Source organism: Streptomyces sp. NPDC041135, from assembly GCF_055592085.1.
This window is the reverse complement of sequence record NZ_JBVIYZ010000001.1, coordinates 731698-958897: the sequence shown is the minus strand read 5'-3', so window position 1 is coordinate 958897 and position 227200 is coordinate 731698. Positions and strand designations below refer to the sequence as shown.

Annotated in this window: 207 protein-coding genes, 1 tRNA gene and 2 riboswitches (2 of these 210 running past the window's edge); of the genes, 84 read left to right on the top strand and 124 right to left on the bottom strand. The window is 73.4% G+C overall.

The features are described 5' to 3' along the window. Together uvrB and ACZ6CZ_RS04300 are read right to left on the bottom strand one after the other, a co-directional pair. Nucleotides 1-320, bottom strand: the 5' portion of a protein-coding gene (uvrB, locus tag ACZ6CZ_RS04305; protein ID WP_469014299.1) for an excinuclease ABC subunit UvrB. It extends 1819 nt beyond the left edge of the window; 320 of the gene's 2139 nt are visible here — the first part of the coding sequence; the start codon lies at nt 318-320; the stop codon falls past the left edge of the window. Between the two features lie 40 nt (nt 321-360). Beyond that, nucleotides 361-1275, bottom strand: coding sequence for an MHYT domain-containing protein (locus ACZ6CZ_RS04300; protein ID WP_469014297.1), 915 nt, complete (start codon nt 1273-1275; stop codon nt 361-363). Between the two features lie 284 nt (nt 1276-1559). Here ACZ6CZ_RS04300 and ACZ6CZ_RS04295 point away from each other — a divergent pair, with 284 nt between their 5' ends. Both ACZ6CZ_RS04295 and ACZ6CZ_RS04290 read left to right on the top strand, forming a co-directional pair. Next, the gene (locus ACZ6CZ_RS04295) at nt 1560-2429 is read left to right on the top strand and encodes a glycerophosphodiester phosphodiesterase (protein WP_469014295.1); all 870 of its coding nucleotides are present in this window, start codon (nt 1560-1562) and stop codon (nt 2427-2429) included. A gap of 111 nt (nt 2430-2540) precedes the next feature. Then, nucleotides 2541-3095: a methylated-DNA--[protein]-cysteine S-methyltransferase gene (locus tag ACZ6CZ_RS04290; RefSeq protein WP_469014292.1), complete on the top strand. Its 555-nt coding sequence runs from the start codon at nt 2541-2543 to the stop codon at nt 3093-3095. 74 nt (nt 3096-3169) lie between these two features. On the opposite strand, the gene ACZ6CZ_RS04285 is transcribed toward ACZ6CZ_RS04290, so the two are convergent. Continuing rightward, complete coding sequence (locus ACZ6CZ_RS04285) at nt 3170-3598, bottom strand: VOC family protein (protein WP_469014290.1); 429 nt, start codon at nt 3596-3598, stop codon at nt 3170-3172. A 100-nt stretch (nt 3599-3698) separates the two neighbouring features. On the opposite strand from ACZ6CZ_RS04285, the gene ACZ6CZ_RS04280 reads away from it, so the two are divergent. Both ACZ6CZ_RS04280 and ACZ6CZ_RS04275 read left to right on the top strand, forming a co-directional pair. Continuing rightward, nucleotides 3699-4607: a pseudouridine-5'-phosphate glycosidase gene (locus tag ACZ6CZ_RS04280; protein WP_469014286.1), complete on the top strand. Its 909-nt coding sequence runs from the start codon at nt 3699-3701 to the stop codon at nt 4605-4607. Then, complete coding sequence (locus ACZ6CZ_RS04275; RefSeq protein WP_469014284.1) at nt 4592-5548, top strand: carbohydrate kinase family protein; 957 nt, start codon at nt 4592-4594, stop codon at nt 5546-5548. The genes ACZ6CZ_RS04280 and ACZ6CZ_RS04275 overlap by 16 nt, the downstream gene beginning before the upstream one ends. A 144-nt stretch (nt 5549-5692) precedes the next feature. Here the strand turns inward: ACZ6CZ_RS04275 and ACZ6CZ_RS04270 are convergent, their stop codons facing one another. Continuing rightward, entirely contained in the window at nt 5693-6493 is an 801-nt protein-coding gene (locus ACZ6CZ_RS04270; protein WP_469014281.1) for a methyltransferase domain-containing protein, read from the bottom strand. Between the two features lie 210 nt (nt 6494-6703). Here ACZ6CZ_RS04270 and corA point away from each other — a divergent pair, with 210 nt between their 5' ends. Further along, a complete protein-coding gene (gene corA / locus ACZ6CZ_RS04265) occupies nt 6704-7831 on the top strand; it encodes a magnesium/cobalt transporter CorA (RefSeq protein ID WP_469014279.1) in 1128 nt (375 codons plus the stop codon). A 13-nt stretch (nt 7832-7844) separates the two neighbouring features. Here the strand turns inward: corA and ACZ6CZ_RS04260 are convergent, their stop codons facing one another. Continuing rightward, entirely contained in the window at nt 7845-8477 is a 633-nt protein-coding gene (locus ACZ6CZ_RS04260) for a nucleoside/nucleotide kinase family protein (protein WP_469014277.1), read from the bottom strand. Nucleotides 8478-8825: 348 nt separating this feature from the next. Between ACZ6CZ_RS04260 and ACZ6CZ_RS04255 the strand changes: the two genes are divergently transcribed. Continuing rightward, nucleotides 8826-9524 carry a DUF2293 domain-containing protein gene (locus tag ACZ6CZ_RS04255; RefSeq protein WP_469014276.1) on the top strand — a complete coding sequence of 233 codons (699 nt, stop codon included), beginning with the start codon at nt 8826-8828 and terminating at the stop codon, nt 9522-9524. Nucleotides 9525-9704: 180 nt separating this feature from the next. Beyond that, complete coding sequence (locus ACZ6CZ_RS04250) at nt 9705-11192, top strand: glutamate synthase subunit beta (protein WP_469014273.1); 1488 nt, start codon at nt 9705-9707, stop codon at nt 11190-11192. A gap of 28 nt (nt 11193-11220) precedes the next feature. Here ACZ6CZ_RS04250 and ACZ6CZ_RS04245 read toward each other — a convergent pair whose 3' ends face one another. Continuing rightward, nucleotides 11221-11802 carry a carboxymuconolactone decarboxylase family protein gene (locus ACZ6CZ_RS04245; protein WP_469014270.1) on the bottom strand — a complete coding sequence of 194 codons (582 nt, stop codon included), beginning with the start codon at nt 11800-11802 and terminating at the stop codon, nt 11221-11223. Nucleotides 11803-11848: 46 nt separating this feature from the next. Between ACZ6CZ_RS04245 and pdxR the strand changes: the two genes are divergently transcribed. Continuing rightward, nucleotides 11849-13270, top strand: a complete 1422-nt coding sequence (gene pdxR / locus ACZ6CZ_RS04240) for a MocR-like pyridoxine biosynthesis transcription factor PdxR (RefSeq protein WP_469014267.1) — start codon at nt 11849-11851, stop codon at nt 13268-13270. Nucleotides 13271-13405: 135 nt separating this feature from the next. On the opposite strand, the gene ACZ6CZ_RS04235 is transcribed toward pdxR, so the two are convergent. Together ACZ6CZ_RS04235 and ACZ6CZ_RS04230 are read right to left on the bottom strand one after the other, a co-directional pair. Continuing rightward, nucleotides 13406-13660, bottom strand: coding sequence for a DUF397 domain-containing protein (locus ACZ6CZ_RS04235; protein ID WP_132854465.1), 255 nt, complete (start codon nt 13658-13660; stop codon nt 13406-13408). After that, nucleotides 13661-14521 (bottom strand): helix-turn-helix domain-containing protein, encoded by an 861-nt coding sequence (locus tag ACZ6CZ_RS04230; RefSeq protein WP_469014264.1) that lies wholly within the window; start codon nt 14519-14521, stop codon nt 13661-13663. 384 nt (nt 14522-14905) lie between these two features. Here ACZ6CZ_RS04230 and ACZ6CZ_RS04225 point away from each other — a divergent pair, with 384 nt between their 5' ends. From ACZ6CZ_RS04225 to ACZ6CZ_RS04215, 3 genes are all read left to right on the top strand, one after another. Beyond that, nucleotides 14906-15565: an ATP-binding protein gene (locus ACZ6CZ_RS04225; protein ID WP_469014386.1), complete on the top strand. Its 660-nt coding sequence runs from the start codon at nt 14906-14908 to the stop codon at nt 15563-15565. Further along, nucleotides 15562-15990, top strand: a complete 429-nt coding sequence (locus ACZ6CZ_RS04220; RefSeq protein ID WP_469014262.1) for a hypothetical protein — start codon at nt 15562-15564, stop codon at nt 15988-15990. Before ACZ6CZ_RS04225 ends, ACZ6CZ_RS04220 begins: the two co-directional genes overlap by 4 nt. 314 nt (nt 15991-16304) lie before the next feature. After that, nucleotides 16305-18116 carry an ABC transporter ATP-binding protein gene (locus ACZ6CZ_RS04215; RefSeq protein WP_469014383.1) on the top strand — a complete coding sequence of 604 codons (1812 nt, stop codon included), beginning with the start codon at nt 16305-16307 and terminating at the stop codon, nt 18114-18116. A 5-nt stretch (nt 18117-18121) separates the two neighbouring features. Here ACZ6CZ_RS04215 and ACZ6CZ_RS04210 read toward each other — a convergent pair whose 3' ends face one another. Next, the gene (locus ACZ6CZ_RS04210) at nt 18122-18298 is read right to left on the bottom strand and encodes a hypothetical protein (protein ID WP_469014260.1); all 177 of its coding nucleotides are present in this window, start codon (nt 18296-18298) and stop codon (nt 18122-18124) included. Between the two features lie 280 nt (nt 18299-18578). Here ACZ6CZ_RS04210 and ACZ6CZ_RS04205 point away from each other — a divergent pair, with 280 nt between their 5' ends. Next, entirely contained in the window at nt 18579-19202 is a 624-nt protein-coding gene (locus ACZ6CZ_RS04205; RefSeq protein ID WP_469014257.1) for a histidine phosphatase family protein, read from the top strand. Nucleotides 19203-19245: 43 nt separating this feature from the next. Here the strand turns inward: ACZ6CZ_RS04205 and ACZ6CZ_RS04200 are convergent, their stop codons facing one another. After that, on the bottom strand, nt 19246-19893 hold the full coding sequence (locus ACZ6CZ_RS04200) for a DUF899 domain-containing protein (protein WP_469014255.1): 648 nt from the start codon (nt 19891-19893) through the stop codon (nt 19246-19248). Between the two features lie 134 nt (nt 19894-20027). Further along, nucleotides 20028-21884, bottom strand: a complete 1857-nt coding sequence (locus tag ACZ6CZ_RS04195; protein ID WP_469014252.1) for an FUSC family protein — start codon at nt 21882-21884, stop codon at nt 20028-20030. Between the two features lie 291 nt (nt 21885-22175). Here ACZ6CZ_RS04195 and ACZ6CZ_RS04190 point away from each other — a divergent pair, with 291 nt between their 5' ends. Then, the gene (locus tag ACZ6CZ_RS04190) at nt 22176-22598 is read left to right on the top strand and encodes a RidA family protein (protein WP_469014249.1); all 423 of its coding nucleotides are present in this window, start codon (nt 22176-22178) and stop codon (nt 22596-22598) included. Continuing rightward, the gene (locus ACZ6CZ_RS04185; RefSeq protein ID WP_469014247.1) at nt 22595-23059 is read left to right on the top strand and encodes a GNAT family N-acetyltransferase; all 465 of its coding nucleotides are present in this window, start codon (nt 22595-22597) and stop codon (nt 23057-23059) included. Before ACZ6CZ_RS04190 ends, ACZ6CZ_RS04185 begins: the two co-directional genes overlap by 4 nt. 29 nt (nt 23060-23088) lie before the next feature. Here ACZ6CZ_RS04185 and ACZ6CZ_RS04180 read toward each other — a convergent pair whose 3' ends face one another. Further along, nucleotides 23089-23943 carry a uracil-DNA glycosylase gene (locus ACZ6CZ_RS04180; protein WP_469014244.1) on the bottom strand — a complete coding sequence of 285 codons (855 nt, stop codon included), beginning with the start codon at nt 23941-23943 and terminating at the stop codon, nt 23089-23091. A 121-nt stretch (nt 23944-24064) separates the two neighbouring features. On the opposite strand from ACZ6CZ_RS04180, the gene ACZ6CZ_RS04175 reads away from it, so the two are divergent. Beyond that, nucleotides 24065-24685: an RNA-binding S4 domain-containing protein gene (locus ACZ6CZ_RS04175; protein WP_469014242.1), complete on the top strand. Its 621-nt coding sequence runs from the start codon at nt 24065-24067 to the stop codon at nt 24683-24685. Between the two features lie 93 nt (nt 24686-24778). On the opposite strand, the gene ACZ6CZ_RS04170 is transcribed toward ACZ6CZ_RS04175, so the two are convergent. Next, a complete protein-coding gene (locus tag ACZ6CZ_RS04170) occupies nt 24779-25243 on the bottom strand; it encodes a DoxX family protein (protein ID WP_469014239.1) in 465 nt (154 codons plus the stop codon). A 90-nt stretch (nt 25244-25333) separates the two neighbouring features. Beyond that, nucleotides 25334-26014 carry a class I SAM-dependent methyltransferase gene (locus ACZ6CZ_RS04165; protein WP_469014237.1) on the bottom strand — a complete coding sequence of 227 codons (681 nt, stop codon included), beginning with the start codon at nt 26012-26014 and terminating at the stop codon, nt 25334-25336. Nucleotides 26015-26163: 149 nt separating this feature from the next. Here ACZ6CZ_RS04165 and ACZ6CZ_RS04160 point away from each other — a divergent pair, with 149 nt between their 5' ends. Further along, nucleotides 26164-26460 (top strand): DUF6343 family protein, encoded by a 297-nt coding sequence (locus tag ACZ6CZ_RS04160; RefSeq protein ID WP_469014235.1) that lies wholly within the window; start codon nt 26164-26166, stop codon nt 26458-26460. A 17-nt stretch (nt 26461-26477) separates the two neighbouring features. Here ACZ6CZ_RS04160 and ACZ6CZ_RS04155 read toward each other — a convergent pair whose 3' ends face one another. The 4 genes from ACZ6CZ_RS04155 to rpsA form a co-directional block, all read right to left on the bottom strand. Further along, nucleotides 26478-26858 carry a tetratricopeptide repeat protein gene (locus tag ACZ6CZ_RS04155; RefSeq protein WP_469014234.1) on the bottom strand — a complete coding sequence of 127 codons (381 nt, stop codon included), beginning with the start codon at nt 26856-26858 and terminating at the stop codon, nt 26478-26480. Nucleotides 26859-26908: 50 nt separating this feature from the next. Beyond that, the gene (gene coaE / locus ACZ6CZ_RS04150; RefSeq protein ID WP_469014233.1) at nt 26909-27553 is read right to left on the bottom strand and encodes a dephospho-CoA kinase; all 645 of its coding nucleotides are present in this window, start codon (nt 27551-27553) and stop codon (nt 26909-26911) included. Between the two features lie 76 nt (nt 27554-27629). After that, nucleotides 27630-28568, bottom strand: a complete 939-nt coding sequence (locus ACZ6CZ_RS04145) for a PAC2 family protein (protein WP_469014232.1) — start codon at nt 28566-28568, stop codon at nt 27630-27632. 271 nt (nt 28569-28839) lie between these two features. After that, nucleotides 28840-30342 (bottom strand): 30S ribosomal protein S1, encoded by a 1503-nt coding sequence (gene rpsA / locus ACZ6CZ_RS04140; RefSeq protein ID WP_469014230.1) that lies wholly within the window; start codon nt 30340-30342, stop codon nt 28840-28842. Between the two features lie 331 nt (nt 30343-30673). Here rpsA and ACZ6CZ_RS04135 point away from each other — a divergent pair, with 331 nt between their 5' ends. Both ACZ6CZ_RS04135 and hrpB read left to right on the top strand, forming a co-directional pair. Continuing rightward, entirely contained in the window at nt 30674-31534 is an 861-nt protein-coding gene (locus tag ACZ6CZ_RS04135) for a class I SAM-dependent methyltransferase (RefSeq protein ID WP_469014228.1), read from the top strand. Further along, the gene (gene hrpB / locus ACZ6CZ_RS04130) at nt 31531-34086 is read left to right on the top strand and encodes an ATP-dependent helicase HrpB (RefSeq protein ID WP_469014227.1); all 2556 of its coding nucleotides are present in this window, start codon (nt 31531-31533) and stop codon (nt 34084-34086) included. The genes ACZ6CZ_RS04135 and hrpB overlap by 4 nt, the downstream gene beginning before the upstream one ends. 99 nt (nt 34087-34185) lie before the next feature. On the opposite strand, the gene ACZ6CZ_RS04125 is transcribed toward hrpB, so the two are convergent. Then, nucleotides 34186-35967 carry a lytic transglycosylase domain-containing protein gene (locus ACZ6CZ_RS04125; RefSeq protein WP_469014225.1) on the bottom strand — a complete coding sequence of 594 codons (1782 nt, stop codon included), beginning with the start codon at nt 35965-35967 and terminating at the stop codon, nt 34186-34188. Nucleotides 35968-36305: 338 nt separating this feature from the next. On the opposite strand from ACZ6CZ_RS04125, the gene ACZ6CZ_RS04120 reads away from it, so the two are divergent. Beyond that, nucleotides 36306-37241, top strand: coding sequence for a DUF4184 family protein (locus ACZ6CZ_RS04120; protein ID WP_469014223.1), 936 nt, complete (start codon nt 36306-36308; stop codon nt 37239-37241). Nucleotides 37242-37813: 572 nt separating this feature from the next. On the opposite strand, the gene polA is transcribed toward ACZ6CZ_RS04120, so the two are convergent. Then, the gene (polA, locus tag ACZ6CZ_RS04115) at nt 37814-40537 is read right to left on the bottom strand and encodes a DNA polymerase I (protein ID WP_469014222.1); all 2724 of its coding nucleotides are present in this window, start codon (nt 40535-40537) and stop codon (nt 37814-37816) included. 205 nt (nt 40538-40742) lie between these two features. On the opposite strand from polA, the gene ACZ6CZ_RS04110 reads away from it, so the two are divergent. The 7 genes from ACZ6CZ_RS04110 to ACZ6CZ_RS04080 all read left to right on the top strand — a co-directional run bounded on the left by ACZ6CZ_RS04110 (nt 40743) and on the right by ACZ6CZ_RS04080 (nt 49853). Next, a complete protein-coding gene (locus tag ACZ6CZ_RS04110; RefSeq protein WP_469014221.1) occupies nt 40743-43034 on the top strand; it encodes an FdhF/YdeP family oxidoreductase in 2292 nt (763 codons plus the stop codon). A gap of 46 nt (nt 43035-43080) precedes the next feature. Beyond that, nucleotides 43081-43557 (top strand): PaaI family thioesterase, encoded by a 477-nt coding sequence (locus tag ACZ6CZ_RS04105; protein ID WP_469014219.1) that lies wholly within the window; start codon nt 43081-43083, stop codon nt 43555-43557. Between the two features lie 562 nt (nt 43558-44119). Continuing rightward, nucleotides 44120-45349, top strand: coding sequence for a branched-chain amino acid ABC transporter substrate-binding protein (locus ACZ6CZ_RS04100; protein ID WP_469014217.1), 1230 nt, complete (start codon nt 44120-44122; stop codon nt 45347-45349). 109 nt (nt 45350-45458) lie between these two features. Next, nucleotides 45459-46388, top strand: a complete 930-nt coding sequence (locus tag ACZ6CZ_RS04095; protein ID WP_469014215.1) for a branched-chain amino acid ABC transporter permease — start codon at nt 45459-45461, stop codon at nt 46386-46388. Between the two features lie 5 nt (nt 46389-46393). Continuing rightward, on the top strand, nt 46394-48187 hold the full coding sequence (locus ACZ6CZ_RS04090) for a branched-chain amino acid ABC transporter permease (RefSeq protein ID WP_469014213.1): 1794 nt from the start codon (nt 46394-46396) through the stop codon (nt 48185-48187). 5 nt (nt 48188-48192) lie between these two features. Next, a complete protein-coding gene (locus ACZ6CZ_RS04085; protein WP_469014211.1) occupies nt 48193-49140 on the top strand; it encodes an ABC transporter ATP-binding protein in 948 nt (315 codons plus the stop codon). Then, nucleotides 49137-49853, top strand: coding sequence for an ABC transporter ATP-binding protein (locus tag ACZ6CZ_RS04080; protein ID WP_469014210.1), 717 nt, complete (start codon nt 49137-49139; stop codon nt 49851-49853). The genes ACZ6CZ_RS04085 and ACZ6CZ_RS04080 overlap by 4 nt, the downstream gene beginning before the upstream one ends. An 86-nt stretch (nt 49854-49939) precedes the next feature. Here the strand turns inward: ACZ6CZ_RS04080 and ACZ6CZ_RS04075 are convergent, their stop codons facing one another. Further along, complete coding sequence (locus tag ACZ6CZ_RS04075; protein WP_469014208.1) at nt 49940-50602, bottom strand: ANTAR domain-containing response regulator; 663 nt, start codon at nt 50600-50602, stop codon at nt 49940-49942. A gap of 100 nt (nt 50603-50702) precedes the next feature. Between ACZ6CZ_RS04075 and ACZ6CZ_RS04070 the strand changes: the two genes are divergently transcribed. After that, nucleotides 50703-50777 (top strand) — tRNA-Leu (locus ACZ6CZ_RS04070). A gap of 160 nt (nt 50778-50937) precedes the next feature. Here ACZ6CZ_RS04070 and pyk read toward each other — a convergent pair. Together pyk and ACZ6CZ_RS04060 are read right to left on the bottom strand one after the other, a co-directional pair. Continuing rightward, complete coding sequence (pyk, locus tag ACZ6CZ_RS04065; RefSeq protein WP_469014206.1) at nt 50938-52374, bottom strand: pyruvate kinase; 1437 nt, start codon at nt 52372-52374, stop codon at nt 50938-50940. Nucleotides 52375-52496: 122 nt separating this feature from the next. Continuing rightward, nucleotides 52497-53192 carry an SIMPL domain-containing protein gene (locus ACZ6CZ_RS04060; protein WP_469014204.1) on the bottom strand — a complete coding sequence of 232 codons (696 nt, stop codon included), beginning with the start codon at nt 53190-53192 and terminating at the stop codon, nt 52497-52499. A 148-nt stretch (nt 53193-53340) separates the two neighbouring features. Between ACZ6CZ_RS04060 and ACZ6CZ_RS04055 the strand changes: the two genes are divergently transcribed. Continuing rightward, a complete protein-coding gene (locus tag ACZ6CZ_RS04055; protein ID WP_469014203.1) occupies nt 53341-55155 on the top strand; it encodes a bifunctional metallophosphatase/5'-nucleotidase in 1815 nt (604 codons plus the stop codon). A 57-nt stretch (nt 55156-55212) separates the two neighbouring features. Here the strand turns inward: ACZ6CZ_RS04055 and ACZ6CZ_RS04050 are convergent, their stop codons facing one another. Together ACZ6CZ_RS04050 and ACZ6CZ_RS04045 are read right to left on the bottom strand one after the other, a co-directional pair. Continuing rightward, entirely contained in the window at nt 55213-56646 is a 1434-nt protein-coding gene (locus tag ACZ6CZ_RS04050) for a lysine N(6)-hydroxylase/L-ornithine N(5)-oxygenase family protein (protein ID WP_469014201.1), read from the bottom strand. Continuing rightward, nucleotides 56643-58001, bottom strand: coding sequence for a pyridoxal phosphate-dependent decarboxylase family protein (locus tag ACZ6CZ_RS04045; RefSeq protein ID WP_469014199.1), 1359 nt, complete (start codon nt 57999-58001; stop codon nt 56643-56645). The genes ACZ6CZ_RS04050 and ACZ6CZ_RS04045 overlap by 4 nt, the downstream gene beginning before the upstream one ends. A gap of 197 nt (nt 58002-58198) precedes the next feature. Here ACZ6CZ_RS04045 and ACZ6CZ_RS04040 point away from each other — a divergent pair, with 197 nt between their 5' ends. Further along, complete coding sequence (locus ACZ6CZ_RS04040; protein WP_469014197.1) at nt 58199-58747, top strand: GNAT family N-acetyltransferase; 549 nt, start codon at nt 58199-58201, stop codon at nt 58745-58747. Nucleotides 58748-58872: 125 nt separating this feature from the next. Here the strand turns inward: ACZ6CZ_RS04040 and pepN are convergent, their stop codons facing one another. The 3 genes from pepN to ACZ6CZ_RS04025 all read right to left on the bottom strand — a co-directional run bounded on the left by pepN (nt 58873) and on the right by ACZ6CZ_RS04025 (nt 62527). Beyond that, nucleotides 58873-61362 carry an aminopeptidase N gene (gene pepN, locus ACZ6CZ_RS04035; protein ID WP_469014194.1) on the bottom strand — a complete coding sequence of 830 codons (2490 nt, stop codon included), beginning with the start codon at nt 61360-61362 and terminating at the stop codon, nt 58873-58875. 138 nt (nt 61363-61500) lie between these two features. Further along, nucleotides 61501-62037, bottom strand: a complete 537-nt coding sequence (locus ACZ6CZ_RS04030; RefSeq protein ID WP_469014192.1) for a response regulator — start codon at nt 62035-62037, stop codon at nt 61501-61503. A 139-nt stretch (nt 62038-62176) separates the two neighbouring features. Beyond that, entirely contained in the window at nt 62177-62527 is a 351-nt protein-coding gene (locus ACZ6CZ_RS04025) for a chorismate mutase (protein WP_469014191.1), read from the bottom strand. A 282-nt stretch (nt 62528-62809) separates the two neighbouring features. Between ACZ6CZ_RS04025 and ACZ6CZ_RS04020 the strand changes: the two genes are divergently transcribed. The 3 genes from ACZ6CZ_RS04020 (at nt 62810) to ACZ6CZ_RS04010 (ending at nt 65647) form a co-directional block, all read left to right on the top strand. Beyond that, nucleotides 62810-63700: a hypothetical protein gene (locus tag ACZ6CZ_RS04020; protein WP_469014190.1), complete on the top strand. Its 891-nt coding sequence runs from the start codon at nt 62810-62812 to the stop codon at nt 63698-63700. 166 nt (nt 63701-63866) lie between these two features. Beyond that, nucleotides 63867-64739: a rhomboid family intramembrane serine protease gene (locus ACZ6CZ_RS04015; protein ID WP_469014189.1), complete on the top strand. Its 873-nt coding sequence runs from the start codon at nt 63867-63869 to the stop codon at nt 64737-64739. Next, on the top strand, nt 64736-65647 hold the full coding sequence (locus tag ACZ6CZ_RS04010) for a chitosanase (protein WP_469014188.1): 912 nt from the start codon (nt 64736-64738) through the stop codon (nt 65645-65647). The genes ACZ6CZ_RS04015 and ACZ6CZ_RS04010 overlap by 4 nt, the downstream gene beginning before the upstream one ends. 106 nt (nt 65648-65753) lie before the next feature. Here ACZ6CZ_RS04010 and ACZ6CZ_RS04005 read toward each other — a convergent pair whose 3' ends face one another. The 3 genes from ACZ6CZ_RS04005 to ACZ6CZ_RS03995 all read right to left on the bottom strand — a co-directional run bounded on the left by ACZ6CZ_RS04005 (nt 65754) and on the right by ACZ6CZ_RS03995 (nt 72935). Next, nucleotides 65754-67217 (bottom strand): glutamate synthase subunit beta, encoded by a 1464-nt coding sequence (locus ACZ6CZ_RS04005; RefSeq protein WP_469014186.1) that lies wholly within the window; start codon nt 67215-67217, stop codon nt 65754-65756. Then, a complete protein-coding gene (gene gltB, locus ACZ6CZ_RS04000; protein WP_469014184.1) occupies nt 67210-71724 on the bottom strand; it encodes a glutamate synthase large subunit in 4515 nt (1504 codons plus the stop codon). The genes ACZ6CZ_RS04005 and gltB overlap by 8 nt, the downstream gene beginning before the upstream one ends. A gap of 479 nt (nt 71725-72203) precedes the next feature. Further along, complete coding sequence (locus ACZ6CZ_RS03995; protein ID WP_469014183.1) at nt 72204-72935, bottom strand: VIT1/CCC1 transporter family protein; 732 nt, start codon at nt 72933-72935, stop codon at nt 72204-72206. Nucleotides 72936-73185: 250 nt separating this feature from the next. Between ACZ6CZ_RS03995 and ACZ6CZ_RS03990 the strand changes: the two genes are divergently transcribed. From ACZ6CZ_RS03990 to ACZ6CZ_RS03960, 7 genes are read left to right on the top strand one after another with little or no spacing between them, the layout of a single operon-like run. Further along, nucleotides 73186-74373, top strand: coding sequence for an ADP-ribosylglycohydrolase family protein (locus tag ACZ6CZ_RS03990; protein ID WP_469014181.1), 1188 nt, complete (start codon nt 73186-73188; stop codon nt 74371-74373). Then, nucleotides 74370-75485, top strand: coding sequence for an ADP-ribosylglycohydrolase family protein (locus tag ACZ6CZ_RS03985; RefSeq protein WP_469014180.1), 1116 nt, complete (start codon nt 74370-74372; stop codon nt 75483-75485). The genes ACZ6CZ_RS03990 and ACZ6CZ_RS03985 overlap by 4 nt, the downstream gene beginning before the upstream one ends. A gap of 7 nt (nt 75486-75492) precedes the next feature. Continuing rightward, nucleotides 75493-76677 (top strand): ADP-ribosylglycohydrolase family protein, encoded by a 1185-nt coding sequence (locus tag ACZ6CZ_RS03980; RefSeq protein WP_469014178.1) that lies wholly within the window; start codon nt 75493-75495, stop codon nt 76675-76677. After that, complete coding sequence (locus ACZ6CZ_RS03975; protein ID WP_469014176.1) at nt 76665-78047, top strand: ADP-ribosylglycohydrolase family protein; 1383 nt, start codon at nt 76665-76667, stop codon at nt 78045-78047. Before ACZ6CZ_RS03980 ends, ACZ6CZ_RS03975 begins: the two co-directional genes overlap by 13 nt. Next, nucleotides 78044-78937, top strand: a complete 894-nt coding sequence (gene rbsK / locus ACZ6CZ_RS03970) for a ribokinase (protein WP_469014175.1) — start codon at nt 78044-78046, stop codon at nt 78935-78937. Before ACZ6CZ_RS03975 ends, rbsK begins: the two co-directional genes overlap by 4 nt. Further along, on the top strand, nt 78934-80178 hold the full coding sequence (locus tag ACZ6CZ_RS03965; RefSeq protein ID WP_469014173.1) for a CaiB/BaiF CoA transferase family protein: 1245 nt from the start codon (nt 78934-78936) through the stop codon (nt 80176-80178). The genes rbsK and ACZ6CZ_RS03965 overlap by 4 nt, the downstream gene beginning before the upstream one ends. Further along, nucleotides 80175-81008 carry an HpcH/HpaI aldolase/citrate lyase family protein gene (locus tag ACZ6CZ_RS03960; RefSeq protein ID WP_469014171.1) on the top strand — a complete coding sequence of 278 codons (834 nt, stop codon included), beginning with the start codon at nt 80175-80177 and terminating at the stop codon, nt 81006-81008. Before ACZ6CZ_RS03965 ends, ACZ6CZ_RS03960 begins: the two co-directional genes overlap by 4 nt. Nucleotides 81009-81090: 82 nt before the next feature. On the opposite strand, the gene lgt is transcribed toward ACZ6CZ_RS03960, so the two are convergent. From lgt to hisI, 11 genes are all read right to left on the bottom strand, one after another. Continuing rightward, complete coding sequence (gene lgt, locus ACZ6CZ_RS03955) at nt 81091-82095, bottom strand: prolipoprotein diacylglyceryl transferase (protein ID WP_469014170.1); 1005 nt, start codon at nt 82093-82095, stop codon at nt 81091-81093. A gap of 81 nt (nt 82096-82176) precedes the next feature. Then, complete coding sequence (locus ACZ6CZ_RS03950) at nt 82177-82950, bottom strand: DsbA family protein (protein ID WP_469014168.1); 774 nt, start codon at nt 82948-82950, stop codon at nt 82177-82179. A 74-nt stretch (nt 82951-83024) separates the two neighbouring features. Then, nucleotides 83025-83861, bottom strand: coding sequence for a tryptophan synthase subunit alpha (gene trpA, locus ACZ6CZ_RS03945; protein ID WP_469014166.1), 837 nt, complete (start codon nt 83859-83861; stop codon nt 83025-83027). Continuing rightward, on the bottom strand, nt 83858-85141 hold the full coding sequence (gene trpB / locus ACZ6CZ_RS03940; RefSeq protein WP_469014164.1) for a tryptophan synthase subunit beta: 1284 nt from the start codon (nt 85139-85141) through the stop codon (nt 83858-83860). The genes trpA and trpB overlap by 4 nt, the downstream gene beginning before the upstream one ends. 60 nt (nt 85142-85201) lie before the next feature. Further along, nucleotides 85202-85423, bottom strand: coding sequence for a tryptophan biosynthesis modulator TrpM (gene trpM / locus ACZ6CZ_RS03935; protein ID WP_469014162.1), 222 nt, complete (start codon nt 85421-85423; stop codon nt 85202-85204). Between the two features lie 20 nt (nt 85424-85443). Continuing rightward, nucleotides 85444-86253, bottom strand: a complete 810-nt coding sequence (gene trpC / locus ACZ6CZ_RS03930) for an indole-3-glycerol phosphate synthase TrpC (protein ID WP_469014160.1) — start codon at nt 86251-86253, stop codon at nt 85444-85446. Between the two features lie 133 nt (nt 86254-86386). After that, nucleotides 86387-86833, bottom strand: coding sequence for a DUF2752 domain-containing protein (locus ACZ6CZ_RS03925; RefSeq protein ID WP_469014158.1), 447 nt, complete (start codon nt 86831-86833; stop codon nt 86387-86389). Nucleotides 86834-86920: 87 nt separating this feature from the next. Continuing rightward, a complete protein-coding gene (locus ACZ6CZ_RS03920; protein WP_469014156.1) occupies nt 86921-87178 on the bottom strand; it encodes an HGxxPAAW family protein in 258 nt (85 codons plus the stop codon). 182 nt (nt 87179-87360) lie between these two features. Then, nucleotides 87361-87999, bottom strand: a complete 639-nt coding sequence (locus tag ACZ6CZ_RS03915) for a TIGR02234 family membrane protein (protein WP_469014154.1) — start codon at nt 87997-87999, stop codon at nt 87361-87363. A gap of 39 nt (nt 88000-88038) precedes the next feature. Further along, nucleotides 88039-89547, bottom strand: coding sequence for an anthranilate synthase component I (locus tag ACZ6CZ_RS03910; RefSeq protein WP_469014151.1), 1509 nt, complete (start codon nt 89545-89547; stop codon nt 88039-88041). Between the two features lie 11 nt (nt 89548-89558). Next, on the bottom strand, nt 89559-89996 hold the full coding sequence (hisI, locus tag ACZ6CZ_RS03905; RefSeq protein ID WP_469014149.1) for a phosphoribosyl-AMP cyclohydrolase: 438 nt from the start codon (nt 89994-89996) through the stop codon (nt 89559-89561). Nucleotides 89997-90077: 81 nt separating this feature from the next. Here hisI and ACZ6CZ_RS03900 point away from each other — a divergent pair, with 81 nt between their 5' ends. After that, nucleotides 90078-90713 (top strand): TIGR03085 family metal-binding protein, encoded by a 636-nt coding sequence (locus tag ACZ6CZ_RS03900; protein ID WP_469014147.1) that lies wholly within the window; start codon nt 90078-90080, stop codon nt 90711-90713. Nucleotides 90714-90723: 10 nt separating this feature from the next. After that, complete coding sequence (locus tag ACZ6CZ_RS03895) at nt 90724-91125, top strand: VOC family protein (protein ID WP_469014145.1); 402 nt, start codon at nt 90724-90726, stop codon at nt 91123-91125. Between the two features lie 48 nt (nt 91126-91173). Here ACZ6CZ_RS03895 and ACZ6CZ_RS03890 read toward each other — a convergent pair whose 3' ends face one another. The 10 genes from ACZ6CZ_RS03890 to hisD all read right to left on the bottom strand — a co-directional run bounded on the left by ACZ6CZ_RS03890 (nt 91174) and on the right by hisD (nt 98918). After that, complete coding sequence (locus ACZ6CZ_RS03890; RefSeq protein WP_469014144.1) at nt 91174-92427, bottom strand: MFS transporter; 1254 nt, start codon at nt 92425-92427, stop codon at nt 91174-91176. 13 nt (nt 92428-92440) lie between these two features. Further along, nucleotides 92441-93028 carry an ArsR/SmtB family transcription factor gene (locus ACZ6CZ_RS03885; protein WP_469014142.1) on the bottom strand — a complete coding sequence of 196 codons (588 nt, stop codon included), beginning with the start codon at nt 93026-93028 and terminating at the stop codon, nt 92441-92443. Between the two features lie 163 nt (nt 93029-93191). Continuing rightward, nucleotides 93192-93947, bottom strand: coding sequence for an imidazole glycerol phosphate synthase subunit HisF (hisF, locus tag ACZ6CZ_RS03880; protein ID WP_469014140.1), 756 nt, complete (start codon nt 93945-93947; stop codon nt 93192-93194). A gap of 24 nt (nt 93948-93971) precedes the next feature. Next, complete coding sequence (locus ACZ6CZ_RS03875) at nt 93972-94361, bottom strand: RidA family protein (protein WP_469014139.1); 390 nt, start codon at nt 94359-94361, stop codon at nt 93972-93974. Beyond that, nucleotides 94358-95083, bottom strand: coding sequence for a bifunctional 1-(5-phosphoribosyl)-5-((5-phosphoribosylamino)methylideneamino)imidazole-4-carboxamide isomerase/phosphoribosylanthranilate isomerase PriA (gene priA / locus ACZ6CZ_RS03870; protein WP_469014138.1), 726 nt, complete (start codon nt 95081-95083; stop codon nt 94358-94360). Before priA ends, ACZ6CZ_RS03875 begins: the two co-directional genes overlap by 4 nt. A gap of 3 nt (nt 95084-95086) precedes the next feature. Further along, complete coding sequence (hisH, locus tag ACZ6CZ_RS03865) at nt 95087-95737, bottom strand: imidazole glycerol phosphate synthase subunit HisH (protein ID WP_469014136.1); 651 nt, start codon at nt 95735-95737, stop codon at nt 95087-95089. Further along, nucleotides 95728-95892, bottom strand: a complete 165-nt coding sequence (locus ACZ6CZ_RS03860) for a hypothetical protein (RefSeq protein WP_469014135.1) — start codon at nt 95890-95892, stop codon at nt 95728-95730. Before ACZ6CZ_RS03860 ends, hisH begins: the two co-directional genes overlap by 10 nt. Nucleotides 95893-95896: 4 nt before the next feature. Then, complete coding sequence (gene hisB, locus ACZ6CZ_RS03855; RefSeq protein WP_469014133.1) at nt 95897-96490, bottom strand: imidazoleglycerol-phosphate dehydratase HisB; 594 nt, start codon at nt 96488-96490, stop codon at nt 95897-95899. Next, nucleotides 96487-97596 (bottom strand): histidinol-phosphate transaminase, encoded by a 1110-nt coding sequence (locus ACZ6CZ_RS03850; RefSeq protein WP_469014132.1) that lies wholly within the window; start codon nt 97594-97596, stop codon nt 96487-96489. The genes hisB and ACZ6CZ_RS03850 overlap by 4 nt, the downstream gene beginning before the upstream one ends. Beyond that, on the bottom strand, nt 97593-98918 hold the full coding sequence (gene hisD, locus ACZ6CZ_RS03845) for a histidinol dehydrogenase (protein WP_469014131.1): 1326 nt from the start codon (nt 98916-98918) through the stop codon (nt 97593-97595). The genes ACZ6CZ_RS03850 and hisD overlap by 4 nt, the downstream gene beginning before the upstream one ends. Before the next feature lie 219 nt (nt 98919-99137). On the opposite strand from hisD, the gene ACZ6CZ_RS03840 reads away from it, so the two are divergent. The 4 genes from ACZ6CZ_RS03840 (at nt 99138) to ybaK (ending at nt 103257) form a co-directional block, all read left to right on the top strand. Continuing rightward, nucleotides 99138-100715, top strand: a complete 1578-nt coding sequence (locus ACZ6CZ_RS03840) for an oxidoreductase (protein WP_469014129.1) — start codon at nt 99138-99140, stop codon at nt 100713-100715. A 211-nt stretch (nt 100716-100926) separates the two neighbouring features. Continuing rightward, nucleotides 100927-101988, top strand: coding sequence for a hypothetical protein (locus ACZ6CZ_RS03835; protein WP_469014128.1), 1062 nt, complete (start codon nt 100927-100929; stop codon nt 101986-101988). Between the two features lie 11 nt (nt 101989-101999). Further along, complete coding sequence (locus ACZ6CZ_RS03830) at nt 102000-102740, top strand: LON peptidase substrate-binding domain-containing protein (RefSeq protein WP_469014127.1); 741 nt, start codon at nt 102000-102002, stop codon at nt 102738-102740. Between the two features lie 7 nt (nt 102741-102747). Then, nucleotides 102748-103257 carry a Cys-tRNA(Pro) deacylase gene (gene ybaK, locus ACZ6CZ_RS03825; protein ID WP_469014125.1) on the top strand — a complete coding sequence of 170 codons (510 nt, stop codon included), beginning with the start codon at nt 102748-102750 and terminating at the stop codon, nt 103255-103257. A gap of 54 nt (nt 103258-103311) precedes the next feature. Here the strand turns inward: ybaK and ACZ6CZ_RS03820 are convergent, their stop codons facing one another. The 4 genes from ACZ6CZ_RS03820 to ACZ6CZ_RS03805 all read right to left on the bottom strand — a co-directional run bounded on the left by ACZ6CZ_RS03820 (nt 103312) and on the right by ACZ6CZ_RS03805 (nt 107209). After that, nucleotides 103312-103986, bottom strand: coding sequence for an AAA family ATPase (locus ACZ6CZ_RS03820; RefSeq protein ID WP_469014124.1), 675 nt, complete (start codon nt 103984-103986; stop codon nt 103312-103314). A 34-nt stretch (nt 103987-104020) separates the two neighbouring features. Continuing rightward, entirely contained in the window at nt 104021-104845 is an 825-nt protein-coding gene (locus tag ACZ6CZ_RS03815) for an ABC transporter permease (RefSeq protein ID WP_469014122.1), read from the bottom strand. A gap of 64 nt (nt 104846-104909) precedes the next feature. After that, a complete protein-coding gene (locus ACZ6CZ_RS03810) occupies nt 104910-105884 on the bottom strand; it encodes an ABC transporter ATP-binding protein (protein WP_469014121.1) in 975 nt (324 codons plus the stop codon). Nucleotides 105885-105958: 74 nt separating this feature from the next. Further along, a complete protein-coding gene (locus ACZ6CZ_RS03805; protein ID WP_469014120.1) occupies nt 105959-107209 on the bottom strand; it encodes an NYN domain-containing protein in 1251 nt (416 codons plus the stop codon). Nucleotides 107210-107439: 230 nt separating this feature from the next. Here ACZ6CZ_RS03805 and ACZ6CZ_RS03800 point away from each other — a divergent pair, with 230 nt between their 5' ends. Next, the gene (locus ACZ6CZ_RS03800; protein ID WP_469014118.1) at nt 107440-107619 is read left to right on the top strand and encodes a hypothetical protein; all 180 of its coding nucleotides are present in this window, start codon (nt 107440-107442) and stop codon (nt 107617-107619) included. Nucleotides 107620-107697: 78 nt separating this feature from the next. On the opposite strand, the gene dnaE is transcribed toward ACZ6CZ_RS03800, so the two are convergent. Continuing rightward, on the bottom strand, nt 107698-111237 hold the full coding sequence (gene dnaE, locus ACZ6CZ_RS03795) for a DNA polymerase III subunit alpha (protein ID WP_469014117.1): 3540 nt from the start codon (nt 111235-111237) through the stop codon (nt 107698-107700). Nucleotides 111238-111519: 282 nt separating this feature from the next. Between dnaE and ACZ6CZ_RS03790 the strand changes: the two genes are divergently transcribed. From ACZ6CZ_RS03790 to ACZ6CZ_RS03775, 4 genes are all read left to right on the top strand, one after another. Further along, on the top strand, nt 111520-112860 hold the full coding sequence (locus ACZ6CZ_RS03790; protein WP_469014116.1) for a DUF2252 domain-containing protein: 1341 nt from the start codon (nt 111520-111522) through the stop codon (nt 112858-112860). Between the two features lie 66 nt (nt 112861-112926). Next, nucleotides 112927-113607, top strand: a complete 681-nt coding sequence (locus tag ACZ6CZ_RS03785) for a hypothetical protein (RefSeq protein WP_469014114.1) — start codon at nt 112927-112929, stop codon at nt 113605-113607. A gap of 81 nt (nt 113608-113688) precedes the next feature. Next, nucleotides 113689-114531 (top strand): thioredoxin domain-containing protein, encoded by an 843-nt coding sequence (locus ACZ6CZ_RS03780; RefSeq protein ID WP_469014113.1) that lies wholly within the window; start codon nt 113689-113691, stop codon nt 114529-114531. Nucleotides 114532-114659: 128 nt separating this feature from the next. Further along, complete coding sequence (locus ACZ6CZ_RS03775; protein ID WP_469014112.1) at nt 114660-116321, top strand: alkaline phosphatase D family protein; 1662 nt, start codon at nt 114660-114662, stop codon at nt 116319-116321. Nucleotides 116322-116373: 52 nt separating this feature from the next. Here ACZ6CZ_RS03775 and ACZ6CZ_RS03770 read toward each other — a convergent pair whose 3' ends face one another. Then, the gene (locus tag ACZ6CZ_RS03770) at nt 116374-116943 is read right to left on the bottom strand and encodes a dienelactone hydrolase family protein (protein WP_469014110.1); all 570 of its coding nucleotides are present in this window, start codon (nt 116941-116943) and stop codon (nt 116374-116376) included. A gap of 126 nt (nt 116944-117069) precedes the next feature. On the opposite strand from ACZ6CZ_RS03770, the gene ACZ6CZ_RS03765 reads away from it, so the two are divergent. Next, a complete protein-coding gene (locus ACZ6CZ_RS03765) occupies nt 117070-118176 on the top strand; it encodes a mechanosensitive ion channel family protein (RefSeq protein ID WP_469014109.1) in 1107 nt (368 codons plus the stop codon). 19 nt (nt 118177-118195) lie between these two features. Here the strand turns inward: ACZ6CZ_RS03765 and ACZ6CZ_RS03760 are convergent, their stop codons facing one another. The 5 genes from ACZ6CZ_RS03760 to ACZ6CZ_RS03740 form a co-directional block, all read right to left on the bottom strand. Continuing rightward, entirely contained in the window at nt 118196-119782 is a 1587-nt protein-coding gene (locus tag ACZ6CZ_RS03760; protein ID WP_469014107.1) for a Na+/H+ antiporter, read from the bottom strand. Nucleotides 119783-119866: 84 nt separating this feature from the next. Continuing rightward, nucleotides 119867-120337, bottom strand: coding sequence for a GNAT family N-acetyltransferase (locus tag ACZ6CZ_RS03755; RefSeq protein ID WP_469014105.1), 471 nt, complete (start codon nt 120335-120337; stop codon nt 119867-119869). Beyond that, nucleotides 120334-121278 (bottom strand): RluA family pseudouridine synthase, encoded by a 945-nt coding sequence (locus ACZ6CZ_RS03750; protein ID WP_469014104.1) that lies wholly within the window; start codon nt 121276-121278, stop codon nt 120334-120336. Before ACZ6CZ_RS03750 ends, ACZ6CZ_RS03755 begins: the two co-directional genes overlap by 4 nt. Before the next feature lie 74 nt (nt 121279-121352). Next, entirely contained in the window at nt 121353-121946 is a 594-nt protein-coding gene (gene lspA / locus ACZ6CZ_RS03745) for a signal peptidase II (protein WP_469014102.1), read from the bottom strand. A gap of 67 nt (nt 121947-122013) precedes the next feature. Beyond that, nucleotides 122014-123045, bottom strand: coding sequence for a TraR/DksA family transcriptional regulator (locus ACZ6CZ_RS03740; protein WP_469014101.1), 1032 nt, complete (start codon nt 123043-123045; stop codon nt 122014-122016). Nucleotides 123046-123686: 641 nt separating this feature from the next. On the opposite strand from ACZ6CZ_RS03740, the gene ileS reads away from it, so the two are divergent. Then, entirely contained in the window at nt 123687-126824 is a 3138-nt protein-coding gene (ileS, locus tag ACZ6CZ_RS03735) for an isoleucine--tRNA ligase (RefSeq protein ID WP_469014098.1), read from the top strand. A 214-nt stretch (nt 126825-127038) separates the two neighbouring features. Here ileS and ACZ6CZ_RS03730 read toward each other — a convergent pair whose 3' ends face one another. The 16 genes from ACZ6CZ_RS03730 to rsmH form a co-directional block, all read right to left on the bottom strand. After that, entirely contained in the window at nt 127039-128262 is a 1224-nt protein-coding gene (locus tag ACZ6CZ_RS03730) for a DivIVA domain-containing protein (RefSeq protein WP_469014096.1), read from the bottom strand. A gap of 52 nt (nt 128263-128314) precedes the next feature. Beyond that, nucleotides 128315-128605, bottom strand: a complete 291-nt coding sequence (locus ACZ6CZ_RS03725; RefSeq protein ID WP_469014094.1) for a YggT family protein — start codon at nt 128603-128605, stop codon at nt 128315-128317. Nucleotides 128606-128655: 50 nt separating this feature from the next. After that, complete coding sequence (locus ACZ6CZ_RS03720; protein ID WP_469014092.1) at nt 128656-129297, bottom strand: cell division protein SepF; 642 nt, start codon at nt 129295-129297, stop codon at nt 128656-128658. Nucleotides 129298-129425: 128 nt separating this feature from the next. Further along, a complete protein-coding gene (locus ACZ6CZ_RS03715) occupies nt 129426-130145 on the bottom strand; it encodes a YggS family pyridoxal phosphate-dependent enzyme (protein WP_469014090.1) in 720 nt (239 codons plus the stop codon). Further along, nucleotides 130142-130879 carry a peptidoglycan editing factor PgeF gene (gene pgeF / locus ACZ6CZ_RS03710; RefSeq protein ID WP_469014088.1) on the bottom strand — a complete coding sequence of 246 codons (738 nt, stop codon included), beginning with the start codon at nt 130877-130879 and terminating at the stop codon, nt 130142-130144. Before pgeF ends, ACZ6CZ_RS03715 begins: the two co-directional genes overlap by 4 nt. Before the next feature lie 10 nt (nt 130880-130889). Next, nucleotides 130890-132104 (bottom strand): cell division protein FtsZ, encoded by a 1215-nt coding sequence (gene ftsZ / locus ACZ6CZ_RS03705; protein WP_469014086.1) that lies wholly within the window; start codon nt 132102-132104, stop codon nt 130890-130892. Nucleotides 132105-132382: 278 nt separating this feature from the next. Beyond that, on the bottom strand, nt 132383-133177 hold the full coding sequence (locus ACZ6CZ_RS03700; protein WP_469014085.1) for a cell division protein FtsQ/DivIB: 795 nt from the start codon (nt 133175-133177) through the stop codon (nt 132383-132385). 67 nt (nt 133178-133244) lie between these two features. Beyond that, nucleotides 133245-134336: an undecaprenyldiphospho-muramoylpentapeptide beta-N-acetylglucosaminyltransferase gene (gene murG, locus ACZ6CZ_RS03695; RefSeq protein WP_469014083.1), complete on the bottom strand. Its 1092-nt coding sequence runs from the start codon at nt 134334-134336 to the stop codon at nt 133245-133247. Nucleotides 134337-134342: 6 nt separating this feature from the next. Further along, entirely contained in the window at nt 134343-135716 is a 1374-nt protein-coding gene (ftsW, locus tag ACZ6CZ_RS03690; RefSeq protein ID WP_469014081.1) for a putative lipid II flippase FtsW, read from the bottom strand. 86 nt (nt 135717-135802) lie between these two features. Continuing rightward, nucleotides 135803-137257: a UDP-N-acetylmuramoyl-L-alanine--D-glutamate ligase gene (gene murD, locus ACZ6CZ_RS03685; protein ID WP_469014080.1), complete on the bottom strand. Its 1455-nt coding sequence runs from the start codon at nt 137255-137257 to the stop codon at nt 135803-135805. After that, nucleotides 137239-138309: a phospho-N-acetylmuramoyl-pentapeptide-transferase gene (gene mraY, locus ACZ6CZ_RS03680; RefSeq protein WP_469014380.1), complete on the bottom strand. Its 1071-nt coding sequence runs from the start codon at nt 138307-138309 to the stop codon at nt 137239-137241. Before mraY ends, murD begins: the two co-directional genes overlap by 19 nt. Next, a complete protein-coding gene (locus ACZ6CZ_RS03675; protein ID WP_469014078.1) occupies nt 138309-139724 on the bottom strand; it encodes a UDP-N-acetylmuramoyl-tripeptide--D-alanyl-D-alanine ligase in 1416 nt (471 codons plus the stop codon). The genes mraY and ACZ6CZ_RS03675 overlap by 1 nt, the downstream gene beginning before the upstream one ends. Before the next feature lie 4 nt (nt 139725-139728). Beyond that, nucleotides 139729-141384 carry a UDP-N-acetylmuramoyl-L-alanyl-D-glutamate--2,6-diaminopimelate ligase gene (locus ACZ6CZ_RS03670; protein WP_469014077.1) on the bottom strand — a complete coding sequence of 552 codons (1656 nt, stop codon included), beginning with the start codon at nt 141382-141384 and terminating at the stop codon, nt 139729-139731. A gap of 53 nt (nt 141385-141437) precedes the next feature. Further along, on the bottom strand, nt 141438-143408 hold the full coding sequence (locus ACZ6CZ_RS03665) for a peptidoglycan D,D-transpeptidase FtsI family protein (protein ID WP_469014076.1): 1971 nt from the start codon (nt 143406-143408) through the stop codon (nt 141438-141440). A gap of 5 nt (nt 143409-143413) precedes the next feature. Beyond that, a complete protein-coding gene (ftsL, locus tag ACZ6CZ_RS03660; RefSeq protein WP_469014074.1) occupies nt 143414-144028 on the bottom strand; it encodes a cell division protein FtsL in 615 nt (204 codons plus the stop codon). A gap of 29 nt (nt 144029-144057) precedes the next feature. Further along, a complete protein-coding gene (gene rsmH, locus ACZ6CZ_RS03655; protein ID WP_469014073.1) occupies nt 144058-145026 on the bottom strand; it encodes a 16S rRNA (cytosine(1402)-N(4))-methyltransferase RsmH in 969 nt (322 codons plus the stop codon). Between the two features lie 422 nt (nt 145027-145448). Here rsmH and ACZ6CZ_RS03650 point away from each other — a divergent pair, with 422 nt between their 5' ends. The 4 genes from ACZ6CZ_RS03650 to ACZ6CZ_RS03635 all read left to right on the top strand — a co-directional run bounded on the left by ACZ6CZ_RS03650 (nt 145449) and on the right by ACZ6CZ_RS03635 (nt 151033). Further along, entirely contained in the window at nt 145449-145997 is a 549-nt protein-coding gene (locus ACZ6CZ_RS03650) for a beta-class carbonic anhydrase (protein WP_469014071.1), read from the top strand. Nucleotides 145998-146259: 262 nt separating this feature from the next. Beyond that, nucleotides 146260-147294, top strand: coding sequence for an AAA family ATPase (locus ACZ6CZ_RS03645; RefSeq protein WP_469014070.1), 1035 nt, complete (start codon nt 146260-146262; stop codon nt 147292-147294). Then, nucleotides 147294-148655: a DUF58 domain-containing protein gene (locus tag ACZ6CZ_RS03640; RefSeq protein ID WP_469014067.1), complete on the top strand. Its 1362-nt coding sequence runs from the start codon at nt 147294-147296 to the stop codon at nt 148653-148655. Before ACZ6CZ_RS03645 ends, ACZ6CZ_RS03640 begins: the two co-directional genes overlap by 1 nt. Beyond that, on the top strand, nt 148652-151033 hold the full coding sequence (locus tag ACZ6CZ_RS03635; RefSeq protein WP_469014065.1) for a transglutaminase TgpA family protein: 2382 nt from the start codon (nt 148652-148654) through the stop codon (nt 151031-151033). Before ACZ6CZ_RS03640 ends, ACZ6CZ_RS03635 begins: the two co-directional genes overlap by 4 nt. Before the next feature lie 132 nt (nt 151034-151165). Here the strand turns inward: ACZ6CZ_RS03635 and ACZ6CZ_RS03630 are convergent, their stop codons facing one another. The 3 genes from ACZ6CZ_RS03630 to ACZ6CZ_RS03620 all read right to left on the bottom strand — a co-directional run bounded on the left by ACZ6CZ_RS03630 (nt 151166) and on the right by ACZ6CZ_RS03620 (nt 153392). After that, on the bottom strand, nt 151166-151555 hold the full coding sequence (locus ACZ6CZ_RS03630; protein WP_469014064.1) for a DUF3040 domain-containing protein: 390 nt from the start codon (nt 151553-151555) through the stop codon (nt 151166-151168). A gap of 300 nt (nt 151556-151855) precedes the next feature. Then, a complete protein-coding gene (locus ACZ6CZ_RS03625; protein ID WP_469014062.1) occupies nt 151856-152626 on the bottom strand; it encodes a methyltransferase in 771 nt (256 codons plus the stop codon). 202 nt (nt 152627-152828) lie between these two features. Then, nucleotides 152829-153392 carry an SAV_6107 family HEPN domain-containing protein gene (locus ACZ6CZ_RS03620; protein ID WP_469014060.1) on the bottom strand — a complete coding sequence of 188 codons (564 nt, stop codon included), beginning with the start codon at nt 153390-153392 and terminating at the stop codon, nt 152829-152831. Nucleotides 153393-153573: 181 nt separating this feature from the next. Between ACZ6CZ_RS03620 and ACZ6CZ_RS03615 the strand changes: the two genes are divergently transcribed. From ACZ6CZ_RS03615 to ACZ6CZ_RS03595, 5 genes are all read left to right on the top strand, one after another. After that, on the top strand, nt 153574-154545 hold the full coding sequence (locus ACZ6CZ_RS03615; protein ID WP_469014058.1) for an ATP-binding cassette domain-containing protein: 972 nt from the start codon (nt 153574-153576) through the stop codon (nt 154543-154545). Beyond that, nucleotides 154517-156601, top strand: coding sequence for a YhgE/Pip family protein (locus ACZ6CZ_RS03610; RefSeq protein ID WP_469014057.1), 2085 nt, complete (start codon nt 154517-154519; stop codon nt 156599-156601). Before ACZ6CZ_RS03615 ends, ACZ6CZ_RS03610 begins: the two co-directional genes overlap by 29 nt. Nucleotides 156602-156648: 47 nt before the next feature. After that, the gene (locus tag ACZ6CZ_RS03605; protein WP_469014055.1) at nt 156649-157278 is read left to right on the top strand and encodes a TetR/AcrR family transcriptional regulator; all 630 of its coding nucleotides are present in this window, start codon (nt 156649-156651) and stop codon (nt 157276-157278) included. 234 nt (nt 157279-157512) lie between these two features. Then, entirely contained in the window at nt 157513-158127 is a 615-nt protein-coding gene (locus tag ACZ6CZ_RS03600) for a DUF4126 domain-containing protein (RefSeq protein ID WP_469014052.1), read from the top strand. A 51-nt stretch (nt 158128-158178) separates the two neighbouring features. After that, nucleotides 158179-159681, top strand: a complete 1503-nt coding sequence (locus ACZ6CZ_RS03595) for a phytoene desaturase family protein (RefSeq protein ID WP_469014051.1) — start codon at nt 158179-158181, stop codon at nt 159679-159681. A gap of 22 nt (nt 159682-159703) precedes the next feature. Here the strand turns inward: ACZ6CZ_RS03595 and ACZ6CZ_RS03590 are convergent, their stop codons facing one another. The 5 genes from ACZ6CZ_RS03590 to ACZ6CZ_RS03570 form a co-directional block, all read right to left on the bottom strand. Next, on the bottom strand, nt 159704-160678 hold the full coding sequence (locus tag ACZ6CZ_RS03590; protein WP_469014050.1) for an SCO2102 family sporulation regulator: 975 nt from the start codon (nt 160676-160678) through the stop codon (nt 159704-159706). Between the two features lie 23 nt (nt 160679-160701). After that, a complete protein-coding gene (metF, locus tag ACZ6CZ_RS03585) occupies nt 160702-161658 on the bottom strand; it encodes a methylenetetrahydrofolate reductase [NAD(P)H] (protein ID WP_469014048.1) in 957 nt (318 codons plus the stop codon). A 113-nt stretch (nt 161659-161771) separates the two neighbouring features. After that, nucleotides 161772-162422, bottom strand: coding sequence for a thiamine phosphate synthase (thiE, locus tag ACZ6CZ_RS03580; RefSeq protein ID WP_469014047.1), 651 nt, complete (start codon nt 162420-162422; stop codon nt 161772-161774). Between the two features lie 142 nt (nt 162423-162564). Next, nucleotides 162565-162930 (bottom strand): Rv2175c family DNA-binding protein, encoded by a 366-nt coding sequence (locus tag ACZ6CZ_RS03575; protein ID WP_469014045.1) that lies wholly within the window; start codon nt 162928-162930, stop codon nt 162565-162567. Between the two features lie 122 nt (nt 162931-163052). Next, nucleotides 163053-164285: an NAD(P)/FAD-dependent oxidoreductase gene (locus ACZ6CZ_RS03570; protein ID WP_469014043.1), complete on the bottom strand. Its 1233-nt coding sequence runs from the start codon at nt 164283-164285 to the stop codon at nt 163053-163055. A 147-nt stretch (nt 164286-164432) separates the two neighbouring features. Then, nucleotides 164433-164544, top strand: a riboswitch (TPP riboswitch). On the opposite strand from ACZ6CZ_RS03570, the gene thiO reads away from it, so the two are divergent. The 5 genes from thiO to ACZ6CZ_RS03545 all read left to right on the top strand — a co-directional run bounded on the left by thiO (nt 164542) and on the right by ACZ6CZ_RS03545 (nt 169764). Then, nucleotides 164542-165711: a glycine oxidase ThiO gene (gene thiO / locus ACZ6CZ_RS03565; protein ID WP_469014041.1), complete on the top strand. Its 1170-nt coding sequence runs from the start codon at nt 164542-164544 to the stop codon at nt 165709-165711. Its footprint overlaps the riboswitch before it by 3 nt. Continuing rightward, nucleotides 165708-165908 carry a sulfur carrier protein ThiS gene (gene thiS / locus ACZ6CZ_RS03560; protein WP_469014039.1) on the top strand — a complete coding sequence of 67 codons (201 nt, stop codon included), beginning with the start codon at nt 165708-165710 and terminating at the stop codon, nt 165906-165908. Before thiO ends, thiS begins: the two co-directional genes overlap by 4 nt. A gap of 3 nt (nt 165909-165911) precedes the next feature. After that, the gene (locus ACZ6CZ_RS03555) at nt 165912-166706 is read left to right on the top strand and encodes a thiazole synthase (RefSeq protein ID WP_469014037.1); all 795 of its coding nucleotides are present in this window, start codon (nt 165912-165914) and stop codon (nt 166704-166706) included. Nucleotides 166707-166844: 138 nt separating this feature from the next. Continuing rightward, entirely contained in the window at nt 166845-168827 is a 1983-nt protein-coding gene (gene pknB / locus ACZ6CZ_RS03550) for a Stk1 family PASTA domain-containing Ser/Thr kinase (protein ID WP_469014035.1), read from the top strand. A gap of 34 nt (nt 168828-168861) precedes the next feature. Continuing rightward, on the top strand, nt 168862-169764 hold the full coding sequence (locus ACZ6CZ_RS03545; RefSeq protein ID WP_469014034.1) for a deoxyribonuclease IV: 903 nt from the start codon (nt 168862-168864) through the stop codon (nt 169762-169764). 53 nt (nt 169765-169817) lie between these two features. On the opposite strand, the gene ACZ6CZ_RS03540 is transcribed toward ACZ6CZ_RS03545, so the two are convergent. After that, nucleotides 169818-170450 (bottom strand): sulfite oxidase-like oxidoreductase, encoded by a 633-nt coding sequence (locus tag ACZ6CZ_RS03540; protein WP_469014031.1) that lies wholly within the window; start codon nt 170448-170450, stop codon nt 169818-169820. Between the two features lie 176 nt (nt 170451-170626). Here ACZ6CZ_RS03540 and bfr point away from each other — a divergent pair, with 176 nt between their 5' ends. Continuing rightward, nucleotides 170627-171106, top strand: a complete 480-nt coding sequence (bfr, locus tag ACZ6CZ_RS03535; protein ID WP_469014377.1) for a bacterioferritin — start codon at nt 170627-170629, stop codon at nt 171104-171106. A 23-nt stretch (nt 171107-171129) separates the two neighbouring features. On the opposite strand, the gene ACZ6CZ_RS03530 is transcribed toward bfr, so the two are convergent. Both ACZ6CZ_RS03530 and ACZ6CZ_RS03525 read right to left on the bottom strand, forming a co-directional pair. Then, entirely contained in the window at nt 171130-171372 is a 243-nt protein-coding gene (locus ACZ6CZ_RS03530; RefSeq protein ID WP_469014029.1) for a (2Fe-2S)-binding protein, read from the bottom strand. Between the two features lie 146 nt (nt 171373-171518). Further along, a complete protein-coding gene (locus ACZ6CZ_RS03525; protein WP_469014026.1) occupies nt 171519-172871 on the bottom strand; it encodes a class II 3-deoxy-7-phosphoheptulonate synthase in 1353 nt (450 codons plus the stop codon). Between the two features lie 50 nt (nt 172872-172921). Here ACZ6CZ_RS03525 and ACZ6CZ_RS03520 point away from each other — a divergent pair, with 50 nt between their 5' ends. Both ACZ6CZ_RS03520 and ACZ6CZ_RS03515 read left to right on the top strand, forming a co-directional pair. Next, entirely contained in the window at nt 172922-173032 is a 111-nt protein-coding gene (locus ACZ6CZ_RS03520) for a trp operon leader peptide (RefSeq protein WP_469014025.1), read from the top strand. Between the two features lie 109 nt (nt 173033-173141). Then, complete coding sequence (locus ACZ6CZ_RS03515) at nt 173142-175064, top strand: anthranilate synthase family protein (protein ID WP_469014023.1); 1923 nt, start codon at nt 173142-173144, stop codon at nt 175062-175064. 153 nt (nt 175065-175217) lie between these two features. Here ACZ6CZ_RS03515 and ACZ6CZ_RS03510 read toward each other — a convergent pair whose 3' ends face one another. The 4 genes from ACZ6CZ_RS03510 to ACZ6CZ_RS03495 all read right to left on the bottom strand — a co-directional run bounded on the left by ACZ6CZ_RS03510 (nt 175218) and on the right by ACZ6CZ_RS03495 (nt 179240). Beyond that, nucleotides 175218-176246 (bottom strand): 6-phosphofructokinase, encoded by a 1029-nt coding sequence (locus ACZ6CZ_RS03510; protein WP_469014022.1) that lies wholly within the window; start codon nt 176244-176246, stop codon nt 175218-175220. A gap of 110 nt (nt 176247-176356) precedes the next feature. Next, entirely contained in the window at nt 176357-177034 is a 678-nt protein-coding gene (locus ACZ6CZ_RS03505) for a response regulator (protein ID WP_469014020.1), read from the bottom strand. Beyond that, nucleotides 177031-178266 carry a MacS family sensor histidine kinase gene (macS, locus tag ACZ6CZ_RS03500; RefSeq protein ID WP_469014019.1) on the bottom strand — a complete coding sequence of 412 codons (1236 nt, stop codon included), beginning with the start codon at nt 178264-178266 and terminating at the stop codon, nt 177031-177033. Before macS ends, ACZ6CZ_RS03505 begins: the two co-directional genes overlap by 4 nt. A gap of 146 nt (nt 178267-178412) precedes the next feature. Further along, the gene (locus tag ACZ6CZ_RS03495) at nt 178413-179240 is read right to left on the bottom strand and encodes a lysophospholipid acyltransferase family protein (protein WP_469014017.1); all 828 of its coding nucleotides are present in this window, start codon (nt 179238-179240) and stop codon (nt 178413-178415) included. Nucleotides 179241-179383: 143 nt separating this feature from the next. Between ACZ6CZ_RS03495 and ACZ6CZ_RS03490 the strand changes: the two genes are divergently transcribed. Both ACZ6CZ_RS03490 and ACZ6CZ_RS03485 read left to right on the top strand, forming a co-directional pair. Then, nucleotides 179384-180163: an alpha/beta hydrolase gene (locus ACZ6CZ_RS03490; protein WP_469014014.1), complete on the top strand. Its 780-nt coding sequence runs from the start codon at nt 179384-179386 to the stop codon at nt 180161-180163. Next, on the top strand, nt 180156-180710 hold the full coding sequence (locus tag ACZ6CZ_RS03485; RefSeq protein ID WP_469014012.1) for a hypothetical protein: 555 nt from the start codon (nt 180156-180158) through the stop codon (nt 180708-180710). The genes ACZ6CZ_RS03490 and ACZ6CZ_RS03485 overlap by 8 nt, the downstream gene beginning before the upstream one ends. Nucleotides 180711-180767: 57 nt before the next feature. On the opposite strand, the gene ACZ6CZ_RS03480 is transcribed toward ACZ6CZ_RS03485, so the two are convergent. The 6 genes from ACZ6CZ_RS03480 to ACZ6CZ_RS03455 form a co-directional block, all read right to left on the bottom strand. Beyond that, nucleotides 180768-181526, bottom strand: coding sequence for an endonuclease/exonuclease/phosphatase family protein (locus tag ACZ6CZ_RS03480; protein WP_469014010.1), 759 nt, complete (start codon nt 181524-181526; stop codon nt 180768-180770). Nucleotides 181527-181640: 114 nt separating this feature from the next. Next, a complete protein-coding gene (locus ACZ6CZ_RS03475) occupies nt 181641-182594 on the bottom strand; it encodes an ROK family glucokinase (RefSeq protein WP_469014008.1) in 954 nt (317 codons plus the stop codon). Between the two features lie 55 nt (nt 182595-182649). Further along, a complete protein-coding gene (locus ACZ6CZ_RS03470) occupies nt 182650-183159 on the bottom strand; it encodes a DUF5304 domain-containing protein (protein WP_469014005.1) in 510 nt (169 codons plus the stop codon). Nucleotides 183160-183215: 56 nt separating this feature from the next. Further along, nucleotides 183216-184388, bottom strand: coding sequence for an ArsA family ATPase (locus ACZ6CZ_RS03465; RefSeq protein ID WP_469014002.1), 1173 nt, complete (start codon nt 184386-184388; stop codon nt 183216-183218). Nucleotides 184389-184464: 76 nt separating this feature from the next. Next, nucleotides 184465-184908: an SRPBCC family protein gene (locus ACZ6CZ_RS03460; RefSeq protein WP_469014000.1), complete on the bottom strand. Its 444-nt coding sequence runs from the start codon at nt 184906-184908 to the stop codon at nt 184465-184467. A 186-nt stretch (nt 184909-185094) separates the two neighbouring features. Then, the gene (locus ACZ6CZ_RS03455; RefSeq protein ID WP_469013998.1) at nt 185095-185892 is read right to left on the bottom strand and encodes a metallophosphoesterase family protein; all 798 of its coding nucleotides are present in this window, start codon (nt 185890-185892) and stop codon (nt 185095-185097) included. A 316-nt stretch (nt 185893-186208) separates the two neighbouring features. Here ACZ6CZ_RS03455 and ACZ6CZ_RS03450 point away from each other — a divergent pair, with 316 nt between their 5' ends. Next, a complete protein-coding gene (locus ACZ6CZ_RS03450) occupies nt 186209-188005 on the top strand; it encodes an AMP-dependent synthetase/ligase (RefSeq protein WP_469013996.1) in 1797 nt (598 codons plus the stop codon). A gap of 151 nt (nt 188006-188156) precedes the next feature. Here ACZ6CZ_RS03450 and ACZ6CZ_RS03445 read toward each other — a convergent pair whose 3' ends face one another. Continuing rightward, a complete protein-coding gene (locus ACZ6CZ_RS03445; protein WP_469013994.1) occupies nt 188157-189299 on the bottom strand; it encodes a glycosyltransferase family 4 protein in 1143 nt (380 codons plus the stop codon). A gap of 140 nt (nt 189300-189439) precedes the next feature. Between ACZ6CZ_RS03445 and ACZ6CZ_RS03440 the strand changes: the two genes are divergently transcribed. Then, on the top strand, nt 189440-190678 hold the full coding sequence (locus tag ACZ6CZ_RS03440; RefSeq protein ID WP_469013992.1) for a glycosyltransferase 87 family protein: 1239 nt from the start codon (nt 189440-189442) through the stop codon (nt 190676-190678). A gap of 20 nt (nt 190679-190698) precedes the next feature. Here ACZ6CZ_RS03440 and ACZ6CZ_RS03435 read toward each other — a convergent pair whose 3' ends face one another. The 5 genes from ACZ6CZ_RS03435 to ACZ6CZ_RS03415 form a co-directional block, all read right to left on the bottom strand. Further along, nucleotides 190699-191883 (bottom strand): hypothetical protein, encoded by a 1185-nt coding sequence (locus ACZ6CZ_RS03435; protein ID WP_469013990.1) that lies wholly within the window; start codon nt 191881-191883, stop codon nt 190699-190701. A gap of 28 nt (nt 191884-191911) precedes the next feature. Further along, nucleotides 191912-192925, bottom strand: coding sequence for a C40 family peptidase (locus tag ACZ6CZ_RS03430; protein ID WP_469013988.1), 1014 nt, complete (start codon nt 192923-192925; stop codon nt 191912-191914). Nucleotides 192926-193181: 256 nt separating this feature from the next. After that, the gene (locus tag ACZ6CZ_RS03425) at nt 193182-194216 is read right to left on the bottom strand and encodes a C40 family peptidase (RefSeq protein WP_469013987.1); all 1035 of its coding nucleotides are present in this window, start codon (nt 194214-194216) and stop codon (nt 193182-193184) included. Nucleotides 194217-194427: 211 nt separating this feature from the next. Further along, the gene (locus tag ACZ6CZ_RS03420) at nt 194428-195771 is read right to left on the bottom strand and encodes an NYN domain-containing protein (protein ID WP_469013985.1); all 1344 of its coding nucleotides are present in this window, start codon (nt 195769-195771) and stop codon (nt 194428-194430) included. Between the two features lie 39 nt (nt 195772-195810). After that, on the bottom strand, nt 195811-196050 hold the full coding sequence (locus ACZ6CZ_RS03415; RefSeq protein ID WP_469013983.1) for a hypothetical protein: 240 nt from the start codon (nt 196048-196050) through the stop codon (nt 195811-195813). 155 nt (nt 196051-196205) lie between these two features. Here ACZ6CZ_RS03415 and ACZ6CZ_RS03410 point away from each other — a divergent pair, with 155 nt between their 5' ends. Both ACZ6CZ_RS03410 and ACZ6CZ_RS03405 read left to right on the top strand, forming a co-directional pair. Further along, complete coding sequence (locus ACZ6CZ_RS03410) at nt 196206-197003, top strand: rhomboid family intramembrane serine protease (RefSeq protein WP_469013982.1); 798 nt, start codon at nt 196206-196208, stop codon at nt 197001-197003. Further along, a complete protein-coding gene (locus ACZ6CZ_RS03405; protein WP_469013980.1) occupies nt 197000-197281 on the top strand; it encodes an Lrp/AsnC family transcriptional regulator in 282 nt (93 codons plus the stop codon). The genes ACZ6CZ_RS03410 and ACZ6CZ_RS03405 overlap by 4 nt, the downstream gene beginning before the upstream one ends. A gap of 28 nt (nt 197282-197309) precedes the next feature. Here the strand turns inward: ACZ6CZ_RS03405 and ACZ6CZ_RS03400 are convergent, their stop codons facing one another. The 6 genes from ACZ6CZ_RS03400 to ctaE all read right to left on the bottom strand — a co-directional run bounded on the left by ACZ6CZ_RS03400 (nt 197310) and on the right by ctaE (nt 204585). Further along, nucleotides 197310-198671: an aminotransferase class V-fold PLP-dependent enzyme gene (locus tag ACZ6CZ_RS03400; protein WP_469013979.1), complete on the bottom strand. Its 1362-nt coding sequence runs from the start codon at nt 198669-198671 to the stop codon at nt 197310-197312. 232 nt (nt 198672-198903) lie between these two features. After that, nucleotides 198904-199020: riboswitch (SAM riboswitch) on the bottom strand. 131 nt (nt 199021-199151) lie between these two features. Then, entirely contained in the window at nt 199152-200216 is a 1065-nt protein-coding gene (gene trpD / locus ACZ6CZ_RS03395; protein ID WP_469013978.1) for an anthranilate phosphoribosyltransferase, read from the bottom strand. A 138-nt stretch (nt 200217-200354) separates the two neighbouring features. Further along, the gene (gene qcrB, locus ACZ6CZ_RS03390) at nt 200355-202016 is read right to left on the bottom strand and encodes a cytochrome bc1 complex cytochrome b subunit (protein WP_469013977.1); all 1662 of its coding nucleotides are present in this window, start codon (nt 202014-202016) and stop codon (nt 200355-200357) included. Further along, on the bottom strand, nt 202013-203080 hold the full coding sequence (gene qcrA / locus ACZ6CZ_RS03385; RefSeq protein WP_469013975.1) for a cytochrome bc1 complex Rieske iron-sulfur subunit: 1068 nt from the start codon (nt 203078-203080) through the stop codon (nt 202013-202015). The genes qcrB and qcrA overlap by 4 nt, the downstream gene beginning before the upstream one ends. Next, entirely contained in the window at nt 203077-203889 is an 813-nt protein-coding gene (qcrC, locus tag ACZ6CZ_RS03380; protein ID WP_469013973.1) for a cytochrome bc1 complex diheme cytochrome c subunit, read from the bottom strand. The genes qcrA and qcrC overlap by 4 nt, the downstream gene beginning before the upstream one ends. A 75-nt stretch (nt 203890-203964) precedes the next feature. Further along, on the bottom strand, nt 203965-204585 hold the full coding sequence (gene ctaE, locus ACZ6CZ_RS03375; protein WP_469013971.1) for an aa3-type cytochrome oxidase subunit III: 621 nt from the start codon (nt 204583-204585) through the stop codon (nt 203965-203967). Nucleotides 204586-204739: 154 nt separating this feature from the next. Here ctaE and ACZ6CZ_RS03370 point away from each other — a divergent pair, with 154 nt between their 5' ends. Next, complete coding sequence (locus ACZ6CZ_RS03370; protein ID WP_469013969.1) at nt 204740-205141, top strand: response regulator; 402 nt, start codon at nt 204740-204742, stop codon at nt 205139-205141. A 110-nt stretch (nt 205142-205251) separates the two neighbouring features. Here ACZ6CZ_RS03370 and ACZ6CZ_RS03365 read toward each other — a convergent pair whose 3' ends face one another. The 4 genes from ACZ6CZ_RS03365 to ctaC form a co-directional block, all read right to left on the bottom strand. Next, nucleotides 205252-206514 (bottom strand): L,D-transpeptidase, encoded by a 1263-nt coding sequence (locus ACZ6CZ_RS03365; protein WP_469013967.1) that lies wholly within the window; start codon nt 206512-206514, stop codon nt 205252-205254. Between the two features lie 131 nt (nt 206515-206645). Beyond that, nucleotides 206646-207044, bottom strand: coding sequence for a cytochrome c oxidase subunit 4 (locus tag ACZ6CZ_RS03360; RefSeq protein ID WP_469013963.1), 399 nt, complete (start codon nt 207042-207044; stop codon nt 206646-206648). After that, nucleotides 207041-208774, bottom strand: a complete 1734-nt coding sequence (ctaD, locus tag ACZ6CZ_RS03355) for an aa3-type cytochrome oxidase subunit I (protein WP_469013959.1) — start codon at nt 208772-208774, stop codon at nt 207041-207043. The genes ACZ6CZ_RS03360 and ctaD overlap by 4 nt, the downstream gene beginning before the upstream one ends. Then, on the bottom strand, nt 208771-209730 hold the full coding sequence (ctaC, locus tag ACZ6CZ_RS03350) for an aa3-type cytochrome oxidase subunit II (RefSeq protein ID WP_469013957.1): 960 nt from the start codon (nt 209728-209730) through the stop codon (nt 208771-208773). The genes ctaD and ctaC overlap by 4 nt, the downstream gene beginning before the upstream one ends. Nucleotides 209731-210041: 311 nt before the next feature. Here ctaC and ACZ6CZ_RS03345 point away from each other — a divergent pair, with 311 nt between their 5' ends. Then, the gene (locus tag ACZ6CZ_RS03345) at nt 210042-211418 is read left to right on the top strand and encodes an aminotransferase class V-fold PLP-dependent enzyme (protein ID WP_469013955.1); all 1377 of its coding nucleotides are present in this window, start codon (nt 210042-210044) and stop codon (nt 211416-211418) included. Between the two features lie 136 nt (nt 211419-211554). On the opposite strand, the gene ACZ6CZ_RS03340 is transcribed toward ACZ6CZ_RS03345, so the two are convergent. Continuing rightward, the gene (locus ACZ6CZ_RS03340; RefSeq protein ID WP_469013952.1) at nt 211555-212529 is read right to left on the bottom strand and encodes a carbohydrate kinase family protein; all 975 of its coding nucleotides are present in this window, start codon (nt 212527-212529) and stop codon (nt 211555-211557) included. A gap of 130 nt (nt 212530-212659) precedes the next feature. Between ACZ6CZ_RS03340 and ACZ6CZ_RS03335 the strand changes: the two genes are divergently transcribed. Next, nucleotides 212660-212875, top strand: a complete 216-nt coding sequence (locus ACZ6CZ_RS03335; RefSeq protein WP_469013950.1) for a hypothetical protein — start codon at nt 212660-212662, stop codon at nt 212873-212875. 117 nt (nt 212876-212992) lie between these two features. Continuing rightward, complete coding sequence (locus tag ACZ6CZ_RS03330; protein ID WP_469013947.1) at nt 212993-214726, top strand: hypothetical protein; 1734 nt, start codon at nt 212993-212995, stop codon at nt 214724-214726. 110 nt (nt 214727-214836) lie between these two features. Here the strand turns inward: ACZ6CZ_RS03330 and ACZ6CZ_RS03325 are convergent, their stop codons facing one another. Beyond that, nucleotides 214837-215193, bottom strand: a complete 357-nt coding sequence (locus tag ACZ6CZ_RS03325; RefSeq protein ID WP_469013944.1) for a HesB/IscA family protein — start codon at nt 215191-215193, stop codon at nt 214837-214839. A 263-nt stretch (nt 215194-215456) separates the two neighbouring features. Between ACZ6CZ_RS03325 and nadA the strand changes: the two genes are divergently transcribed. Beyond that, nucleotides 215457-216641 carry a quinolinate synthase NadA gene (nadA, locus tag ACZ6CZ_RS03320; RefSeq protein WP_469013941.1) on the top strand — a complete coding sequence of 395 codons (1185 nt, stop codon included), beginning with the start codon at nt 215457-215459 and terminating at the stop codon, nt 216639-216641. A 108-nt stretch (nt 216642-216749) separates the two neighbouring features. Here the strand turns inward: nadA and ACZ6CZ_RS03315 are convergent, their stop codons facing one another. The 5 genes from ACZ6CZ_RS03315 to ACZ6CZ_RS03295 all read right to left on the bottom strand — a co-directional run bounded on the left by ACZ6CZ_RS03315 (nt 216750) and on the right by ACZ6CZ_RS03295 (nt 223063). After that, entirely contained in the window at nt 216750-219851 is a 3102-nt protein-coding gene (locus ACZ6CZ_RS03315; RefSeq protein WP_469013939.1) for an efflux RND transporter permease subunit, read from the bottom strand. 145 nt (nt 219852-219996) lie between these two features. Beyond that, on the bottom strand, nt 219997-220674 hold the full coding sequence (locus tag ACZ6CZ_RS03310; RefSeq protein WP_469013936.1) for a response regulator: 678 nt from the start codon (nt 220672-220674) through the stop codon (nt 219997-219999). Then, on the bottom strand, nt 220671-221900 hold the full coding sequence (locus ACZ6CZ_RS03305; RefSeq protein ID WP_469013933.1) for a sensor histidine kinase: 1230 nt from the start codon (nt 221898-221900) through the stop codon (nt 220671-220673). The genes ACZ6CZ_RS03310 and ACZ6CZ_RS03305 overlap by 4 nt, the downstream gene beginning before the upstream one ends. A gap of 41 nt (nt 221901-221941) precedes the next feature. Then, a complete protein-coding gene (gene pspAA, locus ACZ6CZ_RS03300; RefSeq protein ID WP_469014376.1) occupies nt 221942-222220 on the bottom strand; it encodes a PspA-associated protein PspAA in 279 nt (92 codons plus the stop codon). A gap of 45 nt (nt 222221-222265) precedes the next feature. Then, on the bottom strand, nt 222266-223063 hold the full coding sequence (locus tag ACZ6CZ_RS03295; protein WP_469013928.1) for a PspA/IM30 family protein: 798 nt from the start codon (nt 223061-223063) through the stop codon (nt 222266-222268). 278 nt (nt 223064-223341) lie between these two features. Between ACZ6CZ_RS03295 and ACZ6CZ_RS03290 the strand changes: the two genes are divergently transcribed. From ACZ6CZ_RS03290 to ACZ6CZ_RS03280, 3 genes are all read left to right on the top strand, one after another. After that, entirely contained in the window at nt 223342-223938 is a 597-nt protein-coding gene (locus tag ACZ6CZ_RS03290; RefSeq protein ID WP_469013925.1) for a DUF3043 domain-containing protein, read from the top strand. 83 nt (nt 223939-224021) lie between these two features. After that, nucleotides 224022-224723 (top strand): class I SAM-dependent methyltransferase, encoded by a 702-nt coding sequence (locus ACZ6CZ_RS03285; RefSeq protein WP_469013923.1) that lies wholly within the window; start codon nt 224022-224024, stop codon nt 224721-224723. Nucleotides 224724-224827: 104 nt separating this feature from the next. Next, nucleotides 224828-225901: a S1C family serine protease gene (locus ACZ6CZ_RS03280; protein WP_469013921.1), complete on the top strand. Its 1074-nt coding sequence runs from the start codon at nt 224828-224830 to the stop codon at nt 225899-225901. A gap of 36 nt (nt 225902-225937) precedes the next feature. Here ACZ6CZ_RS03280 and ACZ6CZ_RS03275 read toward each other — a convergent pair whose 3' ends face one another. Further along, nucleotides 225938-226150: a hypothetical protein gene (locus ACZ6CZ_RS03275; protein WP_469013919.1), complete on the bottom strand. Its 213-nt coding sequence runs from the start codon at nt 226148-226150 to the stop codon at nt 225938-225940. 114 nt (nt 226151-226264) lie between these two features. Between ACZ6CZ_RS03275 and ACZ6CZ_RS03270 the strand changes: the two genes are divergently transcribed. Beyond that, nucleotides 226265-227200, top strand: partial view of a bifunctional adenosylcobinamide kinase/adenosylcobinamide-phosphate guanylyltransferase gene (locus tag ACZ6CZ_RS03270; protein WP_469013917.1) — the 5' portion only. Its footprint extends 267 nt past the window's final position; 936 of the gene's 1203 nt are visible here — the first part of the coding sequence; it begins with the start codon at nt 226265-226267; the stop codon falls past the right edge of the window.

Sequence of the window (227200 nt, the reverse complement as noted above, 5' to 3'; positions counted from 1 at the left end):
GGCTGGTAGTAGTCGTAGTACGAGACGAAGTACTCGACCGCGTTGTTCGGGAGCAGCTCGCGGAACTCGTTGGCCAGCTGGGCGGCCAGGGTCTTGTTCGGCGCCATCACCAGGGTGGGGCGCTGGAGCTTCTCGATCATCCACGCGGTGGTGGCGGACTTGCCGGTGCCGGTCGCGCCCAGCAGGACGACGTCCTTCTCGCCGGCCTCGACGCGCCGGGCCAGCTCGGCGATGGCCGCGGGCTGGTCACCGCTGGGCTGGTAGGGACTGACGACCTCGAAGGGCGCCACCGTGCGTTCGATGTGGGAAACGGGCCGCATGGAACCAACCGTACGACCACCCACTGACAACGGGTCCGGATCAGCGGTTCTGCGGGGCGTGGGAGCCGCGGTGCGTGAGGAGGCGGACCTCGTCGTCGTCCCGGTCCGGACCGGGCCGGGCGGCCCGCGGGTGTCCGGGGCGGGGCTGGGGGCGGCGGCCGGGGTGCGGGGGCGCGGTGCCGGCGGGAACGCCCGGTTTCCGCTCGACCGGGGACCACTCGGGCCTGCCCGTGACCATCAGCGGGTCGAACACGACGACGACGCCCGCGAGCAGCAGGAAGGCGAGCGGGCCGATCAGCATGGGGGCGAGCAGCCCGGCGGGCGCGTCGCCCGCGGCGCCGGCGACGGGCCCGTGCAGGTGGACGCTGAGGGCGGCCATGCCGGTGTAGTGCATGCCGCTGACGGCGAGCCCCATGACCAGGCTGGCGCCGACGCTCCACAGGAAGCCCCTGACCTGCCCCGCGGCCCACAGCGCGGCGGTGGCGGCGACGACCGCTATGACGACCGAGACGACGACGGTGGTCGTGTCATAGCTGAAGGTGCCGTCGAAGCGCATGCCCGCCATGCCGAGGTAGTGCATCGAAGCGACGCCCAGGCCGGTGATCGTGCCGCCGGTGAAGAGGGCGGCCCCGGTGGCGCCCCGGTAGCCGACCATGAAGATGCCGACGCCCACCATGAGGACGGCGATGCCGAGGCTCGCGTACGTCATGGGCTTGTCGTAGTGGATCGGGGTCTCCTTGACGGTGAAGCCGATCATGGCGACGAAGTGCATGGTCCAGATGCCGGAGCCGATCGCCGCCGAGCCGAGGGCGAGCCAGGCGGGCCGTCTGGAGTGGCTCACCAGCAGGGAGCGGGTGGTGCAGCGCAGGCCGAGGGCGCCGCCGAGGCAGGCCATCAGATAGGCGACCAGCGGGGTGACGACCCCGTAGCTGAATCCGTCGACCGTGCCTTGCATGCGCGGCTGCCCTTCCGCCTTCGTGCGTTCCGGTTTTCCTGAGATGCTCCCCCGTCCCGGGTCCGCTCCCAGCGGCCAGGGTGACGCTGAGAGTATGACCCCCACCGGAATGGTCGAACGATTTTCCGGCAAAGAAACACGTCGTTGTCCCAGTTGTGAGGCACTGGTGAAGCCGCCTTGGACATCTCCTCTCCACCTGTGGACATCCTGCGTGCGAGTCCTGGCGACCTGGTGCTGTCAGTCTGGTGCTGTCCGTGTTTGTCCTCTCGACCGAGGAGTTCCGCATGCACGCGCGCGCCGTTGCCGTCACCACCACCGCGCTCCTGGGGGCGGCCGCCCTGCTGAGCCCCGCCTCCGACGCCCGGGCGGGAGACGCGGAAGGTCCGGAGGTGATCGCCCACCGCGGTGCCTGCGCCTACGCCCCCGAGAACACCCTGGCCGCCATCGACCGTGCGCGGGCCATGGGCTTCTCCTGGGTCGAGAACGACGTCCAGCGGACCAAGGACGGCGAGCTGGTCGTCATCCACGACGACGGCCTCGCGCGGACCACCGACGTCGAGGACGTCTTCCCCGGGCGGGCGCCCTGGAAGGTGAAGGACTTCACCGCCGCGGAGATCGCCCGGCTCGACGCGGGCAGCTGGTTCTCCCCCGCGTACGCGGGCGTGCGCGTGCCGACGCTGACGCAGTACATGCGCCGCGTCGAGCACAACCACGAGAAGCTGCTCCTGGAGATCAAGAACCCCGAGCTGTACCCGGGCATCGAGCAGCAGACGCTGAAGCTCCTGGGCAACGAGGGATGGCTGGAGCCGCGCCACCTGGACCGGCTGATCGTGCAGAGCTTCAGCGCGGACAGCGTGCGGGCGGTCCACGAGCTGAAACCAGGCCTGACCACGGCCTACCTCGGTGCGCCGCCCGTCAAGCAGTTGCGCGGGTACGCGCGCTTCGCCGACCTGATCAACCCGTCGTACGGGTCGCTGACCGCCTCGTACGTCTCCGCCGTGCACGCCTTCCACGGACCGCACGGCGAGCCGCTGAGGGTGTTCGCGTGGACCGTGGACGACGCGGCGAGCGCCCGGACCGTCGCCCGCTACGGCGTCGACGGCGTGATCACCGACAAGCCCGACGTGGTGCGGGCGGCGCTCGGCGGGGAGTGAGCGGCCGCCCGGGCCGTGCCCCCTGGCGGGGCAGGGCCCTGGGCCGGTGGCGGCGGGCCGGGGAGCCCCGTGCGGACGGCGATGTCAGTGGTGGGCCGTACCGTGGTGCGCATGGACAGCCAGGGGCAGGACGGGCAGCGGGTCGTGTGGTGCGTCATGGCCACGGACATCGGTCCGCTCATGCTGGCCGCGACCGGCGAGGGCCTGGTCAACGTGGTGTTCCACGCCACGGACGCGGTGCGTGAGCGGGCTCTGGCCCGGCTGGCGGCCCGGCTCGGCGGGCAGCCCGTGGAGGACGCCGGCTCCCCCCTCCTGGCCGAGGCGATACGCCAGCTCGACGCGTACCTGGCGGGTCGGCGGCACGACTTCGACCTGCCGCTGGACTGGTCGCTGATCTCCGGCTTCAACCGGCAGGTGCTGCGCGAGCTGGCCTCCGGTGTCCCGTACGGCACGGTGGTCGGGTACGGGGAGCTGGCCGGCCGGGTCGGGCAGCCCAGCGGGGCTCAGGCGGTCGGCGCGGCCATGGGCGCCAATCCGTTGCCGGTCGTCGTGCCGTGCCACCGGGTGGTGGAGAGCGGCGGCGGCCTCGGCGGCTTCGGGGGCGGCCTGGAGACCAAGCGGCAGCTGCTCGCCCTGGAGGGCGTCCTGCCCGAGCCGTTGTTCTGACAGACCTGCTGCGGGCAGCCGGCGCCTCGGGGCTCGGGCGGGCATTGCCCCGGGCGCTGTCGGCAGCAGATCCGTCAGTCGTAGTGCCGCGCCTCGAAGACGTTCCCGTCCGGGTCCCGGAAGTAGAAGCTGCCCGTGGCGTTGCCGCGAGCCCCGAAGGCGCCCTGCGCGACATGGCTGACGGGCACGGCGTGCTCCTCCAGGCGGGCGCGCAGCGCGTGGAAGGCCTCCGACGGCAGGGCGAGGCACACGTGGTTGACGGGGTGGCCCGCGCTGTCGGCGGCACCGGGCAGCATCGTCATGCGAGGGGCGACGGAGCGCGGAGCGAGGTCCAGGACGGTCTCCTCGTTGACGCGTACCGAGGGAAAGGTCACCTCGCCCGCGGTGAACTCCTCGACCCTCAGCGGCTCCAGGCCGACGACCCTTTCGTAGAAGCCGGCCGCGGCGACGGGATCGGCCACCCAGAGGACGACGTGGTCGAGACGTGCGGTGTGGTTCGTCATGCGGCCCAGGCTGGTGGCGTCCCGCACGGGCCGCAAGCGTTTATCCGGTTGCGCCGCCCGCCAGAGATTGAGGAAGGACCGACTGACAGGAGGCGGGCACGTGGTGCTGGTGGTGTCGGAAGAAGTCCGGGAAGCGATCGGCGCGCGTCGGCCGGTGGTGGCGCTGGAGTCCACGATCATCGCGCACGGGCTGCCCCGCCCGCGCAACCTCCAGGTGGCGCTGGGGCTGGAGGACGCGGTGCGCCGGGAGGGGGCGGTGCCGGCGACCGTGGCCGTACTGGACGGGCGGCCCCACGTCGGCCTGGACAAGGAGCAGGTCGAACGGGTCGCCAACGAGGACGGCATCCGCAAGCTGGGCCACCGTGACCTGGCGCCGGCCGTGGGCACGGGGGCCAGCGGCGCGACCACGGTGTCGGCGACGGCGCGGCTGGCGGCGCTGGCGGGTGTCCGGGTGTTCGCGACGGGCGGTCTCGGCGGGGTGCACCGGGAGTGGATGGTGACCCAGGACGAGTCCGCCGACCTCGGGCTGCTCGCGCGCACGCGGATCACGGTGGTGTGCGCGGGCGTGAAGTCGATCCTGGACGTGCCGGCTACGCTGCAGCGCCTGGAGACGCTCGGCGTCACCGTCGCCGGGTACCGCACGGACCGCTTCCCCGGCTTCTACCTGTCCGACTCCGGGCATCCGGTCGACTGGACGCTGGACTCCCCCGAGCAGGTCGCGCGGGTCATGCGGGCGCAGGACGGGCTGGGCGCGGCGGAATCGGCGCTGATCGTCGCCAATCCCGTCCCGGAGGAGGAACAGCTCGACCCCGAGCTGCACGCGCGCGTGCTCACCGACGCGCTGCGTGCCTGCGCGGAGCAGGGCGTCACCGGGCAGGCGGTCACGCCGTTCCTGCTCGACCACCTGGTCCGGCACACGGACGGCGCCTCGCTGCGGGCCAACCTGGCGGCGGTGCGCGGCAACGTGCGGCTGGCCGCGCGCATCGCCGCGGCGTGGGCCAAGGGGTGACACCGGGGCGCGGCGGAGCGCTGCTGGTCGTCGGCGACGTCGTCACCGACGTGGTCGCGCGGCACCGGGGGCCGCTCGCGGCCGGCACCGACACGGCCGCCGTGATCCGCACGCTGCCCGGTGGCGCGGGTGCCAACGTCGCCTGCTGGGCCGCCCACACCGGCTGTGCGGACGTACGGCTGCTGGGGCGGGTGGGGGCGGACGCGGCCGAGTGGCACGAGCGGGAGCTGAGCGCGGCCGGGGTGCGGCCCCGGCTCGTGGTCGATCCCGAGGCGGCGACGGGTACGGTCGTCTGCCTCGTCGACACCGGTGCCGCGGCCGAGCGGACGTTCCTCACGCACAGTGGGGCGTCCCTGCGGCTGGCACCCGCCGACTGGTCGGACGCGTTGCTCGACGGGGTGGACCGGCTGCACCTGTCGGGCTATCTGCTGTTCTCCGAGCCGAGCCGGGCGCTGGCGGCGGTGGCGCTCGCCGCGGCACGCGCGCGTGGCGTGCCGGTGAGCCTCGATCCGGCGTCGGCGGGCTTCCTGGCGCGGCTGGGCACCGATCGTTTCCTGGCGTTCGCCGCCGGTCTGGACGTGCTGCTGCCCAGCCGTGACGAGGCGTGTCTGCTGACCGGGCTGGCCGACCCGGCGGACGCGGCGGCCGAACTGAGCCTGCGGGTGCCGCTGGTCGTCGCCAAGTCCGGCGCGGACGGGGCGCTGGTGGCTCGCTCGGGGTCGGTGCTGGCGCGGGTCGCGGCGGTGCCGGCGACGCCCCGGGACACCACCGGCGCGGGTGACGCCTTCACCGGCGCGTTCCTGGCGGCCCTCGTCGCGGGCGCGGATGTGCGGGAGGCGGCGGCCCGGGGGTGCCGGGCGGGGGCGCGGGCGGTGCAGGAGGTGGGTGCGAGGCCGCCCCGGGGCGGTGAGCCGGTGGGTGCGCACGGCCACGGCGGCTGACGGCGTCCGCGGTGACGGCCACCGCCCTGTCCGGCGCCAGCCGCCCGCGGCGGCCACCGGGCGCCCGCTGCCCACGCCTTGGCCCCGCACACCGGACGCCGGAAGCCCCTGCCTTGGTCCCTGCCACCACCGGGCGCCCGAGGCCTACGCCTTGGTCCCCCACACGGAGAACATCGGTGCCGTGGCCAGGTCCATGGCACCGGTCTCGATGTTCGCGAGATGCTGGTCGATCTCCTCATCGGTGGCGATGCCGGCGGCGACCAGCCGGCCGCGGATCTGCCGGACGGTGGCGGACTCCAGGGCGGTGCAGGCCGGGGAGGCCACGGGGAAGTAGGCCTCGGCCCGCACGTCGCGCAGTCCGGCCTCGCGCAGCAGCCGCGGCAGCCTGCGCCCGTACGACAGGTCGGCGCCGCGGTCGGCGAGCAGGGCGCGGAAGCCCTGCCGCAGCCGGTTGGCGAGCCGCTGCTCGGGGCCGTGCTCGTCGGGGCAGATCAGCGGCTGGAGGGCGGGGTCGGCGTCCTCGACCAGCAGCCGCCCGCCGGGACGCAGTGCCCTGATCATGGACCGCAGCGCCCGGTCCCGGTCCGGCACATGGACCAGGACCAGGCGGGCGTGCACCAGGTCGAAGTCCTGCCCCGGCGGTTCGTCGGCGCCGACGTCGTGGACCCGGACCTCGACCGGCGGGCGGCCGGCGACGCCGGTGAGCCGGGAGGTGTCGATGTCCGTGGCGACGACCTGTCCGGTGGGACCGACCCGCCCGGCGAGCCAGGACACCACGGAGGTGCCCCCGGCACCGACTTCCCAGCAGCGCCGGCCGGGCCCCGTGCCGAGTCCTTCCAGGTGCCGGAAGGTGGTCGGGTCGAACAGGGCGGTGAAGGCGTCGAAGCGCTGCGCCGCCTCGTCCTGCCGGTTGTCGAGGAGGTATCCGTCGTCGGCTGGAGTCATGCCCCGATCCTCCCAGTCACCCCGCTCGCCGCGGACGGACGGCATCCGCGCGCCGGGTCCGTCCGGCCCGTGCGCCAGGCTCCGTCCACAGGCGGGAACAAAGCGGAACCATCTGTTCCCACAGGCTCGGACACGGTTCGGGCGGGACTGGCAGACTTGCCGGGCAAGGCGCCGAGGCGTGGCGCGAGGGTCCACGCGGGGGAGAATCAGATGTCCATGGCAGGCAATCTGCGGAAGGTCACGGGTCTGAGCAAGGTCGGCGGCCTGCGCACGGTGGCGCGGCTGGCCCGGCGGCGGCCGCGGGTCGACCTCAGCCATCCCGCCCGCTCTCCCCTCGGTTCCAGCGTGGTCAACTGCGTGACGTACCAGGACGGCAAGCGGGTGCCCGGCCGCGGGGATCTGGTGGAGGCCGTGGACCTGGTGCGCCGCAGCGGGGAGGGGTTCGTGTGGCTCGGGCTGCACGAGCCGACGGACCGTGAGTTCGCGGGCGTCGCCGACCTGTTCGACCTGCACCCGCTGGCCGTGGAGGACGCGGTCGAGGCCCATCAGCGGCCCAAGCTCGAGCGGTACGGCGACACGCTGTTCGCGGTGTTCAAGACGGTCTGCTACGTCGAGCACGAACAGCTGACGGCGACCAGCGAGGTCGTGGACACCGGCGAGATCATGATGTTCGTCGGCGAGGACTTCGTGATCACCGTGCGGCACGGGCGGCACGGCTCGCTCGGCCCGCTGCGCGAGGAGCTGGAGTCGGACCCGCAGAAGCTCGCCAAGGGCCCCGCGGCGGTGCTGCACGCGATCGCCGACCACGTCGTCGACGACTACCTGAGGGTCACGGACGCGGTCCAGGGTGACATCGACCAGGTCGAGACGGACGTGTTCTCCGAGAGCGGCGCGCGGGCCGACCCGGGGCGCATCTACCAGCTGAAGCGGGAGCTGCTGGAGCTGAAGCGGGCGGTGGTGCCGCTCGCCCGGCCGGTCGAGGAGCTGGCCACCCGTCCGACGCGGGTGGTGGACGCCGAGATACAGGCCTACTTCAGGGATGTGCTCGACCATCTGATGCGGGCGAAGGAGCAGATCGCCTCCTTCGACGAACTGCTCAACTCCATCCTCCAGGCGCACCTGGCGCAGGTGACGGTCGCGCAGAACGAGGACATGCGCAAGATCACGGCCTGGGCCGCCGTGGTCGCCGTGCCGACGATGGTGTGCGGGGTGTACGGCATGAACTTCGACGAGATGCCGGAACTGCACTGGCGCTGGGGCTATCCGCTCGTCGTCGGCGTCATATCCGTGGCGTGTCTGGCCCTGTACCGGGGCTTCCGGCGCAACGGCTGGCTCTGACGGGCCGGTTCGCTCACCCGTTCCAGGCGGGGTGGCGCGGATCGTCGGCGCGCACCAGCACGTCGGCCGTCCCGGCCGGGTCGGTCTCGGCCGCGTAGCGCTCGAAGGCGGGCAGCGTCCAGTGGTCCGCCTCGGGGGTGCGGCGGCGCAGGGCGCCCGCGGAGAGCAGGACGTGGACGGTCAGGTCGAACGGGAACCAGTGCCGCAGCAGCAGGGGGCCGTGCAGCAGCAGGACACCCCCGGGCGGCAGCCGGACGTACGGGCTGCGGGTGGCCCGGTCGGTCTCGGGGTCCCACAGGTCGGGCAGGACCCGGCCGTCGCCGCCCGGATCGAGCGGACCGAACACCTCGCGCCACAGCGCACCGGTGTCGAACCAGTCGCCGTAGTACGACTCCACGTCCCGGCGCCCGTGCTCGAGGCGGAGCGAGGCGGGACGCAGGAAACCCTCGGCGCCGACGACCAGTGACGGTCGGCCGCGCAGCCGCAGTGCCTCGGCGACCCGGTCGGCGAGGTCTCCCGGGCGGGCGGCAGGGGCCCCGTCGAAGGCGACCCGGGGCCAGGCACCGCCGTCGGCGGGTTCCAGCCCGGCCAGCCGGTCGGCCAGCAGGTCGGCGAGCCGGTCCCAGGTGATCGCTTCGAGTCGCACAGCAGCCATGATGCCGCGCGCGGACGCATCGGGCGGGAGCGGGTCGGCCGGGGCCGCCGGGCGGGACACGGGGCGGAAGGCGGACGACGAGGCGGCAGGAGGCAAGGGCGGGAGGCGGGCCCACCAGGCGCACCAGGCGCACCAGGCGCACCAGGCGCACCAGGCGCACCAGGCGCACCAGGCGCACCAGGTGCACCAGGGGCAGTGGGGGCAGCGGGGCGGAGCCATGGGGACGGCAGGCGAGTACGGAGGACGGAGGTACCGAAGTGGAGAGCCCGGAGCGGACGGCGTGGCAAGCGGGAGGTGCGGAGGTGGGAGGGAAGGGCCGGGACAGGGAAGAACCCGGGTATGGCACGGCTCGCTGCTCCCCCGCCGCGCGGCGGACTCGTGGTCATCCAGCCCCTGCGGCACAGGCGGTGCGGCACGTGCCGGCGCGGGCCGCTGCCGCTGCTGGTCCTGGAGGAGGGGGTGCCGCGCTGCCTCGACTGCGCCGACCTCGGGCACCTGGTGTTCCTGCCGCGCGGGGACACGGCACTGACGCGCAGGTCGCGGGAGGAGAGCGCGCTGTCGGCGGTGGTGGTGCGCTTCAACCGGCGCAGGAGCCGCTACGAACGGCAGGGCGTGCTCGTGGAGGAGGCGGCCCTGGCCCGTGCCGAGCGGCGGTGCCTGGTCGACGCCGAGGCGCGACGGCGGCGCAGGGCGCGGGACGCGCGGCGCCGGGCGGCGCAGGACGCCCGGTTCACCGAGGCGTTCGCGGCGGAGATCCGCCGGCTGTATCCCGGGTGTCCGGCCGGGCGGGCCGCGGCGATCGCCGGGCACGCGTCGCTGCGGGGCAGCGGGCGGGTGGGGCGCAGCGCGGCCGGGCGGGCGCTGACCGACGGTGCCGTGATCTCGGCGGTGGTGGCCTCGGTCCGGCACACGGAGACGCCGTACGACCAGCTGCTGATGTGCGGGGTGCCGCGGCACGAGGCGCGGCGGCGGATCGCGGCGGGCGTGGAGTCGGTGCTGCGGGGGTGGCGGGACGCGACCGGGGAGGAGACCGGCTGAGGGCCGGACGGGGGCCCGGGGAGCCGCTCCGCACGCGTGGTGGGCGTCGCCGGCTCGGAAAGCGCTGTCCGCCACTCTGCGGGCGGGGCGGGGCGGACGTATCGTGGCCGGAAGGGGCGGAGCGGAGCGTGCCGCCCGACGACGCTCGGCCTGTCGCACGCGTAGGCGAGGAAGACGCCCATGGCCGATCCCAAGGGATTCATGAACGCCCCCCGCCAGGAGTGGCCGCGCCGGCCGGTCGAGGAGCGGGTCCGGGACTGGGACGAGGTGTACGTCCCCGGAGCGCTGCTGCCCATCATCAGCACGCAGGCCGACCGCTGCATGGACTGCGGTGTGCCGTTCTGCCACGACGCCTGCCCGCTGGGCAACCTGATCCCCGAATGGAACGACCTGGTCTCCCGGGAGGACTGGCGGGCGGCGAGCGACCGGCTGCACGCCACGAACAACTTCCCGGAGTTCACCGGACGGCTGTGTCCGGCGCCGTGCGAGGCGGGCTGCGTGCTCGCCATCAACCAGCCGGCCGTCACCATCAAGAACGTCGAGTGCGCGATCGCCGACCGGGCCTGGGAGGAGGGCTTCACGCCGCCGCGGCCGCCGGACCGGCTGTCGGGGCGGACGGTCGCGGTGATCGGCTCCGGCCCGACCGGGCTGGCCGCCGCGCAGCAGCTCACCCGGGCCGGGCACACCGTCGCCGTGTACGAGCGCGACGACCGGATCGGGGGGCTGATGCGGTACGGCATCCCCGAGTTCAAGATGGAGAAGCACCATCTGCGGCGCCGGATCGAGCAGATGGAGGCGGAGGGCACCAAGTTCCGCACGTCGACGACGGTCGGCCGGGACGTCGGCGCGGCCGAGCTGCAGGCCCGCTACGACGCCGTGGTCATCGCCACCGGTGCCACCGCCTGGCGCGAACTGCCGGTGCCGGGGCGGGAGCTGGCGGGGATTCACCAGGCGATGGAGTATCTGCCGCTGGCCAACCGGGTGCGCGAGGGAGACCTGGAGGCGTCGCCGCTGTCCGCCGCCGGGAAGCACGTCGTCATCGTGGGCGGCGGGGACACGGGCGCCGACTGCCTGGGCACCGCGGTGCGCGAGGGGGCCGCGTCCGTGACCCAGCTGGACATCTACGCCCAGCCGGGCACCGAGCGGGACGAGGACGCCGAGCCGTGGCCGACGTACCCGAAGGTCTACCGTCTGTCGGCCGCGCACGAGGAGGCCGGGACGCTGCGGACGGCGCCTGCGGCGGACGCGGACGCCCGGCTGTTCGCCGCCTCCACGCTCCGCTTCACCGGTGACGACAGCGGGCACGTGCGGGCGCTGCACCTGGTCGAGGTGGACGCGCGGCGGCAGCCGGTACCGGACACCACCCGGCGGCTGCCCGCCGACCTGGTGCTGCTCGCCCTCGGATTCTCCGGACCCGACCGCCAGGACGGCATGATCGACCAGCTCGGGCTGGCCATGGAGCCGCGCGGCACGATCTCCCGGGACGACGGCTTCGCGACCAACGTCCGGGGTGTCTTCGCCGCCGGTGACGCGGCGCGCGGGCAGTCGCTGATCGTGTGGGCGATCGCGGAGGGGCGGGCGGTCGCGGCGGCGGTCGACCGCTATCTGACCGGCCATTCCCGGTTGCCGGCGCCGATCGGGCCGTACGACCGCCCGATGCGGGTGTGAGCCGACCGCTCCTGCCCCTCCGTGCGGATCAGCGGCGGCGCTCGTCCGTGCCGGCGGTCTTCGCCGTCGCCAGGGCCACCCGGTTCCAGGTGTTGATGGCGAGGATCAGGGCGAGGACGTGGGCCAGTTCCGCCTCGTCGAAGTGGGCGGCGGCCTCGGCGTAGACGTCGTCCGGGACGCCCGCGCCGGCGACCAGGGTGACCGCCTCGGTGAGGGCCAGGGCCGCCTGTTCCCGGGGGGTGAAGAAGTGCCGGGCCTCGCGCCACACGGCGACCAGGTGCAGGCGGTCCTCGCTCTCGCCGGCCTTGCGGGCGTCGTTGGTGTGCATGTGCAGGCAGTAGGCGCAGTGGTTGAGGTGGGAGGCGCGGACCTGGATCAGTTCGACCAGGGCGGGGTCGAGGCCCTCGCGGGCGGCGGCGTCGAAGCCGACCAGGGCGCGGAAGGCCTTCGGAGCGGTTCGCGCGAAGTCCAGGCGGGAGTGGCCGGGAACGGCGGAGGGGGCGGCGGGGGTGTCACCGGGGAGGGCGGCGGAGGGGGCGGAAGTGGCGCTGCGTGCGGTCGTGTTCGTGGTCGTGTCCGTCGGCGCGTTCGTCGTCGTGTTCGTCGTCATGTGTTCAACCTATGAGCCGAATAGACCGCCGGTAGGGTGCATTTCCATGACGGAATCCTGGGTCAATTCGGCTCGGCGGGCAGGGGTCGACCTGCATCTGGAGCTGACCGGGCCGGGCGGGCGGCGGGCGGCGCTGACCAGGGCCCTGCGGGAGGCCGTGCGCGGCGGGCGGCTCGCTCCCGGGACGCGGCTGCCGCCGTACCGTTCGCTCGCCGCCGACCTCGGGGTGGCCCGCAACACGGTCGCGGACGCCTACGCGGAGCTGGTGGCGGAGGGCTGGCTGACGGCGCGACAGGGTGCCGGGACCCGGGTCGCCGAGCGGGCGCAGCCCTCGCGCCGTGCGGTACCGGTGCCCCGTACGGCGCCGCCACGCGCGCGTGGGCCGCGACACGACCTGCGGCAGGGCGCCCCGGACGCCTCGGCGTTCCCGAGGGCGGCCTGGGCGGCGTCGTACCGCAGGGCGCTGCGGGCGGCGCCGAGCGAGGCGTTCGGGCCCGGCGATCCCGCCGGGCGGCCGGAGCTGCGCGAGGCGCTCACGGAGTACCTGGCACGCGCGCGGGGTGTGCGCACCTCGCCGGACCGGATCGTGGTGTGCTCGGGGTTCGCGCACGCGCTGCGACTGCTTTTCGGGCAGGGCGGCGGCGGGGTGCTGCGCGGCCCGCTGGCCGTGGAGGCGTACGGACTGGGCTTCCACCGCGAGCTGCTGGCGACGGCCGGGGTGGCGACCGTGCCGCTCCCGCTCGACGAGCACGGCGCCCGGGTGGCCGGACTGGGGCGGGAGCGGGCCGTCCTGCTCACCCCCGCCCACCAGTTCCCGACCGGCGGCCCGCTGCACGCGGAGCGCCGCGCGGCGGTGATCGACTGGGCACGTGCGCGGGGGGCGGTGGTGATCGAGGACGACTACGACGGCGAGTTCCGCTACGACCGCAAGCCCGTGGGCGCCCTGCAGGGCCTCGACCCGGAGCGGGTCATCCACATCGGCTCGGTGAGCAAGAGCCTGTCACCGGCGCTGCGGCTGGGCTGGATGGTGCTGCCGCAGCGGTATGCCGGCGCCGTGCTCGCGGCCAAGGGCGAGCGGGAGGCGTGGGCGAGCGTCCCGGACCAGCTGGCCCTCGCGGACTTCGTCGCCCAGGGGTCGTACGACCGTCATGTGCGGCGGATGCGGCAGCGCTACCGGCGCCGCCGCGACCGGCTGGTGGCGGCGCTCGCCGAACACGCCCCGCACGTCGAGGTCACCGGCGTCGCGGCCGGGCTGCACGCGGTGCTCCGGCTGCCCGAGGGCACCGAGCGCAGCGCCGTGAAGGCGGCCACCTGGCAGGGCGTCGCCCTCGACGGGCTGGCCGGGTTCCGGCACCCGCTGACGGCGATGGCACCGGCCGACGGGCTGGTCGTCGGGTACGCGACGCCCGCCGAACACGCCTACGGGGCGGCACTGGAGGCGCTGTGCGCGGCGCTGCCCCCGGAGTGAACCGGCGCACCCGCTGCCGCCGGTCAGCGCGGACAGCAGGCGGACGTGACGAGCCGTCACGTGCGGGGCGGCAGGTGGAAGGAGCGAGGAGGAAGGGGCACGTGGAACAGCGGCAAGGGTCCGGCGGGTTCCCGTTCAGGAGAGCAGGAAGTCGGCCTCCCCCGCCTTCGCGCCCTCGATGAAGGCGGTCATCTCGTCCGTGGTGTAGATCAGCGCCGGACCGTCCGGGTCGGTCGACTGGCGCACGGCGATCCGGCCGTCGGCGAGCTTCATCGCCTCCAGGCAGTTGCCGCCGTTGCCGCCGCTCCAGGGCTTGTGCCACCCCTCGCTGCCCAGTTCCCGCGCGGGCATGCCGTTGTAGACGCGACTGCGCGGCTTGATGCGGTCCATTCACAGCTCCTTGCGGAGATCCCGGAGGATCTCCTTCGTGCGTTGCGCCGTGGCGGCCTGCGCCGCCATGCGGTCCATGACCTCCAGGTGGGTCGCCACCTCGTAGCGCGCGTCCAGGTAGACGGCGCCGGTCAGGTACTCGCTGTAGACCATGTCCGGGAGTTCGGGCACGGCGAATCGGAACAGCACGAAGGGCCCGTAGGTGCCGGGGTGCGGCCCATTGGCGAACGGGGCGACCTGGAGCGTCACGGTGGGCAGCTTCGTGGCCTCGAGCAGCCTGTCGATCTGCGCGCGCATCACCTCCGGACCGCCGACGGGCCGGCGCAGGGCGGTCTCGTCCATCACGGCCCAGAACCGGGGGGCGTCGGGACGGGTGAGCAGGCTCTGGCGCTGCATGCGCAGCGCGACATGGCGCTCTATCTCCTCGGGGCTGGTCTGGCCGATGGCGCCGGATCTCAGGACACCGCGCGCGTAGTCCTCGGTCTGCAGCAGGCCGGGGACGAAGTGCGGTTCGTAGGAGCGGATGAGGGCGGCGGCGCCCTCCAGGCTGACGTACATCGAGAACCAGCCGGGCAGGATGTCGTGGAACCGCTGCCACCAGCCCGGCCTGTTGGCCTCCTCGGCCAGTTGCACGAAGAGGTCGGCCTCGTCGTCGGACACCCCGTAGGCCTTCAGGAGCATTTGCAGATAGGGGATTTTGAGACCGACCTCGGCCATCTCCATCCGGCGGACGGTGGCGGGGGCGACGTGGAGGATGCGGGCGGCCTCCTCGCGCTTCATCCCGGCGCGTTCCCGCAGGTCCAGCAGGCGCCGACCGAGGACCACCTGGCCCACCGTCGGCGCGGACCGCGGCTCGCTCACGCTCCACCTCCACGAATGAATCCCGAATCGATCCTGAACTGATCCCGGAGCGTCCCGGGCGCGTCCTTGTGCGTCCGGCTGATTCCGGACAGCCCAGCGGCGCCATTCGAAGACGTTCGACGACCTGGCCGGTCCTCGACGATCCCAACTGGCGCCGCTCGACATGCTGTTGCGAGCAGTGTGCCACGGCCGCTCACCGCGTCACACGGCACTCTGCAATTTTCAGAGTGACTCTTGCCAAGTGTTCGCGGCGAGGCGATAGTGGCAAGCGTGATTCCGTCCGCGCCCTTAGGAACAGACGCCGCCGCAGACCGCTCGGGTCTCGGTGCCTCAACGGGAGTCGCCCCTGGTCGGGGCGGTGCCGAGCGCCGGTTCCGGTTCGAGCTGGCCGCACATCCGGGTTCCCCCGCCCAGGCGAGACGCCTGACGCGGGCCCGGCTGACCGGCTGGTCGGTGTGCGCGGACACCTGCGACACGGCGGCTCTGGTCATCTCCGAACTGGTCACCAACGCGATCGTGCACACCGCGAGCAGTCGCGTGGTGTGCGAGTTGCACGACCACGACGACACGGTGCGCATCGCCGTGCACGACGAGGGCTGCGCGCCCGGTGAGCCCCATCCGTCCCCGCAGCGGCCCGAGGAGGAGCACGGGAGGGGGTTGCTTCTCGTCGACGCCGTCTGCCGGGCCTGGGGTGCTCACGAGCACGGCCCGGGTCTGCTGGTCTGGGCCGAGCTGGAGCGCCGGCGCGCCACGGCCCGGGACAGCGCCGAACTGCGCGACGACCTCGGCTGGGGCGCCCGTCCCAAGCCGGGCTCGTCGCGCGGCCCGGTCGAGGAGGAACGGATGGACGCGCAGGGGGGGACGCCCGCGGTGGGGGAGCCGGCCGGCGTTCAGCGGACCCTGGCGCCACGGTCCGCTTCCGCCGTCCGCGAGTCGCGGACGGCGGAAGCGGGCGGTGATCACGAGGCGCGGCGGCCCGAAGTGGCGGCCCGCCCGTACGACGTGGCAGTGCCGCGCCAGCCGCGGGGCCGGGGGCGGCCGTGAGCCGTGGAGCCGGGCCCGGCCGGGCGATCGGCCTGGACCGGCTGGTCCGGCTGGAGCGCGGACGGCGCGCCGCCGGGGGCGCCGGGCGGCTGCCGGTGCCCGACGGGATGACGACGCCGCTGGGCTGCGACGCCGTGTCCATACCGGCCGGACTCGGCCCGCTCATCGTGCCGCTGCTGCCGCGCGTGGGATGCCTGTACACCGACGAGACGCACTGGTGGTGGACCGTTCCCACCGACTCCGACTACGCCCTGCCCTGGCCCGCGCCCGCGCACTACGCCCCCGGCGCCCGGCTGCCCCACACCGCCCGCCTCCTGCACCGCCCCGAGGGCACGGTTCCGTACACCCCGCCGATCCCGCTCTACCTGGCCCTGTGCCGGGTGACGGGCACGACTCCGGACTGGTCGCGCGCGGTCTCGGCCTGAGCACCACGGCGGCACGGCGACGGCACCCCCGCACCCACACCTCCGCCCCTTGCGTACGCCCGCGCGCCCCCGCCGGTCCCGGCTCGCGCCCTGCCAGGCTCCGCCGAGTCCCGCGATAGTGGCCGTTCACCTCACGGCCCGGGATGGCGCGTGGCCGTGGGCACGACTCGGGGAGGTACGCGGTGGGCGAGAGTCGCGGGGCGGCGGGGCCCGAGGTCTCGGAGTCGGAACGACTGCTGTTCGGCGGGCCGCTGCGGTACGACACAGGCTGGAACCAGCACCAGGACGCCTTCCTGGAGCTGGGGTTCCGGGCGATGGTCGTCCGACTGCCCGGCATGCTGGCGTCCAGCCTCCGGCTGGCCCGGCAGGCGGACCCGGCGGCCGCCCGGATCGTCCTGGCCGCCGAGACGGGCCGGGGCCTGGCCCAGGCGGTGAGCCTGCTGGCCGTCAACAGCGTGCTGGGCGGGCTGATCGGCGCCGGCGCGATCGGGGAACGGCTGCGCGGCGCCGCCCCGGCGCTGATCGTGATGGCCGGGGTGGTCCTGGTGTCGGCACTGCTGCGGGCCGCGTCGACGTACGCCACCGGACGCCTGGAGCCCAAGGTGGAGCGGGTGGCGACGGAGCTGTACCTGGAGCGGGCGGCGGCCGTGGAGCTGGCGGCGATCGAGGACCACACCTTCCACAAGCTGCTGGACACCGCGCAGTACGGCGCCCAGTCGGCCCGCCGCATGATCTCGTACGGCACCCGGGTGATCAACGCGGTGATCTCCCTGGCCGCGGCGGCCGGTGTGCTCACGGTGCTGCACCCGGCGCTGCTGCCGCTGCTGGTGACCATGACCCTGCCCAGCGCCTGGGGCGCGCTGACCAACGCCCGGCGCCGTTACGAGTCCTTCCACACCTGGGTGCAGCACGCCCGGGCCGGACACCTGATCGCCAATCTGCTCACCGAACCGGCCTCGGCCCCCGAGATCCGGGTGCACGGCGTCGGCCCGTTCCTGCTGCGCCACTTCCGCTCCATGGCGGAGACGGCGGAGGCGGAGCAGGCCCGCCTCGCCCGGCTGGCCGCGCGCACCGGGCTGTTCGCGGCCGCCTGGACCGGGCTGGCGACGGCGGCGACGTACACCACGCTCGGCGCGCTGCTGCTGACCGGGGCGATGGCCCTGTCGGTGGCCGGTACGGCGGTGATCGCGATCCGCACCGGGTCCGCGAGTCTGGACACGCTCGTGCTGGAGGTCAACCAGCTGCACGAGGAGGCGCTGTTCGTGGGCGATCTCCAGCGGCTGTACGTGGCGGCGGCCGAGCGGGCCATCCCGGTGGGCGGTACGCCGCTGCCGGTGGACCCGAAGGAGATCCGGTTCGAACACGTCTCCTTCAGCTACCCGGGGGACGCCACCCGCCCCGCCCTGGACGACGTCACCCTCACCCTCCCGCTGGGCCGGATCATCGCGCTCGTCGGCGAGAACGGCTCGGGCAAGACGACCCTGGTCAAGCTGCTCGCCGGCCTCTACACGCCGGAGCGCGGCCGGATCCTGTGGGACGGCGTCGACGCGGCGAGCGCGGACCGGCACCAGCTCGCCGAGCGCATCGCGATGGTGGCGCAGGACTTCAAGCGCTGGCCGTTCACCGCCCGGGTCAACGTGGCCGTCGGCCGTTCGTCGGCACCGCTCACCGAGGAGCGGCTGGCCGCGGCGGTGGCCGAGGCCGGCGCGCAGGAGGTCGTCGCGGACCTGCCGCGCGGCCTGGACACGCTGCTGGCCCGCGACTTCAGCGGCGGGCACGAGCTGTCCGGCGGCCAGTGGCAGCGCATCGGCATCGCCCGGGCCGCCTACCGGCACGGGCACATCCTCATCGTGGACGAGCCGACGGCCGCCCTGGACGCCCGGGCCGAGCTGGAGGTCTTCGAGAAGATCCGCGCGCTGGCGGAGGGCGGCCAGACCGTCGTGCTGATCACGCACCGGCTGGCGTCGGTCCGGCACGCGGATCTGGTGCACGTCCTCGACCAGGGACGGCTGGTGGAGTCCGGCAGCCCCGGCGAACTCCTCGCCGCGGGCGGTGTCTACGCGGAGCTGTACGCGTTGCAGGCGGATCAGTTCACGGCGCGGCTGCCCGCTCCCAAGGCGGGCTGAGCCGCTCACTCCAGGGCGGCGGCACCCCGCACGATCACCAGGAACGTGTCGGTGGCGAGGTCCATGACCACCTCCGCGGGCAGCCCTTCGAGGCGCCTCGCGTGTGCGAACTCCTCAGCCGGCCACGATCCCCGCGGCCCGCCGGCGGGAAAGCGTTCGAGCACCGTTCGCCCGTTCACCATCTCGCACCTCCAGTAAGCGTCGTACGTGTAGGGAGTTAACGCCCTGGAGAGGGAAAAGCCTCGGTCGGTGACCATACTGAGACATTGCTGACGCGCTGTCACCGCGGAGGGTGAGGATCCGTTCACTTGGTGACAGGAAGAGGGTCTTCCGTACCGCCCTCGTCCGGACCCCCTCGTCCAGCTCGAGACCCGGCTCCATCCAGCCTTCTCGGAACCGGCCGGCGTGGACCTGCGTCCCTCCCTGACGTCCGCAGGATCGACTTCACCGAAGGACGTTTCCATGACCGGTAGGGCCGCCCGCTACCTCTATCTCGCCCGGCACGGCGAGGCATCGCCGGACGAGAGCGAGCTGACGGACGCGGGCCGCCGCCAAGCCGCCCTGCTGGGGGAGAGACTGCGCGGGGTCCCGCTGGCAGCGATCAGCCACGGGCCCCTCCCCCGCGCCGAACAGACCGCCCGGCTGGTCGGTGAGCGGCTCGGCGCAGTCCCCTGCCGTCGTTCCGAAGCGGCCGGCGACTACCTCCCCCACCTGCCGGCACGCGAGGAACTGCCGCCGGAGGCGGCCGACGCGTGGATCGAGTTCCTGGGCCGGTTCACGGCCGGGGAACGCGAGCAGGGCCCCGGGCTGGCGGCGGCGGCACTCGCGGAGTTCACCGGGACCGTCGTGGGGGACGAACCGCGACACGAGCTGGTCGTCACCCACAACTTCCTCATCGGCTGGCTCGTCCGGGCCGCCCTCGACGCACCGAAGTGGCGATGGCTGGGCATCAACCATGCCAACGCTGCCCTGACCGTCATCCGCTACGCACCCGACCGCCCTCCGGCGCTCCTCCTCTTCAACGACACCGGCCACCTCCCCGCCGAACTCCGCTGGACCGGCTTCCCGCCGGAGCTCCACGTCTGACTCCCGGCATGCTTCGATGCTCGTCGGCGGTCGTCGGTGCCGGTCAGTCCTCGTACTCGTCGTGGTGGCGGACGACCGGGTCGGCGCCGTCGGGGGTGCGGCCGAGCGCGGTGAGGTCGAGGAGGCTGGTGGCCGGTCCCAGGCCGTCCAGTCCGTCGTCGTACACCGAGTAGGTGTGGAAGACGCGGTCGCGTTCGCGCAGGAAGCAGCTCAGGCCGGGCCGCTCGACCGGCCCGCCGCCGTGCTCCACGGTCGCCTCGAAGTCACGGTTGAAGTCGCTGTGGCACGAGGAGTACCAGGGCACCGTCCAGCCCATCCGCGCCTTGAACGGCAGGATCGTCGTGAACGGGGCCCGCGACACGGCCGCGAAGGAGGTGGCCCGGGCGCGCAGGTGCGCCAGGTGGCCGACCTGGTCGAGGAAGGCGGAGCAGCAGGGGCAGCCCGTCTCCCACTCCGGCGCGAACATGAAGTGGTGCACGACGAGCTGCGATCTGCCCTCGAAGAGGTCGAGCAGGGTGGCCTTGCCGTCGCCGCCCTCGAAGACGTACTCCGGGTCGACCTCCACCCTGGGCAGCCGCCGGCGTTCGGCGCCGAGCACGTCCCGGGCGCGCCGGACCGCCTCCTCCTTGCGCCGTAACTCCTCGCGTGCCGCGCGCCACTGCTCGCGCGAGACGATCTCCGGAAGCGACATGAACGGCCCTCCAGCCCTCCTGCACGACGGTCGGTTCCGGGTGGTGACCGCGGGCGGGAGCGGAACTCATCGGCGGGCGGCGCGAATTCTTTCCACCGCGGCCTCCGAGGCCCGTTCCGGTCACCGCCGCCGGGTCACGCGGCGACCGGTTCGGGCTCGGGCAGTCCGAGGCGCTCGCGGTCCTGCTCCAGCCGGGCCAGCAGTTCCCGGAGCCGGCGGGTGTGCAGGGGGCCGAGCCGTCCGGTGTCGTCGAGGTGCACGGCGCACGCCGTGGTCGTGTCGACCAGCCGTTCCAGCCGGGCGGCGACGTCGTCCGTGCCCGCCGTGTGCCGGGCGAGGGCGGGCAGCTCGGCGGCGGCGAGGGCGATGGCGCTGCGGGCCTCGGCGAGCGTGCGGTAGGCCTCGCGCCGCAGCGCCCAGCGTTCGGCGCGGTCGCCGGACTCCCCGAGCACGTGCGCGAGGTAGGCGTGGGCGGCGTTCCCGGCGGCGGCGAGCCGGGCGCGTACCGTGCCGCCCCGCTCACCCGGCATCGGCAGGTGCCCGGCGATCAGCACGATCGCGCAGGCCAGCAGCGTCTCGGCGATCCGGCTGAGGGAGGCCTGCGGCTCGCCTCCGACCATGACCAGGGCGAGGACGAGGACGGTGACGACGGCGGTCAGGGCGGCGAAGTGCCGGGTGGCGACCGGGACGAGCGCCCCGCAGACGGCCACCAGCGCGATCAGCCCGGCCGGCCGGGGCAGCACCGCCGCGAGACCCGCGAAGACCAGCGCCCCCAGCACGGTTCCGGCGGCCCGGCACAGCACCCGGGAGGCGAGCGGCCCGAGGTCGGGCTTGACGAGGAAGACGGCGGTGGCGGGCAGCCAGTACCAGTGCTGGTGCTGGCCGTACCAGCGGGCGTGGTGCAGGGCCTGGGCGATGGCCGCGCCGGCGCCGAAGCAGAGGGCGACGCGCAGCCCGTACTCCCGGCCGCCGGTGCCCAGGGCGGTGCGCAGGACGTCCCCGGCGCCGCGGCGGCGGGAGGGCATGCGCCGGCGTTCCTCCCCGGCCCGGTCGAAGACCTCCGCGGCGTGCAGCAGGGCGTCGTCGAGGGCGCGCAGGGCCGGGGCGGCGCGGCGGGGCGCGGGCAGCGGCCCGGTGGAGCGGTTGCCGCGGACGGCGGCGGCCAGGCGGCGCGGCGCCTGCGCGGCCCGCTCGCCGACGGGCTCACCGGCCCAGGCGAGGGCGGTGGCGGCCTCGGCGAGGGGCAGGGCGGCCGCGTACTGGGCGTGCAGCCGGCGCTCGGCCGCGGAACTGGCGTACCGCCGCAGCCGGGGCCCGGTGAGGGCGTCCTGGGCATGGTCGAGGGCGGCGGTGAGCGCGGCCCGCCGGGCGGTGGCCCCGTCGGTGCCGGCGGCCTCCAGGAGCTCGGCGACCGCGTCGTACACGTCGGCGACGGCGGCCCGCTCCCCGTCGAACCGGTAGTCCCCGGTGAGGGCTCCGGGCGTGGGCAGCGCCAGCCGCAGCAGGAGCAGCCAGCCGGCGCCGGCCAGGAAGGCCAGGGCCCGCTGCCAGCCGGACTCGGGCAGCGGCATACCGGCGCCGATCGCGGAGGCGACCAGCAGCTGCGTCCCCGCCGCGGAGGCGACCGGGCCGACCGCGCTCATCCCTCCGGCGGCCAGGCCGAGCAGGGTGAGCAGCAGGGTCAGGGGTACGGCACCCAGCTGGCGCCCGGCGTCCGTCCCGACGACCAGCCCGAGGGCTCCGGCCAGCGCGGGCACCCCGAGCCGTCGGACGGAGGCGCGCCGGCTGCCCGGCCGGTCGTTGATCCCGGCGAGCATCGCGGCGATGGCGGCGACGACACCGAGGGAGGTGCGGCCGCCGAGGACGGCGGCGAGGAGCAGGGGCCCGGCGGCGAGCGCGCCCCGCGTGACCGCGCTCCAGGGGACGGGACCACGCTGGGTGCGCAGGGCGTGGGCGAGCCAGAGGGGCGGTGCGGGGAGGGCGCGGGACACGGGGCTCCTGTCCGGACGAGGGCGGGGTGTGCCTTCGGGCGACGGTGGCCGGGGGTGTGATCCACGATAGGCGGCGTTCCCGGGTGAGAAGGAACGTCCGCGTTTCGGCGCTGTGAAAGCCTGCCGGGACCACGGGGTCTTCTCGAACGCAATGCCCGGGGTGCGGCGGGTTATTCCCGGCGGCCCGCCGCCCGCGCCGTGGGGGGCGGTCCGGTCGGAAAAGCAGATGCGGACGGCGGGGTCCGGTGCCGATGATCGGGAGGTTGCCCGGCGACCACTTCAGGAGCGTCCATGATCCAGCGCGTCACCGCCCCCGGCCTCTTCCCGCCGCCCACGTACTCCCACGCCAGCGTGGTGGAGGCCGGTACGAAGCTGGCGTTCCTCGCCGGCGCGGTCCCGCTCGACGCCAAGGGCGAGGTGGTCGGCGTGGGCGATCCGGTGCGGCAGGCCGAGCAGGTCGTCGCCAACCTGCGTGAGCAGCTGCTGGCGGTGGGCAGCGACCTGCCGCACGTCGTGTCGACGGACGTGTACGTCGTCAGCGCCGAGCCCGCGGTCCTCTCCGCGGTGTGGGAGGTGGTCGAGGCCTCCGGGCTCAGCACCGGACCCCACGCGTCGACACTGCTCGGGGTCGCCTGCCTCGGCTACACCGGGCAGCTGGTGGAGATCACGGCGACGGCCGTGGTGCCCGAGGGCGCGGAGTCCGCGGAGCTGTGACCGACACCGTCGTCCTGCGGCGCGCCGCCGCGCCCGACGCCCGGGCCGCCGCCGATGTCTGGCTGCGGTCCTTCGCCGCCGCGCTGCCGACCGTCGTACGGCCGCGGTCGGACGACCAGGTGCGGGATCACTTCCGGGACGTCGTCGTACCGCTGCGCGAGACGTGGGTGGCCGAGGCGGCCGGGGCGGCGGACGGCGGGATCGTGGGGGTGATGGTGCTCGACGGCGGCCTGCTGTCCCAGCTGTACCTCGATCCCGGGTGGCGGGGGCGCGGCCTCGGCGACCGGTTCCTCGCCCTGGCCAAGGAGCGCCGCCCGGACGGCCTCACGCTGTGGACCTTCCAGGTCAACGAGCCCGCCCACCGCTTCTACGAGCGGCACGGCTTCGTCGCCGCCGAGCGCACGGACGGCAGCGGCAACGAGGAGCGCGAGCCCGATGTGCGCTATGTGTGGCGGCCGTAGCGGTGCCGTCCCGAGCGGGGTCGGCGGGGTCAGCGGGGCAGGCCGGCCGTTCGCGCCGCCGTGCGCAGCACCTCGCGGAGCATCTCGGGGGTGAGGCGGCCGGTGAAGGTGTTGCGCTGGCTGACGTGGAAGCAGCCGAAGAGGTCGACGCCGTCCAGCGGGACCCGGGCGCCGTGCGAGAAGACCGGCCGGGGGCGCGGCACCGTCCAGCCGGCCGCGGTGAACGCGGGCAGCGCCGCCTGCCAGCCGAACGCGCCCAGGATCACGGCGGCCCGGAGGGTCGGGCGGAGCAGCTCCAGTTCGCGCACGAGCCACGGGCGGCAGGTGTCGCGTTCGGCGGGAGTGGGCTTGTTGGCGGGCGGGGCGCAGTGCACCGGCGAGGTGACGCGGACGCCGTGCAGCCGCAGCCCGTCGTCGGCGCTGACCGAGGTGGGCCGGGAGGCCAGTCCCACGTCGTACAGCGCCTGGTAGAGCACGTCCCCGGAGCGGTCGCCGGTGAACATGCGGCCGGTGCGGTTGCCGCCGTGCGCGGCCGGGGCCAGCCCGATGATCAGCAGCCGGGCGTCGTCCGGCCCGAAACCGGGCACCGGCCGGCCCCAGTAGGTCCAGTCCGCGAACGCGGCGCGCTTGGTGCGGGCCACCTCCTCGCGCCAGGCGACCAGGCGGGGGCAGGCCCGGCAGCCGGCGACGCGCCGGTCCAGGCGGGCCAGGGCACTGTCGCCGTCCGCGGGATCGGCCACCCGGCTGTCCGCGCAGGCGCCCGCGCGATCGTCCGCCCGCTCGTCGGCGCGGCCGTCCGCGCGGCCGTCCGCGCGGCCGTCGGCACGCGCCTCCTGCGGCCCGTCCATGTGACCGTCCCCGCGGCCGTCCGTACGCCCGTCCATACGATCACCGTATGCCCCCGCACGCGTGCGGCAAGGGGCACGACCGGTGAGGCGCCGGTGCCGGCGCCGCACCCGGAAAACCGCTGCGGTTCACCGGGGCGGGAGCGTTAGGGTCGGGACCATGGCTTCGGAGGATGCGGACGAGAACATGAACCGTGACACCGGCGGCACGACGGACGGCGCCGCCGCGCAGGGCGCCACCGCGGCGAAGGACGCGACACACAGCGGCGCCACCGGCGGCGGGCCCCTCGTGGCGGACCCCGGGCCCGAGCCCGACCCCAGGATCGCCGCCGCCGTGGCCGCAGCCGAGGCCGCCGGGCCCGGGCCGGGCGAGACCGTACGGATCGACAGCTGGATCTGGGCCGTGCGCCTGATCAAGACCCGCTCCCTGGGCGCCACCGCCTGCCGGGGCGGGCACGTGCATGTGAACGGCGAGCGGGTGAAGCCCGCCTACTCCGTGCGCATCGGCGACGAGGTGCGCCTGCGGCACGACGGCCGGGAGCGGATCGTCATCGTCAAGAAGCTGATCCGCAAGCGGGTCGGCGCCCCGGTGGCCGTCCAGTGCTACCTCGACAACTCCCCGCCGCCCCCGCCCCGCGAGGCCGTCGCCCCCGCCGGCCTGCGCGACCCCGGCACCGGCCGCCCCACCAAGCGCGACCGCCGCGAACTGGAACGGCTGCGCGCCTTGCGCAACCTCGGCGGCCCGGGCGGCCGCCCGGCGGGAGGCAGCCGGGGACGGTGACCCGGGCGCGCCTCCCGGCCCCGGCCCGCCGGTGACGCCGGCCGGGCCCCCGCGGCCCGGCCGGCGTCACCGGCGCTGTCGCGCACGGCGCGCTCACGCCTGTCGCCGCACCAGCCGCAGCAGCTCCGCGTTCCGCTCCCGCCGGGCCCAGGCGATCAGGGCCAGCGGCACGATCAGGATCAGCGGGGTCGCCGCGTTCTGGCCGTCGAAGACGGTGAGCTGGACGACGAACGCGCCCGCCATCAGCGCGCCCAGCGCCGCCGCCGCCACCGACTGCAGCACCGGAACCAGCAGGGCGGCGGCACCGGCCAGTTCCAGCACGCCGATGACGTACATGCCGGTGCTGCCCCAGCCGATCCTGTCGAAGGACTCCACGGCCGTCGGGTGCGCGATCAGCTTGGGCAGCGCGCTCGCGATCCCGTAGAAGAGGGCGAGCAGGATCTGCACGGCCCGCAGAGCGATCCGCGCCCGGCGCCCGCGCGCGGGCGTGGCGGCGGCCACGGGGCCCGCGGAGGCGGGAGCGGAGGCGGAGGCGACGTGAGCGGCGGTCTCGGACATGGGGTCTCCCTGGGCAGTGGTCCCGCGGTTGCTGTCGGGAGGTGGACCGGCTCGCACCCGGGAACTCATCGCCGCGCGCCGTGCCTCTTCCTACGCCGCCGGCACCGCCCGCACCCACATGCCGTCCGGGGTCAGATACGCGTCCACCTCCAGTCCGGCCTCGGCCAGCGCCTGTTCGAACTGTTCTACGGTCAGCGGCCTCGCCAGGAAGGTCTGGGTCCAGACCGCGTCCGGGAACACGTACTCGGCCCGCACCGCGTTCACCCCGTCGCCGACAGGCTCCGCCGACACGATCCGCACGGTGAAGCCGCTGGGGTCGACCCGCTCCCGCGGCACGTTCGAGTGGTAGTCCGCGCCCTCTCGCTGGATGAGCACGCGGCCGCCCGGCGCCAGGTGCCGGACGCAGGTGCGCAGCAGGGCCCGGCGCACCTCCGCGTCACCGGCGTGCACCAGGAACGACGCCAGCATCACCACGTCGAACGTCTCTCCCAGGTCCAGGTCCTCGATCGGACCGCATATCGTGCGCGCGCCGCGGACGCGCGCCAGCATCTCCGCGGACTCGTCCACCGCCGTGACCGTGAACCCGCGCTCCAGCAGCGGACGGGTCACGCGCCCCACACCGCACCCCAGCTCCAGGATGTGCGCTCCGGGCGGCACGGCCGCCGCGATGATGTCCGGCTCGTCGCCCACCGGCAGCCGCGCGTACAGCTCGACCGCGCAGCCGTCCGGGGTGATCGCCCCAGGTCCCGTTCCCTCATGTCCCGCACGCATCTCGACCGTCATGCCCGCACAACGGCCCACTCCCGCACAGCCGTTCCCCCATCGCACTGGTTCACCCCTTCGAGTCAATCCGGTCCGAGCCGGGAACCTTTGGTGAACGTCCGCCCGGGGAGTACGTTGCAAGAGGGAGTGATGATCCGATGCGTACGGGCAACGAGCCGGTGACCGCGCGCAGTGCCCTGCGGGCGCGGTTGTGGCTGAGCGTGTGGGGAGCGGCCTGGGCGGCCCTCGGCACGACGGCGTTCGCGCTGGCCGGGCGGACGGCCTGGGCGGCCGCGTGCGGGGCGGTGCTCCTGGTGGCCGCCGTCGACATGGCCGTGATCCTCAGGCACATCCGGCAGGGCCCGCACTACCAGCCGGGCCGCGACGTGCCGCCGTACCGGCCGGTGGACGGCCGGACGCGCTACGGGCGGCCCCCGCGCCACCACCACCCCTGACGGGGCGGCCGGGCGGGTCAGGAGTCGAAGCGGGCGGCTTTCAGGTACTCGGGGTTCGGGTCCAGGGCCGCGGCCAGCCGGAAGTGCCGCTTGGCCTGGTCGGGACGCCCCTGGCGTTCGTAGGTGCGGGCGAGCGCGAAGTGGGCGTAGGCGTTGTCCGGCTCGCGCTCCAGCACGACGGTGAACTCCAGCTCGGCGGGTCGCAGTTGCGCGGCGGCGAAGAAGGCACGCGCGCGCAGCAGACGGGCCGCGGTGTTCTCGGGGTGCGCGGCGATGACCCCGTCGAGCAGCTTGACCGCACCCCGCGGGTCCCGTGCGTTGAGCAGCTGCTCGGCGGCACGGAAGTCGATGACATGCGTCTCCGGCGTACGTCCGGTGGGACCGCTGGTCTCGGGCACGGCAGAGTCCTTCCCTCACTCGGGCGGTTCAACGCGCGCCCGGGCGGACGCTATTCCCCGGGCGGCCCGGCCGCGGCGTCGCCAGAACCCCCGGCGGCCGTACGTGCCCTGCGCACCAGGTCGTCCCACACCTGCGCCACCCGGCGCTCCAGCGCCTCCAGGGGCACGTCGTTGTCGATCACGATGTCCGCGATCTCCAGGCGCTGCTCGCGTGTCGCCTGCGCCGCCATGCGCGCGCGTGCGTCCTGCTCGGTCGTCCCCCGCAGCCGCACCAGCCGGTCGAGCCGGGTCTCGGTGCTCGCGTCGACGACGACCACGACGTCGTACAGCGGGGCCAGGCCGTTCTCGGTGAGGAGCGGCACGTCGTGCACGACGACGGCGTCGTCGGCCGCGGCGCTCTCCAGCTCGTCGGAGCGGGCGCGCACCAGGGGGTGCACGATGGCGTTCAGGGCGGCCAGTTTCGCGGGGTCGGCGAAGACGATCGAGCCGAGCCGGGGCCGGTCCAGACTGCCGTCCCCGGCGAGCACCTCCGGGCCGAAGGCCTCCACGACGGCCGCGAGACCCGCCGTTGCGGGCGCGACCACCTCGCGCGCGATGCGGTCGGAGTCGATCAGCACGGCGCCGTGCTCCACGAGCAGCCGTGACACCTCGCTCTTGCCGGCGCCGATCCCACCGGTCAGGCCCACTCTCAGCATGCGCGCAAGCCTAGTGCCGCGGCAGGCGGACCCTGCCACCGGCGGGATGGGCCACCGGCGGGACCGGCCACCGGGGCTAGGCGTCCCCTTCGCGCTCCGCCAGGAAGCGCTCGAACTCCATGCCGATCTCGTCCGCCGAGGGGATGTCCACCGGTTCGGCGAGCATGTTGCCCCGGGTCTCGGCGCCGGCAGCGGCGTCGTACTGGTGCTCCAGGCCCTGCACCAGGGCGGTCAGCTCCTCGTCGCCCTCCTGGATCTGCCGGTCGATCTCGTTCTGGGTGCGGTGCGCGTCCGTGCGCAGGGAGTGCGCGACCGCGGGCAGGACCAGTCCCGTGGCCGCCGTGATGGCCTCCAGGACGGTCAGCGCGGCGTCCGGGTACGGAGAGCGGGCGATGTAGTGCGGGACGTGGGCGGCGACGCCGAGGACGTCGTGCCCGGCCTCCATGAGGCGGTACTCCAGCAGCGCCTCGGCACTGCCGGGCACCTGGGCCTCGTCGAAGGGGCTGCGGTGGCCCGGGACGAGGTCGGTGCGGTTGCCGTGCGGGGTGAGGCCCACCGGACGGGTGTGCGGGACGCCCATCGGGATGCCGTGGAAGTTGACCGACAGGCGCACCCCGAGCCGCTCCACGACCTGCCGTACGGCGACCGCGAAGCGCTCCCACTCCACGTCCGGCTCGGGGCCGGACAGGAGCAGGAAGGGCGCCCCGGTGGCGTCCTGGACGAGCCGGACCTCGATGCCCGGTTCCTCGTACTCGGTCCACCGGTCGCGCTTGAAGGTCAGCAGCGGGCGGCGGGCCCGGTAGTCCACGAGCCGGTCGTGGTCGAAGCGGGCGACGACCTGGTGGGGCAGCGAACCGAGGATCCGGTCGACGATCTGGTCGCCGGTCTCACCCGCGTCGATGTATCCGTCGAAGTGGTAGAGCATGACCAGGCCGGCCGACTCCTGGGCGAGCGCCATGTCGACCACGGCCAGGCCCTTCGGCTCCCATGCGTACAAACCCTGCGGATCAAGCACTGTGACCGCTCCTCCTCGTGTCCGTACCCCTCAACGCGCCCCGGGGCATGGGCATTCCCGGCCACGCGGCTGATCAGGCACCTCTCAGCGCCTTCTCGTGCCGGTCTCCAGCCGTCCACGACGACGGGGCCGGGCACACCGGGAGAGGACACGGCGGGCCGGGCGCGGGGCACACCGAAAAAGGGGCACGCCGGGCCGGACACGCCGGAGACCCGCATCCCCGGTCGGGGATGCGGGCCTCCAGTGATCCGCTATGCCTCAGCGGCAGCGATCAGCTCTGGCCGCCGGCCAGCTTCTCGCGCAGGGCCGCAAGGGCCTCGTCCGAGGCCAGCGCACCGGAGGTGTCCGGGCCCTCGGAGGAGTACGAACCGCCACCACCGGACGCGGCCGGAGCCGCACCCGCCGTGTCGCCGCCCTCGGCAGCAGCCTTCTCGTCCGCCTCGCGGGACTTGATGACCTGCTGCTGGTGCTGCTCGAAGCGGGTCTGCGCCTCGGCGTACTGGTGCTCCCACGCCTCGCGCTGGGTCTCGTAGCCCTCGAGCCAGTCGTTGGTCTCGGGGTCGAAGCCCTCGGGGTAGATGTAGTTGCCCTGGTCGTCGTACGACGCGGCCATGCCGTACAGGGTCGGGTCGAACTCGACCGACGCCGGGTCGGCACCGAAGGCCTCGTTGGCCTGCTTCAGCGAGAGGCTGATGCGGCGGCGCTCGAGGTCGATGTCGATGACCTTGACGAAGATCTCGTCGTTGACCTGGACGACCTGCTCCGGGATCTCCACGTGGCGCTCGGCCAGCTCGGAGATGTGGACCAGACCCTCGATGCCCTCGTCCACGCGGACGAACGCACCGAACGGAACCAGCTTCGTGACCTTGCCGGGCACGACCTGGCCGATCTGGTGCGTGCGGGCGAACTGCTGCCACGGGTCTTCCTGGGTCGCCTTCAGCGACAGGGAGACGCGCTCGCGGTCCATGTCGACGTCCAGGACCTCGACCGTGACCTCCTGGCCGACCTCGACGACCTCGGAGGGGTGGTCGATGTGCTTCCAGGACAGCTCGGAGACGTGGACCAGACCGTCGACGCCACCCAGGTCCACGAAGGCACCGAAGTTGACGATCGAGGAGACGACGCCGGAACGGACCTGACCCTTCTGGAGGGTCGTGAGGAACGTCTGGCGGACCTCGGACTGGGTCTGCTCCAGCCAGGCACGGCGGGACAGGACCACGTTGTTGCGGTTCTTGTCCAGCTCGATGATCTTGGCCTCGAGCTCCTTGCCCACGTAGGGCTGGAGGTCGCGAACGCGGCGCATCTCGACCAGGGAGGCCGGGAGGAAGCCACGGAGGCCGATGTCGAGGATGAGACCACCCTTGACGACCTCGATGACGGTACCGGTGACGATCCCGTCCTCTTCCTTGATCTTCTCGATGGTGCCCCAGGCACGCTCGTACTGGGCGCGCTTCTTCGAGAGGATCAGGCGGCCTTCCTTGTCCTCCTTCTGGAGAACAAGGGCCTCGATCTCGTCACCGACGGCGACGACCTCGTTGGGGTCGACGTCGTGCTTGATGGAGAGCTCGCGGCTCGGGATGACGCCTTCGGTCTTGTAACCGATGTCGAGCAGGACCTCGTCCCGGTCGACCTTCACGATGACGCCGTCGACGATGTCGCCGTCGTTGAAGTACTTGATCGTCTCGTCGATCGCGGCGAGGAAGGCTTCCTCGTTACCGATGTCGTTGACCGCAACCTGCGGGGTGGTGGCGGTGGTCTCGGTGCTGCTCGTCATGTGGGAAAGGGCTCCGGTACGGACATTGAAGTCGTAGGTACTGCTTACGCCGGGAGCCCGTTTCGCTCTGCAGAAGCCGGACAGCCAAGGAAGCGCCCCACCGGGAACGGTGATGGCGCCTCGACAACCGAGGGGACATACATACAGATGCGAGCGCAGCCTGCTACGTCTGAGGTGCGCAGGCCCGCAGCGCAACTTGTAGCATACGGGGGCAGCCGGGCAGGGTCAATGCGCGAAGGCGCACACCCGGGGCGGATTGCCGCATTCCCGGCACAAGAATCGTCCCACGAGGCCACGAAGGGCCCGAGGGGCCCCGTCCGTGACACCTCAGGTGAGGGATGGACGGAAGAGTACGACGAGGGAGCCGATCATCCAAGAGCCGGAAGCGTCCGAACCCGAAGCCACCCGACGTGACGCGGACGTCACGGAGAGTTCCCGCGCCAACCGGGGCTGGTGGGACCGCAACGCGGACGAGTACCAGGTCGAGCACGGCACGTTCCTCGGTGACGACCGCTTCGTCTGGTGCCCGGAGGGCCTGGACGAGGTGGAGGCCGAGCTGCTCGGGCCGCCGGAGAAGCTCGCGGGGCGGGACGTCCTGGAGATCGGCGCCGGCGCCGCGCAGTGCGCGCGCTGGCTGGCCGCCCAGGGGGCCCGTCCGGTGGCCCTCGACCTCTCCCACCGCCAGCTCCAGCACGCGCTGCGCATCGGCGGATCGTTCCCCCTCGTCTGCGCGGACGCCGGCGCGCTGCCCTTCGCCGACGGCTCCTTCGACCTGGCGTGCTCGGCGTACGGAGCGCTGCCCTTCGTCGCCGACCCCCGGCAGGTGCTGCGGGAGGTGCACCGGGTGCTGCGCCCCGGTGGCCGCTTCGTGTTCTCGGTGACGCACCCGCTCCGCTGGGCCTTCCCGGACGAGCCGGGCCCGGAGGGACTGTCGGTGTCGTCCTCCTACTTTGACCGGACGCCGTACGTCGAGCAGGACGACGACGGCCGCGCCGTGTACGTCGAGCACCACCGGACGCTCGGCGACCGCGTCCGGGACATCGTCGCCTCGGGCTTCCGGCTGGTGGACCTGGTCGAGCCGGAGTGGCCGGCGTGGAACACCTCGGAGTGGGGCGGCTGGTCCCCGCTGCGCGGGAAGCTGATCCCGGGGACGGCGATCTTCGTGTGCGAGCGGGAGCGTCCGGGGGCGTGATCCGCCACGACGCCCTCGACGCGCTGCCCGTGCGCACGGCGCTGCCCGCCCTGCGCGACGCCCTGGCGGGGCCCGGCACCGCCGTCCTGGTGGCGCCGCCGGGCACCGGCAAGACGACGCTCGTGCCGCTGGCGCTGGCCGGGCTGACCGGCGGCGGGCCGGCGCGGCGGGTGCTCGTGGCCGAACCCCGCCGGATCGCCGCCCGCGCGGCGGCCCGGCGCATGGCGTGGCTGCTGGGCGAGCAGACCGGTGACAGCGTCGGCTACACCGTGCGCGGCGAGCGGGTCGTGGGGCCGCACGCGCGCGTGGAGGTCGTCACGACGGGCGTGCTGCTGCAGCGGCTCCAGCGCGACCAGGAGCTGACCGGGGTCGACGTCGTCGTGCTCGACGAGTGCCACGAGCGGCATCTGGACGCGGACACGGCGGCGGCCTTCCTGTGGGACGTGCGCCGGACGCTGCGGCCGGAGCTGGGGCTGGTGGCCGCGTCCGCCACGACCGACGCCGAGGGGTGGGCGCGGCTGCTGGGTGACGCGCCGGTGGTCGAGGCGGCGGGCGTGTCGCACCCGGTGGAGGTCGTCTGGGCGCCGCCGGCGCGTCCGGTCCGGCCGCCGCACGGGACGCGGGTGGACCCGGCGCTGCTGACGCACGTGGCGTCGGTGGTGCGGCGGGCGCTGGCCGAGCGGGAGGGGGACGTGCTGTGTTTCCTTCCCGGGGTGGGCGAGATCGCGCGGGTCGCCGGGCAGCTCGGCGGGCTCGGCGGCGTCGACGTGCTCCAGGTGCACGGGCGGGCGCCGGCCGCGGTGCAGGAAGCGGTGCTGACCGTGGCGCCGCGGCGCCGGGTGGTCCTGGCGACGTCGGTGGCGGAGTCGTCGCTGACGGTGCCCGGGGTGCGGGTGGTCGTCGACTCGGGGCTGGCCCGGGAGCCGCGGGTGGACCACGCGCGCGGGCTGAGCGCGCTGGCGACGGTACGGGCGTCGCAGGCGGCGGGGCGGCAGCGCGCGGGCCGGGCCGGCCGCGAGGCCCCGGGAGCGGTGTACCGGTGCTGGACGGAGGCGGAGGACGCCCGTCTGGCGCGTTTCCCGGCGCCGGAGATCAAGGTGGCCGACCTGACGGCGTTCGCGCTCCAGGCGGCGTGCTGGGGCGATCCCGGGGCCACCGGGCTGGCGCTGCTGGACCCGCCGCCGGGCGGGGCGATGGCGGCGGCGCGGGAGGTGCTCACGGCGATCGGGGCGGTCGACACCGCGGGCCGGGCCACGGACCGCGGGGCGCGGCTGGCCCGGCTGGGTCTGCACCCGCGGCTGGGCCGGGCCCTGCTGGACGCGGCCGCGGCGGTCGGCGCGGAGCGGGCCGCCGAGGTGGTCGCGCTGCTGAGCGAGGAGGTGCCCCGGGAGTACGGCTCGGACCTCGCCGCCGCGCTGCGGGCCGCCCGGCGCGGCGGTGACGCGTACGCGGGCCGGTGGCGCACCGAGGTGCGGCGGCTGCGGGGCGTGGCCGGGGAGTCCGGCGCGCCGTCCGGTCGCGGTGGCCGGTCCCGGGCGGCGGGCGCGGCGGGTGCGGCGGGCGAGGTGGGTGGCGGTGGGGACGACCGGGTCGCCGGGCTCGTCGCCGCCCTCGCCTTCCCGGAGCGGATCGCGAGGCTGGACGGCGGGTCCTGCCTCATGCTCTCCGGCACCCGGGCGCAGCTCCCCGAGGGGTCCGCGCTGCACGGCACGCCCTGGCTCGTCGTCGCCGTGGCCGACCGGCCGGCCGGTGCGGGGCACGCGCGCGTGCGGCTCGCGGCGGTGATCGACGAGGACGCCGCGCGGCAGGCGGCCGGGGCGCTCCTGGAGCGGTGCGAGGAAGTGCGCTGGGCCGAGGGGGACGTCGTCGCGCGGCGGGTCGAGCGGCTCGGAGCCGTGGAGCTGTCGGTGCGTCCGCTGGCGGACCCCTCCCCCGCGCTCGTCCGTGAGGCCCTGCTCGACGGGCTGCGGCGGGAGGGCTTCGGGCTGCTGCGGTGGTCGGCGCACGCCCGGGAACTGCGGCAGCGGCTGGCCTTCCTGCACGCGCGTCTGGGCGAGCCGTGGCCGGACGTCTCGGACGGCGCTCTGCACGCGCGCGTGCAGGAGTGGCTGGAGCCGGAACTGGGCCGGGCGCGGCGGCGTGCCGACCTCGCCCGGATCGACGCCGGTCAGGCGCTCGCGCGGCTGCTGCCCTGGGCGGGCGGTGTGGCGGCCCGGCTGGACGAGCTGGCCCCGGAGCGGATCACCGTACCGAGTGGGTCCAGGATCCGGATCGACTACGGGGATCCCGAGCGGCCGGTCCTCGCGGTGAAGCTCCAGGAGATGTTCGGGCTCCAGGAGTCACCGGCCGTGGCGGGTGTGCCCGTCCTGGTCCACCTGCTCTCCCCGGCCGGCCGGCCCGTCGCGGTCACGGCCGACCTGGCCTCCTTCTGGAAGGACGGCTACAAGGGCGTGCGGGCGGAGCTGCGCGGCCGCTATCCGAAGCATCCGTGGCCCGAGGACCCCGCCGGCGCCGAGCCGACCCGGCACACCAGCGCCCGGCTCAGGCGCTGACCGGCCCTGGCTCCCCCGGCCGCCAAGGACGGCGCCGGGTACGCCGAGGGGGCGCCTCCTCCGCCGCTGCGGACGGGGCGCCCCCGGGGGTGCGGTGCCTTACGCGCTGGGGCTCGGCGAGGGGTCGGCGCCGGCCGACGGATCGGCCGAGGGCGTGGCGGCGGCCGCGATGACCTTCAGCTCGACGGTGAGCGTGGCGCCGCCGGTGGTGGTGACGCGCAGCAGGAAGGTGCCGGCCGTGTCGTCCGCGTACAGCTTCGGCAGGAGCAGCAGGCCGTCGGCGTCCGTCTGGAGGCCGCTCAGGGTGCGGACGGCCTTGCCGTCGGCGTCCTTGAAGTAGGGGCCCTTGTCGTTGGCGGCGGTGTCACCGGCCGACGCGACGAGCGTGGCCGTCGCCGCCACCCGGTCCGCGACGGCGCCCTTGTACGTCGCCTTGACCTGGACCCGGTCGGCGAACTCGCCGCCCGCCGGGCAGCTGAGCGCGGTGTCGCCGGTGCGGGCCAGGGTGTCGGCGGCGCGCGCGGTGACCGTGGCCGCGTAGTCGACGCCGCGCAGCGAGCGGCCCACGACCGTGGCGCGGACCGTGAAGTCGCCGGTCTTCTCGCCCGCCTGGAGCGCCGGGGCGAGCGCGAGGCCCTTGGCGTCCGTGAGGACCGTGGCCACGCTCTCGCCGCCGGTGAAGGTGGCGTCGGTGTCCCCGGTGATGGTGAACCGGACGCGGACCTTGGCGACGCTCCTGCCCGTCTTCGACTCCGCGCGCGTGCTGATCCGGTCGGTGAACGCGTGCCCGGCCGTCGCGGTCAGCTGGGCCGTGCCCGCGTCCTCGAGGTGGTCCACGGTGTCGGTGGGGGTGGGCGTCCTCGGGGTGCTCGGCGGGATCGGCGGCGCCGGCGGGGTGGGCAGGTTCGGCGGGGTCGGGCTCGGCGGGGTCGGGCTCGTCCCGCCGCCCGGCCGGTGCGGCTTGTGCGGCTTGTGTGGCCTCGGGCTCTTCGCGGGCGGCTCGGAGGCCCTCGGGGAGGTGCTCCTGCCACCGCCGGTGTCGCTGCGCCCGGAGGGCAGGCTGCCGGTGCCGTCGGGGATCTCGTGCGTACCGGTGCGGTAGTACTCCAGCCACGACCGGACGGTGGCGAGGTAGTCCTGGGAGTTGTTGTAGCTGAGGATCGCGCGGTCGACGTCGCCCTGGACGGACAGGTCCCAGCCGTTGCGGCACAGGTAGTGGCCGGCGGCGAGCGCGGCGTCGTAGACGTTGTTGGGGTCCTTGACGCCGTCCCCGTTGCCGTCGCGGCCGGCCCAGGCCCAGGTGGACGGGATGAACTGCAGGGGCCCGACGGCCTGGTCGTAGGAGCTGTTGCCGTCGTAGCGGCCGTTGTCGGTGTCCTTGATGAGCGCGAAGCCGTTGCCGTCGAGCTGCGGGCCGAGGATGCGGCCGAGGGTGGTGCCGTCGGCGTCGACCCGGCCGCCGCGGGCCTGGCCGGACTCCACCTTGCCGATGGCGGCGAGGAGTTCCCAGGGCAGGTTGCAGCCCGGCTTGGAGCCGCGCAGCTCGGCCGCGGCCCTGCGGTACGCGTCCAGGACGGTCGCGGGGATGCCCGCCTCGGCCTCGCCACGGGAGACCGGGGTGCCGATGACCGGCGACGGGGTGGGGCCGGGCTCGGGGCTGTCCAGCGGCGGAAGGTCCGTGTAGTACGGCGAGTTGCCGGTGGCGGCGGCGCCGGCCCCGGCGTCCCCGGTGGGAGCGCCGGCGTCGGCCGAGGTCTGTCTGCCCGGGTCCTCGGCCGTCACCCCCGGTGCCTGGGAGGCGGAGAGGGCCGCGACCACCGCCGCGGCCACGGCGGTCGTCGCCGCCCCCTTGCGCAACCGGTTGCCGAAATGCGCCGCCATAGAGTGAATCCCTCCCAAGGGCGCCCGAAGCGCCCGTCTCCGTCTGTCTGCCTCGCCCCAGGTGTGACGGTCGAGCCGGTCCAGTGGTTGCCCCCGTTCCACCTTTCGAGTCATACGAAGGTGCGTTCGACCGTGCGCCGGGCACGGCGACCCAGGTGACCCTACGACAACTTGCTTTGCGCCAACAGCTGTTCGTGCCCGGTTTTCACCGGTTGGCCATATGCCGTCGGTGCGGTGTCCACCGCCCGGACCGGGTCCGCGCACACCGGCTCCCGCATACTGGACCGACGTGATCACCGGCCCCCGACGACGGCCGACGACCGCACCAGGGGACTCCGTTGCCGTTCACGCTCAGCCATGCGGCCGCCGTCCTGCCGGGGGTGCGCGGGGACGGGACCGGGCGGGGGCGGCTGGTGCCCGCGGTGCTGGTGGCGGGTTCCTTCGCGCCGGACATGACGTACTACGCGGCGAGTGTCCTGCCGGGCGGCATGGAGTTCGGCGTGTTCACCCACTCGTTCACCGGTGTGTTCACCGCCGACGTGCCGATCGCCTGGGCGCTGGTGGGCCTGTGGCTGCTGGTGCGCGAGCCGCTGGTGGCACTGGCGCCCCGGGCCCGGCAGGCGCGGCCGGCGGCGCTGCTGCGCTGCGGGGCGCCCCGCGCGCGCGTGCGGGCCGCCGGCGTCGCCCGCTGGTACGTCTGCGCCGTGCTCGGCGCGCTGACGCACGTGGTGTGGGACGCGTTCACGCACCACGACCGGTGGGGCACGCGGCTGTTCCCGGCGCTCGGCAGCCGGCGGCCGCACGGCGTGCCGCTCTACACGTGCGCGCAGTACGGCAGTTCGGCGGTGGCGGCCGTGGTGATCGCCGTCTTTCTGACCCGGGCGCTGCGGCGGGCACCGGCGGCCGGCCCCGCCGGCCCGGCCGGGGTACCCGCGCTGTCGGTGCGGGACCGGTGGCGGGCCGGTGCGGTGCTCGGCGGCTGCGCGGTGCTGGGGGCGGCGCAGCGGGCCCGGCAGTGGCGGGGGCACGGCGGCACGAGGCTCTGGGACCTGGTGCCCACGGTGTGCTTCGGGGCGGGCGCCGGGCTGTGCCTGGGCGTGCTGCTGTACGCCCTCGGGGTCAGGGCGTGGCGTCCGGCCCGGGACTTCGCGGCTCCCGGGAAGGGCGGGAAGCCGGGGAGGCCGGCCGGTCCTGCTGGTCCCGGCGGTCCTGCTGGTCCCGGCGGTCCTGGCCGGGCGGTCGGTGCCGGCCGGGACCGGCCGGATTCGCGGTGAGGGGGGCCACGAAGACGGTGAGGGTGCGCCGGGGGCGGGTCCGCGGGAGCCGGTCGAGGAGCAGGGCGAGGTGACCGCGGCCGAGATCGGCCCACTGGCGCCAGGCGAGGCGCGGCAGGTCCGCCCGCGCGGTGCGGGCGCTGAGCCGGTGCCGGAACGCCGTGGCGGCCGTGCGCACGGTGGCGGCGAGGTCGGCGGGGATGCGGGCGGTGCTTGCGTCGGCCGCGAGGGCCGGGACCGGCGCGTGCGAGGCGTCCCGGACCCCGGCGGTGTCCGCCCGGGCCGTGGTGCCCGCCTCGGGCGTCCGGCGATGGAGCATGCGTATACCCATGACCGCATCCTCACCGCCGGGCGGCCCGGTGGGCGTTCTGACGGGGGCCACGTGAGTGACGGTTCCCGGCAGCTCCGGGCGGTCCCGGGCGTCCGGCTGGTGCCCTGAGCTGCGGTTTTCGCCGAGGGCAGGACCGTACGCCGTGGCCCGCCGGTCACGTCCCCGCCGCCCTGCGACACGCGCGGGACCCGCCTGCGGGCGGGCGGCGGGGACGTGACCGGCGTGACCCGGACGAAAGACCCTAGTGCGCGGCCGACTCCCAGTCCGGGCCCACGCCGACCGAGACGTCCAGCGGAGCGCGGAGGTCGACGGCGCCCGCCATCTCGCGGCGGACGATCTCCTCGACGCGTTCGCGCTCCCCGGGCGCGATCTCCAGGACGATCTCGTCGTGGACCTGGAGCAGCATCCGGGACGTCAGGTCCGCCTCCCGCAGCGCCCGGTCGACGTTGAGCATGGCGACCTTGACGATGTCCGCCGCCGTGCCCTGGATAGGGGCGTTCAGCGCCATGCGCTCCGCCGTCTCGCGGCGCTGGCGGTTGTCGCTGTTGAGGTCGGGCAGGTACCGGCGGCGGCCGAGGAGGGTCTCGGTGTAACCGGTCGCCCGGGCCTCGTCGACCACCCGGCGCAGATAGTCCCGCACCCCGCCGAACCGCTCGAAGTACGCGTCGATCAGCGCGCGTGCCTCGCCCGCGTCGATGTTCAGCTGCTGGGACAGACCGAACGCGGACAGCCCGTACGCCAGGCCGTAGGACATCGCCTTGATCTTGCGGCGCATCTCGGCGTCCACCGCGGCGGGCTCCACCGCGAACACCCGGGACGCCGCCGTGGTGTGCAGGTCCTCGCCGGAGGTGAACGCCTCGATCAGGCCCTCGTCCTCGGAGAGGTGGGCCATCACGCGCAGTTCGATCTGGCTGTAGTCGGCCGTCATCAGGGACTCGAAGCCCTCGCCGACGACGAACCCGCGCCGGATGGCCCGGCCCTCGTCCGTGCGGACGGGGATGTTCTGCAGGTTGGGGTCGGTGGAGGACAGGCGCCCGGTGGCGGCCACCGTCTGGTTGAACGTGGTGTGGATACGGCCGTCGCCGGCGACGGTCTTGATCAGGCCCTCCACCGTGACGCGCAGCTTGGCCTGCTCCCGGTGGCGGAGCATGATCACCGGTAGTTCGTTGTCCGTCTGGCCGGCGAGCCAGGCGAGGGCGTCGGCGTCGGTGGTGTACCCGGTCTTGGTCTTCTTGGTCCTGGGCAGGGCCAGCTCGCCGAAGAGGACCTCCTGCAGCTGCTTGGGCGAGCCGAGGTTGAACTCGTGGCCGGCGGCCGCGTGGGCCTCCTTCACGGCCTGCTGCACCGCCCCGGCGAACATCTGCTCCATCGCCTCGAGGTGGGTGCGGTCCGCCGCGATGCCGTGCCGCTCCATGCGGGCCAGCAGGGCGGAGGTGGGCAGCTCGACGTCGCGCAGCAGGTCCGCCGCGCCGACCTCCTGGAGCCGGCCCTCGAAGGCCTCGCCCAGGTCGAGCACGGTCCGGGCCTGGATCATCAGCGCCTCCGCCTCGGCGCCGTCGTCCGCGCCGAAGGCCAGCTGGCCGTCGGCCGCGGCGGCCGGGGCCAGCTCGCGGTGCAGGTACTCCAGGGACAGCGCGTCCAGGTCGAAGGAGCGGCGGCCGGGCTTGACCAGGTAGGCGGCGAGCGCGGTGTCCATCGCCACGCCCCCGACGCTCCAGCCGTGCTCGGCGAAGACCCGCATGGCGGCCTTGGCGTTGTGCAGGATCTTGGGGCGGCCGGGGTCGGCCAGCCAGGCCGCGAACGCGTTCTCGTCGGCCTCGTCCAGCTCGGAGGGGTCGAACCAGGCGGCACTGCCGTCGGCGGCGGCCAGCGCGACCTCGGCGACCGAGCCGGCGCCCAGCGCCCAGGTGCTCACGGTGGCGGCGCCCAGGGTCTGCGCGCCGCGTGCGGCCAGCCAGGGGGCCAGCTCGCCGGTGCCCAGGACGCTGCCGTCCAGCTGCACGCCGTCCGTGCTGACCGGGGTGGTCTCGGCCTCCTCCGCGCCGGGGTCGACGGCGAAGAGCCGCTCGCGCAGGGACGGATTGCGGATCTCCAGGGTGTCCAGGATCATCGCGACGGCCTTGCGGTCGTACGGGGCCCGCTCCAGGTCGGCGACGGCCTTGGGCAGCTCCACCGCGCGCTCCAGCTCGGTCAGCCGGCGGTTCAGCTTGACCGCCTCCAGGTGGTCGCGCAGGTTCTGCCCGGCCTTGCCCTTGACCTCGTCGACGCGCTCGACCAGCTCCGCGAACGAACCGAACTGGTTGATCCACTTGGCGGCGGTCTTCTCGCCCACGCCCGGGATGCCGGGCAGGTTGTCGGAGGGGTCCCCGCGCAGCGCCGCGAAGTCGGGGTACTGGGCCGGCGTCAACCCGTACTTCTCGAAAACCTTCTCCGGGGTGAAGCGGGTCAGCTCCGAGACGCCCTTGGTCGGGTACAGCACCGTCGTGTGGTCGCTGACCAGCTGGAAGGAGTCGCGGTCGCCGGTGACGATCAGCACGTCGAAGCCCGCGGCCTCGGCCTGGGTGGCGAGGGTGGCGATGACGTCGTCGGCCTCGAACCCCTCGACGGCGAAGCGCTCGGCGTGCATCGCGTCGAGCAGCTCGCCGATCAGCTCGACCTGGCCCCGGAACTCGTCCGGCGTCTTGGAGCGGTTCGCCTTGTACTCGGTGAACTCCTGCGAGCGCCAGGTCTTGCGCGAGACGTCGAAGGCCACCGCGAAGTGCGTGGGCTCCTCGTCACGGAGCGTGTTGGCCAGCATCGACGCGAAGCCGTAGATCGCGTTCGTCGGCTGGCCCGTCGCGGTGGTGAAGTTCTCCGCGGGCAGCGCGAAGAACGCGCGGTAGGCCAGCGAGTGCCCGTCCATGAGCATCAGCCGGGGACGGCCGCCGGGGTGGGTGTCGGTCTGCTTCGGTGCTGTCTCTGCCACGCCCCCGATCCTGCCACGGCCCACTGACAGTGCGGGCCCGCGGTGGCCGCCGGGGAGCCGCCCGGCCGGCGCGGAGCGGGTGCCTGCGGTCATCGCTGTCGGTGCTCCGTGCGAGGATCGATGGCGCCGCGGGACCGGGGGGTCCCGGCAGCGGCACGGCAGGCGCGCAGGCGGAAGCGGCCGCGCGGGCGAAGGGGAGCGTGCGATGGCGACGAAGCCACCGAAGGGTGATCCGGTGCAGGACGCGCCGCGGGTCGCGGAGCCGGCGCACACGGCCGCCGGGCTGCCCGCCGTCGCGCACACGCTGCGCGTCGCCCAGCGGCAGATGGGTGTGAAGCGCACCGCGCTGACGCTGCTGCGGGTGAACCAGAAGGACGGCTTCGACTGCCCGGGCTGCGCCTGGCCGGAGCCGGAGCACCGACACCGGGCGGAGTTCTGCGAGAACGGCGCGAAGGCGGTGGCCGAGGAGGCCACCCTGCGCCGGGTCACCCCGGAGTTCTTCGCCGCGCACCCGGTGGCCGCGCTCGCCGCACGCAGCGGCTACTGGCTCGGCCAGCAGGGGCGGCTCACGCACCCCATGTACCTCCCCGAGGGCGGTACGCACTACGAGCCGGTCAGCTGGGAGCGCGCCTTCGACATCGTCGCCGAGGAGACGGCCGCCCTCGCCTCCCCCGACGAGGCCGTGTTCTACACCTCGGGCCGCACCAGCAACGAGGCCGCGTTCCTGTACCAGCTGTTCGCCCGCGAGCTGGGCACCAACAACCTGCCGGACTGCTCCAACATGTGCCACGAGTCGTCCGGTTCCGCGCTCTCGGAGACGATCGGCGTCGGCAAGGGCAGCGTCCTGCTGGAGGACCTGTACCAGGCCGACCTGATCATCGTGGCGGGGCAGAACCCCGGCACCAACCATCCGCGCATGCTCTCCGCGCTGGAGCGGGCGAAGGCGAACGGCGCGCGGATCATCAGCGTCAACCCGCTGCCCGAGGCCGGTCTGGAGCGCTTCAAGAACCCGCAGACGCCGCAGGGCATGCTCAAGGGCGCCCCCCTGACCGATCTGTTCCTGCAGATCCGCATCGGCGGCGACCAGGCCCTCTTCCGCCTCCTGAACAAGCTGGTGCTGCAGACCCCGGGCGCGGTGGACGAGGAGTTCGTGCGCGAGCACACCCACGGCTACGCGGAGTTCGCCGAGGCGGCCCGCGCCGCGGACTGGGACGAGACGCTGGCGGCGACCGGCCTCACGCGCGCGCAGATCGACGAGGCCCTGCGGATGGTCCTCGCCTCGCGGCGCACGATCGTGTGCTGGGCGATGGGCCTCACCCAGCACAAGCACTCCGTGCCGACCATCCGCGAGGTCGTCAACTTCCTGCTGCTGCGCGGCAACATCGGCCGGCCGGGCGCGGGCGTGTGCCCGGTGCGCGGCCACTCCAACGTGCAGGGCGACCGCACGATGGGCATCTTCGAGCGGCCCGCCCCGGCCTTCCTGGACGCGCTGGAGAGGGAGTTCGGGTTCGCGCCGCCGCGCGCGCACGGCTACGACGTCGTACGGGCCATCCGCGCGCTGCGTGACGGTGAGGCGAAGATGTTCTTCGCCATGGGCGGCAACTTCGTCGCCGCCTCCCCCGACACGGCGGTCACCGAGGCGGCCGTGCGGCGCGCGCGGCTGACCGTGCACGTGTCGACGAAGCTCAACCGCTCGCACGTCGTCACGGGCGCGCGGGCGCTGATCCTGCCGACGCTCGGCCGCACCGAGCGCGATGTGCAGGCGGGCGGCGAGCAGTTCGTCACCGTCGAGGACTCCATGGGCATGGTGCACGCCTCCCGCGGCCGCCTGGCGCCCGCGAGCGCGCACCTGCTGTCCGAGCCGGCGATCGTGTGCCGGCTGGCGCGCCGGGTGCTGGGCGAGGGCAGCCGGGTGCCCTGGGCGGAGTTCGAGAGGGACTACGCGGCGATCCGCGACCGCATCGCGCGCGTGGTCCCCGGCTTCGAGGACTTCAACGCGCGCGCGGCCCGGCCCGGCGGCTTCACCCTGCCGCACGCCCCGCGCGACGAGCGGCGCTTCCCGACGGCGACCGGCAAGGCCAACTTCACGGCGGCGCCGGTGGAGTACCCGCGGCTGCCCGAGGGGCGCCTGCTGCTCCAGACGCTGCGCTCGCACGACCAGTACAACACCACGATCTACGGGCTGGACGACCGCTACCGGGGCATCACCGCCGGGCGCCGGGTGGTGCTGGTCAACCCCGAGGACGCGCGGGACCTCGGGGTCGCCGACGGGGCGTACGTGGACCTGGTGAGCGAGTGGACGGACGGGGTGGAGCGGCGGGCGCCGGGCTTCCGCGTCGTGTCCTACCCGACGGCCCGGGGCTGCGCGGCGGCGTACTACCCGGAGACGAACGTGCTGGTGCCGCTGGACGCCACCGCCGACACCAGCAACACCCCCGCCAGCAAGTCCGTCGTGATCCGCCTGGAAGCCGGTCTGGAACAATCGGCGACCGACTGAGCGTTTGCTCAGCCGGCAGCAGGTGGACCACGAACGGAGCAGGCCCATGGGCGAGCAGCAGCACGTGAAGTTCCCGCAGGAGGTCGTCGACGAGTACGCCGCCCTGGGCGTCGACCTGGCCTCACTGTTCTCGGCCGGGTACCTCGGGGCGCGGATGGGGGTGCAGATCGTCGAGGCGTCGGCGGAGCGGGTCGTCGGGACGATGCCCGTGGAGGGCAACACCCAGCCGTACGGGCTGCTGCACGGAGGCGCCTCCGCGGTGCTGGCGGAGACGCTGGGCTCGGTCGGTTCGATGCTGCACGGGGGCACGTCGAAGATCGCTGTCGGCGTGGACCTGAACTGCACGCACCACCGGGGCGTGCGCTCGGGGTCGGTCACCGGCGTGGCCACGCCCGTGCACCGGGGGCGGTCGACGGCGACGTACGAGATCGTGATCAGCGACGAGGAGGGGCGCCGGGTGTGCACCGCCCGGCTGACCTGCCTGCTGCGGGACGCGCCGGCGGCGGGAGCGGACCGCCCCTGACCGCGGCCCGCCCCGGGCCCTCGCACGCCGGGGCGTGTGCTCGTACGCCCGTGTACGCCCGCACGCCCCCAGGCCCGCGTCCCCGCCGCCCGCGCGAACGCCCGGCGCATTGCGGGCGGTCCTCCGGGCGTCCTGCCGGCGACCTACCGAACGGTATTCCGCGCGGCGGCGCGAGACCATTCCGGGCGTAACGCTGCGTAACACAGGCGCAATACAGCGGCACCGCGGCGGCGTTCGCGGCGCGATCCCGGCGCGCCTTCCGGCGGCGTTCGCGGCCTTTCGCGGCCGGTGCGGCCCCAGCCCGCCCCGCGGCCAAGCGGAAGTGCGGGTTCTCAAAATGTGGACGCCGGGGAAATTCTGCCAAATCGGCCGAGAGCCTCCCACCCGGAAGTCCACCGTCCACGCCGTCATAACAAGAAAGTCACAAGCCACCGCACTGCGATGCTGATGTCTCCACACCGGGCTTAGAGTCACGGCCAGTCACCGCTCCATCGGGAGTTCGGTACCGGCACCGCAAACCCCGTCCCCGCAGGGACGGACGTGCCTGCGGAAAGGACTGATTGTGCGACAGCGTTCTCTGGTGATTCTCACCTCCGTTCTGACCACCGGAGCTCTGACTCTCACCGCCTGCGGCTCCCGCGACGACGACAACAGCAAGAGCGGCGAGAGCGGCAACGTCACGGTCACGATCGGCGTGGACGCCCCGCTGACCGGACAGAACTCCGCCACCGGCCTCGGCATCCAGTACGGCGCGCAGATCGCCGTGGACGACGCCAACAAGAACAAGACCGTCCCCGGCGTCACCTTCAAGATCAAGGCCCTGGACGACAAGGCGATCCCCGCGTCCGGCCAGCAGAACGCCACCCAGCTGGTGCAGGACAAGGACGTCCTCGGCGTCGTCGGCCCGCTGAACTCCGGTGTCGCGACGCAGATGCAGCAGGTCTTCGCCACCGCCAACCTGGTGCAGATCTCCCCGTCCAACACCGCCCCCGAGCTGACCCAGGGCAAGAACTGGCAGACCTCGAAGTCGCGCCCGTTCAAGACGTACTTCCGTACCGCCACCACCGACGCCCTGCAGGGCGCCTTCGCGGCGGACTACGTCTACAACGGCCTCAAGAAGAAGAAGGCCTTCGTCGTCGACGACAAGCAGACCTACGGCGCCGGCCTCTCCAAGATCTTCAAGGAGCAGTTCGCCAAGCAGGGCGGCAAGGTCATCGGCACCGACCACGTCAGCGTCGGCGACCGTGACTTCTCCACCCTGGTCACCAAGATCAAGAGCTCCGGCGCCGACCTGCTGTACTACGGCGGCCAGTACGACGAGTCCGAGGTGCTGACCAAGCAGCTCAAGGACGGCGGTGCCAAGATCCCGCTGTTCGGCGGCGACGGCATGTTCACCCCGACCTACATCAAGACGGCCGGCAAGGCCGCCGAGGGCGACCTGGTGACCTCGATCGGCGTCCCGGTCGACACCCTGCCGGCCGCCAAGGACTTCGTGAACACCTACAAGGCCAAGAAGTACCCCGGTGACTACGGCACCTACGGCTCGTACTCCTACGACGCCACCACCGCCATCATCAAGGCCGTCGGTGCGGTCGTGAAGGACGGCAAGGTTCCCTCCGACGCCCGCGCCCAGGTCGTCGACGCCGTCCAGAAGAGCTCCTTCGACGGCATCTCCGGCAAGATCGCTTTCGACGAGTTCGGCGACACCACCAACAAGCAGCTGACCGTCTACCAGGTCACCAGCGGTGAGTGGAAGTCCGTCAAGAGCGGCACCGCCAACCCCAAGAGCTGACGACCGGACACACCCGCTCCACCCAGGGCCGCGCGGCGCAGACCACCGTCACCGCGCGGCCCGCCCTCTACCTCCCCCTTGACTCTCCCCACCACATGGAGGCCATGCGGTGAACACCCTGCCGCAGCAGCTGGCCAACGGGCTGTTCCTAGGCTCGATGTACGGTCTGATCGCCATCGGCTACACGATGGTGTACGGAATCGTCCAGCTCATCAACTTCGCCCATGGCGAGATCTTCATGACCGGAGGTTTCGGCGCTCTCACGGTCTACCTCGCTCTGCCGGACGGCATATCCATGTGGATAGCACTGCCGTTGATGCTGATCGGCGGCGCGCTGGTCGCCGTCCTCATCGCCGTCGGCGCCGAGCGGTTCGCCTACCGGCCGCTGCGCGGCGCGCCACGCCTCGCACCGCTGATCACCGCGATCGGTCTCTCGCTCGCCATCCAGCAGGCCGTCTTCAACTGGTACCCCGAGGCCAAGTCCGCCCGGGTCTTCCCGCAGCTGCCGTTCGGGCCGTACCACCTCGGCTCGGTCACGATCCAGAGCGGTGACATCTTCCTGATCATCGCCGCCCCGATCTCCATGGCGATCCTGGCCTTCTTCGTGCGGCTCTCGCGCACCGGCCGCGCCATGCAGGCCACCGCGCAGGACCCGGACACCGCGCAGCTGATGGGCATCGACACCAACCGCATCATCGTCGTCGCCTTCGCCATCGGCGGCCTGTTCGCGGCGGTCGCCGGCCTCTCCTACGGCCTGAAGTACGGCTCGGTCGCCTACGACATGGGCTTCATCGCCGGTCTGAAGGCGTTCACCGCGGCCGTCCTCGGCGGCATCGGCAACATCTACGGCGCCATGCTCGGCGGTCTCGTCCTCGGTCTCGCCGAGGCCATGGCCACCGCCTACATCGCCGACATCCCCGGCATGCAGCAGCTCGGCGGCCAGGGCTGGGCGGCCGTGTGGGCCTTCGTCCTCCTCATCCTCGTGCTGCTCTTCAGACCTCAGGGGCTGCTGGGCGAGCGCGTCGCGGACAGGGCGTGAGCGGCATGAGCGACACCACCACCGCACCCGCCGCCGAGACCGCGGCCCCCGCCGGGCGCGGGCCGGTCCCGCTGCCCGCGGCCGCCGCCCGCCTGCTGATCGTCGCCGGCGCCCTCGCCACGATCGCCAGCACCTTCCTCAGCTGGACCTGGACCTCCGAGTTCCCCGGCGACCTGACGTACTACGGCTCCCCGGCCGGTCTGCAGATCCTGGCGCTGGTCGCCGGCGTCCTCACCCTGCTGCACGGCCTGACGCTGTTCGGCGTGCCGGGGCTGCGCGTGCTCAACCCGGGCGGCGCGACCACCCCGGTGCTCCTGACGACGTTGTCGGCGTTCACGGTCTGCTGGTTCACCGGCATCGCCATCACCGTCGACCTCGGCGGCCTGGTCAACCTGGACCCCGGCGCCTACGTCGCGATGGCCGCCTCCGCCCTGCCGGTGATCGGCGCCCTGGCCCTGCCGCACCCCGAGCCGGGCACCGGCGTGCGCGGCTACCTCACCAGGCCCGACCAGCCGCGCCCGGGCCGGCTGTCCCCGATCCTCGAGCGCGCCGTCATCACCGCCGCCACCGTGCTGGGCCTGGTGGTCTTCACCTACGGCATCGGCATCGACAACGACGCCAGCGAGACCTTCATCGGCTACCTCCTCGTCGTGCTGTTCGCGGCCTGGGGCCTGGTGCACGGCGGCGTCCTGGACCGGTACGCGGCGATCGCCACCCGGCACAAGGGCTTCGCGACCACCCTCACGTTCCTGGCGGCCGCGGCCTTCCCCTTCATCCAGAGCGACGACCACAACGCCAACGTCGGCGCGAACATCCTGATCTTCGCCACCGTCGCCCTCGGCCTGAACATCGTCGTCGGCCTCACCGGCCTGCTCGACCTCGGGTACGTCGCGTTCCTCGGCGTGGGCGCCTACGCGGCCGCGCTGGTCTCCGGCTCCGAGTACTCCCGGTTCGACGGCGTGCAGTTCCCGTTCTGGGCCGCGGCGCTGACCGGTATGGCCGCCTCGCTGGTGTTCGGTGTGCTGATCGGCGCGCCGACCCTGCGGCTGCGCGGCGACTACCTGGCCATCGTCACCCTCGGCTTCGGTGAGATCTTCCGCATCACCGTCAACAACCTCGACGGCGACTCCGGGCCGAACATCACCCGCGGCCCGAACGGCATCACCCAGATCCCGGACCTGGACATCTTCGGCTTCAACCTCGGGGCCGAGCACAGCATCGCCGGGTTCACCCTGGGCCGGTTCGCCAACTACCTGTTCCTGATGCTCGTCGTCACGGCGATCGTGGTGCTGGTCTTCACCCGCGCCGCCGACTCCCGCATCGGGCGCTCCTGGATCGCGATCCGCGAGGACGAGACCGCCGCCACCGCCATGGGCATCAACGGCTTCCGGGTCAAGCTCGTCGCCTTCGCCCTCGGCGCGTCCCTCGCGGGCCTCGCCGGCACCGTGATGGCGCACGTCAACTACAGCGTCAACCCGCAGCCGTACCAGTTCGCCGGTGCCGCGCCGCCCAACTCGGCCTTCCTGCTGGCCGCCGTCGTCCTCGGCGGCATGGGCACCGTCAGCGGCCCGCTGCTCGGCGCCAGCGTGCTCTACCTGGTCCCGGAGAAGCTCCAGTTCCTGCAGAACTACGAGCTGTTCGCGTTCGGTCTGGCGCTCGTCCTGCTGATGCGGTTCCGGCCGGAGGGCATCATCGCCAACCGCCGCCGCCAGCTGGAGTTCCACGAGACCGGCCAGCTCGACGTACCGGACCAACGGACACTGACCGACGAACCGGCCGTCACCAAGGCAGGGGCGTAAGCACGATGAGCACGATAACGACGCAGACCACTCCGGTCCTCGAAGCCCGCGCCGTCACCATGCGCTTCGGCGGCCTGACCGCCGTCCGCTCGGTCGACTTCACGGTCAACAGCGGTGAGATCGTCGGCCTGATCGGCCCGAACGGCGCCGGCAAGACCACCTTCTTCAACTGCCTCACCGGCCTGTACGTGCCGACCGAGGGCACGGTCTCCTACCGGGGCACCGTGCTGCCGCCCAAGCCGCACCTGGTGACCCAGGCGGGCATCGCCCGCACCTTCCAGAACATCCGGCTGTTCGCCAACATGACGGTGCTGGAGAACGTCCTGGTGGGCCGGCACACCCGCACCCGGGAGGGCCTGTGGTCCGCGCTGCTGCGCGGCCCCGGCTTCAAGAAGGCGGAGCGGGAGTCGGAGGAGCGGGCCATGGAACTTCTGGAGTTCATCGGCCTCGCCGCCAAGCGCGACCACCTCGCGCGCAACCTGCCCTACGGCGAGCAGCGCAAGCTGGAGATCGCGCGGGCGATGGCGTCCGAGCCCGGTCTGCTGCTGCTGGACGAGCCGACGGCCGGCATGAACCCGCAGGAGACCCGGGCCACCGAGGACCTGGTCTTCGCCATCCGGGACAAGGGCATCGCCGTGCTCGTCATCGAGCACGACATGCGGTTCATCTTCAACCTCTGTGACCGGGTCGCCGTCCTGGTCCAGGGCGAGAAGCTCGTCGAGGGCACCTCCGAGGTCGTCCAGGGCGACGAGCGTGTCGTCGCGGCCTACCTGGGCGAGCCCTTCGAGGGCGCTCCCGGCGCGGCCGAGGCCGCGGAGGTCGAGGCCGCGGAGACCGCGACCGCCGAGACCGCGACCGCCGGGAGCGCCGGGACCGAGGGCGACGGCGCCGGGGCGGCGGCTCCGGCCGAGGCGGAGAGCACCACCGGCACCACCAAGGGAGAGGCCCAGTGACCGCACTGCTGGAGGTCGAGGACCTCAGGGTCGCCTACGGCAAGATCGAGGCCGTCAAGGGCATCTCGTTCAGCGTCGAGGCCGGACAGGTCGTCACCCTCATCGGCACCAACGGCGCCGGCAAGACGACCACCCTGCGCACGCTGTCCGGACTGCTGAAGCCGGCCTCCGGCAGGGTCGTCTTCGACGGCAAGCCGCTCACCGAGGTTCCCGCGCACAAGATCGTCGCCCTCGGGCTCGCCCACTCCCCCGAGGGCCGGCACATCTTCCCGCGGCTGACCATCACCGAGAACCTCCAGCTCGGCGCCTTCCTCCGCAAGGACAAGGACGGCATCGAGAAGGACATCCAGCGCGCCTACGACCTCTTCCCCATCCTGGGTGAGCGGCGCAAGCAGGCCGCGGGCACCCTCTCGGGCGGTGAGCAGCAGATGCTGGCGATGGGCCGCGCCCTGATGTCCCGGCCGAAACTGCTGATGCTGGACGAGCCGTCCATGGGACTCTCGCCGATCATGATGCAGAAGATCATGGCGACGATCGCCGAGCTGAAGTCCCAGGGCACGACGATCCTGCTGGTGGAGCAGAACGCCCAGGCGGCGCTCTCGCTCGCCGACCAGGGCCATGTGATGGAGGTCGGCAGCATCGTCCTGTCGGGCACCGGCCAGGACCTGCTGCACGACGAGTCGGTGCGCAAGGCGTACCTCGGCGAGGACTAGGGTCTTTCGTCCGGCTCACGTCAGAGGCCCGCGTCCGCCGGTGCGGACGCGGGCCTTCGGCGTGTGTGACCGCGGGGCGCGGGGACTCAGCCCTTGTCGGGGCGGGCGGCCTTCTTCTCGGCGGCGTCCGCGATGACCGCCTCGGCGACCTGCTGCATGGACATGCGGCGGTCCATCGAGGTCTTCTGGATCCAGCGGAAGGCGGCCGGCTCGGTCAGGCCGTACTCCGTCTGAAGGACCGACTTGGCGCGGTCGACGAGCTTGCGGGTCTCCAGCCGCTGGCTGAGGTCGGCGACCTCGTTCTCCAGCTGCCGCAGCTCGTTGAACCGGGAGACGGCCATCTCGATGGCGGGGACGACGTCGCTCTTGCTGAACGGCTTCACCAGGTAGGCCATGGCGCCGGCGTCGCGGGCCCGCTCGACGAGGTCGCGCTGCGAGAAGGCGGTGAGCATCAGGACCGGCGCGATGGACTCCTCGGCGATCTTCTCGGCCGCCGAGATGCCGTCCAGCTTCGGCATCTTCACATCGAGGATGACCAGGTCGGGCTTGTGCTCACGGGCCAGCTCGACGGCCTGCTCGCCGTCACCGGCCTCGCCGACGACCGTGTACCCCTCCTCCTCCAGCATCTCCTTCAGATCGAGCCGGATCAGGGCCTCGTCCTCGGCGATGACGACACGGGTCGTCAGCGGAGGTACGTGCGACTTGTCGTCGTCGGGCACGTCTACGGGCTGGGGCGACTCGGCGGTCACGGGGGCTCCTCGTTCAGGGCAGGGGTACTGCTGACAAGAGCCTACCTAGCTACGGTATGGTGGACGCGCGGAGGGTCAGGGGAAACCTTGGAATCTGCGAGCCCCGGTAGCCCAATTGGCAGCAGGCAACGGATTCAAAACCCGTACAGTGTCGGTTCGAGTCCGACCCGGGGCACTTTTCCTTGGATTACAAGGTCACCAGTCACCGGTACGGCGTCAGTCTCCCCCCGGCCGTGTCCCCCCCAGCCGTGTCCCCCGGCCGGACAGCATCGCAGGGCCCCCCGCGCGGAGGGCCCTTCGTCATGTGCCGGCGCGGTCACGTGCCGCCGCGCCTCCTACCGCGGGCTGTCGTCCTCGCCGATGTGGTGGACGCGCACCAGGTTCGTCGCGCCGGGGACCCCGGGCGGGGAGCCGGCCGTGATGACCACGACGTCGCCCTTGCGGCAGCGGCCGTACTTCAGCAGCAGTTCGTCGACCTGCTCGACCATCGCGTCGGTGGAGTCGACGTGCGGGCCGAGGAAGGTCTCCGCGCCCCAGGTGAGGCTGAGCTGCGAGCGGGTGGCCGGCTCCGGGGTGAAGGCGAGCAGCGGGATGGGCGAGCGGTAGCGGGACAGGCGGCGGGCGGTGTCCCCCGACTGGCTGAAGGCCACCAGGAACTTCGCGCCCAGGAAGTCGCCCATCTCGGCGGCGGCCCGGGCGACCGCGCCGCCCTGGGTGCGGGGCTTGGTCAGCTCGGTCAGCGGCGGCAGGCCCCGGGCGAGGATGTCCTCCTCGGCGGCCTCGACGATCTTCGCCATGGTGCGGACGGTCTCCACCGGGTACTTGCCGACGCTGGTCTCGCCGGAGAGCATCACCGCGTCCGTGCCGTCGATGACCGCGTTCGCCACGTCCGAGGCCTCGGCGCGGGTCGGACGGGAGTTGTCGATCATCGAGTCCAGCATCTGGGTCGCCACGATGACCGGCTTGGCGTTGCGCCTGGCCAGCTTCACGGCCCGCTTCTGCACGATCGGGACCTGCTCCAGGGGCATCTCGACGCCCAGGTCGCCGCGGGCGACCATGATGCCGTCGAAGGCGGCGACGATGCCGTCGATGCTGTCGACCGCCTGCGGCTTCTCGACCTTGGCGATCACCGGGACGCGGCGACCCTCCTCGTCCATGATCCGGTGGACGTCCTCGATGTCCCGGCCGCTGCGCACGAAGGACAGCGCGACGATGTCGAAGCCGGTGTTCAGCGCCCAGCGCAGGTCGGCCTCGTCCTTGGCGGAGAGGGCGGGCACCGACACGGCGACGCCGGGCAGGTTCAGGCCCTTGTGGTCGGAGACCATGCCGCCCTCGACGACCCGGGTGTGCACGCGGGGGCCGTCGACGCCGGTGACCTCCAGGCAGACCTTGCCGTCGTCGACCAGGACGCGCTCACCGGGGGTGACGTCACCGGCCAGGCCCGCGTAGGTCGTTCCGCACCGGTGGCGGTCGCCCTCGGCGCCCTCCTCCACCGTGATGGTGAAGGAGTCGCCGCGTTCAAGCAGTACCGGTCCCTCGGCGAAGGTGCCGAGCCGGATCTTCGGGCCTTGAAGGTCGGCGAGCAGCCCGACGCTGCGGCCGGTCTCGTCGGAGGCCTTCCGCACGTGCCGGTAGCGCTCCTCGTGCTCGGCGTGGTCGCCGTGGCTGAGGTTGAATCGGGCGACGTCCATTCCGGCCTCGACCAGTGCCTTGATCTGGTCGTACGAGTCGGTGGCGGGTCCCAGAGTACAAACGATTTTCGCTCGGCGCATAACTCGAGCCTAGGCCTTACCCATGGGTAGGGAATCGGTCGCACATGACTGCCCAACAACGCTTGGGTGAAGCGTTATTGACAAGTGTTGAAGTGTGCGGCACTCCGCTCCGATGAGCATGCTCACAACCGCGGCGGGAGCATGGTGAATTGGGCGCTGACCTGGGCGGTGACGCGCAGCCGCTGGGGTTCGAGGTCGAGGGGCGGGGCGGGCTCGGCCTCGCCGGAGCGGGACATCCGGCGCATCCCGCGCTCGAACCCCGCCCGGGCGGGCCGGGGCCGCTCGGCACCGGTGTCGGCGAGTTCGACCAGCGCCGCGAGGGAGGTGCCGAGCGCCTCGGCGTACTCCCGGGCGCGCCGCAGGGCGTCCCGGACCGCCTGCTGCCGGGCCTCGCGGTGCACCGGTGAGCCGGGCCGCAGGGCCCACCAGGGGCCGTCGACCCGGGTCAGCTCCAGGTCGGCCAGCCGGGTGACGACGTCGCCGAGGACGGTGAAGTCGGTGAACTCGGCGGTGAGGCAGACCGTGCCGTGGTAGCCGCGGACGCGCTCGCCCCGGCCGCGCTCGGTCAGTTCGGGGGTGACCCCGAAGGCACCGGTCGACACCTGCGCCACGGCGTCCCCGCAGGACCTCACCAGGTCCAGGGCGGTGGCGTTGCGGCGGGTGAGGTCCTCCAGGGTGGCGCGCCGGTCGCGGCCCCGGGCGCCGACGGTCACGCTGATCCGGGCGATCTCGGGTTCGGCCTCCAGGTCGGCCTCGCCGCCCACCACCAGGAGCGGGGCGTCCGCGGTGCCGTACGGGGTGCTCGCCGGGCTGGTCATACGTCCCACTCTGTCACGGCTGCCCTGATCCCAGGCCCGTTCGGAGGTGTCCGGACATCAGATCGCAACCTCCTGGACCTGTTGCGGTCCGCGGTGCACGGGCCAGAATCTACGCGCGTCATCGATCTTTCGCCGAGGAGAGCCAGACATGCCGTTGAACCGCCGGAAGTTCCTGAAGAAGTCCGCCGCCACCGGGGCGGGCGTGGCCGTCGCCGGTGCCGCGGGGGCACCGGCGGCGCAGGCCGCCGGCGCGGTCGCGCCGGCGAAGCCGGCCAGGCACCCCAAGCGGTACTCCCTCACCGTCATGGGCACCACCGACCTGCACGGACACGTCTTCAACTGGGACTACTTCAAGGACGCGGAGTACGCCGACGCGGCGGGCAACGCCACCGGCCTGGCCCGCATCTCGACCCTGGTGGAGCAGGTGCGCGCGGAGAAGGGCCGCCGCAACACCCTGCTGCTGGACGCCGGCGACACGATCCAGGGCACCCCGCTGACGTACTACTACGCCAAGGTGGACCCGATCACCGCCAAGGGCGGCCCCGTGCACCCGATGGCGCAGGCGATGAACGCCATCGGCTACGACGCGGCGGCGCTCGGCAACCACGAGTTCAACTACGGCATCGAGACGCTGCGCGCGTGGGAGGAGCAGCTGCACTTCCCGCTGCTGGGCGCCAACGCGGTCGACGCCAAAACGCTGAAGCCCGCCTTCCCGCCCTACGTCGTCAAGACGTTCCACGTGCCGGGCGCCCCGCCCGTCAAGGTCGGTGTGCTGGGCCTGACCAACCCGGGCATCGCGATCTGGGACAAGGCCTATGTGCAGGGCAGGCTGGCCTTCCCCGGGCTGGAGGAGCAGGCCGCGAAGTGGGTGCCGAAGCTCCGGGCGCTGGGCGCTGACGTGGTGATCGTCTCGGCGCACTCGGGCACGTCCGGCACGTCCTCCTACGGCGACCAGCTCCCCTACGGGGAGAACGCGGCCGCCGAGGTCGCCCGGAAGGTGCCCGGCATCGACGCGATCCTGGTCGGCCACGCGCACCTGGAGATCCCCGAGCTGAAGGTCACCAACGAGGTGACGGGCAGGACCGTCGTGCTGTCCGAGCCGCTGTGCTACGCCGAGCGGCTGACCCTGTTCGACGTCGAGCTGGTGTTCGGCAAGGGCCGCTGGGAGGTGGAGTCGGTCTCCGCCTCGCTGCGCGACTCGGCCACGGTCGCCGACGACCCGAAGATCACCAAGCTGCTGAGCGACGAGCACGCCAAGGTCGTCGCGTACGTCAACCAGGTCGTCGGCACCGCGACCCAGACCCTGACCACGGTCGAGGCCCGGTACAAGGACGCCCCGATCATCGACCTGATCACCAGGGTGCAGGAGGACGTCGTCAAGGCGGCCCTGGCGGGCACCGAGTACGCCTCGCTGCCCGTCATCGCGCAGGCCTCGCCCTTCTCCCGGACCTCCGAGATCCCGGCCGGCAAGGTGACGATCCGGGACCTGTCCGGCCTGTACGTCTACGACAACACCCTGGTCGCGAAGGTGCTGACGGGTGCGCAGGTGCGGGCGTACCTGGAGTACTCGGCGCAGTACTACGTCCGTACGGCCGCCGGCGTACCCGTGGACGTGGCCAAGCTGACGAACGCGAACGGCCGTCCGGACTACAACTACGACTACGTCTCGGGCGTGAAGTACGAGATCGACATCGCGCAGGCGCCGGGGTCGCGGATCAGGAACCTGACCTTCGGCGGTGCCCCGCTGGACGACGCCCAGCAGTTCGTGCTGGCGGTGAACAACTACCGCGCCAACGGCGGCGGCGCCTTCCCCCACGTCGCCTCGGCCAAGGAGGTGTGGTCGGAGTCGACGGAGATCCGCACCCGGATCGCGGAGTGGGTGACCGCGAAGGGCGAGCTGGACCCGGCGGACTTCGCGTCGGTGGACTGGGTGCTCACCCGCGAGGGCACGCCCGTCTTCTAGCAGCACCTGGGCGGCACCGGGCCCGGTGGGTTCGGTGGTTCGGTGCCGCCGGGCTGTCTAGGGCCGGTCGTCGACCAGCGGGGTGAGCAGCTGAGGGGGCCGGGTGGAGGGGACCCGGCCGGCGGACTCGGCCAGGCCGAAGGTGGTGAACGCGGTGCGCTCGGGCAGCGGGTACAGCTCCTTCTCCGTCACCGAGTTGATGATGGTGGCGCTGCGCCAGGCGGCCAGCCCCAGGTCGGGCGCGCCCACGCCGTGCGTGTGCAGCTCGGCGTTCTGGACGTAGACCTGGCAGCCCGAGCCGGTCACGGCCGGGTCGAGGACCAGCCGGAACCGCTCGTCGATGCGCGGGCGCTCCTTGCTGTCGCGGCGCAGGTAGGGGTCGAGTCCGGCGAGCAGGCGGCCCAGGGACCGCTCCCGGTAGCCGGTGGCGAGCACGACGGCGTCGGTGGTGAGGCGGGAGCGGCTGCCCTGCTGCACGTGTTCCAGATGCAGTTCGATCTTGGTGGTGGCGATGCGGCCGGCGGTGCGGACCTGGACGCCGGGGGTGAGCACGGCGTCGGGCCAGCCGCCGTGCAGGGTGCGGCGGTACAGCTCGTCGTGGATGGCGGCGATGGTGTCGGCGTCGATGCCCTTGTACAGCTGCCACTGGGAGGAGACCAGCCGGTCGCGCACGGGCTCGGCGAGAGCGTGGAAGTAGCGGGTGTAGTCGGGGGTGAAGTGCTCCAGGCCGAGCTTGGAGTACTCCATGGGCGCGAACGCCTCGCTGCGGCCGAGCCAGTGCAGCTTCTCGCGGCCCGCGGGGCGGTGGCGCAGCAGGTCCAGGAAGACCTCGGCGCCCGACTGCCCGGAGCCGACGACGGTGACATGGTCGGCGGCGAGCACGGCCTCGCGGTGGTCGAGGTAGTCGGCGGCGTGCACGACCGGCACCCCGGGGGCGTCGACGAGCGGTTGCAGCGGGTCGGGGACGTAGGGCGCCGTGCCGACGCCGAGGACGATGTTGCGGGTGTACGTACGGCCGAGGGCCTCGGCCTCTCCGTCGGCGCCGAGCTGGGTGAAGTCGACCTCGAACGCGTCGCGTTCGGGGTTCCAGCGGACGGCGTCGACCTGGTGGCGGAAGTGCAGGGCGGGCAGGTTCCCGGAGACCCAGCGGCAGTAGGCGTCGTACTCGGCGCGCTGGATGTGGAAGCGCTCGGCGAAGTAGAAGGGGAAGAGGCGGTCGCGGGCCCTGAGGTAGCTGAGGAAGCTCCAGCGGCTGGCGGGGTCGGCGAGGGTCACCAGGTCGGCGAGGAAGGGCACCTGGAGGGTGGCGCCGTCGATGAGGAGCCCGGGGTGCCAGTCGAAGCCGGGGCGCTGCTCGTAGAAGACGGCGTCGAGTCCGGTGAGCGGGTGGGCGAGGGCGGCGAGGGACAGGTTGAACGGGCCGATGCCGATGCCGACCAGGTCGCGGGGGGCCTCGGGCTCGTGGCGTGGGGGGTGGGGCGTCGGGCTCATCGAGGGGTCGTTCCTTCCACGAGTTCGAGGAGGTGGGCCAGGTCGTCCGGCCGGGTGTGGGGGTTGAGGAGGGTGGCCTTGAGCCAGAGCCGGCCGTCCAGCCGGGCCCGGCCGAGGACGGCGCGACCCTCGTGCAGCAGACGGCGGCGCACGTCGGCCACGGCGTCGTCGCCGGCCTCGGCGGGCCGGAACAGGACCGTGCTGATGACGGGCCGGTCGTACAGCTCGAAGCCGGGGTGCTGTCCGACGAGGTCCGCGAACGCGCGGGCGAGCGCGCAGACCTGGTCGACGAGGGCGCCGAGGCCGGCGCGGCCCAGCGTCCGCAGGGTGACCGCGGCCTTGAGGACGTCGGGGCGGCGGGTGGTGCGCGGGGAGCGGCCGAGCAGGTCGGGCAGGCCCGCGGCGGTGTCGTCGTCGGCGTTGAGGTAGTCGGCGCGCTGGTGCAGGACGGCGAGTTCGCCGGGGCGGGCGACGGCGAGCAGGCCCGCGGCGGCCGGCTGCCAGCCGAGCTTGTGCAGGTCGAGGGTGACGGTCCGGGCGGCCTCCAGGCCGGCCAGCTTGCCGCGGTGCCGGTCGCTGAACAGCAGGCCTCCGCCGTAGGCGGCGTCGACGTGCAGCCGGACGCCGTGGGCGGCGCACAGGCCGGCGATCTGGGGCAGCGGGTCGATGAGGCCGGCGTCGGTGGTGCCCGCGGTGGCGGCGACCAGGAGCGGGCCGGGCAGCCGGGTGAGTGCCTCGTCGAGGGCGGCCGGGTCGAGGGTGCCGCTGGGGGCGGGGACGACGACGGGGTCGGGCAGGCCGAGCAGCCAGGCGGCGCGGGGCAGGGAGTGGTGGGCGTTGGCGCCGCACACCAGCTGGACGCTGCCGCCGTGCGCCTCGCGGGCGAGCAGCAGGGCGAGCTGGTTGGCCTCGGTGCCGCCGCTGGTGACCAGGGCGTCGGCCAGGCCGGCCGCGCGGGCCAGGGCGCGGGTGACGAGGGCTTCCAGGGCGGCGGCGGCCGGGGCCTGGTCCCAGGAGTCCAGGGAGGGGTTGAGGGCGCTGACGGCGAGGTCGGCGGCGGTGGCGACGGCGAGCGGCGGGCAGTGCAGGTGGGCCGCGCACAGCGGGTCGGCGGGGTCGGCGGCGCCCTCGGCGAGGGCGTGCACGAGGGCGCGCAGCGCGTCCGGGTCGCCGTCGTCGGGGAGCACGTCGCCCAGGGCGTCGGCGACGCGCGCGGCGACCGCGTCCGGGCCGCCGGCGGGCAGCGGTCCGCCGCGCGCCCGGCCGCCGTCGCGCAGCGCGTCGAGGACGGTGCCCAGCAGCGGCCGCAGGGCGTCCGGTCCGCCGGGTCCCGAGGCGAGGGGCGGCATGCTCATGGGCTCTCCTCCGGGGCGCGGGCGGGGCGGCGGCCGTGGCGGACCTCTCCGGGTCGTGCGTCCCAGCTTGTGCGCCGAGGATCCCGCGTGCCCGGGATGTCCAACGAACGCAACCCGAAAGTGGGTACTGCCCGTGCGGGCGGAAACGTGGGGGGCACGGGTGGGCCGCGGGGCCGGGTGGAGCTAACGTCGGTCGGGTGGTTGACGCGTGGATGATCGACGTACCGGGTGAGCGGGTGTGGGTGCGCGAGCCCGTCCCCGAGGACGAGGGGCCGCTGCTGGCCCTGTTCGCGGAGTGCGAGGACTGGTTCGTGGCGGCGACGGGGCTGCCGTCGGGCCCGGGTGACGTGCAGAGCCTGTTCTACTCGCTGCCGCCGGGCGCGAGTGCGGACGACAAGGTGCTGCTGGTGGTGGAGCGGGACGGCGTGGTCACCGGGCTGGTGGACGCCGTGCGCGACCACCCGGAACCGGGCGCGGTGGCGGTGGGCCTGTTCCTGCTGGCGCCCTGGGCGCGCGGGCGGGGCCTGGGCCGGGCGCTGGCCGAGTCGCTGCTGGCCCGCGCCGGGGACGTGTCCGCGGTGACGGCGACGGTACCGCCCGGCTGGCGTCCCGGTGAGGGCTTCCTGCGGCGCCTGGGCTTCGTCCTGGACAGCCCGCCCCCGGCGCGGGCCGAGGTGGGCAACCGGCGGACGGGACCGGCCGAGCGGGCCGTGCGGCGGGCGGTGCTGCGGGTCGCGGGGCGCTGAGCGGGAGCACTGAGCGGGAGCACTGAGCGGGAGCACTGAGCGGAGGCGCTGAGCGGGAGCGCCGGGAGGGACATCGGGGAAGGGTCCGCCGATGTCCCGTCGCGGTCACCGCCGGCGGGCCGCGCTCACCGCTGGTAGGTGCGCACCCGCAGCGCCCGGGCGAGGTCGTCGAGTTCGTCGGCGAGGTGGCGGCGCAGGGCGGTGACGGGTTCGGCGTCGCGCAGACAGGCCTCGCCCAGGGCGAGGTTGGCGGGGTCGACGGCGTGCCCGGGGAAGGCCCAGCGGCCGGCCGCGGCGGCGACGGCCGGGCCGCGGCGCGCCGCCAGGGCGACCGCGTCCTGGTAGTAGCGCGGCACGTAACTCTCCACCAGCTCGGCCTGTTCGGGCTGCCAGAAGCCCTGGGCGGTGGCGGTGAAGAGGTAGGCGGACAGGTCGTCGCGGTCGAACATCGCCGCCCACGCCTCCCGCTTGGCGTCCGCGTCCGGCAGGGCGGCGCGGCAGCGGGCGGCGCCCTCCTGGCCGGTGGCGGAGGGGTCGCGGGCCAGCTCGGCGGCGATGCCGGCCTCGTCGGTGGCGCCGAGGACGGCGAGCCGGCCCAGGATGCGCCAGCGCAGCTCGGGGTCCAGCTCCGGGCCGCCGGGCACGGTGCCGTCGGCGAGCCAGGCGGCGATGGTGTCGGGGTGCGCGGCGACGTCGATGAAGTGCCGTACGGCGAGCAGGCGCAGGCCGGGGTGGTCGCCGTCCTCGGTGCGCCGGATCAGGTCCCGGCACAGCGCGGTGAGGGTGGCCAGGGCGGCCGGGCGGTCCTCGGGCCGCAGGAAGCGGTCGGCGATCCGGCGGGTCGCGAACGTCAGCACGCCCTCGACGAGCGCCAGGTCCCGCTCGTGCGGGAGGTGGGCACGGGCGGTCTCCAGGTAGACGGCGGGCGGGAGTTCGCCGTCGCGGACCGCGTCGCGCAGCGCGTTCCACACCACCGCGCGGGTGAGCGCGTCGGGCAGGCCGGACAGCCCGGTGCGGATCGCCTCGAAGGAGCGGGCGTCGAAGCGGACCTTGGCGTAGGTGAGGTCGCCGTCGTTGAGCAGGAGCAGCGCGGGCGGCCTGCCGATGGGCTGCGGGGCGCTCTGCGGCAGGTCGAGGCCGATGCGCTCGCGCAGCACGAGCCGGCCCTCGTCGGTGAGGTCCTGGTCGTACAGGCCGACGGTGATGCGGTGCGGGCGGCTGCCCGCGCGGTCGACGGTGAGGGTGCGGGTGCCGTCGGGGGCGGTGGCGAGCACCGGGGTGAGGGTGTCGACGCCGCTGGTGCGCAGCCAGGCGTCGGCCCAGGCGGGGAGGTCGCGGTCGGTGGCCGCGGCGAGGGAGCCGATGAAGTCGGCGAGGGTGGCGTTGCCGAAGCGGTGGCGGGCGAAGTGGGTGTTGATGCCGGCGAGGAAGTCCTTCTCGCCGAGCCAGGCCACCAGCTGGCGCAGTGCGGAGGCGCCCTTGGCGTAGGAGATGCCGTCGAAGTTGAGCAGGGCGGCGGCGGTGTCGCCGACGGCGTCGGGGGCGACGGGGTGGGTGGAGGGGCGCTGGTCGGCGTCGTAGCCCCAGGACTTGCGGGCCACCCCGAACTCGGTCCAGGTGCCGGTGAAGCGGGTCGCCTCGGCGGTGGTGCGGTAGCCCATGTACTCGGCGAAGGACTCGTTGAGCCAGATGTCGTCCCACCACGTGAGGGTGACGAGGTCGCCGAACCACATGTGGGCCATCTCGTGGGCGATGACCATGGCGCGGGTCTGGCGCTCGGTGTCGGTGACGGCGGAGCGGTAGACGAAGTCGTCGCGGAAGGTGACCAGTCCGGGGTTCTCCATGGCGCCCGCGTTGAACTCGGGTACGAACGCCTGGTCGTAGGAGTCGAACGGGTACGCCTCCTCGAACTTCTCGTGGTAGCGGTCGAAGCAGGCGCGCGTGACCTCGAGGATCTCGTCGGCGTCGGCGTCGAGGTGGGGCGCGAGGGAGCGCCGGCAGTGGATGCCGAAGGGCAGCCCGCGGTGCTCGGTGCGCACCGAGTGCCAGGGCCCGGCGGCCACGGCGACCAGGTAGGTGGAGATGGGCGGCGTGGCGGCGGCCTGCCAGCGGCCCTCGCCGATGTGCTCGGTGACGCCGTTGGCGAGCACGGTCCAGCCCTCGGGGGCGGTGACGGACAGCTCGAACACGGCCTTCAGGTCGGGCTGGTCGAAGGCGGGGAAGACGCGCTGCACGTCGTCCAGGAACAGCTGGGAGTAGACGTAGGTCTCGCCGTCGCTGGGGTCGGTGAAGCGGTGCATGCCCTCGCCGGTGCGGGAGTAGCTCATGGCCGCGTCGACGCACAGCTCGTGCTCGCCGGGGGTGAGGCCGCGCAGCGGCAGCCGGTTGCCGTCCAGGGACTCGGGGTCGAGGGGCTGTCCGTCCAGCGTGACGGAGCGCAGCTCGGCGGGGATCAGCTGGACGAACGTCTCGCCCGCCGAGCGCGCGGCGAACCGGATCACGGTACGGGAGTCGAAGGTCTCGTCCCCGGTGGTCAGGTCCAGCTCGATCGTGTAGCGGTGGACGTCGATGAGCTGTGCTCTCAGCTGCGCTTCGTCGCGCGTCAGTACGGACATGGACGCCATGCTGCCTGATGGCGCCCACAGCGCACAGGGGCGGACCGGTTTAGGCGCTATGTCCGTCCGGGAGCCCGTGCGGGCGGCCCGGGCCCACCACCCGGCGGGCGTCCCGGGCCGCCCGCCGGCGGGGTCCGCTCAGGTCCGGTCCCGCGTCGCCGGGGTGGTCCGCTGGGCGTCGCGCTGGGGCGGGACGCGGCTGTCGGCGGGCGGCCGGGCGGGCGGCCGGCGGCCCGTGCGGTCCTCGATCAGTGCGCGCAGCTCGCCCAGCCGCCGCTCGGCGGCCAGCTGGCGCTGATGGGCCTCGTACAGGTACCGCACCTTGGTGCGCAGGGCCCAGGGGTCGACGGGTTTCATCAGCAGGTCGGCGACGCCCAGGCCGAAGGCGGTGGCGGACAGTTCCTGGTCCGGGCCGAAGCCGGTGAGCAGGATGACGGGTATGTGCTGGGTCTGTTCCAGGCGGCGCAGGTAGCGCACCACGTCCAGGCCGCTGACGCCCGGCATGCGCACGTCCAGCAGCAGCAGTCCGACCCGGCCCCGGAGCACCTGCTTGAGCGCCTCGTCGCCGCTGGTGGCGAGGTCCAGCCCGTACCCCAGCGGGGCCAGGGCGTTCTCCAGGGCGTACAGCGTGCCCCGGTGGTCGTCGACGATGAGGATCCTGGCATCCGACGGCATGGCCCGACGTCCCTCCCGCGTGGACCCCCAGCTTACGGCCCGGCACTGACATAGCGTGCCCGGCGGGGGACGGTGGGTGGCGGCGCCGCCGCCGCCCGCGGGAGGCCGCGCGTGTGGTGTCCGCCCGGATCGGCCGAGGTCAGCCGGTGGCCCGGGGCCCGCCGCCCGCGGAGTCCCCGGCGAGACTCTCGTGGTGCCGGATCACCTCGGCGATGATGAAATTGAGGAACTTCTCAGCGAAGGCCGGGTCCAGCTTGGCGTTCTCGGCGAGGGTGCGCAGCCGGGCGATCTGCCGGGCCTCGCGGGCCGGGTCGGCGGGCGGCAGCTGGTGGACGGCCTTGAGGCGGCCGACCTGCTGGGTGCACTTGAAGCGCTCGGCGAGCATGTGGACGACGGCCGCGTCGATGTTGTCGATGCTGTCGCGCAGCCGCTCCAGCTCCGCGCGCACCGCGGAGTCGACGTCACCGGTTCCGGTGTTGCTGATGGTCATGAGCGCCAACCCTAAGGGGCGCGGGGGCACTCCGGGAGGCGCGGGGCGGTCGCACCGGGGCAGCCCGGGGCGGTCGGGGGGCGGGGGCCAGCCGGGGCCGGGGCCGCGGGTCTCACCGGCCGCCGGGGTCCCGCGGCTCCGGGGCACCGGCCCGGACACCGCCGGGCGCACCCGCCGTACGCCCGGAGACCGTCGGACACGGCGGCGCCCGCGTCCGGTGGCCGGGCCCGTCCCGGCCCTAGAGTGGGAGGACCACCCGGGGCGTCTTTTGGGGGTAGGGACGTGGCGAACGGCGGACCGGTCCAGCACGGCTTCCCGCACCTGGGGACGGTACGGGAGGCCGTGACCGCGCTGTACCGGCGCCTGTCGTACGACACCGTGCGGACCTTCTCGACCAGCGTGGCCGCCGCCGACGTGGCGTTCTGCGACACCGACGACCTGTATCCGGGCGTGCAGCGGGTGGCCCGGGAACTGGTGCGGCACTTCCGGCTGCCGGACGCCCGCCCGGTGGTGAGCTTCCGCGACATGACCCACGCGGCGAACGTCGAACTCACCGCGGGCCCGGAGTACTTCATCGAGCTGAACGACCGTTTCCGCACCCACCGCAGGGACATCGGCGCGGCGCTCGCGCACGAGGTGACGCACGTCTACCTGCACCGCCTGGACCTGTCCTTCCCCGGCACGGCGGACAACGAGATCCTGACGGACACGGCGACGACGTACCTGGGCGCGGGCTGGCTGCTGCTGGACGCCTACCGGGAGGACGCGCTCACCTCGCAGAAGCTGGGCTACCTCACGCCCGAGGAGTTCGGGTACGTGCTGGCCAAGCGCGCCCTGGTGTTCGGTGAGGACCCCTCGCCGTGGTTCACCAGTGCGCAGGCCTGGACGGCGTACGGCAAGGGCATGGCGCGGGCCCGGCAGGACGCGCAGCAGCCGCCGCTGACGGCCGCCGGGTGGGCGGGGCGGCGCCGCTACGCCCACGACCGGCGCCGGGTGCCCGGGCCGCAGCCCGGGGTCGCCTACTCCTTCGACCCCGATCCGGCGGGGCCGGACGGGCGGCTGCGGGTCTCCTTCCCCTGCCCCACCTGTCACCAGCGGATCAGGGTGCCGGTGCGCGGCCGCGTCCGCGCGCGGTGCGGGCTGTGCCGGACGGTCCTGGAGTGCGACACGTAGACCGCGGCCGGCGCCGCTCACGCACCGCGCGCGCGATCCGGCCCCGCCGTACCCGCCCGGCCTGCCCGTTCGATATTCTTCGCCGCCGCCCCCCACCGGCTCACCCAGCCCGTTCCCCCACCGTCCCGTACGTCTGCGTCTTCTGAGCCCTCCCGAGGAGCCGGCCGTGACCGCCGAGTCCACCGTCACCACCTGTTACCGACATCCCAGGGTGGAGACGTACGTCCGCTGCACCCGCTGCGACCGCTTCATCTGCCCCGGCTGCATGCGCGAGGCCGCCGTCGGCCACCAGTGCCCGGAGTGCGTGCGGGAGGGGGCGCGGTCGGTCCGGCGGGCGCGTACCGCGTTCGGCGGCCGCATCCCGGCCGCGCCGCTGGTGACGTACGCGCTGATCGCGCTGAACGTGCTGGCCTACGCGGGCGAGCTGGCGCGGCCGTCGGTGGTGGGCCGGTTCGGGATGCTGGGCACCGTGCCGCCGGTGTACTCCCCCGAGGGCGTCGCGCACGGCGAGTGGTACCGGCTGCTGACCGGCGCCTTCCTGCACATGCCCGCCGACGAGGGCATCGGGGTCCTGCACATCGTGCTGAACATGGCGTCGCTGTGGAGCATCGGGCGGGTGGTGGAGAGCCGGCTCGGCCGGGTCCGCTACCTCGCGCTCTACCTGCTCTCCGCGCTCGGCGGCTCGGTCCTCGTCCTGCTGATCGCCCCGCAGGCCCTCACGGTCGGCGCGTCCGGCGCCATCTTCGGGCTGGGCGCCGCCTACTACGTCACGAGCCGCCGCATGGGCGTGAACCCGGCGGAGACCAACCGCCACCTGACGGGGCTGGTGCTGTGGCTGCTGCTCTCCGCGGGCATGACGTCCTGGCAGGGACACCTCGGCGGCCTGCTGGCGGGCGGCGCGGTGACGCTGGCCTTCGCCTACGCGCCCCGGGACCACCGCCGCACCCTCGTCCAGGCGGGGGCCTGCGTGGCGCTGTTCGCCCTGCTCGCCGTGGTGTCGTTCGCCCGGGTCCAGCAGCTGACGGGCGGTGCGGTGTGAGACGACGCGCCGGAATCCTGCTGTTCACCGCCGTCCCGGTCGTCGTCACCGCGGTGTTCTACGCCGTCGGGACCGCGCCCTCGGACTCCGCCGGCGCCGGGCAGAGCGCCTCGGCCGCCCAGCGCTCCCGCCAGGACGCCAAGGCGCGGGCCGAGGCCTCGGAGCGCGCCGAGGACGACGAGGTCGTCGCCGACGCCCCGCCCGGACTCGCCGCGCCGCACGAGAAGGAGATCGCGCAGCGCATCGTGGCCAGCGCGGAGAACTCCACCCTCGACTGGCGCAGCGCCTACGGCTACGTCGAGGACATCGGCGACGGCCAGGGCTACACCGCGGGCGTCATCGGCTTCTGCACCGGCACCCACGACCTGCTCACCCTGGTGGAGCGCTACACGAAGGACCGTCCGCACAACGGCCTGGCCCGGTACCTGCCCGCGCTGCGCAAGGTGGACGGGACGGACTCGCACGAGGGCCTGGACCCCGGCTTCCCCGCGGCCTGGCGGGCGGAGGCGAAGCGGGCGGCGTTCCGCCGGGCTCAGGACGAGGAGCGCGACCGCGTCTACTTCGGCCCGGCCGTCCGCCTGGCCAAGCTCGACGGGCTGGGCACGCTGGGGCAGTTCGCCTACTACGACGCGATGGTCTTCCACGGCCCCGGCACGGGCCCCGACAGCTTCTACGGCCTGCGGGAGCGGGCGCTGAACGAGGCCGACACCCCGTCCGAGGGCGGCAGCGAGAAGAACTTCATCGACATCTTCCTGGACGTCCGCCGCACGGCGATGAGGGCCAGGAAGCCGGGCGCCGACACCTCGCGCATCGACACCGCGCAGCGGGAGTTCCTGTACGACGGCAACCTCGGCCTGCGTCCCCCGCTGCGCTGGAAGGTGTACGGGGAGCCGTACGAGATCTCCTGAGAAGCCGTTCACGGCGCCCGCCCAGTCGTCCGGTCGGGGACTTGTCGGGCAGGCGCCGTGTGGTGTTCCGTACGCCTTTGTACGGGACGTCTGTGGGTGGTGCGGGTCAGACCGCCAGGGCGCGGTCGGTCGGGCGGATCGGGGCCGGCAGGTCGCTGGCACCGGTCAGGAAGCGGTCGACGCCGCGGGCGGCCGAGCGGCCCTCCGCGATCGCCCACACGATGAGGGACTGGCCGCGGCCGGCGTCACCGGCGACGAACACGCCCGGCACGTTGGTCTGGAACTCGGCGTCGCGGGCGATGTTGCCCCGCTCGTCCAGCGCCAGCCCGAACTGCTCGACCAGGCCGTTGTCGCGGTCGGTGCCGGTGAAGCCCATGGCGAGGGTGACCAGCTGGGCGGGGATCTTGCGTTCCGTGCCCGGCTTCTGGGTCAGCCTGCCCTCGACGAACTCGACCTCGGCCAGGTGCAGCCACTGCACGTTGCCGTCGTCGTCGCCCTCGAAGTGGGTGGTGGACGCCGAGTAGATGCGCTCGCCGCCCTCCTCGTGGGCCGAGGTGACCTTGTACAGGATCGGGAAGGTCGGCCAGGGCTGGCTGACCGGGTGCCGCTCGTCGTTCGGGCGGGGCATGATCTCCAGCTGGGTGACCGAGGCCGCGCCCTGGCGGTGGGCGGTGCCCACGCAGTCCGCGCCGGTGTCGCCACCGCCGATGACGACGACGTGCTTGCCCTCGGCCGAGATGGGGGGCGCCACGAAGTCGCCCTCCTGCACCTTGTTGGCCAGCGGGAGGTACTCCATGGCCTGGTAGATGCCCTTGAGTTCCCGGCCGGGCACCGGCAGGTCGCGGGCGGTGGTGGAGCCCGCCGCGATGACGACCGCGTCGTAGCGCTTCTTCAGGTCGGTCGCCTTGAGGTCACGGCCGATCTCGACCCCGGTGCGGAACCGGGTGCCCTCCGCGCGCATCTGCTCGATACGGCGGTTGATGTGCCGCTTCTCCATCTTGAACTCGGGGATGCCGTAGCGGAGGAGGCCTCCGATGCGGTCCGCGCGCTCGTAGACGGCGACCGTGTGGCCGGCCCGGGTCAGCTGCTGGGCGGCGGCCAGGCCCGCGGGGCCCGAGCCGACGACCGCGACCGTCTTGCCGGACAGCCGCTCCGGGATCTGCGGGGCGACGTCACCGGTCTCCCACGCCTTGTCGATGATCGAGACCTCGACGTTCTTGATGGTGACCGGCGGCTGGTTGATGCCGAGCACGCACGCCGACTCGCAGGGGGCCGGGCAGAGGCGGCCGGTGAACTCCGGGAAGTTGTTGGTCGCGTGCAGGCGCTCCTGCGCCGCGGCCCAGTCCTCGCGGTAGGCGTAGTCGTTCCACTCCGGGATCAGGTTCCCGAGCGGACAGCCGTTGTGGCAGAAGGGGATGCCGCAGTCCATGCACCGGCTGGCCTGCTTGCTGATGATCGGCAGCAGGGAGCCGGGGACGTAGACCTCGTTCCAGTCCTTCGTGCGCTCCTCGACGGGGCGGGTCCTGGCGACCTCACGGCCGTGGTTCAAAAAGCCCTTCGGGTCAGCCATTGATCGCCGCCTCCATCATCTTCTCGGTGATCTCGGTCTCGGAGAGACCCGCTCGCTCGGCGGCGTCCTTGGCGGCGAGCACTGCCTTGTACGTGCTGGGGATGATCTTGCTGAAGCGCGTCACGGCCTCGTCCCACCCGGCCAGCAGCTTCTGGGCGACCGTCGAACCGGTCTCCTCGGCGTGGCGGCGCACCACGTCGTGCAGCCACTGCCCGTCGGCCTCGTCCAGCGCCTCGACGGCGCCCGCGTTGCCGGCGTTGACGTTGTCGCGGTCCAGGTCGATGACGTAGGCGACGCCACCGGACATGCCGGCCGCGAAGTTACGGCCGGTCGGGCCGAGGACGACGGCGCGACCGCCGGTCATGTACTCGCAGCCGTGGTCGCCCACGCCCTCGGAGACGACCAGCGCGCCGGAGTTGCGGACGCAGAACCGCTCACCGGTGCGGCCGCGCAGGAACATCTCGCCGCCGGTGGCGCCGTAGCCGATGGTGTTGCCGGCGATGGTCGAGTACTCGGCGAGGTGGTCGGCCGCGCGGTCCGGGCGGACGACGATCCGGCCGCCGGACAGGCCCTTGCCGACGTAGTCGTTGGCGTCGCCCTCCAGCCGCAGGGTCACGCCGCGCGGCACGAAGGCGCCGAAGGACTGGCCGGCGGAGCCGGTGAAGGTGATGTCGATGGTGTCGTCGGGCAGGCCCGCACCGCCGAACTTCTTCGTCACCTCGTGGCCGAGCATGGTGCCGACCGTGCGGTTGATGTTGCGGATGGCGACCTGGGCGCGCACCGGCTGGGCGTCGGTCGCGCTGGACGCGGCCAGCGCGTCGGCGGCGAGCTTGATCAGCTCGTTGTCGAGCGCCTTCTCCAGACCGTGGTCCTGGGCGATCACCCGGTGGCGCGCCGCGCCCTCGGGCAGCTCGGGCACGTGGAACAGCGGCTTCAGGTCCAGGCCCTGGGCCTTCCAGTGGTCGACGGCCCGCTGGACGTCGAGCACCTCGGCGTGGCCGACGGCCTCCTCGATGGAGCGGAAGCCCAGCTCCGCGAGCAGCTCGCGGACCTCCTGCGCGATGAACGTGAAGAAGTTGACCACGTACTCGGCCTTGCCGGCGAAGCGGTCGCGCAGCACCGGGTTCTGGGTGGCGATGCCGACCGGGCAGGTGTCGAGGTGGCACACGCGCATCATGACGCAGCCGGAGACGACCAGCGGCGCGGTGGCGAAGCCGAACTCCTCGGCGCCGAGCAGCGCGGCGATGATCACGTCGCGGCCGGTCTTCAGCTGGCCGTCGGTCTGCACGACGATGCGGTCGCGCAGGCCGTTGAGCAGCAGCGTCTGCTGGGTCTCGGCCAGGCCCAGCTCCCAGGGGCCGCCCGCGTGCTTCAGCGAGGTCAGCGGGGAGGCGCCGGTGCCGCCGTCGTGGCCGGAGATCAGCACGACGTCCGCGTGCGCCTTGGACACACCCGCGGCGACCGTGCCGACGCCGACCTCGGAGACCAGCTTGACGTGCACCCGCGCCTGCGGGTTCGCGTTCTTCAGGTCGTGGATCAGCTGGGCGAGGTCCTCGATGGAGTAGATGTCGTGGTGCGGCGGCGGCGAGATGAGGCCGACACCCGGCGTCGAGTGCCGGGTCTTCGCCACCCACGGGTACACCTTGTGGCCGGGCAGCTGGCCGCCCTCGCCGGGCTTGGCGCCCTGGGCCATCTTGATCTGGATGTCGTCGGCGTTGACCAGGTACTCGGAGGTGACACCGAAGCGGCCGGAGGCGACCTGCTTGATGGCCGACCGGCGCGCCGGGTCGTACAGGCGGTCCGGGTCCTCGCCGCCCTCACCGGTGTTGGACTTGCCGCCCAGCTGGTTCATGGCGATGGCGAGGGTCTCGTGCGCCTCCTTGGAGATGGAGCCGTACGACATGGCGCCGGTGGAGAAGCGCTTGACGATCTCGGAGACCGGCTCGACCTCCTCCACCGGGATCGGCTCCCGGCCGGACTTCAGGCCGAACAGGCCGCGCAGCGTCATCAGGCGCTCGGACTGCTCGTTCACCCGGTCCGTGTACTTCTTGAAGATGTCGTAGCGGCCGGCGCGGGTGGAGTGCTGGAGGCGGAAGACCGTCTCCGGGTCGAACAGGTGCGGCTCGCCCTCGCGGCGCCACTGGTACTCGCCGCCGATCTCCAGCGCGCGGTGCGCCGGGGCGATGCCGGAGGCGGGGTAGGCCTTGGCGTGCCGGGCGGCGACCTCCTTGGCGATGACGTCGATGCCGACGCCGCCGATCTTGGTGGCCGTGCCGTTGAAGTACTTCGTCACGAACGCCTGGTCCAGGCCGACGGCCTCGAAGACCTGGGCGCCGCGGTAGGAGGCGACGGTGGAGATGCCCATCTTGGACATGACCTTCAGCACGCCCTTGCCGAGGGCGTAGATCAGGTTGCGGATGGCCTGCTCCGGCTCGAGGCCGCTGAGGAAGGTGCCCGCGCGCAGCAGGTCCTCGACGGACTCCATCGCCAGGTAGGGGTTGACGGCGGCGGCGCCGAAGCCGATGAGCAGGGCGACGTGGTGGACCTCGCGGACGTCCCCGGCCTCGACCAGCAGGCCCACCTGGGTGCGCTGCTTGGTGCGGATGAGGTGGTGGTGGACGGCCGAGGTGAGCAGCAGCGACGGGATCGGCGCGTGCTCGGCGTCGGAGTGGCGGTCCGACAGGACGATCAGCCGGGCGCCGTTGTCGATGGCGGCGTCGGCCTCGGCGCAGATCTCCTCGATGCGCGCGGCGAGGGCGTCACCGCCGCCGTGCACCCGGTACAGGCCGGAGAGGGTCGCGGCCTTGAAGCCGGGCATGTCGCCGTCGGCGTTGATGTGGATGAGCTTGGCCAGCTCGTCGTTGTCGATGACCGGGAAGGGCAGGGTGACCGAGCGGCAGGAGGCGGCCGTCGGCTCCAGCAGGTTGCCCTCGGGGCCCAGCGACGAGCGCAGGGAGGTGACCAGTTCCTCGCGGATGGCGTCCAGCGGCGGGTTGGTGACCTGCGCGAACAGCTGGGTGAAGTAGTCGAACAGCAGCCGCGGGCGCTCGGAGAGGGCCGCGATCGGGGAGTCGGTGCCCATCGAGCCGATCGGCTCCGCGCCGGCCTTGGCCATCGGCGCCAGGATGACGCGCAGCTCTTCCTCGGTGTAGCCGAAGGTCTGCTGGCGGCGGGTGACCGAGGCGTGGGTGTGGACGATGTGCTCGCGCTCGGGCAGGTCGCCCAGCTCGATCTCGCCGGCCTCCAGCCACTCGGCGTACGGCTTCTCCGCCGCGAGCTGGGCCTTGATCTCGTCGTCCTCGATGATGCGGTGCTCGGCGGTGTCCACGAGGAACATCCGGCCGGGCTGCAGGCGGCCCTTGCGCACGACCCGGGCCGGGTCGATGTCGAGGACGCCGACCTCGGAGCCGAGGACGACGAGGCCGTCGTCGGTGACCCAGTAGCGGCCGGGGCGCAGGCCGTTGCGGTCAAGCACGGCGCCGACCTGGGTGCCGTCGGTGAAGGTGACGCAGGCGGGGCCGTCCCAGGGCTCCATCATCGTGGAGTGGAACTGGTAGAAGGCGCGCCGGGCCGGGTCCATGGAGTCGTGGTTCTCCCACGCCTCCGGGATCATCATCAGCACGGAGTGCGGCAGCGAACGCCCGCCCAGGTGCAGCAGTTCGAGCACCTCGTCGAAGGACGCGGAGTCGGAGGCGTCCGGCGTACAGATCGGGAAGATCCGCTCCAGGTCCTTGCCGTCGCCGCCGAAGACGTCCGCGACGAGCTGGGACTCGCGGGCGACCATCCAGTTGCGGTTGCCCTTGACCGTGTTGATCTCGCCGTTGTGCGCGACGAACCGGTACGGGTGGGCGAGCGGCCAGCTCGGGAAGGTGTTGGTGGAGAACCGGGAGTGCACGAGCGCGATCGCGGAGGCGAAGCGGCGGTCGGACAGGTCCGGGAAGAAGGGCTCCAGCTGACCGGTGGTCAGCATGCCCTTGTAGACGATGGTCCGCGCGGACAGCGACGGGAAGTAGACCCCGGCCTCGCGCTCGGCGCGCTTGCGCAGCACGAACGCCCGGCGGTCCAGCGCGATGCCCTCGCTGGCCGCGTCGGTCACGAACACCTGCCGGAAGACCGGCATGGTGGAGCGGGCGGTGGCGCCCAGCAGCTCGGGGGCGACGGGGACCTCGCGCCAGCCGAGGACGGTGAGGCCCTCGTCGGCCGCGATCGTCTCGATCCGCGAGACGGCGTCGTCGATGCCGTCCTCCGGGAGGAAGGCGATGCCCACGGCGTAGGAGCCGGCCGCGGGCAGGTCGAATCCGGCCACCTCGCGGAAGAACGCGTCGGGAACCTGGGACAGGATGCCCGCGCCGTCGCCGGAGTCGGGCTCGGAGCCGGTGGCGCCGCGGTGCTCAAGGTTGCGCAGAACCGTGAGCGCCTGCTCGACCAGCGCGTGGCTCGCCTCGCCGGTGAGGGTGGCCACGAAGCCGACGCCGCAGGCGTCGTGCTCGTTGCGGGGGTCGTACATACCCTGCGCAGCAGGGCGAGCATCCATGAAGGACCAGTTCTGGCCATTCGCGGAATGCTGGGACGGCTGGCGCGGCGTACGCATCGGCTCTCCCGTCGTCGTCAGGTGGCATGTGCTGGTGCCGAGGGACGACGTTGGCCCTCTGCTGAGTGCAAAATTTCGTGCAGGTTACATGATGGAGCGGTTCCCGGGAACCGGATACTCCGTTCCAACATGCGGACGCCTCGGGGTGACGGCGAGGGTGCCGTGAGGTTACGGCGAGGTGCCGCGCGAGGCGGCGGAAGAGGGGCTGCGGACCGGACGGGATCGGTCGGATCGGCGTCCGTCGGCCCGGGGGCGGGAAGGGCAGTGTCACCCGCCCCGCGGTGCACGTCAGGCGTCATTGCCCGCAGCGCTTACGGCTGATGCCCGGTGGCCGACCGTTCGAAACCAGCGGGTAACGGCTATCTATGCGGCCCAACGCATAACTTCAGCCGCGGTCATCCTACGGCCGTTCCGAACAATGTGCCCAGGGCGTACGTCACACCGGCCGCCGCACCGCCGAGGGTGAGCTGGCGCAGGCCGCTGAACCACCAGCTGCGCGCGGTCACCCGGGCCACCACGGCGCCGCAGCCGAACAGCCCGGCGAGGGCCAGCAGCACGGCCGGCCAGAGCGTGGCCGCGCCCAGCAGGTACGGCAGCACGGGCAGCAGGGCGCCCAGCGCGAAGGCGCCGAACGACGACACGGCCGCGACGAGCGGCGAGGGCAGGTCGCCGGGGTCGATGCCCAGCTCCTCGCGGGCGTGTATCTCCAGGGCCTGCTCGGGATCGGCCGAGAGCTGACGGGCCACCTCGCGGGCCAGCGCGGGCTCGACGCCGCGGGCCTCGTAGAGCGCGGCCAGCTCGGCCTCCTCGTCCTGCGGGTGCCGGCGCAGCTCGCGCCGCTCGACGTCGAGTTCCGCCTCGACGAGTTCGCGCTGCGAGGCGACCGAGGTGTACTCGCCGGCCGCCATCGAGAAGGCACCCGCGGCGAGTCCGGCGAGGCCGGTGATGACTATGGTGTGCGGGCTGACCGCGCCGCCCGCCACGCCGGTCATCAGGGCGAGGTTGGAGACCAGGCCGTCCATGGCGCCGAAGACGGCGGGGCGCAGCCAGCCGCCGTTGACGTCCCGGTGGGTGTGGTTGTCCCGGTGCGCCTCGTGCAGCACCGCCTCGGTCTCGATGATGGCCATGAAGGGTCCCCCAGGGAAGCTTAGCCAAAGCTAACTTTGGACGCGTTCTATTTTTCGACAACACTGAATCTACGCCCGTGATTCCCGCCCCGCCAGCAAGGAAAGGCTGGGCTAACCAGCGCTTTCTCCGCCGGACGCCGCTGCCGACCGGGTGACACGGCGGCCCGGCGGGCTCGGTCGCGCCGCCCGGGTGGCACATCTGTGCAAAGGGCTCCGCCCCCCGGCCGAGCCGCCCCGGAGGTGAGGCCGCATGGCATCGATCCGCGATCGGGCGCGCGGCGCCCTGCTGGGCCTGGCCGTCGGCGACGCGCTCGGGGCACCCGCCGAGAACCTCAGGCCCTCCGAGATCCGGGCCCGCTGGGGCCGGATCACCGGCTACGTCGCCGAGCGGCCGTCCGGCACCGACGACACCGAGTACGCGATCTTCTCCGGGCTGCTGCTGGCCCGGCACGGCTCGGCGCTCACCCCGGCGCACGTGGAGGCGGCCTGGCACGAGTGGATCGCCGACCGGGCCGAGGGCCCGTTCCGGGGCGCGGGCTTCAGCGAGCGCGGCACGCTGGAGAACCTCCGCCGCGGGCTGGCGGCGCCCATCTCCGCCCAGCACCGGCACGCCTGGAGCGACGGCCTCGCCATGCGCGCGGCGCCCTTCGGGGTGTTCGCGGCGGGCCGGCCCGCCGAGGCGGCCCGGCTGGTGGCGATCGACGGCTCGGTCAGCCACGAGGGCGAGGGCATCTACGGCGGCCAGGCGGTCGCCGCCGGCGTCGCGGCGGCGATGGCCGGCGCCGAGCCCGGGGCGGTGGTCGCCGCCGCGCTCGCGGTCGTTCCCGACGACTCCTGGACGGCCCGCTCCCTGCGCCGCGCCGCCGCCGTGGCCCACCGCGGCGAACGCGCGGTCCGCTCCGCCGTCGTCATCGGCGGCTACCCCTGGACGGACCTCGCGCCCGAGGCGGTCGCCCTCGCCTTCGGCGCCTACGCGGCGGCCGACGGCGACTTCCGCGGGGCCGTCCTGGCGGCCGTCAACATGGGCCGCGACGCCGACACCACCGCCGCGGTCGCGGGCGCCCTGGCCGGGGCGACCGAGGGCGTCTCGGCCGTACCCACCGCGTGGGCGGCCGCGATCGGCCCGGCCCGCGGCAGGTGTCTGCCGTCCATGGCCGGACACCACGTGCTGGACGTGGCGGAGCTGCTGGTGCCGGAGGAGGGCGGGAAGTGGGGAGCGGACGTCGTCGTGCCGGGCTTCCTGCCGGGAGCGGTGCGCGACCTCGTGGACAGCGGCGTGGCCCAGCTGGCACCGGACGCGGTGGACGGCCTCCTCACGGGTGCGAAACCGGTGGCGGAGGCGGCGGACGGCACCCGCACCGCCGCCCGAGCGGCCCCGGTGGCCGCCGCGGGTGCCGGAGCCGGTGCCAAAGAAGCCGACGAGGAGGCGCGAGGGTGAGCCGCCGTATCGAGGGCCTGCTGCTGGGGCTGGCCGCCGGGGACGCCGCGGGCTGGCCCGCCGCCCGGCACCGCGCCGCCCGCATGCCCGAGTGGACCCGCCGCCTGACCCGGGAACTCGACACCTTCGCCGAGCAGAACGCCACCACCACCCTGCCCGTCCCGATCGCCCTGAACCAGCCCCCCGAACCCCTGCGCCTGGGCCCCTCCGACGACGCCGAATGGGCGGCCTTCGCCGCGGAGGCGGTGCTGCGGGCCGGGGACGACCAGACGCTCGGCGACCTCAGCCGCGAACGCCGTACCCGGGCCGCCATCGACCTGACCTGGTCCGCCGTCGCCTCGGAGGTGGCCGCCGCCGCGGACCGCGCCCCCGAGATCGAGTCGGCGGTGCTGCCGCTGCGCGCCCGCATCTCCGTCCGCGCGGGCCTGGGCAACCTGGCCGCCGGACTGCGCCCGCCCGCCAGCGGTCACGACAACCCGCACTACTTCGACGACGCGGCCTGCGTCCGGGCCTGCGTCCTGGCCGTGGCGCACCCCGGCGACCCCGCCCGCGCCGCCGATCTCGCCGAGTTCGACGCCCGGTACACCCAGGACGGCGACGGGGTGCACGGCGCCCGGGCGATGGCGGCGGCCCTGGCGCTGGCCGTGGCCGGGGCGGACGTCGGCGCCTGTGTGACGGCCGCCCTCGCCGAACTGCCCGCGGCCACCGAGATCGGCCGCAACGCCCGCCACGCCCTCGCCCTGGCCGAGGACGCCGGGTCCGCGTTCGCTCTCGTCCCGCTGCTCGAACACCAGATCGTCGACCACGTCTACAGCTACGGCATCACCGCCGCCGAGACGGTCCCCGTCGCGCTCGCCCTGGCCACCGCCGCGCGCGGCCGCCTAGCCGAGGCGGTCCCGGCGGCCGCGTGCCTGTCCCGGGTCGCCGACTCCGCGCCCGCCCTCGTGGGCGCCCTCACCGGAGCGCTCGGCGGCGGCGACGCCGTACCGGAGAGCTGGCGGGACGCCTGCCGGACCCTGCCCGGCTGCACGCTGCCCCGCCTCACCGGCACCGACCTGGTGGAACTCGCCGGACTCCTGGAAGCCGCACAACCGGCCGGACCGGGAGGATGATTCCGGCATGACGCCCAAAGGAGAAGAAAGCAGCGGGCCGCGTCTGCTCTGCCTGGCCGAACGGATCACCGCCGCGCTGGTCGGCGCCGCCGTCGGCGACGCGCTCGGCGGACCGGTCGAGGGCTACTCCCCCGACCAGATCACCGAGCGCCACGGCGGCCGGGTGCACGGCATCGTCGGCCCCTGGAACGGCGACGCCTGGCGCACCGCCCGCCCCCTCGCCCCGTACCACAAGGGCGACGGGCACGTCACCGACGACACCCTGATGACCCACGCGCTGATCCGGGTCTACGCCCGCGTCCGCGACCACCTCGACGCCTACGCGGTCGCCGAGCACCTGGTGCCGGACCTGATGACGACCCCGCGCTGGGTCCCGGAGCTGGAGACCGAGGCCCTCCTGCTGCACCGCGTCTTCCTGGCCGAGAAGTGGCTGGTGGCCCGGCTGCACTACGGCCACGCCGACCCCCGGGAGGCGGGCGTCGGCAACATCGTCAACTGCGGCGCGGCGATGTACATGGCACCCGTCGGCCTGGTCAACGCCGCCAACCCCGCGGCCGCGTACGCCGAGGCCCTCGACGTCGCCGGGGCGCACCAGTCGTCGTACGGCCGTGAGGCGGCCGGTGTCTTCGCGGCGGCGGTGGCCGCGGCGGCCGCGCCGGGCGCGACCCCGGAGTCGGTCGTCACCGCCGCGCTGTCCCTGGCCAAGGACGGCACCCGCACGGCGATCGAGCGGGTCTGCGAGACCGCCGCCGCCCACCGCGACACCGAGTCGGCGCTGGTCCCGCTGCGCCGGGCGGTGGAGCCCTACGACACCGTGGGACCGGACTACCGCGCCCCCTCCCTCGGCGCCCGCCGCCCCTCCCGGCTGCACTCCATCGAGGAACTGCCGATCGCCCTCGGCATGCTGCTGGTCGGCGGCGGCGACTACCGCCGGGCGGTCCTGGGCGCGGTCAACTACGGCCGCGACTGCGACTCCATCGCCACGATGACCGGGGCGCTGGCCGGGGCGCTCGGCTCACCGGCGCCCGACGAGTGGGCGAAGACGGTCGCCGAGGCCAGCCGCCTGGACCTGTGGGAACCGGCCCGCGTCCTGACGGAGGTGACCTCGGAGATCTTCGAGCGGGACGTGCGGCGCCGCCGCCGTCACGAGGAGGCCTTCAGCGCACTCGGGGGCACGGGATGCTCCGACTGACCTGGGTCCAGCCGGAGGACCTGCTCGGCCACGAACTGCGCCAGGCCCGGCAGGACGGCCGTGAACCGGCCGCGGTCGAGGCGCGCTGGCGGGCGGCCGGCGGCCCGGACGCCCCGGACCGCGCCGGCGCCTCCGGGCAGCGGGTCTCCGGGTACCTGCGGCAGCTGGCGGAGGACCTGCTGGACGAGCTGGCCGACCTGCCCAGCAGGACGGCCGAGGACGAGCCGGCCGGCCTGGCGGCGATCCGGGCGAGCTGCCCCGACTGGCCCGCCGCCCTCACGGCGGGCGGGTCGGGGCAGGGCCCCGCCCCGGCCGCCCTGGAGGCGGCCTGGCTCGGCAGGGCGGCCGGCTGCCTGCTCGGCAAACCGGTCGAGAAACTCCCCCTGCACGGCATCCGCGCCCTCGCCCGGGCGGCCGGCAACTGGCCGCCGGCCACCTGGTTCACCGCCCGCGGCGTCCCCGCCGACCTGCTGCGCGCCCACCCCTGGAACCGCCGCTCGGCGCCCACCTCGCTGGCCGAGAACATCGACGGCATGCCCGAGGACGACGACCTCGACTACCCGCTGCTCAACCTGCTGCTGCTGCGGCGCCACGGCAAGGACTTCACCACCGCCGACGTCGCCCGGCTCTGGCTGGAGGAACTCCCCGCGGGCCGCACCTTCACCGCCGAACGCGTCGCCTACCGCAATCTGCTCAGCGGCATCGAACCCCCGCACACCGCCCGCCACCGCAACCCCTTCCGGGAGTGGATCGGCGCCCTGATCCGCGCCGACGTGCACGGCTGGACCAACCCCGGCGACCCGGCGGCCGCGGCCTGCCAGGCCTACCGCGACGCCCGCCTCACCCACACCGCCAACGGCGTCTACGCGGCGATGTTCGCGGCCGCCGTCATCGCCACCGCCGCCGGCGGCGCGCACGACGTGCACGGCTGTCTGCGCGCCGGACGCGCGGTGGTCCCGCCCCGCTCCCGGCTGGCCCGCGCCCTGGACCGGGCGGTCCGGCTGGCCCGCACCCACGCGGACTTCGACCGGGTCGTGGACGACCTGCACGCCGCCCACGCCGGGACCCACTGGGTGCACGCCGTCCCCAACACCGCCCTGCTCGCCGCCGCCCTCACCCACGCGGACGGCGACTTCACCGGCTCGGTCTGCCGCGCGGTCTCCGGCGGCTGGGACACCGACTCCAACGGCGCCACCGCCGGCAGCGTCGCGGGCCTGCTCGCCGGGAGCCCCGGCGCGCTCCCCGAGCACTGGACGGCCCCGCTGAAGAACCGGCTCGCCACCTCCGTCGCCGACTTCGACGGCAGCGGCTTCGACACCCTCGCCCGGCTCACCCACGACCTCACCCACCCGGAGGTGCCCCGCCCATGACCCACATCGCCGTACTGGGCAGCACGAACATGGACCTCGTCACCTACGTCGGGAAGGCCCCGCGGCTCGGGGAGACGGTGACGGGACGGGAGTTCCGCACCATCCCCGGCGGCAAGGGCGCCAACCAGGCGATCGCCGCGGCCCGGGCCGGTGCCACGGTGTCGATGATCGGCGCCGTGGGCACCGACGACTTCGGTACGCGGCTGCGCTCCACCCTGGAGCACTCGGGCGTCGACACCGACTCCCTGCGCACGGTCGAGGGCCCGTCCGGCACCGCGCACATCGTCGTGGACGACGAGGGCGGCAACGCCATCGTCGTCATCCCCGGCGCCAACGGCACCGTCGACCACCTCTCCCCCGGCGACGAGGGCGTGATCGCCTCCGCCGCTGCGCTGCTGCTCCAGCTGGAGATCCCGCTGGACGCCGTCCTCGCGGGCGCGCAGGCCGCCCGCCGGCACGGCGTGCGCACCGTCCTCACCCCGGCCCCCGCCCAGCCGCTGCCGCCCGACCTGCTGGAGGCCACCGACCTGCTGATCCCCAACGAGCACGAGGCGGCCACCCTCACCGGCCGCTCCGACCCCCTCCAGGCGGCCACCGCCCTGCTCGAACTGGTGCCGGAGGTGGTGGTCACCCTCGGCGCGTCGGGCAGCCTGTACCTCGCGCGGGGCACCGAACCGCTCCAGGTGCCGGCGCCCGCGGTGAGCGCGGTGGACTCCACCGGCGCCGGGGACACCTTCGCCGGCACCCTGGCCGTCGCCCTCGCCGAGCAGCGGCCGATGCGGGAGGCGCTGGCCTGGGCGGCCGCGGCGGCGGCGCTGTCGGTGCAGCGGGAAGGCGCGTCGGCGTCGATGCCGTACCGCCAGGAGATCGACGCGCAGTACCCCGCATGAGCACGCCGAACTCACCGGACGCGCCGGACGGACCGGACACGCCGCCGACGGCCGCCCCCGGCCCGCTGGGCGGCCTGCGCGTGCTGGACATCGCCACGCTCTTCGCCGGCCCCCTCGCCGCCACCCTGCTCGGTGACTTCGGCGCCGAGGTCGTCAAGGTCGAGCACCCCACCCGCCCGGACCCGTCCCGGGGCCACGGTCCGGCGAAGGACGGCGTCGGCCTGTGGTGGAAGGTGCTCGGCCGCAACAAGCGGACCGTCACCCTGGACCTGTCCACGCGCGGCGGCCGCGCCACCCTGCTGCGGCTGGCCGCCGGCGCGGACGTCGTGATCGAGAACTTCCGCCCCGGCACGCTGGAGAAGTGGGACCTGGGCTGGGAGGAACTGTCGGCCGCCAACCCGCGGCTGGTCCTCGCCCGGGTGACCGCCTTCGGCCAGTTCGGCCCCTACGCCCACCGGCCCGGCTTCGGCACCCTGGCCGAGGCGATGAGCGGCTTCGCCGCCGTCACCGGGGAGCCGGACGCTCCGCCGACGCTGCCGCCCTTCGGCCTCGCGGACTCCATCGCCGGCCTCTCCACGGCGTTCGCGGTGCTGACGGCGCTGGCCGCCCGGGAGCGCACCGGCCGGGGCCAGGTCGTCGACATGGCCATCATCGAGCCGATCCTCACCGTCCTCGGCCCCCAGCCCACCTGGTACGACCAGCTCGGCTACGTCCAGGAGCGCACCGGCAACCGCTCCGCCAACAACGCCCCGCGCAACACCTACCGCACGGCGGACGGCACCTGGGTGGCCGTGTCCACGTCGGCCCAGTCGGTGGCGGAGCGGGTGATGTGCCTGGTCGGGCGCCCGGAGCTGATCGAGGAGCCGTGGTTCGCCACCGGCGCCGACCGGGCCGCGCACGCCGGCGTCCTGGACGCGGCGGTCGGCGGCTGGATCGCCGCCCGCACCCGCACCGAGGTGCTGGCGGCCTTCGAGAAGGCGGAGGCGGCGGTGGCGCCCGTGCAGGACGTCCGGGACGTGCTGGCGGACCCGCAGTACCAGGCGCTGGGCACCGTCACCGCCGTCGACGACCCGGAACTGGGCCCGCTGCGCATGCAGAACGTCCTCTTCCGGCTGTCCGCCACGCCCGGCGCCGTGCGCTGGGCGGGCCGCCCGCACGGCGCCGACACCGACGAGGTGCTCACCGAGCTGGGCCTGACCCCGGCCGAGCTGCGGGCGCTGCGCGAGGAGGGCGCCCTGTGACCCGCTCCCCGCTCACCTGGCTGTACGTGCCCGGGGACCGCCCGCGCGTGGTGGCGAAGGCGCTGGCCGCGGGCGCGGACGTGGTGGTCGTCGACCTGGAGGACGCGGTCGCCCCGGACCGCAAGGAGTACGCCCGGGCGGCCACCGCCGAGCTGCTGGCCGGGCCCCAGCCGGTGCCGGTGCACGTCCGCGTCAACGCCCTGGCCGGCCCCTGGGCGGCGGCCGACCTGGCCGCGGTGGCCGCGCTGCCGGGGCTGTCCGGGCTGCGGCTGCCGAAGGTGACCTCGCCCGCGCAGGTCAGGCGCGTCGCACTGGCCACCGGCCGGCCGCTGCACGCGCTGCTGGAGAGCGCCCTGGGCATCGAGCACGCCCACGCCATCGCCCGCGCCCACCCGGCCCTGCGGGGCCTCAGCCTCGGCGAGGCGGACCTCGCGGCGGACCTGGGCGTGCGCGGCGACGCGGGCCTCGACTGGGCCCGCTCCCGGGTGATCGTCGCGGCCCGGGCGGCGGGGCTGGCCCCGCCGTCGCAGTCGGTCCACCCCGACATCCGCGACCTGGACGGACTGGCCGCCTCCTGCGCCCACGGCCGCGCCCTCGGCTTCCTGGGCCGGGCCGCGATCCATCCGCGCCAGCTCCCGGTCATCGAGCGGGCCTACCTGCCGACGGAGGCCGAGATCGAGAAGGCCGAGCTGATCGTCAAGGCGGCGGTGTCGGACCAGGGCGCCCAGGCCCTGCCGGACGGCAGCTTCGTCGACGCGGCGGTGGTGGCCGCGGCCCACCGGACCCTGTCCCTGGCCCACCGCCGCCCCGGCACCCACGACTCCGGCTAGCGCTGCGACCAGCCCAACCTGCGCGAGGGCGCCCGGGATGTCCCCGGGCGCCCTCGTCGTCGTTCACGTCGTACGGCGGACGTCAGCCCTTGGTGCTTCCCGACTCGGCCCCGTCCTTCGCCGCGGCGGCGCCGGGGGTGTCCGGAGCCTCGGCGGCCTTGGGGGCGGGATCGGAGGCGTCCGCCGGCTCGGCGGTCGCGGCCGGCTCGGTGCCGTCCGCGTCGGTGCCGTCGCCGCCGGACGTGCCGTCCGCGCCGGACGCGTCGTCGGGGGCGCCCGGCTCGACCACGGTTTCCCGGCCCGGCCGCTTGCGCGCCGACACCACGATGTAGGTCACCGCGAGCAGGAACACGACGATCGCGGTCCAGTCGTTGAGGCGCAGGCCCAGGACGTGGTGGGCGTCGTCGACCCGCATGTACTCGATCCAGCCGCGGCCCGTGCAGTAGGCGGCGACGTACAGGGCGAAGGCCCGGCCGTGGCCCAGCGAGAAGCGGCGGTCGGCCCAGATGACGAGCAGACCGACGCCGACGCACCACAGGCTCTCGTACAGGAACGTCGGGTGGTAGTGGCCCGGCACCCGGCCGCCCTCGGAGGAGGTGATGTCCAGCGCCCAGGGGAGGTCGGTCCTGCGTCCGTACAGCTCCTGGTTGAACCAGTTGCCCCAGCGGCCGATGGCCTGCGCGAAGGCGATGCCGGGCGCGATGGCGTCGGCGTACGCGGGCAGCGGGATGCCCCGCCGGCGGCAGCCGATCCAGGCGCCCACCGCACCGAGCGCGATCGCGCCCCAGATGCCGAGACCGCCCTCCCAGACCTTGAAGGCGTCCACCCAGTCACGCCCGTCGCTGAAGTACAGCTCGTAGTCCGTGATCACATGGTAGAGCCGGCCGCCGACCAGGCCGAAGGGCACGGCCCAGACCGCGATGTCGGCCACCGTGCCGGACCGGCCGCCGCGGGCGATCCAGCGCCTGTTGCCGAGCCACACGGCGACGAAGACGCCGATGATGATGCAGAACGCGTAACCGCGCAGCGGAATGGGGCCGAGGTACAGCACCCCGCGCGACGGGCTGGGAATGTAGGCAAGTTCCATGGCAGGGTCGACGCTACCGTGCCGCGCCGGGCCCACGGCGGGCAGCCCGGCTACGGCTCCATAACAGGGCGTGGGAAACGCTCACCCCTGCGCGGCCGCCTCCACCATCTGCTTGAGCTTGGCCGGGGTCATCGACGCGTCCTGGTAGATGTTCTTGCCGTCCAGCAGCACGGTCGGCGTGCCGGAGAAGCGGCCCGCCTGGAACGCGGCCTGGGACCTGGTCACCCAGCCGTTGTGGGTGCCGTTCTTGACGCACGCGCGGAACGCGGGCGTGTCGAGGCCCTGGACCTTGCCCGCGAGGGCGATGAGCTTCGCGTCGTCGGCGAAGGCGTCGTCGGTCTCCTTGGGCTGGTTGGCGTAGAGCACGTCGTGGTAGTCGATGAACTTCCCCGCGTCCTGGGCGCAGGCCGCGGCGTTGGCCGCGTGCCGGGAGCCGCTGCCGCCGAGGTTGCCGTCGATCAGCGTGACCAGGTGGTACTGGATCCTGACCTTGCCGGCGCCGGTCAGCTCGTGCAGCGTGGGGCGGTACGCCGTCTCGAAGGCCTGGCAGGCCGGGCAGCGGAAGTCCTCCCACACCGTGAGCGTCGGCTTCGCGCCGTCCCGGCCGACCGGGATGGCGAGGCCGTCCTTGCCCTGCGCGCCGGACGGCGCCACCACCGGGCCCGAGCCGCTGTCACTGTCCTTGCCCGCGTTGGCGGCGACGACGCCGATGACCGCCGCGAGGCCGAGCACGCACACGATGCCCGCGCCCACGATCAGGCCGCGCCGCCGCTTGTCCGCCGACCTCTGCTTCTCGCGCTCGGCCGCCAGCCGCCGGCGGGCGGTGCGCTTTCCGTCACGGTTGTTCTCGCTCACACCCCCAGAACGAACCGGGGAGGCGCAGCGCGCCTCCCCGGTCCCAGGTCCACCCCTTCGAGTGACCGCGGTGCTCACGCCTGCCGGCGCACGCCCTTCGCCAGCTCACCGGCGAGCGCGCGGACCGCGTCCAGGCCGGCCGCGTGGTCGGGGGCGTCCAGCATCCGCTTCACGAACGCGGAGCCGACGATGACCCCGTCGGCGAAGCCGGCGACCTCGGCGGCCTGGGCCGCGTCGGAGACGCCGAGGCCGACGCAGACGGGCAGCGCGGTGCCGGTGGCCCGGGTGCGCTCCACCAGGTCCTGGGCCTGCGCGCCGACCGACGCCCGGGTGCCGGTGACGCCCATCAGGGAGGCCGCGTAGACGAAGCCGCTGCCCGCCGCCGTGATCTGGGCGAGCCGCTCGTCCTTGCTGCTGGGGGCGACGACGAACACGGTCGCGAGGCCGTGCTTGGCGGCGTGCTCCCGCCACAGCGCCGACTCCTGGACCGGCAGGTCGGGCAGGATGCAGCCGGCGCCGCCCGCCTCGGCCAGCTCGGCGGTGAAGCGCTCGACGCCGTAGCGGTCGACGGGGTTCCAGTAGGTCATCACGAGCACCGGCTTGCCGGTGGCCCGGTGGGCCTCCCGGACGGTGCGCAGGACGTCCGCGATCCGGACGCCGCCGCGCAGGGCGATGTCGTCGGCCGTCTGGATGACCGGGCCGTCCAGGACGGGGTCGCTGTGCGGCAGCCCGACCTCGACGATGTCCGCGCCGCCGTCCAGGACCGCCTTGACCGCCTCGATGCCGCCCTCCACGGTCGGGAACCCGGCCGGGAGGTAGGCGATGAGCGCGGCGCGGCCCTCGGCCTTGGTGCGCGCGAGGGTGTCGCTCAGCAGGGGGCCGTTGCCGCCGGTCGATGCAGTCCCGCTCACTTCGCGTCCCCCTCGATCTCGGCGGTGTCGGCCGCGTCGGCGGCCACCTCGGCGTCGGTGTCGTACAGGCCGAAGTACCGGGCGGCGGTGTCCATGTCCTTGTCGCCGCGCCCGGAGAGGTTGACGACGATCAGCCCGTCGGGGCCGAGTTCGCGGCCGACCTCCAGGGCGCCGGCGAGGGCGTGGGCGCTCTCGATGGCCGGGATGATGCCCTCGGTGCGGGACAGCAGGAGCAGGGCCTGCATGGCCGCGTCGTCGGTGACCGCGCGGTACTCGCCCCGCCCGCTGTCCTTGAGGTAGGCGTGCTCGGGGCCGATGCCGGGGTAGTCGAGGCCGGCCGAGATCGAGTAGGGCTCGGTGATCTGGCCCTCCTCGTCCTGGAGCACGTAGGAGCGGGAGCCGTGCAGGATGCCGGGCTCGCCCGCGGTGAGCGTGGCCGCGTGCTCGCCGGTCTCCAGGCCGTGTCCGGCGGGCTCGCAGCCGATCAGGCGGACGCCGCTGTCGGGGATGAAGGCGTGGAAGAGGCCGATGGCGTTGGACCCGCCGCCGACGCAGGCGACGGCCGCGTCGGGGAGCCGGCCGGCCCGCTCCAGCAGCTGGCGGCGTGCCTCGACGCCGATCACCCGGTGGAAGTCGCGGACCATCGCCGGGAAGGGGTGGGGGCCGGCGACCGTGCCGAACAGGTAGTGGGTGCGGTCGACGTTGGCGACCCAGTCGCGGAAGGCCTCGTTGATGGCGTCCTTCAGCGTGCGGCTGCCGGACTTCACGGCGACGACCTCGGCGCCGAGCATGCGCATGCGGGCCACGTTGAGGGCCTGGCGCTCGGTGTCGATCTCGCCCATGTAGATGGTGCAGTCGAGGCCGAACAGGGCGCAGGCGGTGGCGGTGGCGACGCCGTGCTGGCCGGCGCCGGTCTCCGCGATGACCCGGGTCTTGCCCATGCGCCGGGTGAGCAGGGCCTGCCCGAGCACGTTGTTGATCTTGTGGGAGCCGGTGTGGTTGAGGTCTTCCCGCTTCAGGAACACCCGGGCGCCACCGGCGTGCCCGGCGAACCGGGGCACCTCGGTCAGCGCGCTGGGCCGTCCGGTGTAGTGGACGAGCAGGTCCTCGAGTTCGCGGGCGAACTCGGGGTCGGCCTTGGCCTTGTCGTACTCGACGGCGACCTCGTCCACGGCGGCGACGAGCGCCTCCGGGATGAACTTGCCGCCGAACGCGCCGAAGTACCCCTCGGCGCTGGGGACCTGACCCTCCGGGTCGGGGATGAAGAACTCGCTGGGCATGGTGGAACCTCACGGTGAGTGTGTGGAGAAGACACTGATCGCCGTGGGGGCGGGGCTGTGTCAGCCGGCGGCCGGCCGGCCGTGGTCGATCGCGCAGTTCCCGCGCCCCTCGCAGGGGCGCTGCCATCGCCTGCCGTTCACCTGGCCCGGCTCGTCACCGATGACGTACCTCACCCGGCGTCCGTGCACCCGCCTCGCGGGCGCACGGCAGCCGCGGGGCCGGCAGCCGCGCGCGAGGCGGGCGTACGGGTCCCTGGCCGCCAGGGTGATCGTCAGGTTCATCGCCGCTCAGCCTACCGGGGTCAGCCGCGCCCGTGCCGCAGTGCCGGGTGCTCGCCCGCCGCGACCAGGTCGGCGACGGCGGCCTTCGGGTCGCGCCCGGTGACCAGGGACTCGCCGACCAGAACGGCGTCGGCGCCCGCGTTGGCGTAGGCGATCAGGTCGTGCGGGCCGCGCACCCCGGACTCGGCGACCTTGACGACGGTGTCCGGGATCTCCGGGGCGATCCGCTCGAACGTGCCGCGGTCGACCTCCAGCGTCTTCAGGTTGCGGGCGTTGACGCCGATGACCTTGGCGCCGGCGTCCACCGCCCGGTCCACCTCGTCCTCGTCGTGCACCTCGACCAGCGGGGTGAGGCCGATGGAGACGGCCCGCTCGATCAGCGACTCCAGGGCCGGCTGGTCCAGGGCCGCCACGATCAGCAGCGCGAGGTCGGCGCCGTACGCCCGGGCCTCCCACAGCTGGTAGGAGGTGACGATGAAGTCCTTGCGCAGCACCGGGATGTCCACGCGCGCGCGGACCGCCTCCAGATCGGCGAGGGAGCCGCCGAAGCGGCGCTGCTCGGTCAGCACGGAGATGACGGCGGCGCCGCCCGCCTCGTAGTCCGCCGCCAGGGCCGCCGGGTCGGCGATCGCGGCCAGCGCGCCCTTGGACGGGCTCGAGCGCTTGACCTCGCAGATCACCTTGACGCCGTCGCCCTTGAGCGCGGCCACCCCGTCCTTGGCCGCGGGGGCCTGCGCCGCGCGCTCCTTGAGCTCGTCGAGGCTGACGCGCGCCTGCCGCTCCGCGAGGTCGGCACGGACTCCGTCGATGATCTCGTCGAGCACACTCACGCGAGCGGCCCCCTTTCAGACGGTCGTTCCTCGGGTTCTGTAAACCTGCGGTCACTGCGATGGTATCCGCAGGACGGCACGGGCCCCGCATCCGGCCGTCCCGGGTCCCACTACCTGGACGCCCGCCCCGTGATCAAGGATGCAGCCAGCCACCGAACGGCAGGTTCCGGACAACGGTGAAGACCAGCAGCGACGCCCCGACACCCCAGGCCACCGCCCGGCCCGGCTCCGTCCGCACCGGCCGGCCGCGCACCGCGCGGACCACCCAGACGGTCCACAGCACCGCGAAGGCCAGGTAGGCGGCCACACCGGCGGCGTTGTCGTGGAGCGCGGCGAGGAGGTCGCCGTGGACGAAGGCGTGCGCGCTGCGCAGTCCGCCGCAGCCCGGGCAGTACAGGCCGGTGAGCCGGTACAGCGGGCAGGTCGGGTAGTGGCCGGGCTGGTTGGGGTCGACGGTCCCGACGTAGGCGAAGGCGCCGGCGACGGCCGTGAGGAGCCCGGCCGGGACGGCCAGCCGCCCCCACAGGGCGGGGGGCGCCGGCTCGGCGGCGCTGCGGATGTCGGCGTTCACGCCTGGCATTCTGCCCCGCACCGGCGCCGCACGCGCGTGAGGGGCGGCCCCGCACCGTCACCCGGTGCCGGGCCGCCCCTCGGGCGGCGGCGGTGCTCAGCCCTCGGCGTGGGCCGGCTGGGGGGTCGCCTTCGGGGCGCTGTGCGGCAGGGGGCGGCTCTCCTTGGGCGCGCCGAGGCCCATGGCGCGCATGATGAGGCCCACCACGCCGCCGAGGACCACGATCACCATGCCGGCCCAGAATCCCAGCGGCTGGGCCATCACCATGAAGGCGCCCGAGACGCAGAAACCGATGAAGGCGATGATGACACCGGTCCAGGCGGCCGGGGTGTGACCGTGGCTGCTGCCCGCCATGACTTGCTCCTCGATGCTGTGGAAGTGTCGTACGAGTCGTACGTGTCCGGGCCCTGGGTTCGCTCCGGGCCGGACGCTCGTCCTCCATTGTCCCGTACGCACAGGCCCGCCGTGAGCGCGGGTGCCCCCTGGGCGGCGTCTGTTTCGCCACACCGGTCCGCGCGGACGCGGCGGCCGGGCGCTCAGGCTCCGGTGGGGTCCTCGCCGCGGTCCAGGGCCTTCCAGATCTCCTCGGGCCGCTCGGGGTCGGCGGGCCGGGCCGTGCGGCGGGGGCGGTCCGTGCCGCGCTCGTAGCGGCCCGACATCGCGGGCCAGCGCCGGCCGTAGCGCAGCGCGAGCAGTCCGGCGAGCAGGATCAGGGCGCCGCCGGCCGCGGCGACGTAGGGCCAGCCGGTGTGGCTGAGCGCGGCGACCGTGGCGGAGGAGTCGCCGGTGGCCTCGGCGGCCTTCTCGTCCAGCGCGGCGCTGTCCGAGGCGCCGGTCAGGGCCGCGGCGAGGATGCCCGCGCCGGAGAGCGCCAGCAGCGCGGAGACCAGCAGGCGCCCGGCGCGGCGGACGGCGAAGACGGCGACGAGCGCGGCCAGGCCGACTATGGCGAGGGCCGCGGGGACGCCGGTGACGTCGCTGCCCCGGGCGGTGAGCGGCAGGACGCCGCCGGCCACCGCGGCGCTGCCCTCCGACCAGCGCTGCCGGGTCGCGAGCAGGGCCACGGCCGCGCCGAGGGCCCCGCACGTCAGGGCCACGGCGAGGCTGCGCCGGCCGGACCGGTGGGGGGCGGCGGCTTCGGAACGGGGGTGCGGTACGGCAGTCACGTACCCCACTATCCCCCGGACCGCGGACGAACGGTCACCCGGGTGGGGTCAATCACGCCCCGGGTGCGTCACTTTGGTGAGCCCGTTGGCGGTGTGCACCGCGCGCAGCACCGCGGCCGCCTTGTTGCGGCACTCGGTGTCCTCGGCGACCGGGTCGGAGTCGGCGACGATGCCCGCTCCGGCCTGCACGTAGGCCGTGCCGTCGCGCAGCAGGGCGGTGCGGATGGCGATGGCGGTGTCGGAGTCGCCGGCGAAGTCGAGGTAGCCGACGCAGCCGCCGTACAGGCCGCGCCGGGAGGGCTCGAGTTCGTCGATGATCTGCATGGCGCGCGGCTTGGGGGCGCCGGAGAGGGTGCCCGCCGGGAAGCAGGCGGTCAGCACGTCGAAGGCGGTGCGCCCGCCGGCGACCCGGCCGGTGACCGTGGAGACGATGTGCATCACGTGCGAGTACCGCTCGACGGACATGAAGTCGACCACCTCGACCGAGCCGGGCTCGCAAACCCGGCCGAGGTCGTTGCGGCCGAGGTCGACGAGCATCAGGTGCTCGGCGCGCTCCTTGGGGTCGGCGAGGAGTTCGTCGGCGAGGGCCTGGTCCTCCTGCGGGGTGGCACCGCGGGGGCGGGTGCCGGCGATGGGGTGGACCATGGCCTGCCCGTCCTCGACCTTGACGAGGGCCTCCGGGGAGGAGCCGACGACGTCGAAGCCGTCGAACCGGAACAGGTACATGTACGGGGAGGGGTTGGTGGCCCGCAGGACCCGGTAGACGTCCAGCGCGCTCGCCGTGCACGGCGTCTCGAACCGCTGGGAGGGCACCACCTGGAAGGCCTCGCCGGCCCGGATGCGCTCCTTGATGTCCTCCACGGCCGCCCGGAAGTCCGGGCCGCCCCACAGCGCGGTGTACTCCGGCAGCTCGGAGGGCGGCAGCACGGCCGGGGGCTGGGCGACGGGCCGGGAGAGGTCGGCCTCCATGGCGTCGAGGCGGGCCACGGCGTCCGCGTGGGCCTCGTCCACGCCGCTGTCGAGGTCGTTGTGGTTGATCGCGTTGGCGATCAGCAGGACCGTGCCCTCCCAGTGGTCCATGACGGCGAGGTCGCTGGTGAGGAGCATGGTCAGCTCGGGCAGGCGCAGGTCGTCGTGGTCACCGGCGCCGATCTTCTCCAGGCGGCGCACGATGTCGTAGCCGAGGTAGCCCACCATGCCGCCGGTGAAGGGCGGCAGGCCCTCCTGGTGCGGGGTGTGCAGGGCCTCGACGACGGCGCGCAGGGCGGCGAGGGGGTCGCCGTCGACGGGGGCGCCGACCGGCGGGGAGCCGAGCCAGTGGGCCCGGCCGTCGCGGGCCGTCAGCGTGGCGGCGGAGCGTACACCGACGAAGGAGTAGCGAGACCACTGGAACGCGGTGCGGCCGTTCTCCGCCGACTCCAGCAGGAAGGTGCCGGGGCGTTCGGCGGCGAGCTTGCGGTAGAGCGCGACCGGGGTGTCACCGTCGGCGAGGAGCTTGCGCGTGACCGGGATGACCCGGCGGTCGACGGCGAGCTTGCGGAAGGTCTCGATGTCCATGGCGGCTGACCTTACTGATCCGCGGGGTCCGGACACGCGCGCGGGACGCCGGCACCGGCACCGGCCCCGTCGCCGCCGGCGTCCCTCACCAGCACGTCGGCGTCGAAGCAGGTGCGGTCGCCGGTGTGGCAGGCGGCGCCCACCTGGTCGACCTTGACCAGCACGGTGTCGGCGTCGCAGTCGAGGGCGACGGACTTCACCCGCTGGACGTGGCCTGAGGTGTCGCCCTTGACCCAGTACTCCTGGCGGCTGCGCGACCAGTAGGTGCAGCGGCCGGTGGTGAGCGTGCGGTGCAGCGCCTCGTCGTCCATCCAGCCGAGCATCAGCACCTCGCCGGTGTCGTACTGCTGGGCGATGGCGGGCACGAGGCCGTCGGCGCCGCGCCTGAGGCGGGCGGCGATCTCCGGGTCGAGGCTGCTGGGCCGGGGGGTGCCGGTCGTACGGGTCATGGGGCCATTGTGCCGCGCGGCACCGCCGGAGCCGGGCCGTGTCCACTGTCCGGACCCCGGGCGCGGTCGTAGGCTGACTTCATGTCGACCTTCGCCAAGCGTGAACGGCTCCTGCTCGCCGACCTCTTGGAAACCGTGGGCCCGCAGGCACCCACCCTCTGCGAGGGCTGGCGGGCCCGGGACCTGGCCGCCCACATCGTGGTGCGCGAGCGCCGCCCGGACGCGGCCGGGGGCGTGCTGGTCAAGCAGCTCGCCCCGCGTCTGGAGCGGGTGATGGCGGAGTTCACCGCGAAGCCGTTCGAGGAACTCCTCCAGCTGATCCGCACCGGGCCGCCGCGGTTCTCGCCGTTCCAGCTCAAGCAGGTCGACGAGGCCGCGAACACGGTGGAGTTCTACGTCCACACCGAGGACGTCCGCCGCGCCCAGCCGGACTGGACCCCGCGCGAGCTGGACCCGGTCTTCCAGGACACCCTGTGGTCCCGGCTGGAGCGCACCGGGCGCCTGCTGGGCCGGGGCCTGCCGACCGGCCTGGTGCTGCGCCGCCCCGACGGCCAGACGGTCGTCGCGCACCGCGGCGCCCCGGTCGTCACGGTGACCGGTGAACCGTCCGAGCTGCTCATGTTCGCCCACGGCCGGCACGGCGCCGCCGCGGTGGAGGTGGCGGGGGACACGGCGGCCGTCACCGAGCTGCGGGAGTCCAAGCGGCTCGGCATCTGAGAGGACAGCCATGATCAAGGTCGCGATGACCGGTGTGTACGTCGACGACGTGGCGAAGGCCCACGCCTTCTACACGGACGTCCTCGGCTTCGAGACCCGGCTGCACATGGACCTCGGCGACGGCACCCTGTTCGTCACCGTCGGCGCGCCGGACGGTGCCCAGCGGGACCTCCAGCTGCTGCTGGAGCCCGGCGACGGCCCCGTGGCCGAGCCGTACCGCCGGGCCCTGTACGACAGCGGCATCCCGAGCATCGTGTTCTCGGTGGACGACATGGGGGCCGAGTACGCGCGGCTGCGCGGCCTGGGCGTGCGGTTCGCGCACCCGCCGCAGGAGCAGGGGCCGGTGATCGCGGCGGTGCTGGACGACACGGTCGGCAACCTGGTCCAGCTGACCCAGCCGAAGCCGGGCTGACCGGCGGCGCCGGCCGGGGCGGGGCGGGCCGCAGCGCGGTCGCCGCCGTCAGCGGGGCAGTTCGGCGCGGCGCAGAGCGGGCACGGCGAGGGCGACGACCCCGCCGAGGCCGCAGACGGCGGCGCTCGCCACGAACACCGGCCCGGGCCCCCAGGCACCGATCGCGGCGGCCGCGAGCGGCATGCCCAGCGGCGCCAGGCCGAGGCTGACCAGGCCGGACACCGCCGTGACGCGGCCGAGGTACGCCGGGTCGGAGAGGGTCTGCACCAGGGCGCCGCACAGGACACCGCTGAGCCCCGCGAGCAGCCCGATCAGCAGGGCCACGCCGACGGCCGCCGGGAGTGCCGGCACGTACGCCAGGGCGCCGATGGCGACGGAACCGGCGAGGATCGCGCACCCGGCGACCGTTCCGGCGCGCGGCAGCCGGCCCCGGACGGTCAGCAGCAGGGAGACGGCGCCCGCGCCCGCGCCGAACCCGGCGAGCACCCAGCCCATCCCGGCGGCGCCCCAGCCGCGCCGGTCGGCGAGCAGGGCCAGGCCGACGTTGAGGGGGCCGACGAACCCGATGTCGCCGAGGGCGATGGTCAGCATCAGCGGGGCGAGGACGCGGTGACCCCGGATGTACGCCAGCCCGTCCTTCAGCTCGCGCCAGGCACCCCTGCCCGCCGCCGCGCCCGTACCGTCGGTGGGCAGCTCCCGCATCCGGACCCCGAGCAGCAGCGGCACCGACACGGCGATGAGCAGCCCGGCCAGTGCGAAAGCGGCGGCGGCGCCGCCGGCCGCCACGCCCAGGCCGCCGAGCGGGGCGCCGACGACGCCCGCGAAGCGGATGGCGAGGCCGCGCATGCCCTGGACGCGGGCCAGCTGGCCGGGGCCGGTGATCCTGGCCGGCAGGGCGCCCACGGCGGGCATGAACACGGCGTCGACGGTGCCGAAGACCAGCGCCAGCAGGGCCAGCGGCCACAGTCCGGGGCTGGTCAGGAACAGCAGCGCGGCCACCGCGAGGACGGCGGCGCAGCGCACCGCGTCGCTGGCGACGACCACCCGGCGCGGTCCGAACCGGTCGGCGACCACTCCCCCGCCCAGCATCAGCACCGCCCGCGGCAGCGCGCTGACCGACATCACGACCCCGGCCTGCGAGGCCGTGCCGCTGCGCACGGCGGCCCAGGACAGGGCGATGTAGTAGACGCTGTCGCCGAGCATCGAGGCGGTGTAGGCGCCCAGCCAGCGCAGCACGTTGGCATCACGATGGGCGGGCCGTCCGGCGGAGACGGAGTCCGCGGGCACGAGCGTATCGGTCACTGGGGGGTCCTTCTCAGACGCGGAACGGGAAGCCGTACACGTGCAGTGCGACGTTCTCGCGCCCTTCGGTGTCACCGGCGGCCTCGGCAGCCCGGCCCTTCTCGTCGTACTTCCGGGCGAGGGCGATCAGCTCGGCGCGCAGCTCGCCGAGTTCGGCGGATGTCAGGCGCAGCAGGGACTCGCTGTCCGGGGCGGCGGCGTTCCACTCGGCGCCCCAGGCCGGGCGCTCGTCGAGGTAGCGGCGGTACATCTCGGCGCGCTGGTCGTGGAAGAGGCGGGTGGCCGCGAGGTGGGCGGCCGCCTTCTCGGGGGCGTCCCGGAAGTCGCCGTCCCGGATGCTCACCCCGTCCGACGCGGGCCGCCACCAGCGCTCGCGTCCGTCGGCGCTCTGTGGCTCGGCCTCCTCGACCAGGCCGTGCTCGGCGAGCTTGCGCAGGTGGTAGCTGACCAGGGAGACGGCCTCGTCGACCTGTTCGGCGAGGTGCGAGGCGGTCGCCGTGCGGGAGACGCACAGCAGCCGGTACAGCCGCATGCGCAGCGGGTGGGCGAGCGCCTTCAGCGTGCCGACGTCGGTGATCCGGTGTTCCCGCTCACGTGCCATGCGCATGACTGTAGATGCGCAGGAAAAATTGCACAACTAATCTTGCGCAACATCCGATCACGCGCGACTCCTCGTGCCGGTCCAGGGCGCAGCCTCCGGGGCCGCGGCGCGGAAGGCCCCGGACGCCCTTCGGGGCGTCCGGGGCCGGAGGTCGGCGGGCGGGTCAGCGTACGGGGTGGCCGGACTCGCGGAGGGTCTGCTTGACCTCGCCGATGCGCAGATCGCCGAAGTGGAAGACCGAGGCGGCGAGGACCGCGTCCGCGCCCGCGTCGACGGCCGGCGGGAAGTCGGCCAGCCGGCCCGCTCCGCCGGAGGCGATCACCGGGACGGTGACGTGCTTGCGGACGGCCGCGATCATCTCCAGGTCGTAGCCGTCCTTGGTGCCGTCGGCGTCCATGGAGTTCAGCAGGATCTCGCCCGCGCCCAGTTCGGCGGCCCGGTGAGCCCACTCGACGGCGTCGATGCCGGTGCCCCTGCGGCCGCCGTGCGTGGTGACCTCGAAGGACCCCGTCGCTGTGCGCCGGGCGTCCACGGAGAGGACCAGCACCTGGCGCCCGAAGCGCTCGGCGATCTCCCGGATCAGCTCGGGGCGGGCGATGGCCGCGGTGTTGACGCCCACCTTGTCGGCACCCGCCCGCAGCAGCCTGTCCACGTCCTCGGCCGCGCGGACGCCGCCGCCGACCGTCAGCGGGATGAACACCTGTTCCGCGGTGCGGCGCACCACGTCGTACGTCGTCTCCCGGTTGCCCGAGGAGGCGGTGATGTCCAGGAACGTCAGCTCGTCGGCGCCCTCGGCGTCGTACACCTTGGCCATCTCGACGGGGTCGCCCGCGTCGCGCAGGTTCTGGAAGTTGACGCCCTTGACGACCCGGCCGTTGTCCACGTCCAGGCAGGGGATGACTCGGACCGCCAGGGTCATGAAGTCACGGCTCCTTAACGGCCTTCAGCCTCTGAATGCTTCCACTTCGACTTCGACCAGGATGCGCGGGTCCACGAAACCCTCCACGACCAGCAGGGTCGAGACCGGGCGCACCGGGTCGAACAGTTCCTTGTGGGCCCGGCCCACGGCGTCCACGTCCCGGGCGTGGGTCAGGTAGATCCGGGTCCTGAGCACGGACTCGGGGCCGAGCCCGAACTCCGCGATCGCCTCCAGGGCGCTGGTGAAGGCCACCTTGGCCTGCTCGTACGGGTCGCCCTCCCCGTACAGCACGCTGCCCTTGAAGGACGTGGTGCCCGCCACCAGGACCCGGTCGCCCGCCGCCACGGCGCGTGCGAACCCGAAGCTGTCTTCCCAGGGACTCCCGCTCTGCACACGCCGTACGGCATCGGTCATGACGACACAGCCTCCAAGGCCTCTTCCAGGGTGAACGCCTTCGCGTACAGCGCCTTCCCGACGATGGCGCCCTCGACACCGAGGGGCACCAGCCCGGAGATCGCCCGCAGGTCGTCCAGCGAGGACACGCCGCCGGACGCCACCACGGGGCGGTCGGTCGCGGCGCACACCGAGCGCAGCAGCTCCAGGTTGGGGCCCTGGAGGGTGCCGTCCTTGGCGATGTCGGTGACCACGTAACGGGCGCAGCCCTCGGTGTCGAGGCGGGCCAGCGTCTCGTAGAGGTCGCCGCCGTCGCGGGTCCAGCCGCGGCCGCGCAGGGTGGTGCCGCGCACGTCCAGGCCGACGGCGATCTTGTCTCCGTGCTCGGCGATGACCTTCGCGACCCACTCCGGGGTCTCCAGCGCGGCGGTGCCGAGGTTCACCCGGGTGCAGCCGGTGGCGAGGGCGGCGGCGAGGGTGTCGTCGTCGCGGATGCCGCCGGACAGCTCGACCTTGATGTCCATGGCCTTCGCGACCTCGGCGATCAGCGCCCGGTTGTCCCCGGTGCCGAACGCGGCGTCCAGGTCGACCAGGTGCAGCCACTCGGCGCCCGACCGCTGCCAGGCGAGGGCGGCGTCCAGCGGGGAGCCGTACGACGTCTCGGTCCCGGACTCGCCGTGCACGAGGCGGACGGCCTGGCCGTCGCGGACGTCGACGGCGGGGAGGAGTTCGAGCTTGGCCATGGTCTACAGGGTTCCGATCCAGTTGGTGAGGAGCTGGGCACCGGCGTCGCCGGACTTCTCGGGGTGGAACTGGGTGGCCCACAGGGCGCCGTTCTCCACGGCCGCGACGAACGGCTTGCCGTGCGTCGACCAGGTGACCTTCGGGGCCGCGATCGCCGGGTTGTGCGACTCCAGCGCCCAGTCGTGGACGGCGTAGGAGTGCACGAAGTAGAAGCGGGCGCCGGCGTCGAGGCCGGCGAACAGCTCGGAGCCGGCCGGCGCGTCGACGGTGTTCCAGCCCATGTGGGGCACGACGTCGGCCTGGAGCGGTTCGACCGTGCCGGGCCACTCGTCGAGGCCGTCGGCCTCCACGCCGTGCTCGATGCCGCGGGCGAACAGGATCTGCATGCCGACGCAGATGCCCATCACCGGCCGGCCGCCGGACAGCCGGCGGTCGACGATCCAGTCGCCGCGGGCCTCACGCAGGCCCCGCATGCAGGCGGCGAAGGCGCCGACGCCGGGCACCAGCAGGCCGTCGGCGTTCATCGCCCGGTCGTAGTCACGGGTGATCTCGACGTCGGCCCCCGCGCGCGCGAGGGCGCGCTCGGCGGAGCGGACGTTGCCGAAGCCGTAGTCGAAGACCACGACCTTCTTGGTGCCGGTGCTCAATTCCACACCTCCAGCCGGATGACGCCCGCGACGAGGCACATGGCCGCGCCGATGGAGAGCAGCACGATGAGGCTCGTGGGCATCTTCTGCTTGACGAAGGAGACGATCCCGCCGACCAGGAAGAGACCGACGACGATGAGGACGGTGGACAGACCGTTCATGGCTCTACAGGGCGCCCTTCGTGGACGGGAGGATGCCGGCCGCGCGCGGGTCGCGCTCACTGGCGTACCGCAGTGCCCGGGCGAGCGCCTTGAACTGGCACTCCACGATGTGGTGGGCGTTGCGGCCGTAGGGCACGTGGACGTGCAGGGCGATCTGGGCCTGGGCGACGAAGGACTCCAGGATGTGCCGGGTCATCGTGGTGTCGTACTCGCCGATCATCGGCGCCATCTTCTCGGGCTCGGTGTGCACGAGGTAGGGCCGGCCGGAGAGGTCCACGGTGACCTGGGCGAGGGACTCGTCCAGCGGGACGGTGCAATTGCCGAAGCGGTAGATCCCCACCTTGTCGCCGAGCGCCTGCCGGAAGGCGGCGCCGAGCGCGAGGGCGGTGTCCTCGATGGTGTGGTGGGAGTCGATGTGCAGGTCGCCCTCGGTCTTCACGGTGAGGTCGAAGAGGCCGTGCCGGCCGAGCTGGTCGAGCATGTGGTCGTAGAAGCCGACGCCGGTGGCGATCTGGGTGCGGCCGGTGCCGTCGAGGTCGATCTCGACGAGGACCGAGGTCTCCTTGGTCGTGCGCTCCACGCGCCCCACGCGGCTCATACCTTCAGCTCCTTCTTCAGCTCACGGACCGCGTCGAGGAACGCGTCGTTCTCTTCGGGGGTGCCGGCGGACACCCGCAGCCACCCCGGTACGCCGTTGTCCCGGACCAGGACGCCCCGGCCGAGGATGCTCCGCCAGGCCCGGTGGGCGTCGTCGAAGCGGCCGAACTGCACGAAGTTGGCGTCGGAGTCCACGACGTCATAACCGGCCGCGCGCAGCTCGGTGACCAGCCGGTCGCGTTCCGACTTCAGCTGCTCGACGTACTTCAGCAGCGTGTCGGTGTGCTCCAGGGCGGCCAGGGCGGTCGCCTGGGTGATCGCCGAGAGGTGGTACGGCAGCCGCACCAGCTGGACGGCGTCCACGACCGCCGGGTGCGCGGCGAGGTAGCCCAGGCGCAGTCCGGCCGCGCCGAACGCCTTCGACATCGTCCGGGACACGACGAGGTGCGGCCGGCCCTCCAGCAGCGGCAGCAGCGAGTCGCCGTGGCTGAACTCGACGTAGGCCTCGTCCACGACGACCATCGACGGCCTGGCCGCCTGCGCCGCCTCGTAGAGCGCGACGACGGTGGCGGGCGGGACCGCGCTGCCGGTGGGGTTGTTGGGGGTGGTGAGGAAGACGACGTCCGGCCGGTGCTCGGCGAGGGCCCTCTCGGCCGCCGGCAGGTCGATGGTGAAGTCCTCGCCGCGGGGGCCGGAGATCCAGCCGGTGCCGGTGCCGCGCGCGATGAGCGCGTGCATGGAGTACGACGGCTCGAAGCCGATGGCGGTGCGCCCGGGTCCGCCGAAGGTCTGCAGCAGCTGCTGGATGACCTCGTTGGAGCCGTTGGCCGCCCAGACGTTCTCCAGGCCCAGCGGGTGACCGCCGGTCCTGGTCAGGTAGCGGGCCAGCTCGGTGCGCAGCTGCACCGCGTCCCGGTCGGGGTAGCGGTTGAGGTCCCGGGCGGCCTCGCGCACCCGCTCGGTGATCCGCTCGACCAGGGGCTCGGGCAGCGGGTAGGGGTTCTCGTTGGTGTTCAGCCGTACGGGGACGTCCAGCTGGGGCGCGCCGTAGGGGGACTTGCCGCGCAGCTCGTCCCGTACGGGGAGATCGTCGATTCCGAAGTTCACTTGCCCGCCGGTACCTTCCACCCGAACCTCGCCTTGACCGCCGCGCCGTGCGCGGGCAGGTCCTCCGCCTCCGCCAGCGTCACCACGTGGTGCGCGACGTCGGCCAGCGCCTCGCGCGTGTAGTCGACGACATGGATGCCGCGCAGGAAGGACTGCACGGACAGCCCCGAGGAGTGGCAGGCGCAGCCGCCGGTGGGCAGCACGTGGTTGGACCCGGCCGCGTAGTCGCCCAGTGACACCGGCGCCCAGGGGCCGATGAAGATCGCGCCCGCGTTGCGGACCCGGTCGGCCACGGCGGCCGCGTCGGCGGTCTGGATCTCCAGGTGCTCGGCGCCGTACGCGTCGACCACCCGCAGGCCCTCCTCGATCCCGTCGACCAGCACGATCGCGGACTGCCTGCCGCGCAGGGCCGGGACGATCCGGTCCTCGACGTGCTTGGTGGCCTCCACCTGCGGCTGGAGTTCCTTCTCCACCGCGTCGGCCAGCTCGGTGGAGTCGGTGACCAGGACGGCGGCCGCGAGCGGGTCGTGCTCGGCCTGGCTGATCAGGTCGGCGGCGACGTGCACGGGGTCGGCGGTGGCGTCCGCGAGGACCGCGATCTCGGTGGGGCCGGCCTCGGCGTCGATGCCGATGCGGCCGGTGAAGAAGCGCTTGGCGGCGGCGACCCAGATGTTGCCGGGGCCGGTGACCATGGTGGCGGGGGCGCAGGACTCGGTGCCGTAGGCGAACATCGCGACGGCGGTGGCACCGCCCGCCGCGTACACCTCGTCGACGCCGAGCAGCGCGCAGGCGGCCAGGATCGTGGGGTGCGGCAGCCCGCCGAACTCCGCCTGGGGCGGGGACGCCAGCGCGACGGAGGGCACGCCGGCCTCCTGCGCGGGCACCGCGTTCATGATCACGGAGGAGGGGTAGACCGAGCGGCCGCCCGGTGCGTACAGCCCGACGCGGTCGACGGGCACCCACTTCTCGGTGACGGTGCCGCCCGGCACGACCTGGGTCGTGCGGTCCGTGCGGCGCTGGGCGCGGTGCACGAGGCGGGCGCGGCGGATGGACTCCTCCAGGGCCGCGCGCACGGCCGGGTCGAGGGCCTCGAGCGCGTCGGTGAGCGCCTGTGCGGGGACCCGGACGGATTCCAGCCGGACCCCGTCGAACCTCTCCGCGAAGTCGATCAGCGCCGCGTCGCCCCGATGATGCACGGCCTCGCAGATCGGGCGCACCTTCTCCAGGGCGGCCGAGACGTCGAAGTCGGCTCGGGGCAGCAGGTCGCGCAGGGCGGGTCCCTCGGGAAGGGCGTCGCCGCGCAGATCGATTCGGGAGATCACGTACCCAATTCTCTCAGACCCCGGCGCGCGGCCGTCCGCGCGTATCAATGGCTGATACAGAACCTGGCTGGAACCCGGACACTCATCCTCACTTTGAGTGTTCGAAGCGTCACTCAGCGGGCATGAACGGGTGTACGAAACAGGTGACCCGCGAGTAGCTCCCCGGGGCGGGAGCGCCCTCCGCGGGGCGCCGGGAACACCGAGCCGGCGGGAGGAGCCGTGACCGAGGAGTCCGGTGCGCACGCCGGGGAGCCGCCCGAGGACCTGACCGCGGCCGAGGCGGGCATGTGGCAGGCCTTCCGCAACGGCAGCGTGTACGACCTGAGCAGCGGGGACGCCGTGGTGGACGACCCGCACGGCGGGCGCCCCTGGGGGCCCGGGCGGAGCGTGCGGGCGCGCGTCATCTGCTGGCTGCTGCTGGACGGGCCGCCGGCGCTGGCGGGCCGGGTCGCCGCGCTGAAGCTCGCCGGCATCCGGGTCACCGGCACGCTCGACCTGGCGGGCGGCACGGTCACGCCGTACCTGGAGCTGCGCGGCTGCCGCTTCGACGAGCAGGTCCTGCTGCCCGAGGCCCACTTCGCGACCGTACGCCTGGTGGACTGCTCGGTGCCGCGCCTGGAGGCGGCGCGGGTGCACACCGAGGGCGACCTGCACCTGCCGCGCTGCCGCTTCCCGGGCGGGGTGCGGCTTACCGACGCCCACATCGGCACCGACCTGCTGCTCAACCAGGCGGTGGTGGGGCCGGACCGCAGCGGCCGCTCGATCGCCGCGGACGGCCTGAACGTCGGCCAGGACCTCCAGGCGGAGCTGCTGGAGTCGCACGGCGAGCTGAGCCTGCGCGGCGCCGCGGTGGGCGTGTCCCTGAGCCTGCGGGGGGCGAAACTGGTCAATCCCCGCGCGCGCCTCGCCCTGAACGCCCCCCAGCTGACCGTCGGGCGGACCCTGTACCTGACCCCGGCCGGGGTCGGCAATCCGCTGCTGAGCGGGGTGACGCCCGCGCGCGGGACGCGCATCCAGCGGTTCGAGTGCCAGGGCGGGCTGCGCCTGGACGACGGCCGGTTCGGGGACGCGGTGGACCTGGAGCGGGCGCGGTTCGCCCTGGGCGACGACCAGGAGCTGTCGCTGCGCCGCGTGCAGACGCCCGAGCTGCGCTTCCTCGGCGAGAAGCCGGAGCGCGGCAGGGTGGTGCTGTCCGGCGCGCGGGTGGTGAACCTGGTGGACCGCGCGAGCAGCTGGCCCGGTCCCGGCCGGCTGCACATGGGCGGCTTCGGGTACGAGAACCTCGTCCCGCACGGCCCGTTCCCGCTGACCCGGCGGCTGGAGTGGGTGGCGGCGGCCACGGCCGAGTACAACCCGGAGCCGTACGAGCGGCTGGCCGCGGTGCTGCGCGCGGCCGGGGAGGACGAGGACGCGCGCGAGGTGCTGCTCGCCAAGCAGCGCAGGCGCCGCGAGACGCTGCCCCTGGCCGCTAAATGCTGGGGCTTCCTCCAGGACTGGACGGTCGCCTACGGTTACCGGCCGGGCCGGGCCGCGGTGTGGATGGCGGTGCTGTGGGCGGCGGGCGCGCTGGCCTTCCGGCACGCCGACCACCCGCCGGTGAACTCCGGCGGCCATCCGGCCTGGAGCCCCGCCCTGTTCGCCCTGGACCTGCTGCTGCCGGTGATCGACCTGGGCCAGGCCGGCCAGTGGCAGCTGCGCGGCGGCTGGCAGTGGCTGGCGGCGGCGCTGGTCCTGCTGGGCTGGGTGCTGGCCACGACGGTGGCGGCGGGGGCGACCCGGCTGCTGCGGCGGGGCTGAGGACGCCCGGCGTGCGAGTGCGGCGGGGGCGGCCAGGGCGGACGGCAGGGGCGTGAAGGCCGAAAGATGCGAGGCTCGCGGGGCTCAGGGGACGGATGATGCAGAGATAAATAGTTGAACACTCACGTTTTACTTGCCCTTGACCGAACGGCGTACAACCTTCGGCGACTTGTCCAGGCCCTCTGGCGCGGGCACGACCTGCGGACCTTCAATGGTCGGCACCATGGCTCTGCTGCCCGCCTTCATCCGCTCCGGCCGGATGACACGCCACGCCCCGCGTCCCGCCGCCCCGCGGCCGGCCGACGACGAGACCGTCCTCGACGCCCCCGACGCCCGCCTCTCCCCCGCCCTGGTCGCGGCCGGCCGCGGCGAGCACGGGCCCGCCGCCGCCCTGCTCGCCGCCACCCGGACGGCCGGCGCCTGGGAGGACCGCGACCGGTACGTGCTGCGGCTCGCCGCCTTCGCCCGGTCGCGCCCCGAGTGGTTCGACCAGTGGCGCGCTGCCGCCCCCGACGACCCCGACGCGCTGGTGGTCGCCGCCCAGCTCGCGGTGGACCGCGCCTGGCCCTCGCCCGCCCGGGCCGAACTGCTGCGCGAGGTCAGCCCGCTGATCACGGCCGCCGCCCGCGCCTGCGACCGGGACCCGGTGCCGTGGCGGATCGCGCTGGACCACGCGCGCGGCGCCCGCTGCGGACCGAAGTACTTCGAGGAGCTGTGGGAGGCGGCCGTACGGCGCGCCCCGCACCACTACGGCGCCCACGCCGCGGCGCTGCGCTACCTCGCCGCGTCCTGGCACGGCTCGCACCTGGAGTGCTTCGACTTCGCCGACCGGGCCGCGCAGGACGCCCCCGCGGACTCGCTCGTCCAGGCGCTGCCCGCCCGGGCCGCCCACGGCTACCTGACCGACGGCTGCGGCGCCGAGGTGCCCCGGGTGCGGCTGGACGCGGCGGCCGACCGGGCGATCGCGCTCTCCGCCCGCTTCCCGGCCGCCGACCCCTGGCCCGCCGAGATGCGCAACAAGCTGACCTACCTGCTGGTCCGGCTGGAGCGCTGGGAGGACGCCCGGACCCAGGTGCGGCTGATCGGCCCGTACGCCACCTCGTTCCCGTGGGACGGGTTCTCCGACGACCCGCTGGGCCACTTCCTCGCGCTGCGCGAGTCCCTGCTGTCGGGCCTGCCGGGTTCCGCCGACGCCGCCCGCGCCACGGCCGGGTCCGCGTCCGGACGATCAGGGAGCGAGCGCGGCGGACACACCCCCGCCGATGACCATTAGGCTGGGGCGCCGTGACCACCGTCCGTCTGCCACTGTTCCCGCTGAACTCGGTGCTGTTCCCGGGTCTCGTGCTGCCCCTGAACATCTTCGAGGAGCGCTACCGCGCCATGATGCGCGAACTGCTGAAGACCCCGGAGGACGAACCGCGCCGGTTCGCCGTCGTCGCGATCCGCGACGGCCACGAGGTGGCGCCGAGCGCCCCGGGGATGCCGGACCCGACGGCGCAGCCCGAGCTGGGCGCGGCCGCGGGCTTCGGCCCGGACCCGCTGACGTCCTTCCACCCGGTGGGCTGTGTGGCGGACGCCGCGACCGTGCGGGAGCGGACGGGCGGCACCTTCGAGGTGCTGGCGACCGGGACGAGCCGGGTGCGGCTGCTGTCCGTGGACGCCTCGGGACCGTTCCTGACGGCGGAGCTGGAGGAGCTGCCGGAACAGCCGGGCGACGAGGGCGGCGCCCTCGCCCAGGGCGTGCTGCGCGCCTTCCGCCAGTACCAGAAGCGGCTGGCGGGCGCCCGCGAGCGTTCGCTGTCCACGGGCGCGGAGCTGCCGGACGACCCGCAGGTGGTGTCGTACCTCGTCGCGGCGGCGATGATGCTGGACATCCCCACCAAGCAGCGGCTGCTGCAGGCCCCGGACACCGCCTCGCGCCTGCGCGACGAGCTGAAGGTGCTGCGCGCGGAGACCGCCATCATCCGCAATCTGCCGTCGCTGCCCGCGGCGGAGCTGACCCGGTCCCCGACGAGCCTGAACTGAGCGGAACATGGCGAAGAAGCGGCAGAGCAAGCAGCACAACGGCGCCGGGGGCACGCCCGCGACGGTCGCCCTGACCGCGGCGGGCGTCACCCACACGGTGCACGCCTACGAGCACGACCCCGCGCACCCCTCCTACGGCGAGGAGGCGGCCGAGGCGATGGGCGTCTCCCCCGACCGCGTCTTCAAGACCCTGGTGGCGGACGTCGACGGCACCCTCACCGTGGCCGTGGTGCCGGTGGCCGGCTCCCTGGACCTCAAGGCCCTCGCGGCGGCGGTGGGCGGCAAGCGCGCGGCCATGGCCGACCCGGCGCTCGCGGAACGCACCACCGGCTACGTCCGCGGCGGCATCTCCCCGCTCGGCCAGCGCAAGCGGCTGCGCACGGTCCTCGACGCCTCGGCGACCGGCCACGCGACCATCTGCGTCTCGGCGGGCCGCCGGGGCCTGGAGGTCGAACTCGCCCCCGCCGACCTGGCCCGCCTCACCGACGCCGTCCTGGCCCCGGTCGGCCGCGCCTGAGCGCGCCGCGGCGCCGCCGGGGCCGCGGCGGTCACGCGGTCGGGGCCGGCCGGGTCACGCGGCCGGCGGCCCGTATCCGCCCTGCTGGTAGGGCTGCTGCTGGTAGGGCCCGTCCGGGTACGGCTCCGGGTCGCGCGGGCCGAACAGGGCCGTCAGGCCGAGGTGGACCAGCAGCGCCGACAGCGACCAGGCCAGCAGCGCTCCCTTCGCGCTCAGCTTCAGCGGCGCCGGGAAGGTGACGCCCTTGCCCACCGCCCGGGCGTGGGCGAGCACGTCGTGCTCCGGGCCGAGCCAGATCCCGAGCCGCCAGGCCAGCAGCGAGCCGAGCAGGCCGCCGGCCCCGAGGCCCACCACCAGCGGCACGCCGCCGTGGCGCCGCAGCAGGAAGACGACAACCGCGCTGACCGCGCCGAAGGCCAGCGCCAGCAGGGTGAACGTTCCGTCCACGCCCACCGCCTGCTCGCCCTCGGTGTCCTTGAGGTAGACGACCCAGCTCTTGCCGGCCACCTCGGCGACCAGCGGGACGTGCGGGGCCAGCCACGCCCACAGCAGCCCGAGCAGCACCCCGGCCAGCGCCACCGCGACCGCGGTCACGGCGGCCTCCCGCACTTCGGTCTTCATCCCGGGCCCGTCCTGTTCGTACAGGCCGCCGTCCGCCCCGGCAGGCGGCGGCTGCCAGGCCTGGTGCGGGGGCTGGTCGTGGGGAGGCGGAGTCAGCGGTGCGGTCACCCTGACATCGTGCCAGGTCGGCCCGGGCGGCGCGTCACCGGACGGCGGCCCGGCGGTACGCCCAGGTGGCCACGGCCAGCGAGACCACACCGACGCCCGCGCACACCCCCAGGTCAGCGACGACCAGCGGCCAGTCGGGACGGTCGCCGAAGGTGCGGGCGTAGGCCTCCACGCCGTAGGTCGAGGGCAGCAGATCCCGCGCCAGCCGGATGATCCCCGGCATCCGCTCCGCGGGCAGCACCCCCAGCAGCAGCGCCGCCGACATGCCCAGCTGCCCCAGCAGCGTGGCCAGCTCGGGGCGCGGCGCGAGCAGCCCGAAGGCGGCGCCGAGCCCGGACAGGGCGGCCCCGGCGAGCGGGACCACGGCGAGCAGGACCCACAGGTTCGCCAGCGGCAGCCCGAACAGCGCGCAGCCGAACACGGCGGTGACCAGCGTCCCCGGCACGGTGAAGGACGCGTACGCGCCCGCCGCCCCCAGCACCACCGCGGCCGGCGGGACCGGCAGCGTGGCGTAGTGGTCGAGCCCGCCGCTCGCCCGCAGCTGCCCGAAGTACTGGGCGAGCAGGTTCAGCGCGACGTAGGCGACGACCACGACCGACGACCCGGCCACCACCGACTGCGCCTCGCCCCGGGTGTCCACCACCCCGCGCATCATGACCATGATGCCGACGGACTGGAAGGTCGCCACGAACAGCAGCGGGATCCGCGCCACCCGCGCGCGGGAGAGCTGCGCGCGGTAGACGGCCGCCAGGGACGGCCACAGCCGCGCGGCCGGGGCCAGCGCGGCCGCTCCCGGGGCGGCGTCCGGCGCGGCCGGGGCACCACTGCCGGTCAGCACCTGTGCGGGTACGGCACTCACGTCGAACCGCTCCTCTTCCCCACGGCACCGCGGCCGTCCCGTACACGTCCGCTCGCCCTCGCGTTCACGCCTTCACCAGTCCCTGCCGTGCGGCGCCGCCCAGCGCCAGGTACACGTCCTCCAGGCTGGGCGTGGCGAGCGTGAAGTCGTCCAGGGCGGCGAAGGCCGCGCCGCCGGTGACCGTGGCGACGACGGCCCGGGCCTCCTCGGGCGCGAGCCGCAGCGTCCAGCGCCGGCCGGTGCGCACCGCCCGCTCGCGCAGGACGGCCACCTCGGGCACCTCCAGCGGCGCCCGCTCCCGCCACACCAGCTCCACCCGCACCTCGCCGGCCACCTGTTCCTTCAGCCCGGCGGGGGTGTCGCAGGCGATGACCCGGCCCCGGTCCAGGACGGCGACGCGGTCCAGCACGGTCTCCGCCTCGATGACGTTGTGGGTGACCAGCAGCACGGTCGTGCCGTGCTCGGCGCGCCGCCGGTCGACGGCCGCCCACACCGCGCGCCGGGCCACCGGGTCCATGCCGGTGGTCGGCTCGTCCAGCACGAGCAGCGGCCGCTCGCCGACCAGCGCGGAGGCGAGGCAGGCCAGCCGCCGCTGCCCGCCGGACAGCTTCTTCAGCGGCCGCCCGGCGATCGGCGTGAGCCCGAGTTCGTCCAGTACGGCGTCGCGCGCGGCCCGGGCGGCGCGCACGTCGAGGCCGCGCAGCCGTCCGGTGGTCTCGGCGGCCAGCGCCACGGTCAGCTCGTCCAGCGCCGTCGAGTCCTGGCCGAGGTAGGCGAGCAGCCGCGCCGCCCGCTCGGGGTGGCGCACGATGTCGTGGCCGAGGATCTCCACCCGGCCGGCGTCCGGCCGCAGCAGCCCGGTCAGCTGCCGTACGAGGGTGGACTTGCCGGCGCCGTTGGGGCCGAGCAGCCCGAAGATCTCACCGCGCCGGACGTCGAGGTCGACGGCGTCGGTGGCCCGCACCTCGGGCGTCCCGGGCGATCCGCGCCGCGCCTTCACGGCCCGGTAGGTCTTGGTCAGCCCGCGCACCGCGCACACGACGTCAGTCCGATGCCGAAGTGCCTGTCCCGCGCGCGTACTCACAAGGGACGAGGGTACGGGGTCCGCCACCTTTACTCGCCTTTGGGGCCTTCCCGGGCGCCCTCGCTCCCGGCGGGGACGTGTTCGGCGGCGGCGGGCACGTCGATCTCGCGCCAGAAGCCCGCCCGGATGGCGTACCGGTCGTGCTCGTCGATCTGGTCGTCCTTGTGGGCGAGCAGCCCGAAGCGGGCCGCGTAGCGCAGCAGCTCGCCGTCGATGCGGTGCGGGACGCGCGGGTACATCGTGGCGAGCCGCTGCACATGGGCCGGGTCGCCGAGCCGGGAGATCCAGCGCCGGGCGAAGACCTGCCCCACCTCGTAGGGGTCGCCGCCGACCGTGGTGATGTCCTCCTCGCGGTCGGCCCAGCGCTGCTCGGCCGTGGTGAGCTGGGCCAGCGTCGGCATGGCGGCCACCTCGGACGGTTCGGACACCCCGCCCGGCCGGTCCACCCAGCCCTTGTCGGAGGACCAGCGCAGGGTCGCGGTCGCCGGGGGCTGCGCGGCGGGGGCGCCGGGCGCGCGCAGGGCGGCGAGGTCCTTGGGGGTGGGCACGCCCTTGGCCGCGGGGACCCGCTCCTGGGCGCCGTTCTCCGACGGGACGGGCACCGGGGCGCGGTCCGGCTCCTCGGCCGCGCGGCCGGCGCCGCCGCCCGGCGCGGATTCCGGCAGCGGGGCGGACAGGATGGCCGCGATCTCCGGCCGGGGCGCGGGGGGCGGCGCGCAGATGCCGGTCAGCTCCTTGGCGCGGACGGCCTGGGTGATCCAGGCGCGGTCCAGCACGCGCCGCTCGTCGGCCTCGGCGACCAGGTCCTCGGACTGGTTGTAGTCGCCGTCGGCGGCCTGTACGGCCCACAGGTGGACGGCGACGCCGTGCTCCTTGGCCGCCATCATGCCCGGCAGCAGGTCGCCGTCGCCGGTGACCAGCACGATGTCGGAGCAGGCGCGGTTGCGGGCCAGCTCGGTCAGCTCGGCGTGCATGGCCGCGTCGACGCCCTTCTGCGCCCAGCGCCCGTCGCTGCGGGTGAGCGCGCCGAGGCGCACGGTGACGCGGGGCATCACCCGCAGCCGGCGGTGCTCCGGCTGGGGCACGCGGTCGGGGGCGCCGTCGAACCAGTAGATGCGCAGCAGGGGGCGTTCGGTGTCCGATTCGGCGCGTTCGCGCAGGGCCTGGATCAGCGCGCTGTGATCGACGGTGATCCGGGACCGCGAGGGTTCTCCGGCGAGGAGGCTGGCGGCGGCTCCCAGCAGATACCCGGCGTCCACCAGGACGATGCAGCGGTCCACGCGACTCACCCTCTTCCCGGGAGGCTTGCATGCGGCTTGCTTCGAGTCTGCCCGACGGCGCGGGGGTTAACGGCCCGAACTCGATCTTCGGCGTGGCGTTTGTGCGGCGTACTCCTCCGACGACCCTGTCACACACGGTAATTATCCGACATGCGCCGGTAGTCAGCGTATGTGAATCTGGTCCCGGTTCGAACCCCCGGACCCCGCAGCCCCCAAGGAGGCAGACCCCCATGGCCAAGAACAAGAACCGCAAGCAGTCCGGTCCGCAGAACCGCGCCGCGCAGTCCGACCGCCCGCAGGAGCAGACGCAGCGGACGTCCCCCGAGACGCACGAGTCGCCGGTGGCGCAGATACCGGGCAGCCCCGCGGACGTTGCCCGTAAGCAGCAGAAGCGCTTCGGCCACAACTGAGCCCGCGGGGCCCGGTCGACGCCGGTACGGATGAGGGGCGCGCCCGTCACGGGTGCGCCCCTCGCGCGCTGCGGCCGCTCAGCCCGCCAGGCAGGACGGCCCGAGCAGCACCTTCAAGTCACCGAACAGCGCCGGGTCCGGCTTGACGCGGTGCCGGTCCAGGCGCAGCACCGTCGTCTTGCGCGGCCCCTGGAGCTTGATGCGGACCTCGCTGTCGCCCTTGTGGTGGCTGAGGATCTCGCCGAGGCGGCTGACCATGGGCGGGGTGACCCGGGTGGCCGGGATGGTGAGCACCACCGGCGCGTTGGTGCCGGCGTTGGAGAGGTCGGGGACCATCAGCTCCATCGCCACCAGCCGCGGCACGTCCTCCCGCTTGTCGAGGCGGCCCTTGACGAACACCACGGCGTCCTCGACGAGTTGGGTCGACACGAGCTGGTAGGTCGCCGGGAAGAACATGCACTCGATGGAGCCGGCCAGGTCCTCCACGGTGGCGATGGCCCAGGCGTTGCCCTGCTTGGTCATCTTGCGCTGCAGGCCCGAGATGATGCCGCCGATGGTGACGACCGCGCCGTCGGCGTGCTCACCCCCGGTGAGCTGGGCGATGCCCGCGTCGGCCTTGTCGGACAGCACGTGCTCCAGGCCGAACAGCGGGTGGTCGGAGACGTACAGACCGAGCATCTCCCGCTCCTGGGCGAGGAGGTAGGTCTTGTCCCACTCGTCGGTGGTGAACTCCACGTCGAGTCCGAAGCCGGGCTCGTTGGTGGTCTCCTCGCCCATGCCGCCGAAGAGGTCGAACTGGCCCTCGGCCTCCTTGCGCTTGACCGCGACCACGTTGTCGATCATCGGCTCGTACTGGGCGGTCAGCCCCTTGCGGGTGTGGCCCATCGAGTCGAAGGCGCCGGCCTTGATCAGCGACTCCGTGGTGCGCTTGTTGCAGACCACCGCCTCGACCTTGTCCAGGTAGTCCGGGAAGGAGGAGTACTTCCCCTTGGCCTTGCGGCACCGGATGATCGAGTCGACGACGTTGGCGCCGACGTTGCGGACGGCGGACAGGCCGAAGAGGATCACGTCGTCGCCCTGGGCGGCGAAGTTCGCCTCCGACTCGTTGACGTTGGGCGGCAGCACGCGGATGCCCATGCGGCGGCACTCGTTGAGGTAGACCGCCGACTTGTCCTTGTCGTCCTTGACGGAGGTCAGCAGCGCCGCCATGTACTCGGCCGGGTGGTTGGCCTTGAGGTAGGCGGTCCAGTACGACACCAGGCCGTACGCGGCCGAGTGCGCCTTGTTGAACGCGTAGCCGGCGAAGGGCACCAGCACGTCCCACAGCGCCTGGATCGCCTCCGCGCTGTAGCCGTTCTTCTGGGCGCCGGCCTGGAAGATGGTGAAGTTCTTCGCCAGCTCGTCGGGCTTCTTCTTGCCCATCACCCGGCGCAGGATGTCGGCCTCGCCGAGCGAGTAGCCGGCGATGATCTGGGCCGCCTTCTGCACCTGCTCCTGGTAGACGATCAGGCCGTAGGTGACGTCCAGGACCTCCTTGAGCGGCGCCTCCAGCTCGGGGTGGATCGGCGTGATCTCCTGCTGCCCGTTCTTGCGCAGCGCGTAGTTGGTGTGGGAGTTCATGCCCATCGGGCCCGGCCGGTACAGGGCCGACACGGCGGAGATGTCTTCGAAGTTGTCGGGCTTCATCAGGCGCAGCAGCGAGCGCATGGGGCCGCCGTCGAACTGGAAGACGCCGAGGGTGTCGCCGCGCTGGAGCAGCTCGAAGGTCGTGGGGTCGTCGAGCGGGAGGCTCAGGAGATCGATGTCGATCCCCTTGTTGGCCTTCACCATCTTGACGGCGTCGTCCATGATCGTGAGGTTGCGCAGGCCCAGGAAGTCCATCTTCAGCAGGCCGAGCGACTCGCAGCTCGGGTAGTCCCACTGCGTGATGGTGACGCCGTCGGTGTGCCGCACCCAGACCGGGACGTGGTCGGTGATGGTCTCGCTGGACATGATCACGCCGGCCGCGTGCACGCCCATCTGCCGCACCAGGCCCTCGACGCCCTTGGCGGTATCGATGACCTTCTTGACGTCGGGCTCGTTCTCGTACATCGCCCGGATCTCGCCCGCCTCGCTGTAGCGCGGGTGGCTGGGGTCGGTGATGCCGGACAGCGGGATGCCCTTGCCGAGGACGTCGGCGGGCATCGCCTTGGTCAGGCGGTCGCCCATGGCGTACGGGTAGCCCAGCACGCGCGCGGAGTCCTTGATCGCGTTCTTGGCCTTGATGGTGCCGTAGGTGCCGATCATGGCGACCTTGTCCGCGCCGTACTTCTCCGTGACGTACCGGATCACCTCCACGCGCCTGCGCTCGTCGAAGTCGATGTCGACGTCGGGCATGGAGACGCGCTCGGGGTTGAGGAACCGCTCGAAGATCAGGCCGTGCGGGATGGGGTCGAGGTCGGTGATGCCGAGGGCGTAGGCGACGATCGAGCCGGCCGCCGAGCCGCGGCCGGGGCCGACGGCGATGCCGTTGTTCTTGGCCCACATGATGAAGTCGGCGACCACCAGGAAGTAGCCCGGGAACCCCATCTGGATGATGACGTCCATCTCGTACTCGACCTGGCGCTGGCGGTCGTCGGGGATGCCGCCGGGGAAGCGGCGCTCCATGCCGCGGCGGACCTCCTCCTTGAACCAGGTGACCTCGGTGTAGCCCTCCGGGATGTCGAACTTCGGCATCAGGTCGCGCTTCTGGAACATGCCCGTGGTGTCGACCTGCTCGGCCACCAGGAGGGTGTTGCGGCAGCCCTCCTGCCAGGCGTCCGAGGAGTCGATGGCGTACATCTCCTCCGTGGACTTCAGGTAGTAGCCGGTGCCGTCGAACTTGAAGCGGTCGGGGTCGGAGAGGTTCTTGCCGGTCTGGATGCACAGCAGGGCGTCGTGGGCGCCGGCCTCGTGCGCGTACGTGTAGTGCGAGTCGTTGGTGACCAGCGGGGGGATGCCGAGCTTGCGGCCGATCTCCAGCAGGCCGTCGCGGACCCGGCGCTCGATCTCGATGCCGTGGTCCATCAGCTCCAGGAAATAGCGGTCCTTGCCGAAGATGTCCTGGTACTCGGCGGCCGCCTTCAGCGCCTCGTCGTACTGGCCCAGGCGCAGCCGGGTCTGCAGCTCGCCCGAGGGGCAGCCGGTGGAGGCGATCAGGCCCTCGGACCACTGGGAGATGGTCTCCTTGTCCATGCGGGGCCACTTCTGCAGCCAGCCCTCCGCGTAGGCGTCCGAGGAGAGCCGGAAGAGGTTGTGCAGGCCGGTCGCGTTCGCCGCCCAGATCGTCTTGTGGGTGTAGCCGCCGGAGCCGGAGACGTCGTCCCGCTTCTGGTGCGGCTGGCCCCACTGGATCTTGCGCTTGTTGCGCCGCGACTCCGGGGCGACGTAGGCCTCGATACCGATGATCGGGGTGACCCCGGCCTTCTTCGCGGAGTGGAAGAAGTCGTACGCCCCGTGCAGGTTGCCGTGGTCGGACATGGCGATGTGCGTCATGCCCATCTCGTTGCAGGCGTTGAACATGTCCTTCAGCCGCGCGGCACCGTCCAGCAGCGAGTACTGGGTGTGGACGTGCAGGTGCGTGAACGGCGGCTTCGACACGGTTTCGGCCTCCAAGGAAAACGTACGTCGACGGACGTCCCCCCGGTCGCGGACGGTCTGGGGGACAGCGTCGAAGTCTATGCCTCGGCACTGACACTCCGCGGGCACTCACGCGTACCTTCGTGCGTTGGGAGAGGACGGAAGGCCCGTCCCGGCGGGCGTCCCGTCCGCCCCCGTGTCATGCGCCACACGGCGCGCGCCGCGTGTCCCGCGGCGCACGGCACGCGGCACCCGCCGCGCACCCCATGTCACGCACCACCCCGCACCAGGAGGCACCCAGCGATGTCGGTCCCCCAGCTCAGCGACGAGCAGCGCGGCGAGGAGATCCTCGCCGTCTTCGACACCGCCTTCGGCCGGCTCCTGGCCGCCGATCCGGCCGCGTTCCACGTGAAGTTCCGGAAGATGGCGGCCTCGGCCTTCGCGTTCTACCGGGGCACGGCGGGCCTCTTCTACCACGACCTGACGTCGAACAAGGAGTTCGGTTCCAGGCGGGGCGGCCCGTACCTGGACGAGCGCACCTCGCGCGTGTGGATCCACGGCGACCTGCACGCGGAGAACTTCGGCACCTACATGGACTCCAACGGCCGCCTGGTCTTCAACGTCAACGACTTCGACGAGGCGTACGTCGGCCCCTTCACCTGGGACCTGAAGCGGTTCGCCGCCTCGGTCGCCCTCATCGGGTACGCCAAGGCGCTCAGCGACGACCAGATCACCGAGCTGGTCGGCGTCTACGCGGCCGCCTACCGCGAGCGCATCCACGCCCTGGCCACCGGCGCCAAGCGCGACGAGGTGCCGCCCTTCACCCTGGACACCGCGCAGGGCCCGCTGCTGGACGCGCTGCGTGACGCCCGCGCGATGACCCGCTTCGGGCTGCTGGAGTCGATGACCGAGATCCGCGACTTCGAGCGCCGCTTCGCGCCGGGCGGCGGCTCCATCGAGCTGGACGCCGCCACCCGCTACAAGGTGCTGGCCGCCTTCGACGGCTACCTGGAGACGCTCCCCGAGACCTCCCTGGCCCGCCCGGACTCCTACCGCGTCAAGGACGTCGTCGGCCGGCGCGGGATCGGCATCGGATCGGCCGGGCTGCCGTCGTACAACATCCTCCTGGAGGGCCACAGCGACGCCCTGGAGAACGACGTGGTGATCTACATCAAGCAGGCCCAGACCCCGGCCGTCTCCCGGCACATCACCGACCCGGCGGTCCGTGACTACTTCGTGCACGAGGGCCACCGCACGGTGATCTCGCAGCGCGCCCTCCAGGCGCACGCCGACCCCTGGCTGGGCTGGACCGAGCTGGACGGCGCCGGGCAGCTGGTCGCCGAGGTCTCGCCGTACGCCGTCGACCTGGACTGGGCCGACATCGACGAGCCGGAGGAGATCGCGGCCGTCGTCGCCGACCTGGGCCGGGCCACCGCCGCCATGCACGCGGCGGCGGACGACCAGTCCGGCGAGTCCCTGGTGCCGTTCTCCACCGAGCGGGCCATCGACGCGGCCATCGCGGCCGACGAGGAGGGCTTCGGGCCCCTGCTGACCGACTTCGCGCACAGCTACGGCGCGCGCGCGCGGGCTGACCACCAGATCTTCGTGGACCTGTTCCGCAACGGCCGTATCCCGGGGCTGTGACGTCCCGGACTCACAGCCGCCCTTTAGGGGTCGCTTACCCGGGGACGTGACAGACTCTCCTCCGCCATGGACATATCCGGGACCCAGTTCAGAGCCGTGCGCGCGGCGCTGTTCACGGCTTTCACCGTGACGCTCGCCGCCGCGTCGCACGTGCTGCTGTCCCGGGCCCCGCTGCCGCCGGCGACGGTCCTGGCCGTCGCCTGCGGCGTCTTCGCCGCCGCGTACGCGCTGGCGGGCCGCGAGCGGGGCTTCGGCGCCATCGCCGCCCTGCTGGTCCCGCTGGAACTGGCCGCCGACACCGTGTTCACCACCGGTCAGCACGCCTGCTACGGCCGCGCGGGCGGCCCCCTCGCCGGCCCGCTGCGCGCGGTCGGCATCGACGTGCTGTGCCACGGCGGCGCCGTGGGCACCCGGCTGGCCGGGGTGACCGGCGGCCCCGCCCCCGCCCCGCTCACGCACGCCGGCCCGGCCACCGGCTGGCTGCTGCTCGCCGCGCACCTCGGCGTGGGCCTGCTCGCCGCCGCCTGGCTGCGCCGGGGCGAGCGGGCGCTGGGCCAGTCGCTGCGCGCGGCCGCCGCGACCGCCTTCCGGCCGCTGCTGCTCGCCGCAGCCGCGGTGGCGGCGGTGCGGCGGGCCCCGGTACGCCGGCTGCCGCGCCCGGCGCCGCGGGCCGCCGCCGCCCGCGACCGGCTCCTCGTGCATTCCCTGGGACGGCGTGGACCGCCGTGCTCCCCGGCCCTCGCCTGAACACCGAGCACCGAGCACCGAGCACTTCCCCACACGTATCCCGCGCACGGCCCGTGCGCGTCCCACCTGGAGATCACCGAGATGAGCAAGCGGAACAGCAAGACGGAGAAGACGGCGGCCCGGGAGCGGCTGCGGCTGGAGCGCGAGAGGCAGGCCAAGCGCGCCAAGGTCAAGCGGCAGGCCGTCGTGGCCGGTTCGGTCGTGGCCGTGCTGGCGGCGGCGGGCGGCATAGGCTACGCCGTCGTCCAGGCCAACAAGCCCAGCTACTGGGAGGGCCTGAAGGACGCCAAGGTGGTCGCCCCGGCCCACACCACGGGCACCGACGGCACCACCGTCGTCATCGGCAAGGCCGACGCCAAGAAGACCCTGAAGGTCTACGAGGACCCGCGCTGCCCGATCTGCGCCCAGTTCGAGCAGACCGTGGGCCCGACGGTGAAGAAGGACCTCGACGACGGCAAGTTCAAGATCCAGTACATCGGCGGCACCTTCATCGACGGCGACTCGCTGGGCAAGGGCAAGATCGGCTCCAACGGCCAGGGCTCCAAGAACGCGATGAGCGCCATGGGCGCCGCGCTGAACGTCTCCACCGACGCGTTCCTCGAGTACAAGACCGCGCTGTACTCCGCCAAGTGGCACCCCGAGGAGACCAGCGACACCTTCAAGAGCGACGACTACCTCATCAAGGTGGCCGACACCGTCCCGGCGCTGAAGGGCAACGCCGCCTTCCGCAAGGCGGTGGAGAAGGGCACGTACGACGCCTGGGCGGTCGCCATGTCGAAGACCTTCGACACCAACAAGGACGGCGTGACGGGCACCCCGAGCTTCGTCATGGACGGCAAGAAGCTCACCACCGACAGCCAGGGCAACCCGCCCATGACGGTGGCGGACTTCACCTCCGCGGTGGATGCGGCCCTCAAGGGCTGAGGCCCGCCGCCCCGGCGAAGGGGCGGGGTCAGGCGTCGCGGTGACGGGACTGGCGCCGCGGTGACGGGTGGGCGAACTTTGCGCGTTCGCCCGCCCGTCTCACATACCGAGCAGTAACCTGATCGCTCGTGACCAGTCGATACAGAACACCGGAGGGCCTCAACTCCCTCACGCCGAGCCGCCGTACGGTCGTCAGGGCCGCGGCGGCCACTGCTGTCCTGGCCGGCCCGCTCGCCGCCGCCCTGCCCGCCCGGGCCGCCACGGACACCCCCGCCTTCCTGCACGGCGTCGCCTCCGGCGACCCGCTGCCCGACGGCATCCTGCTGTGGACCCGGGTGACGCCGACCGCCGACGCCATACCCGGCTCAGGGATCGGCCCGGACACCGAGGTGAGCTGGGTCGTCGCCCGGGACAAGGCCCTCACGGACGTCGTCGCCCGCGGTTCCCTCACCGCGACGGCCGCCTCCGACCACACCGTCAAGGCCGACATCCGCGGTCTGGAGCCGGCCACCGACTACTGGTTCCGCTTCTCGGCCGGCGGCACCGACTCCCCGGCGGCGCGCACCCGCACCGCGCCGGCGGCGGACGCGGCGGTCGGCGGCCTGCGCTTCGGCGTGGTGTCCTGCGCCAACTGGGAGGCCGGCTGGTTCTCCGCCTACCGCCACCTCGCCGCCCGCTCCGACCTCGACGCCTGGCTGCACCTCGGCGACTACATCTACGAGTACAAGTCCGGCGAGTACGGCACCCGGGGCACGGTCGTGCGCCCGCACGCGCCCGCGAACGAGATCCTCACCCTCGCCGACTACCGCACCCGGCACGGCCGGTACAAGACCGACCCGGATCTTCAGGCGCTGCACCACAGGGCGCCGGTCATCGCCATCTGGGACGACCACGAGTTCGCCGACAACGCCTGGTCCGGCGGCGCCGTCAACCACACCGAGGGCGCCGAGGGCACCTGGAGCGCCCGTCAGGCGGCCGCCAAGCAGGCCTACTTCGAGTGGATGCCGGTCCGCCCGGCCGTCGCGGGCACCACCTACCGCCGGCTGCGCTTCGGCAGGCTCGCCGACCTGTCCCTGCTGGACCTGCGCTCCTTCCGCTCCCAGCAGGCCTCCACCGCCAGCGGCTCGGTCGACGACCCCGACCGCACGCTCACCGGGCGGGCCCAGCTGGACTGGCTGAAGGCCGGTCTGAAGGCCTCCGACACCACCTGGCGGCTGGTCGGCAACTCGGTGATGATCTCGCCGTTCGCCATCGGCGCCCTCTCCGCCGACCTGCTCAAGCCGCTCGCCAAGCTGCTCGGGCTGCCGCAGGAGGGCATCGCCCTCAACACCGACCAGTGGGACGGCTACACCGACGACCGCCGCGAACTCCTCGCCCACCTGCGCGCGAACGCCATCCGCAACACCGTCTTCCTGACCGGCGACATCCACATGGCGTGGGCCAACGACGTGCCGGTGGACGCGGGGACGTATCCGCTGTCGGCGTCCGCGGCCACCGAGTTCGTGGTGACCTCCATCACCTCCGACAACCTCGACGACCTCACCAAGGTCCCCGAGGGCACCGTCTCGGCGGTCGCCGCACCGGTGATCCGCGCGGCCAACCGGCACGTCCACTGGGTCGACACCGACCGGCACGGCTACGGCGTGCTGGACATCACGGCCGACCGGGCCCAGATGGACTACTACGTCCTGTCCGACCGCACCGACCCGCACGCCACCTCCGCCTGGGCCCGCTCGTACCGCACCCGCAGCGGCACCCAGAAGGTGGAGCGCACCTACGACCCCGTGTGACCGCCCCCTGACGGACCCTCCGTCACGGGCTGTCCCGGAGACGGGTCTTGCGTCACAGGCTCTCGAGGAAGCCGAGCGCCACCCGCCAGGTGGCCTCGGCGGCCTCCGCGTCGTGGTCCGGCAGGCCGGGGTCGGTGTAGAGGTGGCCGGCCCCGGCGTACCGGTACACCTCGACGTCCGCGCCCGCCCGGCCCATCCGCAGGTACCAGGCGTTCAGCCAGTCGTCCGGCTCGAAGGCGTCCGGGTCGGCCACGTGCAGCTGCACCGGCAGGTCGTCCACGTGGGCGTTCGGCGCGATGTCCGAGGTGCCGTGCAGGAGCAGCAGGCCGCGGGCGCGTTCGTCGCCGAGGGCCAGGGTCTGCGCGACGGAGGCGCCCATGGAGAACCCGGCGTACACCAGGCCCCGCTCCGAGTAGGGCGCCGCCGCGAGCACCGCCCGCTTCAGCAGCTCGTCCTTGCCGGTCCGGTCCTTGAACGTCATGCCCTCCTCGACCGTGTCGAAGGTGTGCCCCTCGAACAGGTCCGGGGTCCACACCTCGTGTCCGGCGCCGCGCAGCCGGTCCGCGGCGTCGCGCACCGCGGGCCGCAGCCCGTAGGCCGAGTGAAAGAGCATGATGTTCATGAGGCCATGGTGCCAGCCCGCTGAAGCCACCTCGCGGCGCGGCCCGGGCGGGAGCCGCCCCTCATACCCGGGCGGGCGCGGAACACACATGTTCATCACCCCCCGAGGCCGGTTAGGTGCGCAGGCATGGAGAACGTGCTCCGCCCCCTGATCGTGATCGGCAGCTCGGTACTGCTCACCCTGGCCATCGGCTGGGCCACCGACCGGCTGCTGCGCAAGGCCGACCGACGACATTCCGAGTCACCCCTGTGGGGGCTGCTGCGGCGCGCCCGCATCCCCTACCAGCTGGTGCTGTGCGCCGCCCTGCTCAGAGGCTCCTACGACCAGGCGCAGCTGCTGCAACCGCACCAGGTCGCCGTCGGCCGCGGGCTGACGCTGGTGCTGATCGGCTCGGCCGCCTGGCTGGCCATCCGGATCGCCGCGGCGATCGTCGAGACCTCCTACAGCCGGTACGCGCGCGTCCACCGGGACGTGGCCCGGGTGCGCCGGGTGCGCACCCAGGTCGAGCTGATCATGCGGGTCGTGTCCGCGGTCGTCATCGTGGTGGCGATCGCCTCGATGCTGCTGACCTTCCCGGCGATGCGCGCGGCCGGTGCCTCGCTGCTGGCCTCGGCCGGCATCCTGGGCATCGTCGCCGGTGTCGCCGCCCAGTCCACCCTGTCCAACATCTTCGCCGGGCTGCAGATCGCCTTCGGCGACATGGTGCGCATCGGCGACACGGTCGTGGTGGAGGGCGAGTGGGGCACGGTCGAGGAGATCACCCTGACCTTCCTGACCGTGCGGACCTGGGACGAGCGCCGGATCACCATGCCGGTGTCGTACTTCACGTCCAAGCCGTTCGAGAACTGGTCGCGGGGCACCCCGCAGATGACCGGCATCGTCTACTGGTACCTCGACCACAGCGCGCCCATCGAGGCGATGCGCGAGAAGCTCCGCGACATCCTGCGCCACTGCTCCGCCTGGGACGGCCGCGCCTACGGCCTCCAGGTGACCGAGGCCACGCAGAACACCATCCAGGTGCGCGCCCTGGTCACCGCCAAGGACGCCGACGACATCTGGACGGTGCGGGTCACGGTCCGGGAGCAGATGATCGGCTGGTTGTCCGCCCAGCACCCCTACGCGCTGCCGCGCGTGAACACCGCGGAGGCCGTGCTCCCGCCCAGCCGCGTGCCCTCCCCGGACCGGGCGACCCTGCGCAAGGCCTACGAGTTCCCCCGCACCGGCCGGGGCTGACCCCCGCCGGCGGGGGTGCTCACCGCAGGCTGCGCACGTCGAGGTGGCGCAGCACCCGGTCCACGATCTCCGGGTCCGCGCCCGGCTCGCTGCGGGCCGCCAGGATCTCGTGCCGGGCCGCGCTCAGCATCTCGCCCTGGATGCGCCGGACCCGCTTCAACCGGGTGGCCCGCTGGTGCTGGGCCTCCCGGCGCCCCTCCTCGCCCATGTCCGGGCTGATCCGGATGCCGATGTCGAAGGCCCGCCGCAGCATCTGCTCGGACAGTTCCTCGGGCAGGTCCTCCACCTGCTCGATCTCCCGCAGCCTGCGCTTGGCGGCCTTCGCCGCCCGTACGGCCAGCTGCTTCTCCAGTTCCTTCTCGTGCTCGGAGTCGGCGCGCACCCCGAGCCGCTTGACCAGCCACGGCAGGGTGAGCCCCTGGAGCACCAGCGTGGCGATGATCACACCGAAGGCGATGAAGACGATCTCGTCCCGGTCGGGGAACGGGGAGCCGTCGTCCGTGGTGAGCGGAATGGCGAGGGCCAGCGCCACCGAGGCCACCCCGCGCATCCCGGACCACCACATCACGACGGTCTCCCGCCAGCCCACCGGGATCTCCTCGTCGTAGTCCCGCCGGGCGTGCAGCCGGTTGGTCAGCCAGGTGGCCGGCAGCAGCCACAGCAGCCGTACGAGCACCACGACGCCCGCGACGGCGGCCGCCCAGCCGAGCAGCTCGCCCCAGCGCCCGGACGCCGTGCGGATGGCGTTGTGCAGTTCGAGGCCGATCAGCCCGAAGGCGACGCCCGTGACCAGGGTGTCGATGATGTCCCAGAAGGTGTGCCCGGCGAGCCGGGTCATCACGTCGTCGGCGTCGGTGGCGTACTCGGCGAGGAACAGGGCGGTGGTGAGCACGGCGAGCACCCCGGAACCGTGCAGCTCCTCCGCCAGCACGTAGGAGGCGTACGGCACCAGCAGGGTCATCCCGATCTGCAGGGTGGCGTCCCCCAGCAGGTCCATCAGCCGGTTGGCGCCCCAGCCCAGCGCCAGCCCGACGGCGACCGCGACCACGGCCGACAGCACCAGGTCGAGGCCGGCGCTCCACGGCGAGAAGTCGCCGCTGACGGCCGCGGCGATCGCCACGTGGTAGAGCACGATGGCCGTGACGTCGTTGAACAGCCCCTCGCCCTCCAGGATGGACACCAGCCGGCGCGGCAGCCCCAGCTGCCCGGCGACGGCGGTGGCGGCCACCGGGTCGGGCGGGGCGATCAGCGCGCCCAGCGCCACCGCGGCCGCGACCGGCAGCCCGGGCACGATCGCGTGGGCGACGGCGGCCACGCAGACCATCGTGACGAAGACCAGCGCGACGGCCAGCAGGAAGATGGGGCGCTTGTTGGCCGCGAACTGCCGCCAGGACGTGCGGCGTACGGCCGCGTAGAGCAGCGGCGGCAGCAGCGCGGGCAGGATCAGCCCGGGCGGGATGTCGACGTTGGGCACGAAGTCGGCCACCGCCAGGACTCCGCCGAACAAGGTCATCAGCACCGGTGCCGGCACCCCGAACCGGTCACCCACCGGGACGCTCACCAGGGCCCCGAGCAGCAACACGAACAACAGGGCCAACTGATCCACGGCGGGGCGCTCCCGGGGGTCGACGATCAACGGCAGGTTTCCAGCCTGCCACGCCCCGCGCCGGACCGGCCGCCTCGGGTCCCGCTACAGCGCGCGCCGCATGGACCGGTGCGGTATCCCGGCGTCCTCGAACTCCGGTCCGTACGCCTCGTAGCCGAGCCGTTCGTAGAAGCCCAGGGCGTGGGTCTGCGCGTGCAGGTCCACCGCGGTCAGGCCACGCGCGCGTGCCGCCTCCTCGACGGCCCGCACCAGCGCCGCGCCGACGCCCAGGCCGCGCGCGTCCCGGGCCACGGCGAGCCGACCCAGGGAGCCCACCGAGGGGTCCCCGCCGGTCTTCGCCGCGGCCGCCGCGCCGGACAGCAGCCGGCCGGTGCCCAGCGGGCGGCCGTCCGGGCGCACCGCCAGGACGTGCAGGGCGGTCGCGTCGTAGGCGTCGTACTCGATCTCCTCGGGCACGCCCTGCTCGGCGACGAAGACCTCCTTGCGCACCGCGAAACAGGCCTCGCGGTCGGCGGGGCCGTCGGCGACGCGGACCTCGTACGGCGGCGTGCTCACGCGTAGGTCTCCTCGCGGACCTGGTCGAGCGCCTCCTGGAGGTCCTGCGGGTAGTCGCAGGCGAACTCCGCCCAGCGGCCGTCCCCGGGGTGCTCGAAGCCGAGCCGGACGGCGTGCAGCCACTGGCGGGTCAGCCCCAGCCGCTTGGCGAGCGTCGGGTCGGCGCCGTAGGTGAGGTCGCCGACGCAGGGGTGGCGGTGGGCGGCCATGTGGACGCGGATCTGGTGGGTGCGGCCGGTCTCCAGCTTCACGTCGAGCAGGGAGGCGGCGCGGAAGGCCTCGATGAGGTCGTAGTGGGTGACGGAGGGCTTGCCCTCGGCGGTGACGGCCCACTTGTAGTCGTGCTGGGGGTGGCGGCCGATCGGGGCGTCGATCGTGCCGCTCGTCGGGTCCGGGTGGCCCTGGACGAGGGCGTGGTAGCGCTTGTCGACCGTGCGCTCCTTGAACTGGCGCTTGAGCGACGTGTACGCGTACTCGGACTTGGCGACCACCATCAGGCCGGAGGTGCCCACGTCGAGGCGGTGCACGATGCCCTGGCGCTCGGCGGCGCCGGAGGTGGAGATCCGGTACCCGGCGGCGGCGAGGCCGCCGATGACGGTCGGGCCGGTCCAGCCCGGCGACGGGTGCGCGGCGACGCCGACCGGCTTGACGATCACGACCACGTCGTCGTCGTCGTGCACGATCTCCATGCCCTCGACCGGCTCGGCGACCACCTGCACCGGCGCGGGCGCCTGCGGCATCTCGACCTCGAGCCAGGCGCCGCCGTGCACCCGCTCGGACTTGCCGACCACGGCGCCGTCGACCTGGACCTTGCCCGCGGCGGCCAGCTCCGCCGCCTTGGTACGGGAGAAGCCGAACATGCGGGAGATGGCGGCGTCGACGCGCTCGCCCTCCAGGCCGTCGGGCACGGGCAGGGTTCGGATCTCGGGAAGCGTACTCACCCGACGAGTATGCCGGACGGCGCCCGCGGTGCCGTCCGCGCGCCCGCTCAGCCCTGGCGGACGGTGCCGTCCGGTCAGTCCTTGTGGACGGTGCCGTCCGGGTCGAGCCCGCGGAAGGACAGCAGCACGATCAGGATGCCGCCGCAGACGATCGCCGAGTCGGCCAGGTTGAACACCGCGAACCCCTTGGGCGCGATGAAGTCGACCACCTCGCCCTCGAAGACGCCGGGCGCCCGGAAGATCCGGTCGGTGAGGTTGCCGAGCGCACCGCCGAGCAGCAGGCCGAGCGCAATGGCCCAGGGCAGGCTGTAGAGCTTGCGGGCCAGCCGGATGATCACACCGATCACGGCAGCCGCGATCAGCGTGAAGATGACCGTGAAGGCCGCGCCGAAGCCGAAGGCCGCGCCGGGGTTGCGGATGGCGTGGAACTCCAGCCAGTCCCCGACGACCTCGATCGGCGCGTGGTGCTCCAGCCGGGAGACCACCAGCATCTTGCTGATCAGGTCGAGGGCGTACGCGAACGTGGCCACCGCGAACAGCACGACGACCCGGCGGCCGCGCCGCCGGTCCGCGACCGTCCGCCCATCGGCGGGCGCACCCGCCGCCGCGTGTTCGCCGCCCCCGTCCGGGGTGTCCGGCGTACCGATGATGCGTTCCGCCTCTGTCACGTGAGTCCCTCGACCTAGGTGCCTGACTGGGGACGAGACTACGGCACGCCCCGCGGGACCTCCGTGCTCAGTACCGGCGTTCCTGCTTCTGTTTGCACTCCACGCACAGGGTGGCCCGGGGGAAGGCCTGCATCCGGGCCTTGCCGATGGCCTGGCCGCAGATCTCGCACAGGCCGTAGGTGCCCGCGTCCAGCCGCTCCAGGGCGCGCTCGGTCTGCAGCAGCATCTCGCGCGCGTTGGCGGCCAGCGCCAGCTCGTGCTCGCGGGTGATGTTCTTGGTGCCGGTGTCCGCCTGGTCGTCGCCCGCCCCGTCGCCGGAGTCACGCATCAGGCCGGCCAGGGACGACTCCGAGGAGCTGATCTCGGTGCGCAGCCGGTCCACCTCGTTCATCAGCTCCGCGCGGGCCTCCTCGGCCTCCTGCGGGGTCCAGGGGTCCTCGCCCGGGCGCACGGCGAGTTCGCCGGGCTCCGCCGCGGCGATCCGTGCCTTGGGTACGGCGGTGTCCGCCGCCGTGGCCGTGCCAGGAGTCTTCTTCGCAACCACTGTCGTGGCTCCCGTCTGCTTCGCGGCCCGCGCCGCACCCGCCTTCTTGGCCGTGCTCTTGCCGGCCGCCCCCGTGGAGGCGCCGCCCCCGTGGGCCGCGCCCTTGCCGGAGCCGGCGTCCGCCCGCTCCTGCGCGGTCCTCGCGACCGCCTTCCGCGTCACCGCTCCCGCCGTCCCGTCCGTCACCTGCTCCGCCGCCTCGCCCGTCACCGTGCCGGTCGCCCCGTCCGCCGCCTTGTGTGCGGTCCTCGCCGCCGCCTTCCCTCCCGGCTTCCCGGCCGCGGCCTTCCCAGCCGTTCTCCCAGCCTTCCCCGCCGCACCCTGCCGGACCCTTTCCGCGGTCCTCCCCGCAGCCTTCCCCGCGGTCCTCGCCGTACCGCCCGTCCGCTTCCCCGCGGCCTTCCCGGCTCCGGCGGCCTTCCCGGCTCCGGCGGCCTTCGCGGCTCCGGCGGCCTCCTCGGTCCCGCCGGCCGGGGCGGGCGCAGCGCCGGAGGCGACCGCGCCCCCGGATCTGCCGGACGCCGACTGCTGTACGGCGGTCTTCTTCGCCACCATGGCCGCGGCCCCTTCACATATTGTGATCTTGCACGCGAATCGTGCTGGGACGATAAATCGACTCGAGTCCCGCGGCAACGGGGCACGCCGCCCGATCCGCCCGCCCCGCGCCCCCCGTGCGCAGGCATGCCTCCGTTGTGCCCAGCTCCCCGCCGGGTAATCCGCCCGGGAGCCGACCCCCCGGGCACCCCGGAGCCGTCCCGGCGCACCCGGCCATCCGGGGTCGTCCAGGCGCCGCCGGTGCCCCCCACGCCTGCGTGCCCGCGGCGGGCGGAAAAGCGGTCGGCCGCTGTCCGCGCGGCGCCGTACACTGGGCGGAGCGAAAAGCGTGGATGGGGACGAGTAGCGGCGTAGGCGGCCCAGAGCGACCCGGGGACGGTGTGAGCCCGGGGGCGAGCGCGACGTGAAGATCACCCCGGAGCCGCCGGAAGAAAGCCCCGGACCGCGGGCCGCACCCACAGGTCCGCCCCGGGCGAGTAGAACCGGCTCGCGACCCCAATGAGGGGGCTCACCGGCGCGCACGGCGTCCGGAGGGCCAAGGAGGGTGGTACCGCGGGAGCGCGCCGCACACGGCGTCCGGAAGGCATCCGGCTCTCGTCCCTCCGACGGAAGGCAGCAAGTCCGTTGGAGGAAGCCCGCAGATGACAGCGCCGACGTACCGCCAGGTGCCCGCCCAGGTCGACCTGCCCGCGCTCGAGCACGCCGTGCTCGACTTCTGGCGCGAGCAGAAGATCTTCGCCAAGAGCCTGGAGCAGTCCCAGGGCCGCCCCGAGTGGGTGTTCTACGAGGGCCCGCCCACGGCCAACGGCATGCCCGGTGCCCACCACATCGAGGCGCGCGTCTTCAAGGACGTCTTCCCGCGCTTCCGCACCATGCGCGGCTACCACGTGGCCCGCAAGGCGGGCTGGGACTGCCACGGCCTCCCGGTGGAGCTGGCGGTGGAGAAGGAGCTGGGCTTCTCCGGCAAGAAGGACATCGAGGCGTTCGGCATCGCCGAGTTCAACGACCGCTGCCGCGCGTCCGTGCTGCGCCACACCGACGCCTTCGCCGAGCTGACGACCCGCATGGGCTACTGGGTCGACCTCGAAGAGGCCTACGTCACGATGGACCCGGAGTACATCGAGTCGGTCTGGTGGTCGCTGAAGGAGATCTTCGGCAAGGGCCTGCTGGTCCAGGACCACCGCGTCGCCCCCTGGTGCCCGCGCTGCGGCACCGGCCTGTCGGACCACGAGCTGGCGCAGGGCTACGAGACGGTCGTCGACCCGTCCGTGTACGTCCGCTTCCCGCTCACCTCCGGCCCGCTGGCCGGCCGGGCCGCACTGCTGGTGTGGACGACGACGCCCTGGACCCTGGTGTCCAACACGGCGGTCGCCGCCCACCCCGAGGTCACCTACGTCGTCGCCACCGACGGGCGGGAGCAGCTCGTCGTCGCCGAGCCGCTGCTGGCCAAGGCGCTCGGCGAGGGCTGGGAGGCCACCGGGCAGACCTTCACCGGCGCCGAGATGGAGCGCTGGGGCTACCGGCGTCCGTTCGAGCTGATCGAGTTCCCGGAGCCCGCCCACTACGTCGTCAACGCCGAGTACGTCACCACCGAGGACGGCACGGGCCTGGTCCACCAGTCCCCCGCCTTCGGTGAGGACGACCTCAGGGTCTGCCGCTCCTACGGCCTGCCCGTGGTGAACCCGGTCCGCCCCGACGGCACCTTCGAGGACGAGGTCCCCCTGGTCGGCGGCGTCTTCTTCAAGAAGGCCGACGAGAAGCTCACCGAGGACCTCCTGGAGCGCGGCCTGCTGTTCCGGCACCTGCCCTACGAGCACAGCTACCCGCACTGCTGGCGCTGCCACACCGCGCTGCTCTACTACGCGCAGCCGTCCTGGTACATCCGGACGACCGCCGTCAAGGACCGTCTTCTCGAGGAGAACGAGAAGACGAACTGGTTCCCGGACACCGTCAAGCACGGCCGCTTCGGCGACTGGCTGAACAACAACATCGACTGGGCGCTGTCCCGCAACCGCTACTGGGGCACCCCGCTGCCCATCTGGCGCTGCCCGGACGACCACCTCACCTGCGTCGGCTCCCGGGCGGAGCTGACCGAGCTGACCGGCACCGACCAGTCCGGTCTCGACCCGCACCGCCCGTTCATCGACGACGTGACCTTCCCCTGCCCGCAGTGCGACGCGACGGCCACGCGCGTGCCCGAGGTCATCGACGCCTGGTACGACTCGGGCTCGATGCCGTTCGCGCAGTGGGGCTACCCGTACAAGAACAAGGAGCTGTTCGAGAGCCGGTACCCGGCCCAGTTCATCTCCGAGGCCATCGACCAGACCCGCGGGTGGTTCTACACCCTGATGGCGGTCGGCACGCTGGTCTTCGACCGGTCGTCGTACGAGAACGTCGTCTGCCTGGGCCACATCCTCGCCGAGGACGGCCGGAAGATGTCCAAGCACCTGGGCAACATCCTCCAGCCGATCCCGCTGATGGACCAGCACGGCGCGGACGCGGTGCGCTGGTTCATGGCGGCCGGCGGCTCCCCGTGGGCGGCCCGCCGCGTCGGCCACGGCACCATCCAGGAGGTCGTCCGCAAGACCCTGCTGACGTACTGGAACACGGTCGCCTTCCAGGCCCTGTACGCCCGTACGGCCGGCTGGGCGCCCAGCGCGGCGGACCCGGCCCCGGCCGACCGTCCGGTGCTGGACCGCTGGCTGCTGTCGGAGCTGCACGCCCTCACCGACCAGGTCACCCAGGCCCTGGAGGCGTACGACACCCAGCGCGCCGGCAAGCTGCTGTCCGCGTTCGTCGACGACCTCTCCAACTGGTACGTCCGCCGCTCCCGGCGCCGGTTCTGGCAGGGCGACAGGGCCGCGCTGCGCACCCTGCACGAGGTGGTGGAGACGGTCACCCGGCTGATGGCCCCGCTGACGCCGTTCATCACCGAACGGGTCTGGCAGGACCTGGTGGTCCCGGTCACCCCCGGCGCCCCGGAGTCCGTGCACCTGGCCACCTGGCCGGAGGCTGAACTGGACGCCATCGACCCGGAGCTGTCGAAGCAGATGGTCCTGGTCCGCCGCCTGGTGGAGCTGGGCCGCGCCACGCGCGCGGAGTCGGGCGTCAAGACCCGCCAGCCGCTGTCGCGTGCCCTGATCGCGGCCACCGGCTTCGCCTCCCTGGACGCGGAGCTGCACGCCCAGATCACCGAGGAGCTGAACGTCTCCTCGCTGGCCTCCCTGTCCGAGGTCGGCGGCTCCCTGGTGGACACCACCGCCAAGGCCAACTTCCGCGCGCTGGGCAAGCGGTTCGGCAAGCGGGTGCAGGACGTGGCCAGGGCCGTCGCCGCGGCCGACGCCGCCGCGCTGTCGCTGGCGCTGCGCGAGGGCACGGCGTCGGTGGAGGTCGACGGGGAGACGGTCACCCTGGCCCCCGACGAGGTGATCATCACGGAGACCCCGCGCGAGGGCTGGTCGGTCGCCTCCGACTCCGGCGCCACGGTCGCCCTCGACCTGGAGATCACCGAGGAGCTGCGGCAGGCGGGTCTGGCCCGGGACGCGATCCGGCTGATCCAGGAAGCCCGCAAGAACAGCGGCCTGGACGTCGCCGACCGGATCGCGCTGCGCTGGACCTCGACCGACCCGGCGGTCGTCGCCGCGCTGAGCGAGCACGCCGGTCTGATCGCCGACGAGGTGCTGGCCACCGACTTCGCCCAGGGCGAGGCGGACGGCGGCTACGGCGAGCCGTTCACGGACGAGGGTCTGTCCCTCACCTTCCGGCTGCGCAAGGCGTAACCGGCGCCCGCGGTGACGGCGAAGGGCCCGACCCCCTCGGGGGGTCGGGCCCTTCGCCGTCACCGGGGCGGTCACCCCCCGCCCCGCGGGTCCACCGGCGGGGCCGGGCGCACCGTCCGCACACGGCACAAGGGCGGGGCCCCGGATCCTCGGATCCGGGGCCCCGCCCTGAACGCTGCCGATGCCTAAGGCGTACTACTGACCGCGCCGGCCGTCAGTTGTCGTCCTCGTCGATGAGGAAGCCACGCATCGGCGACGGCGCCTGACCCATCGGCGAGGGGCCCTGCGGACGGACCGGAGCCATCGGCTGGGTCATCGCCGGCGTCATCTGCTGCTGGCCGCCGTAGGACGGGCCGGACGGGGCCGGACCGCCACCCATGCCCTGGTTGCCGCCGTACGACGGGGCGGACGCACCGGCCGGGGCCATCGAGGGCGCCGGGGACGGCGGCAGCGAGGCGGTGGCCGGAGTGCGCGGCGGGGCCAGGGAGTCGTCGGCCTGCGTCTCCAGCTGACGCAGCTGCGACTCCAGGTACGACTTCAGCCGGGTGCGGTACTCGCGCTCGAAGCCGCGCAGATCCTCGACCTTGCGCTCCAGCGTGGCGCGCGCGGACTCCAGGGAGCCCATGGCGACGCGGTGCTTCTCCTGCGCGTCCCGCTCCAGCGCGTCCGCCTTGGCACGGGCGTCCCGCTCCAGACCCTCGGCGCGGCTGCGGGCCTCGCCGACGATCTTGTTGGCCTCGGAACGGGCCTCGGCGATCGCCTGGTCGGCGGTCTGCTGGGCCAGCGACAGGACGCGCGCGGCGCTGTCGCCGCCGGGACCCTGACCGGGGCCGCCCATCGGACCACCCATGGGACCGCCCATCGGGCCGCCCATCTGCTGCTGCATGGGAGGCTGACCGCCCATGGGACCCTGGCCCATCGGACCCTGACCCATCGGGCCCTGGCCCATGGGGCCCTGACCCATCGAACCCTGCATCGAGCCCTGGCCCATCGAGCCCTGCCCCATGGGACCCTGACCCATCGGGCCCTGACCCATCGGGCCCTGACCCTGCGGGCCGCCCTGACCGCCGGGGCCGGCGGGCAGCTGCGGGGCGCCGCTCGGCAGCTGCGGCGGGCCGCCCATGGGGCCGCCCATCTGCTGCTGCGGCGGGCCCGATATGCCGGCGGGCACCGGAGCGCCGGGACCGCGCATGCCCTGCTGCTGCATGCCCTGCTGGTCCTGCTGCTCCGGAGGCTTGCGCATGTTCTGCTGGTTCTGCGCGGCGGCACGGGTGGCCGCGGCCAGCTTGGCGCGCAGGTCCTCGTTCTCGCGCAGCAGACGGGTCAGTTCGGCTTCGACCTCGTCGAGGAAGGCATCGACCTCGTCCTCGTCATAGCCTTCTCGGAGGCGGACGGTCGTGAACTGCTTGTTCCGCACGTCCTCGGGGGTCAACGGCATCTCTTCACCTCAACGTAGTCATCGGCAGTCGGCAAGACCGTATCGTCCACAGTCACCCCACGAAGTTCCGCACGATGGCGATGAGGATGTAGACGATGATCATCAGTACGAAGAAGGACAGGTCGAGCGCCACGCCCCCGAGACGCAGCGGCGGGATGAACCGCCGCAGAAGCTTCAGCGGTGGATCGGTGACAGTGTAGGTGGCCTCCAGGACGACCACCATCGCCTTGCCGGGTTGCCACGAGCGGGCGAACTGGAACACGTAGTCCATGACCAGCCGGAAGATGAGGACGATCAGGAACACCATCAGCGCGATGTAGATCACCTGCGCGAACACGCTCATGGCTTGCGCTTCCCTCTCCCCTGTTTCCGTGCCTGGTCCGGTCGTACGTCTCAGCTCTGGTTGAAGAACCCGCCTTCTGCGATGCGGGCCTTGTCCTCCGCCGTGACATCGACGTTAGCAGGCGACAACAGAAACACCTTCTGCGTCACCCGCTCGATGCTGCCATGAAGACCAAACACCAAACCGGCCGCAAAGTCGACAAGTCGCTTCGCGTCTGTGTCGTCCATCTCAGTCAGATTCATGATCACCGGGGTGCCCTCGCGGAAGTGTTCCCCGATGGTACGGGCCTCGTTGTACGTCCGGGGGTGCAGCGTGGTGATCCGGTACGGCTCTCGTTCCGACACGACCTTGGGCATGATCACCGGTGCGTTCTTCTCCAGGGACTGACGTTCTTGTGTGATGGACGCCACGGGCGCGATCCGCGCCGGGCGCCCCGAATCCGCGGCGGGCGAAACGACGTGGGGAACCGGGTCGCGCGGTGCCGATGGCTGCACCACTCGTACCGATTCGTCCCTTTGGGACTGATGCATCCCGAGCGACTGGTGCGACGACTCGTGTCGTCGGTGGTCCCGCTCGGGCTCCGGGTCCAGTTCGGGCTCGAAATCGTCGTCGGGGTCGAACCCGCGGCCGTCGTACCCATCGTCCTCCACGAGGCCGAGGTAGACCGCCATCTTGCGCATCGCGCCGGCCATTCTCTGAGTCCTCCGCTCTGTGGTGGATCGGCTGACGACTGCCAAGTGCCCGCGATCCACGAGGTCGTTCTGCCCGCCTGCTGCGGCATTGACCATATTTTCTGCTGTGGTCCGACTTCCTGGCGACGTTACCCGAGCCTGGGGCGGACTCCGAGTACCGCAGTGCCGACGCGTACATGTGTCGCTCCGGCGGCCACGGCCTGCTCGAGGTCCGCACTCATCCCCGCGGACACCATGGTTGCAGCAGGATGGGCCCGGCGCAGGTCGGTCGACAAATCCATGAGCCGCTCGAACGCCGCCTGTTCGCGTCCCGCGTACTCCCCGCTCAGCGGTGCGACGGTCATCAGTCCGCCCAGCCGCAGTCCCGGCGAGGCGGCCACCAGGTCGGCCAACTCCCCGATCCCGCCGGGCGCGACGCCACCGCGCTCGCCGCGGCCGCCCGCGTCCGCGTCCAGCGCGACCTGGACCAGGCAGCTCACCTCGCGCCCGGCCCGCACCGCCTCCTTCGACAGCGCCGTGACGAGCCGGGCCCGGTCGACGGACTGCACGACGTCCGCGTACCCCACCACGGAACGGACCTTGTTGGTCTGCAACTGGCCCACGAAGTGCCAGGCCAGAGGCAGATCCGCGCAGGCGGCGGCCTTCGGCGCCGCGTCCTGGTCGCGGTTCTCGGCGACGTGGCGCACGCCGAGTCCGCTCAGGGTCCGCACGTCGCTCGCGGGGTAGGTCTTGGTGACCACGATCAGGGTCACCTCCTCGCGCCCCCGCCCGGCGGCCGCGCACGCCGCGGCGATGCGCGCCTCCACCGCCGCCAGGTTCGCGGCGAGTTCGCTCTCACGGTCCGTCATGCCCGATCGTCCAGCCATACGTAGCTCGCCAGCCGCCCGGTCGTGCGGTCACGGCGGTAGGAGAAGTGGTCCTTGGACTCCAGCGTGCACACCGGCGACTGCGCCCGGTCGCACACCCCGAGCCGCTCCAGCTGCGCGTGCACCCCGGCGCGCACGTCGACCGCCGGGGTGCCCCAGCCGGTGACGGCGTGCGCCGCCGGTTCGGCCGCGGCCACCTCGGCGCGCATCGCCTCCGGCACCTCGTAGCACCGGCCGCAGACGGCCGGTCCGGTGCGGGCGACGATCCGGCCCGGCTCGGCGCCGAGTTCCACCATGGCCCGTACGGCGGCGGGGACGACCCCGGCGACCATGCCGGGCCGGCCCGCGTGGGCGGCGGCGGCGACCCCGGCGACGGGGTCGGCGAGCAGCACCGGCACGCAGTCGGCGGTCAGGACGGCGAGGGCGAGTCCGCGGCGGGCGGTGACGACCGCGTCCACCTCCGGCACCGGCCGCTCGCCCCAGGGACCGTCCACCACGGCCACCTCCGGCCCGTGCACCTGCCGCATCCAGACCACCCGGTCCGGGTCGAGACCCAGTGAGCGGGCGGCCAGTTCACGGTTGGTGCGTACGGCGGCCGGGTCGTCGCCGACCGCACCGCCGAGGTTCAGCTCCTCGTACGGAACGGCGCTCACCCCGCCCCACCGGTCGGTGAAGGCGAAGTGCGCGCCGTCGACGTTGTCGCGCTCTGATGTCACGTCGGAAGGATCACTTGAGGAAGTCCGGTACGTCCAGTTCCTCGGCCGCGCTGTCCGAGTAGCTGCGCGACGGCGGCACCGGCGGGGCGACCGGGATCTCGGCGACCGGCTCGGGCGCCGGCTCCGGCTCCTCCTTCGGGGTCACGCTGCCGAGCGAGCCGAAGGACGGGCGGCTCTCGGGCTGCCGTACCGGGGCCGGCTCCTCGCGGCGGACGGGCGAGGCCGACGCGGAGGACGAGGACGCCGAGCCGAGGACGTTGTCCCGGCGGGCCGGCGGCTGGCCGCCGTCGAAGCCGGCCGCGATCACGGTGACCCGGACCTCGTCGCCGAGGGCGTCGTCGATGACGGCGCCGAAGATGATGTTGGCCTCGGGGTGCGCGGCCTCGCTGACCAGCTGGGCGGCCTCGTTGATCTCGAACAGGCCGAGGTCGGAGCCGCCGGAGATGGAGAGCAGGACGCCCCGGGCGCCGTCGATGGACGCCTCCAGCAGCGGGGAGGAGATCGCCATCTCGGCCGCGGCCACCGCGCGGTCGTCGCCGCGGGCCGAGCCGATGCCCATGAGGGCCGAACCGGCCTCGGACATGACCGACTTGACGTCGGCGAAGTCGAGGTTGATCAGGCCGGGCGTGGTGATGAGGTCGGTGATGCCCTGGACACCGGAGAGCAGGACCTGGTCCGCCGACTTGAACGCGTCGAGGACGGAGACCTGGCGGTCCGAGATGGACAGCAGCCGGTCGTTGGGGATGACGATGAGGGTGTCGACCTCTTCGCGGAGTTCCGCGATGCCGTCCTCGGCCTGGTTGGCGCGGCGCCGGCCCTCGAAGGTGAAGGGGCGGGTGACCACGCCGATGGTGAGGGCGCCGAGGTTGCGGGCGATGTTCGCCACGACGGGCGCGCCGCCGGTGCCGGTGCCGCCGCCCTCGCCGGCCGTCACGAAGACCATGTCGGCCCCCTTGAGGACCTCCTCGATCTCCTCGCGGTGGTCCTCGGCGGCCTTGCGGCCGACGGCCGGGTTGGCTCCGGCGCCGAGTCCGCGGGTGAGTTCACGGCCGACGTCCAGCTTGACGTCGGCGTCGCTCATCAACAGCGCCTGTGCGTCGGTGTTGATGGCGATGAACTCGACGCCCTTGAGACCGACCTCGATCATCCGGTTGATGGCATTGACACCACCGCCGCCGACACCGATGACCTTGATGACTGCGAGGTAGTTCTGCGGTGCTGCCACGTCGAAGGCCTCTCGCCTCGAATTACGTTGCCGCCGCCGCGCGGTTCCCCGCACTGCGCCGACTGATGCCGAATGGGACGGTCCGAACGCCGACCCGAACCCTAAGCCTGAAGTTTAGGGTTACCAGTGTGTCTGTTCCCTGGAGTCTTCTGAACAGGACACTAAGTCGACACGTGGCGCCCGTTCAACGAACACGCCGAACCTCCCATTTTTCTTTTCACCCTATGTGATCAGCCGTAGCAGTGCCCAACCAGGGTGCTGGCCTGCGCTGATGTGCGTCAACTCCCCGCTGACGCAGGGGCGGTGGGGACACTCACATCGAAGTAACGCGCGCGCGGAGCTGCTTTCATGAGTGCGGTGAGGGTCCGTGCCTTGGCGCGGCCGTCCTCGCCGCTGCCCCACGCGACCGTGCGCCCGTCGCCCAACTCCAGCGTGATGTCGTCGTAGGAGCGCACCTTGACGGTGGCGGTGCCCCGGGAGACCGCGCCCGGCAGGTCACCGGCCACCCGCACCGCCTCGCGCACCAGCCGCCGGGTGCCGAAGCGGCGCAGGCTGGCCGCGGCCGGACCGGACCGGGCGGGGGCCATCTCCAGCGTCGGGACGTCCTCGGGCGCCCGCGAGACCGTGGCGAACCGGACGCCGTCGTCGTCGACTTCGGTGAACCGCCCGCCCGTGCGCACGAGCAGGACCGGGGTGCGCTCGGTCACGTTCAGCGCGATCCCGTGCGGCCAGGAGCGGACGACGGCCACCGTGTCGATGCGCGGCAGCCTCCGGCGCAGCCGGGCCGCGATGGCGTCCGTGTCGACGGAGACCAGCGGCGAGCCGACCGGTACGGCGGCGGCGCGGCGGACCTCGGCGGGGTTCAGCACGCGGGTGCCGGAGACCGCGACGCGCTCCGTGCGCAGCCAGGAGGAGCCGTACAGCAGCCAGCCGGCACCGGCGGCGAGCAGGACCACGAGCGCCGCGAGGAGGACGGTCGTGCGGAAGCGGGGGTTGCGCCAGCGGCTCGCGGGCGGCGGGCCGGACGACTCCTGCCGGCGTTCACCGCGCTCGGCGGTCGTCGGTCCGGCCACGCTCACTCCCTCTCCGGGCCGGGTGCGCCCGAGGGGCCTCGGCCCCTGCGGCCCACCCGCCCATGCCTCAGCGACGGTTCGAGGCGATCGCCTCGTACACCATGCCGACGAGCAGGTCGTCGGCGTCCCGGCGGCCGAACTCGCTCGCCGAGCGGGACATCTCGTACAGCCGGTGCGGATCGGCCAGCACGGGCAGCACGTTCTGCTGGACCCACTCGGGCGTCAGTTCCGCGTCGTCCACGAGGAGTCCGCCGCCGGCCTTGACCACCGGCTGGGCGTTGAGCCGCTGTTCGCCGTTGCCGATGGGCAGCGGGACGTAGGCGGCCGGGAGCCCGACGGCGGAGAGTTCGGCGACGGTCATCGCGCCCGCGCGGCAGAGCATCATGTCGGCCGCCGCGTACGCGAGGTCCATCCGGTCCAGATAACTTACCGGGATGTAGGGGGGCATCCCCGGCATCTGCTGCACCCGCGGCAGTTCGTTCTTCGGGCCGACCGCGTGCAGGATCTGGATGCCGGCCTGCTGGAGCCAGGGCGCGACCTGCTGGACGACCTCGTTCAGCCGGCGGGCGCCCTGCGAGCCGCCGGTGACCAGCAGCGTGGGCAGGTTGGGGTCGAGCCCGAAGGCGGCGCGAGCCTCCGGGCGGACGGCGGCCCGGTCCAGGGTGGCGATGGAGCGGCGCAGCGGGATGCCGATGTACCGCGCCCCGCGCAGCTTGCTGTCGGGCGTGGAGACGGCGACCTGGGCGGCGTACCGGGAGCCGATCTTGTTGGCCAGGCCGGGGCGGGCGTTGGCCTCGTGGATCACGATGGGCACCCCGAGGCGCTTGGCGGCCAGGTAGCCGGGCAGGGCGACGTAACCGCCGAACCCGACCACGGCGTCCGCCTTGGTGCGCTCCAGGATCTGCTCGGCGGCCTTGATGGTGCCGCGCAGCCGGCCCGGCACGGTGATCAGTTCAGGGGTGGGCTTGCGCGGCAGCGGCACGGCCGGGATCAGCGCCAGCTCGTAGCCGCGCTCCGGGACCAGCCTGGTCTCCAGGCCGCGTTCCGTGCCCAGGGCCGTGATCCCCACGGTCGGGTCCTGCCTGCGCAGGGCGTCCGCGAGGGCGAGCGCGGGCTCGATGTGGCCGGCGGTCCCCCCGCCGGCGAGTACGACATGCACCGAAATTCACCGCTCTCCGGACGTGCGCGCCGCCGAGGCACGCCGTCGCATCGTGTTCCATCTCCGTGATCCCCGGTCGGAGACCCGCTCGGCGCCGGAGCCTCCCGCCCGCTTTCTACCAAAGCGAGGTTGCCGCATCGCGAGCGCCGCCCGCGCAGCGGGCTCGTCGCGCGCGAAGGCGATCAGCAGCCCGATGGCGAACATGGTCGGCAGCAGGGCGGACCCTCCGTAGGAGAACAGCGGGAGCGGGACACCGGCGATCGGCAGCAGACCGAGCACCGCACCGATGTTGATCACCGCCTGCGCGGTGATCCAGGTGGTCACGCCTCCCGCGGCGTACCTCACGAAGGGGTCCTCCGTGCGTCCGGCCACGCGGATACCCGCATAGCCTAGAGCCGCGAACAGGGCGAGCACCGACAGTGTCCCCGCCAGGCCCAGTTCCTCACCGGTCACGGCGAAGATGAAGTCGGTGTGCGCCTCGGGGAGTTGGCCCCATTTCTCCACGCTCGCACCGAGTCCGGAACCGAAGAGTCCGCCGGAGGCCAGGGCGTAGATGCCGTGCACGGCCTGCCAGCAGTCGGCGACGCCGGACTTGGGCTCGGTCGCGCCGATGCAGGCCAGCCGGGCCATCCGGTTGGGGCTGGTCTTGATCAGGAGCACGCCGATCGCGGCGGCGACCGACAGCACGCCGACGAACAGCCGGGTCGGCGCTCCCGCGAGCCACAGCAGGCCGAACAGGATCGCGGTGAGGATGATCGCGGTGCCCATGTCGCCGCCGAGCATGATCAGCCCGAGCAGCAGGAAGGTGACCGGCACCAGCGGCACCAGCATGTGCTTCCACTGGGTCAGCAGCTTGCGGTCCTGTTTGCGGGCGATCAGGTCCGCGCCCCACAGCACCAGGGCGAGCTTGCCGAACTCGCTGGGCTGGATCTGGAAGGAGCCGCCCAGGGAGATCCAGTTCTGGTTGCCGTTGACCGCCATCCCTATCCCCGGCACCTGCACCAGGACCATGAGGAAGACGGCACCGGCGAGGATCGGGTAGGCCAGCGCGCGGTGCAGGCGCACCGGCATCCGGGAGGCGGCGAGCAGCAGGGCGCCGCCGATGAGCGCGGCCAGGGCCTGCTTGCGGAAGAAGTAGGACCCGGGCAGCGACAGTTGCAGCGCGGTGATCTGGGAGGCCGAGTAGACCATCACCAGGCCCAGCACGGTGATCAGCGCGCTGCCGCCGAGGATCAGGTAGTAGGCGGTCAGCGGTCGGTCCCAGGCCTTGCGCAGCCGCCGGACGAGCCGCTGCACAGGGTTCTCGCGCGGCGGGCGGGGCGCGGCGGGCCGCCGGGCGGCCCGCTGGATGGGAGGACGACCTGTACGGCTACCGGACATCACCGGTTCCTCCCGACCTGAGCCACATCCGAGTCACCCGTCCCTCCAAGGGTCCCGAGGCACCCGGAAGTGGCCGGAACCCGTCGTCAGGCGCCCGCGCCGAGTCCGCGGACCGCGTCCGCGAACGCGTCACCGCGCTGGTTGTAGTTGGTGAACATGTCCATGGAGGCGCAGGCCGGGGCCAGCAGCACCGTGTCACCGGGCCGTGCGAGCCGCCGCGCCTGGGTCACCGCCTGGAGCATCGCCCCAGTGTCGGTCCGGTCGACGTCGACGACGGGTACCTCCGGGGCGTGTCGCGCCAGGGCCTCGCGGATCAGCGCGCGATCGGCGCCGATCAGCACCACGCCGCGCAGCCGCTTCGCGGACCGGGCGACCAGTTCGTCGAAGTCGGCGCCCTTCGCCAGACCGCCCGCAATCCATACGATCGGTTCATATGCCGCCAAAGAGGCTTCCGCGGCATGGGTGTTGGTCGCCTTGGAGTCGTCGACGTAGGCCACGCCGTCCACGTCGGCCACGTGCGCGATGCGGTGGGCGTCCGGGGTGAACGCCCGCAGCCCGTCCCGTACGGCCGTGGCGGGCACCCCGAAGGCGCGCGCGAGGGCGGCGGCGGCAAGGGCGTTGGCGATGTTGTGCGGGGCGGACGGCCGGACGTCGGTGACCTCGGCCAGCTCCTGGGCGTTCTTGTGCCGGTCCGGCACGAAGGCGCGGTCGACCAGGATGCCCTCCACCACGCCGAGTTGGGAGGGCGCGGGCGGACCCAGGGTGAAGCCGACGGCCCGGCAGCCCTCCTCGACGTCCGCCTCGCGCACCAGCTCCTCGGTGAGCGGGTCCGCCACGTTGTAGACGCAGGCGACCCGGTTGCCCTCGTAGACGCGGCCCTTGTCGGCGGCGTAGGCGGCCATGGAGCCGTGCCAGTCGAGGTGGTCGGGGGCCAGGTTGAGCACGACGGCGGAGTGGGCGCGCAGCGAGGGCGCCCAGTGCAGCTGGTAGCTGGACAGCTCCACGGCGAGGACGTCGTACGGCTCGTCGCCGAGCACGGCGTCCAGCAGCGAGACGCCGATGTTGCCGACGGCCGCGGTGCGCAGGCCCGCCGCCTTCAGGATGGCGGCGAGCATCTGGACGGTGGTGGTCTTGCCGTTGGTGCCGGTGACCGCCAGCCAGGGGGCGGCGTCCGGGCCGCGCAGCCGCCAGGCCAGTTCGACGTCGCCCCAGATGGGCACGCCCGCCTCGGCCGCCGCCGTGAACAGCGGCTTGTCCGGCTTCCAGCCGGGGGCGGTGACGATCAGTTCGGTGCCCTCGGGCAGGGTGTCGGCGGCGCCGGCGCCGAGGCGGACGGTGACGCCGAGCGCCTCCAGGCCGGCGGCCTGCTCCCGCGCGCGTGCGTCGTCGCCGTCGTTGACGACCGTGACGAGCGCCCCGCGCGCGTGCAGGGCCCGGGCCGCCGGGACGCCGGAGACGCCGAGCCCGGCGACGGTGACGCGCCGGCCCTCAAGTTCGCCGGCTCCGCCCGGCACCGAGGAGGTCACTTGTCCGCTGCCCATCCCGCGTAGAAGAGGCCCAGTCCGACGATCACACAGATGCCCTGGATGATCCAGAAACGGACCACCACCAGGACCTCGGACCAGCCCTTGAGTTCGAAGTGGTGCTGCAGGGGCGCCATCCGGAAGACGCGCCTGCCGGTGAGCCGGAAGGAGCCGACCTGGATCACCACCGACATGGTGATGAGGACGAACAGGCCGCCCATGATGGCCACCAGCAGCTCCGTGCGGGAGAGGATGGCCAGGCCGGTCAGGACGCCGCCCAGGGCGAGCGAACCGGTGTCGCCCATGAAGATCTTGGCGGGCGAGGTGTTCCACCACAGGAAGCCCAGGCAGGCGCCCATCAGCGCCGAGGCGATGACCGCGAGGTCCAGCGGGTCGCGCACCTCGTAGCAGGCGCCCGGGTTGGTCAGGGTGGTGGCGTTGGCGCAGGACTCCTGGAACTGCCAGACGCCGATGAAGGTGTAGGCGCCGAAGACCAGCACGGAGGCGCCGGTGGCCAGGCCGTCCAGGCCGTCCGTCAGGTTCACGCCGTTCGACATCGCCAGGATCATGAACAGCGCCCAGACGACGAACAGCACCGGGCCGATCGACCAGCCGAAGTCCGTGATGAACGACAGCTTCGTGGACGCCGGGGTGTTGCCGCGGGCGTCGGAGAACATCAGCGACAGCACCGCGAAGGCGATGCCCACGGTCAGCTGGCCGGCCATCTTCGCCTTGGCCCGCAGGCCCAGCGAGCGCCGCTTGACGATCTTGATGTAGTCGTCGAGGAAGCCGACCAGGCCCATGCCCGCCATCAGACCGAGCACCAGCAGGCCGGAGTAGGTCGGGGGGAAGCCGGTGATGAGCTTGCTCAGGAAGTACGCCGCGATCGTCGCCAGGATGAAGGCGATACCGCCCATGGTGGGCGTACCGCGCTTGCTGGCGTGCTCGCGCGGGCCGTCGTCCCGGATGTACTGGCCGTATCCCTTGCGGGCCAGCAGCTTGATCAGCAGCGGGGTGCCGACCAGCGTCAGGAACAGACCGATGACTCCCGAGAACAGGATCTGCTTCATCATCGGGCGGCGACCTCACCCTCGGCACCGGTCTCGAGCAGCGCCTGGGCAACGCTCTCCAGCCCCACCGAACGGGACGCCTTCACGAGCACGACGTCCCCTGGGCGCAACTCGCTGCGCAACAGGTCGACCGCCGCCTGTGCGTCGGACACGTGCACCGACTCCTCACCCCACGAACCCTCGTTATATGCGCCCAGTTGCAGCCAGGAGGCTTCGATCCCCCCGACCGCGACGAGCTTGCTGACGTTGAGCCGGACGGCGAGCCGTCCGACCGCGTCGTGCTCGGCGAGCGCCTCGTCCCCCAGCTCGGCCATCTTGCCGAGCACCGCCCACGTGCGCCGCCCCTGGCCCATGGCCGCGAGCGCCCGGAGGGCGGCCCGCATGGACTCGGGGTTGGCGTTGTAGGCGTCGTTGACGATGGTCACGCCGTCCGGGCGCTCGGTGACCTCCATCCGCCAGCGGGAGAGGGAGCCCGCCTCGCAGAGCGCGGTGGCGATCTCTTCCGCGGACATGCCCAGCTCATGGGCGACGGCGGCCGCGGCGAGCGCGTTCGACACGTGGTGCTCACCGTACAGGCGCATGGTCACATCACTTGCACCGGAGGGTGTGTGAAGTCTGAAGGCGGGCTGTCCGGTGTCCGTGAGTCGTACGTTCTCGGCGCGTACGTCCGCTTCGGCCGACTCTCCGAAAAGGAGCACCTTCGCCTGGGTACGGGAGGCCATGGCCCGCACCAGCGGATCGTCGGCGTTGAGGACGGCGACGCCGCCGTCCGCGGCCGGCGGCAGCGCCTCCACGAGTTCGCCCTTGGCCTGGGCGATCTGCTCGCGGCCGCCGAACTCCCCGATGTGCGCGGTGCCGACGTTGAGCACCAGGCCGATCCGCGGCGGAGTGAGGCCGGTGAGGTAGCGGATGTGGCCGATGCCGCGGGCGCCCATCTCCAGGACCAGGAAACGGGTCTCGGCGGTCGCGGACAGGGCGGTCAGCGGCAGCCCGATCTCGTTGTTCAGCGAGCCGGGCGTGAAGACGGTGGGCGCCTTGCGGGACAGCACCTGGGCGATGAGGTCCTTGGTGCTGGTCTTGCCCGCGGAGCCGGTGAGGGCCACGAGGGTCGCGCCGAGCCGTTGTACGACGTGCCGGGCGAGGGCGCCGAGGGCGGCCTGGACGTCGTCCACGACGATCGCGGGCACGCCGACCGGCCGGGAGGCCAGCACCGCGGCCGCGCCGGCCGCGACGACCGCGCGCGCGAAGTCGTGGCCGTCGACGCGCTCGCCGACGAAGGCGACGAAGAGGCTGCCCGGCCCGACGTCCCGGGAGTCCCGGACGACCGGCCCCGTGACCTCGACGGACGGATCCGGTATGTCGTGCGTCTGCCCGCCGACGACTGCTGCGATCTCGGCGAGGGAGAGGGCGATCACAAATTCATCCCTGGGTGTTCTGGATAGCTTCGCGGAGCACCTGGCGGTCGTCGAAGGGACGGACCACTCCGGCGATGTCCTGGCCCTGCTCGTGGCCCTTGCCGGCGACCAGCACGGTGTCCCCGGGCCGCGCGCGGCCCACGGCGGCGGCGATCGCGGCGGCCCGGTCCTCGAACAGGAGCACCTCGCCGCGCTCGTGCGCGGGTACACCGGCCGCGCCCTGGAGCATGGCCGCCAGGATGGCGAGGGGGTCCTCGGACCGGGGGTTGTCGGAGGTGAGGACGGCGGTGTCGGCCAGCCGTGCCACGGCGGCGCCCATCGGCGCGCGCTTGGTGACGTCCCGGTCGCCGCCGCAGCCGAGGACGACGTGCAGCCGGCCCTTGGTGACCTTGCGCAGCGCCCTGAGCACCGACTCGACCGCGTCCGTCTTGTGGGCGTAGTCCACGACGGCGAGGTACGGCTGCCCGGCGTCCACCCGCTCCAGCCGGCCCGGCACGCCCGGTACGGCGGCGACGCCGTCGGCGGCCGTCTGCGGGTCGAGGCCGGCGGCGGCGAGGGCGACGACGGCGGCGAGGGTGTTGGCGACGTTGAAGGGGCCGGGCAGCGGCGACCGGGCGGCGATCCGCTGCCCCCCGGGGCCGACCACGGTGAACGTCGAGTCCAGCGGCCCGATCTGGACGTCCTCGGCCCGCCAGTCGGCGTCCGGGTGGCCCTCGGCGGAGAAGGTGACGACCGGGACGCCCGCCTCCCGGACGAGCCGGCGGCCGTACTCGTCGTCGGCGTTGACGACGCCGAGCCTGCTGCGCTCCGGTGTGAACAGCTGCGCCTTGGCCCGGAAGTAGTCCTCCATGCCGGAGTGGAACTCCATGTGCTCCGGGCTGAGGTTGGTGAAGACGGCGACGTCGAAGACGCAGCCGTCGACCCGGCCGAGCACCAGGGCGTGGCTGGAGACCTCCATGGCGACCGCCTCGACGCCGCGTTCGCGCATGACGGCGAACAGCGCCTGGAGGTCGGTGGCCTCGGGGGTGGTGCGCTCGGACTTGATGCGCTCGTCGCCGATGCGCATCTCCACGGTGCCGATCAGGCCCGTGCTGCGCGCGGTCCGCAGGCCGCCCTCGACGAGGTAGGCGGTGGTGGTCTTGCCGGAGGTGCCGGTGATGCCGATCTGGAGCAGATCGCGGCCGGGACGGCCGTAGACGGTGGCCGCCAGTTCGCCCATCCGCGCGCGCGGGTCGTCCACGACCAGGACCGGCAGGCCGGCCGCGGCCGCGCGCTCGGCGCCCGCGGGGTCGGTGAGCACGGCGACCGCGCCGAGTCCGGCGGCCTGGGTGGCGAAGTCGGCGCCGTGCAGCCGGGCGCCCGGCAGCGCGGCGTACAGGTCGCCGGGGCGGACGGCGCGCGAGTCATGGGTGATGCCCGTGACGGCGGCGGCCCGCTCCGGCGCGGCGGTACCCAGCTGACCGGCGAGTACCGCGAGGGGTGTGGCGGAGACCTGGGCCGGTCGCGGCGGTCCCGGATGGGTCACGGAAGCGCCCTTCTGGGTGGTTTGGGACTGATCAGCGTGTGGCACGGCGGTGAGCGTACCGGGCGCACCCGCTTGGGAGCGAAGCGAGGGGGCGGGGGTGCCGCGGTTGCCGGGGTCGGGGGTGATCGTCGTCACGAGCGAGTTCCTGGTGGTCTTGGCGAGGTGCTTCGGCGGTGCTGCCGCGCCGGTCAGGGCCGGTAGTTCACGGGAAGGTTCGCGGCGCCGGCCCCGGTCGGCGGGACCTGGAGGGTCTTGAGGGCGAACTCCATCACCTGCTTGTAGATGGGACCGCAGATCTGGCCGCCGAAGTAGCTGCCCGCGGTGGCGTTCTGGATCGCGCAGTAGACGGTGACGCGCGGGTTGTCCGCCGGGGCGAATCCGGCGAACGACGAGGTGTAGCCGCGGTACCTGCCGGTGGCCGGATCCACACGGTTGGCCGTACCGGTCTTGCCCGCCACCCGGTACCCGGGAATCCGGGCCTTGATGCCGGTGCCCTCCTCGTCGTCGACGACCGACTCCAGCATCTGGGCGAGGGCCTTGGCGGTCTTCGCGCTGACCACCCGGGTTTTCCTGGCCTTCGCGACCGGCGCGAAGCGGCCGTCCGCGCCCTTGGTGCCGCGCACCAGGGTCGGTTCGACGCGGACTCCGCCGTTGGCGATGGTCGAGTACACGGAGGCGGCCTGCATGGCGTTGATCGAGAAGCCCTGGCCGAAAGGAATCGTGAACTGCTGCGAGGTGGACCACTTCCCGGGGGGCGCCAGGATGCCCTTGGTCTCGCCGGGGAAGCCGAGGCCGGTGTAGCTGCCGATGCCGAACTTGCGCAGGTACGTGTAGAGGACCTGGTTGGCCTGCGGCTGGGTCTTGCCCAGCTGCCCGGCGGCCAGGATGGTGCCGATGTTGCTGGACTTGGCGAGCACGCCGTTGAGGGTCAGGTACCAGGTGGCGTGGTCGACGTCGTCCTGGAAGAGCCGGTCGCCGCGGTGCAGCCGGTTGGGTACGACGACGTGGGTGAGCGGGGTGGCGGCGTTCTCCTCCAGCACCGCGGCCATCGACATGACCTTGGCGGTGGAGCCGGGCTCGTAGGCGTCCTGGAGCGCCGCGTTGCCCATCGCGGCGGCGTCCGCCTTGGACAGGTCGTTGGGGTCGAAGCCGGGCGAGTCGGCCATGGCCAGGATCTCGCCGGTGCGGGTGTCCTGGACGATGACGTACCCGCGGTCCGCCTTGGACTTGCGGACCTGCTCGGTGATCGCGTTCTGCGCGGCCCACTGGATGTCGCGGTCGATGGTGAGTTCCACGTCCGCGCCGGGGACGGCCGGGGTCTCGGTGGAGCCGGCGGTGGGCACCTCACGGCCGCCGGACTGGGCGTAGCGGACCTTGCCGTCCTTGCCGGTCAGCTGCTTGTTCAGCTGCTGCTCGATGCCGCCGCCGCCCTGGCCGTCGGCGTTGACCCAGCCCAGTATCCCGGCGGCCAGCTCCCCGTTGGGGTACACGCGCTGGCTGCTGGGGTCGGCGAAGACACCGGCGAGGACGTTGGCGGTGGCGGGGTCCGCCGCCGACTTCTTGGCGAGCGCGCTCTTCAGGTCCTTGATCTGCTTCCAGACCTGCGGCGTCTGCCGGGCGGCGAGCCGGGCGTAGCGGGAGTCCTTGTTCTCGGGCCGCAGCTTCCGGACGAGGGCGGCCTGGTCCTGGCCCAGGATCGGGGCGAGGAGCGCGGCGGCCTGCTCGGGGCCGTTGTCGACCTTGAGCTGCTTGCGGGTGAACATCGTGGGGTCGGCCGTGATGTCGTAGGCGTCCTCGCTGATGGCGAGGGCGACTCCGTTGCGGTCGGTGATGCCGCCGCGGTCGGCGGCCACGGTGTGCACGACGTACCGGTTCTGCTCGGCCTTCGCGGCGTACGCGCTCGCGTCGACGGCCTGGACCTGGAGCAGCCGGACCACGAAGGCCAGCAGCACCAGGGTCAGCGCCAGGCCGACCAGGCGCAGCCGCGGCCGGGGGCTGCCGAGCCGCAGCGGGCGGTGCATGGGGGCCCGGGATCGGGGTGCGCCCGGGCGGCGGGCCGGGCGGGGGCCGGGCGCGGGCTGCCGCCGGACGGCGGCGCGGGGGCGGGGCGGCTTGGCGGGGCCGGGCACGCGGCGGCGCGGTGGTTCCCTGTCGGACACTTCCGTCACCTGCCGGGGGTCGGGGTCGTCGGGGGCTGGAGGGCGGCCGGCGGCTGGGCCACCTGGGCCGTCTCGGTCGGGGCCAGGTCGCTCACCCCGGCCGGGGCGGCCGGGTCGGGCAGCTCGGGCAGGTCGGTCGGCTCGATCACGTCGACCGGAGCGGCGGCCCCGGCCGGGGTGCCGGCGGGTGCGGCCGCCGGGGGCGGCGTCGAGGGGGCGGGGGACGGGGCGGCGGTGAGGGCCGCGGCCGGGTCGGTGGCGGCGGGGCTGGGGACGCCCTTGACGGTGCCGTCGGGGCCGAGGAAGGCCGGGTCACCGCCGGGGACCATGCCCAGGGCGCGGGCGCGGCGCTGGAGGGCGTCGGGCGAGGAGTAGCCGTCGATGTCCCGCTGGAGGGCCTGTTCCTCGTCGGTCAGGCTCTTGGTCCGTTTCTGCAGGTCGTCGAGTTTGAACGAGCCCTCGCTGAGTGCCGAGTTCAGCACCAGCAGCCCGATGAGGCCGCCCCCGAGGAGCAGGACGACCAGGAGCACGAACGGGGCCCGGGCCGCCTGTCCCGGCCCGGCCGGCAGGAGCCGCGCCAGCCGGGCGCCCCTCCCTTTCAGTTCGGGTTTCCTACTCACTCGCCCTCCGGTGAGTCCGGTTCCCCAACTCACTCACGCCCCTCACCGACGTCCTCCCTGATGCGCTGGGCCCCGCGCAGTCGCGCCGGAGCGGCCCGGCGGTTCTCGGCGATCTCTTCCTCCGTGGGAAGTTCGGCACCGCGCGTGAGGAGCTTGAGCCGGGGCTGGTAGCGCTCCGGTACGACGGGCAGCCCGGGCGGCGCGGTGGTGGCGGCGCCGGCCGCGAACACCTGCTTCACCAGCCGGTCCTCGAGCGAGTGGTACGACAGCACGGCGATGCGTCCGCCGACGTCGAGCGCCTTCACCGCGGCCGGGATCGCCCGTTCCAGGACGGACAGTTCGCCGTTGACCTCGATGCGCAGCGCCTGGAAGGTGCGCTTGGCCGGGTTGCCGCCGGTGCGCTTGACGGCCTGCGGCAGTGCGTCCCGGATGAGTTCGACGAGCCGCGCGCTGCTGCTGAACGGCTCCTTGTCGCGTTCCCGGACGATCGCGGAGACGATCCGCTTGGCCTGCTTCTCCTCGCCGTAGGCACGCAGGACGCGGACGAGTTCACCGGCCGGGTAGGTGTTGAGGACCTCGGCGGCGCTGATGCCGGCCGTCTGGTCCATCCGCATGTCCAGGGGGGCGTCCTGGGCGTAGGCGAAGCCGCGGTCGGCCTCGTCGAGCTGCATGGAGGAGACGCCGAGGTCGAACAGGACGCCCTGCACGCGCGGGACGCCGAGCCGGTCGAGCACCTCGGGCAGTTCGTCGTAGACGGCGTGCACGAGGGTGGCCCGGTCCCCGTGGGGCGCCAGCCGCTCGGCGGACAGCCGCAGCGCCTCCGGATCGCGGTCGAGGCCGATCAGCCGCGCCCCGGGGAAGCGCTCCAGCAGTGCCTCGCTGTGCCCGCCGAGGCCGAGGGTGCAGTCGACGACCACCGATCCCGGCCGCTCCAGCGCGGGTGCCAGCAGATCCAGGCACCGCTGGAGCATCACCGGGACGTGTCGACTCTGGCTCAAGGCGGCCTCTCAGGTCCGGCGCGGGGCCCGTACGCACCGCCGGGTCCCCGCCCGCTCGCGGAAGGGGAGGCCGGCCGGCGCCGGAAGCGTCAGCCGACCGGGAGCGGGAGGAGGCCGAGCCGTACGTACGCGCCGCGCACGTGGGGAGACGGACCGGGCGCGTGCCGGGGTCTCCGGGGATGTCACCAGCGGGAAGGGGCTTCGCCTCCCGCTTCGCGTCACTTTAGTCCACGGTGTCGCCCGGTCAATCAACCGGCCTGCGCGTCGCGTACCGCATCCTGCCGGAGGCCGCAATTCGGCGGGAATCACCCGCCCGGCCCCACTTTGCCCTCCGTGTGGGTTAGCTCACAACACGCCACGATGACGTTCTTTGTCCCCTCTCCCACCGGGCTGGGACCCGGGTGACCAGTAACGTCGGGGCCATGACGACTTCCGCGGCAGTTCCCCCCGGCTCCGGGGGCGCCACACCCGGCGGTGGCACCGTGACGGACCGCCTCGTGGCCGCCAACCGGGGCTACGCCGCCGCCTTCACCGACCCCGGCATGGACGCCCGGCCCGTCCTGCGGGTCGCCGTGGTGGCGTGCATGGACGCGCGGCTCGACCTGCACGCGGCGCTCGGCCTGGAGCTGGGCGACTGCCACACCGTCCGCAACGCCGGGGGTGTGGTCACCGACGACGTGATCCGCTCCCTGTCCATCAGCCAGCACAAGCTGGGCACCCGCAGCGTGGTGCTCATCCACCACACCGGCTGCGGCCTGGAGTCCCTCACCGAGGACTTCCGCACCGAGCTGGAGCGGGAGGTCGGCCAGCGTCCGGCGTGGGCGGTGGAGTCCTTCACGGACGTCGACCAGGACGTGCGCCAGTCCCTGCGGCGGGTGCGCACCTCGCCGTTCCTGCCGCACACCGACGACGTGCGCGGCTTCGTCTTCGACGTCCGCACGGGCCTGCTGCGGGAGATCGACCCGGCCTGACCGGCCGCGCCGCCCGCCGCGAAACCTTGCCGGACGGCCGGAATCCGTCATCGGCCGTCGAAAACGGTCGTCGAAAAGGACGTAAGACCGGCATCGCACGGGCAGTTGTCCACAGGCGAGTGACACGAATCGGTAACGGCAGCAAGAATGCGGGGGTAGGGACACCACGGGGAACCTTTCCGCGTGGTGTCCGTGTTTCGGGGTTGGGCCGGTTCGCATCGCAGAGCGCCGGCCCGGGCAAGAACGGGCCGAGGAGGGCCGGGTGACGACCTATGACGATCGGGCGAGCCTCAGTGATCTGACCGCCACCGTGGAGCGTGTCCGCAGTTCGGTGGAGGGTGTGATCGAGGGCAAGCCCGAGGTCGTACGGCTTTCGCTGACCGTGCTGCTCGCCGAGGGACACCTCCTGATCGAGGACGTCCCGGGTGTCGGCAAGACGATGCTGGCCAAGGCGCTGGCGCGGTCGATCGACTGCTCGGTGCGGCGGATCCAGTTCACGCCCGACCTGCTGCCCTCGGACATCACCGGGGTGTCCATCTGGGACCAGCAGCGCCGGGACTTCGAGTTCAAGCCGGGCGCCATCTTCGCGCAGATCGTGATCGGCGACGAGATCAACCGCGCCTCGCCCAAGACGCAGTCCGCGCTGCTGGAGTCGATGGAGGAGCGGCAGGTCACCATCGACGGGCAGACCTACGAACTGCCCAGCCCCTTCATGGTGGTGGCCACCCAGAACCCGGTCGAGATGGAGGGCACCTACCCGCTGCCCGAGGCCCAGCGCGACCGCTTCATGGCCCGCGTCTCGGTCGGCTACCCCAGCGCGGACGCCGAGTTGCGCATGCTGGACGTGCACGGCGGGATCTCCCCGCTGGAGGACCTCCAGCCGGTGGCGCACGCGCACGAGATCGTGAAGCTGATCGACGCCGTGCGCGGGGTGCACGTCGCCGACTCCGTCCGGCGGTACGCGGTCGACCTGGTCGCCGCCACCCGCGTCCACCCCGACCTCAGACTCGGCGCCTCCCCGCGCGCGACCCTGCACCTGCTGCGCGCGGCGAAGGCGTCCGCGGCCCTCAGCGGCCGGGAGTACGCGCTGCCGGACGACGTGCAGGCCCTCGCCGTCGCCGTCCTCGCGCACCGGCTGCTGCCCACCGCGCAGGCCCAGCTGAACCGGCGCACGGCGGAGCAGGTCGTACTGGAGATCCTCCAGCACACCCCGCTGCCCACGGGCCCGCAGCAGGCCGGCTTCGGGCTCGGCCGGGGCACCGGTCCGTTCGGTCAGCAGCCGCCCCGGAGGCTGTGATGAGCGCCGGGGGGACGGCGCAGGCGGAGGCCGGCCGGGGCGAGCGGGGCGGCGTGCGGACCGCGCTGGCGGGGCTGACCACCCGCGGGCGGTCCTTCCTGGCGGCCGGGATCGCGGCCGCGGTCTGCGCCTGGGTACTGGGCCAGGACGAGCTGCTGCGGGTCGGGCTGCTGCTGGCGCTGCTGCCGCTGATCTGCGCGGGCGTGCTCTACCGCACCCGCTACCGGGTGTCCGGCCACCGCCGGCTGACCCCCTCGCGGGTGCCCGCCGGCAGCGAGTCCCGCGTCCACCTGCGGATGGAGAACGTCTCCCGGCTGCCCACCGGCGTGCTGATGCTCCAGGACCGGGTGCCCTACGTCCTGGGCCCGCGCCCGCGGTTCGTGCTCGACCGGATGGAGCCGGGCGGCCGCCGCGAGGTGTCCTACCGGGTCCGCTCCGACCTGCGCGGCCGCTACCCGCTGGGCCCGCTCCAGCTGCGCCTGAGCGACTCGTTCGGCCTGTGCGAGCTGACCCGCTCCTTCTCGGCGTACGACACCCTGACCGTCGTCCCGCGCGTGGCGGCGCTGACGCCGGTCCGGCTCAGCGGCGAGGCCCGGGGCTACGGCGACGGGCGGCAGCGCTCCCTGGCCCTCGCGGGCGAGGACGACGTGATCCCGCGCGGTTACCGCTACGGCGACGACCTGCGCCGGGTGCACTGGCGCTCCACCGCGCGCTACGGCGAGCTGATGGTGCGCCGCGAGGAGCAGCCGCAGCGCGCCCGCTGCACGGTGCTGCTCGACACCCGGGGCATCGCCTACGAGGGCGCCGGCCCCGAGTCGGCCTTCGAGTGGGCCGTCTCCGGCGCCGCCTCCGTACTGGTGCACATGCTCGAACGGGGCTTCTCCGCACGGCTGCTGACGGACACCGGCAGCTCGGTGCCCGGGGAGGGCGCGGACGGCTTCGCGGGCGGCGGGCAGGAGAGCGCGGACGCGGCGGGGCTGATGCTCGACACCCTCGCGGTGATCGACCACTCCGACGGCTCGGGGCTGTCCCGGGCCTACGACGTGCTGCGCGCCGGCAACGAGGGGGTGCTGGTGGCCTTCCTCGGGGACCTCGACGAGGAACAGGCCGCGGACGTCGCCCGGATGCGCCGGCGCAGCTCCGGCGCGGTCGCCTTCGTGCTCGACCCCGGCACCTGGGGCCGCGAGCCCACCGACGTGCCCGGCCCGGGCGACCGGCACCAGGAGCGGCTGCGGATGCTGCGCGAGGCGGGCTGGACGGCCGTCGGCGTGCCGCGCGGCGCCTCGCTGGACGACGTGTGGCGGCAGGCGGACCGGGACCGTACGGGCCTGGCCGCCCTGAGCGGGGAGGGCCGTCGATGAGCGGCCGGGCCCGACTCGCCCTGTGTGCCGCGGCGGCCACCCTGATGGCCTCCTGCTCCCTGCTGCCCCTGGTGGACGGGCCCACCTGGCTGCTGAAGGCGATCGTGCTGGTGGCGGTGCAGACCGGCGTCGGCGCGGCGACCCGGCGGGTGCCGCTGGCCCGGCCGGTGACGGTGGCGGCGCAGGCACTGGTCTCCCTCTCCATGCTGACCCTGACCTTCGCCCGGCAGCAGGCGCTGTTCGGGCTGATCCCGGGCCCGGAGGCGTTCCGGCACTTCGGTGACCTGCTCCAGCAGGGCTCGGACGACGTCAGCCGGTACGCGATACCGGCGCCGGTCACCGACGGCATCGAGCTGATGCTGGTCGGCGGCGTCCTGCTGATCGGGCTGTGCGTGGACGCCCTCGCGGTGACCTTCCGCAACGCGGCCCCGGCCGGGCTGCCGCTGCTCGCGCTGTACTCGGTCGCCGCCGGGCTGCACGACGGCGGTTCCGACTGGCTGTGGTTCATGGTCGCGGCGGCGGGCTACCTGCTCCTGCTGCTGGTCGAGGGCCGCGACCGGCTCGCGCAGTGGGGCCGGGTCTTCCCCGGCGCCGCCCGCTCGCCGGGCGATCCCGACGCGGCCGCGCCCCGGCTGCGCACCGGGCGCCGGATCGGCGCGGTGGCGCTGTGCGTCGCCGCGCTGCTGCCACTGCCCGTCATGCGGGGCGGTCTGCTGGACGGGGCCGGCACCGGGGTGGGCCCGGGCTCCGGCCGGGGCGGCACGATCTCCGCGGTCAACCCGCTGGTGTCGCTGCGCGACAGCCTGAACGCGGACGACGACCGCCAGGTGCTGACCCTGCGGACCAACACGGACGACATCTCCGACCTGTACCTGCGCATCGTCTCCCTGGACGACTTCGACGGCACCACCTGGAAGCCGTCCCAGCGCCACATCGTGGCCGTGCCGGACGAGCTGCCCACGCCCGTGGGACTCGGCCCGGACGTCAGGCGGGGCACGGTGCGCACGACGGTCTCGGCGGCCGACTGGTACGCGCAGGACTGGCTGCCGATGCCGTACCCGCCGAGCAAGGTCGCCGTCGACGGCCGCTGGCGCTACGAACCGGTCGGCATGACGCTCGTCGGCGACCACGGCCAGACCACGCGCGGCCAGACCTACCAGGTGACCAGCCTGGACGTGCGGCCGACGGCCCGGCAGCTGGACGCGGCGCCGGAGCCGGGCGCGGCCCTGCGGCGGGAGTACACCGAAGTGCCGTCCTCGCTGCCGGACGTGGTGGCGCGCACGGCCCGCGAGGTCACCGACGGCGCGACGAGCCACTACGAGGAGGCGGTCCGGCTCCAGGACTGGTTCGCGGTGAGCGGCGGGTTCCAGTACGACACCCGGGTGGAGGTCGGCCACGGCCGCAACGCCATAGCGAACTTCCTGGAGAAGAAGGAGGGCTTCTGCGTCCACTTCTCCTTCGCGATGGCCGCGATGGCCCGCACGCTGGGCATCCCGGCCCGGGTGGCGGTGGGCTTCGCGCCGGGTTCCCCGCAGGCCGACGGCACGGTGGCGGTGAACCTGAAGGACGCGCACGCCTGGCCGGAGCTGTACTTCGAGGGGGTGGGCTGGACCCGTTTCGAGCCGACCCCGACCCGGGGCACGACGCCGTCGTACACGCGGTCGCAGACGCCCGGCACCTCCCTGCCCGAGCAGGCGCTGCCCTCCAAGGCCGCGTCCTCGGCGCCCTCGGCGTCGGCTTCGCCGAGCGAGAGCTGCGCGGACGGGCAGCGCGACGTCCAGGCCTGTGGCAGCCCGTCCGCCGCGGCGGCGCACCACGGCGACGACGACCGGCTGACCTGGGACCGGGTGGGGACGGTGCTCGCGGTGCTGGCCGGGCCGGCCCTGGCGGCGCTCCTGCTGTCGCCGCTGCTGTGGCGCACCCGGCTGCGGGCCCGGCGGCTGGGGGCGCACGCCCGTACCGACGCGGGCGCGGCGGCGCACGCGCTGGCGGTCTGGGCGGAGCTGACCGACACCGCGTGGGACTTCGGCATCGTGCCGGACGAGTCGCGCACCCCGCGCAAGGCGGCCGCGCGGATCGCCCGGCTCGGGCACCTCGACGCGGAGGCGACGGCGGCGGTGCACCGGGTCGCGGACGCGGTGGAGCAGGTGCTGTACGCGCCGGCGCCGCGTCCGGCGGCGGCCCCGGCCCAGGACGCGCGCCGGGTGATCGCCGCCCTCGGCGGTGCGGTGAGCGGCCGGAGGCGGCTGCGGGCGGAGTTCGCCCCGCGGTCGATCGTGCGGGTGCTGTGGGCGGCGTCCGCGCGCTGGTCGGCCCTGCGGACCCGGCTGGCGACGGCCCGCCCGACGCTGCGCGGGCCGTCCGGGCAGCGGGGCTGAGCCCGGCCGTCCGCCCGGTGGCGGCCGGCCCGGGGCGCGGGAGCCGCGGCGGACATGCGTGAGGGGTGACCACCGTCCGGTGGTCACCCCTCACGGAGTTCTCGCGGTCTGTGGAGTTCCCGGTGCCGCGGGTCAGTGGCCCTGTTCGTCCCGGCGGCGCTGCCAGCGCTGCTCGATGCGGTCCATCATGGAGCGCTTCGGCCGCAGCTGACGCGGGGTGTGCGGGCCCGCCGCGGGCTGCTCGCCCGGCTTGGGGGCCTTGCGCCAGCCGGTGACGGCGAGCACGGCACAGCCCAGCATGACCAGGAAGCCGACGACGCTGATCCAGATCTGCTGCGCGACCATTCCGGCCATGAGGAGCGCGATACCCACGAGGAAGCCTGCGACCGCCTGGTAGACCCGCCGCCGGGTGTACGTACGCAGCCCGCTTCCCTCGAGCGCCGACGCGAACTTGGGATCTTCGGCGTACAGCGCTCGCTCCATCTGCTCGAGCATGCGCTGCTCGTGCTCCGAGAGCGGCACGGAGTCCTCCTCATCGTGCAGTCGCCGGGGCGACCCGGGGGGTCCCTTCAGGATAGGCAGGGAATCGCCCCCGTGAAACCCGCCCCTCTGCGCCAATCGGCCGACCGCGAGCCGCCATGGCCGGCCCGGCTCACTGGGGTGTCCATTCCCCGGTGGCCGACCCGTCATGCCGGGCGGTCTCCCTCGATCATACGGCGCAAACCCTTCGATCGGGGGGCCTGTGGCGTACGCCCCTTCCCCCGTCCCGTCCCCCGGCCGGTCCGGTCGGGGCCGGGCCCGGTCCGGGACCCGCCGGCCGGCTCAGGCCGCGGCGCCGCCCCGGCTCTCGGCGAGCACGTGCAGCTGGGTGGCGACGGAGTGGAAGGCGGGCAGCTCGGCCGCCGCGGCCTCCAGCTTCAGCAGGGCGTCCAGGGCCCCGGGCTCGGTGTCCACCAGCACCCCGGGCACCAGGTCGGCGAAGACCCGCACGCCGTGCACGGCGCCGACCCGCAGTCCGGCGCCCTCGACGAGCGCGGTGAGCTGCTCGGCGGTGAAGCGGCGGGGCACCGGGTCGCCCGCGCCCCAGCGGCCGCTGGGGTCCTCAAGGGCCTGCTTGGCCTCCTTGAAGTGGCCGGCCAGGGCGCGGGCGAGCACGGCGCCGCCGAGGCCGGCGGCGAGCAGGCTGAGGACGCCGTCGCCGCGCAGTGCCGCCACCACGTTGCGCACGCCCTCCGCGGGGTCGTCGACGTACTCCAGGACGCCGTGGCACAGCACGGCGTCGTAGCCGCCGCGCCCGACCACGTCGAAGAGGCCGTGGGCGTCGCCCTGGACGCCCTTGACGCGGTCGGCGACACCGGCCTCGGCGGCCCGGCGCTCCAGGGCGAACAGGGCGTTCGGGCTGGGGTCGACGACGGTGACGCGGTGACCGAGGCGGGCGACGGGCACGGCGAAGTTGCCGCTGCCGCCGCCCGTGTCGAGCACGTCCAGCGAGTCGCGACCCGTGGCCTTGACCCGGCGGTCGAGGGCGTCCCGGAGGACCTCCCAGACCACGGCGGTACGGAGAGAGGCGCGGGGGCGCGTCGGGTCCGACACGGCAGTTGACTCCTCGGGAGCGCGTAGGGCTTCGGCGTTTCCCACCCTATTGCCTTCGCCGCCTCCCCCACGCCTTCGTTCGCCGCCGCTCGCCCGGGCCGCCCCGCTGGTCACCGCGCCGGTGCCCGGCCCCGGGCAGGCTCCGATCACCGCGGCGGTGCCCGGCCGTGCGCGGCTCGCCCGGCACGGGCCGCGGCCCGGGTCAGCCGGCGTCCGGGAGGTCGCCGCGGGCGCGGGGCGCGTCCGGCTCGTCGGCGTCCTGGCGCGGCTGGGGCAGCACGGGCTGCAGGACGAGCATCCGCTCGACGAGCCGGACGAACATCGCCACGTCCCGTATCAGGTCGTCGGCGTCCCGGCGGCTCGCCGCGCCCCGGATGCCCGCCTCGGCCCGGGCGCGGCGCTGGGCGCCGGAGGCGAACAGCGCGCTCCACTCGGTGAGTTCGGGTGCTATCTCGGGCAGCACCTCCCAGGCGCTGCGGATGCGGGCCCGGCGCCGGGACGGGGGTTCGGGGCGGCCCCGGGCGGCGAGCACGGCGGCGGCGGTGCGCAGGGCGGCGAGATGAGCCGTCGCGTAGCGCTCGTTGGGCGTCTCGAGGACGGCGGCCTCGTCGAGCCCGGCACGGGCCTGGGCGAGCAGATCGAGGGCGGCGGGCGGGGCCGTGGCCCGGCGCAGCACGGGGTGCACGTCGCTCGCCGGGCCGGTCAGTGAGGGGGCAGGGCCGGCGGCGCGACGCCGACGGGCGGCGGCTGCGGACGAGTTGGCCATGACGAACCTCCTGTCGTCTGGGTGACGGCACGCCCTGCTATGAGGTGCCGTATGTGACCCATCGTGAGGTATGGCACTGACAATCCGTTCTGACCTGGGCTTTTGCCTCGATCGTAGGTTCGGGTTAGTTTTTGCACTGACCAGTCAGTTCAAGGGACCGCACTCGGGGAAGGCGGCAGTCATGGACCCGTCACAGGACCACCCGGCGGACACCGCGCCCGCCGACCGGGACACCGCACCGGCGGACAGCCCGTCCGCCGGCCCTCCGGACGCCCCGCCCGCGCGCGGTGCGCACGGCCTGCTCGTCACCGCCCGCGACCTCGGGCTGCGCGGCCCGCGCGGCTGGGCGTTCCGCGGCGTCTGCCTCGACGCGGAACCCGGCTCGCTGACCGTGGTCGAGGGGCCCTCCGGTTCCGGCCGGACGTGCCTGCTGCTGGCGCTGACGGGGCGTATGAGGCCCACCCATGGAGTGGCCACCGTCGGCGGTCTCACACTTCCCCGCCGGATGTCCGCCCTGCGCGGGATCAGTGCCGTGGCCAACGTCGCCGGCGTGACCGACCTGGAGCCCGCCCTCACCGTCGGCGAGCACCTGCGCGAACGGGCGCTGCTCCAGCGCCGTTTCGGCGGCTCCCTGCGTGGGCTGCTGCGGCCCCGGGCGGAGCGGGCCGAGCGGGCGCGGCGGCGGATCGACGACGCGCTGGCCGCGGCCGGGCTCGATCCGCAGGCGCTGCCCAAGGGCGTCCGGACGCACGTGCGGGACCTGGACCGGCTGGAGGCGCTGCGGCTGTCGATCGCCCTGGCGCTGGTGGGCGGTCCGGGGCTGCTGGCCGTGGACGACGCCGACCTGAAGCTCTCCGACCCCGAACGGGCCGAGGCGTGGGCGCTGCTGACCTCCCTCGCCGCGGCCGGGACGACGGTCGTCGCGGTGTTCGCCGAGGCCCCCGAGGGCGCCGTGACCGTCTCCACCCGGCCGGACGGGACGACCGACACGGCCGACGCCGAAGCCGAGGCCGAGGCCGCCGCCGAAACCGAAGCCGACCCCGCTGACTCCGCCGGGGCCAACCGGACCACCCGGACCACCCGCACCACCCGAGCCCCCCACGACGACGCGAAGGAGGCGGCCGATGCGCTCGCCGAGACTGGCCGCCCTTGAACTGCGGCGCTTCGGCCGGGGGAGGCTGCCGCGTGCCGCCCTGGTCGCGCTGCTGGTGCTGCCCCTGCTGTACGGCGCCCTGTACCTGTGGTCCTTCTGGGACCCGTACGGCCGGCTGGACCGCATACCGGTGGCGCTGGTCAACGCCGACCAGGGGGCGAACGCGGACGGCCGGCGGATCACGGCGGGCGACGACATCGCCGACGGGCTGCGCGACAGCCGCACCTTCGAGTGGCACGAGGTGAGCGCCGCCGAGGCCCGCGAGGGCGTCGAGGACGGCACCTACTACCTGTCGCTGACCATGCCGTCCGACTTCAGCCGGCGGATCGCCTCCAGCGCCGGCGACCACCCCGAGACGGGGGCCCTGCGGGTGCGCACGAACGACGCCAACAACTACATCGTCGGCCAGATCTCCAAGACCGTCTTCAGCGAGGTCCGCTCGGCCGCGTCCACCAAGGCGTCCCGCTCCTTCCTGGACCGGATCTTCATCTCCTTCTCCGACATCCACGGCCGGACCGTGAAGGCCGCCAAGGGCGCCGACAAGCTGAAGGGCGGCATCGGGAAGGCCGAGAAGGGCTCCCAGGACCTCGCGGACGGCCTGCGGGACGCCAAGGCCGGCAGCGGCAAGCTGGCCAAGGGACTGAAGAAGCTCGACAAGGGCGCGGGCGACCTGGAGGACGGCTCCCGGCAGGTCTCCGAGGGCACGCAGTCGCTCGCCGACAAGGTCAACGGCGTCTACGGCACGGCCGGACCGTTCCTGAAGGACAACGAGAAGACCATCGGCGACACGGCCCGGCTGGTCGCCGACTCCGCCAAGACGGTCCGGGACAACCTCGGCGTCCTGGTGAAGACCGCCCCGGCCGCCGCGAAGACCGCCCACGCGGCATCCCGGGCGCTGGACGAGGTCTACCGGACGCGCTGCGGGACGGCGACGCTGCCGGACGGCGTGTGCCCCGATCTGAAGAAGGCCAGGACGGCCGCCGCCGACGTGGCCGCGGTCGCCGACGACCTCAACACCCTGATCGCCGACCAGGACGGCGACCTCAAGACGCTGCGCACGAACCTCACCACCCTCCAGAAGCAGGCCCAGGCGCTCGCCGACCGCTCCCCGCACCTGTACGAGGACGTCGACGACGCCGTCAAGAAGATCAACAAGCTGAACGAGGGCGCCGGCAAGGTCGCGGCGGGCGCCGAGAAGCTGCACACCGGGCTCGGCACCGCGAGGACCGGCGCCGTCAAGCTCGACAAGGGCGTCGGCCGGGCCGAATCGGGGGCCGAGACGCTGAGCGGCGGCCTGTACAAGCTCGTCGACGGCTCCGGGAAGCTCGCCGGGGGCCTGCACGACGGGGCGGGGAAGATCCCGGACTACGACGAGGGGGAACGCGACCGGCGCACCTCGGTGATGGCCGACCCCGTCCGCCTCGCCTCCGGCGACCTGCACCACGCGCCCAACTACGGCACCGGTTTCGCCCCGTACTTCATCCCGCTGTCGCTGTGGGTGGGCGCGATGGTGGCGTACATGCTGATCCCGCCGCTCAACCGGCGGGCCCTGGCGGCCGGTTCGCCCGCCCGGCGGATCGCGCTCGCGGGCTGGCTGCCGGTCGTCGCGGTCGGCGTGCTGCAGACGGCCGCCCTGATGTCCGTACTGCACTGGCTGATCGGCCTGCGGATGGTGCGGGCGGCCGGCACGATCGGCTTCCTGTTCCTGGTGGCCGCCTGCTTCGCGGCGATCGTGCAGTGGCTGAACGCGCGGTTCGGCGCGGCGGGCCGCATCCTCGTCCTGGCGCTGCTGATGCTCCAGCTGACCTCTGCGGGCGGCACGTACCCCGTTCAGACCAGCCCCGGCTTCTTCGGCGCGATCCACCCCTTCCTGCCGATGAGCTACATCGTGGCGGCCCTGCGCCGGCTGATCACGGGCGGCGGACTGGGACCGGTGTGGCAGGCGTGCGCCGTGCTGACCGCGTTCACCGCGGGCGCCCTCGCCCTGACCGCGCTGTCGGCCCGCCGCCACCAGGTGTGGACGCTGGACCGGCTGCACCCGGAGCTGAGCCTGTGAGACCCGCGAAGCGCCCGCACGCGCGCGTACCTGTGACAATCGGGGCCATGGAAAGCAGCAGCGCCACGTCCGGCGGCAGCACCCGCCGCGCGGCCACCCGGCAGAAGCTCTACGAGGCGGCCGTCACACTCATCGCCGAGCAGGGCTTCTCCGCCACCACCGTGGACGAGATCGCCGAGCGGGCCGGGGTGGCGAAGGGCACGGTGTACTACAACTTCGCGAGCAAGTCGGTCCTCTTCGAGGAGTTGCTGCGCCACGGCGTGGGCCTGCTCACGGCCTCCCTGCGCGAGGCGGCGCAGCGCACCGACCGGGAGGGCGGCGGCAAGGTCGACGCCCTGGACGCGATGATCCGCGCCGGCCTGGTCTTCATCGACCGCTACCCGGCCTTCACCCAGCTGTACGTGGCCGAGCTGTGGCGCACCAACCGGGCCTGGCAGTCGACCCTGATGGTGGTGCGGCAGGAGGCCGTCGCGGTGGTCGAGGGCGTCCTGCGCGAGGGCGTCGCGACGGGCGAGTTCAGCGAGGAGATCGACGTGCCGCTGACGGCGGCCGCGCTGGTCGGCATGGTCCTGGTGGCCGCGCTGGACTGGCAGTCCTTCCAGCCGGAGCGGTCGCTGGACGACGTCCACGCGGCGCTGTCCCGGCTCCTCCAGGGACGGGTGAGCGGGAGGCGCTGACCCGCGCGCGTGCGGAAGAGGGCGCCGGCGGAGGGAGCGGAGCGAGGGCGGGCGCGTTCCGGCGCCCCGTGTCGCCGGTACCGCGGCCGCGCCCCGTCTCCGTGTCCCCACTCTCCCCCGCCCACCGGCCGCCGCCCATCCGCGTACGTACTCAACTCGTCGTGCAGGTACTCGTACTCATTCCGGTGCACGGGGACCGGGCGCGCGGCCGCCGGACTGGCTACGATCGCCTGCGTGTCGGTACTTCCCCTGGTCTTCACCAGCGGCTGGGCCAGCGGCATCAACGCCTACGCGGTGGTGCTGCTGCTCGGCGTCTTCGGCGCGACCGGGGTGAGCGACGAGGTTCCGCAGACCCTCCAGCGCCCCGAGGTGCTGATCGTGGCGGGCGTGCTGTTCCTGTGCGAGGCCGTCGCCGACAAGATCCCGTACGTCGACTCGGTGTGGGACTCCGTGCACACGGTGATCCGGCCGGCCGCGGGCGCCTGGGTCGGAGCGCTGCTGGCCGGGCACAGCGGCTCGCTGCCGGACGTGGCCGCCGGGCTGCTGGGCGGCTCCACGGCCCTGGCCAGCCACACCGTCAAGGCCGGCACCCGGATGGCGGTCAACACCTCGCCCGAGCCGTTCAGCAACATCGCGCTCAGCCTCGCCGAGGACCTCGGGGTGGGCGTCGTGGTGACCTTCGCGATCTTCCACCCGGTGGCGGCGTCGGTCGTCGCGGGGGTGCTCCTGCTGGCCGGGCTGACCGTGCTGGTGTTCCTGGTCTCCCGCATCCGGCGCTTCCTGCGGCGCCGGGCGCAGCGGCGGGAGGAGCGGCGGCTGGCCGCTCATCCGCCGGGCCCGGGCCCCTGAGCGGGCCGCCCGCGGGCGGCGGTGCCGCGGGCGGTCGATAGGGTCGCGGGCATGGCACGGATTGTGGTGATCGGCGCCGGGATGGGCGCCATGGCGGCCGCCGCCCGGCTGGCCGTCGCGGGCCACCGGGTGGTGGTGTACGAGCGTACGGAGACGTACGGCGGTGCGGTGCGCCGCCTCGAACGGGACGGTTTCGCCTTCGACACCGGCCCCGGGCTGCTGCCGCTGCCCGCGGTCTACCGCGACCTGTTCGTCAAGACCGGCAAGGAGCCGCTGGAGTCGTGCGTCGACCTGGTCCAGGTCGACCCCTCCTCGCGGCACGTGTTCGCGGACGGCACCGAGGTGTCCCTGCCGAACGCCTCGCGCGCGGGGGTCGTCTCCGCACTGGACGAGGCCCTCGGGGCGGGCGCCGGGCAGCGCTGGGGCGACTTCCTGGTGCGGGCCCGCGAGGCCTGGGACCGCACCCGGCGGCCGCTGCTGGAGGAGCCCCTGTGGCCGAACTGGCAGGTGCTGGCGGGGCGTGAGCCGTACCCGGCCGTCCCGCACCGGCGGCTGCTGCGCACCCGCCGCGCCGCCACCCTGGCCGAGGTCGGCGCGTGGGAGCTGCGCGACCCGCGCCTGGCGGCCCTGCTGGAGGGCCACGCCCTCGCCCACGGCCTGGACCCGCGCACCGCGCCGGCGAGTGCGGCGGTGCTGCCGTACATGGAGCACGCCTTCGGCGTCTGGTACGTGCGCGGCGGCATCCGGGAGCTGGCCCGGGCGGTGTACGAGCGGTGTGTGCGGCGGCGGGTGGAGTTCGTCTTCGGCGCCGAGGCGGTGCGCGTCCTGCGCGAGGACGGCCGGGCGGCGGGCGTGGAGCTGGCGGACGGCACGGTGGCGCAGGCGGACTTCGTCGTGGCCGGTGTCGCCCCGGAGGTGCTGGCCCGGCTGTGCCCGGACGGCGACCCGCGGGACGACGGCGAACCGGCGCCGCCGCGCGGGACGCCGAGCCGGGCGACGGTGCTGCTGGCGCTGCGCGGCGGGCGCCCGGCGGGCACCGCGCACCGGACCGTGGTGCACGCCGAGGACCGGGAGGCGGAGCTTCAGGGGCTGTTCGGCACGGCGTCCGGGCCGGCCGCCCGGCCCACCGTCACCGTGCTGCGCCCCGACGACCCGGCGCTGGTCCCGGACGCCGCGCACGAGGCGGTCACCCTGGTCGCCACCGTCGCGGCAGGCCCGGACGGGCGGCGCGGCCCCGAGGACCTCGCCCGGGTTCTGGTGAGCGTGGCCGAGCGGGCGGTCCCCGGTCTGCGGGAGCGCGTCCTGTGGCAGGAGGTGCGCACGCCGGAGGCGGTCGCGGAGGCGACGGGCGCCCCGGGCGGCGCGATCCCGGCGCCGGCGCTGGCGGCCGGTGCCGGGCGGCTGCTGCACCCGGGCAACACCACCGCGCTGCCGGGGCTGTTCACGGTGGGCGGCTGGTCGCATCCCGGCGGCGGGCTGCCGCACGCGGGCATGTCGGGCGCGCTGGTGGCGGGGCTGATCGTGGAGGGGCCGGACTTCCGGGGCTCGCAGTGAGCCCCGGGCGGGCCCGGCGGCGTCAGAAGCGGTACTGCTCGTCGTAGCCGTGGCCCGGCCGCTGCTGCCCGTCGTCCTGGTACGGGTACGGCTGCTCCTGCGGGAGTTCGCCGCCGTAGGTCTCGTCGGTGCGCTGCTGCGGCACCCACACCCCGTCGGCCGGGGTCTCGCCGTAGCCGCCGCCGTACGGGGCCTGGGCGTAGCCCTGCTGGTCGTAGGACTGGCCGCCGTAGGCGGTGTCGTAGGAGGCGCCGCCGTAGGTCTGGGTGCCGATGTAGGGGTCGGAGTAGTTGGCGTAACCCTGCTGGCCGGTCGCCTCGTAGCCGTACTGCTGCTGGCCGTAGCCCGAGTGGTCGTAGGCGTAGCCCGGGTCGGCGCCCTGGGCGGCCGTCGCGTAGCCCGGATCCTGCGCCGCGGCGGCGGGGGCGTAACCGGTGTCGCCGTAGACGCCGTAGGAGCCGGTGTCGTCGGGCAGCGGCTGCGGCGCGTAGACGGCCGTGTCCTGCGCGGCGGCCGGGTCGGCGGCGCGGGCCGGGGTGAACACGTCGTCGCGGTCGTCGTCGTGGTCGTCGGGGCCGTAGCGGTCGTCCGCTCCGGTCCCGGCGCCCGGGGCGTCGTCCGGGAAGCCGGCGTCGTAGCCGTCCTCGGCGCTCCGCGGACCGGAGTCCTCCTGGACGGGGTCCTTGCGTCCGCCGCGCCGTCGCTTGCTGCCGCCGCCCTCCTCCGGGCGGCCGTCGGCGCCGCGGCGGCTGACCGCCCAGCCGGACGCGAAGCCGCGGCGGAACGACAGGGTGACGTAGGTCTGTCCGACCGCGAAGGCGATGGCGCCCAGTCCGATGACGACGACCGACGGGATCAGCACGCCCAGGACGACGCCGAGGAAGCCGACGAAGGCCAGCAGCCGCCAGCGCAGCCGCGCCTTGTACTGGAGCAGCACCTCGCCCAGCAGCCACAGTGCGACGACACCGAACGCGATGTAGAGGACCGTCCAGCCCATGTACGCCCCTCTCCCAGTAACCGCTACGCAGTGTGTCGTACCGCGGGGCGGCCGGTCCAGGCCTGCGGGGGGTGGTGCAGGCCCAGGTTCTCGTAGATTTCCAGAGTCGCCGTGGAGTTGTTGAGCGTGATGAAGTGCAGCCCTGGCACTCCCTCGGCCAGCAGCCGCGCGCAGAACTCCGTGGCGAAGTCGATACCGATGGAGCGTACCGCCGCCGGATCGTCCTTGGCTGTGAGGATCCGCTCTTTCAGGGCGTCCGGGAACAGCGCGTTGCTGAGCTTGGGCAGCCGCTCCAGCATCCTCACACTGGTGACCGGCAGGATCTCGGGGATGACCGGGGTGGCGCAGCCGGCGGCCTCGACCCGGTCGCGCAGGCGCAGGTACGACTCCGGCTGGAAGAACATCTGTGTGATGGCGTAGTCGGCGCCCGCGCGGCACTTGTCGACGAAGTGGGCGACGTCGGTGTCCCAGTCGCTGGAGCGCGGGTGCATCTCCGGGAAGGCGGCGACGCCCACGCAGAAGTCGCCCGACTCCTTGATGAGGCGCACCAGTTCGGCCGCGTAGGTCAGTCCCCGGGGGTGCGCCACCCAGTCGCCCATCGGGTCGCCGGGCGGGTCGCCGCGCACGGCGAGCATGTTGCGGATGCCGGCGTCGGCGTACTGGCCGATGATGTTGCGCAGTTCGGCGACGGAGTGGTCGACCGCGGTGAGGTGGGCGACCGGCGTGAGCGTCGTGTCGACGACGATCTGCTGGGTCTCCTTCACCGTGGTCGCGCGGGTGGTGCCGCCGGCCCCGTAGGTGACGGAGACGAAGTCGGGGGCCACCGCCTCGACCCGGCGCAGCGCGTTCCACAGGCTCTTCTCGCCCTGCGGGGTCTTCGGCGCGTAGAACTCGAACGAGTACGTCGTCTTGCCGGTGGCCAGGATGTCACGCACAGTGCGTGCGCGGTCCGTCCTGGTGGATGCGGTTCCGAGGGCCATACTCGCAGGTTAGCCAGGGGCGGCCGGTCGCCCAACCGGGCATCGGTGATTTGCCGGATTTGCCGACCTCCTGTCCACCCTTTGGACAGATTTTCGGACAGGTGGGACCGCCGTCACACCTGCCGCAGGCGTGCGGCGAACTCGGCGGCGGCCGCCCCGGGGTCGTCGGCCTCGGTGATCGCGCGGACCACGACCACCCGGCGGGCGCCCGCGTCCAGCACCTCGTCGAGGGTGGCCAGGTCGATGCCGCCGATGGCGAACCAGGGCCGGTCGGTGCCCAGCGCGGCGGTGTGCCGGACCAGGCCGAGTCCGGGCGCGTGACGGCCCGGCTTGGTGGGGGTGGGCCAGCAGGGGCCGGTGCAGAAGTAGTCCACGCCCTCCTGGACGGCGGCGGCCGACGCCTCCGCCTCCGTGTGCGTGGAGCGGCCGACGAGGACGTCCGCGCCGAGGATCGCGCGGGCCGCCGGGACCGGCAGGTCGCCCTGGCCGAGGTGCAGTACGGCGGCCCCGGCGGCGTGGGCGACGTCCGCGCGGTCGTTGACCGCGAGCAGCTTGCCGTGCCGGGCGCAGGCGTCGGCGAGGACGGCCAGGTGCTCCAGCTCCTCACCGGCCTCCATGCCCTTGTCCCGCAGCTGCACGATGTCCACCCCGCCGGCCAGGACCGCGTCCAGGAACCCGGCGAGGTCGCCCTGCCGCTTGCGGGCGTCCGTGCAGAGGTAGAGACGGGCGTCGGCCAGGGCGGCGCGACGGGCGGTGTCGGACATGCGTGTATCCCCCGGTGGATGCTGCTGGGCGTGGGTGCGGGCTGTGGTGGGCGGGCGTGGCCCGGCAGCGGACCGGCGCTCCCGCGGCACGCCCAGGGCGCGACGGGAGCCCGGTCCGCGGCCGGGCGGGCGGCCGCGGGCGTCAGACGGCGAGGGCCTGGGCTCGGCGCTTCACCTCCGTGCCGCGGTTCTCACTGAGAGCCTGCGCGGGCGTACCGGGCAGGGAGGGGTCGGGGGTGAACAGCCACTCCAGCATCTCTTCGTCCGTGAAGCCGTCGTCCCGCAGCAGGGTCAGGGTGCCGACGAGGCCCTTGACCACCTTGTCGCCGTCGATGAAGGCGGCGGGGACGTGCAGCGCCCTGTTCTCACCACGGCGCACGGCGACGAGCTGGCCCTCTCGGACCAGCTGCCGCACACGCGTCACCTCGACGCCGAGCTGTTCGGCGATGTCGGGGAGGGTGAGCCAGGCGGGGACGAGAGCATCGATCTTTGCGTCAATCTCGGTCACGGAATCTAGCCTGCCATCTGCCACCGACAGTCGGAAGCCAGGCCGGTCCACCTGGGACGACGCACCACCCCGCCGGAGCCGGCCCGAGGCGCCACCGGGCGGTCGCGCCACCGGGCGGGGCGTCACCCGGCGGTCGCGTCCTTCAGGGGCCGGGCCGGGTCCGCCAGCGCGTCGGCGTCCATGAGCCGGGCCGCCTCGATCAGCCGCCGCCCCTGCGCCAGGTCCCGCGGCCGCCCGACCGCGAGCAGCGCGGCCAGCCTCCCCTCCCGCAGCCAGCACACCGTCCAGGCCGGGCCGGCCGGGTCGCCGCGCCACACGATCCGGTCGGCGCCGGTGTGGTGCCCGGCGTACTGGACGAACCGCCCGAACTGCTCCGACCAGAAGTACGGCACCGGGTCGTACACCGCCTCCGCCTCCCCCATGATGTCGGCGGCGACCGTGCGCGGCCCCTGGAGGGCGTTGTCCCAGTGGTGCACCATCAGCCGCTCGCCGTAGCGGCGCGAGGGGAAGGAGGCGCAGTCGCCGACGGCGTACACGTCCGGGACGCCGGTGCGCAGGCGCTCGTCGGCCACCACGTCGCCGTGCGCGCCCAGCTCGATGCCCGAGCCGGCCAGCCACGCCGTGGCCGGGCGGGCGCCGATGCCGACCACTACGGCGTCCGCGGGCAGCCGCGAGCCGTCGTCCAGCACCACCGCGCCGGGCTCCACGCGCCGCACGCGCGCGTGGGTGCGCAGTTCGGCGCCGCTGTCGGCGTACCAGGCGGTCATCGGCGCGGCCACCTCGGCGGGCAGCGCGCCGGCCAGCGGGTGGTCGGCGGCCTCGACGACCGTCACCGCGCAGCCCGCCTCCCGGGCGGCCGTGACGAACTCGGCGCCGATCCAGCCCGCGCCCACCACCACGACGTCGTGCCGACCGGTCAGCACCGGCCGCAGCCGTTCGGCGTCGTCCAGGGTGCGCAGCAGATGCACGCCGGGCACGCCCTCGCTGCCGGGCAGCGTCACCGGTTCGGCGCCGGTGGCGAGGACCAGGACGTCGTACGGCACCGGCCCGGCGTCGGTGTCCAGTTCCCGGTCCGCGGGGCGGACGCCCAGGGCCTGCCGGCCGAGCCGCAGTCCGATGCCGAGGGCCTCGAAGTCGACGTCGAAGGCGGCGCCCTCGGCCGTGCCCAGCAGCACCGCCTTGGACAGCGGCGGCCGGTCGTACGGCTGGTGGGGTTCGGCGCCGATCACCGTGACGGTCCCGGCGAAGCCCCGTTCCCGCAGCGCGACCGCGGTCTGCACCCCGGCCATGCCCGCGCCGACGACGACCACGCGCCGCTCCCGCTCCGTGCCCTGTTCCCGCGTCTGCTCACTCACCTGATCACCATAGTCACCGGGCTGACGAGCGGTCAGGGGGCGTGCCCGGTGAACCGGCGGGCGCGCTTCCGGCGGGCCCCGGCGGGGGGGCCGCGGGCACGGGCTCCCTTACCCGGTGCGCGGGCGGCGGGCTAGGGTGGCCACCGTACAAGCACTCGCGGGAGCCCGGACGCACCGGGCTGAGAGGGAGGCTGGCGGCCTCCGACCGTACGAACCTGATCCGGGTCATGCCGGCGAAGGGAGGGGCTGGACGCCCATGTCGTCACGTACGTCCGACGTCCTCGTCATCGGGGGCGGGATCATCGGCCTGGTCACGGCCTGGCGTGCCGCGCAGGCGGGCTTCGCCACCGCCGTGGTGGACCCCGCGCCCGGGGGTGGCGCGGCGCTGGTCGCGGCCGGGATGCTGGCCGCGGTCACCGAACTGCACCACGGCGAGCAGACGCTGCTCGCCCTGACCCTGGAATCCGCCCGCCGCTACCCGGCGTTCGCCGCCGAGCTGACCGAGCTGACCGGTCACGACCTCGGCCACCGCCGCTGCGGCACGCTCGCCGTGGCCCTCGACGCCGACGACCGCGCCGAGCTGCGCGAGCTGCACGCCCTGCACGAGCGCTCGGGCCTGGAGTCGGCGTGGCTGTCGGGGCGGGAGTGCCGGCGGCTGGAGCCGATGCTCGCGCCGGGCGTGCGCGGCGGGCTGCGGGTGGACGGCGACCACCAGATCGACCCGCGGCGGCTGGCGGCCGCCCTGCTGGCCGCCTGCGAGCGGTCCGGGGTGGTGTTCCACCGCACCCTCGCCGAGCGGCTGCGCGTCGTGGGCGACCGGGCCGCCGGGGTGCGCACCGCGGACGGCACCGAGCTGGACGCGGACCGGGTGGTGCTCGCCGCCGGCAGCCTCAGCGGGCGGCTGGCCGGCGTCCCGCCGCGGGTGCTGCCGCCGGTGCGGCCGGTGAAGGGGCAGGTGCTGCGGCTGGCCGTGCCGCCCCGGTACGCGCCGTTCCTGAGCCGGACGGTGCGGGCCGTGGTGCGCGGCAGCCGGGTGTACCTGGTGCCCCGGGAGAACGGCGAGCTGGTCGTCGGCGCCACCAGCGAGGAGCTGGGCTTCGACACGACGGTGACGGCGGGCGGCGTGTACGAGCTGCTGCGGGACGCCCACGAGCTGCTGCCCGGGATCACCGAGCTGCCGCTGACCGAGACCCGGGCCGGGCTGCGGCCCGGCACCCCCGACAACGCGCCGCTGCTCGGCCCGACCGCCCTGGCGGGGCTGCTGCTGGCCACCGGGCACTACCGCAACGGCGTCCTGCTCACCCCGGTCACCGGTGACGTCATGGCCCACGCGCTGGTCACCGGTGCGCTCCCCGAGGAAGCCCGCCCCTTCGCGCCGACGCGCTTCGGCGCCCCGGCCGTCCACCGCATGGAGCAGCCCGCATGAACATCTCCGTCAACGGGGAGCGCCGGGAGATCGCCCCGGGCACCGCTCTCGACACGCTCGTGCGGTCCCTGACGGCCGCGCCCTCCGGGGTGGCCGCCGCGCTCAACGAGACCGTCGTCCCGCGCGCGCAGTGGCCGGCTACGGCCCTCGCCGAGGGCGACCGCGTCGAGGTCCTCACCGCCGTCCAGGGAGGCTGAGCCATGGCCGACGATCCCTTCGTCCTCGGCGGTACGCCCTTCGCCTCCCGGCTGATCATGGGCACCGGCGGCGCGCCCAGCCTGGACGTGCTGGAGCGGGCGCTGGTCGCCTCCGGCACCGAGCTGACCACCGTGGCGATGCGCCGGGTGGACCCCGGGGTGCACGGGTCCGTGCTGTCCGTGCTGGAGCGGCTGGGCATCCGGGTGCTGCCCAACACCGCGGGCTGCTTCACCGCGGGCGAGGCGGTGCTGACGGCCCGGCTCGCCCGGGAGGCGCTGGGCACCGACCTGGTCAAGCTGGAGGTCATCGCCGACGAGCGGACGCTGCTGCCGGACCCGGTGGAGCTGCTGGACGCCGCCGAGACCCTGGTGGACGACGGCTTCACCGTGCTGCCGTACACGAACGACGACCCGGTGCTGGCGCGGAAGCTGGAGGACGTCGGGTGCGCCGCGGTGATGCCCCTGGGCTCGCCCATCGGGTCGGGCCTCGGCATCCGCAACCCGCACAACTTCCAGCTGATCGTGGAGCACGCGCGCGTGCCGGTGATCCTGGACGCGGGCGCCGGCACCGCGTCGGACGTGGCGCTGGCGATGGAGCTGGGGTGCGCGGGGGTGATGCTGGCCTCGGCGGTGACGCGGGCGCGGGAGCCGGTGCTGATGGCGGCCGCCATGCGCGGCGCGGTGGAGGCGGGCCGGCTGGCCCGGCTGGCGGGGCGCATCCCCCGCCGCTACCTCGCCGAGGCCTCGTCCCCGGCGCAGGGCCGCGCGGTGCTCGATCCCGAGCGCCCGGCCTTCTGAACCAGCCCGCCCTGGGCCCGCGCCCCGGTCCCGGGCGCCCGGTCCCGCGCGCGTGGGAAGCGTCACAGCTCGGCTGCAGTACTGCCCCGATACGGGCGGAACGGGAGGCGTGTCGGTCCCGGCTCGTAGACTCACCGCGTGGATACGACCCTTCAGGACCCTCTCGTCGGGCAGGTGCTCGACGGCCGCTATCGCGTCGACGCCCGGATCGCGGTCGGCGGGATGGCCACGGTCTACCGGGCTCTGGACACGCGTCTGGACCGGGTGCTGGCGCTCAAGGTGATGCATCCGGCGCTGGCGGCCGACGGCTCGTTCGTGGAGCGGTTCATCCGTGAGGCCAAGTCGGTGGCCCGGCTCGCCCACCCCAACGTGGTGCAGGTCTTCGACCAGGGCACCGACAGGTCGTACGTGTACCTGGCGATGGAGTACATCGCCGGGTGCACCCTGCGTGACGTGCTGCGCGACCGGGGGGCGCTGCAGCCCAGGGCCGCCCTCGACATCCTGGAGCCGGTGCTGGCCGCGCTCGGCGCCGCGCACCGCGCCGGGTTCGTGCACCGGGACATGAAGCCGGAGAACGTCCTCATAGGCGACGACGGCCGGGTCAAGGTCGCCGACTTCGGGCTCGTCCGGTCCGTGGACACGGTGACCAGCACCACCGGAACGGTCCTGGGCACGGTGTCGTACCTGGCCCCCGAACAGATCGAGCGGGGCACCGCCGACCCGCGCGTGGACGTGTACGCCTGCGGTGTCGTGCTCTACGAGATGCTGACCGGGCTGAAGCCGCACAGCGGGGACACCCCCGCCCAGGTGCTCTACAAGCACCTCCACGACGACGTCCCGCCGCCCTCGGCCGTGGTCCCCGGGCTGCCGTACGAGCTGGACGAGCTGGTCGCCACCGGTACGGCGCGCAACCCGGAGATCCGGCCGCAGGACGCGGTGACGCTGCTGGCCCTGGCGCGGCAGGCCCGTGCCCGGCTGAGCGAGGCGCAGCTGGACGCCATGCCCCCGCAGGCGCTGACCGCTGCGCACGACAACGCCGAGGACCGCACGAGCGTGATCCCGCGCTCCTTGACCGTGCCCCGGCCGCTGCCCGGGGAGGAGCCCGCGGACGCCTTCCCGGCCCCGCCGGCCTTCCCCGCTTCCGCGGACTCCCGGGACTCCGGGGACCCCCGGGGGGATGTCCTGCACACCAGCGTGCTGGCGTCGCCGCCCCCGCCGGCGCGCCGGTCTGCGCGGTCCCGGCGCGGGCCGGCCACGATCCTCGCGGCCGTGCTGGTGGTGCTGGGCCTGGGCGCCGGGTTCTGGTACATCAACTCCGGCCAGTTCACGAAGGTGCCCCCGCTGCTGGCCAAGTCCGAGGCGCAGGCCAGGCAGGGGCTGCGGGCGGCCGGTCTCGACGTCAAGCAGGTCAGGCGCGAGTACAACGACACGGTGAAGCGGGGCGCCGTCATCAGCACCGACCCGGGCCCCGGCGCCCGCGTCCGGGACAACGCCGCGGTGACGCTCACCGTCTCCCTCGGCCCCAAGACGGTCAGGGTGCCGGACGTGTCGGGCCGGACGCTGGCCGAGGCGCGGGCGGCGCTGAGGGACAAGGGGCTGGAGCCGGGCATGGTGACCCAGGACTTCAGCGACGACGTCCCGCGGGGCTCGGTCGTCGCCACCACCCCGGACGCCGGCACCGAGCGGCACGCGGGCTCGGCGATCGCGCTCACCGTGAGCAAGGGCAGCCCCGTCGACGTCCCCGACGTCACCGGCGAGGACGTGGACAGCGCCCGGCAGGACTTGTCGGACGCCGGGCTGAAGGTGCGGATCGCCCCGCAGCAGGTGAACTCCGACTACGACAAGGGCGAGATCGCCCGGCAGACCCCGGAGGGCGACGGCCGGGCCGCCGAGGGCGACACGGTCACGCTGACGGTGTCCAAGGGCCCGGAGCAGATCGAGGTGCCGGACGTGGTCGGGGACAGCGTCGACGACGCCAAGGACCGGCTGGAGCGGGCCGGGTTCGACGTGGACGAGGACCGCGGGCTGCTCGGCCTGTTCGGCGACACCGTGAAGCGGCAGTCGGTGGACGGCGGGGACACCGCGCCCAAGGGGTCGACCATCACCATCACCATCCGGTGACGGGGGCACCCGCCGGGCGTGACACCCTGAACGGGTGAGCAGTCAGCAGTCCGGTTCCACGTCCGCCCCTCCCCCCGGCCCCCTCCGCAACCCCGTCGGCAGCCACGTGCCCGTGGCCGGCGGGCTGCACTCGGTGGGGCTGTCGTACGCCCGTGAGCTGGCGGCGGAGAGCGTGCAAGTCTTCGTCGCCAACCCCCGCGGCTGGGCCACCCCGGCCGGGAACCCGCGGCAGGACGAGGCGTTCCGGGCGGCCTGCGCCGAGGCGTCCCTGCCGGCGTACGTGCACGCCCCCTACCTGATCAACTTCGGCTCGCACACCGAGGCCACCGTCGAGCGGTCGGTCGAGTCCCTGCGGCACTCGCTGCGGCGGGGGCGGGAGATCGGGGCGCTCGGTGTGGTGGTGCACACCGGCAGCGCGACCGGCGGGCGGTCACGGGAGGTGGCGCTGCGCCAGGTCCGCGCGCACCTGCTGCCGCTGCTGGACGAGCTGACCCACGACGACGACCCGTTCCTGCTGCTGGAGTCGACCGCCGGGCAGGGGTCCTCGCTCTGCTCCCGCACCTGGGACTTCGGCCCCTACTTCGAGGCGCTGGACGCCCACCCCCGGCTCGGTGTCTGCCTCGACACCTGTCACGTCTTCGCCGCCGGGCACGACCTGACCGGGCCGAGCGGCATGCACCAGACGCTGGACCTGCTCGTCGGCACGGTCGGCGAGGGCCGGCTGAAGCTGATCCACGCCAACGACTCCAAGGACGTGGCCGGCGCGCACAAGGACCGGCACGAGAACATCGGCGCCGGGCACATCGGCGAGGACCCCTTCCGCGCGCTGATGACGCACCCGGCCACCGCGGGCGTACCGCTGATCATCGAGACCCCCGGCGGCACGGCCGGCCACGCGGCGGACGTGGAGCGCCTGAAGAAGCTCCGCGACGGCTGAGGCTCCGCGACCGTCGAGGCCGCGGGACCGCTGAGGCCGTGCGGCGGCCGGGGTCAGAGGCCGGGGCCGTCCCCGGGTTCCTCCTGGTAGGAGTAGCGCTGTTCCTTCCAGGGGTCGCCGATGTTGTGGTAGCCGCGCTCCTCCCAGAAGCCGCGGCGGTCGGCGGTCATGTACTCCACGCCGCGGACCCACTTGGGGCCCTTCCAGGCGTACAGGTGGGGCACGATCAGCCGGACCGGGAAGCCGTGCTCGGCGGTGAGGAGTTCGCCGTCCTTGTGGGTGGCGAAGATCGTGCCGTCGGCCGCGAAGTCCGACAGGCGCAGGTTGGAGCTGAACCCGTATTCCGCCCAGACCATCACATGGGTGGCGTCGGGCGCGGGCGGGGCCAGCTCCAGGACGGTCCGGGCCGGGATGCCGCCCCACTCGGCGCCGAGCATGCTGAACTTCGTGACGCAGTGCAGATCGGAGACCACGGTGGTGTACGGCAGGGCCGTGAACTCCTCGTGGTTCCAGCAGCGCTTGTCGCCGCCGGCGGTGGCGCCGAAGACCCGGAACTCCCAGCGCTCGGGCCGGAACTTGGGCACCGGGCCGTAGTGCGTGACGGGCCAGCCGCGCTGCAGTCGCTGTCCCGGCGGAAGCTCGGACCGTGCCGCTTCTCCAGACGCGCGCTCCACCGGATGACCCATGTATCCATCCTGACAGACCCCGGGCAGTGCCTCTGACCAGCCAGCCCTGTAGCCGGACAAATACTGCCAAGTAGGCATTAACTTACTAAGTGCGCACTTACTGGACGATCTTCGGCGCCGGTGACATCATGCGGCCGCACACCTCCCGTTCCTCCCAGGTGGAAGGAGCCTCTGCGATGCAGGGCGACCCCGAGGTCATCGAGTTCCTCAACGAGCAGCTCACCGGCGAGCTGACCGCGATCAACCAGTACTTCCTGCACGCGAAGATGCAGGAGAACTTCGGCTGGACGAAGCTCGCCGCGTACACGCGGCACGAGTCGTTCGACGAGATGAAGCACGCGGAGGTGCTCACCGACCGGATCCTGTTCCTGGACGGCCTGCCGAACTACCAGCGGTTGTTCCATGTGCGGGTCGGGCAGACGGTGCGGGAGATGTTCGAGGCGGACCGGCAGATCGAGGCCGAGGCGATCGACCGCCTGCGGCGGGGCATCAAGGTGATGCGCGAGAAGGGCGACATCACGTCCGCGAACATCTTCGAGTCGATCCTCGCGGACGAGGAGCACCACATCGACTACCTCGACACCCAGCTGGAGCTGGTGGACAAGCTCGGTGAGGCGCTGTACATCGCGCAGATCATCGAGCAGCCGGAGAGCTGAGCGGCCGGGAGGCCCGCGTGGCCTCAGGCGGCCTCGTCCAGGGCGCCGGGTGCGTCCAGGTCGGAGAGGACCGGCCGGCCCTGGTCGGCCAGGTCGCGGCGGGGGCACGCGCCGCGGCCCAGGATCGCCTGGATGCGGCGGACGCAGGAGCCGCAGTCGGTGCCCGCCTTGCAGGCGGAGGCGATCTGCCGGGGGGTGCAGGCACCGTCCTCCGCGTGCCGCTTGACCTGCGCCTCGGTCACGCCGAAGCAGCTGCAGACGTACACGCGTGTGCCACCTCCCGCCGGGATCGATGAGGGTGCCGTCCCGATGACCGGTGAGGCAAACCTAACCTTACCCGTGGCACCGGGGCCGGAAAAGCGCAGCGGGGCGCGGATCGTGTGATCCGCGCCCCACCGGGTGACGGGTGCCGTCACTGGTCGCGGTACATCTCCGCCACCAGGAACGCCAGGTCCAGCGACTGGCTGCGGTTGAGCCGCGGGTCGCAGGCCGTCTCGTAGCGCTGGTGCAGGTCGTCGACGAAGATCTCGTCACCGCCGCCCACGCACTCGGTGACGTCGTCGCCGGTCAGCTCCACGTGGATGCCGCCCGGGTGGGTGCCGAGCGCCTTGTGGACCTCGAAGAAGCCCTTGACCTCGTCGAGCACGTCGTCGAAGCGGCGGGTCTTGTGCCCGGAGGCCGCCTCGTAGGTGTTGCCGTGCATCGGGTCGGTGATCCAGGCCACGGTGGCCCCGGAGGCGCTGACCTTCTCCACCAGCTCGGGCAGCTTGTCGCGGACCTTGTCGGCGCCCATCCGGACGATGAAGGTCAGCCGGCCCGGCTCCCGGTCGGGGTCGAGGCGCTCGATGTACTGCAGCGCCTCCTCGGCCGTGGTGGACGGGCCCAGCTTGACGCCGATCGGGTTGCGGATCTGCGAGGCGAACTCGATGTGGGCGTGGTCCAGCTGCCGGGTGCGCTCGCCGATCCACACCATGTGCGCGGAGACGTCGTAGAGCCGGCCGGTGCGGGAGTCGACCCGGGTCAGGGCGGACTCGTAGTCCAGCAGCAGCGCCTCGTGCGAGGAGTAGAACTCGACCGTCTTGAACTCCTCCGGGTCCGTGCCGCAGGCCCGCATGAAGTGCAGGGCGTTGTCGATCTCCCGGGCGAGCTGCTCGTAGCGCTGGCCCGAGGGGGACGACTTCACGAAGTCCTGGTTCCAGGCGTGCACCTGGCGCAGGTCGGCGTAGCCACCGGTGGTGAAGGCACGCACCAGGTTGAGCGTGGAGGCGGAGGCGTTGTACATCCGCTTCAGCCGCTCGGGGTCCGGGATGCGGGCGGCCTCGGTGAACTCGAAGCCGTTGACGGAGTCGCCCCGGTAGGTCGGCAGCGTCACCCCGTCGCGGGTCTCGGTCGGCTTCGAGCGCGGCTTGGAGTACTGGCCGGCGATCCGGCCCACCTTCACCACGGGCACGGACGCCGCGTACGTCAGCACGGCGCCCATCTGGAGCAGGGTCTTGAGCTTGTTGCGGATCTGGTCTGCGGACACGGCGTCGAAGGCCTCGGCGCAGTCGCCCCCCTGGAGGAGGAACGCCTCTCCCTTGGCGACGGCCGCCATCCGGGCGCGCAGCTGGTCGCACTCGCCCGCGAAGACGAGTGGCGGATACGCCTCGAGGTCCGCGATCACTGCGCGCAGAGCCTCGGGGTCGGGGTACTCGGGCTGCTGCGCCGCGGGCAGGTCTCGCCAGGTGTTGCCAGCGCTCGCGCTGGTCTTAGCGTTCACGGTCACCTCATCAACATTACGGGGTCGTCTGCGATGATTTCGGCCCCGCTCGAAAGATGAGACGCATCTCTTGCCCTGCGGACACCCGCGGATGGGGTAAGGTTCCCGGCATGTTCGCGCCGTCGATCCAGAACTGGTGGTGGACCGCTCCTCCGGCGGCCCACTGACTGCGCGTACGCACGACTTCGCGAAGGCCGCCCGGGGGGCGGCCTTCGGCGTTTCCGGGGCCGCTCCTCACCGACATCGACGATCACCCAGTCGACGGAAGAGGACACCATGGACCTGGCACAGCTGTTGCGCGACCCCCGTCCGTTCGCCCTGCTGCGCCGCCGCACGCCGGGCCACGACGAGAACACCGTCGAGGTCTTCCTCGGGCCGGTCGCGGCCTACGACCGCCTCGCCGACCTGCCCGACGCGTGTCTGGCGCTGGTGCCCTTCCGGCAGATCCGGGAGCGCGGCTTCGACGTCCGCGACGACGGCACCCCGCTGCTGGCGCTCACCCCCGAGGAGAGCCACGCCGTCCCGCTCGCGGACGCGCTCGCCCAGCTGCCGGACCGTGCCGTGCGCGTGGAGGAGGGCGGCTTCGACGTCGGGGACGAGGAGTACGGCGAGATCGTCGGGCGGGTGCTGCGCGACGAGATCGGGCGCGGCGAGGGCGCCAACTTCGTGATCCGGCGCACCTACGAGGGGCGGATCGACGGCTTCGGCCGCGCCGACGCGCTGGCGCTGTTCCGCCGGCTGCTGGCCGGGGAGCGGGGCGCGTACTGGACGTTCCTGGTGCACACCGGGGACCGGACGCTGGTGGGCGCCAGTCCCGAGGTGCACGTGCGGATGTCCGGCGGCACGGTCGTGATGAACCCGATCAGCGGGACCTACCGCTATCCCGAGGACGGCCCGACCGCCGACCGCCTGCTGGAGTTCCTCGCCGACGGCAAGGAGATCGAGGAGCTGTCGATGGTCGTCGACGAGGAACTGAAGATGATGTGCACCGTCGGCGACATGGGCGGCGTGGTCGTCGGGCCCCGGCTGAAGGAGATGGCGCACCTGGCGCACACCGAGTACGAGCTGCGCGGCCGCTCCTCGCTGGACGCGCGGGAGGTGCTGCGGGAGACCATGTTCGCGGCCACGGTCACCGGCTCGCCGGTGCAGAACGCCTGCCGGGTGATCGAGCGGTACGAGCCCGTCGGGCGGGACGGGGCCGGCCGCGCCTACTACGCGGGTGCGCTGGCGCTGCTCGGCCGGGACTCCGGGGGCGCCCAGACCCTGGACTCCCCCATCCTCATCCGCACCGCCGACATCGACGCGGCCGGCGGGCTGCGGGTGCCGGTGGGGGCCACGCTGGTGCGCGGCTCGGACCCGGCGGGCGAGGTGGCGGAGACGCACGCGAAGGCGGCGGGCGTGCTGGCGGCGCTGGGGGTACGGCCGTCGCGGCCGCGCGAGGAGCGGGAGCGCCCCAAGCTCGCCGACGACCCCCGGGTGCGGGCGGCGCTGGACGGGCGCCGGGCGTCGCTGGCGCCGTTCTGGCTGCGGATGCAGGAGCCGGCGGCGCGGCTGACCGGGCACGCGCTGGTGGTGGACGGCGAGGACACCTTCACCGCGATGCTCGCGCACGTGCTGCGCTCCGGCGGCCTGGAGGTGACCGTCCGGCGCTACGACGAGCCCGGGCTGCGGGCCGCGGTGCGCGGGCACGCGGGGCCGGTCGTGCTCGGGCCCGGCCCCGGTGACCCGACGGACGAGACGGACGCGAAGATGCGGCTGCTGCGGGAGCTGACGGCCGAGCTGCTCGGGCCCCGCACCGGTGCCGGCCCGCACGGGCGGGGCCCGGCGCACCGGCACGGGGTGCTCGGCGTCTGCCTGGGGCACGAACTGATCGCGGCCGCGCTGGGTCTGGACATCGTCCGCAAGGAGGTGCCCTACCAGGGGGCGCAGACCACGATCGACCTGTTCGGCCGCAAGGAGACGGTCGGCTTCTACAACAGTTTCGTGGCCCGCTGCGACGACGCGGCGGCCCGGGAGCTGGCGGCCGGCGGGGTGGAGGTGAGCCGGGCGGCGAACGGGGAGGTGCACGCGCTGCGCGGCCCCGGGTTCGCCGGGGTGCAGTTCCACCCGGAGTCGGTCCTCACCCTGGACGGCGCGGCCGTGGTGCGCGAGCTGCTCGGTCAGCTGCGCGGGACCACCACGTTCCCTGGCGCGCGGTGACCGGGACGCCGGTCGGGTGACCGGGCGGGCCGGGCGGTCGTCCTCGGCGGCCGGGGAACGTACGGTCGCCCGGCCGGGAGCGCGCGGGCGCCGACGCGGGGTCCGCGGCGGCGCCGGTGCGCGGGGGCCGGCGGGCGGCCGGGCGGGACGGCGTCAGCCGAAGAAGACGCCGACCTCCTTGTAGAGCGCCGGGTCCACCGTCTTCAGCCGGGCGGTGGCCTCGGCGATCGGCACCCGCACGATGTCGGTGCCGCGCAGGGCGACCATCATGCCGAAGGCGCCGTCGCGGACGGCCTCGATGGCGTGCAGGCCGAAGCGGGTGGCGAGCCAGCGGTCGAAGGCGCTGGGGGTGCCGCCGCGCTGGATGTGCCCGAGCACGGTGGTGCGGGCCTCCTTGCCGGTGCGCCGCTCGATCTCCTTGGCCAGCCACTCGCCGATGCCGGACAGCCGGACGTGCCCGAAGGAGTCCAGCGACCCGTCCTTGAGCACCACGTCGCCGTCCTTGGGCATGGCGCCCTCGGCGACGACCACGATCGGGGCGTAGGAGGCCTTGAAGCGGGAGGTGATCCAGGCGCAGACCTGGTCGAGGTCGAAGCGCTGTTCCGGGATGAGGATGACGTTGGCGCCGCCCGCGAGGCCCGAGTGCAGGGCGATCCAGCCGGCGTGCCGGCCCATCACCTCGCAGACCAGGACCCGCATGTGGGACTCGGCGGTGGTGTGCAGCCGGTCGATGGCCTCGGTGGCGATGCCGACGGCCGTGTCGAAGCCGAAGGTGTAGTCGGTGGCGGACAGGTCGTTGTCGATGGTCTTCGGCACGCCGACGCAGGGCACGCCGTACTCCTCGGACAGCCGGCCGGCCACGCCGAGGGTGTCCTCGCCGCCGATCGCGATCAGCGCCTCGACCTCCTGCTTGGCGAGGTTGTCCTTGATCCGCCGGATGCCGTCCTCCTGCTTGAGGGGGTTGGTCCGGGACGAGCCGAGGATGGTGCCGCCGCGGGGCAGGATGCCGCGCACGGCCGGGATGTCGAGGCGGACGGTGTCACCCTCGAGGGGCCCGCGCCAGCCGTCCCGGAAGCCGACGAAGTCGTAGCCGTACTCCTGCACGCCCTTGCGGACGATGCCCCGGATGACGGCGTTGAGCCCGGGGCAGTCGCCGCCTCCGGTCAGTACTCCGACCCGCATGGAAATGTCCCTTCGCCGCGGTTGCCTGATGGACTGTCACGCTAGTGGTGATACACGTCACACAGTGATGGGCGGACAAGGCAATTCCGGTGAATTGTCGGGCGGCGGCTTTACTCGTCGTCAAGCCCGCGTTCTATGGCGTACCGCACCAGTTCGACCCGGTTGTGCAGCTGGAGCTTGCCGAGCGTGTTCTGCACGTGGTTCTGGACCGTGCGGTGGGAGATGACCAGGCGTTCGGCGATCTGCTTGTAGCTCAGGCCCTTGGCGACCAGCCGCAGCACCTCCGTCTCCCGGTCGGTCAGCCGGGGCGCCCCCGGCTCCGGAGCGCCCGGGGCGGGCGCGGGCTCGGCGGCCAGCCGGCGGTACTCGCCGAGGACCAGGCCGGCCAGGCCGGGCGTGAACACCGGGTCGCCCGCGGCCGTACGGCGCACCGCGTCCAGCAGTTCCTCGGTGGACGCCGACTTCAGCAGGTAGCCGGTCGCGCCGGACTTCACGGCCTCCAGGACGTCGGCGTGCTCCCCGCTCGCCGACAGCACCAGCACGCGCAGCGCCGGATGATGGCCGACGACCTCCTTGCACACCTGCGCCCCTGGCTTGGCGGGCAGGTTGAGGTCCAGCACCAGGACGTCGGGCACGGCGGCCCGGGCCCGGCGCACCGCCTGCTCGCCGTCCGCGGCGGTGGCGACCACCTCGAACCCGGCCTCGGCCAGGTCCCGGGCGACCGCGTCGCGCCACATGGGATGGTCGTCGACCACCATGACCCTGATCGGGTCCCGCCGCTCGGTCATCGCCGCTCCGCCTTCCCCCGCGCCCGGCCGGCGCTCTTCGGTACCGTCAGTTCCACTTCGGTGCCCTGTCCCGGCACCGAGATCAGCTCGGCGCTGCCGCCGAGGTCGCGCAGCCGCCCCCGGATGGACTGGGCCACCCCGAGCCGTCCCTCTCCCTCGGCCTGGGCCAGCCGCCCCTCGGGGATGCCGGGCCCGTCGTCCCGTACGGTCACCACGACCTCGTCCGGTTCGTCCTCGACCAGGATCCAGGCCCGGGCCTGACCGCCCGCGTGCCGGCGGACGTTGTCCAGCGCGGCGCCGACGGCCGCGGCCAGTTCCCGCGCCGCGGCCGCCGGCAGCGGCACCGGGGCGCCCGGCTCGGCGAGGCTCACCCGGGCACCGGCGTACGGGGCGAGCAGCGCGCGCAGGTCGAGCGGGGCGCCGGGACCGTCGGGTGCGTCGGGTTCGTGCACCGTGTGGACGACCGCGCCCGCGGCCGCGTCCCGCGACACCCGGGAGACCGGCACCAGGCCGCCGGCGACCAGGGTGCGCAGCGCGACCTCCTGCTCCCCCGCCAGCCGTCCCAGCTCGGCCGCCTCGCCGCCGAGCACCGCGCCGCGCCGCTGCACCATCGCCAGCACCTGCAGCACGCTGTCGTGGATGTCCCGGGCCAGCCGTTCCCGCTCCCGGGTCGCGGCCTCGATCTCCAGGGCGCGGGCCAGGGTGCGCTCGGAGGCGCGGGCGACCTCCACGACGTAGCCGATGGCGATGGCGGCGACCCAGACCAGGACGACGTTGTGCACGGTGTCGCGGGCCGGGCCGCCGCGCTCCACCAGGTTGGCGGCGGCCACGGCGGTGGAGGCGGCCGCGGCCCAGCGCCATCCGCCCTTGACGGCGAAGGCGAGGACCGATCCGGCGGTCCAGATCGACGGCAGCGTCGGGCCGTCGGTGGCGATCCGCTGGTGTGTGTCCGCGAGCGGGGTGAGCAGGATGCCGCCGACCGCGACGGCCAGGTCGGCGGCGAGGAAGCGCTTGGTGCAGCTCGCCGCGTTCGCCACCCGGGGCAGCGTGGACAGGGTCCAGCCGGTCAGGACGACGTAGAAGCCGATGGCGATCCAGGGGCGGACGAAGTGGCCGTAGGCGGTGGCGAACAGGCCGACGGCGTACAGCAGGGCCAGTACGCGGAAGCCGGTGAGCGCGCGCCACAGCGGCTGCTCGACCGACATCCTCATGACCCGTTCGCGCTCGGGCACGTTCCCCCCTGACCCCGTGTCCCCCGACCCCGTGTCCGCTGACCCGGCGTCCCCTGCCCCGTTGTCCTGTCCCGGTTGTCCTGTCCCGGTGTGCGCCGTCCGGGCGCCGTTATCCGCGCCCGGTGTCCGGGGCGGGGCCGGCCGTCCTAGGCTCCGGCCTTCTTCGTCCCGGCCGGCTCCGCGTCCTGCCCGGCCTGCCCGGCCTGCCCGGTGCGCCCCGCCTGCTCGGCTTCCCTGGCGGCCTTCTCGGCTTCCTTCGCCGCTTTCTCCGCCTCCTTCTCCGCCTTCGCCGCGTCGGCGATGCGCCGCTTGGCCGCGGTGGCGTAGATGTCGACGTACTCCTGCCCGGAGAGCTTCATGATCTCGTACATGACCTCGTCGGTCACCGCGCGCAGGACGAAGCGGTCGTGCTCCATGCCCTGGTAGCGGCTGAAGTCCAGCGGCCGGCCGATCCGGATGCCGGGCCGCATCAGCTTCGGCAGGACCTTGCCGGGCGGCTGGATCTTCTCGGTGTCGATCATCGCGACCGGGATGACGGGGGCACCGGTGGCGAGGGCCACCCGGGCGAGACCGCCGGGCTTGCCCCGGTAGAGGCGGCCGTCGGGCGAGCGGGTGCCCTCGGGGTAGATGCCGAACAGCTCCCCGCGCTCCAGCACCTCCATGCCGCTCTTCACGGCCGCCTCGCCGGCGCCGCGCGCTCCGGAGCGGTCCACCGGGAGCTGGCCGACGCCCTTGAAGAAGGCCGCGGTCAGCCGGCCCTTCACCCCGGGCGTCGTGAAGTACTCGGCCTTCGCGATGAAGGTGACCTTGCGGTCCAGGACCGCGGGCAGGAAGAACGAGTCCGAGAAGGACAGGTGGTTGCTCGCCAGGATGGCGGCGCCCTCGGCCGGAATGTGCTCGAGGCCTTCCACCCAGGGTCTGAAGGCAACCTTCAGCGGTCCCCCGATGGCGACCTTCATCGTGCCGTACAACAACCGAGTGCCTCCTGTTTCCCGTCGGTCAGACCATAACCCGGCGCACCTGCAAAGGACCCGACGACCCTGGTCGGTGTCAGTGCGGTCGCGTACGGTGAAGGGCATCCGAGTCGTCCAGCCCCTGACAGGAACAGGAGACCGAGGTGCCGGTCCTCCCCGCCGCCGAGCCGTACCGCCACGAGGGCGGGGAGACGGGTGTCCTCCTCTGCCACGGCTTCACCGGTTCACCCCAGTCGCTGCGCCCCTGGGCGCGCCACCACGCCGACCACGGCCTGACCGTCTCGCTCCCCCTGCTGCCCGGGCACGGCACGCGCTGGGAGGACATGCAGGTGACGGGGTGGCAGGACTGGTACGCGGAGGTGGACCGCGAGCTGCGGGCCCTGCGCGAGCGCTGCGCGCGGGTGTTCGTGGCGGGCCTGTCGATGGGCGGCGCGCTGGCGCTGCGGCTGGCGGCCCGGCACGGGGACGCGGTGGCCGGCGTGGTCGTCGTCAACCCGGCGAACAGGGTGCACGGCCTGTCCGCGTACGCCCTTCCGGTCGCCCGCCACCTCGTGCGCACCACGAAGGGCATCGCCAGCGACATCGCGCTGCCCGGGGCGGCGGAGGTGGGCTACGACCGGGTGCCGCTGCACGCGGCCCACTCGCTGCGGCGGTTCCTGCGCATGGTGGACGGCGAGCTGCCGCAGGTCACCCAGCCGCTGCTGCTGCTGCGCAGCGCCCGCGACCACGTGGTGCCGGCCGCCGACTCCGCCCGCGTGCTGGGCCGGGTGTCGTCGACGGACGTCCGGGAGATCGTGCTGGAACAGAGCTACCACGTCGCGACGTTGGACCATGACGCGGACCGGATCTTCGAGGAGAGCCTCGCCTTCATCGGCCGGGTCGCATCGGGTACCGGCAAGGAAGGGACGGCCGCAGTTGGCTGAGCACGACTCCGACCGCGAGGACCGCGAGCCGGACGACACAGGGGTGCCCTTCGACGAGGCGGCCGCGTGGGCGGCCATCGTCGCGGGCTACGGGGACGAGCCGCCGGATCCGCCGGGCGCCAAGCCCTTCAAGCCGGTCGAGGACCTCGCGCTGCTCGAGACGGAACCGAACGACGAGGAGCCCACCGGGCAGCGGCCCGTCCGGCCGCTGGGCAGCTCGGTCTCCTTCGCCCCCGGTGTCGGTCCGCGCGACCACACGCCGGCCGAGGCGTCCGAGGACGACTATGGCGACGACGACGAGGGCCACTTCGTGCCGCCCGAGCCGCCGCCGCTGCCCGAGGCCGACACCACCGCCAAGTTCGCCTGGCTGGGTGTGGTGGGCGGCCCGCTGCTGCTCCTGCTGGCGGTGCTGCTCGGCTGGCAGATGACGTGGTGGCTGACGACGCTCGGCATCGGCGGCTTCCTCGGCGGCTTCGTCACCCTGGTGATGCGGATGCGGACGGACGAGGACGGCGAGGACGATCCCGGACGCGGCGCGGTGGTCTGACGCCCCGGCCGGTCCGGCGGCTCCCGCGGGTCCGGCGTCTCCTGCGGGTGCGGCGGCCTAGGACGCCGGGACGCGCAGGGCGGCCAGCACCGGAAGGTGGTCGGTGGCCGCCCTCAGGTCCGCCCCGCTCACCCCGGGCAGCCCGAGCGGCACCCCGCAGCCCAGCACCTCCACGCCCGGGGTGGCGAAGACGGCGTCGATGCGCTGGTGCGGGTCGGTGGTCCCGGAGGTGTGCTCGCCGCCCCAGGGAGCGGTCGCCCGGCAGTCCTGGAGCTGTGCGGCCAGCCGCCGGAAGGCCGGTCCGTCCGGCCGCTCGTTGAGGTCGCCGCCCGCGACGGCGTGCCGCACGCCGAGCCCCGCCAGCCGGTCCAGGAGCATCCCGGCCTGCGCGTACCGCTCGTCCTTCTGCAGGCTGAGGTGGCAGCTGAGGACGCCGAGCCGGGCGCCGCCGAAGCGGACCACGGCCGTGGCGAAGCCGCGGCGGTGCAGTCCCGGGGTGAGGGGCAGCAGCACGTCCTCGGTCCGCTCGACGGTGGCCCGCAGGCTGCACAGGACGGCCGGTCCCGCGGCGGTGGCGCCGCCGGTGAGGACGACCTGCCCGCAGGCCGCCGCCAGCCGGGACAGCTTCTTGCGCCAGCGGAAGAACCGGGGCGCCTCCTGCACCAGGACCATGTCGGGGGCGCAGGCGGTGATGACGCGGGCGAGGGCGCCGGTGTCGTCGCGCAGCGAGCGGACGTTGTAGCTCAGGACCCGGACGACGGCGGAACCGTCGGGCTCGGTACGGGAGTTGGGCAGCAGCGGGGTCGGGGTCGCCATGTGGATCAATGTACGCCGCGGCGCCGGACCGCAGCACCCGGCGCCGCGGGGCCGCCCGGACACGCGGGCGCCCCGCGACCCCGGACGGGGCGCGGGGCGCTCGGGACGGGCGCGCTACATGACCGGGTCGGGCTCGCGGGCCAGGTCCGCCGCGCCGACCAGGCCCGCCTTGTTGCCGAGCCGGGCCGCGATGACGTCGGCGACCGGGCGCCAGTTGCCGCCGACCAGCCAGCGCTTGTACGACTTGCGGATCGGGTCGAGCACCAGGTCGCCCTCGTCCGAGAGACCGCCGCCGACGATGAAGGCGGAGGGGTCGAAGAGGGAGGCCAGGTCGGCGAGGCCGGCGCCGGCCCAGCGGGCCAGCTCGCGGTAGGAGTCCACCGCGACCGGGCAGCCCTGGCGGGCGGCCACCGAGATGTGCTTGCCCTCGATGCCGTCCGGGGTGCCGTCACCGAGGGCCAGCAGGACCTCGGCGCGCTCGGGGGTGGCGTTGGCGCGCTGCTTGGCGTACCGCACCAGCGCCCGCCCGGAGGCGTACTGCTCCCAGCAGCCCTGCGAGCCGCAGCCGCACAGCAGGCCGTCCGGGACCATCCGGATGTGGCCGAACTCCGCGGCGACGCCGAAGTGCCCGCGGCGCAGCTTGTTGCCGATGATGATGCCGCCGCCGAGGCCGGTGCCGAGCGTGATGCAGATGACGTTGCGGTGGCCCTTGCCCGCGCCGAACCTGTACTCGCCCCAGGCGGCCGCGTTCGCGTCGTTCTCCACCACGACCGGGAGGCCCACGCGGGCCTCGACCTTCTCCTTCAGCGGCTCCTGGCGCCAGTCGATGTTGGGCGCGAAGTAGACGGTGGAGCGCTGCCGGTTGACGTAACCGGCCGCACCGATGCCCACGCCGACGATGGCGTGTCCCACGCGCGCGCCCTCGACGGCGGCGGCGATGGCGTCCACGATGCCCTCGGGCGTGCCCGGGGTCGGCACCTGGTGCGTCGAGAGGATGTTGCCTTCCTCGTCGACCACACCGGCCGCGATCTTGGTGCCGCCGATGTCGACGCCGATGGTGAGTCCCATGAATCCCTCAGTTCCGGTCGAGCCCCGCTACGGCCAACCGTACCCGAGGGGGCTGTCACTCCACGTCGATGCGTTCCCCCGGACCCGTCCCGTCACCCGGGTCGCGGCGCTCGCTCGACTCGTTCTTCAGTCCCTCTGCACGGGCGGTCCAGCGGCGCTCCTGGGACCGGACGGCCGAACGGTAGGCGGCCAGCAGCTCACCGCCCGCGGCGGCGAGGTGGTCGAAGACGTCCGGATTGCGTTCGATGACCGGTTCGACGGCGGCTTTCGCCTGCTGCACCACCTGCCGGACCACCTGCTGGGCGGCCGGTCCGGCGACCGGGCCGAGCAGCGGACCGTCGCCGGACAGCTTCTCCAGCTTGCCGGCGACCGCGTCGACGAGCCTGCGCAGCTCCTCGGCGGCCGAACCCGGCGGCGGCCCGTTCCCGGCACGGCGGCGGGCCTTCTCGGCCGCGAGGTCCTCGGCGCAGGCCGTGGCCCAGGCGTCGGCGTCGTTCGCCCGCTGCTCCGCCGCCGGCGGCGTCACCGGCTCCGGTCCGTCAGGGGTGGGGCGCTCTTCGCTCATGACGGGCTCCTGACTACGGTTCGTCCCTTCGACGGTACCCGAACGGCGTACCCGCTTCACCGTCCCGGCGACGGCCACTGGCCGGGGTCCGGCGCGAACCGGATGCGCAGCTCGCCGTCGCGCAGCGCGGCGCCCGCGACGGTGCAGCGGCGCAGGGCGGAGGGCAGCGGGACGATCCGGCGGAAGCGGCCGACGGTGAGCACGAGTTCGTCGCCGCGGCGGATCAGGTCGAGGTCCTCCCGTATCGCGCCGGGCAGCGGGATGTGCCAGACCAGCACGCCGTCGTCGGCGAGCCGGTCGGCGACGGGCCACTCGACGGGGGCGGGCGCCGGGCCGGCGCCGGGCACGCCGAGCGCGGTGAGGTCGTCGGCGCCCCGCGGGTCGCGGCCGAGGTGGGCGACCTGGTGGACGTCATGGGTGCCGGACCACTCGGCGAGGGTCTTGTGCTGCTGGGCGGCGAGGGAGGCGAGCAGCGGGTCGGAGGCGGTGTCGGGCAGCACCCGGGTGGCGATCAGCGCCTCGGTGCGCAGGCCGCGCAGGGCGAGGCCGGGGGTGGCGTCGCGCACGGCGTCGGCGCCGGCCGGGCCGGGTTCGGCGACCAGCCGCAGGGCCGTGCCGCGGTCGGCGACGACGGCCTCGACGGCGGCCAGACCGGCCTCCCAGCGGGCGGCGGTCTCGTACAGCCAGTCGGCGGGCATGGGCACCCCGGCGAGGCGGCCGAGCAGGGGCCGCAGGGCGCGGGCGGCCTGCCGCTCGGGCGGCAGCAGGCGCCGCAGGTAGCGGCGCAGTTCGCCGGGCAGGGCGAGCAGCGCGAGGGCCTGCGGGAGGGGCGGGAGGTCGACGACGAGCAGGTCGTGGCGCTCGGACAGCGCGGCGTCGCGCAGGGCCCGCAGGAGGGACAGCTCCTCGGCGCCGGGCAGCGGGGTGACCTCCTCGGCGTCCAGCCGGGAGGCGCCGAGCAGGTCCAGCGCGCCGGCCGCGCGGTTCTGGAAGGCGGTGAGGTCGTCCCGGAAGCGGGCGGTGGCGTCGGGGCGCCAGGCGGTGAGCCGGGGCGCGGCCTGCCCCGGGACCGGTCCTGTCTCCGTGCCCAGGGCCGCGCCGAGGGTGTCGGCGTGGTCGGCGCTCAGGACGAGGGTGCGCAGGCCGTCGGCCGCGGCGCGCAGTGCGGTGGCGGCGGCGACGGTGGTACGGCCGCTGCCGCCCGGGCCGGTGATCAGGATGGTGCGCATAGAGGGGAACCGTAACCGAGGAGGGGTGCGGGCGGGCCCGCGCGGCGTCCGGTGCCGCGGGCGGGGCCCGGCCCGGTCACTTCTCGCCCGACTCCACCCGCTTCTTCAGGCCCGCCAGGGCGCGGTCGATGATGACCTTCTCCGCCTTGCGCTTGATCATGCCGAGCATGGGGATCTTGACGTCGACGGTGAGGCGGTAGGTGACCTCGGTGGTGCCCGCGCCCGCGGGCCGCAGCAGGTAGGTGCCGTCCAGGGAGCGCAGCATCTGGGACTTGACCAGGGTCCAGGAGACCTCGTGGTCGCCGGTCCAGGTGTAGGCCAGGGTCTGGTCGTCCTTGATGGCGCCCGCGTCCATGACGAGGCGGACCTGTTCGGCGCGGCCGCGCGGGTCGGTGGCGAGCACCACGGCCTCCTTGACCTCGCCGGTCCAGTCCGGGTAGCGGGCGAAGTCGGCGATCACCGCCATGACGTCGGCCGGAGCGGCCTCGATCGTGATGCTCGAACTGGTGTGTTCCGCCATCGCCGTGGCTCCTCCGGGTGCGGGCCGTCAGTCAGGTCGCCGTGCGCGGGGGGTGCGCGGGCCGCCGTGCGCGCAGGGTGCGCCGCCGGCCGTGCGCGGGGGTGCGCAGGTGTGTGCAGCGTGAAGGCTACCGCGCGTGCGACCTGGCGCCTTCATCCGTGTACGGCGCCCGTATCCAGCGGGTCTTCACCATTCCAGCACCCACGGCCGCCCGGTCCCGGCGAAGTGGCCGACGTTCACGCACTCGGTGGCGCCGATCCGCATCCGGCGCGCCAGCGGCTGGTGGACGTGGCCGAAGAGGGAGTAGCGGGGGCGGGTGCGCCGGATGGTGTCCAGCAGCGCGCGGCTGCCCCGTTCGAAGCGGCGCGCGACGGTGTCGTAGACCAGCTCCGGCACCTCCGGCGGGATGTGCGTGCACAGCACGTCGACCTCGCCGACCGCCTCCAGCTTGGCGGCGTACTCCTCGTCGTCGATCTCGTACGGCGTCCGCATCGGCGTGCGCAGGCCGCCGCCGACGAAGCCGAAGGTCCAGCCGCCGATCTCCACCCGTTCGCCGTCCAGCACGGTGGTGCCCGCCCCGGCGTACTCCGGCCACAGCGGCGGCATGTCGACATTGCCGTAGGTGGCGTACGTCGGGGTGGGGAACGCGGCGAACATCTCGGCGTACTGGGCACGCACCGCCTTCTCGATGGCGGTGGCCCGGTCGGTGCCGATGCCGCCCCAGAGGCGGGCGCCGAACTCGCGGGCCTCCGCGAAGCGCCGGGCGGTGCGCAGCTCGACGATGCGGTCGGCGTTCTCCCTGCCGAAGAGGTCGGGGAAGATGCCGCGGGAGTGGTCGGCGTAGTCGAGGAAGAGCACCAGGTCACCCAGGCAGAGCAGGGCGTCGGCGCCTTCTCCGGCGCGGGCCAGGTCACGGGCGTTGCCGTGCACGTCGCTGACCACGTGCACGCGGTGGGTCCGGCCGGCGGAGGGTGTGGGTGCCATGAGGATCAAGCGTAGGTCTGTGCGGCGCAGGTGAACAACGGCGGCCGGACCTGCGGTGACTGGCCCGGCGGGAAAGCCGTCGACTACTCTGCGCGGGGAGACACCAGCCTGTGTGACGCAGCGAACATCTCGCCGGGACCCCCTGTCGAAAGAGCCATACCGACGGGTAACGTCCGGGCAGTCCAGTCGTGCTCTGGATTTCAACCTCTGGGCCCCGGGCTCCGGGGTGGACACCCGGGGCACCTGCCCGAGCCTTGGACCGCACCGTCGCAGCACACAACGTCGTGGCGCCGGCGCCCTATGAGGAGCAGCAGTCTTGCGCGAGTTCAGCCTTCCGGCTTTGTACGAGGTCCCTGCGGACGGAAACCTGACCGACATCGTCCGCAGAAACGCCGCGCAGCATCCCGACGTCGCCGTCATCGCCCGCAAGGTCGGCGGCGCCTGGCAGGACGTGACGGCCACGGCGTTCCTGGCCGAGGTGCACGCCGCCGCCAAGGGGCTCATCGCCTCCGGCGTCCAGCCGGGCGACCGGGTGGGCCTGATGTCCCGCACCCGCTACGAGTGGACCCTGCTGGACTTCGCCATCTGGAGCGCCGGCGCCATCACCGTGCCGGTGTACGAGACCAGCTCCCCGGAGCAGGTGCAGTGGATCCTGTCCGACTCGGGCGCCACCGCCTGCGTCGTGGAGACGGCCGCGCACGCCGCCACCGTCGAGTCGGTGCGCGCGGCGCTGCCCGCCCTCAAGAGCGTCTGGCAGATCGAGGCCGGGGGCGTGGCGGAGCTGGGCCGGCTCGGCAAGGACGTCACGGACGCGACCGTGGACGAGCGCAGTTCGCTCGCCCGGGCGGACGACCCGGCGACCATCGTGTACACCAGCGGCACCACCGGCCGGCCGAAGGGGTGCGTGCTCACCCACCGCAGCTTCTTCGCCGAGTGCGGCAACGTCGTCGAGCGGCTGCGGCCGCTGTTCCGCACCGGCGAGTGCTCCGTGCTGCTGTTCCTGCCGCTGGCCCACGTCTTCGGCCGGCTGGTGCAGGTCGCGCCGATGATGGCGCCGATCAAGCTGGGCAACGTCCCCGACATCAAGAACCTCACCGACGAGCTGTCGGCGTTCCGCCCGACCCTGATCCTGGGCGTGCCGCGGGTCTTCGAGAAGGTCTACAACTCGGCGCGGGCGAAGGCGCAGGCGGACGGCAAGGGCGCGATCTTCGACAAGGCGGCCGACACGGCGATCGCCTACAGCAAGGCGCTCGACACCCCGTCGGGCCCGTCGATCGGCCTGAAGGTCAAGCACAAGGTCTTCGACAGGCTGGTCTACAGCAAGCTGCGCGCGGTGCTCGGCGGCCGGGGCGAGTACGCCATCTCCGGCGGCGCACCGCTGGGCGAGCGGCTGGGCCACTTCTTCCGCGGCATCGGCTTCACGGTGCTGGAGGGCTACGGCCTGACCGAGTCCTGTGCGGCGACCGCGTTCAACCCCTGGGACCGGCAGAAGATCGGCACGGTCGGGCAGCCGCTGCCGGGTTCCGTGGTGCGCATCGCCGACGACGGCGAGGTGTTGCTGCACGGCGAGCACCTGTTCCAGGGCTACTGGAACAACGAGGCGGCGACCGCCGAGGCGCTGGCCGACGGCTGGTTCCACACCGGTGACATCGGCACCCTGGACGAGGACGGGTACCTGCGGATCACCGGCCGCAAGAAGGAGATCATCGTCACCGCGGGCGGCAAGAACGTGGCCCCGGCCGTGATCGAGGACCGCATCCGGGCGCACGCGCTGGTCGCGGAGTGCATGGTGGTGGGCGACGGACGGCCGTTCGTCGGCGCGCTGGTCACCGTGGACGAGGAGTTCCTGGGCCGCTGGGCCGACGAGCACGGCAAGCCGGCCGGTTCCACCGCGGCGTCGCTGCGCGAGGACCCGGACCTGCTCGCGGCGATCCAGGCCGCGGTCGACGACGGCAACGCCGCGGTGTCGAAGGCGGAGTCGGTCCGCAAGTTCCGCGTGCTGTCCCAGCAGTTCTCGGAGGAGTCGGGCCACCTCACCCCGTCGCTGAAGCTGAAGCGGAACGTGGTGGCGAAGGACTACGCGGCCGAGATCGAGGCGATCTACGCCAAGTAGGGCCGAGCCCGCCGGAGCGTCACGGCGCGGTGTCCTCGACGAGGACACCGCGCCGCCGTGCGTCCGGGGGTCGCGGTGCGGCCGTCCGGCAGGGCCCGCGCCCGCGCCGGGGGACTCGGGCCCCGGCGGCGGCGCGACCGCACGCGGCCGGTCAGAGCAGGGATTCGAGCCGCTCCGCGAGCAGGTCCCAGCGCCACTTCTCCTCCACCCACCGCCGTCCGCGCTCGCCCATGCGGCGGCGCAGGCCGGCGTCGCCCAGCAGGGCCACGATCCGCTCGGCTGCCTGCGCGGGAGCGCCGCCGCGCACCACCCAGCCGGTCTCGCCGTCGAGCACCGCGTCGGGCGCGCCGCCGGAGTCGCCGGCCACGACGGGCAGCCCGGTGGCCGAGGCCTCCAGGTAGACGATGCCCAGGCCCTCGACGTCCAGGCCGCCCCGCCGGGTCCGGCACGGCATGGCGAAGACGTCCCCGGCGCCGTGGTAGGCGGGCAGCTCGGACCACTGCACGGCGCCGGTGAAGCGCACCGAGGCCTCGACGCCGGTCTCCCGGGCCAGCCGGCGCAGGTCAGCCTCGTACGGCCCGCCGCCGACGAGCAGCAGCACGGCGTCCGGCTCGGCGGCCAGGATGCGGGGCATGGCGAGGATGAGCGTGTCCTGGCCCTTGCGCGGCACCAGCCGGGAGACGCACACCACCACCGGCCGCTCCGTCAGCCCCAGGCGCGCGCGCATCTCGTCGCCGCCCGCGCCGGGGTGGAAGGTCTTCTCGTCGACCCCGGGCGGCAGTTGCACCATCCGCCCGGCCGCTTCCACCGTCAGCGCGGGCGCGATCCGCGAGCGCGTGTACGGGCCGAGGTAGGTGAGGGTGTCCGTGGACTGCCCGATCCGGCGCAGCAGTCGCCGTGCGGCCGGCAGCTGGGCCCAGCCGGCCTCGTGCCCGTGGGTGGTGCCCACCAGCCGCTCGGCGCCCGCCCTGCGCAGCGCCGGTGCCATCAGCCCGAGCGGCGCGGCCGCCCCGAACCAGACCGAGGCGCAGCCGTGTTCGCGCAGCAGCCCGGCCGCCCGGCGGGTCACCCGCGGGGTGGGCAGCAGCATCGTCGTGGGGTCGCGGACGACGGTGAAGGGCTGCTCGGCGTCGAACGCGGCCGTCGCCTCGGCGCCCTCGCGGCCGCGCTTCCAGGTGGAGGCGTACACGACCAGCCGGTCCGGGTCCAGCCGCAGTGCCATGTTGTGCAGGAAGGCCTGGATGCCGCCCGGCCGGGGCGGGAAGTCGTTGGTGACGATCAGGGTCTTGTGCATCGCCGCCGACCCTAACCGATCGGCCCCGGGCCGCCGGGGCGGCCGGGTGCGCGGTCCGTTGCGGCCGGGTCTGTGGCCCCCGCACGGCCCGGCAGGACATCATGTTCCCCTCAAGACGGATGCGAACGGCAGGGGAGCGCGTGGAGACGAGGGGCGCCAGGTGGTCCCTGGCCGGGCTGCCGGTTGCCTGGGGCGCGACCCGGCTGGTGGTGCTGCTGTTCGTCTTCCGGGTGTTCGTCTTTCCGGGCGCGGACGTCACGACGGACGTGTCGGTGATCTACCAGGGCTGGTACGAGGTGCTGCGCACGGGGACGTTCCCGCTGGACGACGTGACCTGGCAGTACCCGCCCGCCGCCGCGCTGGCGATACTCGCCCCGGCCGTCCTGCCGTTCCTCGGCTACACCCACGCGTTCTTCGTGCTGGCCTTCCTCGCCGACCTGGTGGTGTTCGGGCTGTTGCAGTACGCGGCCCTGCGCCCCGGCAGGTCGGTGCGCGGCGCCTGGGTGTGGGTGGTGGGCGCCCCGCTGCTGGGCCCGACGCTGTACGCCCGCTACGACGTGATGGTGACCGCGGTGGCGGTGGCCGCGCTGCTCGCCGGCACCCGCCGTCCCCGGGTGATGGGCGCCCTGGCGGGTTTCGGGGCGCTGCTGAAGGTGTGGCCGGCGCTGCTGCTGGTGGGTGTGGTGCGGCGCCGGGCGTGGGCCGCGGCGGCGCTGTGTGCGGCCGGGGTGGCGCTGTTGTTCTCGGCCGCCATGCCGGGCGCGTTCGCCTTTCTGACCTTCCAGCGCGACCGGGGCACCGAGGTGGAGTCGCTGGGCGCGCTGGTGTTCCATGTGGCCCGCCACCACGGCTGGCCGGGCCAGGTGCTGCTGAACTACGGCTCGGTGGAGTTCCTGGGCCCGCACGTGGACACGGTGAGCACGGCCGCGCTGGCGCTGACCGGCACCGCGTTCGGGTGGCTGCTGCTGTGGCGGCTGCGCGCGGCGCGGTTCCTGCCGCACACGTACGCGGACGCGGCGTTCACGGCGGTGCTGATGTTCACCACCACCAGCCGGGTGATCAGCCCGCAGTACCTGGTGTGGCTGGTCGGTCTGGCCGCCGTCTGCCTGTGCTTCCGGGGCAGCCGGATGGGCCCGGCCGCCCTGCTGGTGCTGGCGGCGACCTTCGTCACGGTGCTGGAGTTCCCGGCCGGCTTCACGCACGTCGTGCTGAGCGACGGGTACGGCGTGACCCTGCTGTTCGTGCGCAACGGCCTGCTGGTGGCCGCGACCGCCACCGCGGCCCGGGTGCTGTGGCGCTCCACGGCGGACGGCGGCGAGCCGCCGGAGCCGGAACCGGACCCCCGGCCCGCCCGCGCCGAGGACGCGCCGGTCTCCTGAACCGCCCCCGCCTCCGCCGGTCAGCCGAGCCGGGCCGTCAGGTACCGCCGCCACCGAGCGGTGAACTCCTCCTCGCCGGTGCCGAGCACCGTGCGCAGCGCCTCCTCGACGGCCCCGGCCCGCTTGCCGTGGTCGCCGACGGCCCGGTAGAAGGCGACCAGCCGGTCCTCCCCCCACTGCTCGGCGATCATCCGGCAGGCCAGCCAGCCGCCCTCGTAGGCCTGGGCGAGCCGGGCCGGCTCGCCGCTGAAGCCGAAGTCCCGGTCGGTGGGCAGGTCCGCGGGCAGGTGGCCGTCGCGCACCGCCCGGCCCAGTTCCGGGGCGGCCTGGGCGGGGGTGCGGCCGGTGCCGGAGTAGCCGGTGAAGTCGGCGTACCCCTCGGAGAGCCAGAGCGGGGTGGCGGCGGTGGTGTGCGCCCGGGTGGCCACGTGGGTGGCCTCGTGGGTGAGGACGACCTGCTTGCCGACGGGGCCGAGGACGGCGTACGCCTCCGGGTTGACGACGATCCGGTCGGCGGGCGCCCGGCCGCCCGTCTCGCCGGTGGTGACCGCCGCGATCCCCCGGTAGCCGGAGGCGGGCGAACCGAGCAGGGCCGCCATGCCCTCCAGCGACCGCGGGACGACCACCACCACCCGCCGCGTCCAGGCCGTGCCCCACCGCCGGGACACCGCCGGGACGGCCCGGTCGGCGAGCCGGGCGTAGCCGCGCAGCGCCGCCGCGGAGTGCCCGACGCCCAGGACCAGGCTGTGCGTGCCGCGGGCGGCGGTCACCGTGCCCTCGTCCCACAGCTGCCGGCCGGCCTGCTCCGCGGGCCGCTCGGCCGCCACGTACCAGTGGCCGTCGGCCGTGCGGCCGAGGGTGAGGGTGCGCTCGGCGGTGACCGGCACCCGGTCGTAGCCGCTGACCCGGTAGCGCAGCTCGGCGTCGGCGGTGGCGCTCGCGCCGCCGCGGTGCAGGCCGGTCAGGCGGTAGGTCCACGACGCCAGCGGCACCGCGCGCAGCCGGGTGTACGGGGCGGGGGTGCCGGTGGTGCGATAGGCCCGCGCGTCGTGCGCGAGCAGCGCCGCCGCACGCCGGTCGAGCACCCGCTGCACCTCGGCCCGTGCGGCCTGCGCCGGCGTCGGCCCGCCGCACCCGGACAGGGGCGCGAGCAGCAGACAGAGCGCCACGGCTCCTGAGCCCCACGCCCGTCTGCGACCAGCCACTTCACGATCGTACGGGCACGGCGCCCGGTCAGACCCGGGTGACGGAGGACACAGGCATCATCCCGACGGGGTCGTAGCGCACCGGCGCACCCGGGTAGGGGGCGTGGATGACCTGGCCGTGGCCGACGTACATGCCCACATGGCTGGCGTCGGAGCGGTAGACGACCAGGTCACCGGGGCGGAGCTGGGAGAGCGGGATGCGCCGGCCGGCGTACCGCTGCTCCTGCGAGGTGCGCGGCAGCTGGATGCCGGCGTGCGCGTACGACCACTGCATCAGGCCGGAACAGTCGAAGCCGGAGGGGCCGTTGGCGCCCCAGACGTAGGGGCGGCCGAGGGCGGCGCGGGCGGCGGCCACGGCCGCGGCGGCGCGGGCGTCCGGGGCGCCGGCGCCCGACAGGTCCGGCAGGTCCCCGCGGCCGCCCCGGGAGGCCCGGGCGTAGGCGGCGCGCTCGGCGTCGGGCAGGGCGTCGAGCAGCCGCCGGGCCAGGGCGAGCTTGCGCTCCACGGTCCGCTTGTGCGCGGCGACGGCCTTGCGGCTGCGCTCCAGCTCGGCGAGTTTCCCGGCCGCCTCGGCGCGCTCCTGGGCCAGTTCCCGCAGCGCCGACCGCAGTTCGCGCAGCCGGCCCGCCTGGTGGGCGCCGATCCGGTCCAGGGTGGACGCCTTGGCGAGGTAGTCGTCCGGGTCGTCGGCGAAGAGCAGGGCGACGGCCGGGTCGACGCCGCCGGCCCGGTACTGTGCGCCGGCCAGTGAACCCAGTTCCTCGCGCAGGGAGTTGACGCTCTGCTGCTGCCGGGCGACGCGGTCCTGGGAGTCCCCGAGCTGCCTGCGCAGCGCGTCGGCGCGTTCGTCGGCCTTGTCGTAGGCCTGGGTGGCCCGCTCGGCCTCCTGGTAGAGCCGGTCCACCTCGGCGCGGGTGCCCGGCAGCGGCGCGGCGTGGGCCGGCACGGCGCCGAGGGCGGCGGCCGCGGCGGACAGGGCGCACAGGGCGGCGCCGGCGCCGCGGTCGAACCCGGACGGTACAGGGCGGCGATGGGAGCCCACGAGGCCGCTTTCCTTCCGCTGGCTGACAGATACCGCTCCCCGGCGCCGGGGACGGGGATGCCCCGGCGTCGGGGGGAGCGGGCCAGACAGTAGCCCCGGGCAGCGGCGGCGGCCAACGACCACCGGCGGCGACACACCGCCACGCCCCGCCGCTGACGCAGGTCACCGGCGGGGCGTGGAGTTCAGGTCCGGTTGCCGCGATTCGCCCGTTCGGGCGCCTCGCCGCGTTGATCTCCGGCCGTGCGAGGAGGGCGGGTCAGATGCGGACGCCGAACTGGAACGGCATGTTGTTGATCGACTCGTAGCGGACCACGGCGCCGGTGTGCGGGGCGTGCAGCACCTGGCCGTTGCCGGCGTAGAGGCCGACGTGGTGGGCGTCGCCGTAGAAGATGACGAGGTCGCCGACCTGGAGGTCGCTCATGCTGTAGATCCGCGTGCCGGCGTTGGCCTGGGCCTCGGAGGTGCGCGGGATGCTGACGCCCGCCTGGGCGTAGGACCAGGAGGTCAGGCCCGAGCAGTCGAAGGAGGACGGGCCGGAGGCGCCGTAGACGTAGGGCGAGCCGATGACGCTCTGGGCGGCGGCGAAGGCGGCGGCGGCCCGGCCGGAGGCGGGAGGGGTGTCGCCGAGGTCCACCCGCTCGCTGGAGGAGCGGCTGGCGCGCGCCTGCTCGGCGGCGAGGTCCGCCTTCTCCTTGGCGGTCAGGGTGTTGAGCAGCTTCTGCGCCTCGGCGAGCTTGCCCTGGACCTCTTCCTTCTTCTTCTTCAGCTGGGTCCGCGTGGAGGCGAGGTCCTTGAGCTTCTCGCTCGCCTCGGCGCGCTCCTGGGCGAGTTCGCGCTGTTTGTCCTGGATCTTCTTCAGCGCCTCGACCTGCTGGCCGCTCAACTGGTCGAGCGTGGACGCCTTGTCGAGGTAGTCGTCCGGGTCCGAGGAGAGCAGGAGCTGCACGGAGGGGTCGAGCCCGCCCGAGCGGTACTGGGCGGTGGCCATCGAACCGAGGCCGTCGCGCAGCTTGTTCAGCTCCTCCTGGCCGCGGGCGACGTCGTCCTGGACCGTGGAGATCTCCTTCTGCAGCTTCTGCTGCTTCTCCTTGGCGCCGTTGTACTTCTCGGTGGCCTGCTCGGCCTGCTCGTAGAGCTTGTCGACCTTCGCCTTGACCTCGTCCTTGCTCAGCTTCTCGCTGGGCGCCGCGTTGGCGGCCTGAGCGCTCAGGGCGACGGCGGCTGCTGCCGCGGTGGTCAGCACGGTCACGCGGGCGCGACTGGGCTGCTTGGGTCGACGGTGGGACGCCACGGAGACGGGCTCCTTCTTTTGAGTGATCACCCGTGTGGAGGTTCGAGCCCAGACCCTAGTGACCTTGCTGTGATCAGTTCAAATCCTGAGGCGAAAAAACCTGGTTACGCAATGCATTCTTTGCACTCAACGTACATGCAGTGATGCTCGATTGACGCTACGTTGCGTAGCGGTTCGGTCAATTCGGTCATTGCATATGCAGGTTGAACGTTCAGGACAGTCGCTTCAGAAGCACCGCAGAGGCGACGGGCCGGGCACCCGCCCTGGCGACCCCGTCGGCCACCTCGCGGTCGGTCGAGGCGACGATCACCGGCCGGCCCGGCGGCTCGGCGCGCACCAGCTGACGGATCAGCTCGTCGGCCGTGACACCCGGCTTGGAGAACAGCACCCGCACCCCGCGCGGGGGCGCCAGCAGCACCGGCGCGGCCAGTTCGGCGCCGTCGAAGACGCACGTCACCTCGGCGCCGGTCTGCGCGGCGAGCTGGGAGAGCTGCCCGAGCAGGCGCAGCCGCTGCTTCTCCAGCGGCATCTGCGGATAGCCGGTCTTGGTGACGTTGTAGCCGTCGACCACCAGATGCGCCTGCGGCAGGGCGAGCAGCTGGTCCAGGATGGCCGGATCGTTGTCGGACAGCGCCCGGGCGGCGATGTCCTTCGGGGTCATCCGCCCCGGTTCGACCGCGTCCACCGTCTGTGCCGGGCGGACCGACACGGGCGGCAGCGCCAGCTCCCTGCGCAGCCCCTGGGCGGCCTCCAGCACGGTGTCCAGCAGCAGCCGCACCCGCATGTCCTCGACGCTGCGGCCCTCGCGGGCGGCCCGCCGGGTGGCCTCCACGGCGGCCTCCGCCTCGGCGAGCCGGGCCTTGAGCCGCCTGGTCTCGCTGTCCGCCGCGGACAGCTGCGCCTGCCCCTCCGCGCGCACGGCCTCCATCTCGCCCTGCGCCTTGCGCAGGGCGGCCTCGCCGCGCTTGACGTCGCTGAGGGCGGCGCGCAGCTTGCGGTGCAGCGACTCCGCCTCCTTCTTCGCCGCGTCCAGCTCGGCGCGCAGCCGGTCGGACTCGGCCCGGGTCGCCTCGCGGGCGTGCGCCAGCTCCTCGCGCAGCCGCTCCAGCTCCGCCCGGCTCTCGTCGTCGGCGCGCTCGGCGTCCGCCCGCTGCGCCTCCTCGCCGGCCGCGGTGACCAGCTTCACCCAGCCCGCCGGGCGCAGCACGTAGGCCGCGGCCGCCACGTCGAGCGGGTCCGCGGCCGCGGGCGGCGCGCCGCAGTCCAGGGCGCCGGACAGCTCCGGCTGGGCCTCTCTGAGCTTCTCCCCGATGCGCTGGCGGAACAGCGGATCGGTCTCCAGCGCGGCCGCCATCGCGGTCCCGGCGAACTTGGCGCGCCGGTTCGGAGCGAACCGGGCGTACTGCCGCAGCTGGGCGGGCAGTTCCGTCACGGTCAGCCCGCCGAAGCCGTCGGCGACGATCTGCACGACCCGGCGCCGCACGCCGTCGGGCAGCGGACGGTCAAGCACCTCGGCGGTGCCGTCGCCCGGCCCCCCGCCTGCGCTCTCCACCATCCGTCACACCCCAATGCCTGTGCGGGGCCGCTCCTGGCTTCAGGAGTCGGCGCCCGGCCTGTCCACGAGCTCCACCTGGTCCAGCGCGTTGCACCAGCGGCAGCGCACCGATTCGATGGTCTCACTGACCACCTCGCGCTCCTCGACCTTCGGCTCACCCGCCAGGTCGAGGTGGACGTACTCGACGACCTTCGACGAGCGGGTCACGTCGAAGCGGGTGAGATTGCCGCACAGCGTGCAGCGCCACCGGGTCGTGGCGGTCGGCAGGGGAACCGTCATCGTGACTGTTCGCTTCCTTCTAGTCTCCGTGACGCGCCGTGTCCCCGGCGCGTGTGGCTCGTAACCCTACGGCCTGGCGGGTACTCGCCGCCCGTCCGTCCACGGCGGCGAGGCGGTCTGTGCGCATGCGTCCGGTTACGTCATGCTCTGTGTCCATGATCCGTAACAGGGGCGTGGCGGCCGCCCGGACTGTCCGGGCGGCCCGCGGCACGTCGGCGCCGATGACGTACTCCCTCATCGCCCTGTGCTGCCTGCTGTTCGTCCTGGGCCCCGCGTCCGGCCTCACCCCGGGGTACGGCTCCGGGGACGGGCTCGCGGCGGTCCAGCGGGCGTACTTCCGGCGCTGGGGGGTGGTGCCGGCGGAGCTGTTCGCCGCCCCCGGGCAGGAGGCGGCGTCCCCGCTCACCGCCCTGTTCGTGCACGGCAGCTGGGTGCACCTGCTGGGCAACATGCTGTTCCTCTTCGTCTTCGGCGCGATGACCGAGGAACGCATGGGCCGCGTGGGGTTCACGCTGTTCTACGTCGGCTGCGGCTGCCTGGCGCTGCTCGGCTACGCGGCCGCCAACGCCGCCTCCGAGCAGTCGCTGGTGGGCGCATCCGGGGCGATCTCGGCGGTCCTCGGAGCGTTCCTCTACCTGTTTCCCAGCGCCCGGGTCACCAGTCTCCTGCCGTTCCTGTTCTTCCTGCCGGTGCGCTTCCCCGCCTGGGTCGTGCTGCCCTTCTGGGCGGCGCTTCAGTGGCTGGCGGCGGGCCGGGCCGCCCAGGGGCCCGGGGTGGCGTACCTGGCCCACCTGATCGGCTTCGCCACCGGCTTCGGCTACGCCTGGGCGCGCTACGGCCGCCGGCGCCGGGCGCGGGGCGGCGACGGCGGGACGGTGGTGGCCGAGCGGCGTACAGGCCCTAAAGTGAAGGCCGCCCCAGCTCCGGCACCCGAGGGAGAGAACCAGCCGTGATCACCGCGATCGTCCTCATCAAGACCAGCGTGGACCGGATCCCCGAGATCGCGGAGCGGATCGCCTCGCTGGACAGCGTCAGCGAGGTCTTCTCCGTCACCGGCACCTACGACCTGATCGCCATGGTCCGGGTGCGCCGCCACGAGGACCTGGCCGAGGTCATCCCCGGCAGCATCAGCAAGATCCCGGGCGTGGAGGCGACCGACACGCACGTCGCCTTCCGCACCTACTCCCAGCACGACCTGGAGGCGGCCTTCGCCATCGGGCTGGACAACTGACCCGGACCGCTCGGACGGCCCGGACCGCTCAGACGGCCGGCACGCAGCGCCCGTCCTCGGTGCGGTAGCGCCACTTGGCGCCGTCCTCGACCAGTTCCCGCACGGCGTTCACGAACCGCTCGACGTGCTCGTCGGGGGTGCCCGCGCCGAAGCTGACCCGGATGGCGTTGAGGGACTTCTCGCCGGGCTCCGCCTCCGGGGCGCCGCACTCGCCCTGGCTCTGCGGGTCGCTGCCCAGCAGGGTGCGCACCAGCGGGTGGGCGCAGAACAGGCCGTCGCGCACGCCGATGCCGTACTCGGCGGAGAGCGCGGCGGCGAAGTGGGAGCTGTTCCAGCCCTCGACGACGAAGGAGATCACGCCGACGCGCGGGGCGTCGTCGCCGAACAGGGACAGCACCCGCACCCCCGGGACATCGGCCAGGCCCGCCCGGACGGTGTCGATCAGGTGCTGCTCGCGGGCGACGAGGGTGTCGAAGCCGGCCTCGGTGAGCGCCTTGCAGGCGGCGGCGATGGAGTAGGCGCCGATGACGTTCGGGGAGCCGGCCTCGTGGCGGGCGGCGTTCTCGTGCCACTCCACGTCCACGCCGCCGTCCGCGCGCCGGGTCACCTTGCGGCTGGCGCCGCCGCCGGCCAGGTACGGCTCGGCCTCGCGCAGCCAGTCGGCGCGGCCGGCCAGCACCCCGGAGCCGAACGGCGCGTACAGCTTGTGCCCGGAGAAGGCGACCCAGTCGACGTCCAGGTCGCGCAGGGACACCGGGTGGTGCGGGGCCAACTGGGCGGCGTCCAGGACGATCCGGGCGCCGTGCGCGTGGGCGGCGGCGGCCAGTTCCCTGACCGGCCACAGCTCGCCGGTGACGTTCGAGGCGCCGGTGACGCAGACCAGGGCCGGGCCGTACGGGTCGCGGTCGGCCAGCGCCCGCTCCAGGGTCTCCACGGCCTGGCGGGGGGTGCGGGGCGCGTCGAGGTAGCTGACGCGGGCGTCCTGCCAGGGCAGCAGGGAGGCGTGATGCTCGGTCTCGAAGACGAAGACCTGGCAGCCGGCCGGCAGGGCGCGGGCCAGCAGGTTCAGGGAGTCGGTGGTGGAGCGGGTGAAGACGACCTGGTCGGTCTCGCGGCAGTCGAGGAACTCCGCGACCGTCCGGCGGGCGTTCTCGAACAGGTCGGTGGAGAGCTGGGAGAGGTACCCGGCACCGCGGTGGACGCTGCCGTAGTAGGGGGCGTAGGCCGCCACGTCGTCCCAGACGCGCTGGAGGGCGGGCGCGCTGGCCGCGTAGTCGAGGGCCGCGTAGGTGACCTCGCCGCCGGTGACCAGCGGGACGGTGACGTCCCGGCCGAGGACGGGCAGCGGGGCGCAGACGGAGCGGTCGGTGGCAGCGGTGGAGACAGACATGGGTGAACTCCCGTGCAGGCAGGCGGAACCCACCACGCGAGCGGCGGCGCTCGAGCGCGATGAGGTGAAGGACGGCGGATGCCGGAGAACGCCACGACGGCGGGTATGGGGCCGCGGGGCGCGGGAAACGCGGAGGCGGGGCTCTGCGGCCCTATCGCATTCGCTTGCTCACGGAAGGCTCCCTCGAACGACCAGGACCCCTGGCCCCGCGCTCCTTCAGAAGCGCGCGAGGGGTCCGCGCTTGCCGCGGACCTTGCTGTCCGCGACCTGGTCTTCACCCGGGGCACCCCGCCACGGACGGAGGGTTGCCGGACAGTCGGCCGGGGCCGAATGACTGTCGCTCATGACCTGCCGGAAAACGTACGCGACGTGATCGCCGCGCCGCAACCCGTGTCCGGATGCCGGAACGGGAAAACGACCCCCGCGCCGCGGGCGGAGACCACGGTGGCGGGGGCCGGCCGGCCCCCGCCACCGCCCGGCTCAGGCGTTGCTGACGGCCACCCAGCGCTCGAGCGTGCGCTTGGCGGCGCCGGAGTCGATGGACAGCGCCGCCCGCTCCATACCGGCGCGCAGCTGCGCCGCGAGGGGCTCCCCGGTCGGGTCGAGGGCCACCAGGGCCGCCGCCGAGTTCAGCAGGACGGCGTCCCGCACCGGGCCCGTCTCGCCGTCCAGCAGCCGGCGGGCGACCTGCGCGTTGTACGACGCGTCCGCGCCCCGCAGGGCCTCCACCGGGACCGGTTCGATGCCGACGTCACGCGGGTCGAAGGTCTCCTCGCTGACCTTGCCGTCCCGCACCACCCACACCCGGGAGGTGGTGGTGACGGTCAGCTCGTCCAGCCCGTCGTCGCCCCGGAACACCAGCGAGGAGTTGCCCCGCTCGGCGAAGACGCCGGCCACGATCGGCGCCATGCGCGCGTCGGCGACACCGACCGCCTGGGCCCGCACCCGGGCCGGGTTGGTCAGCGGCCCGATCACGTTGAAGGTCGTACGGATGCCGAGCTGGCCGCGGGCGGAGGCGACGTGGCGCAGCGCCGGGTGGAACTTCACCGCGAAGCAGAAGGTGATCCCGGCCTCCGCGGCGACCTGGGGGACCCGCTCCACCGGCAGGTTGAGGTTGACGCCCAGCTTCTCCAGGACGTCCGAGGAGCCCGACGCCGAGGACGCGGCCCGGTTGCCGTGCTTGACGACCTTCGCGCCGGCGCCGGCCACGACGATGGAGGACATGGTGGAGATGTTCACCGTCTTGGCGCCGTCGCCGCCGGTGCCGACGATGTCGACGGTCCGGCCGGGCACCTCGATGACGTTGGCGTGCTCGTACATCGCGCGGACGATGCCGGTGATCTCCTCCACCGTCTCGCCCTTGGCGCGCAGCGCCACCAGGAAACCGGCGATCTGCGCGTCGGTCGCCTCACCGCGCAGGATGCGGTCCATCGCCCAGGCGGTCGCGTCGGCGCTCTGGTCCCGGCCGTCCAGCAGGGCGTTCAGCACGCCGGGCCAGGAACGGCCCGCCGCGGTGTCGCCTCCAGCGGGGGTCACAGCGCTCATAAGCCGCTCCTGGGTCAGGTGTCCCGCACCGCGGGACGGGGAGTCTCGGAGAGTCCACCCTATCCAGCCCCGGGGACCGCGAAGGGCCCCGTCCGAACACCGGACGGGGCCCTTCGACCGTGGCGTGGCGACGTGGGATCAGTGGTGGCCGTGGCCGCTCGTGATCTCCTTGTACTCCTCGGCGGTCGGCTTGGCGATCTGGTTGTCCTCGCCGTAGTAGGCGCCGCTGAGCTTGGCGCGCAGGCGCTCGGTGGTCTTCACCTTGCGCTCGACGCCGTTGTCGTCGACCGCCGGACCGATGGCGGCCGGCTGGTACTGGTGGTGGGCCGTGAGGGTGTGCAGCTGCTCCTGGCTGAGCGGCTCGTGCACCTCGATGAACTCACCGTGCGGCAGCCGCTTGATGATGCCGGTCTCGCGGCCGTGCAGCACCTTGTCGCGGTCCCGGCGCTGCAGCCCCAGGCAGATCCGCTTGGTGGTAATGAACGCGATGACCGGTCCGGCGAAGAAGAAGATCCGGACGAACCAGGTGACGGCGTTGATCGACAGGTGGAAGTGGGTGGCGATGAGGTCGTTGCCACCGCCCACCAGTCCGACCATGTACACGGTGACCCAGGCGACGCCGAACGCGGTGCGCGTCGGGGCGTTGCGCGGGCGGTCCAGGATGTGGTGCTCGCTCTTGTCGCCGGTGACCCAGGACTCGACGAACGGGTAGAGCGCGATCACCGCGAGGACCAGACCGAAGAGCACCAGCGGGATGAACACGCCCAGGACGAGCGTGTGACCCCAGAAGTTGATCTCCCAGCCCGGCATGTAGCGGACCAGACCCTCGGCGAAGCCCATGTACCAGTCGGGCTGGGCGCCGGTGGAGACCTGGTCGGGCCGGTAGGGGCCCATGGCCCAGATCGGGTTGATCTGGGTCACCGCGGCGATGGCCGCGATCACACCGAAGACCAGGAAGAAGAAGCCTCCGGCCTTCGCCATGTACACCGGCAGCAGCGGCATGCCGACGACGTTCTTCTCCGTCTTGCCCGGACCCGCGAACTGCGTGTGCTTGTGGTAGAAGACCAGGATCAGGTGGCCCACCATCAGGCCGAGCATGATGCCCGGCAGCAGCAGGATGTGGATCGAGTAGAACCGGGCCACGAAGTCGTGGCCGGGGAACTGCCCGCCGAAGAGGAAGTACGAGATGTACGTGCCGACGATCGGCGTGGACAGGATCGCGCCCTCGGTGAAGCGGACACCGGTGCCGGAGAGCAGGTCGTCCGGGAGCGAGTAACCGGTGAAACCGGTGAACATGCCCAGGACGAACAGCAGGAAGCCGAACAGCCAGTTGATCTCACGCGGCTTGCGGAACGCGCCGGTGAAGAACACGCGCATCATGTGCACGAACATGCCGGCGAGGAAGATCAGCGCGGCCCAGTGGTGGATCTGCCGGATCAGCAGGCCACCGCGCACGTCGAAGGAGATGTGCAGGGTCGAGTTGAACGCCTCGGACATCAGCTGTCCCTGCAGCGGGACGTAGCTGCCGTGGTACTCCACCTCGTTCATCGACGGGTGGAAGAACAGCGTCAGGTACACACCCGTGAGGATGATGATGATGAAGCTGTACATGCACACTTCGCCCAGCATGAACGACCAGTGGTCGGGGAAGATCTTGCGCATGTTGGACTTGGCCAGGGAGTAGATCCCCAGCCGGCCGTCGGCCCAGTCGGCGACTCGCTCGCCGGCCGGTGCCTTTCCGCGTGAGCGGCCCGACGCGTCGGCGGCAGGTGTGGTCGAAGCGTTGCGTTCAGTGCTCATCCGCGCTCCCAGAATGCAGGACCGACGGGCTCCTCGAAGTCGCCGAGCGCCTGGAGGTAGCCCTCGTCGTTCACGCCGATGCGGAGCTGGGGCAGGGCGTGACCGGCGGGGCCGAAGATCACTCGGGCACCGTCGGAGAGGTCGAAGGTGGACTGGTGGCACGGGCAGAGCACGTGGTGTGTCTGCTGCTCGTACAGCGAGATCGGGCAGCCGACGTGGGTGCAGATCTTCGAGTAGGCCACGATGCCCTCGTGGGACCACGCGAGTTCGCGCTTGTCCTTGATGTTGTCCGGCTGGAGCCGGATGATCATCAGGGCGGCCTTGGCGATCTCGTTCTGGAAGTTCTCGTCGTTCTCCTCCAGGCCCTCCGGCTTGGCGAAGGTCAGCGAGCCCACGGCCACGTCGGAGGCGCGCAGCGGCTGGTTGGTGTTGACGTTGACGAGGAGCTTGCCCTTCGACCACAGGGTGTGGCGGAGCGAGGTCCCGGGCAGCGGGCCGAGGTCGCGCAGCAGGACGATGCCGGAGAGCGGCACCAGGGTGAGCGCGCCGAGCATCGTGTTGCGGATCAGCTTGCGGCGGCCCAGCGCCGACTCCTTGGCACCTTCCCGGAAGTCCGCGTGCACCTGCGCGCGGACGTCGGCCGGAGCCTCGATCGGGTGACGCTCGGCGGCGACCTCCACGTCGGACATCAGGGTGCGGGCCCAGTGGACCGCGCCCGCGCCGATGCAGAACAGCGCCGTACCGAGGGTCAGGCCGAGCGCGAAGTTCAGCGCGCTCATGTGACCGATCGGGAAGATGAAGACCGACTTGTCGGCCGGGATCGTCACGTACGCGGCGATGAAGGCGACCGTGGCCAGCATGGACACCGTGAACAGCAGGGCGACCACGCGCTCGGACCGGTTGGCGGCCCGCTCGTCGACGTCCTGGATCCGGTGCTCGTGCGGCGGGAGGCCCGGGTCGGCGAACGGGTTCCGCTCGTCGGCGACGCTCACCGCGCCGTGCGCGTTGTGTCCTGCGGACTGCTCGGCAGGCAGGTTCTCTTCTGGAATGTCTTGGCTACTCATGACTTCTTGGCCTTTGCGGTCCGAGCGGCGACCCAGACGGCGACCGCGATCAGGGCACCGAGTCCGAAGATCCAGGCGAACAGACCCTCGCTGACCGGCCCGAGGCCGCCCAGGGAGAGACCGCCGAAGTTCTCCGTCTGGTCACCGTTGACCGCGTTCAGGTACGCGATGATGTCCTTCTTGTTCTTCTCCGTCAGCGTGGTGTCGGGGAAGGACGGCATGTTCTGCGGGCCCGTCTGCATGGCCTCGTAGATGTGCTTCGGGTCGACGCCGTCGAGGCTCGGCGCGTACTTGCCCTTGGTGAGCGCGCCGCCCTTGCCGACGAAGTTGTGGCACTGGGCGCAGTTGGTGCGGAACAGTTCGCCACCCGCGGCGATGTCCGCGCCGTTCGGGCCGTACTGCTCCGCCGTGGGTACGGCCGGACCGGCACCCAGCGAGGAGATGTAGGCCGCGAGCTGGTCGATCTCGCCCTGGGAGTACGAGACCTTCTTGCTCGGGATCTGGGCCATCTCGGAGGTGGACGCCGGCATGCGGCCGGTGCCGACCTGGAAGTCGACGGCCGCGGCGCCCACGCCCACCAGGCTGGGCCCGTCGGAGGTGCCCTGACCGCCGGTGCCGTGGCAGCTGGCGCAGCCGACCTGGTAGAGCTTCTTGCCCTCCTGAATGGTCAGGGACTGGGACGTCTCATCGGCCTGTGCCGTGCTCGCGGGTGCGAACGCGGCGTACAGCCCCCCAGTGGCCGCCAGCGCGAGGAGTAGGACGACGACCGCCGCCAGCGGATGGCGTCGTCGTGCGGAGAGCTTTTTCACGGATTACCCCGGTGTCAGGATCTTCTGCGTCGATGCTGCGTATATGGATCGGATGGCCGCTTCCGGCTACCCCGATTACTTGATCAAGTAGATCGTGGCGAAGAGGCCGATCCAGACGACATCGACGAAGTGCCAGTAGTAGGACACGACGATCGCGGCGGTCGCCTGCTCGTGGGTGAACCTCCTGGCCGCGTAGGTGCGGCCGAGGACCAGCAGGAAGGCGATGAGGCCACCGGTCACGTGCAGGCCGTGGAAGCCGGTGGTCAGGTAGAACACCGAGCCGTACGGGTCGGAGGACAGGGAGATCCCGTCCTTCTTCACCAGCTCGGTGTACTCGTAGATCTGACCGCCGATGAAGATCGCGCCCATGATGAAGGTGACGATGAACCAGCCCCGGAGCTTCTTCACGTCACCTCGCTCGGCGGCGAACACGCCGAGCTGGCAGGTGAGCGAGGAGAGCACCAGGATCGTGGTGTTCGTCGCGGAGAAGGGCACATTGAGCGCGCGCGCCATCTCCTTCCAGTGATCCGGTCCGGTCACCGATCGGAGGGTGAAGTACATCGCGAAGAGGGCCGCGAAGAACATCAGCTCGGAACTCAGCCAGATGATGGTTCCGACGCTGGTGAGGTTCGGCCGGTTGACCGACGGGTGCGCGTGCCCGGTTTCTACTGTCGTTGCTGTCGCCACGACCGACATTATGTCGGTCGCTTATCCCGCCCTCACTCCGGGGGGTGCCGTTCGGAGTGTTGCTGCCTCCCGAACCGGTGCTGACGTGGTCTTCAGAGGGGTAACATCCGCCCGAACGGCCCTGTCCGTCCTGTCCGTACGACACTGACGTCTCGGAGGAACAATGCAGCCGACCGCCACGGTGCTGGTCTACAGCGACGACTCCAACACCCGGGAGCAGGTACGGCTGGCCACCGGCCGGCGGCCGGCTCCCGACGTCCCCGCGGTCGAGATCCTGGAGTGCGCGACCCCGGCGGCCGTCCTGCGGGAGCTGGACCGGGGCGGCATCGACGTGTGCGTGCTCGACGGCGAGGCGGTGCCCATGGGCGGCATGGGGATCTGCCGGCAGATCAAGGACGAGGTGTTCGACTGCCCGCCCGTGCTGCTGCTGATCGGGCGGCCGCAGGACGCCTGGCTGGCGACCTGGAGCCGCGCCGACGCCGCGGTGACCCTGCCGGTGGACCCGGTGGAGTTCGCCGCCGAGCTGGCCGCCCTGCTGCGCCGCAAGCGGCTGCTGAGCGCCTGAGTCCGGCGGGCGCGCCGCGGCCGCGCGGCCCGGACCCGCGAGGGGCCGGCCGCGCGGCCTGCCGCGCCGGTGGGTCCGTCCGCGGCGTATCCGTCCGCCGCGGGTGGGCCTCACAGACTCTGCGGCTGGAGTCTGACCGCGTCCTGCGGTGCGGGGCCCTCCGGTGCGCCGCCGGTCAGCGCGCTGCCGCCGCGCCACTTGGCCCAGTCGACGTTCCAGTCGCCGAAGCCGTTGCCGAAGGGCTCCATGTCGTCGCCGTTGGAGTTGACGACCTTGACGACGTCGCCCTCGTGGACGGTGTCGAAGAACCACTCGGCGTTGCTGGTGCTCATGCCGGTGCAGCCGTGGCTGACGTTCTCGTAGCCCTGGGACCCCACCGACCAGGGGGCGGCGTGCACGTACTCGCCGGACCAGGTCACCCGGGTGGCGTAGTAGACCGGCAGGTCGTAGGAGTCGGCGCTGCCCTCGGCGATGCCGACGGTCGTGCCGCGCATGCGTACGAAGTACTGCTTGGCCAGGACGACCTTGACCCCGTTGCGGGTCTCGTAGCCGGGCTTGCCGGTGGTGACGGGGATCTGGTTGATCTCCTGGTCGTTGCGGTAGACCGTCATCTGGTGCGCCGAGGCGTCCGTGACGGCGACCAGCTTGTCGCCGGTGGTGATCTTCAGCGGCTTGGCGGCGCCGCCCCACAGCCGGTCGTTGATCCTGATGCCCTCCAGGTTGCTGTGCACCTGGATGGTGCCGTGGCTGGGCCAGTACTCCTTGGGGCGGTAGTGCAGTTCCTTGTCGCTCACCCAGTACCAGGAGCCCGGGACGGCGGGCACCGAGTCGACCCGCAGGGCGCGCTCCACGACGGCCCGCTGGGCCTTGTCCTTGACCGCCTGGTCGAGCTGGGCGGTGATGGGCTGCCCGACGCCGTACTCGCCCGACTGCGGGCCGAAGGTGACGTTCAGGCGCTTGGTGCTGGTGGGTTTGCTGGTGTCGAAGACGAGGACCTTGCGGCCGGGGGCGCCGTCGTCGTCCTCCGTACTGATCCGCACCGTGTAGTGGGCGTTGGCGGCCAGCGGGGAGGTGCTGTGCCACCGGCGGCCGTCGGCGGCCAGTTCGCCCGCCACGAAGCGTCCCGTGGCGTCCTGGGCGGTGACGTCCGTGATACGGCCGTCGCCGCTGTCGACGGTGACCTCCAGGGGCTTGTCCGGGTCGGCCCGCTTCCCCGCGTCCGTGGGGCCGCTGAAGGAGATCTGGTCCGCCGCGTCGTACGGCTTGGCCGACAGGGGGTTGCCGTCCGAACCGCAGGCGGTGACGCCCGCGCCGACGGCGGTCACCAGCAAGGCGCAGCTGGCGACCGTGCGGGTCCGCGGAAAGTGGTTCATATGATCACGCTATGAGCTGGCGGACGTCCAGTCGCGGCGGGTGACTCAAACGAGCGAACGACACTGCGACAACGGCAGGAGCCCGGACTCTCCTGACGGAGTGTCCGGGCTCCCGGGCCGTGCGGCGCGTGCTACTGGGTGCGGTTCTCACCGCGGTAGTACTCGAACACCCAGCCGAACAGGCCGATCATGATGATCGGTGCGGAGAAGTACAGCAGCCACCAGCCGACCGCGACACCGAGGAAGGCCAGCGCGCCACCGACGCCCAGCGCGAGCGGCTGCCAGCTGTGCGGGCTGAAGAAGCCCAGCTCGCCCGCGTCGTCCGCGACGTCGGCGTCCTTGTCGTCCTGGGCACCGGCGTCCACCCGGCGGGCGGTGAAGCCCAGGTAGAAGCCGATCATCATGGACAGACCGAACGCCAGGAAGAGCGCCGTGGTGCCGGCGGGCTCCCCCGACCACACGCCATACACGATGGCCATGACCAGGATGAAGGCGCTCAGCCAGACGAACATCCAGCCCTGGATCTTCACTTGCCGGCCTCCTTGCTGCCCGCGATGGCGCCGCCCTGACCGGCGTGCTCGAGCTGCTCGAGCGCGGCGATCTCGGGGTGGTGCAGGTCGAACGCCGGGGATTCGCTGCGGATCCGCGGCAGGGTGAGGAAGTTGTGCCGCGGCGGCGGGCAGGAGGTCGCCCACTCCAGCGAACGGCCGTAGCCCCACGGGTCGTCGACGCCGACCGGCTTGCCGTACTTGGCCGTCTTCCACACGTTGTAGAGGAACGGCAGGATCGACAGGCCCAGCAGGAACGAGCTGATCGTCGAGACCGTGTTCAGCGCGGTGAAGCCGTCGGCCGCCAGGTAGTCGGCGTACCGGCGCGGCATGCCCTCGGCGCCCAGCCAGTGCTGGACCAGGAAGGTGCCGTGGAAGCCGATGAACAGGGTCCAGAAGGTGATCTTGCCGAGACGCTCGTCGAGCATCTTGCCGGTGAACTTCGGCCACCAGAAGTGGAAGCCGGAGAACATCGCGAACACCACCGTGCCGAACACCACGTAGTGGAAGTGCGCCACCACGAAGTACGAGTCCGAGACGTGGAAGTCCATCGGCGGCGAGGCCAGGATGACACCGGTCAGACCACCGAACGTGAAGGTGATCAGGAAGCCGGTGGCCCACAGCATCGGCGTCTCGAAGGACAGGGAGCCCTTCCACATCGTGCCGATCCAGTTGAAGAACTTCACACCGGTCGGGACGGCGATCAGGAACGTCATGAAGGAGAAGAACGGCAGCAGCACACCGCCGGTGACGTACATGTGGTGCGCCCACACCGTCACAGACAGACCCGCGATCGAGATCGTCGCGGCGATCAGGCCCATGTAACCGAACATCGGCTTACGGCTGAAGACCGGGATGACCTCGGAGATGATGCCGAAGAACGGCAGCGCGATGATGTACACCTCTGGATGGCCGAAGAACCAGAAGAGGTGTTGCCACAGCAGCGGGCCGCCGTTGGCGGCGTCGAAGACGTGGGCACCGAACTTCCGGTCCGCCTCCAGGGCGAACAGGGCCGCGGCCAGCACCGGGAAGGCCAGCAGGACCAGCACACCGGTCAGCAGCACGTTCCAGGTGAAGATCGGCATGCGGAACATCGTCATGCCGGGCGCGCGCATGCAGATGATCGTGGTGATGAAGTTGACCGAGCCGAGGATCGTGCCGAAGCCGGAGAAGGCCAGACCCATGATCCACATGTCGGCGCCGAGACCCGGCGTGCGGATCGCGTCCGACAGCGGGGCGTAGGCGAACCAGCCGAAGTCGGCGGCGCCCTGCGGGGTGAGGAAGCCGGCCACCGCGATCAGCGAGCCGAACAGGTACAGCCAGTAGGCGAACATGTTCAGCCGCGGGAAGGCGACGTCGGGCGCGCCGATCTGCAGCGGCATGATCCAGTTGGTGAAGCCCGCGAACAGCGGCGTCGCGAACATCAGCAGCATGATCGTGCCGTGCATCGTGAACGCCTGGTTGAACTGCTCGTTCGACAGGATCTGCAGACCCGGGCGGGCGAGTTCGGCGCGCATCAGCAGCGCCATGACGCCGCCGATCAGGAAGAACGCGAACGACGTCGCCAGGTACAGCGTGCCGATCGTCTTGTGGTCCGTGGTCGTCAGCCACTTGACGACGACCTCGCCGCGACGCTGGCGCCGTACCGGCAGCTCGTCCTCATAGTGGGACCCTGCTGCCGCGGCACCCTGGGGTTCGTTGAGGATGCTCACAGGATGTTCGACTCCCGGTTCTTCTCGTGGGCCGTCTGCTCGATGCCCGCGGGAATGTAACCGGTCTGCCCCTTCTTGACGAGGTCCTTGAGGTGCTGCTCGTAGCGCTCCGGAGAGACGACCTTCACGTTGAACAGCATCCGGGAGTGGTCGACGCCGCACAGCTCGGCGCACTTGCCCCTGAAGGTGCCCTCCTGGTTGGGAGTCACCTGGAAGGCGTTGGGGTGGCCCGGGATGACGTCCTGCTTCATCAGGAACGGCAGCACCCAGAAGGAGTGGATGACGTCGCGCGAGGTGAGGACGAAGCGGACCGTCTTGCCCTTGGGGAGCCAGAGCGTCGGGCCGGGGTTGCCGGTCTGCGGGTTCCGCGTGCCCGGGGTACCGACGTCGTAGACACCGCCCGCGTCGGCCGGGAAGTACTTCTTGTACCGGTCCGGTACGCCGGCCAGGTTCTTGTCGGTCTTGGCGTCGCCGGTGGAACCGGGGACGCTCTCGATGTAGTTGAAGCCCCAGCTCCACTGGAAGCCGACCACGTTGACCGTGACGTCCGGCTTCTTGTCGAGATCCAGGAGCTTCGACTCGTCCCGGGCCGTGAAGTAGAACAGCACCGAGATGATGATGATCGGGACCACCGTGTACAGGGCCTCGATCGGCATGTTGTACCGGGTCTGCGGAGGAACTTCGACCTTGGTGCGGCTGCGCCGGTGGAAGATCGCACTCCACAGGATCAGGCCCCACACCAGCACGCCGACGGCGAGCGCGGCAGCCCAGGAACCCTGCCACAGGGAGAGGATCCGCGGAGCCTCTTCCGTGGTCGGGGTGGGCATGCCAAGGCGGGGGAAGTCCTTGTATGTGCAACCGGTAGCGGTCGCCAGGACCAGGCCCGCGGTCAGTGCCTGCAGCAGCTTCCGCCGCATCGGGCGCCGCGGCGAGCGGTCGGAGCCGTTGGGACTCACGTAGCGCCTTCCCGAGAGTCTCGCCCGCGCGGTCGGCTGCGGCCTTCTCGCTGGTCGGTCGCCGCCCTGCGTCGGGCAGGGTTTGGATGTTTATGCGGACCAAACCCTAGCCGACGCCCTCCGGGGCTTCGCGGGGAGGGGGGCATACGCGCCGCCCGTCACCCCGAAGGGGTGGGATCGGGCGCCCAATAGCTCCGGTTGTGGCGGTTTGACGTGCGGTCGCGGACCCATCGTGGCTGGTGGCACGGTCCGTTGCGGTCGCGCCGCGCCCCGTGCCCCGCCCTCCCGCTCCGGCGTCCTACCGTTGCCCTGTGTCCTACTTCGACGCGGCCTCCGCCGCCCCGCTCCATCCCGTCGCCCGCCAGGCGCTGTCGGCCTCCCTCGACGAGGGCTGGGCGGACCCCGCCCGGCTGTACCGGGAGGGCCGCAAGGCCCGGATGCTGCTCGACGCGGCCCGGGAGGCGGCCGCCGAGGCCGTGCGGTGCCGCCCCGACGAGCTGGTCTTCACCTCCTCCGGGACCCGGGCCGTCCACACGGGTGTCTCGGGGGCGCTGGCCGGACGGCGGCGGACCGGACGCCACCTGATCGTGTCAGCGGTCGAACACTCGTCGGTCCTCCATTCGGCGGAGGTGTTCGAGGCGGCCGGCGGGACGGTGAGCCAGGTGCCCGTCGGCCGGACCGGAGCGGTGGACCCGGCCGCCTACGCCGCCGCGCTCCGGCCGGACACCGCGCTGGCCTGTCTTCAGTCCGCCAACCACGAGGTGGGGACCGAGCAGCCGGTGGCGGAGGTGGCACAGGCGTGCCGGGCGGCCGGGGTGCCGCTGCTGGTGGACGCGGCCCAGTCGCTCGGGTGGGGCCCGGTGGAGGGCGACTGGTCGCTGCTGGCGGCCAGCGCCCACAAGTGGGGCGGGCCGCCCGGGGTGGGGCTGCTCGCCGTGCGCAAGGGTGTGCGGTTCGCGGCCCAGGGGGCGGTGGACGAGCGGGAGTCGGGCCGGGCGGCCGGGTTCGAGAACATCCCGGCGATCGTGGCGGCCGCGGCCTCGCTGCGGGCGGTACGCGCCCGGGCGGCCGAGGAGGCGGTACGGCTGCGGGAGCTGACGGAGCGCATCCGGGCGCGGGTGCCGGGGCTGGTGGCGGACGTGGAGGTGGTGGGCGACCCCCTGCGGCGGCTGCCCGGGATCGTCACCTTCTCCTGTCTCTACGTCGACGGGGAGGCGCTGCTGCACGAGTTGGACCGGGAGGGCTTCTCCGTCTCCTCCGGGTCGTCGTGCACGAGCAGCACGCTGCGGCCCAGCCATGTGCTGACGGCGATGGGAGTGCTGAGCGAGGGGAACGTGCGGGTGTCGCTGCCGCCGGGTGCGGCGGAGGCGGACGTGGAGCGGTTCCTGACGGTGCTGCCGGGAGCGGTGGCCCGGGTGCGGGAGAAGCTCGGGGCGCCGCGGGCGGCCACCCAGGTGCGGAGCGGGGAGCTGGTCGTCGACTCCCTCGGCAAGCGGTGCCCGATCCCCGTCATCGAGCTGGCCAAGGTGATCGGCACGGTGCCGGTGGGGAGCACGGTCCGGGTGCTCTCCGACGACGCGGCGGCCCGGCTGGACATCCCGGCGTGGTGCGAGATGCGGGGGCAGGAGTACGTGGGCGAGGAACCGGCGGAGCGCGGGGCGGCGTACGTGGTGCGGCGGGTGGACTGAAGGGGGCCGTGCGGCCGCCCGGGTACGGAGGCGGTGCCTCCGTACCCGGGCGGGCGGTGCCTCCGTACCCGGGCGGGCGGTGCCTCCGTACCCGGGCGGCCGTCCCGGCGTCCGGTCCCGGAACGCGGCCGGGGGCTCAGCGCAGGTGGGTGCGGACCTCGTCGGCCGCCTCGTCGCCGTAGGCCTTGGTGAAGCGGTCCATGAAGTTGGCCCGGCGCAGCTGGTACTCCTGGGTGCCCACCGTCTCGATGACCAGGGTGGCCAGCATGCAGCCGACCTGGGCCGCGCGCTCCAGGGAGACGCCCCAGGCGAGGCCGGAGAGGAAACCGGCCCGGAAGGCGTCGCCGACGCCCGTGGGGTCGGCCTTGCGCTCCTCGTCCGGGCAGCCGACCTCGATCACGTCCTCGCCGGCCCGCTCGATGCGCACGCCGCGCGCACCGAGGGTGGTGACGCGGTGGCCGACCTTGCCGAGGATCTCGGCGTCGCCCCAGCCGGTCTTGGACTCGATGAGCCCCTTCTCGTACTCGTTGGAGAAGAGGTAGGTCGCGCCGTCCAGCAGGATCCGGATCTCCTCGCCGTCCATCCGCGCGATCTGCTGGGAGAAGTCAGCGGCGAAGGGGATGTCCCGGGAGCGGCACTCCTCGGTGTGGCGCAGCATCGCCTCGGGGTCGTCGGCGCCGATCAGGACCAGGTCGAGGCCACCGACCCGGTCGGCGACGGTCTTCAGCTCGATCTGGCGGGCCTCGCTCATGGCACCGGTGTAGAAGGAGCCGATCTGGTTGTGGTCGGCGTCCGTGGTGCACACGAAGCGGGCGGTGTGCAGGGTCTCCGAGATGCGCACGGACTCGGTGTCGACGCCGTGCCGGTCCAGCCAGGCGCGGTACTCGTCGAAGTCGAAGCCGGCGGCGCCGGCCAGGATCGGCCGGGTGCCCAGCTGTCCCATGCCGAAGGCGATGTTCGCGCCCACGCCGCCCCGGCGCACGTCCAGGTTGTCGACCAGGAAGGAGAGCGAGACCGTGTGCAGTTGGTCCGCGACCAGCTGGTCGGCGAAGCGGCCGGGGAAGGTCATGAGGTGGTCGGTGGCGATGGAGCCGGTGACTGCGATGCGCACGGCGTGGACTCTCCTGGAGGGAGGCGAAGTGACAGTTCACGCTACCGGGTCGGATCGCGTCACTGAAGCCGACAAAACTACCCGATAGTAGCTCTTTCTTCGCACGCCTCGGCGTGCCTACGGTGCGGTCATGACGAACCTCGAGGATCACGCCCCCGCCCAGGCCGAGCTGGACGGCGACCTGGCGTCGCTGCGCGGCGACTGCGCCCGGATGGCCCCGCGCTGGGCGGCGCCCCGGCACACCGGCAGCCGCCCGGTCCCGCCCTCGCTCATCCACGGGGTGGAGGTCCCGGCCAGGTCCGCCCGGCTGCTGGACGCCCTGTCGGAGTACGGCGACACCCTCTAGTACGCCGGCTCGTACTCCGGCAGGAGGGAACCGCGCGCTCCCCTGGCCCGTCCCATCACCGTCCCCCGCGCGGGGGACGCAGCAGACGTGGGACACGGACCGGCAAGGAGCGATGCGGTGGACACCGAGCGGCCTGAGAACCCCGAGCAGCCCCCCGAGCAGCCCGAGGACGCCGGGACGACCCCCGCGGCGGACGGCGGGGCGCCCGGCGCCGGCAGCGGCAGCGCGCCCGGGGACACCCGCGGCGAGCGGCCGCCGAGCGGCCCCGGGGAGGGCTCCGACTCCGGCCCCGGCCCCGGCGACCGTCCCGGTGCCGCGAGCGGCCAGGACGACGGTCCCGGTGAGCGGGCCGGGCGACGGCGCTCCCCGGTGATCATCGCCTCCGTGGCGGCCGCCGTGCTGCTGGCCGGGGGCGGCGGGGCGTACGTGGCGGCGAACGGCGGCCCGGGACACCGTACGGGCTCCGCTGCGTCCGGCGCCCACGGCACTCCCCCGCCGCTCGCGCTGGACGGGTACCCGGGCGCCGCGAACGGCATCGCGCCCGGGGAGCCCAACCCCTACGGCGTCACCTACCGGGCGGCGGGCACGCTGCCGGCGGGCCCGGGGTCGGCCCCGGTGTACGTGGCGTCGGGCCGGGTCGGCAAGGACGACGTGGCCCGGCTGGCGAAGGCGCTGGGTGTCGCGGGGGCGCCGGTGGCCGAGGGGCAGGACTGGCGGGTCGGGGCCGGCCGGGACGGTTCGGGGGCGAGCCTGCGGGTGAGCCGGCAGGCGCCGGGGGCGTGGACGTACACCCGGTACGCGCCCGGCACCGACAACTGCACCAAGATCACGGTGTGCGCGCAGGACCCGGGCGTGCCCGCCGACGACCCGGTGAGCGTGGCGGCGGCGAAGAAGGCGGCGGCGCCGGTGCTGGCGGCGCTCGGCCAGCGGACCGCGAAGCTCGACGCGGGTCAGGTGATGGGCTCCCAGCGGGTGGTGGACGCCGAGCCGGTGGTGGACGGACTGCCCACCTACGGCTGGACGACCGGGCTGAGCGTGGACGCGCGGGGTGAGCTGATCGGCGGGCACGGGCTGCTGGTGGCGCCGGTGAAGGGCGACACGTATCCGGTGCTGGGTGCCGCGAGCACGCTGGAGCTGATGAACACGGCGCCGGCGGGCCGGCACCGCATGGGGATCGGGGGCTGTGCGTCGCCGGTGCCCCTGAAGGACCGGCTGGAGCAGCCGTGCGGGGCGTCGGCCTCGGCGGCCCCGCTGACCCCGGCGCACCCCGTGACCCCCTCCCAGGGCTCCGGGGGCTCCCAGGGCTCCTCGGTGACGGTGGAGAGGGCGGTGTTCGGTCTGTCCGCGCAGTCCGTCGGCGGGCACCGGGCGCTGGTGCCGTCCTGGCTGTTCGGGGTGCGCGGGTCGCAGGCCCGGGGCGCCTTCACGGTGGCCCACCCGGCGGTCGACCCGGCCTACCTGGTCTCGCCGGAGTCCGCGTCGGCGTCCGGGTCCGTGCCCGGGTCGGCGCCGGTCTCGCCGCCGGCCGGGAAGCGGACCGCGCGGGTGACGGGCTACAGCACGGCCGGCACCGCCCTGACCGTCGCCTTCGAGGGCGGGGTGTGCGCCGACTACACGGCTTCGGCCACCGAGAGCCCCGGCACGGTCACCGTCACCGTCACCGAGACACCCTGGCCGGACAAGGTCTGTGTGCTGATCGCCAAGGTCTACCACCGCACGGTGCATCTGAAGCGGCCGCTCGGGGACCGGAAGGTGGCCGCGCCGGACGGCCGGCGGATCGCGAAGGAGCGGCCGGGCGCGCGCCTGCCGAAGACGGCCCACTCCTCGCCGCCGGCGGCCGGGTCCCGCTGACGGCCCCGGTGGCGCCCCGCGGCGCACGGCGGTGAACGCACGCGAAGGCGGCGGCCCCGGTACGGGGACCGCCGCCTTCGCGACGTGCGGGGTGCGGCCGGGCCGGCGGCTCAGCTGAAGGAGTCGCCGCAGGCGCAGGAGCCCGTCGCGTTCGGGTTGTCGATCGTGAAACCCTGCTTCTCGATGGTGTCCACGAAGTCGATGGTGGCGCCGCCGAGGTACGGAGCGCTCATCCGGTCGGTGACGACCTTGACCCCGTCGAAGTCCTTCTCCACGTCACCGTCGAGGGAGCGCTCGTCGAAGAAGAGCTGGTACCGCAGGCCGGAGCAGCCGCCGGGCTGGACGGCGACGCGCAGGGCGAGGTCGTCCCGGCCTTCCTGGTCGAGCAGGGCCCTGACCTTGGACGCGGCGGCGTCGGTCAGGACGATGCCGTCGGTGACGGTGGTGGTCTCGTCCGATACGGACATCTACATCTCTCCCGGGTTGTACGGAGACTGCTTGCCGACGGGTGCAACCGCCGGGGCCGCGGATTCATTCCGGGCCGGGCTTTTCGTCTTTCGTTCCCTTCTCATGCTCGCACACGCCGCCCGGGCGGGAAACGTCGGACGTCCGGCCGGCATCGGCTCGACCGGGATTCATGTCACATCGACACTATGGCCGTCGTCAAAGTGACGTGAACCGGATATGATAGATAGCGTCAGTTAGACGAAAAGTAGAAAGGGTGCGTGACGTGACCACCGCCCAGACCCCGGAGCTGGACGTACAGCCGTCTCCGCTCGCCCTGCTGCTGCTCGGCCGCGAGGCCGACCCGAAGAGCGAGCGGGGCGTCGAGTGTCCCGGTGACCTGCCCTCGCCGTCCGACCCGGACCTGGTCGAGCGCGCCCGCGCCGCCAAGGAGAGACTCGGCGACAAGGTCTTCGTGCTCGGCCACCACTACCAGCGTGACGAGGTCATCCAGTTCGCCGACGTCACGGGTGACTCCTTCAAGCTGGCCCGGGACGCGGCCGCCCGCCCGGAGGCCGAGTACATCGTCTTCTGCGGTGTGCACTTCATGGCCGAGTCCGCGGACATCCTGACCTCGGACGACCAGAAGGTCGTGCTGCCCGACCTGGCGGCCGGCTGCTCCATGGCGGACATGGCGACCGCCGAGCAGGTGGCCGAGTGCTGGGACGTGCTGACCGAGGCGGGCGTCGCCGGGCAGGTCGTGCCGGTCTCCTACATGAACTCCTCCGCCGACATCAAGGCGTTCACCGGCAAGCACGGCGGCACCATCTGCACGTCGTCGAACGCGCAGCGGGCGCTGGAGTGGGCCTTCGAGCAGGGCGAGAAGGTCCTGTTCCTGCCCGACCAGCACCTCGGCCGCAACACCGCCGTGCGCGACCTGGGCCTGTCCCTGGACGACTGCGTGCTGTACAACCCGCACAAGCCGAACGGCGGGCTGACCACCGAGGAACTGCGCGCCGCCAAGATGATCCTGTGGCGGGGCCACTGCTCGGTGCACGGCCGCTTCAGCCTGGAGTCGGTGAAGGACGTGCGCGAGCGCATCCCGGGCGTGAACGTCCTGGTCCACCCCGAGTGCCGGCACGAGGTCGTGGCGGCGGCTGACCAGGTCGGCTCCACCGAGTACATCATCAAGGCCCTGGAGGCGGCCCCGGCGGGCTCCAAGTGGGCGATCGGCACCGAGCTGAACCTGGTCCGCCGGCTGGCGAACCGTTTCGCGCCCGAGGGCAAAGAGATCGTCTTCCTCGACCGGACGGTGTGCTTCTGCTCCACCATGAACCGCATCGACCTGCCGCACCTGGTGTGGACCCTGGAGTCCCTGGCCGAGGGCACGCTGGTCAACCGCATCGAGGTGGACAAGGAGACGGAGGCGTTCGCCAAGCTGGCGCTGGAGCGGATGCTGGCACTGCCGTAACGGCTGCCGCCCACCCTTTCTCCGAGCCCGAGGCCCCGGCCCCCGCGCGAACGCGGGGGCCGGGGCCTCGGGTGTGCGGGGTGCCGGGGGTGCGGGGTGCCGGTGCGGTCAGACGCCGGCGGGCTCGCGCACCTGGGTCTCGCGCACCTCCCGCTTCGCCGCCCGCTTCGCCCCGCGGCGCTCCTTGCGCAGCTCCAGCATCGCGTAGAGCGTGGGCACCAGCAGCAGCGTCAGCAGCGTGGAGCTGATCAGGCCGCCGATGACGACCACCGCCAGCGGCTGGGCGATGAAGCCGCCCTCGCCGGTGACGCCCAGGGCCATCGGGAGCAGGGCGAAGATCGTCGCCAGGGCGGTCATCAGGATCGGGCGCAGCCGGTGCCGGCCGCCCTCGATCACCGCCTCCACGACGCCGTGACCCTGCCGGCGGTACTGGTTGATCAGGTCGATCAGCACGATGGCGTTGGTCACCACGATGCCGATCAGCATCAGCATGCCGATCATCGCCGGGACGCCCATCGGGGTGCCGGTGACGATCAGCAGGCCTATCGCGCCCGTCGCCGCGAACGGCACGGAGACCAGCAGGATCAGCGGCTGGGCCAGCGAGCGGAACGTCGCCACCAGGAGCAGGAAGACGATCGCGATCGCCGCCAGCATGGCCAGGCCCAGGTTCTTGAACGCGTCGTCCTGGTCGGAGGTGACGCCGCCGATCTCGGCGGTCGCGCCCGCGGGCAGCTTCACGGACTTCATCGCGGACTGGAGCCGGGAGCTGACCGCGCCGGTGTTGTCACCGGTCGGCTTGGCCGTGATCGTCGCGGCGCGCCGGCCGTCGATGCGGGTCATGGAGACGGGCCCGTCCACCAGCCGGACCGTGGCGATGTCGCCGAGCCGCACCGTGCCCAGACGCAGGGCGCGCAGCTGCTTCAGCGTCCGGGCCGGCTTCGCGGAGCGCACGACGACGTCCCGCTCGGTGTCGTCGAGGACGGCGGTGGCCGCCATGGTGCCGCGCACCGCCTCGGTGACGGCCGCGCCGAGCGTCCGGTCGTCGAAGCCCGCGGCGGCCGCCTTGGAGTTCGCCCTGACCGAGATGCGCGGCACGCTCTGCGCCAGGTCGCTGGTGACGTCCGTGACGTCGTCCAGGCCGGCCACGGTGGAGCGCACCCGCTCCGCCGCCGTGCGCAGCACCGCCGGGTCGGCGGCCTTGACCACCACGCTGAGGTCCTGGTTGCCGAAGCCGTCACCGCCGGAGACGGTGGTCGTACCGATGCCCTTCAGCTCCTTCAGGCCGTCCTCCAGGCGGCGCTGGACGTCGTCGTACGACGCCGAGTCCGCCAGCATGACCTGGTACGACGCCTGGTTGCTGTCCGTGCCGCCGCCGAAGGCCGCCATGAAGCCGGAGGAGCCGACGGTGACCTGGTAGTCCTTGACGCCCTCGGTCGAGGCGAGCAGCTTCTCCACCCGGCGGGCCTGCTCGTCCGTGGCCGCGAGGCTGGTGCCGGGCTTCAGCTCCTGCTTGACGGTGAGGACCTCCTGGTCGCCCTGGTCGAAGAAGTTCGTCTTCAGCAGCCCCGACATCCCGAAGGTGCCGATCAGCACGAACACCGCGATCAGCACGCTGGTCAGCCGGCGGCGGGTGGCGAAGCGCAGCACGGGGACGTAGAAGCGCTGGAGCCGGCTGGCGGCCTCCTTCTCCTCCGCGCGGCGGCGGGCCTCCTCGGCGTCCTCGGGGGTGCCCTTGGGGGCGCGCAGGAACCAGAACGACAGGACCGGGACCACCGTCAGCGACACCAGGAGGGAGGCGAGCAGCGCCGCCGTCACGGTGATGCTGAAGGAGCCGAACAGCGCGCCCACCATGCCGCCGACCAGGCCGATCGGCAGGAAGACGGCGACCGTGGTGAGGGTGGAGGAGGTCACCGCGCCGGCCACCTCGCGGACGGCGCCCAGGATCGCCGCGCGGCGCTCCTCGCCGTAGCCGAGGTGGCGCTTGATGTTCTCCAGGACCACGATCGAGTCGTCGACGACCCGGCCGATGGCGATGGTGAGCGCGCCCAGGGTGAGCATGTTCAGGGACAGGCCGCGGGTCCACAGCACGATCAGCGCGAGGACCACCGACAGCGGGATGCTCACCGCCGTGACCAGCGTCGAGCGCACCGACGCCAGGAAGACCAGGATGATCAGGACCGCGAAGAGCAGGCCGAGGGCGCCTTCCGTGGTCAGGCCCTTGATGGACTTCGACACCGCCGGGCCCTGGTCGCTGACGACGGTCAGCCGGGCGCCGGAGCCGAGGTCCCGGCGCAGCTTCGGCAGCTTGTCGCGGACCGCGTCGGAGATCGCGACGGCGCTGCCGTCGTGGTCCATGGTGACGTTCACCGCGAGGCTGGGGCGGCCGTCGGTGCGGGTGAGGGAGTCGGCCGGGGCCTGCTGCTCACGGACGGCGGCGACGTCGCCGAGGCGCACCGGCTTGCGGGCGCCCTGCCCGGTGACCATGAGGTCGCGGATCTGCTCCAGCGAGGTGAAGCCGCCGCCGACCTGGACGGTGCGGTTGGCGCCGGCCTCGTCGAAGGAGCCGGCCGGGACGGTGGCGCCGCCGGCCTGGAGGGCCTGGCCGAGGGCCGCGGCGGTGAGGCCGGCCCGGGCGAGGCGGGCGTCGTCGGGGGTGACGGTGACCTGGAGGTCGCGGACGCCGGTGACCTGGACCCGGCCGACGCCGTCGATGTTCTTCAGCTCGGGCACGACCGTGGTGTCGATCCGGTCGGCGAGGGCCTGCTGGTCGGCGCCGGAGGTGACGGCGAGGACCACGGTCGGCATGTCGTCCGTGGAGCCGGAGACGACCTGCGGGTCGACGTCGTCCGGGAGCTGCGCGCGGGCCCGGTTGACGGCCTGCTGGACGTCGCTGACCAGGCGCTTGGTGTCGTTGCCGTAGTCGAAGGACGCCATGATGACGGCGTTGCCCTCGGCGGCGGTGGAGGTGATGCCGCTGATGCCGTCGACGCCTTCGAGGTTGTTCTCGATGGGCTCGACGACCTGCTTCTCCACGACGTCGGGTGCCGCGCCCTGGTACGGCGCGACGACCGACACCATGGGCAGCGAGATGGTGGGCAGCAGCTGCTGCTTGATCTGGGGTATCGCGATCGCCCCGAAGACGAGCGCGATGAGGGACATCAGCCCGATCAGGGCCCGCTGCGCGAGGCTGAATCTGGACAGCCAGGACATGGGTCAGGGTCTCTCTTCGGTGAGCGGAAGGGCGCCGGCGGGCACCCACTCCCACACCCTGCGCCATCGCGCACGGCGATCCGTAAGCCCCAGGTCCCGTTCCTCGGCCCCGCCCTACTCCCGCCGCAGTACACGGGGGTGGAGATCAGTCGGTGCGCGGCCGGACCAGGCCCGACTCGTAGGCGATCACCACCAGCTGGGCGCGGTCGCGGGCGCCCAGCTTGGACATGGCCCGGTTGACGTGCGTCTTCACGGTGAGCGGGCTGACCTCGAGGCGTTCGGCTATCTCGTCGTTGGAGTGCCCGCCGGCCACCTGGACCAGCACCTCGCGCTCCCGCCCGGTGAGCGCGCCGAGCCGTGCGGAGCGGGCCGGGTCGCCGTCGTCCGCGTCGCCCTGGGCGAGGAAGCGGGCGATCAGGCCCTTGGTGGCGGCCGGGGAGAGCAGTGCCGCCCCCTCCGCCGCGACCCGGATGGCGCTCAGCAGCTCCTCGGGCTCGCTGCCCTTGCCGAGGAAGCCGGAGGCGCCCGCGCGCAGCGCCCGCACCACGTAGTCGTCCACCTCGAAGGTGGTCAGGATGACCACGCGGACCCGGGCCAGGGCGGGGTCGGCGCCGATCTCCCGGGTCGCGGCGAGGCCGTCGGTGCCGGGCATCCGGATGTCCATGAGGACGACGTCGGGCTGGTGCTCGCGGGTGAGCCGGACCGCCTCGGCGCCGTCGGACGCCTCGCCGACCACCTCCATGTCGGGCTCGGAGTCGACGAGCACCCGGAAGGCGCTGCGCAGCAGTGCCTGGTCGTCGGCGAGCAGGACACGGATCGTCATACGGGCTCCCCGGGGGCGGCGGTGCGGGTCTTGACCGGCAGGATCGCATGCACGCGGAAGCCGCCGCCGTAGCGGGGACCGGTGGTCAGGGTGCCGCCGAGGGCACCGACCCGCTCCCGCATGCCGAGCAGCCCGTGCCCGCCGCCCGCCTCGGTGGCCCCGCCCCCGCCGCTTCCGTCGTCGAGGACGGTGACCTCGATGTTGGGGCCCACCCGCACCACGCTGACCTCGGCGCTCGCCTCGGCGCCCGCGTGCTTGCGCACGTTCGTCAGGGCCTCCTGGACGATCCGGTAGGCGGCCAGGTCGACGGCGGCGGGCAGCGCGGTGCCCTGGTCGGTGCGGGCGACGTCGACCCGCAGCCCGGCGTTGCGGAAGGTGCCGGCGAGTTCGTCGAGGCGGCTGAGGCCGGGGGCGGGTTCGGTGGGCGCCTCGGGGTCGCCGGACTGGCGCAGCAGACCGACGGTGGCGCGCAGCTCGTTGAGAGCGGAGCGGCTGGCCTCCCGTACGTGGGCCAGCGCCTCCTTGGCCTGGTCGGGCCGCTTGTCCATGACGTGGGCGGCGACCCCGGCCTGGACGTTGACCAGGGCGATGTGGTGGGCGACGACGTCGTGCAGGTCGCGGGCGATGCGCAGGCGCTCCTCGGCGACCCGGCGGCGGGCCTCCTCCTCGCGGGTCCGTTCGGCCCGCTCGGCGCGCTCCCGTATGGCCTGCACGACCGCGCGGCGGCTGCGCACCGCGTCCCCGGCGGTGGCGCCGATGCCGGTCCAGGCGGCGATGGCCAGGTTCTCCTGGGCGTACCAGGGCAGCGGTCCGGCGAGCATGGCGGCGGCGGTGAGCACGGACATGGTGAGCAGGCCGACGCGCCAGGTGGTGTGCCGGTCGGTGGTCGCGGCGACGGTGTAGAGGGCGACGACCGCGGACATGGCGACCGGGGCGCGCGGGTCGCCGGTGAGGCACTCCACGAGGGAGACGGTGGCGGTGAGGGCGAGGACCGTGCGCGGGGCGCTGCGGCGGAAGACGAGCGCGGCGGCTCCGAAGGTGATCAGGATCAGGCTGAGCGGGTCCGGTGAGCGCACGCCCCAGCTGACGCCGTGCTCCCCGCCCTGCCCCTGCGGGGTGACGAAGGAGCCGACGACCATGCACACCAGGACACCTGCGGCGATGGCCGCGTCCAGGGCGAGGGGGTGCGCCCTGAGGCTGCACCGGGCGCGTTCCAGAGTGCTCACGAGTCACGACAGTACGTCCCCGGCGGGGCCGGGGACGGCCGTCAGCCGGGGATCAGCCCGTCGTCGCTCAGCATCTCCCGGACCTCCTCCAGGGAGGCGTCCGGGGACGGCAGGATCAGGTCCGAGGGGTCGAGGGAGTCGTCGGGCACCGGCTCACCGAGGTCGCGGACCCGGCTGAGCAGCGCTCGCAGGGTGCGGCGGAAGCCCTCGCCGTCGCCGCGCTCGACCTCGGCCAGCAGTTCGTCGTCCAGCGTGTCCAGCTCGGTGAGGTGGCTGTCCGCCAGCCTCACCTGACCCTCCCCCATGATCCGCACGATCATGTCGGCCATCGTCGCCCTCCAGGCTGTCGGCTACGGCGCTCGCGGCTACTGCTTGTCGAAGCGCGGGGTGTCCTGATGCTGCTGCTGGGCCTGCGGCGCGCCGGTGGAGCCCTCGATGGCCTGCTGCTGCCCGGAGGTGCCCCCGGCCAGCTCGGCCTTCATGCGCTGCAGTTCCAGCTCCACATCCGTACCACCGGAGAGCCGGTCCAGCTCGGCCTGGAGGTCGTCCTTGGCGATGCCGGTGGGGTCGTCGAGGGCGCCGGAGGCGAGGAGTTCGTCGAGGGCGCCGGCGCGGGCCTGGAGCTGGGCGGTCTTGTCCTCGGCGCGCTGGATGGCCAGGCCCACGTCGCCCATCTCCTCGGAGATGCCGGAGAAGGCCTCGCCGATGCGGGTCTGCGCCTGGGCGGCGGTGTAGGTGGCCTTGATGGTCTCCTTCTTCGTACGGAAGGCGTCCACCTTGGCCTGGAGGCGCTGGGCCGCGAGGGTGAGCTTCTCCTCCTCGCCCTGGAGCGTGGCGTGCTGCGTCTCCAGGTCCGTCACCTGCTGCTGGAGCGCGGCCCGGCGGGAGAGCGCCTCGCGGGCCAGGTCCTCCCGGCCGAGGGCGAGCGCCTTGCGGCCCTGGTCCTCCAGCTTGGCCGACTGCTGCTGGAGCTGGTTGAGCTGGAGCTCCAGGCGCTTGCGGGAGGTGGCCACGTCGGCGACGCCGCGGCGGACCTTCTGCAGCAGTTCCAGCTGCTTCTGATACGAGTAGTCGAGGGTCTCCCGCGGATCCTCGGCCCGGTCAAGGGCCTTGTTCGCCTTCGCGCGGAAGATCATCCCCATACGCTTCATGACACCGCTCATGGGCTTCGCGCGCCCCCTTCTGACGGACTCCGGCTCACCGATCCTGCGACAAGACCCACAGTACGGGCCCCGCATCCATTACCGCACTGTTCGGGGACCGATGCGCTCATCCCCAAGGACGACTGCGTGCGGTCCCGCTCCGGCGCAAGGAGTAGGTGACCCCCCACGGGTGAACCGTCCGCGGCGTCCCCTCCTGTCCTTCTACAGACGAACGGTGTTGCCGGATCGTTCCCGGCCGGGCTGGGTCCATGCCCTGCCACCCCGTACCCTTGGGCTTTGTGTTCCGTAGCCGTGCCAAGGAAGAGAAGGTCCCCGCCGCCAAGGCGGCCCTGACCGACTCCAAGCAGCCCCGTGACCCGCAGGCCCCGAAGGGCAGGCCGACGCCCAAGCGCAGTGCGGCCCAGTCCCAGCGCCGCAGCGTCGCCAGCACCCCGACCAACCGCAAGGACGCGGCCAAGCGGCAGCGCGAGGAGCGTCGCCTGGCCCTGGAGCGGCAGCGTCAGGCGCTGGCCAGCGGCGACGAGCGCTACCTGCCGGCCCGTGACAAGGGCCCGGTGCGCCGGTTCGCCCGCGACTGGGTCGACTCGCGCTTCAACGTGGCGGAGTTCTTCCTGCCGCTGGCCGTGGTCATCCTCGTGATGAGCGTGGTCAACGTGCCGATGATCAAGAACACGGCGCTGCTGCTGTGGCTCGTGGTGATCGTGCTGATCGTGCTGGACGCGGCCGTCAGCGGCTTCCGGCTGCGCAAGCGGATCAAGGAGCGCTTCGCCGGTCAGAACACCCGGGGCGCGGTCGCCTACGCGATGATGCGCTCGCTGCAGATGCGCCGGCTCCGGCTGCCGAAGCCGCAGGTCAAGCGCGGAGAGCGGCCCTGAGCGCAGCCTCTTTCTCCGGGGACGCGGCGGGGGCCTGGCTGAGCGGGCTCGGCGCGCTGCGCGATGTCGTACGGCAGGAGCTGGTGGCCCGGCAGCTCGACGAGCAGATAGCCGGGCGCTTCCCGGTCGGGCAGCGGCTGCGGGTGCTCGACGTGGGGATGGGCCAGGGCACACAGGCGCTGCGGCTGGCCCGGGCCGGGCACCAGGTGACCGGTCTGGAGCAGGACGCCCGGATGATCGCGGCCGCGCGCGAGGTGCTGGCCGCCGAGCCGGAGGGCATCCGCGAGCGGGTGCGCCTGGTGCAGGGCGACGGGCGGGACACCGGGGTGCACTTCCTGCCGGGCAGCTTCGACGTCGTGCTGTGCCACGGCGTGCTGATGTACGTCGAGGAACCCGATCCGCTGCTGGCCGGGCTGGCCCGGGTGCTGGCGCCGGGCGGGCTGCTGTCGCTGCTGGTGCGCAACGCCGACGCGCTGGCCATGCGGCCGGGGCTGTCCGGCGACTTCGCCGGGGCGCTGACCGCGTTCGACACCACCTCGTACACCAACCGGCTGGGCCTGGACGTGCGCGCCGACCGGCGGGCGGCGCTGACCGCCACCCTCGCCGGGATCGGGGCCCCGCTGCACACCTGGTACGGCGTGCGGGTCTTCACCGACACGGCCGCGGACGGGGCGCCGCTCCCCGAGGACCTCCGGACGCTGCTGGCCGCCGAGGAGCGGGCCGGGCGGACCGATCCGTACCGCGCGGTGGCCGCGCTGCTGCACCTGTGCGGGGTGCGGGGCTGACCCTGCGGGCAGCGGCGGGGCCGGCCTCTGCGGGGGTGGTGGGCCAAGCCCGTTCGGGCGTACCGCGCGGGCCCGTGCGTCCGCCCCGGCGGGAGACTCGTGCCATGGACGTCTCCGCCGGGGCCTGTCGTTCGTGTCGTGCGTATCGTGCCGGGCTCGCCGCGCTCGGCTGCTGTGCCGCCCTGCTCGCCGGCTGCGCCGGGTCCGGCGCGCGGCAGGAGCCCGCCGCCGCACGGGCGGCGGCGCCGGCCGGCGCGGAGGACCTGCAGAGCCGGTACGTGAAGGTGATCAGGGACGTGCTGCCGTCGGTGGTGCAGATCCAGGCGAGCGGCGACCTGGGGTCGGGGATCGTGTACGACGGCGGCGGGCACGTCGTCACCAACGCGCACGTCGTCGGCGCCGAGAAGACCTTCCGGGTGACCACGGCCAACAGCGAGGACGTGCTCACCGCGCACCTCGTCTTCTCCTACCCCGCGCAGGACCTGGCCGTCGTCGAGCTGGACCGGGTCCCGGACGGGCTGCGGGCGGCGCCCTTCGGCGACTCCGACCGGGTGCAGGTCGGGCAGATCGTCCTGGCCATGGGATCGCCGCTCGGGCTGTCGTCCAGCGTGACCCAGGGCATCGTCTCGGCGACCGGACGCACCGTCAGCGAGGGCCGGACGGGCGGGGGTACGGGCGCCACCATCGCGAACATGGTGCAGACGTCGGCCGCCATCAACCCCGGCAACAGCGGCGGCGCGCTGGTCGACCTGGACGGGCACGTCATCGGCATCCCCACGCTCGCCGCCTCCGACCCCTCCCTGGAGGGCGGCGCGGCGGCAGGCATCGGGTTCGCGATCCCGGCCTCGACGGTCCGCACGATCGCCGACCAGATCGTCCGGTACGGCCGGGTGACCGACTCGGGCCGGGCCGCGCTCGGCATCACGGGCCGTACGGTCGTCGGCGCGGACTACCGGCCGGCCGGCGTGGCGGTGGTCGAGGTGACGAGCGGCGGGGCGGCGGCCCGGGCGGGCCTGCGCCCCGGCGACATCATCACCGCGCTGGGCGACACCCCCGTCACCACGCTCACCTCGCTGTCCGAGGCGCTGGCCGCGGACCGGCCGGGGCAGCGCACACCGGTGACCTTCACCCGCGACGGCGGGACGCGGACGGTGGAGGTGACGCTGGGCGAGCAGTGAGGAGGGCGACGGCCTCCTCACCGCCCCGGCCCCCGGTCAGGCCTGTTCGGCGTGCAGGCTCATCGGCCCGTAGATCTCGGTGCTCTCCTCGAACAGCCGCACCTGGTCGGCGCCGCCCTCCACCAGGTCCTTCCAGTACTCACCGACCCAGGACTCGGCGTCCCCCTGGGTGGTGAACTCCTCGGGCTGCACCGCGGGCTGGACCTCCGTCCCGTCGGTCTTCTCGAACCGCCACGTCCATGCCGCCATGTACGCCTCCCTCGTGTGAGCACCTGCGGAGCGGAAGCCGGATCTTGGTCCGGCTTCCGCCCCCGCAGCCTAGCCGGATGCGCAAGACCTGCACGGACAGGTGAAAATCGGTCCGTGGACATCACTCTGCTCGGCACCGGCGCCCCCGCGGGCCTGCCCCGCCCCGACTGCCCCTGCGCGTCCTGCGCCGACGCGCTGGGGCCCGCGGCGCGGGCGGCGACCGCGGTGCTGGTGGACGGGGCGCTGCTGCTGGACCTGACGCCGGGCGCGGCGTTCGCGGCGGCGCGGGCCGGGCACACGCTGGGCGGCGTACGGCAGGTGCTGCTGTCGCATCCGCACGACGGGCCCGCGGTGGAGGTGCCGGCCGGGCTGCCGCACCCCGCGCGGGTGCCGGACGGGCGGGAGCTGGCGCTGCTGACGGGGCACCGCGTGCGGGCGCTGGCGATGGACGCGGGCGGCACCGGGTACGCGGTGACCGGCCCGGACGGGCACCGGCTGCTGTACCTGCCGCCGGGCGGGGCGCCGGCCGGCCTGGAGGAGGGCTCGGCGCCGTCCTACGACATGGTCCTCGCCGACGTCGTGGGGCGGCCGGACGCGCTGGCCCGGCTGCGCGCGGTCGGCTCGGCCGGGCCGACGACGGACGTGATCGCCGTCCACCTCGACCACGACGTGCCGCCCGGCGCGGAGTTGCGGCGGCGGCTGGCGGCGGCCGGGGCGCGGGCGGTGCCGGACGGGACGACGCTGTCGGTGGGGGCGTACGAGGCGGTGCCGGACGTGCCGCGCCGCACGCTGGTGCTGGGCGGGGCCCGGTCGGGGAAGTCGGTGGAGGCCGAGCGGCGCCTCGAGGCGTTCCCCGGGGTGCTGTACGTGGCGACGGGCGGGACACGCGGCGGGGACGCCGAGTGGGCGGAGCGGGTGGCGACGCACCGGGAGCGGCGGCCGGGGTCGTGGCGTACGGCGGAGACGACCGACCTGGTGCCGGTGCTGGCGCAGGACGGGCCGCCGGTGCTGATCGACTGTCTGTCGCTGTGGCTGACCGATGCGATGGAC

Coding starts and splice junctions, on each gene's coding strand:
- ACZ6CZ_RS04300 (WP_469014297.1), bottom strand. CDS start 1,275: ATGCAAGGCACGGTCGACGGATTCAGCTACGGGGTCGTCACCCCGCTG.
- ACZ6CZ_RS04295 (WP_469014295.1), top strand. CDS start 1,560: ATGCACGCGCGCGCCGTTGCCGTCACCACCACCGCGCTCCTGGGGGCG.
- ACZ6CZ_RS04290 (WP_469014292.1), top strand. CDS start 2,541: ATGGACAGCCAGGGGCAGGACGGGCAGCGGGTCGTGTGGTGCGTCATG.
- ACZ6CZ_RS04285 (WP_469014290.1), bottom strand. CDS start 3,598: ATGACGAACCACACCGCACGTCTCGACCACGTCGTCCTCTGGGTGGCC.
- ACZ6CZ_RS04270 (WP_469014281.1), bottom strand. CDS start 6,493: ATGACTCCAGCCGACGACGGATACCTCCTCGACAACCGGCAGGACGAG.
- corA (WP_469014279.1), top strand. CDS start 6,704: ATGTCCATGGCAGGCAATCTGCGGAAGGTCACGGGTCTGAGCAAGGTC.
- ACZ6CZ_RS04255 (WP_469014276.1), top strand. CDS start 8,826: ATGGCACGGCTCGCTGCTCCCCCGCCGCGCGGCGGACTCGTGGTCATC.
- ACZ6CZ_RS04250 (WP_469014273.1), top strand. CDS start 9,705: ATGGCCGATCCCAAGGGATTCATGAACGCCCCCCGCCAGGAGTGGCCG.
- ACZ6CZ_RS04245 (WP_469014270.1), bottom strand. CDS start 11,802: ATGACGACGAACACGACGACGAACGCGCCGACGGACACGACCACGAAC.
- pdxR (WP_469014267.1), top strand. CDS start 11,849: ATGACGGAATCCTGGGTCAATTCGGCTCGGCGGGCAGGGGTCGACCTG.
- ACZ6CZ_RS04235 (WP_132854465.1), bottom strand. CDS start 13,660: ATGGACCGCATCAAGCCGCGCAGTCGCGTCTACAACGGCATGCCCGCG.
- ACZ6CZ_RS04215 (WP_469014383.1), top strand. CDS start 16,305: ATGGTCGTCCGACTGCCCGGCATGCTGGCGTCCAGCCTCCGGCTGGCC.
- ACZ6CZ_RS04210 (WP_469014260.1), bottom strand. CDS start 18,298: ATGGTGAACGGGCGAACGGTGCTCGAACGCTTTCCCGCCGGCGGGCCG.
- ACZ6CZ_RS04205 (WP_469014257.1), top strand. CDS start 18,579: ATGACCGGTAGGGCCGCCCGCTACCTCTATCTCGCCCGGCACGGCGAG.
- ACZ6CZ_RS04200 (WP_469014255.1), bottom strand. CDS start 19,893: ATGTCGCTTCCGGAGATCGTCTCGCGCGAGCAGTGGCGCGCGGCACGC.
- ACZ6CZ_RS04190 (WP_469014249.1), top strand. CDS start 22,176: ATGATCCAGCGCGTCACCGCCCCCGGCCTCTTCCCGCCGCCCACGTAC.
- ACZ6CZ_RS04180 (WP_469014244.1), bottom strand. CDS start 23,943: ATGGACGGGCGTACGGACGGCCGCGGGGACGGTCACATGGACGGGCCG.
- ACZ6CZ_RS04175 (WP_469014242.1), top strand. CDS start 24,065: ATGGCTTCGGAGGATGCGGACGAGAACATGAACCGTGACACCGGCGGC.
- ACZ6CZ_RS04170 (WP_469014239.1), bottom strand. CDS start 25,243: ATGTCCGAGACCGCCGCTCACGTCGCCTCCGCCTCCGCTCCCGCCTCC.
- ACZ6CZ_RS04165 (WP_469014237.1), bottom strand. CDS start 26,014: ATGCGTGCGGGACATGAGGGAACGGGACCTGGGGCGATCACCCCGGAC.
- ACZ6CZ_RS04160 (WP_469014235.1), top strand. CDS start 26,164: ATGCGTACGGGCAACGAGCCGGTGACCGCGCGCAGTGCCCTGCGGGCG.
- coaE (WP_469014233.1), bottom strand. CDS start 27,553: ATGCTGAGAGTGGGCCTGACCGGTGGGATCGGCGCCGGCAAGAGCGAG.
- rpsA (WP_469014230.1), bottom strand. CDS start 30,342: ATGACGAGCAGCACCGAGACCACCGCCACCACCCCGCAGGTTGCGGTC.
- ACZ6CZ_RS04125 (WP_469014225.1), bottom strand. CDS start 35,967: ATGGCGGCGCATTTCGGCAACCGGTTGCGCAAGGGGGCGGCGACGACC.
- ACZ6CZ_RS04110 (WP_469014221.1), top strand. CDS start 40,743: ATGGCGACGAAGCCACCGAAGGGTGATCCGGTGCAGGACGCGCCGCGG.
- ACZ6CZ_RS04105 (WP_469014219.1), top strand. CDS start 43,081: ATGGGCGAGCAGCAGCACGTGAAGTTCCCGCAGGAGGTCGTCGACGAG.
- ACZ6CZ_RS04090 (WP_469014213.1), top strand. CDS start 46,394: ATGAGCGACACCACCACCGCACCCGCCGCCGAGACCGCGGCCCCCGCC.
- ACZ6CZ_RS04085 (WP_469014211.1), top strand. CDS start 48,193: ATGAGCACGATAACGACGCAGACCACTCCGGTCCTCGAAGCCCGCGCC.
- pyk (WP_469014206.1), bottom strand. CDS start 52,374: ATGCGCCGAGCGAAAATCGTTTGTACTCTGGGACCCGCCACCGACTCG.
- ACZ6CZ_RS04060 (WP_469014204.1), bottom strand. CDS start 53,192: ATGACCAGCCCGGCGAGCACCCCGTACGGCACCGCGGACGCCCCGCTC.
- ACZ6CZ_RS04055 (WP_469014203.1), top strand. CDS start 53,341: ATGCCGTTGAACCGCCGGAAGTTCCTGAAGAAGTCCGCCGCCACCGGG.
- ACZ6CZ_RS04050 (WP_469014201.1), bottom strand. CDS start 56,646: ATGAGCCCGACGCCCCACCCCCCACGCCACGAGCCCGAGGCCCCCCGC.
- ACZ6CZ_RS04045 (WP_469014199.1), bottom strand. CDS start 58,001: ATGAGCATGCCGCCCCTCGCCTCGGGACCCGGCGGACCGGACGCCCTG.
- pepN (WP_469014194.1), bottom strand. CDS start 61,362: ATGTCCGTACTGACGCGCGACGAAGCGCAGCTGAGAGCACAGCTCATC.
- ACZ6CZ_RS04030 (WP_469014192.1), bottom strand. CDS start 62,037: ATGCCGTCGGATGCCAGGATCCTCATCGTCGACGACCACCGGGGCACG.
- ACZ6CZ_RS04025 (WP_469014191.1), bottom strand. CDS start 62,527: ATGACCATCAGCAACACCGGAACCGGTGACGTCGACTCCGCGGTGCGC.
- ACZ6CZ_RS04005 (WP_469014186.1), bottom strand. CDS start 67,217: ATGGCTGACCCGAAGGGCTTTTTGAACCACGGCCGTGAGGTCGCCAGG.
- gltB (WP_469014184.1), bottom strand. CDS start 71,724: ATGTACGACCCCCGCAACGAGCACGACGCCTGCGGCGTCGGCTTCGTG.
- ACZ6CZ_RS03995 (WP_469014183.1), bottom strand. CDS start 72,935: ATGGCCATCATCGAGACCGAGGCGGTGCTGCACGAGGCGCACCGGGAC.
- ACZ6CZ_RS03990 (WP_469014181.1), top strand. CDS start 73,186: ATGGCATCGATCCGCGATCGGGCGCGCGGCGCCCTGCTGGGCCTGGCC.
- ACZ6CZ_RS03980 (WP_469014178.1), top strand. CDS start 75,493: ATGACGCCCAAAGGAGAAGAAAGCAGCGGGCCGCGTCTGCTCTGCCTG.
- ACZ6CZ_RS03975 (WP_469014176.1), top strand. CDS start 76,665: ATGCTCCGACTGACCTGGGTCCAGCCGGAGGACCTGCTCGGCCACGAA.
- rbsK (WP_469014175.1), top strand. CDS start 78,044: ATGACCCACATCGCCGTACTGGGCAGCACGAACATGGACCTCGTCACC.
- ACZ6CZ_RS03965 (WP_469014173.1), top strand. CDS start 78,934: ATGAGCACGCCGAACTCACCGGACGCGCCGGACGGACCGGACACGCCG.
- lgt (WP_469014170.1), bottom strand. CDS start 82,095: ATGGAACTTGCCTACATTCCCAGCCCGTCGCGCGGGGTGCTGTACCTC.
- trpB (WP_469014164.1), bottom strand. CDS start 85,141: ATGCCCAGCGAGTTCTTCATCCCCGACCCGGAGGGTCAGGTCCCCAGC.
- trpM (WP_469014162.1), bottom strand. CDS start 85,423: ATGAACCTGACGATCACCCTGGCGGCCAGGGACCCGTACGCCCGCCTC.
- ACZ6CZ_RS03925 (WP_469014158.1), bottom strand. CDS start 86,833: ATGCCAGGCGTGAACGCCGACATCCGCAGCGCCGCCGAGCCGGCGCCC.
- ACZ6CZ_RS03920 (WP_469014156.1), bottom strand. CDS start 87,178: ATGGCGGGCAGCAGCCACGGTCACACCCCGGCCGCCTGGACCGGTGTC.
- ACZ6CZ_RS03910 (WP_469014151.1), bottom strand. CDS start 89,547: ATGGACATCGAGACCTTCCGCAAGCTCGCCGTCGACCGCCGGGTCATC.
- hisI (WP_469014149.1), bottom strand. CDS start 89,996: ATGACCCGTACGACCGGCACCCCCCGGCCCAGCAGCCTCGACCCGGAG.
- ACZ6CZ_RS03900 (WP_469014147.1), top strand. CDS start 90,078: ATGTCGACCTTCGCCAAGCGTGAACGGCTCCTGCTCGCCGACCTCTTG.
- ACZ6CZ_RS03895 (WP_469014145.1), top strand. CDS start 90,724: ATGATCAAGGTCGCGATGACCGGTGTGTACGTCGACGACGTGGCGAAG.
- ACZ6CZ_RS03885 (WP_469014142.1), bottom strand. CDS start 93,028: ATGGCACGTGAGCGGGAACACCGGATCACCGACGTCGGCACGCTGAAG.
- hisF (WP_469014140.1), bottom strand. CDS start 93,947: ATGACCCTGGCGGTCCGAGTCATCCCCTGCCTGGACGTGGACAACGGC.
- ACZ6CZ_RS03875 (WP_469014139.1), bottom strand. CDS start 94,361: ATGACCGATGCCGTACGGCGTGTGCAGAGCGGGAGTCCCTGGGAAGAC.
- priA (WP_469014138.1), bottom strand. CDS start 95,083: ATGGCCAAGCTCGAACTCCTCCCCGCCGTCGACGTCCGCGACGGCCAG.
- ACZ6CZ_RS03860 (WP_469014135.1), bottom strand. CDS start 95,892: ATGAACGGTCTGTCCACCGTCCTCATCGTCGTCGGTCTCTTCCTGGTC.
- hisB (WP_469014133.1), bottom strand. CDS start 96,490: ATGAGCCGCGTGGGGCGCGTGGAGCGCACGACCAAGGAGACCTCGGTC.
- ACZ6CZ_RS03835 (WP_469014128.1), top strand. CDS start 100,927: ATGGTCGGCACCATGGCTCTGCTGCCCGCCTTCATCCGCTCCGGCCGG.
- ybaK (WP_469014125.1), top strand. CDS start 102,748: ATGGCGAAGAAGCGGCAGAGCAAGCAGCACAACGGCGCCGGGGGCACG.
- ACZ6CZ_RS03800 (WP_469014118.1), top strand. CDS start 107,440: ATGGCCAAGAACAAGAACCGCAAGCAGTCCGGTCCGCAGAACCGCGCC.
- ACZ6CZ_RS03790 (WP_469014116.1), top strand. CDS start 111,520: ATGTCGGTCCCCCAGCTCAGCGACGAGCAGCGCGGCGAGGAGATCCTC.
- ACZ6CZ_RS03785 (WP_469014114.1), top strand. CDS start 112,927: ATGGACATATCCGGGACCCAGTTCAGAGCCGTGCGCGCGGCGCTGTTC.
- ACZ6CZ_RS03780 (WP_469014113.1), top strand. CDS start 113,689: ATGAGCAAGCGGAACAGCAAGACGGAGAAGACGGCGGCCCGGGAGCGG.
- ACZ6CZ_RS03770 (WP_469014110.1), bottom strand. CDS start 116,943: ATGAACATCATGCTCTTTCACTCGGCCTACGGGCTGCGGCCCGCGGTG.
- ACZ6CZ_RS03765 (WP_469014109.1), top strand. CDS start 117,070: ATGGAGAACGTGCTCCGCCCCCTGATCGTGATCGGCAGCTCGGTACTG.
- ACZ6CZ_RS03740 (WP_469014101.1), bottom strand. CDS start 123,045: ATGGTGGCGAAGAAGACCGCCGTACAGCAGTCGGCGTCCGGCAGATCC.
- ileS (WP_469014098.1), top strand. CDS start 123,687: ATGACAGCGCCGACGTACCGCCAGGTGCCCGCCCAGGTCGACCTGCCC.
- ACZ6CZ_RS03730 (WP_469014096.1), bottom strand. CDS start 128,262: ATGCCGTTGACCCCCGAGGACGTGCGGAACAAGCAGTTCACGACCGTC.
- ACZ6CZ_RS03725 (WP_469014094.1), bottom strand. CDS start 128,605: ATGAGCGTGTTCGCGCAGGTGATCTACATCGCGCTGATGGTGTTCCTG.
- ACZ6CZ_RS03720 (WP_469014092.1), bottom strand. CDS start 129,297: ATGGCCGGCGCGATGCGCAAGATGGCGGTCTACCTCGGCCTCGTGGAG.
- ACZ6CZ_RS03715 (WP_469014090.1), bottom strand. CDS start 130,145: ATGACGGACCGTGAGAGCGAACTCGCCGCGAACCTGGCGGCGGTGGAG.
- ftsW (WP_469014081.1), bottom strand. CDS start 135,716: ATGTCCGGTAGCCGTACAGGTCGTCCTCCCATCCAGCGGGCCGCCCGG.
- murD (WP_469014080.1), bottom strand. CDS start 137,257: ATGGGCAGCGGACAAGTGACCTCCTCGGTGCCGGGCGGAGCCGGCGAA.
- mraY (WP_469014380.1), bottom strand. CDS start 138,309: ATGAAGCAGATCCTGTTCTCGGGAGTCATCGGTCTGTTCCTGACGCTG.
- ACZ6CZ_RS03650 (WP_469014071.1), top strand. CDS start 145,449: ATGACGACTTCCGCGGCAGTTCCCCCCGGCTCCGGGGGCGCCACACCC.
- ACZ6CZ_RS03640 (WP_469014067.1), top strand. CDS start 147,294: ATGAGCGCCGGGGGGACGGCGCAGGCGGAGGCCGGCCGGGGCGAGCGG.
- ACZ6CZ_RS03635 (WP_469014065.1), top strand. CDS start 148,652: ATGAGCGGCCGGGCCCGACTCGCCCTGTGTGCCGCGGCGGCCACCCTG.
- ACZ6CZ_RS03620 (WP_469014060.1), bottom strand. CDS start 153,392: ATGGCCAACTCGTCCGCAGCCGCCGCCCGTCGGCGTCGCGCCGCCGGC.
- ACZ6CZ_RS03615 (WP_469014058.1), top strand. CDS start 153,574: ATGGACCCGTCACAGGACCACCCGGCGGACACCGCGCCCGCCGACCGG.
- ACZ6CZ_RS03610 (WP_469014057.1), top strand. CDS start 154,517: ATGCGCTCGCCGAGACTGGCCGCCCTTGAACTGCGGCGCTTCGGCCGG.
- ACZ6CZ_RS03605 (WP_469014055.1), top strand. CDS start 156,649: ATGGAAAGCAGCAGCGCCACGTCCGGCGGCAGCACCCGCCGCGCGGCC.
- ACZ6CZ_RS03595 (WP_469014051.1), top strand. CDS start 158,179: ATGGCACGGATTGTGGTGATCGGCGCCGGGATGGGCGCCATGGCGGCC.
- ACZ6CZ_RS03590 (WP_469014050.1), bottom strand. CDS start 160,678: ATGGGCTGGACGGTCCTCTACATCGCGTTCGGTGTCGTCGCACTGTGG.
- metF (WP_469014048.1), bottom strand. CDS start 161,658: ATGGCCCTCGGAACCGCATCCACCAGGACGGACCGCGCACGCACTGTG.
- thiE (WP_469014047.1), bottom strand. CDS start 162,422: ATGTCCGACACCGCCCGTCGCGCCGCCCTGGCCGACGCCCGTCTCTAC.
- thiO (WP_469014041.1), top strand. CDS start 164,542: ATGTCGTCACGTACGTCCGACGTCCTCGTCATCGGGGGCGGGATCATC.
- thiS (WP_469014039.1), top strand. CDS start 165,708: ATGAACATCTCCGTCAACGGGGAGCGCCGGGAGATCGCCCCGGGCACC.
- ACZ6CZ_RS03555 (WP_469014037.1), top strand. CDS start 165,912: ATGGCCGACGATCCCTTCGTCCTCGGCGGTACGCCCTTCGCCTCCCGG.
- ACZ6CZ_RS03540 (WP_469014031.1), bottom strand. CDS start 170,450: ATGGGTCATCCGGTGGAGCGCGCGTCTGGAGAAGCGGCACGGTCCGAG.
- bfr (WP_469014377.1), top strand. CDS start 170,627: ATGCAGGGCGACCCCGAGGTCATCGAGTTCCTCAACGAGCAGCTCACC.
- ACZ6CZ_RS03520 (WP_469014025.1), top strand. CDS start 172,922: ATGAGACGCATCTCTTGCCCTGCGGACACCCGCGGATGGGGTAAGGTT.
- ACZ6CZ_RS03515 (WP_469014023.1), top strand. CDS start 173,142: ATGGACCTGGCACAGCTGTTGCGCGACCCCCGTCCGTTCGCCCTGCTG.
- ACZ6CZ_RS03510 (WP_469014022.1), bottom strand. CDS start 176,246: ATGCGGGTCGGAGTACTGACCGGAGGCGGCGACTGCCCCGGGCTCAAC.
- ACZ6CZ_RS03505 (WP_469014020.1), bottom strand. CDS start 177,034: ATGACCGAGCGGCGGGACCCGATCAGGGTCATGGTGGTCGACGACCAT.
- ACZ6CZ_RS03480 (WP_469014010.1), bottom strand. CDS start 181,526: ATGGCGACCCCGACCCCGCTGCTGCCCAACTCCCGTACCGAGCCCGAC.
- ACZ6CZ_RS03475 (WP_469014008.1), bottom strand. CDS start 182,594: ATGGGACTCACCATCGGCGTCGACATCGGCGGCACCAAGATCGCGGCC.
- ACZ6CZ_RS03470 (WP_469014005.1), bottom strand. CDS start 183,159: ATGAGCGAAGAGCGCCCCACCCCTGACGGACCGGAGCCGGTGACGCCG.
- ACZ6CZ_RS03465 (WP_469014002.1), bottom strand. CDS start 184,388: ATGCGCACCATCCTGATCACCGGCCCGGGCGGCAGCGGCCGTACCACC.
- ACZ6CZ_RS03460 (WP_469014000.1), bottom strand. CDS start 184,908: ATGGCGGAACACACCAGTTCGAGCATCACGATCGAGGCCGCTCCGGCC.
- ACZ6CZ_RS03455 (WP_469013998.1), bottom strand. CDS start 185,892: ATGGCACCCACACCCTCCGCCGGCCGGACCCACCGCGTGCACGTGGTC.
- ACZ6CZ_RS03445 (WP_469013994.1), bottom strand. CDS start 189,299: ATGCACAAGACCCTGATCGTCACCAACGACTTCCCGCCCCGGCCGGGC.
- ACZ6CZ_RS03420 (WP_469013985.1), bottom strand. CDS start 195,771: ATGGTGGAGAGCGCAGGCGGGGGGCCGGGCGACGGCACCGCCGAGGTG.
- ACZ6CZ_RS03415 (WP_469013983.1), bottom strand. CDS start 196,050: ATGACGGTTCCCCTGCCGACCGCCACGACCCGGTGGCGCTGCACGCTG.
- ACZ6CZ_RS03410 (WP_469013982.1), top strand. CDS start 196,206: ATGATCCGTAACAGGGGCGTGGCGGCCGCCCGGACTGTCCGGGCGGCC.
- ACZ6CZ_RS03400 (WP_469013979.1), bottom strand. CDS start 198,671: ATGTCTGTCTCCACCGCTGCCACCGACCGCTCCGTCTGCGCCCCGCTG.
- trpD (WP_469013978.1), bottom strand. CDS start 200,216: ATGAGCGCTGTGACCCCCGCTGGAGGCGACACCGCGGCGGGCCGTTCC.
- qcrB (WP_469013977.1), bottom strand. CDS start 202,016: ATGAGCACTGAACGCAACGCTTCGACCACACCTGCCGCCGACGCGTCG.
- qcrA (WP_469013975.1), bottom strand. CDS start 203,080: ATGAGTAGCCAAGACATTCCAGAAGAGAACCTGCCTGCCGAGCAGTCC.
- ctaE (WP_469013971.1), bottom strand. CDS start 204,585: ATGTCGGTCGTGGCGACAGCAACGACAGTAGAAACCGGGCACGCGCAC.
- ACZ6CZ_RS03370 (WP_469013969.1), top strand. CDS start 204,740: ATGCAGCCGACCGCCACGGTGCTGGTCTACAGCGACGACTCCAACACC.
- ACZ6CZ_RS03365 (WP_469013967.1), bottom strand. CDS start 206,514: ATGAACCACTTTCCGCGGACCCGCACGGTCGCCAGCTGCGCCTTGCTG.
- ACZ6CZ_RS03335 (WP_469013950.1), top strand. CDS start 212,660: ATGACGAACCTCGAGGATCACGCCCCCGCCCAGGCCGAGCTGGACGGC.
- ACZ6CZ_RS03325 (WP_469013944.1), bottom strand. CDS start 215,193: ATGTCCGTATCGGACGAGACCACCACCGTCACCGACGGCATCGTCCTG.
- ACZ6CZ_RS03315 (WP_469013939.1), bottom strand. CDS start 219,851: ATGTCCTGGCTGTCCAGATTCAGCCTCGCGCAGCGGGCCCTGATCGGG.
- ACZ6CZ_RS03310 (WP_469013936.1), bottom strand. CDS start 220,674: ATGACGATCCGTGTCCTGCTCGCCGACGACCAGGCACTGCTGCGCAGC.
- pspAA (WP_469014376.1), bottom strand. CDS start 222,220: ATGATCGTGCGGATCATGGGGGAGGGTCAGGTGAGGCTGGCGGACAGC.
- ACZ6CZ_RS03295 (WP_469013928.1), bottom strand. CDS start 223,063: ATGAGCGGTGTCATGAAGCGTATGGGGATGATCTTCCGCGCGAAGGCG.
- ACZ6CZ_RS03280 (WP_469013921.1), top strand. CDS start 224,828: ATGGACGTCTCCGCCGGGGCCTGTCGTTCGTGTCGTGCGTATCGTGCC.
- ACZ6CZ_RS03275 (WP_469013919.1), bottom strand. CDS start 226,150: ATGGCGGCATGGACGTGGCGGTTCGAGAAGACCGACGGGACGGAGGTC.